At 61.6% G+C, this 186,411-nt stretch carries 178 protein-coding genes and 1 tRNA gene; 82 read left to right on the forward strand and 97 right to left on the reverse strand.

The genetic code is table 11. The features are described from left to right. Positions 1 to 70: 70 nt before the first annotated feature. Complete coding sequence (locus A462_RS14105; protein ID WP_032899475.1) at positions 71 to 535, reverse strand: Lrp/AsnC family transcriptional regulator; 465 nt, start codon at positions 533 to 535, stop codon at positions 71 to 73. 159 nt (positions 536 to 694) lie between these two features. Between A462_RS14105 and A462_RS14100 the strand changes: the two genes are divergently transcribed. The 4 genes from A462_RS14100 to dkgB all read left to right on the forward strand — a co-directional run bounded on the left by A462_RS14100 (position 695) and on the right by dkgB (position 7,027). Further along, the gene (locus tag A462_RS14100) at positions 695 to 2,521 is read left to right on the forward strand and encodes a tyrosinase family protein (protein ID WP_008435851.1); all 1,827 of its coding nucleotides are present in this window, start codon (positions 695 to 697) and stop codon (positions 2,519 to 2,521) included. After that, positions 2,518 to 4,254, forward strand: coding sequence for a hypothetical protein (locus A462_RS14095; protein ID WP_008435853.1), 1,737 nt, complete (start codon positions 2,518 to 2,520; stop codon positions 4,252 to 4,254). The genes A462_RS14100 and A462_RS14095 overlap by 4 nt, the downstream gene beginning before the upstream one ends. 65 nt (positions 4,255 to 4,319) lie before the next feature. Further along, complete coding sequence (locus tag A462_RS14090; RefSeq protein WP_008435854.1) at positions 4,320 to 5,930, forward strand: hypothetical protein; 1,611 nt, start codon at positions 4,320 to 4,322, stop codon at positions 5,928 to 5,930. 293 nt (positions 5,931 to 6,223) lie between these two features. Beyond that, positions 6,224 to 7,027, forward strand: a complete 804-nt coding sequence (dkgB, locus tag A462_RS14085) for a 2,5-didehydrogluconate reductase DkgB (RefSeq protein WP_008435855.1) — start codon at positions 6,224 to 6,226, stop codon at positions 7,025 to 7,027. Here dkgB and A462_RS14080 read toward each other — a convergent pair. From A462_RS14080 to A462_RS14055, 6 genes are all read right to left on the reverse strand, one after another. Continuing rightward, positions 7,024 to 7,455, reverse strand: a complete 432-nt coding sequence (locus A462_RS14080) for a hypothetical protein (protein WP_008435856.1) — start codon at positions 7,453 to 7,455, stop codon at positions 7,024 to 7,026. The two genes, dkgB and A462_RS14080, sit on opposite strands and share 4 nt — an antisense overlap. A gap of 135 nt (positions 7,456 to 7,590) precedes the next feature. Continuing rightward, positions 7,591 to 11,226: a transporter substrate-binding domain-containing protein gene (locus A462_RS14075; protein WP_008435857.1), complete on the reverse strand. Its 3,636-nt coding sequence runs from the start codon at positions 11,224 to 11,226 to the stop codon at positions 7,591 to 7,593. A 1-nt stretch (position 11,227) separates the two neighbouring features. Continuing rightward, a complete protein-coding gene (locus tag A462_RS14070; protein ID WP_003211560.1) occupies positions 11,228 to 11,854 on the reverse strand; it encodes a response regulator transcription factor in 627 nt (208 codons plus the stop codon). A gap of 293 nt (positions 11,855 to 12,147) precedes the next feature. After that, entirely contained in the window at positions 12,148 to 12,864 is a 717-nt protein-coding gene (locus A462_RS14065) for an MgtC/SapB family protein (protein ID WP_003211562.1), read from the reverse strand. Between the two features lie 581 nt (positions 12,865 to 13,445). Beyond that, a complete protein-coding gene (locus A462_RS14060; RefSeq protein WP_008435859.1) occupies positions 13,446 to 14,048 on the reverse strand; it encodes a GNAT family N-acetyltransferase in 603 nt (200 codons plus the stop codon). A gap of 12 nt (positions 14,049 to 14,060) precedes the next feature. Continuing rightward, on the reverse strand, positions 14,061 to 14,402 hold the full coding sequence (locus A462_RS14055; RefSeq protein ID WP_003211564.1) for an FKBP-type peptidyl-prolyl cis-trans isomerase: 342 nt from the start codon (positions 14,400 to 14,402) through the stop codon (positions 14,061 to 14,063). A gap of 234 nt (positions 14,403 to 14,636) precedes the next feature. Here A462_RS14055 and A462_RS0132515 point away from each other — a divergent pair, with 234 nt between their 5' ends. From A462_RS0132515 to A462_RS14045, 3 genes are all read left to right on the forward strand, one after another. Then, entirely contained in the window at positions 14,637 to 16,601 is a 1,965-nt protein-coding gene (locus A462_RS0132515; protein WP_032899454.1) for a flavin monoamine oxidase family protein, read from the forward strand. 134 nt (positions 16,602 to 16,735) lie between these two features. Next, positions 16,736 to 17,623, forward strand: a complete 888-nt coding sequence (locus A462_RS14050; RefSeq protein ID WP_032899456.1) for a nitrilase family protein — start codon at positions 16,736 to 16,738, stop codon at positions 17,621 to 17,623. A 14-nt stretch (positions 17,624 to 17,637) separates the two neighbouring features. Next, positions 17,638 to 18,801 carry a hypothetical protein gene (locus A462_RS14045; protein WP_032899458.1) on the forward strand — a complete coding sequence of 388 codons (1,164 nt, stop codon included), beginning with the start codon at positions 17,638 to 17,640 and terminating at the stop codon, positions 18,799 to 18,801. A 39-nt stretch (positions 18,802 to 18,840) separates the two neighbouring features. Here A462_RS14045 and A462_RS14040 read toward each other — a convergent pair whose 3' ends face one another. The 8 genes from A462_RS14040 to A462_RS14005 all read right to left on the reverse strand — a co-directional run bounded on the left by A462_RS14040 (position 18,841) and on the right by A462_RS14005 (position 25,688). Beyond that, complete coding sequence (locus tag A462_RS14040) at positions 18,841 to 19,461, reverse strand: transglycosylase SLT domain-containing protein (RefSeq protein WP_032899459.1); 621 nt, start codon at positions 19,459 to 19,461, stop codon at positions 18,841 to 18,843. 232 nt (positions 19,462 to 19,693) lie between these two features. After that, positions 19,694 to 20,146 carry a RidA family protein gene (locus A462_RS14035; protein ID WP_008435864.1) on the reverse strand — a complete coding sequence of 151 codons (453 nt, stop codon included), beginning with the start codon at positions 20,144 to 20,146 and terminating at the stop codon, positions 19,694 to 19,696. Then, on the reverse strand, positions 20,143 to 21,027 hold the full coding sequence (locus tag A462_RS14030; RefSeq protein WP_003211571.1) for a PhzF family phenazine biosynthesis protein: 885 nt from the start codon (positions 21,025 to 21,027) through the stop codon (positions 20,143 to 20,145). Before A462_RS14030 ends, A462_RS14035 begins: the two co-directional genes overlap by 4 nt. Continuing rightward, positions 21,024 to 22,064 carry an ABC transporter substrate-binding protein gene (locus A462_RS14025; protein ID WP_008435866.1) on the reverse strand — a complete coding sequence of 347 codons (1,041 nt, stop codon included), beginning with the start codon at positions 22,062 to 22,064 and terminating at the stop codon, positions 21,024 to 21,026. The genes A462_RS14030 and A462_RS14025 overlap by 4 nt, the downstream gene beginning before the upstream one ends. Before the next feature lie 25 nt (positions 22,065 to 22,089). After that, entirely contained in the window at positions 22,090 to 22,854 is a 765-nt protein-coding gene (locus A462_RS14020; protein WP_008435867.1) for an ABC transporter permease, read from the reverse strand. After that, positions 22,851 to 23,669 carry an ABC transporter ATP-binding protein gene (locus A462_RS14015; RefSeq protein WP_008435868.1) on the reverse strand — a complete coding sequence of 273 codons (819 nt, stop codon included), beginning with the start codon at positions 23,667 to 23,669 and terminating at the stop codon, positions 22,851 to 22,853. Before A462_RS14015 ends, A462_RS14020 begins: the two co-directional genes overlap by 4 nt. Before the next feature lie 133 nt (positions 23,670 to 23,802). Next, on the reverse strand, positions 23,803 to 24,606 hold the full coding sequence (locus A462_RS14010) for an AraC family transcriptional regulator (protein ID WP_003211578.1): 804 nt from the start codon (positions 24,604 to 24,606) through the stop codon (positions 23,803 to 23,805). A gap of 113 nt (positions 24,607 to 24,719) precedes the next feature. After that, the gene (locus A462_RS14005) at positions 24,720 to 25,688 is read right to left on the reverse strand and encodes a hypothetical protein (RefSeq protein ID WP_008435869.1); all 969 of its coding nucleotides are present in this window, start codon (positions 25,686 to 25,688) and stop codon (positions 24,720 to 24,722) included. Positions 25,689 to 25,863: 175 nt separating this feature from the next. Here A462_RS14005 and A462_RS14000 point away from each other — a divergent pair, with 175 nt between their 5' ends. The 3 genes from A462_RS14000 to A462_RS13990 all read left to right on the forward strand — a co-directional run bounded on the left by A462_RS14000 (position 25,864) and on the right by A462_RS13990 (position 28,025). Then, the gene (locus A462_RS14000; protein WP_008435870.1) at positions 25,864 to 27,360 is read left to right on the forward strand and encodes a PAS domain S-box protein; all 1,497 of its coding nucleotides are present in this window, start codon (positions 25,864 to 25,866) and stop codon (positions 27,358 to 27,360) included. 132 nt (positions 27,361 to 27,492) lie between these two features. Continuing rightward, positions 27,493 to 27,744, forward strand: a complete 252-nt coding sequence (locus tag A462_RS13995) for a CsbD family protein (protein WP_003211583.1) — start codon at positions 27,493 to 27,495, stop codon at positions 27,742 to 27,744. 11 nt (positions 27,745 to 27,755) lie between these two features. Then, on the forward strand, positions 27,756 to 28,025 hold the full coding sequence (locus A462_RS13990) for a DUF1652 domain-containing protein (RefSeq protein ID WP_003211585.1): 270 nt from the start codon (positions 27,756 to 27,758) through the stop codon (positions 28,023 to 28,025). 90 nt (positions 28,026 to 28,115) lie between these two features. On the opposite strand, the gene A462_RS13985 is transcribed toward A462_RS13990, so the two are convergent. Together A462_RS13985 and A462_RS13980 are read right to left on the reverse strand one after the other, a co-directional pair. Next, a complete protein-coding gene (locus A462_RS13985) occupies positions 28,116 to 29,309 on the reverse strand; it encodes an MFS transporter (RefSeq protein WP_032899460.1) in 1,194 nt (397 codons plus the stop codon). Between the two features lie 155 nt (positions 29,310 to 29,464). Next, complete coding sequence (locus A462_RS13980) at positions 29,465 to 29,773, reverse strand: RcnB family protein (RefSeq protein ID WP_003211589.1); 309 nt, start codon at positions 29,771 to 29,773, stop codon at positions 29,465 to 29,467. A 160-nt stretch (positions 29,774 to 29,933) separates the two neighbouring features. On the opposite strand from A462_RS13980, the gene A462_RS13975 reads away from it, so the two are divergent. Further along, on the forward strand, positions 29,934 to 30,284 hold the full coding sequence (locus A462_RS13975) for a LemA family protein (protein WP_008435873.1): 351 nt from the start codon (positions 29,934 to 29,936) through the stop codon (positions 30,282 to 30,284). A gap of 11 nt (positions 30,285 to 30,295) precedes the next feature. On the opposite strand, the gene A462_RS13970 is transcribed toward A462_RS13975, so the two are convergent. Continuing rightward, positions 30,296 to 30,673 (reverse strand): nuclear transport factor 2 family protein, encoded by a 378-nt coding sequence (locus A462_RS13970; RefSeq protein WP_023658940.1) that lies wholly within the window; start codon positions 30,671 to 30,673, stop codon positions 30,296 to 30,298. Between the two features lie 72 nt (positions 30,674 to 30,745). Between A462_RS13970 and A462_RS13965 the strand changes: the two genes are divergently transcribed. From A462_RS13965 to A462_RS13950, 4 genes are all read left to right on the forward strand, one after another. Next, complete coding sequence (locus A462_RS13965; protein WP_003211595.1) at positions 30,746 to 31,303, forward strand: helix-turn-helix domain-containing protein; 558 nt, start codon at positions 30,746 to 30,748, stop codon at positions 31,301 to 31,303. 11 nt (positions 31,304 to 31,314) lie between these two features. Next, the gene (locus A462_RS13960; RefSeq protein WP_008435874.1) at positions 31,315 to 32,661 is read left to right on the forward strand and encodes a glutamine synthetase family protein; all 1,347 of its coding nucleotides are present in this window, start codon (positions 31,315 to 31,317) and stop codon (positions 32,659 to 32,661) included. 50 nt (positions 32,662 to 32,711) lie between these two features. Beyond that, the gene (locus A462_RS13955) at positions 32,712 to 33,809 is read left to right on the forward strand and encodes a DNA alkylation repair protein (protein WP_008435876.1); all 1,098 of its coding nucleotides are present in this window, start codon (positions 32,712 to 32,714) and stop codon (positions 33,807 to 33,809) included. Positions 33,810 to 33,959: 150 nt separating this feature from the next. Continuing rightward, positions 33,960 to 35,819, forward strand: coding sequence for a DUF3857 domain-containing transglutaminase family protein (locus tag A462_RS13950; RefSeq protein WP_008435877.1), 1,860 nt, complete (start codon positions 33,960 to 33,962; stop codon positions 35,817 to 35,819). On the opposite strand, the gene A462_RS13945 is transcribed toward A462_RS13950, so the two are convergent. Continuing rightward, a complete protein-coding gene (locus A462_RS13945) occupies positions 35,816 to 36,706 on the reverse strand; it encodes a LysR family transcriptional regulator (protein ID WP_003211603.1) in 891 nt (296 codons plus the stop codon). The two genes, A462_RS13950 and A462_RS13945, sit on opposite strands and share 4 nt — an antisense overlap. A 129-nt stretch (positions 36,707 to 36,835) precedes the next feature. Here A462_RS13945 and A462_RS13940 point away from each other — a divergent pair, with 129 nt between their 5' ends. From A462_RS13940 to A462_RS13915, 6 genes are all read left to right on the forward strand, one after another. Then, entirely contained in the window at positions 36,836 to 38,479 is a 1,644-nt protein-coding gene (locus A462_RS13940) for a GMC family oxidoreductase (RefSeq protein WP_008435878.1), read from the forward strand. Positions 38,480 to 38,637: 158 nt separating this feature from the next. Continuing rightward, positions 38,638 to 40,260 carry an MFS transporter gene (locus A462_RS13935; RefSeq protein ID WP_008435879.1) on the forward strand — a complete coding sequence of 541 codons (1,623 nt, stop codon included), beginning with the start codon at positions 38,638 to 38,640 and terminating at the stop codon, positions 40,258 to 40,260. 235 nt (positions 40,261 to 40,495) lie between these two features. Then, complete coding sequence (locus A462_RS13930) at positions 40,496 to 42,445, forward strand: DNA topoisomerase III (RefSeq protein WP_008435880.1); 1,950 nt, start codon at positions 40,496 to 40,498, stop codon at positions 42,443 to 42,445. Positions 42,446 to 42,580: 135 nt separating this feature from the next. After that, entirely contained in the window at positions 42,581 to 43,021 is a 441-nt protein-coding gene (locus tag A462_RS13925) for a CBS domain-containing protein (RefSeq protein WP_003211614.1), read from the forward strand. Positions 43,022 to 43,035: 14 nt separating this feature from the next. Further along, entirely contained in the window at positions 43,036 to 43,884 is an 849-nt protein-coding gene (locus tag A462_RS13920; protein WP_008435881.1) for an NAD-dependent protein deacetylase, read from the forward strand. Positions 43,885 to 44,510: 626 nt separating this feature from the next. Further along, complete coding sequence (locus tag A462_RS13915; RefSeq protein WP_003211618.1) at positions 44,511 to 44,840, forward strand: hypothetical protein; 330 nt, start codon at positions 44,511 to 44,513, stop codon at positions 44,838 to 44,840. A gap of 64 nt (positions 44,841 to 44,904) precedes the next feature. Here A462_RS13915 and A462_RS13910 read toward each other — a convergent pair whose 3' ends face one another. Beyond that, complete coding sequence (locus A462_RS13910) at positions 44,905 to 45,813, reverse strand: LysR family transcriptional regulator (protein WP_032899462.1); 909 nt, start codon at positions 45,811 to 45,813, stop codon at positions 44,905 to 44,907. A 133-nt stretch (positions 45,814 to 45,946) separates the two neighbouring features. Here A462_RS13910 and A462_RS13905 point away from each other — a divergent pair, with 133 nt between their 5' ends. The 3 genes from A462_RS13905 to A462_RS13895 are packed head-to-tail and all read left to right on the forward strand — an operon-like array spanning position 45,947 to position 48,529. Beyond that, entirely contained in the window at positions 45,947 to 46,645 is a 699-nt protein-coding gene (locus A462_RS13905) for a CoA transferase subunit A (RefSeq protein ID WP_008435892.1), read from the forward strand. 31 nt (positions 46,646 to 46,676) lie between these two features. Further along, positions 46,677 to 47,336 (forward strand): CoA transferase subunit B, encoded by a 660-nt coding sequence (locus A462_RS13900; RefSeq protein WP_003211625.1) that lies wholly within the window; start codon positions 46,677 to 46,679, stop codon positions 47,334 to 47,336. 11 nt (positions 47,337 to 47,347) lie between these two features. Beyond that, positions 47,348 to 48,529, forward strand: a complete 1,182-nt coding sequence (locus tag A462_RS13895; RefSeq protein WP_008435893.1) for an acetyl-CoA C-acetyltransferase — start codon at positions 47,348 to 47,350, stop codon at positions 48,527 to 48,529. Between the two features lie 60 nt (positions 48,530 to 48,589). Here A462_RS13895 and A462_RS13890 read toward each other — a convergent pair whose 3' ends face one another. Next, the gene (locus A462_RS13890) at positions 48,590 to 49,009 is read right to left on the reverse strand and encodes a PaaI family thioesterase (protein WP_003211628.1); all 420 of its coding nucleotides are present in this window, start codon (positions 49,007 to 49,009) and stop codon (positions 48,590 to 48,592) included. A gap of 93 nt (positions 49,010 to 49,102) precedes the next feature. Further along, entirely contained in the window at positions 49,103 to 50,188 is a 1,086-nt protein-coding gene (locus tag A462_RS13885; RefSeq protein ID WP_008435895.1) for a DUF1615 domain-containing protein, read from the reverse strand. Positions 50,189 to 50,334: 146 nt separating this feature from the next. Between A462_RS13885 and A462_RS13880 the strand changes: the two genes are divergently transcribed. Beyond that, positions 50,335 to 50,949 carry a LysE family translocator gene (locus tag A462_RS13880; protein WP_008435896.1) on the forward strand — a complete coding sequence of 205 codons (615 nt, stop codon included), beginning with the start codon at positions 50,335 to 50,337 and terminating at the stop codon, positions 50,947 to 50,949. A 62-nt stretch (positions 50,950 to 51,011) separates the two neighbouring features. Here the strand turns inward: A462_RS13880 and hemB are convergent, their stop codons facing one another. The 3 genes from hemB to A462_RS13865 all read right to left on the reverse strand — a co-directional run bounded on the left by hemB (position 51,012) and on the right by A462_RS13865 (position 53,659). Then, on the reverse strand, positions 51,012 to 51,986 hold the full coding sequence (hemB, locus tag A462_RS13875) for a porphobilinogen synthase (protein ID WP_008435898.1): 975 nt from the start codon (positions 51,984 to 51,986) through the stop codon (positions 51,012 to 51,014). A gap of 123 nt (positions 51,987 to 52,109) precedes the next feature. Continuing rightward, positions 52,110 to 52,952 carry a PhzF family phenazine biosynthesis protein gene (locus tag A462_RS13870; RefSeq protein ID WP_008435899.1) on the reverse strand — a complete coding sequence of 281 codons (843 nt, stop codon included), beginning with the start codon at positions 52,950 to 52,952 and terminating at the stop codon, positions 52,110 to 52,112. Between the two features lie 8 nt (positions 52,953 to 52,960). Then, a complete protein-coding gene (locus A462_RS13865; RefSeq protein ID WP_008435902.1) occupies positions 52,961 to 53,659 on the reverse strand; it encodes a glutathione S-transferase N-terminal domain-containing protein in 699 nt (232 codons plus the stop codon). A gap of 217 nt (positions 53,660 to 53,876) precedes the next feature. Between A462_RS13865 and A462_RS13860 the strand changes: the two genes are divergently transcribed. Together A462_RS13860 and A462_RS13855 are read left to right on the forward strand one after the other, a co-directional pair. After that, positions 53,877 to 54,578 (forward strand): hypothetical protein, encoded by a 702-nt coding sequence (locus tag A462_RS13860; protein ID WP_008435916.1) that lies wholly within the window; start codon positions 53,877 to 53,879, stop codon positions 54,576 to 54,578. 82 nt (positions 54,579 to 54,660) lie between these two features. After that, on the forward strand, positions 54,661 to 55,716 hold the full coding sequence (locus A462_RS13855) for a permease (RefSeq protein ID WP_003211251.1): 1,056 nt from the start codon (positions 54,661 to 54,663) through the stop codon (positions 55,714 to 55,716). 128 nt (positions 55,717 to 55,844) lie between these two features. Here A462_RS13855 and mnmH read toward each other — a convergent pair whose 3' ends face one another. From mnmH to A462_RS13835, 4 genes are all read right to left on the reverse strand, one after another. Next, positions 55,845 to 56,948: a tRNA 2-selenouridine(34) synthase MnmH gene (mnmH, locus tag A462_RS13850; protein ID WP_008435919.1), complete on the reverse strand. Its 1,104-nt coding sequence runs from the start codon at positions 56,946 to 56,948 to the stop codon at positions 55,845 to 55,847. Continuing rightward, on the reverse strand, positions 56,948 to 57,982 hold the full coding sequence (gene selD, locus A462_RS13845; RefSeq protein ID WP_008435920.1) for a selenide, water dikinase SelD: 1,035 nt from the start codon (positions 57,980 to 57,982) through the stop codon (positions 56,948 to 56,950). The genes mnmH and selD overlap by 1 nt, the downstream gene beginning before the upstream one ends. 84 nt (positions 57,983 to 58,066) lie before the next feature. After that, on the reverse strand, positions 58,067 to 58,813 hold the full coding sequence (locus tag A462_RS13840; protein WP_003211245.1) for a TerC family protein: 747 nt from the start codon (positions 58,811 to 58,813) through the stop codon (positions 58,067 to 58,069). Positions 58,814 to 58,841: 28 nt separating this feature from the next. Next, entirely contained in the window at positions 58,842 to 59,105 is a 264-nt protein-coding gene (locus A462_RS13835; protein WP_032899464.1) for a hypothetical protein, read from the reverse strand. Positions 59,106 to 59,239: 134 nt separating this feature from the next. Here A462_RS13835 and nhaR point away from each other — a divergent pair, with 134 nt between their 5' ends. Next, complete coding sequence (nhaR, locus tag A462_RS13830; RefSeq protein WP_003211241.1) at positions 59,240 to 60,142, forward strand: transcriptional activator NhaR; 903 nt, start codon at positions 59,240 to 59,242, stop codon at positions 60,140 to 60,142. A gap of 4 nt (positions 60,143 to 60,146) precedes the next feature. On the opposite strand, the gene A462_RS13825 is transcribed toward nhaR, so the two are convergent. Further along, complete coding sequence (locus tag A462_RS13825) at positions 60,147 to 61,301, reverse strand: MFS transporter (RefSeq protein ID WP_008435923.1); 1,155 nt, start codon at positions 61,299 to 61,301, stop codon at positions 60,147 to 60,149. A gap of 213 nt (positions 61,302 to 61,514) precedes the next feature. Between A462_RS13825 and sstT the strand changes: the two genes are divergently transcribed. Then, positions 61,515 to 62,735 carry a serine/threonine transporter SstT gene (gene sstT, locus A462_RS13820; protein WP_003211235.1) on the forward strand — a complete coding sequence of 407 codons (1,221 nt, stop codon included), beginning with the start codon at positions 61,515 to 61,517 and terminating at the stop codon, positions 62,733 to 62,735. A gap of 69 nt (positions 62,736 to 62,804) precedes the next feature. Here sstT and A462_RS13815 read toward each other — a convergent pair whose 3' ends face one another. Next, the gene (locus tag A462_RS13815; RefSeq protein ID WP_003211233.1) at positions 62,805 to 63,314 is read right to left on the reverse strand and encodes a DUF1993 domain-containing protein; all 510 of its coding nucleotides are present in this window, start codon (positions 63,312 to 63,314) and stop codon (positions 62,805 to 62,807) included. A 126-nt stretch (positions 63,315 to 63,440) separates the two neighbouring features. Here A462_RS13815 and A462_RS13810 point away from each other — a divergent pair, with 126 nt between their 5' ends. Then, positions 63,441 to 64,088, forward strand: coding sequence for a YceH family protein (locus A462_RS13810; protein WP_003211232.1), 648 nt, complete (start codon positions 63,441 to 63,443; stop codon positions 64,086 to 64,088). 219 nt (positions 64,089 to 64,307) lie between these two features. On the opposite strand, the gene A462_RS13805 is transcribed toward A462_RS13810, so the two are convergent. Beyond that, complete coding sequence (locus A462_RS13805) at positions 64,308 to 65,126, reverse strand: shikimate 5-dehydrogenase (RefSeq protein WP_003211230.1); 819 nt, start codon at positions 65,124 to 65,126, stop codon at positions 64,308 to 64,310. 241 nt (positions 65,127 to 65,367) lie between these two features. Here A462_RS13805 and A462_RS13800 point away from each other — a divergent pair, with 241 nt between their 5' ends. The 3 genes from A462_RS13800 (at position 65,368) to A462_RS13790 (ending at position 66,431) form a co-directional block, all read left to right on the forward strand. Beyond that, entirely contained in the window at positions 65,368 to 65,721 is a 354-nt protein-coding gene (locus A462_RS13800) for a hypothetical protein (protein ID WP_008435927.1), read from the forward strand. A 232-nt stretch (positions 65,722 to 65,953) separates the two neighbouring features. After that, positions 65,954 to 66,148 (forward strand): hypothetical protein, encoded by a 195-nt coding sequence (locus A462_RS13795; RefSeq protein ID WP_003211226.1) that lies wholly within the window; start codon positions 65,954 to 65,956, stop codon positions 66,146 to 66,148. 103 nt (positions 66,149 to 66,251) lie between these two features. Next, positions 66,252 to 66,431 carry a hypothetical protein gene (locus tag A462_RS13790; RefSeq protein WP_003211225.1) on the forward strand — a complete coding sequence of 60 codons (180 nt, stop codon included), beginning with the start codon at positions 66,252 to 66,254 and terminating at the stop codon, positions 66,429 to 66,431. Here the strand turns inward: A462_RS13790 and A462_RS13785 are convergent. Continuing rightward, complete coding sequence (locus tag A462_RS13785) at positions 66,428 to 67,489, reverse strand: AI-2E family transporter (protein ID WP_003211223.1); 1,062 nt, start codon at positions 67,487 to 67,489, stop codon at positions 66,428 to 66,430. The genes A462_RS13790 and A462_RS13785 overlap by 4 nt on opposite strands. A 149-nt stretch (positions 67,490 to 67,638) precedes the next feature. Between A462_RS13785 and trhP the strand changes: the two genes are divergently transcribed. From trhP to A462_RS13765, 4 genes are all read left to right on the forward strand, one after another. Next, a complete protein-coding gene (gene trhP / locus A462_RS13780; protein WP_008435935.1) occupies positions 67,639 to 68,958 on the forward strand; it encodes a prephenate-dependent tRNA uridine(34) hydroxylase TrhP in 1,320 nt (439 codons plus the stop codon). A 419-nt stretch (positions 68,959 to 69,377) separates the two neighbouring features. Beyond that, the gene (locus A462_RS13775) at positions 69,378 to 70,619 is read left to right on the forward strand and encodes an exonuclease SbcCD subunit D C-terminal domain-containing protein (protein WP_008435936.1); all 1,242 of its coding nucleotides are present in this window, start codon (positions 69,378 to 69,380) and stop codon (positions 70,617 to 70,619) included. After that, positions 70,616 to 74,254 carry an AAA family ATPase gene (locus A462_RS13770; RefSeq protein WP_008435937.1) on the forward strand — a complete coding sequence of 1,213 codons (3,639 nt, stop codon included), beginning with the start codon at positions 70,616 to 70,618 and terminating at the stop codon, positions 74,252 to 74,254. Before A462_RS13775 ends, A462_RS13770 begins: the two co-directional genes overlap by 4 nt. Then, positions 74,251 to 74,844 carry a glutathione S-transferase gene (locus tag A462_RS13765; RefSeq protein WP_008435938.1) on the forward strand — a complete coding sequence of 198 codons (594 nt, stop codon included), beginning with the start codon at positions 74,251 to 74,253 and terminating at the stop codon, positions 74,842 to 74,844. The genes A462_RS13770 and A462_RS13765 overlap by 4 nt, the downstream gene beginning before the upstream one ends. Positions 74,845 to 74,975: 131 nt before the next feature. On the opposite strand, the gene A462_RS13760 is transcribed toward A462_RS13765, so the two are convergent. The 5 genes from A462_RS13760 to A462_RS13740 all read right to left on the reverse strand — a co-directional run bounded on the left by A462_RS13760 (position 74,976) and on the right by A462_RS13740 (position 80,320). Further along, positions 74,976 to 75,155 carry a hypothetical protein gene (locus tag A462_RS13760; RefSeq protein WP_003211212.1) on the reverse strand — a complete coding sequence of 60 codons (180 nt, stop codon included), beginning with the start codon at positions 75,153 to 75,155 and terminating at the stop codon, positions 74,976 to 74,978. Between the two features lie 156 nt (positions 75,156 to 75,311). Next, positions 75,312 to 76,487 carry a lactonase family protein gene (locus tag A462_RS13755; RefSeq protein WP_008435939.1) on the reverse strand — a complete coding sequence of 392 codons (1,176 nt, stop codon included), beginning with the start codon at positions 76,485 to 76,487 and terminating at the stop codon, positions 75,312 to 75,314. After that, a complete protein-coding gene (locus A462_RS13750; RefSeq protein ID WP_008435940.1) occupies positions 76,474 to 76,770 on the reverse strand; it encodes a DUF5629 family protein in 297 nt (98 codons plus the stop codon). Before A462_RS13750 ends, A462_RS13755 begins: the two co-directional genes overlap by 14 nt. A 118-nt stretch (positions 76,771 to 76,888) precedes the next feature. Next, entirely contained in the window at positions 76,889 to 79,264 is a 2,376-nt protein-coding gene (locus A462_RS13745; RefSeq protein WP_003211205.1) for an efflux RND transporter permease subunit, read from the reverse strand. 15 nt (positions 79,265 to 79,279) lie between these two features. Further along, complete coding sequence (locus A462_RS13740; RefSeq protein WP_008435949.1) at positions 79,280 to 80,320, reverse strand: WD40/YVTN/BNR-like repeat-containing protein; 1,041 nt, start codon at positions 80,318 to 80,320, stop codon at positions 79,280 to 79,282. Positions 80,321 to 80,748: 428 nt separating this feature from the next. Between A462_RS13740 and A462_RS13735 the strand changes: the two genes are divergently transcribed. Next, a complete protein-coding gene (locus A462_RS13735) occupies positions 80,749 to 81,864 on the forward strand; it encodes a Gfo/Idh/MocA family protein (protein ID WP_008435950.1) in 1,116 nt (371 codons plus the stop codon). Positions 81,865 to 81,966: 102 nt separating this feature from the next. Here the strand turns inward: A462_RS13735 and A462_RS13730 are convergent, their stop codons facing one another. The 5 genes from A462_RS13730 to A462_RS13710 form a co-directional block, all read right to left on the reverse strand. After that, positions 81,967 to 85,080, reverse strand: a complete 3,114-nt coding sequence (locus A462_RS13730; RefSeq protein ID WP_008435952.1) for an efflux RND transporter permease subunit — start codon at positions 85,078 to 85,080, stop codon at positions 81,967 to 81,969. Beyond that, the gene (locus A462_RS13725; RefSeq protein WP_008435954.1) at positions 85,077 to 86,348 is read right to left on the reverse strand and encodes an efflux RND transporter periplasmic adaptor subunit; all 1,272 of its coding nucleotides are present in this window, start codon (positions 86,346 to 86,348) and stop codon (positions 85,077 to 85,079) included. Before A462_RS13725 ends, A462_RS13730 begins: the two co-directional genes overlap by 4 nt. Continuing rightward, positions 86,341 to 87,579 carry a TolC family protein gene (locus tag A462_RS13720; RefSeq protein ID WP_008435956.1) on the reverse strand — a complete coding sequence of 413 codons (1,239 nt, stop codon included), beginning with the start codon at positions 87,577 to 87,579 and terminating at the stop codon, positions 86,341 to 86,343. Before A462_RS13720 ends, A462_RS13725 begins: the two co-directional genes overlap by 8 nt. Before the next feature lie 96 nt (positions 87,580 to 87,675). Further along, entirely contained in the window at positions 87,676 to 88,020 is a 345-nt protein-coding gene (locus A462_RS13715) for a hypothetical protein (protein WP_008435958.1), read from the reverse strand. A 296-nt stretch (positions 88,021 to 88,316) separates the two neighbouring features. Next, the gene (locus A462_RS13710; protein ID WP_003219728.1) at positions 88,317 to 89,222 is read right to left on the reverse strand and encodes a hypothetical protein; all 906 of its coding nucleotides are present in this window, start codon (positions 89,220 to 89,222) and stop codon (positions 88,317 to 88,319) included. Positions 89,223 to 89,590: 368 nt separating this feature from the next. Here A462_RS13710 and A462_RS13705 point away from each other — a divergent pair, with 368 nt between their 5' ends. Both A462_RS13705 and A462_RS13700 read left to right on the forward strand, forming a co-directional pair. Beyond that, positions 89,591 to 90,274 carry a response regulator transcription factor gene (locus tag A462_RS13705; RefSeq protein ID WP_003219726.1) on the forward strand — a complete coding sequence of 228 codons (684 nt, stop codon included), beginning with the start codon at positions 89,591 to 89,593 and terminating at the stop codon, positions 90,272 to 90,274. Further along, complete coding sequence (locus tag A462_RS13700; protein WP_008435962.1) at positions 90,252 to 91,649, forward strand: sensor histidine kinase; 1,398 nt, start codon at positions 90,252 to 90,254, stop codon at positions 91,647 to 91,649. Before A462_RS13705 ends, A462_RS13700 begins: the two co-directional genes overlap by 23 nt. 126 nt (positions 91,650 to 91,775) lie before the next feature. On the opposite strand, the gene A462_RS13695 is transcribed toward A462_RS13700, so the two are convergent. The 3 genes from A462_RS13695 to A462_RS13685 are packed head-to-tail and all read right to left on the reverse strand — an operon-like array spanning position 91,776 to position 94,040. Continuing rightward, on the reverse strand, positions 91,776 to 92,192 hold the full coding sequence (locus A462_RS13695; protein WP_008435964.1) for an SRPBCC family protein: 417 nt from the start codon (positions 92,190 to 92,192) through the stop codon (positions 91,776 to 91,778). Positions 92,193 to 92,221: 29 nt separating this feature from the next. Continuing rightward, entirely contained in the window at positions 92,222 to 93,019 is a 798-nt protein-coding gene (locus A462_RS13690) for an SDR family NAD(P)-dependent oxidoreductase (protein ID WP_003219722.1), read from the reverse strand. A 16-nt stretch (positions 93,020 to 93,035) separates the two neighbouring features. Further along, positions 93,036 to 94,040, reverse strand: coding sequence for an aldo/keto reductase (locus A462_RS13685; RefSeq protein WP_008435967.1), 1,005 nt, complete (start codon positions 94,038 to 94,040; stop codon positions 93,036 to 93,038). A 118-nt stretch (positions 94,041 to 94,158) separates the two neighbouring features. Between A462_RS13685 and A462_RS13680 the strand changes: the two genes are divergently transcribed. After that, positions 94,159 to 95,100, forward strand: coding sequence for a LysR substrate-binding domain-containing protein (locus tag A462_RS13680; protein ID WP_008435969.1), 942 nt, complete (start codon positions 94,159 to 94,161; stop codon positions 95,098 to 95,100). 72 nt (positions 95,101 to 95,172) lie between these two features. Here A462_RS13680 and A462_RS33470 read toward each other — a convergent pair whose 3' ends face one another. From A462_RS33470 to A462_RS13660, 5 genes are all read right to left on the reverse strand, one after another. Continuing rightward, complete coding sequence (locus A462_RS33470; RefSeq protein WP_080673247.1) at positions 95,173 to 95,382, reverse strand: YXWGXW repeat-containing protein; 210 nt, start codon at positions 95,380 to 95,382, stop codon at positions 95,173 to 95,175. Positions 95,383 to 95,632: 250 nt separating this feature from the next. After that, complete coding sequence (locus A462_RS13675; RefSeq protein WP_008435977.1) at positions 95,633 to 96,109, reverse strand: periplasmic heavy metal sensor; 477 nt, start codon at positions 96,107 to 96,109, stop codon at positions 95,633 to 95,635. Continuing rightward, on the reverse strand, positions 96,106 to 96,537 hold the full coding sequence (locus A462_RS13670) for a hypothetical protein (RefSeq protein ID WP_003219715.1): 432 nt from the start codon (positions 96,535 to 96,537) through the stop codon (positions 96,106 to 96,108). The genes A462_RS13675 and A462_RS13670 overlap by 4 nt, the downstream gene beginning before the upstream one ends. Continuing rightward, complete coding sequence (locus tag A462_RS13665; RefSeq protein ID WP_008435980.1) at positions 96,534 to 97,115, reverse strand: RNA polymerase sigma factor; 582 nt, start codon at positions 97,113 to 97,115, stop codon at positions 96,534 to 96,536. The genes A462_RS13670 and A462_RS13665 overlap by 4 nt, the downstream gene beginning before the upstream one ends. 47 nt (positions 97,116 to 97,162) lie before the next feature. Further along, positions 97,163 to 97,483 carry a YXWGXW repeat-containing protein gene (locus A462_RS13660; RefSeq protein ID WP_003219711.1) on the reverse strand — a complete coding sequence of 107 codons (321 nt, stop codon included), beginning with the start codon at positions 97,481 to 97,483 and terminating at the stop codon, positions 97,163 to 97,165. A gap of 270 nt (positions 97,484 to 97,753) precedes the next feature. On the opposite strand from A462_RS13660, the gene A462_RS34640 reads away from it, so the two are divergent. Next, positions 97,754 to 97,897, forward strand: coding sequence for a hypothetical protein (locus A462_RS34640; protein ID WP_166742173.1), 144 nt, complete (start codon positions 97,754 to 97,756; stop codon positions 97,895 to 97,897). Between the two features lie 4 nt (positions 97,898 to 97,901). On the opposite strand, the gene A462_RS13655 is transcribed toward A462_RS34640, so the two are convergent. Beyond that, positions 97,902 to 98,150, reverse strand: coding sequence for a DUF1652 domain-containing protein (locus A462_RS13655; RefSeq protein WP_008435982.1), 249 nt, complete (start codon positions 98,148 to 98,150; stop codon positions 97,902 to 97,904). Positions 98,151 to 98,394: 244 nt separating this feature from the next. Between A462_RS13655 and A462_RS13650 the strand changes: the two genes are divergently transcribed. Continuing rightward, complete coding sequence (locus tag A462_RS13650; RefSeq protein ID WP_008435983.1) at positions 98,395 to 99,339, forward strand: diguanylate cyclase; 945 nt, start codon at positions 98,395 to 98,397, stop codon at positions 99,337 to 99,339. A gap of 287 nt (positions 99,340 to 99,626) precedes the next feature. Here the strand turns inward: A462_RS13650 and A462_RS13645 are convergent, their stop codons facing one another. The 4 genes from A462_RS13645 to A462_RS13630 form a co-directional block, all read right to left on the reverse strand. Further along, the gene (locus A462_RS13645; protein WP_003219703.1) at positions 99,627 to 99,887 is read right to left on the reverse strand and encodes a hypothetical protein; all 261 of its coding nucleotides are present in this window, start codon (positions 99,885 to 99,887) and stop codon (positions 99,627 to 99,629) included. A gap of 4 nt (positions 99,888 to 99,891) precedes the next feature. Beyond that, a complete protein-coding gene (locus A462_RS13640) occupies positions 99,892 to 100,338 on the reverse strand; it encodes a GNAT family N-acetyltransferase (protein ID WP_003219700.1) in 447 nt (148 codons plus the stop codon). 91 nt (positions 100,339 to 100,429) lie between these two features. Beyond that, complete coding sequence (locus tag A462_RS13635; protein WP_008435984.1) at positions 100,430 to 101,329, reverse strand: helix-turn-helix transcriptional regulator; 900 nt, start codon at positions 101,327 to 101,329, stop codon at positions 100,430 to 100,432. Between the two features lie 36 nt (positions 101,330 to 101,365). Beyond that, positions 101,366 to 102,061 carry a fumarylacetoacetate hydrolase family protein gene (locus A462_RS13630; RefSeq protein ID WP_008435986.1) on the reverse strand — a complete coding sequence of 232 codons (696 nt, stop codon included), beginning with the start codon at positions 102,059 to 102,061 and terminating at the stop codon, positions 101,366 to 101,368. A 172-nt stretch (positions 102,062 to 102,233) separates the two neighbouring features. Between A462_RS13630 and A462_RS13625 the strand changes: the two genes are divergently transcribed. Then, a complete protein-coding gene (locus A462_RS13625; RefSeq protein ID WP_003219697.1) occupies positions 102,234 to 102,785 on the forward strand; it encodes a DUF4262 domain-containing protein in 552 nt (183 codons plus the stop codon). Positions 102,786 to 102,788: 3 nt separating this feature from the next. On the opposite strand, the gene A462_RS13620 is transcribed toward A462_RS13625, so the two are convergent. Then, the gene (locus A462_RS13620; protein ID WP_023658946.1) at positions 102,789 to 103,118 is read right to left on the reverse strand and encodes a hypothetical protein; all 330 of its coding nucleotides are present in this window, start codon (positions 103,116 to 103,118) and stop codon (positions 102,789 to 102,791) included. Positions 103,119 to 103,331: 213 nt separating this feature from the next. Between A462_RS13620 and A462_RS13615 the strand changes: the two genes are divergently transcribed. Continuing rightward, positions 103,332 to 103,877: a hypothetical protein gene (locus tag A462_RS13615; protein WP_003219695.1), complete on the forward strand. Its 546-nt coding sequence runs from the start codon at positions 103,332 to 103,334 to the stop codon at positions 103,875 to 103,877. A gap of 62 nt (positions 103,878 to 103,939) precedes the next feature. On the opposite strand, the gene A462_RS13610 is transcribed toward A462_RS13615, so the two are convergent. The 4 genes from A462_RS13610 to A462_RS13595 form a co-directional block, all read right to left on the reverse strand. Further along, positions 103,940 to 104,578 carry a hypothetical protein gene (locus A462_RS13610; protein WP_003219694.1) on the reverse strand — a complete coding sequence of 213 codons (639 nt, stop codon included), beginning with the start codon at positions 104,576 to 104,578 and terminating at the stop codon, positions 103,940 to 103,942. 224 nt (positions 104,579 to 104,802) lie between these two features. Then, positions 104,803 to 107,292 carry a TonB-dependent siderophore receptor gene (locus tag A462_RS13605; RefSeq protein WP_032899465.1) on the reverse strand — a complete coding sequence of 830 codons (2,490 nt, stop codon included), beginning with the start codon at positions 107,290 to 107,292 and terminating at the stop codon, positions 104,803 to 104,805. 89 nt (positions 107,293 to 107,381) lie between these two features. Then, positions 107,382 to 108,326: a FecR family protein gene (locus tag A462_RS13600; protein ID WP_008435992.1), complete on the reverse strand. Its 945-nt coding sequence runs from the start codon at positions 108,324 to 108,326 to the stop codon at positions 107,382 to 107,384. Next, the gene (locus A462_RS13595) at positions 108,323 to 108,868 is read right to left on the reverse strand and encodes a sigma-70 family RNA polymerase sigma factor (protein ID WP_003219688.1); all 546 of its coding nucleotides are present in this window, start codon (positions 108,866 to 108,868) and stop codon (positions 108,323 to 108,325) included. Before A462_RS13595 ends, A462_RS13600 begins: the two co-directional genes overlap by 4 nt. A 174-nt stretch (positions 108,869 to 109,042) precedes the next feature. Between A462_RS13595 and A462_RS13590 the strand changes: the two genes are divergently transcribed. Beyond that, positions 109,043 to 109,354 (forward strand): DUF7693 family protein, encoded by a 312-nt coding sequence (locus A462_RS13590; protein ID WP_008435994.1) that lies wholly within the window; start codon positions 109,043 to 109,045, stop codon positions 109,352 to 109,354. Between the two features lie 51 nt (positions 109,355 to 109,405). Here A462_RS13590 and A462_RS13585 read toward each other — a convergent pair whose 3' ends face one another. Then, a complete protein-coding gene (locus A462_RS13585) occupies positions 109,406 to 111,553 on the reverse strand; it encodes a TonB-dependent receptor family protein (RefSeq protein ID WP_008435995.1) in 2,148 nt (715 codons plus the stop codon). Between the two features lie 216 nt (positions 111,554 to 111,769). On the opposite strand from A462_RS13585, the gene A462_RS34645 reads away from it, so the two are divergent. The 3 genes from A462_RS34645 to A462_RS34650 are packed head-to-tail and all read left to right on the forward strand — an operon-like array spanning position 111,770 to position 113,153. After that, complete coding sequence (locus tag A462_RS34645; protein WP_177325576.1) at positions 111,770 to 111,928, forward strand: hypothetical protein; 159 nt, start codon at positions 111,770 to 111,772, stop codon at positions 111,926 to 111,928. A 4-nt stretch (positions 111,929 to 111,932) separates the two neighbouring features. Continuing rightward, complete coding sequence (locus A462_RS13575) at positions 111,933 to 112,571, forward strand: helix-turn-helix domain-containing protein (protein ID WP_008436005.1); 639 nt, start codon at positions 111,933 to 111,935, stop codon at positions 112,569 to 112,571. 60 nt (positions 112,572 to 112,631) lie between these two features. Beyond that, on the forward strand, positions 112,632 to 113,153 hold the full coding sequence (locus tag A462_RS34650) for a hypothetical protein (protein WP_008436008.1): 522 nt from the start codon (positions 112,632 to 112,634) through the stop codon (positions 113,151 to 113,153). A gap of 262 nt (positions 113,154 to 113,415) precedes the next feature. On the opposite strand, the gene A462_RS13565 is transcribed toward A462_RS34650, so the two are convergent. Together A462_RS13565 and A462_RS13560 are read right to left on the reverse strand one after the other, a co-directional pair. Next, on the reverse strand, positions 113,416 to 114,744 hold the full coding sequence (locus tag A462_RS13565; RefSeq protein ID WP_003219678.1) for an LLM class flavin-dependent oxidoreductase: 1,329 nt from the start codon (positions 114,742 to 114,744) through the stop codon (positions 113,416 to 113,418). 74 nt (positions 114,745 to 114,818) lie between these two features. Continuing rightward, entirely contained in the window at positions 114,819 to 115,343 is a 525-nt protein-coding gene (locus A462_RS13560; RefSeq protein WP_008436010.1) for a MarR family winged helix-turn-helix transcriptional regulator, read from the reverse strand. 120 nt (positions 115,344 to 115,463) lie between these two features. On the opposite strand from A462_RS13560, the gene A462_RS13555 reads away from it, so the two are divergent. Continuing rightward, positions 115,464 to 116,264 carry an SDR family NAD(P)-dependent oxidoreductase gene (locus tag A462_RS13555; RefSeq protein WP_008436011.1) on the forward strand — a complete coding sequence of 267 codons (801 nt, stop codon included), beginning with the start codon at positions 115,464 to 115,466 and terminating at the stop codon, positions 116,262 to 116,264. Between the two features lie 14 nt (positions 116,265 to 116,278). Here A462_RS13555 and A462_RS13550 read toward each other — a convergent pair whose 3' ends face one another. After that, positions 116,279 to 116,533 (reverse strand): hypothetical protein, encoded by a 255-nt coding sequence (locus A462_RS13550; RefSeq protein WP_003219674.1) that lies wholly within the window; start codon positions 116,531 to 116,533, stop codon positions 116,279 to 116,281. A gap of 86 nt (positions 116,534 to 116,619) precedes the next feature. Beyond that, positions 116,620 to 116,925, reverse strand: coding sequence for a putative quinol monooxygenase (locus A462_RS13545; RefSeq protein ID WP_008436012.1), 306 nt, complete (start codon positions 116,923 to 116,925; stop codon positions 116,620 to 116,622). Positions 116,926 to 117,077: 152 nt separating this feature from the next. On the opposite strand from A462_RS13545, the gene A462_RS13540 reads away from it, so the two are divergent. Continuing rightward, on the forward strand, positions 117,078 to 118,793 hold the full coding sequence (locus A462_RS13540; protein ID WP_008436013.1) for an amidase: 1,716 nt from the start codon (positions 117,078 to 117,080) through the stop codon (positions 118,791 to 118,793). Here the strand turns inward: A462_RS13540 and A462_RS13535 are convergent. From A462_RS13535 to A462_RS13525, 3 genes are all read right to left on the reverse strand, one after another. Beyond that, positions 118,784 to 119,059, reverse strand: a complete 276-nt coding sequence (locus tag A462_RS13535) for a hypothetical protein (protein ID WP_008436022.1) — start codon at positions 119,057 to 119,059, stop codon at positions 118,784 to 118,786. The two genes, A462_RS13540 and A462_RS13535, sit on opposite strands and share 10 nt — an antisense overlap. 139 nt (positions 119,060 to 119,198) lie before the next feature. Further along, positions 119,199 to 121,349, reverse strand: coding sequence for a phosphocholine-specific phospholipase C (locus A462_RS13530; protein WP_032899467.1), 2,151 nt, complete (start codon positions 121,347 to 121,349; stop codon positions 119,199 to 119,201). A gap of 54 nt (positions 121,350 to 121,403) precedes the next feature. Next, on the reverse strand, positions 121,404 to 122,615 hold the full coding sequence (locus tag A462_RS13525; RefSeq protein ID WP_008436024.1) for a XylR family transcriptional regulator: 1,212 nt from the start codon (positions 122,613 to 122,615) through the stop codon (positions 121,404 to 121,406). Between the two features lie 153 nt (positions 122,616 to 122,768). Between A462_RS13525 and xylA the strand changes: the two genes are divergently transcribed. The 5 genes from xylA (at position 122,769) to A462_RS0132520 (ending at position 128,180) form a co-directional block, all read left to right on the forward strand. Beyond that, on the forward strand, positions 122,769 to 124,085 hold the full coding sequence (gene xylA / locus A462_RS13520) for a xylose isomerase (RefSeq protein WP_003219661.1): 1,317 nt from the start codon (positions 122,769 to 122,771) through the stop codon (positions 124,083 to 124,085). Positions 124,086 to 124,142: 57 nt separating this feature from the next. Beyond that, positions 124,143 to 125,144 (forward strand): D-xylose ABC transporter substrate-binding protein, encoded by a 1,002-nt coding sequence (xylF, locus tag A462_RS13515; RefSeq protein ID WP_008436026.1) that lies wholly within the window; start codon positions 124,143 to 124,145, stop codon positions 125,142 to 125,144. Between the two features lie 68 nt (positions 125,145 to 125,212). Beyond that, positions 125,213 to 126,772 (forward strand): D-xylose ABC transporter ATP-binding protein, encoded by a 1,560-nt coding sequence (gene xylG / locus A462_RS13510; protein ID WP_008436027.1) that lies wholly within the window; start codon positions 125,213 to 125,215, stop codon positions 126,770 to 126,772. Further along, positions 126,773 to 127,909, forward strand: coding sequence for a sugar ABC transporter permease (locus A462_RS13505; protein WP_003219656.1), 1,137 nt, complete (start codon positions 126,773 to 126,775; stop codon positions 127,907 to 127,909). A gap of 91 nt (positions 127,910 to 128,000) precedes the next feature. Continuing rightward, entirely contained in the window at positions 128,001 to 128,180 is a 180-nt protein-coding gene (locus tag A462_RS0132520; protein ID WP_032899468.1) for a hypothetical protein, read from the forward strand. Between the two features lie 41 nt (positions 128,181 to 128,221). On the opposite strand, the gene A462_RS13500 is transcribed toward A462_RS0132520, so the two are convergent. The 6 genes from A462_RS13500 to A462_RS34900 form a co-directional block, all read right to left on the reverse strand. Beyond that, complete coding sequence (locus A462_RS13500) at positions 128,222 to 129,808, reverse strand: GMC family oxidoreductase (RefSeq protein ID WP_008436028.1); 1,587 nt, start codon at positions 129,806 to 129,808, stop codon at positions 128,222 to 128,224. A 49-nt stretch (positions 129,809 to 129,857) separates the two neighbouring features. Then, positions 129,858 to 130,739, reverse strand: coding sequence for a sugar phosphate isomerase/epimerase family protein (locus tag A462_RS13495; RefSeq protein WP_008436029.1), 882 nt, complete (start codon positions 130,737 to 130,739; stop codon positions 129,858 to 129,860). Next, a complete protein-coding gene (locus tag A462_RS13490) occupies positions 130,723 to 131,763 on the reverse strand; it encodes a glycoside hydrolase family 3 N-terminal domain-containing protein (protein WP_008436030.1) in 1,041 nt (346 codons plus the stop codon). The genes A462_RS13495 and A462_RS13490 overlap by 17 nt, the downstream gene beginning before the upstream one ends. Then, the gene (locus A462_RS13485; RefSeq protein ID WP_008436031.1) at positions 131,750 to 132,781 is read right to left on the reverse strand and encodes a glycoside hydrolase family 3 N-terminal domain-containing protein; all 1,032 of its coding nucleotides are present in this window, start codon (positions 132,779 to 132,781) and stop codon (positions 131,750 to 131,752) included. The genes A462_RS13490 and A462_RS13485 overlap by 14 nt, the downstream gene beginning before the upstream one ends. 64 nt (positions 132,782 to 132,845) lie before the next feature. Next, positions 132,846 to 133,736 carry a Gfo/Idh/MocA family protein gene (locus A462_RS0132525; RefSeq protein ID WP_008436032.1) on the reverse strand — a complete coding sequence of 297 codons (891 nt, stop codon included), beginning with the start codon at positions 133,734 to 133,736 and terminating at the stop codon, positions 132,846 to 132,848. After that, a complete protein-coding gene (locus tag A462_RS34900; RefSeq protein ID WP_238544243.1) occupies positions 133,733 to 134,017 on the reverse strand; it encodes a hypothetical protein in 285 nt (94 codons plus the stop codon). Before A462_RS34900 ends, A462_RS0132525 begins: the two co-directional genes overlap by 4 nt. Before the next feature lie 439 nt (positions 134,018 to 134,456). On the opposite strand from A462_RS34900, the gene A462_RS13480 reads away from it, so the two are divergent. Then, the gene (locus A462_RS13480; RefSeq protein ID WP_032899479.1) at positions 134,457 to 135,323 is read left to right on the forward strand and encodes a helix-turn-helix transcriptional regulator; all 867 of its coding nucleotides are present in this window, start codon (positions 134,457 to 134,459) and stop codon (positions 135,321 to 135,323) included. Here A462_RS13480 and A462_RS13475 read toward each other — a convergent pair. Then, entirely contained in the window at positions 135,314 to 136,405 is a 1,092-nt protein-coding gene (locus tag A462_RS13475) for a thiamine pyrophosphate-dependent enzyme (RefSeq protein ID WP_008436035.1), read from the reverse strand. The genes A462_RS13480 and A462_RS13475 overlap by 10 nt on opposite strands. 447 nt (positions 136,406 to 136,852) lie before the next feature. On the opposite strand from A462_RS13475, the gene A462_RS13470 reads away from it, so the two are divergent. Continuing rightward, complete coding sequence (locus tag A462_RS13470) at positions 136,853 to 137,755, forward strand: LysR family transcriptional regulator (RefSeq protein WP_003208975.1); 903 nt, start codon at positions 136,853 to 136,855, stop codon at positions 137,753 to 137,755. Between the two features lie 9 nt (positions 137,756 to 137,764). On the opposite strand, the gene A462_RS13465 is transcribed toward A462_RS13470, so the two are convergent. From A462_RS13465 to A462_RS13435, 7 genes are all read right to left on the reverse strand, one after another. Next, positions 137,765 to 139,111 carry an OprD family outer membrane porin gene (locus tag A462_RS13465; protein ID WP_008436036.1) on the reverse strand — a complete coding sequence of 449 codons (1,347 nt, stop codon included), beginning with the start codon at positions 139,109 to 139,111 and terminating at the stop codon, positions 137,765 to 137,767. 101 nt (positions 139,112 to 139,212) lie between these two features. After that, positions 139,213 to 140,565, reverse strand: a complete 1,353-nt coding sequence (locus tag A462_RS13460; RefSeq protein WP_008436037.1) for a citrate-proton symporter — start codon at positions 140,563 to 140,565, stop codon at positions 139,213 to 139,215. Between the two features lie 95 nt (positions 140,566 to 140,660). Next, a complete protein-coding gene (locus tag A462_RS13455; protein WP_008436038.1) occupies positions 140,661 to 142,049 on the reverse strand; it encodes an amidase in 1,389 nt (462 codons plus the stop codon). A gap of 181 nt (positions 142,050 to 142,230) precedes the next feature. After that, positions 142,231 to 143,058, reverse strand: coding sequence for a hypothetical protein (locus A462_RS13450; RefSeq protein WP_008436039.1), 828 nt, complete (start codon positions 143,056 to 143,058; stop codon positions 142,231 to 142,233). Between the two features lie 3 nt (positions 143,059 to 143,061). Continuing rightward, entirely contained in the window at positions 143,062 to 143,250 is a 189-nt protein-coding gene (locus tag A462_RS13445) for a hypothetical protein (RefSeq protein ID WP_003208968.1), read from the reverse strand. Positions 143,251 to 143,372: 122 nt separating this feature from the next. After that, the gene (locus tag A462_RS13440; RefSeq protein ID WP_238544244.1) at positions 143,373 to 143,951 is read right to left on the reverse strand and encodes a helix-turn-helix domain-containing protein; all 579 of its coding nucleotides are present in this window, start codon (positions 143,949 to 143,951) and stop codon (positions 143,373 to 143,375) included. Then, on the reverse strand, positions 143,939 to 145,894 hold the full coding sequence (locus tag A462_RS13435; protein ID WP_008436044.1) for an oxidoreductase: 1,956 nt from the start codon (positions 145,892 to 145,894) through the stop codon (positions 143,939 to 143,941). The genes A462_RS13440 and A462_RS13435 overlap by 13 nt, the downstream gene beginning before the upstream one ends. 131 nt (positions 145,895 to 146,025) lie before the next feature. Between A462_RS13435 and A462_RS13430 the strand changes: the two genes are divergently transcribed. The 11 genes from A462_RS13430 to A462_RS13380 all read left to right on the forward strand — a co-directional run bounded on the left by A462_RS13430 (position 146,026) and on the right by A462_RS13380 (position 159,237). Continuing rightward, the gene (locus A462_RS13430) at positions 146,026 to 146,784 is read left to right on the forward strand and encodes a class II aldolase/adducin family protein (RefSeq protein ID WP_008436047.1); all 759 of its coding nucleotides are present in this window, start codon (positions 146,026 to 146,028) and stop codon (positions 146,782 to 146,784) included. Positions 146,785 to 146,825: 41 nt separating this feature from the next. Then, positions 146,826 to 147,464 (forward strand): TetR family transcriptional regulator C-terminal domain-containing protein, encoded by a 639-nt coding sequence (locus tag A462_RS13425; protein WP_003208961.1) that lies wholly within the window; start codon positions 146,826 to 146,828, stop codon positions 147,462 to 147,464. Positions 147,465 to 147,618: 154 nt separating this feature from the next. Next, positions 147,619 to 148,410 carry an enoyl-CoA hydratase/isomerase family protein gene (locus tag A462_RS13420; protein ID WP_032899470.1) on the forward strand — a complete coding sequence of 264 codons (792 nt, stop codon included), beginning with the start codon at positions 147,619 to 147,621 and terminating at the stop codon, positions 148,408 to 148,410. 41 nt (positions 148,411 to 148,451) lie between these two features. Then, positions 148,452 to 149,612 (forward strand): acyl-CoA dehydrogenase family protein, encoded by a 1,161-nt coding sequence (locus A462_RS13415; RefSeq protein WP_008436052.1) that lies wholly within the window; start codon positions 148,452 to 148,454, stop codon positions 149,610 to 149,612. A gap of 18 nt (positions 149,613 to 149,630) precedes the next feature. Beyond that, a complete protein-coding gene (locus A462_RS13410) occupies positions 149,631 to 151,730 on the forward strand; it encodes an acetate--CoA ligase family protein (protein WP_008436053.1) in 2,100 nt (699 codons plus the stop codon). 11 nt (positions 151,731 to 151,741) lie between these two features. Continuing rightward, the gene (locus A462_RS13405; RefSeq protein WP_008436054.1) at positions 151,742 to 153,352 is read left to right on the forward strand and encodes a 5-guanidino-2-oxopentanoate decarboxylase; all 1,611 of its coding nucleotides are present in this window, start codon (positions 151,742 to 151,744) and stop codon (positions 153,350 to 153,352) included. Between the two features lie 12 nt (positions 153,353 to 153,364). After that, complete coding sequence (locus tag A462_RS13400) at positions 153,365 to 154,951, forward strand: ABC transporter substrate-binding protein (protein WP_008436055.1); 1,587 nt, start codon at positions 153,365 to 153,367, stop codon at positions 154,949 to 154,951. A gap of 165 nt (positions 154,952 to 155,116) precedes the next feature. After that, complete coding sequence (locus tag A462_RS13395) at positions 155,117 to 156,076, forward strand: ABC transporter permease (protein ID WP_008436056.1); 960 nt, start codon at positions 155,117 to 155,119, stop codon at positions 156,074 to 156,076. A 3-nt stretch (positions 156,077 to 156,079) separates the two neighbouring features. Beyond that, positions 156,080 to 156,907 carry an ABC transporter permease gene (locus tag A462_RS13390; RefSeq protein WP_008436057.1) on the forward strand — a complete coding sequence of 276 codons (828 nt, stop codon included), beginning with the start codon at positions 156,080 to 156,082 and terminating at the stop codon, positions 156,905 to 156,907. 2 nt (positions 156,908 to 156,909) lie between these two features. Then, the gene (locus A462_RS13385) at positions 156,910 to 158,529 is read left to right on the forward strand and encodes an ABC transporter ATP-binding protein (RefSeq protein WP_008436058.1); all 1,620 of its coding nucleotides are present in this window, start codon (positions 156,910 to 156,912) and stop codon (positions 158,527 to 158,529) included. A gap of 9 nt (positions 158,530 to 158,538) precedes the next feature. After that, complete coding sequence (locus A462_RS13380) at positions 158,539 to 159,237, forward strand: NAD(P)H-dependent oxidoreductase (RefSeq protein WP_008436059.1); 699 nt, start codon at positions 158,539 to 158,541, stop codon at positions 159,235 to 159,237. 124 nt (positions 159,238 to 159,361) lie between these two features. Here the strand turns inward: A462_RS13380 and A462_RS13375 are convergent, their stop codons facing one another. Beyond that, on the reverse strand, positions 159,362 to 160,438 hold the full coding sequence (locus A462_RS13375) for a 3-deoxy-7-phosphoheptulonate synthase (RefSeq protein ID WP_008436060.1): 1,077 nt from the start codon (positions 160,436 to 160,438) through the stop codon (positions 159,362 to 159,364). Positions 160,439 to 160,776: 338 nt separating this feature from the next. After that, on the reverse strand, positions 160,777 to 160,911 hold the full coding sequence (locus tag A462_RS35065; protein ID WP_274517801.1) for a hypothetical protein: 135 nt from the start codon (positions 160,909 to 160,911) through the stop codon (positions 160,777 to 160,779). Positions 160,912 to 161,056: 145 nt separating this feature from the next. Between A462_RS35065 and A462_RS13370 the strand changes: the two genes are divergently transcribed. Then, positions 161,057 to 161,809, forward strand: a complete 753-nt coding sequence (locus A462_RS13370) for a carbon-nitrogen hydrolase family protein (RefSeq protein ID WP_008436061.1) — start codon at positions 161,057 to 161,059, stop codon at positions 161,807 to 161,809. 13 nt (positions 161,810 to 161,822) lie between these two features. Beyond that, a complete protein-coding gene (locus A462_RS13365) occupies positions 161,823 to 162,257 on the forward strand; it encodes a GNAT family N-acetyltransferase (RefSeq protein WP_008436062.1) in 435 nt (144 codons plus the stop codon). 64 nt (positions 162,258 to 162,321) lie between these two features. On the opposite strand, the gene A462_RS13360 is transcribed toward A462_RS13365, so the two are convergent. Beyond that, the gene (locus tag A462_RS13360) at positions 162,322 to 162,561 is read right to left on the reverse strand and encodes a DNA-binding protein (RefSeq protein WP_008436063.1); all 240 of its coding nucleotides are present in this window, start codon (positions 162,559 to 162,561) and stop codon (positions 162,322 to 162,324) included. Between the two features lie 81 nt (positions 162,562 to 162,642). Between A462_RS13360 and A462_RS33480 the strand changes: the two genes are divergently transcribed. The 6 genes from A462_RS33480 to katG all read left to right on the forward strand — a co-directional run bounded on the left by A462_RS33480 (position 162,643) and on the right by katG (position 169,058). Then, complete coding sequence (locus A462_RS33480) at positions 162,643 to 163,008, forward strand: helix-turn-helix domain-containing protein (protein ID WP_032899473.1); 366 nt, start codon at positions 162,643 to 162,645, stop codon at positions 163,006 to 163,008. Positions 163,009 to 163,159: 151 nt separating this feature from the next. Further along, positions 163,160 to 163,801 (forward strand): response regulator transcription factor GacA, encoded by a 642-nt coding sequence (gacA, locus tag A462_RS13355; protein ID WP_008436066.1) that lies wholly within the window; start codon positions 163,160 to 163,162, stop codon positions 163,799 to 163,801. 1 nt (position 163,802) lies between these two features. Continuing rightward, on the forward strand, positions 163,803 to 165,641 hold the full coding sequence (uvrC, locus tag A462_RS13350) for an excinuclease ABC subunit UvrC (protein WP_032899474.1): 1,839 nt from the start codon (positions 163,803 to 163,805) through the stop codon (positions 165,639 to 165,641). A 32-nt stretch (positions 165,642 to 165,673) separates the two neighbouring features. Beyond that, on the forward strand, positions 165,674 to 166,234 hold the full coding sequence (gene pgsA, locus A462_RS13345; RefSeq protein ID WP_003208929.1) for a CDP-diacylglycerol--glycerol-3-phosphate 3-phosphatidyltransferase: 561 nt from the start codon (positions 165,674 to 165,676) through the stop codon (positions 166,232 to 166,234). Positions 166,235 to 166,297: 63 nt separating this feature from the next. Then, positions 166,298 to 166,373 (forward strand) — tRNA-Gly (locus A462_RS13340). A 414-nt stretch (positions 166,374 to 166,787) separates the two neighbouring features. Further along, entirely contained in the window at positions 166,788 to 169,058 is a 2,271-nt protein-coding gene (gene katG / locus A462_RS13335; protein ID WP_008436071.1) for a catalase/peroxidase HPI, read from the forward strand. Positions 169,059 to 169,102: 44 nt separating this feature from the next. On the opposite strand, the gene A462_RS13330 is transcribed toward katG, so the two are convergent. Together A462_RS13330 and A462_RS13325 are read right to left on the reverse strand one after the other, a co-directional pair. Next, positions 169,103 to 170,863 (reverse strand): sensor domain-containing phosphodiesterase, encoded by a 1,761-nt coding sequence (locus A462_RS13330; protein WP_008436073.1) that lies wholly within the window; start codon positions 170,861 to 170,863, stop codon positions 169,103 to 169,105. Positions 170,864 to 171,078: 215 nt separating this feature from the next. After that, positions 171,079 to 171,918 carry an EcsC family protein gene (locus A462_RS13325; protein WP_008436075.1) on the reverse strand — a complete coding sequence of 280 codons (840 nt, stop codon included), beginning with the start codon at positions 171,916 to 171,918 and terminating at the stop codon, positions 171,079 to 171,081. Positions 171,919 to 172,081: 163 nt separating this feature from the next. Between A462_RS13325 and A462_RS13320 the strand changes: the two genes are divergently transcribed. From A462_RS13320 to A462_RS13300, 5 genes are all read left to right on the forward strand, one after another. Next, positions 172,082 to 173,209 (forward strand): alpha/beta hydrolase family protein, encoded by a 1,128-nt coding sequence (locus A462_RS13320; RefSeq protein ID WP_008436076.1) that lies wholly within the window; start codon positions 172,082 to 172,084, stop codon positions 173,207 to 173,209. A 142-nt stretch (positions 173,210 to 173,351) separates the two neighbouring features. Next, a complete protein-coding gene (locus A462_RS13315; protein WP_003208921.1) occupies positions 173,352 to 174,221 on the forward strand; it encodes an isocitrate lyase/PEP mutase family protein in 870 nt (289 codons plus the stop codon). A gap of 165 nt (positions 174,222 to 174,386) precedes the next feature. Then, on the forward strand, positions 174,387 to 175,373 hold the full coding sequence (gene tauA, locus A462_RS13310; RefSeq protein ID WP_008436080.1) for a taurine ABC transporter substrate-binding protein: 987 nt from the start codon (positions 174,387 to 174,389) through the stop codon (positions 175,371 to 175,373). 2 nt (positions 175,374 to 175,375) lie between these two features. Further along, positions 175,376 to 176,209 (forward strand): taurine dioxygenase, encoded by an 834-nt coding sequence (gene tauD, locus A462_RS13305; RefSeq protein WP_008436083.1) that lies wholly within the window; start codon positions 175,376 to 175,378, stop codon positions 176,207 to 176,209. A 14-nt stretch (positions 176,210 to 176,223) separates the two neighbouring features. Further along, positions 176,224 to 177,237, forward strand: coding sequence for a GNAT family N-acetyltransferase (locus A462_RS13300; protein ID WP_008436085.1), 1,014 nt, complete (start codon positions 176,224 to 176,226; stop codon positions 177,235 to 177,237). Between the two features lie 2 nt (positions 177,238 to 177,239). Here A462_RS13300 and A462_RS13295 read toward each other — a convergent pair whose 3' ends face one another. From A462_RS13295 to paaA, 9 genes are all read right to left on the reverse strand, one after another. Then, the gene (locus A462_RS13295; RefSeq protein ID WP_008436087.1) at positions 177,240 to 177,791 is read right to left on the reverse strand and encodes a GNAT family N-acetyltransferase; all 552 of its coding nucleotides are present in this window, start codon (positions 177,789 to 177,791) and stop codon (positions 177,240 to 177,242) included. Between the two features lie 257 nt (positions 177,792 to 178,048). Continuing rightward, complete coding sequence (gene paaZ / locus A462_RS13290; RefSeq protein ID WP_008436089.1) at positions 178,049 to 180,103, reverse strand: phenylacetic acid degradation bifunctional protein PaaZ; 2,055 nt, start codon at positions 180,101 to 180,103, stop codon at positions 178,049 to 178,051. Between the two features lie 29 nt (positions 180,104 to 180,132). Then, positions 180,133 to 181,779 carry a cation acetate symporter gene (locus A462_RS13285; protein ID WP_003208909.1) on the reverse strand — a complete coding sequence of 549 codons (1,647 nt, stop codon included), beginning with the start codon at positions 181,777 to 181,779 and terminating at the stop codon, positions 180,133 to 180,135. Continuing rightward, entirely contained in the window at positions 181,776 to 182,084 is a 309-nt protein-coding gene (locus A462_RS13280; protein WP_003208907.1) for a DUF485 domain-containing protein, read from the reverse strand. Before A462_RS13280 ends, A462_RS13285 begins: the two co-directional genes overlap by 4 nt. 161 nt (positions 182,085 to 182,245) lie before the next feature. Further along, complete coding sequence (gene paaE / locus A462_RS13275; RefSeq protein WP_008436096.1) at positions 182,246 to 183,322, reverse strand: 1,2-phenylacetyl-CoA epoxidase subunit PaaE; 1,077 nt, start codon at positions 183,320 to 183,322, stop codon at positions 182,246 to 182,248. A gap of 33 nt (positions 183,323 to 183,355) precedes the next feature. Next, positions 183,356 to 183,889, reverse strand: a complete 534-nt coding sequence (paaD, locus tag A462_RS13270) for a 1,2-phenylacetyl-CoA epoxidase subunit PaaD (protein WP_003208903.1) — start codon at positions 183,887 to 183,889, stop codon at positions 183,356 to 183,358. Further along, positions 183,876 to 184,637 carry a 1,2-phenylacetyl-CoA epoxidase subunit PaaC gene (gene paaC, locus A462_RS13265; RefSeq protein WP_008436105.1) on the reverse strand — a complete coding sequence of 254 codons (762 nt, stop codon included), beginning with the start codon at positions 184,635 to 184,637 and terminating at the stop codon, positions 183,876 to 183,878. The genes paaD and paaC overlap by 14 nt, the downstream gene beginning before the upstream one ends. 8 nt (positions 184,638 to 184,645) lie before the next feature. Then, positions 184,646 to 184,927, reverse strand: coding sequence for a 1,2-phenylacetyl-CoA epoxidase subunit PaaB (gene paaB / locus A462_RS13260; protein ID WP_003208899.1), 282 nt, complete (start codon positions 184,925 to 184,927; stop codon positions 184,646 to 184,648). Between the two features lie 27 nt (positions 184,928 to 184,954). Beyond that, positions 184,955 to 185,944 carry a 1,2-phenylacetyl-CoA epoxidase subunit PaaA gene (gene paaA / locus A462_RS13255; RefSeq protein ID WP_003208897.1) on the reverse strand — a complete coding sequence of 330 codons (990 nt, stop codon included), beginning with the start codon at positions 185,942 to 185,944 and terminating at the stop codon, positions 184,955 to 184,957. Positions 185,945 to 186,411: the final 467 nt, after the last annotated feature.

Below are 186,411 nucleotides of genomic sequence, written 5' to 3' on the forward strand. Positions count from 1 at the left end.
CGTTTGCCAAAAGTGACCCGCTGTAAGAGCGGAACCATAAGCGGCCGTTACCGAAGAAACGGAGATGTACTCAAACCAAAGACCCCGGCAACGGCAACTCATAAGACTTCTTAACCGTCCGCACCACCAAAGTAGACGAATAAGTACGAATCGGAATATCCCGATAAATCTCTAAAAACCGATAGATATAATCAGTGTACTCAGTGGCATCCCGAAACTTCGCCACCATCACAAAATCAAACTCCCCGGTCAGCAGATAACAGTCCTGAATCTCCGGATGACTCGCCAGGATATGCTGCATCTTGCGGTCGATATCATTGCTGTCCCTATCAAGCTTGATCAGGAAGAACGCCGTAACCTGAATCCCAAGCTTGCGCTCATCCAGAACCGCCACCTTGGCCTTGATGATCCCGACACTCTCCAACCGCCTGATACGCCGGTAACAACTGGTTGAAGACAGCCCGACACTGTCACTCAACAACTCCAGACTCTGACTGCAATCCCTTTGCAATTTCCCCAGAATCTTCAAATCCATGGTATCTGTCATTTTTTCCATATCTTCCTTGAAAAAACTGCAATGAATCCACCGTAAACACCCACCAATTTGCACAAATCCTGCGCGGTGGCGCACTAACATCAATCCAGCTTAGCAGCCCAGCCAAATCAGGCACCGGGGCCGCATGAGAGGGATCTTATGATAGTCGCGAAACCGACATGGGCCACCGATATCCACGGCCTATTCAGCGCCCCCTACTGGATCCCCCAAGAGCAACGCGCCGCCGTCGCCGCCTCCTGGGTGGGCTGCATGAACGCCTACTTCGTATTCCTCGAAGACCCCGCCTCCGTCAAGACCTGGTCCGAAACCATCTACCAGCACCTGGCCTCCCGCAGCATGCCGCTGACCCTCGACCAGCAGCAGTTCTGGCCCATCGACGCGCTGGAAACCTTCAGGCTGTGGGTCAACCAGGGCTGGCGCCTCACTCCCGCCTCACCGTTCAACGAGGCAGAACGCATCCCCCCACCCGACCTGCCTCACCCGGTCAAACGCGTGCGCCAGGACATTCGCGCACTGACACAGGAACAACTGAACCTGTACCGCTCACGCCTCGATGACGTAATGCAGGTGGCCAACGCCGACAGCGGCTCCCCTTGGCAGCGTTACGCCTATATCCACACCAACTGGTGCCTGCATTACCAGGAAGCGTTTGCCCTGTGGCACCGGGCCTATCTGCTGTACCTGGAAGCGCTGATCGACTGCCCCATCCCCTACTGGGACTGGATGGCCGAAGACGCCAGTGTCGACGGCAGCCCCCAGGCCGGCTTGCCCCAGGCGTTTCTCGATGAAACCTACGTGCACCCGCACACCGGCGAGGTTCGCCCTAATCCGTTGCGCTACGCCGCTGCCAAGGACGGTTGTTCGAAGGTCTGTGAAAAAGCCAGGGCACCCGGTGTGGACTGCCGCTTCGTGCAACGCAACCCGCTGTTCTACACCCAGGGCGAGACGCAGCGCGTCGAACGCACCCAGTTGTACGGCATGAGCCGGATTTTCCAGCAACAGGTGGTCGATGCCCTGAAGTTCAACACCTTCAGCCAGCCCCAGGGCGTGCCAGGTTATCCCTGGGCGAACATCCCGGTGTTTGATCCCCCCCAGGAAGATGACCTGTACCCCAACCGCGCGCTGAATTTCGACGGGCTCTACGAGCAGCCCCACGACAACTATCACGGCTGGATCGGCGGCGACATGGCCGACAACGCCTACACCGCGTTCGACCCGGTGTTCAGCTCCTACCACGCCAATATCGACCGGATGCTGGAGGTCTGGATCCGCGCCCACCCGGCAGCGCAGTACACCACCCAGTGCCTGCTCCAGCCGTTTGCCGGCAGCGAGGCCGACGATGTCACCTTCACCAGTGCCGACGCCTGGCGCTACACCACCCTGGGGGACATGGCCCAGGACAGTCGGCATATCGGCTATGACTACGGTGTGCCCGTCGCCCCGCCCTTTGGCACCCGCCGCCCGGTCGCAAAAGCCTGCTGCCAGCAAAGTTCGACGCCGATGCAAGCGCAGGAACAAACCGCAAGCCTGGGCCCGTGGGTGGTGTTCGACCATGTGCGCTGCACCCACGACACCTACCTGATCGACGTATTCCTCAACCAGCCCGACGCCACGCCGCAGCAGGTGAGCGCCGACAATCCGCACTATGTCGGGCGCTTCAGTCGCATCGGCATGGGCCTGGTGGATGACAAGGGCCGCTGCATCACCCATGGCGTGTCACGCGCGCTGAATGCCGCGCGCACTGCTGCCGCATTGAACCTTCGCCCCACTGACACCACGCAGTTATCCGTGGTGGTGACCCATCTCGATAGTGCCCGGGTGTTGACGCCGCAAGAGTACGCGCCGCTGCCTGGCTTTATCGCCCAACTGGTGTGGGACGACCCGCGCCAAACCGTCGCCGGCCCTGCTCCCAGTGCCGGTTGCTGCTCCGTTTCCACCACAACAACACCTGGAGAATCGACATGAGCACACCCTTCAAACAATTCACCTCTCCCGCCGGGCAAGCTCCCAAGGACTACAACAAGCTGGGCCTGGAAAACCAGTTGCCGCAGTTTGAAACCGACTGGAACAACGACCTCACCGGCTGGACCCAGTCCGCGATCATCGGCAACCCGTGGTCGGGCCTCAATGACGCGCCGCGCTCGGGCTATTACAACCCACTGGTGGAAGGCTACGGCCCCACCACGCCGCCGGCGATTACCTGGGCGCCCTTCCCCAATCGGCTGTGGACGTTTTTCTACAACAACGGCACGGCGGTGATTCCACAGTTGGGCGGCAAGGCCATGTCCATGCAACAGGTGATGGAGCTGACCGACAACGGCCAGATTACGATCAACAACACCCTGTACATGCTCTACGACCCGAACAAGCAAGGCACCCTGCTGCAACTCCCCGTCACTCGCTGCCCGAGCATCGACTGGCAAGGCAAGTACAAGGATTTCTCGCCTTCGGGCCCCCGTGGCTGGCTTGACGAATATTGCGAGTGGTCCATAGTGCGCGATGCCGACGGCAACATGCGCAAGATCACCTTCACTTGCGAAAACCCGGCGTATTTCCTGGCCATGTGGCGCATCGATCCGACTGCTGTACTGGGGCTGTATCGCGACTACATCGACCCGCAGGTGCAACTCGAAGACCTGTACCTGCGCTACACCGCCGACTGCCCGACCGGTAAGGCCGGCGACCCGGTCATCGACCCCACCACCGGTCAACCGGCCTACGACACCGTCAACAAATGGAACGCCGGCACCGCCTGTGTGCCAGGCCAATACGGCGGTGCGATGCACCTGACCTCCGGCCCCAACACCCTGAGCGCCGAGGTGTACCTGGCTGCCGCGGCGACCATCCTGCGGCCATTGAGCAGCAGCCAGAATTCCCAGGCGTTGATCTGCTGCGCGCAATACGGGCAGAACTACCGCAACTCCGATCCGCATATCGGTTTCTCGGCCAACAGCGTGGCAGTGAATAACCGGCTGTCGCTGACGAACCCCATCGGCCTGTACCTGCAACAACCCACCGACTTCTCGGCGTGGAAAGGCCCCCAGGGCCAGGACGTCAGCCAGTACTGGAAAATCACCCGTGGCACCGCCAAGTCCGCCGCCAACGGCTCCGACCAGATTCTGCAAGCGGTGTTTGAAGTGCCGGTCAGCGCCGGGTTTTCGATCAACGAGATCACCATCAGCGGCCAGCCGATCGACTACGTGTGGGTGATTGCCCAGCAGTTGCTGGTGGGCCTGAGTGTGACAACCACGCCCATCAGCCCGACGCCGGATTCCTGCCCGTGCGTGACGGACCGGGTCAACGGCGTGCAACCCTGGCCGGTACAGCTGCTGCCGCTGGACCTGTTCTACGGGCAGTCACCCACCGACCTGCCGGCCTGGCTGGCACCCGGCACCAGCGGGCAGTTTGCCCTGGTGGTGCAAGGCGCCGACCTCAAGACCACCGCCGAGACGGCGCGGGTGCAATTCTCCAATCCTGGGGTGACGGCGCAGGTCACAAAGTTCCTGCCGGATGCCTCGGCCATCCCCGGGCAAACCAACTCCGGTGGCACCCAGGGCTACCTGCTGACCATCACCGTAAGCCCCACTGCCGCACCGGGGCTGGTGACAGTGCGCGCCCTCAACCCGGGCGAAGCCGATAACCCCAGCGCGGCGGAACACCCATGGGAATCCGGATTGGCGCTGGTGCCTGGCGCCTGACTGATACAGCCCATCAGCCGCACCCACCCAGGGTGCGGCTTTACCTGCTTGCAAGGAGCGCGATGATGTCCAGGTTACGCTTGAGTGTTTTATCGCTGCTGACCAGTGTGGTGCTGAGCCTGTTCGCCATGCAGGCCGCCTACGCATCCCCCACTTCCGACGCCGACGCTTGCGTGCAGCAACAGTTGGTGTTCAACCCGAAAAGCGGCGGCTTCCTGCCGATCAACAACTTCAACGCCACCGGCCAGAGCTTCATGAATTGCTTTGGCTGGCAGTTGTTCATTGCCCTGAACTGGCCGGTGAATCCCGGTTGGCCAGCCACACCTGCCCTCGCGGGTGAGCCGGACATGAACAGTACCCTGGCGCAATTCGGCGTACCGACTGCCTCCGGGCAGCCGATGAGCGTGGCGCCGGTATGGGCCAGCTACAAGGACGCCAACGATATCTTCCTGCCCGGCGCGCCCGCGCCCACCGGCTGGGGCGTGCAAACCCTGGTGCCGTCCAATTGCAGCACCCAGGGCAGCCTCAGGGCGATGTCGGTGGGGGCGCGCAAGTTCATGACCGCCACCTCCGAAAGCGCGATCAACGCGCGGCATGGGTTTCACCTGTCCAGCGGCACCCTGGCCTCGATTCCGGACCCGATCATGGAAGCCTCCGGCGGCTGGCTGACGGACCAGTCGCAGAACCTGGTGTTTTTTGAACGCAAGGTGGGCAAGGCCGAGTTCGACTACATCGTCAGCAAAGGGCTGTACGACGCGGCCAACCAGCTGAAAGTCGCGCAGAACCTCGACAACCAGAACCCCGGCGGGCTGTCCTTGCCCATCGGTGAACCCATGCGCTCGCTGCCGCCCAACCCGGTGCCGCAGGAGCAACTGGGAGCTCTGGAGGTCAAGGCAGCATGGCGAATCCTCACCGGCAAACCCGAGCTCTACGGGCGTTACCTGACCACCGTCGCCTGGCTCAAAAACCCGGCCACCTTGCAGTGCACCCAGCAAGTGGTGGGCCTGGTGGGCCTGCATATCATCAACAAGACCCAGGCCTCGCCCAACTTCATCTGGACCACCTTCGAGCAGGTAGACAACGTGCCGGAACCCGACCAGGTGCCGCCACAACAAACGCCGCCCGACAGCTTTGCCTTCAATAACCCGAACTGCGGCACCGGCCCCGAATGCACGCCGAACGTGGCGCGTATCCAGTGCAAGCAGCAGCATCCGGACCGCGACTGCACCGAGCCGTTTCCACGGGACCAACCCGTGCAGACCACCCGGGAACATCCGCTGCCCACTGAACTGCAGGCGCTTAACGGCGCGGTGCAGGCCAATTTTGCCCAGCAGAGCCAGGGCAAGTCGGTGTTCCAGTACTACAAACTGATCAACGTACTCTGGACCCTCACCCCCAACCCGCCCACCCAGCCGGAACCGGGTGTCAGTGCGCAAGTGCCGCTGTCCTACGGGCCGTTTATCAGCCAGGGCAACGTACCGGTGGCCAACACCACCCTGGAGACCTACGTCCAGGGCGATAACTGCAATGCCTGTCATCAGTACGCGACCATCGCCGGCAGCTCGACCCTGGCCTCGGACTTTTCGTTCCTGTTCAACAGTGCCGATTCGGCCAGCAAGAAAAGCCTGGTCAAGCGCGTAAAAGCCTTCCAGACCCTCAAGGACGGTTCACCCTGAACTCGACTGTTCAGACCGCTGCTCAAGGTTTCTCGGTGCTGTAAGGCCTTGAGCATTTGGTCCTTGCGCTAGCTCCTGCTGGTTAAAAGAGGCGCCCCTTATCAAGCGACGCCCGAAATGTCCGACAACTCCCCGCATCTACCCGGTAAGACCGCTCTCGAGGGATATCGTGTGGCCACCCACCGGCCACTCATGACTTTTGGTAAAGAGTCCTTTTCGGATTCAGCGGTTTTTCCGAAGGAACGAGCGGCCGATACTCGACTCCATTGTTCACATCACTTCAGGAGTCACTCATGTCCATTCCCGCATTCGGCCTCGGCACGTTCCGCCTGCAAGGCCAGGTCGTCATCGACTCCGTCAGCACCGGCCTGGAGCTGGGCTATCGCGTCATCGACACCGCACAAATCTACGAAAACGAAGCCGACGTCGGCCAGGCCATCGCCGACAGCGGCATCCCACGGGACGAGCTGTTCATCACCAGCAAGATCTGGATCGCCAACTTCGCCGAAGGCCAGCTGATTCCCAGCCTCAAGGAAAGCCTGCGCAAACTCCAGACCGACTACCTGGACCTGACCCTGATCCACTGGCCATCGCCGGAAGACCAGGTACCGGTCGCCGAGTTCATGGGCCAGTTGCTGGAAGCCAAGCGCCAGGGCCTGACCCGCCAGATCGGTATTTCCAACTTCACCGTCGACCTGATGAAGCAGGCAATTGCCGCCGTCGGTGCCGAGCACATCGCGACCAACCAGGTGGAACTGCACCCGTACCTGCAAAACCGCACCGTGGCGGAGTTTGCCAAGGCCCATGGCATCCAGATCACTTCCTACATGACCCTGGCCTACGGCGAAGTGCTGAAGGACCCGGTGATCCAGCAGATCGCCGAACGTCATCAGGCAACCCCGGCGCAAGTGACCCTGGCGTGGGCCATGCAACTGGGCTACGCGGTGATCCCGTCGTCGACCAAGCGCGCCAACCTGGCCAGCAACCTCAAGGCTCTGGACCTGACCCTGAGTGACGCTGACATGACGCAGATCGCCGCCCTGGAGCGTGGCCATCGGCTGACCAGCCCCAAAGGCATCGCGCCGAACTGGGACTAAGCCGCAGGGCTGCCGGACAACTCCCGCAGCCACGGCAACACCCGCAACCCGTCGGTGGCTGACGGCGGGTCGATGATGTCCATGAAGTGTTCAAGGTTGATGCTGTCCGGGGTACCCGGCAGGCGCACCAGCAGGGTCGGTGCGGCGGCCGGCGTGCCCGGTTCGCCGATATCGTAGACCAGCACATGGCGAATCTGCGGGTGCTGTTCCTGGAAGGCCAGCACCCCGCCGTCGCTGTCTGCCAGCCCGGCGTTGATGATCAGCACATCGAACGGCCTGGCCGGAATCGCCGTGAGGATCCGCACTTCTTCGAACGTCTGCACCGGAACGATGCGGTAGTAGCCCAGTTGGTTGAGCATTTTTTCGATGTACAGTCGTTGCAGATGCTGTTCATCGGCGATCAGGAGGGTCAGTGCTTTGTTTGGCATGGCGAACACCTGAGCAAGAAGCGCTCGTGAAGGACTGGACGCACTATTTTCCAGACATATTCCGAAGACTAAATAAGGCTTGTTCCACCTTCACGTAGGAGTTGTCCCAAACAGCTCAATACCCCTCCGCACCGGTCAAGTCTGATTGCAATACCCCGACAGCGCGTGGTGCAGGTGCGCGAGCGCTTCATCCATGCCATCGACGGCACTGGCCAATTCGTCGCGGGCCTGACGTTCACAAACGCTTTCCAATACCTCGCAGCAAACCATCAGTGCATGGGCCTTGACCATCTTTGCCCCGCCCTTGGTGCGATGGGCCAGGTCATGCAGGCCGGCAAAGTCTGCCTTGCGTTGCAGGTTCACCAGCTGCCCATGGTCTGCCTCGAGGCTGTCGAGCAAGGGCGCCAGCAGCTCCTTCACCGCGTCGATATCCCCGCCGGTCAGTTTCTCAAGGTGGCTCAAGTCAAAGCCTGCCGCCAGCTCATCCGTGGTGCCGGGCGCCACCGAAGGTGTGGCCGTGCGCCGCGCCAGGGCCGCATGCAAATCCTCAAGCCCGGTGGGTTTGAACAGGCAGCCATCCATGCCCGCCTGCCGGCAGCGCTCGGCTTCCTCGGGCTGGGCGTTGGCGGTAAACCCCAGCAACAGGCACGGCGCCAGGCCACGCTCGCCCTCAAGGGTGCGGATATCCCGCGCCAACTCATAACCGTCCTTGAACGGCATATTGCAGTCGGTAATCACCCCGTCAAAATGCCCGGACAGCCACAACTCAAGCCCCTCGACGCCATCTTCGGCGGTGGTGATCCGGTGCCCCAGGAAGCTCAATTGCCGGGCCAGCAGCAGCCGGTTGGCCGGGTAGTCATCCACCACCAGAATGTTCAGCGCGTGGGCCGGCGGAGTTTCCACGGCAACCGGTGCGGGCGGCATCAGCGTGCTGTCGGCGACTGCCAGCTCCAGGGTGACATCCACCCGAGTGCCCTGCCCCAGCAGGCTGCTCAATTGCAATTGTCCCCCCATCATCTCGCACAGGTTGCGGCTGATGACCAGGCCCAGGCCCGAACCGCTGCGCGCCGATTGCGCAGTGTTGCTGCCCTGGATAAACGGGTTGAACAGGCGCTTCTGGTCTTCGACACTGATGCCGATGCCGGTGTCTTCCACCCACAGCCTGAGGTTCAAGTAGCCGCTGGCAATCGCCGACGAGCCGGACGCGCCAAGCCGCACCCGGCCGTGAGGGGTGAACTTGATCGCGTTGCTCAAAAGGTTCGACACCACTTGCTTGAAGCGCATCGGGTCCACCAGCACGTACCGATCAATCAGCGGGTCGAGCTCCACCTGCAGTACCAGGCCCCTGGCCCGCGCCAGCCCCTCGAAAACCCGCGCCACCGACGCCAGCAACTCGTGCAGGTTCGAAGGCTCGAGGGTCAGGGACAGGTGGCCCGATTCTATACGCGCGATATCGAGGATATCGCCGATCAATTCCAGCATGCCCCGCGACGCATCGGCGGCCACCTCCAGCGCATCGCGGTCGGCCCGGTTCTGCTCGGCGGCTTTCAGGGCCAGTTCGATCATGCCGATCACGGCGTTCATGGGCGTGCGGATTTCATGGCTCATGGTCGCGAGAAACGTGGTCTTGGCGCGGTTGGCCGCGTCGGCATCCTCCTTGGCCTCCTGCAACTGGCCGAGCAGTTGCTGCCTTTCGCTGACATCCACCCAGCCGGCGATCATGCCCACCACCTGCTCATTACCGTCGCGGTACGGCAGCATCCAGTGGTAGATGGTCAGGACCGCACCGCCCGGCACCTTGAGCACGCGGTCCTGGATCTGTGGCTCGCCCCGCTCCATCAAGCGCAGGTAATCCTGATGAAAAGACTCGGCCTGGGGGCGATTGCCGGTGTCGGTCTCGACCACGGTTTTACCGGTCACGTCCTCCAGCTTGAAACCGAACACATCAAGGTAAGCGCTATTGCATGCCATCAGCCGGCCCAGGCGATCACGCACATAAATCGGATGGGGCGTGCCGTCGATCAGCACGCCCATAAAGCGCATCTGATCACTCAGCGCCCGTTCGGCCTCGACGCGCTTGCGTATCAGCTGACGCAGATAAATCGCCCAGCCGAGGGTGATCAGCAACAGCAGCGCCGCCAGGCTGAAACCTTGAATAATCGCATTGCGGTGCCGCGCCCAGTAGCTGTCTTCAACCAATACCTCGCTACGCCAGTGGCCAGCCAATTCGTCCATTTCCTGGGGCGTAATACTCAGCAGCGCCTTGTCGAGGATCGAATACAACTCCAGTTGGCTGCGGTTGACGCCAAAGGCTATACGGGCCGGCTCGGACCCGACCGTGCTGGTGATCCGCAACCGGTCACGGTACTCGCGGGCAATCATGTAGCGGGCGCTGATCAAGGTATTGACGGCGGCATCGGCACCGCCATCGGCCACCAGCTCCATGCCGTGCTCGGGGTTCTCGACGTCCACGAACTTGATGCTCGGATAGTCCTGGGCGATGCCCTCCTGCAGGCTATTGCTGCCAATCAGCGCCAGGCGCTTGCCGGCCATGTCTTCCAGGGTAAGGGGGCTGCCGTCATCAATGCGACTGACCAACACAAACGGATTGGTCAGGTAAGGCCGGGTAATGCGTACCTTGTCCGTGCGCTCGACGCTGGGGGTGACCACCGCGATCATGTCTGCACCACCGGTGTTGACCCTGTCGATTTGCCGGAGCATCGAGGTGCCGGGAATGAAGTCAAACTTCAATCCCGTGCGCAAGCTGATGCGGGCCAGCACCTCGGCGCTCAACCCTTCGAACGCGCCCTGCTTGTCGATAAATGAAACCGGCAGAAACTTGTCGAGTACAGCGACCTTGATCCTCGGGTTCTTGTCCAGCCAACGCTGTTCACTGGCACTCAAGCGCAACCGGTCCGGCCCCAGGAACCCAAGGTTGCCGGCACTCCAGCGCCGCAGGATTTCCATCTGCTCGCTGACCGGGATCACCGCCAGTGCCGCGTTGATGATCGGCAGCAAGCGCGCGTTGTCCCGGGAAAATGCAAACGCGAAGGGATTGACCTCAAGTGACGAGAAGTCGGCCATGCGGACGTTGTTCAGGTGGTTCCTGTTGATCAGGTAGTTGGTGCTGATTGCATCGCCGAGGTAAACATCTGCATGGCCGAACGCAACCGCGCCGATGGCCTCGAAGGTTGAAGGGAACAGCTGGATCCGGGCATTGGGGTAAAACGCCTGCACCGCGTCAGGCTGCATGTAGTGATAAAACATCGCCACACGTTTATCGGCCAGGTCGCTGCTCAGGCCCTGGCTGTCACCCGTGCGGGTGACCAGGGTCGGTTGATCCATGGCATAGGAGCGCGAGAGTACCAGCTGTGGGTCTGCCGCCTCGTAGCCGTTGGCAGATCCCACAAAATCCACCTCGCCACGCTTGAGCGCGGTGATGACTTCATCGCGATTGTCGTAGCGGCGCACTTCTATCGTGATGTTCAGCGCATCGGCGATCAGCGACGCGTAATCCGCCGTAATCCCCTCGAGTTCATCGCTGGTGCTCAACTCGAATGGTGCGTAGTCGGGCCCAGAGATCCCCATCAACAACCGGCGCCGTTCGCGCAGCCAGCTCCACTGCGTTTCATGCAGCCGTACGGCGGGCGTTTCAATGACGGAATGCCCCAACAGATACAGGGTGCGCGGCTCGCCAAGCGCCAGGCCTTGTGTGCAGAGCGCGCCCAGCAGCACACTTGCGCTGAGCCACAAGACCCGAAAGTTGATCATTTCAGATCAGATGATTGCGCTGGGCGAACTTGGACAAATGCACCACCGACGACATCCGCAGCTTCTCCTTCAGTCGGGTTTTATAAGTGCTGATGGTCTTGTGGCTGAGCAACATGTCCTCGGCAATTTCCTTGTTACCCAACCCCAGCGCCAGCTTCTGCAGTACGGTCAGCTCGCGGTCGGAAAGCTCTGCCACCAGGTCCTGCTCGGTGGATTGCAAATCGTCGCGGCGCACCGAGCTGGTGGGCAGGCTCGGAAAGCAGCTGTAGTTGGACATTACGGCCTTGATCGCTTTTTGCAGCTCATCCAGCTCGCCGGTCTTGGCGACAAACCCCATCGCGCCGGCACGCATGCAGCGGGTGGAAAAAAAAACCGCCAGGTAGGACGTCAGCACCAGGATCTTGCACGGCAGGCCCAGCGCCTTGATCCGGCTGATCACCTCCAGGCCACCCAGCTTCGGCATCGCCAGGTCGAGGATGATCAGTTCGGGGCGTTCCTCCCGGGCAATCTGCATGGCATCGGCGCCGTTGCCGGCCTCGAAGATCGTGTCGAAGCCTTCCTGCTTCAGCAGATAGCGGACGGTTGCGCGGATAAATGGATGGTCATCCACGATTAAAGCTTTGCTCATAAGGCTCCCCTGGGAGGATTCAGTACCGTTACACATCACACGGGACCTATCTACCTGTGAGAAATGACAGTTCCGACGAACGGAACTGAACAGTCCTACAAGCAGCAGTCGGGTCCCTCCATTTGAACAGCGCATAACCCTAGGTAGGCGGCACCTGCGTGCCTGGCTAGTCGCAAGCGCGCAACCTTACCAATGGAACGGCGTAACAACTGAAGGGATAGTCCCAGCTGAATGTAGGAATTTTCCTCACCACAAGCATAGTAAAGAGCCGGTCCCGGGGGCGCCAAGGCGGCCTAGTCGGTGGTACTCGGACTCCAGAACGCTTGCACCACAAGGGCTGAAGTGGAAATACGGGCCACCAGCGCATCCAGTTCGTCACCGTCTACCGAGGTCACGGCCAGCGTCGCCTCGATTTCCACCTCTTCAGGACCAAAGGGACGTACGTCCACATCACTGGCCGGGTAGTTGCAGCGAGCAAGTTCGGCTTCGAGCAAGGCCAATACCGCCTTCTGCTGGGTACGCCGGGCCACCACATACAGAATGTTGGTCACCTCGGCCGACACCACGTCCAGTGGCTGGCGGTTGATGTTATTGACGATCGGGCGCAGCAGCGTGTTGGCCGCCAGCACAAACAGCGTACCGAGCAGCGCTTCGAGGATCAGGTCGGCACCGGCACAGGCACCCACCGCCGCCGACGCCCAGAGCGTGGCCGCAGTATTCAGGCCGCGCACGTTGCCTTCTTCACGCATGATCACACCGGCACCGAGAAAACCGATGCCCGAGACCACATAGGCCACGACCCGCACCGCCCCTTCGGCGCCGCCCAGGCGGTTGGCCATGTCGACGAAAATCGCCGCTCCCACCGCCACCAGCACGTTGGTGCGCAGCCCCGCCGTGCGCTGGCGGTACTGACGCTCAAACCCGATCAGGCCACCGAGAATGAAGGCCGCGGTGAGGCTGACCAGCGTGTCGATCAGCGAGTTGAGGTTGATGTTGTTGATTGCTTGCATAGGCGTCTTCCCTATTCATTACCAGCCAAACTTACGCGAGGAAACCTTCGGCCAGGTACGACCATCCTGGGCCGTGATTGAGTCACGGGCACGACAGGACAGGCCCGCCCGTCGCAAACGACAGGCGCGTCCGCAGTACCGCGATGCAAGGCATCACGTACTGTTAAGCGTCGATGAGAGGGAATTCGGAATCGGGCCAGGACTGGCCGCCATCGAAATGCCGCTTCTCGCTTCTGGGCGAGACAACGGCATCGGAAAAATGCGCGTTATCTTGCCAAGTATGTGCCGGTTATCGAGACCGGCAGACGACTGTCACTCGAACAAGTACCCACTGAGGGTCTCCGCTATTGATGAAAACGCGCGAAGCTTACGCTCCGAATTAATGAGAGTAAACCGTAGGAAAATTTACCCGATGGGTTTGGGCAGGTTCTTCAGGGAGGGTTCAGGTACGCACCACTGCGCAGCTCTCCCCCCCGTAGCAGCTGTCGAGCCCAAGCGAGGCTGCGTCGGCCACACTGCGATCATCAAGCCAGACACTCCACCGAGTCGCCGAACGCAGCCTCTCCCAGGCTCGACAGCTGCTACGCAGAAGACGGTCGATCACGCTCCACCAGCGCCAAATACTCATTGATCGCCCCACCCGCCAACGCCTTCACCTGAATGGAAACCCGATTCACCTGCCGCCCCATCTCGATGCCATCCCGAGTCCGCACCTGAACATACCCAAGCCGGGGCCAGAACCGCTCAGCCTTGACGTTCCCCACCACCACCGTCAACCGCAACCAGCGTGCGCCCAGGCTCACTACCCAATCCTGGAAATCGGCATGCAACTGCCGCGCAAAACCGCTGCCATGCAACGGCGTGGCCACCAACAGCAACCCGATATGCCAAACCCCGACCGCCAACAGATCTGACGCCACATTCACCACCGCAACCAACTGCCCTTCGGCATTGCGGTAGCCAATCCAATACATCCGCGTGTAGCTCCAGGTACCAGGCAGTTGAAGAGTCAACTCATCTCGCGCCTCCGTGGGTGTGGCTGGCTCACCGTTGACCGCGAGAAAATATTCCGGGGCTGCTTCGAAAAAGCGCTGCAACTCGGCTTCATCCTCAAGGGTCAGCTCAACCACCCGAATGCCCGCTATCGAACTGCGCGGCAACTCCCCTGCTTCAACAACATCCATGTTCACCGCCCCTCAATCATCCCGCGTCAGTACTTCCAGCAACTCAATCTCAAACCGCAAATTACTGTTGGGCGTGATATGCGCCCCCATCGAGCGCTCGCCGTAGGCCAGGTGCGCCGGCACAAACAACGTGCGAATGCCGCCAACTTTCATGCCCATCAGCCCCTGGTCCCAGCCCTTGATGACGCGACCGGTGCCGATCACGCATTGAAACGGCTTGCCGCGTTCCCATGAGGAGTCGAACACCGTGCCGTCTTCCAGAGTGCCGGTGTATTGCGTGGTGATCAGGGCGCCTTTGACCACGGTTTTGCCGTCGCCGAGGCGGATGTCGGTGATTTCCAGTTCGGTGCTCATTTTTTCTCGTTTTGTGTAATGCGCGGATCGCGCCAAATGGGCGTTTTCCCAGAGTCAAACGCATTTGGCAAGCCCACATACCTCGTTTTCTCCAATAGCCTGCCAGTTCGAATGCACCAACCTACAAAAAATCACGAAAACGTACGTAAAAAAAATACAAACCACCTATTTATCTTCTTCGATACAACGAGCAGCCTAACTATCCAGAAACATAGAACATCAAGGATGACTTGTATGACCATAGGATCAGACTTCAACTACCCGGCTGATATTGCTGCCCGCGCTTCCAGAGAAAAGAGATCTACCAGAAATAAATGGCGGGGCCGTTTTCCTGGCCCACCAGACTTATGCTTCGATTATCGAGCCTTAGTGGAGCAAAAAGGCGGAATTGCAAAGGCGCCTCATTTGGACCACAAAATATGTATCATCGGGGCAGGCATCACAGGCCTTACTGCAGCAAGAGAACTGTATCGCTGCGGCTTTAAAGACATATCCCTGATCGAGAAATCCAAAAGAATCGGAGGCAGACACCTTACCGTTCTTGGTGGACAGCGCTCCAACAATACAGGACGACCGCCCTTTGAAATGGGCGCGATGCGTATGCCCTTTTTTAATCGATCTGATGAAAACCCCACTGAAGGCCGATCCATGATGGCCTATTACACCAAAGCGTTTGATCTTGTTCATTCAAACTTCCCAAATCCGGGAAGCCCGTGGGTCACATCAACCGGGATCTACTTACGCGAAGGGAGTATAGATAATAGTAGTCAGCCCACCATGCTGATCTGGAAAAACAAAGATGGTATAACGCCTCCACCTAGCGAGACCCTGAGTGCAGTGTCTGCAAAATGGCGAAACTTTGCGAACCGTATGACCCAGAAAGTTGCGGAATTATACGGAAGCGAGCAATGGGAATTATTTTGGACCAGAGTAGTTGAAAAATACGAAAGTATCTCGTTTAGGGATTTAGTGAAAATGCCGGTTATTGAGTCTTGGCACAAGGAACGCCCCGGTGACTTCGGTGGCATGGGCATGACGACGCAAGAGTCGGCTGTGTTCTATGCAATTGGAATAGGCGATGGCAGTTGGGGAGCATTTTATGACATTTGCTCGCTTTATCCCCTGCGGACTGCGATTTTTGGTTTCAGCAGTCACCTCCAGCTAATTCATGGCCGGGTCAAACTGGATGGCGAGGCAGTCGACTCGCCGCACCTGAGAAGTCCGGCCGTTTTTGACTCTCGGGGACTAGAGTTTAATAAGCCCAGCTACAAAGGTCTCGGGGCCTTGGCAGAATGTCTGCTCTTTATGAGTACTCCTGAAATAAGCGACTCCGTGTATGACCTCAGCCTCAAGAAGACGGATGGATTACTGACTGACTCTCCAGTAAAAAAACTGGAAAAGCTGAGAAATGGGAAAACGCGCGTTTATTATCATTGGAATGCTAGTAACCCCAAAAAAACTGAAGTCTGCCATGCCGACTTCGACTCGGTCATCATCACGCTCCCCTCCTGGATAATCGAAACACAAATACTGCTTGAGGGCTTCGATGAAGAGATGCTCCCTTACGACACGATAAATGCCTATAAAACTGCTCACTGGGAAACCAGCTGCAAAGTTTACGCCCCGTTAAAAAAAACCTTCCTGTCCAAAAACACGAAGATCCCGCAAGCCATCGTTACCGACAGTTTCATACATGATGTATATACCTATCGCTATAACGAGCATCACACCTACGACTGCATACTCTTGAGCTACACCTGGGAAGATGACGCAACAAAATTATCTTCACTAAGTGACAAAGAGTTAATAACCAAGTGCATAGAAGAGCTGGATAGAATCCTGGTTAAATCCACTAACATCCAAGAAAAAATCTCTCCATACATCGGCCACGAGCAGGCCATCGTGCAACGCTGGATGAATGACCAAAACTCATTGGGATGCGCAAAACTGTACAGACCAGGGACCTACTATGAGGCTGTCAGCTTAATGAAATACAATAAGGACTACTCATTCAAGTCTGGACTTTACCTCTGCGGCGAATCTTTTTCAGTAGATGCCGGATGGACAGAGCCTTGTTTCAGGGGCGCAATAGATACCGTCATAAATATCTGCAATAGAACTGGCGCCCTCTTCAATGGAGGATTCTCAATGCAAGACTATCCAGAATACAAAACAGAGTATTCACCCCCAGCAAAATAAACACACCATGCCAAAGCCTTGGCAGAAGCAAACTACATTGCTATCGGACGCGTCCGACTTTCATTTAAACATCAGGTCGCCTCTTATAAACATCCAGCCACTTCTGGCTGAATAAAAATAAGAGGTCACCCGCAATGAGCGATCCAACAAGCCCTGTTCGCATAGCTGTCGTACAGTTTGATCCCCAGGTCGGCATGGAAAACCGGGAGCGCAACCTGCGTCATAGCCTTGAGCTGGCGACGGAAGCAGTGAGCGGCGGTGCCAATCTGATCGTGCTGCCAGAGCTCTCTAACTGTGGCTATTTCTTCTCCAGCCGTCAGGACGCGTTTGATCATGCCGAGGCCATTCCGGGTGGGCCAAGTGTGCAGGCCTGGACAGATTTTGCCTGTAAACATCAGGTGTACCTGGTGGCAGGCCTCAGCGAAATTTCCGCTATGCAGCTGTTCAATACGGCTGTATTGCTGGGGCCGGATGGCTTTATTGGCAAGTACCGCAAGGCCCATCTGTGGAATCTGGAGAAGCTCTGGTTCACTCCCGGCGATACAGGATTCCCCGTTTTCGAAACACCCATAGGCCGTATTGGCCTGTTGATCTGCTGGGACATTTGGTTTCCCGAGGTGCCACGCATCCTCAGCCAGCAAGGCGCCGATATTATTTGCAGCCTCAACAACTGGGTGTGGACCCCGCCGCCGTTGTTCGACGACGCGGGGAAGTGCATGGCGTCGTATCTCACGATGACCGCCGCCCACGTCAATAACGTGTTTATCGCTGCCGCCAGTCGTATCGGCGAGGAGCGCGATGCGCGTTACCTGGGATGTTCGCTGATTGCCGGTACCAATGGATGGCCCATCGGTACGGTGGCGTCGGCGAATCGGCAGGAGATCCTTTTCGCCGATGTCGATCTCACCAGTGCCCGCAGCGCGCCTATCTGGAACAGTCTTAACGACTTGCAGCGGGACCGGCGTGCTGATCTTTACGACCAGATGCTCGGGTACACCCAGCACCCTGCCCTGCCACGCTGATCGGAGGGTGCATCATGGAAAGCCTCTTTGAAAAGCCGCGTGCAGGGCGCTCCCGGGCCGATAACACCGTCATAGTTCTGGGTCTTGCCATTGCTTTGCTGATCCTATGGATAGCCCTTATTTACCCTTGGCCGGGATATGCCGATATGGTGACCAGCCTTCCACATCCCAGTGCGTGGCTGCGCTGGGTGTTGGGGGATATCAGCGAGGTCGCGTTCTACAAACACGAACTGGCGTCACTGGGCCTGCTGGGCGGTGCGTATCTGGCGTGGTGGGCCAGCCGCACGGGCAAGTCCTGGCAGGGCTTTGCTATCTCGTACGGCACAGGGCTGTGGCCGTGGCTGATAACCAGCTCCTTACTCGGCTTGCTGCTAAGCAACGCGTTATGGGGCTGGACGGTGACCGCTGACACTTGGCAACCGACGTTTGCAGCGTTTGTTTCACTGCCGGCGGCAATGGTGCTGATGTTCGGAGGTGGCTGGAAAGTGACGCTCAACGGCGCCGTACTGGGAGGTTTACTGGTCACGCCGATGTGTTTGTTGATCGTTAATTACGTCTGCATACCGCTGGGCTTGCCGGTGGTGATCGGAAATGTGCTTGGGATGGCGGTTGGCAGTGTGATTGCCTTTGTATTGTGCCGTCACGTGCCGGTCCTGGTACGAAGCGATTACACAGCGCCGCAAAGGCCCGCCCCGCTGAAGCCACCGACTTATGGTGTGGTGTGGAGCGTGCGGAGGGTATTGGCTGACTTTTCCGAAGCGCCGTTCTTCGGCAATGAGCTGGCCAGCCTTGGCTTGCTGGCGGGTGTGTTACTGGCTTACGCGCTGAACCCGATGAGCCCGGCCTATGGATCCGGCCTGATACTGCACCTGATCGGCGCGCAAGCGCTGACATCAGCGCTTGGCGTGGTGATCTGGCGACATCAGTGGATCAAACGAGGCTGGTATCCCACGTATGTCCCGCTGGTATCGGTAGTCCCGGCAGCCGTATTGACCCATGGCGGCAGCTGGATGGTGATGGGGTCCAGTGCGTTGCTCGGCGCGCTGATGGCGCCGCCACTGGCCTGCGCGATTGCAGGACGGTTACCACCGCACTTTCATCCTTATATCGGCAACGTAATCTCAATGGCGCTGAGCACGTTGGCGGTAGTGCCATTGGTGGGATGGTTAGCCGTTTAGCTCCCCTCTCCTACGCCGGGCAAAGGACTGCCCGAGCACTTAAAGCCAATGCCAGAACCGACTCCAGAACCCACGCCCCAGATCATTCTTGCAGCCCGCATATTGCGCCGCATACATCTGCGAACGCGCCTGCACCTTCCCCGCCACCGGCATCAGCCAGGCTTTGCTCGCGTAGGTACGCTGCCGGTAACCGCCCCAGCCTTCGTGGTAATTCAGGTACTGGCCGTAGGCATCGTATTTGTATACGCCGTTGATGGTGTAGGTCTTGTCCATGTACCAGCCGACAAAGTCGATGGCGTCGTCAAAGTCCTGCCGGCTGGCGCCGTAGCGTCCGGTGCTTTTCTGGTAGTCGCTCCACACTTCATCCTTGGCCTGGGCGTAGCCGGAGGCCGTAGACACACGACCCCAGGGGATGATCCACAGCAGGTACTTGCGTGGGGTCTTGGCGTCCTGCCGGAAGCCCGATTCCTGATACATGATCGCGAACGGCACCTGGATCGGCACGCCCCAGCGCGCCTGGGTCACCTTGGCGGCGTCGTACCAATCGTCTTTTTCGCGGAAGATGCCGCAGATGTCGTTGGGGGTGCGGGGTGGCGAGGTGCCGCATCCCGCCAATAAGGCGCTGAGCAGCAACAGCCCTGCGGTTTTTCCTGCGTTCAAAAGCTCACCGTCTCGTCGTGAGAATAAAAGGCGGGCAGTTTACTCGTTCGCCGGGGTTCCTGCAGAGGTGAAAGCAACACGAATCCTGTGGCGAGGGAGCTTGCTCCCGCTGGAGCGCGAAGCGCTCCCGGACCGGTTGACGCGGTATGCCTGAGGCACTGTGATCATCGGTTTTGGGGCGGCTGCGCAGCCCAGCGGGAGCAAGCTCCCTCGCCACATTTTGGTGGGTGGTTCAGGCAACGACCGCCGTCAGTTCCAGTTCCAGCAGGCCGTTGCTGGGTAATCCCGACACGCCCACCGCCGAACGCGCATGCCGGCCGTGCTCGCCAAACAGCTCAATCAACAGTTGCGACGCGCCGTCGACCACCTTGGAGAAGCCCTGGAAACCTTCCCCGCCAAACACAAACCCGCGAACGAACAGGATGCGCTCGACGTTCTCCAGCCCTACCGCCTGGTCCAGCACGCTCAAGGCCCGCAGCACACAGGTCTGCCCTGCTTCGTTGACCAACTCCGTAGAGGTCTGGTCCGTCACCGGCCCGGTAATCACGCTGTCACCCTGCCGACAAACCTGCCCGCTGACATACGCCACGCCTCCATGAATCGTCACTGGCACGTAGTCTCCCTTGGGGCTCGGCGCCTCGGGTAATTCCAGCCCGAGGGCTTGCAGTTTTTCGCGCACGCTCATGCCGGTTCCTCGACAAATTCCACATGCCCACCCAGCCAGCAGCCTTGCACCTGCCCCGCTGCATCCCGGCGAAACCGCAGGGAGATTTGCGAAGGTCGGCCCATGGCCCGGCCCTGGCGGATGTGCACCGGGCGATCATCTGCCGTCACCAGGCCATTCTCCAACAAGCCAAACGCCAACGCGGCAGCCGCGATGCCGGTGGCGGCGTCTTCCGGGTAACCCGAGGACTTGGGAAACTGCCGCGCATCAAACTGTCGCCCGTCCAGATCCGATGGCGCATAGGGGTACAAACCGGTGGAGCCGATGCGCTCGCACAGTTGCTGCATCCGCCGGTAATCCGGTTTCAGGCTATCCAGTACCGCCACGCTTTTCAGCGCGATCAGGGTTTTCACCCGGCTGGTGCAAGCGTTCTGGATCGGCAGCGGTGCCAGTTCGTTGGAAGTGATGCCGAGCACCGACAGAATCTCGGCCTCGACTTCGGCATCGTTCAACGCCTCGACCTGGCCCTTGGGCTGGCTGATTTCCACCTGGATATCCGGGGTGCCCGCAGCGGTGATCCGCGCATCCACCGGACCGCTCAGGGTCGATAACGTCAGGCGGTCCTTGTGCAGCATGCCCAACCGATCCAGCAGCCACACCGCTCCCACGGTGGCGTGGCCGCACATTTCCATCTCGTGGTTGGGCACCCAGAAGCGCAAGGCAAAATCGAACTCGCTGCCAACCGGTGCGGCGAACACGAAGCCGCACTCATGGCCATAGTCGCGGGCGACTTGCTGCATGTCGGCATCGCTCATGCCATCGGCGACGGCCACGGTTGGCGCGGGGTTGCCGCCACGGGCGGTGGCGGGAAAAACATTGACCAGGTGAACCTCGGGCGTCATTTCGCCTCTCCCTGAAGGGTGGAAACAGTCGGCGCCACGGCGTCGACGATGGAGTTGGTGTAGACCTGCTGCGGGTCGAGTTCGACCGGGTCGCTCTCCACAGCGTTCATGAAGCGGATGTTTTTCTCAACGCCGTCTTTCTCGATGCGCGGCGTGGCCGGGTAGGACGGTAGCGAAGCGGTCCAGGCAGCATTGAAGATGGCGGCGTCGGTGTTGGCGAAATACGGGCGCACCGACTCGCGAGCCTTGTCCGGGTCGCTGGCAATCAGGTGTTCGGCACGCCACAGGGCGCGGACCATTTTTTCTGCCGTGACCTTGTTGCTGGCCAGCCAGTCTTCACGGGCAATCATCGCAGTGAAGAGGAAGCCGTCCAGGGGTTTGTATTCGCCCTTGGCCAGGTCCATCAACACAAAGCCGCCTTGCTTCTCGGCGGTGGTGATGGTGGGTGGCGACAGCGAGAAGCCGTTGATGCTGCCCTGGGAAAACGCCGCGAGCATGTTTGGCGCGCCGCCGATGGGCATGATGGTGAAGTCTTTGTCCGGGTTGAGCCCCGCATCCTTGGCCAGGTAGCGCACCAGCATGTCGGTGGTGCTGCCAGGGCCGGTGACGCCGATCTTCAAGCCCTTGAGGGCCTGGGCACGGGCGGCCAGGGATGAGGTGGCCGACACGCCGGCCTTTTGCGCCGAGGCACCGTCGATCACCACGGTGCTGCCGAACTGGGTTTGCACGGCGGCGAACGCCTGGACATTCTGGCCTTTGGTGCGGGCGCGCACCGCGACGGCGGGCAGGCCGACGTACGCATCCGCATCACGCCCCAGCACGGCGGTGAGTGCTGCCGAGCCACCTTTCTGGAATACGATGACGTCCACATTCAGGCCTTCATCGGCGAAGTAGCCTTGCTTCTGCGCGACGTAGATCGGCACATAGAGGAAGCCTTCGCTGGGGAACGCCAGGGTGACTTTGGTCAGGTCCCGGGCCTGCGCGGCGGGCAGGCAGGAAGCGAGTAAAACGCTGGCGATGAACAGTGGTTTGAACATGATCAAGCTCCACAAAAATAAGGGGTTAAACCGCAACTTCACGTTCCGCTTCGTTGGCCTTCCACGGCATCAACTTGCGTTCGGCCAGCTTCACCGCCGTGTTCAGGATCAGCGCGAGGGCGATGATGCCCACCAGTGCGGCAAATACACCGGCGGTATCGAACTGCGAGGCTGCATCTGAGAGCAGGTAGCCCAGGCCCCGGTTGGCGGCGATGATCTCGCCCACCAGCGCGCCGATCAGCGCATAGGGCACCGACAGGCGCAGGCCGGTGAATACCCAGGTGAAAGCGGACGGGATGACCACCATGGTCAGCAGGTCGCGCTCCTTGGCGCCCATCAGGCGCAGGATGGTCAGTTGCTCGCGGGACACGTTGCGCACGCCGCTGTAGGTATTGAGGAACACCAGGAAGAACACCACGGCCGCGGTCAGGATGACTTTCATCGGCAAGCCGATGCCGAACCAGAGGATGAACAGCGGCGCCAGCGCGACTTTCGGCAAGCTGTAGAAGGCAGTCAGGAACGGGTCGAGAATATCCGCCAGCAGCTTGGCGCGGCCCAGCACCAAACCGGCGATCAAGCCTGCGAGGGAGCCGAAGAAGAAGCCCAGCACGGCTTCCAGGGTGGTGATGCCGGCGTGATAGAAGAACACCCCGTTCATGAGGATTTTCCACAGGCTTTGCGCCACCGCCGAAGGCCGGCTGATGAAAAATTCCACGCCGAACCAGCGGGACACACACTCCCAGAACACCAGCAGGAAAATCAGGAACAGCAAGCGATAGACCTGGATCATACGACCTCCAGCGAGTGAGCCAATGAGGCGGGATCGGCAGCACCGGCGACGTCGGGCGCCAAGCGTTTCCAGAGGGAGGCGCAGAGTTCCACGTAGCGTGGGTCGGAGCGCAATTGCACCAGGTTGCGTTCGCCGCCCAGGGGAATATCGAGCACATGATCGATGGTGCCCGGGCGACCGGCGAACACCACGCAGCGGTCCGCCAGCGCGATGGCTTCATCGACATCGTGGGTGACGAACAGCACGGTCTTGTTGAGCTTGCGGCACAGGCGCAAGAGTTCGGTCTGCAGGGTCAGGCGCATCTGCGCATCAAGGGCGCCGAAGGGTTCGTCCATCAGCAGGGTTTCCGGGTCGCTGGCCATCAAGCGCGCCATGGCCGCGCGTTTGCGCATGCCGCCGGAAAGCTGGTTGGGGTAGCTTTCGCCAAAACCGGTGAGGCCCACCAGCGCCATCAGCTCCTCGACGCGACTGTCGATCCGGGCCTTGGGCATGCGGCGGATTTGCAGCGGCACGGCGATGTTGCCGGCCACGGTGCGCCACGGCAGCAAGTGGTCGGCCTGGGTCATGTAGCCGACACGGGTGTTGACGCCCTTGACCTCGGCGCCGTCGTAATGCACCTGGCCCTCCGTGGGGCCGAAGAGCCCGGCGGTCATGTTGAGCAAGGTGGACTTGCCGCACCCCGAAGGGCCGACCAGGGTGATGATTTCGCCCCGCTGAACTTCAAGCGATACGTTGCGCACGGCCACAAACTGGCGGCCCTCGACTTTGAAGCTTTTTTGCACCCCTGCGAAGCTGATAAAGGGTTTTGCACTCACCGCCCCTCCTCGTCCGGTAGGCCGGACTTGTTTGTTGTTGACGGGGTGAGGATGAACGGATGACGGATTTGCGGCGCACGGGATCGGGCCGGATCATGCGCGGGATCGGGACATCAAAAAAGTTGAGGCGGTATCAGCCGCGGCGCCACTCATCCGGCGACACGCCCAGCACCCGGCGAAACACATGGGCCAGGTGTGACGGTGACTCATAGCCGACGTTATTGGCGATCTCCAGCACCGACATGCGGGTGTGCCGCAACAACGTCTGCGCGCGCTCCAGGCGCAGGCGCTGGACGTACGCCAGCACCGTCTCGCCGGTGTGCAGCGCGAACAGCCGGGTCAGATGGCGGCGCGACATGTGAAATGTCTCGGCGATTTCATCCAGCCCCGGCGCATGTTCGAGGTTGCCTTCCACGTACGCCTTGACGTCACGCACCAGCATGGCGCCGTGGCGCTCGGTAGATGAGCGTTGCAGACTCGGCTGGCTGAGGGAAATCGCCAGGCATTCGAGCAGCAGCAGGTGATCGGCCTGGGCCACCTGGCGGCGGCGGTCGATGTACAGGTCGGGTTGGCTGAAGGCTTTTTTTGCCAGGAGCAGATGGTGCAACGGCGCGGAGGTTTGCCAGATGCCCAGGGTGGGCACGCGCAGCAAGCGGTTGGCGTCACCGGACAGGTCACGCAAGGCGTAGTGCATGTAGTCGGGGTCGACGTAGAACGCCACGTGGCCCTGGCTGGCGGTGAGTGACGAGGAGGAATGGCTGGATTGCGGCGGCACCAGTACGAACTGGCGGTCGATCACCGAGGTGGTGCGCCCGCTTTCCTCATCCTTGAAACGCAACAGGCCGTGCTCGGGCACCATCAGCATGAATTCGTCGTGGGCATGGGCCCCGGTTTCATAGGCGCCGTTGGAGTTGAAGACGCTGTAGATGTCGCGCATCGCCAGGCACTGCCAGTGGATGTTGGAGTGCTGACACTAGCATGTTTGGTGCCAGCGAAGCATTGTGGCGAGGGAGCTTGCTCCCTCGCCACATAGATCACCTCAGGTCATGATCAGGCCAACGGTACACGACGGGTGGAAATCGCCAGGCGACCCACACCGAAGCTCAACGCTGCGCCCAGCAGCAACATCAACAAGGTGCTCCACGCAGCACGGGACAGTTGCTTGGCCGCGACTTCACCGGCTTCACGGGCTTTCTGTTCAGCCTGTTGCTTCAGTTCGTCGACCTTCTGCACGGCCTGCTGGTAGGCCTGGGCGTAGTTGTCGACAATCTGGGTGGCCTCAGCCTGGCTCTTGCCGGTACGGGCCGCAACAATATTGACCAGTGCCTGCTTGTCCGCCGCGTTCAACGCCGGCTCACCGGAAGCCTTGACCCGCTCGAACCACTGCTTCAATTCATCACCAGCCTGGGCTGGGTTGGTCGCGGCATCGTTGGCCGACTGCTTGCCGTCCGCAGCCGCCTGATCGGCTTTTTGCTCAACGTTGGCCGGGTCCAGTTCAGGTTTGCCGCTCTGCTTGAGCAGTGTGTCGAGCTGACCTTGCAGGCTGTTCCAGTCCAGCTTGATGCCCTGCTCATTCAGTTGCTGCTTGACGCTGTCGCTGATACCCGGCGCCACGGCGGCGATCCCGCTGCCGGCAGCCGACAGGCCCTTGCCGACGACATTGCCCGCCGCTCCCACAACGCTGGTGGCCAGCGCGGCCAGCAGCCAGGTGGTGAGCAAGGTGGTGATGGTCCAGCTCAGCACGCCGTGCAGGCCGCCGCGATCCGGCGCGGTGCGCCCGGCCACGAATGCACCGGTACCGATTGCCAGCAGCGTCGAGACAAACAGCCAGATCCCGGCACCGGTGCCGAAACCGCTCAGCGGGTTACCCGCGGCCATCGGGTCTACCGCGCTGGCGCCAATCGCGGTGCCAAGTACGCTCAATACCAGATAGGTCACCAGGGCAATTGCACTACCGGCCAATACCGAGCCCCAGGACACACGAAACAGCGAACGGTTGGTTTCATAGACAGTGGTCATGTTAAATCCTTTGAACAGTGGGTAGGTGGCCAGTTTGGCGAGGCACCTGCCCTGCGGTCTCGACACAATTGCACTAGGCGCACTGGTGCATTCGCACCCCGCGCCGGGCACTTTCTCTGCACTATCCTGAGCCTCAGGTGTCGTACTTCCCATGCGACTTACCCCAGGAGAAACCATGAGCCAGGCCGTCCTCGCCAAAGAAACCAACCGCCGCCAACTGCAGCAGATCATCTCCGGCTTGTCCGATGGGGTGATCCTCGCCGAGGCCGACCAGACCATCCTCTGGGCCAATGAAGCCGCGCTGCTGATGCATGGCGTGGATAAAGTCGAAGACCTGGGTGCCAACACCAAGGAATACGCCGCGCGCTTTGCCTTGCGGTATCGCAACAACCACCCGTTGGTGCTGGAGAATTATCCTCTGAGCCGGGTGGCAGACGGTGAAGAGTTCAGCGATGTGGTGGTGGAAGTCACCCCCACCGGCGACGAGGAAAAAGTCTGGGTGCATCGCCTGCGCAGCCTGGTGCTCGACGACGCGTCGGGCGAGCCGGAATTGCTGGTGTTGATCCTGAGCGACGCCACCGAATGGGCCAGCGCCGAACAGCGCTTCGAAAAGACCTTCAATGCCAACCCGGCGCCGGCGGTGATTTGCCGCCTGAGCGACCTGCGCTACATCAAGGTCAACCAGGGCTTCCTGGAGATGACCGGCTACAACCGCGACCAGGTGATCGGCCACTCGGTGTATGAACTGGACGTGCTGGAACAGGCCGAAAACAAGGACCTGGCCGTCAAGCGCCTGGGCGAAGGCGCGACCATTCCACAGATGCAAGCCGAACTGAAACTGCCCGAAGGCGGCAGCAAACTGGTGATCGTGGCCGGCCAGCCGCTGGACATGAATGAGGAAGACTGCATGCTGTTTTCCTTCACCGACCTGGAGCCTCGCCGCAAGGCCGAAACCGCCCTGCGTCAGAGTGAGGAACGCTTCGCCAAGTCGTTCCGCCTGACGCCGGTGCCGACCCTGGTGTGCAACGCCGCCAACCGCCAGGTGGTGGATATCAACGAAGCCTTCATGACCATCACCGGCTATACCAGTGAAGAACTGATCGGCAAATCCATCGAAGACATCGACTTTATCGACAGCCCCCAGGCCTGCACGCAACTGTTCACCAACCTGCAAAAAGCCGGCAACCTCGACGGCCTCGACCTGAAGATCCGCAAGAAAGGCAATGAGCTGATCGACTGTGTGCTGTCTGCCGACACCGTCAGTATCCAGGATGTGCCCTGCTACCTGCTGGTGCTGATGAACATCACCGAACGCAAGCGCTCCGAGCTGGAACTGGTGGCCGCGATCGAGGAAGTGATGCAGGACGCCTCATGGTTCAGCCAGACGCTGATTGAAAAACTGGCCAATGCCAAGAGCGTCAACAGCCCCAATGTACCGAACATTTCCTTCACCGACCTGACCGCCCGGGAGCGCGATGTACTGGGGCTGATTTGCGAAGGCCTGGCCGACAAGGAAATCGCCTCGCGCCTGAAACTGGCGCCCAACACCGTGCGTAACCATGTGGCCACGGTGTACTCCAAACTGGGGGTGCATAGCCGTAGTGCAGCCATCGTGTGGGCCCGTGAGCGCGGGCTGTTTGCCGGTGAATTGCGGGTTAAAAAGCCCAAATAGAGTGCAAATGCACTAGTGCGACCGGTGCAAATTCGCCTTATTGCGCGGGGGTGCACTGCTTAACCTTGAAGGGTGGGCATAGGGCTTAGGGTCCTGTGCCGTTGAGATGTCATGCCCTTTAAGGAATCCATCATGAAAAGCGAACAAGTCAAAGGCGCCGTCGAAAAAGTGGCCGGCAAGGCTCAAGGTTTTCTGGGTGATCTGACCGGTGACGAACGTCTCCAGGCCGAGGGTGTAGCTCGCCAGGCCGCTGGCCAGTTGCAGCAAACCTACGGTGACGCGCTGGACACCGTTGGCGATTTCGCCAAGCAAAAACCCCTGGCAACGGTTGCGATCGTCGCCGGTGTCGGCCTGCTGCTGGGCCTGTTGCTGCGTCGTCGCTGAGGAGAACCCTGATGTTTACGCTCTCCCAACTGCGCAACTGCATCGAAGAGGCCCTGTCGCCCCTGACCTGCGAATTCACCCTGTGCCGTGACGCGTCGTTGACGCTCAAGGTCTTCGACGCCGAAAGCGGCCGGGTGGATTTGGTGGTCACCGGGATCAGCGTCAACAAGCTGCAGACCCCGCAGGAAGTGGAAAAGATGGTCGACGAGTTGCGGTACGAATTGCAGAGCAACACCGTCGGTAAACTCAGGCTGGATGACCTGCCGCTGCGCCCTTTGTAGGAGCGGGCTTGCTCGCGAAACACGCCCAGGCACCGCGTTCATTCAGGCGTGGCGCGTTATCGTTGACGACCTTCGCGAGCAAGCGTGCTCCTACAGTATGTCGCGGGCTTTCAACGACGCCCCGATAAAATAGAACACCCCTCCCCCGACAATGAACGCTGCCAACATGTAGAACATGTAGTGGGCCGGCAGGTTGGCCAGCACCAGCCCGCACAGCACCGGCCCCAACGCAGCGCCGAGGTTGGAGAGGTTTTGCGCCCCGTAGTACATGCCCCGCAGGTTGTCCGGGGCGATGCGGTCGATGAACATGTACTCGGCCGGAAACACCACGATTTCGCCCACGGTGAAAATCGCCATCGCCAGGATCCACCACCACACGTTGCTCGCCAGGGCAAAGCCAATCACCCCCAGCATGAACATGCCCAGGCCGAAGATCAGCCACTGGCTCAGGTAGCGGTGGGAAATGCGCCGGCCAATCGCGTATTGCAGGGCAATCACCAACATCGCGTTGGTGGTGAGTACCGCGCTGATGATGGTGTAGGTGTATTCGGCGGTAGTGGTGGTCACCAGGTACTGCGACAGGTACGCGGTGAACTGGCCGAACACCACGGCACTGAGCAGGCCGCCGACGGTGAAGCACACCAGTCGGTGATCCCGCAGCAATACACGCCCCACCGCGAGGAACGACACCGGCTTTTGCGTGGTGTCTACCGTGGCCAGCGTGCGGTCGCCCCAACGCCAGTACAGCAGGAAAAAACCGAAGCCCAGGACCGCCGACAGGATAAACGGCAAGCTGATATCGAGCTTGGCCACCATCGCGCCAAAAAACGGCCCTACGGCATAGCCGATATTGGTCAGGGTGTACTTGATGGAAAACGCTTCGCTGCGCTCATCTTCCGGCAACAGGCTGGCAAACCCGGACTTGATCGCGATGTCGATCACCGCGTACGCCAGGTTGATCAGGATCAGGCAGCTGTAGAACGACCAGATTTCCCGGGCCAGCACCGTGCCGATAAACCCCAGGGCAAACACCACACTCAAGCTGAGCAATAGCCTATAGCTGTCGATGCGGTCTACCAGGAAACCGCCGTAGACACTCAGCAGCGAGCCGACGATCAGCGAGCTGCCGATCACCAGGCCGACCTGGCTGATGTCGAGGGCAAAGTGGTTGGTGAGGTAGATCACCAGGTACGGAAAGGTGATGGCCTTGGCCAGGGTGAGGATCAGCGTGGCCGACAACAACAGGTTCACGGTACGCGGGTAATTTCTTATTGTGGCAAGCATCCTGCTCTCATTTCTGGTCAAGGTAATGGGGCCATTGCAGCCCGCAAGCGGATGTACCTTAACGCAAGATGAGACGAAATAAATGCTGATTTATGCATTTATGCAAAAATCAAATCCAGCGGGAAGAAGCGTGATCACCCATCCCGCCGAACGCTTTATTTTTTAACGGGGGTGATGTCGAGAATCGTACCGTTGGTGGTTTTGAGCAACACGTACTTGTCGTTTACACGGGCCCACTGGCTGTCTTCTTCCGGCTGCTTCAGGCCACGTTTCTTCCAGTCGGCAATGGCCGACTCCTTACGCATCAGAATGTCTGGCGCACGGTCTCCCGTCTTGAGGTCGCGGGTATTGATATTCGAAGGCTGCACGGTTTTTTGCGGGGTATCTGCGGCCTGGACGGTGAGACTCGCGGCAGAGAGGCTCGCGGCAACCAGCAGGCAGGCAACAAGGGATTTGGACTTCATGGGCACTTCCTTCAATGAATGACGCGTAAAGATTCCGACCGCAGCGGCGTGGAATCATTCAGCGCCGTGATGGAAGCGGCAGATGGATGGGCGGCCAGCGACCGGGCCGGCGATTAATCAGATAAGATTGGTTCTTTTTTCCAGCCGCTCAGGAATTCCAATGACTGGTACCCACGTCATCATCATTTTCGTGACCGTTGTCACCTTGCTCGCGCTCTACGTGTTCGGCACCTACAGGGAACTGGTGGCCCTGCTCGATCGCTGCAAAAAAGCCTTCGGCCAATTCAAGGAGGCCGAACAACAATTGGCGGCGGCGCAAAATGCCTCGTCACCCACCGCAGAAATCGCCAGCCTGGAAAGCCGTGTCGCGTTCACCCGCCAGCTCTTCCACGACTCGGTCAACAACTACAACACCTACAAGCACAAGTCGCCGACCTCGGTGGTGGCCGAGCTGCTCGGGCATCGTGATGATGTCAGCCTGTCGGGGTTCGAGGCCAAGCGTACGGTCTGACCTGCCGGCGCTTACACAGGTGCACGCTGACGTGTCGGCGTGCCCTGATGAAACACCATCTGCCACTGCCCGCCGCTTTCGCGCCACACCGAACTGCGCAATGACTCCCCCGCCGCATTTGCATCCGTCGCCGCGCGCTGGCAGCGATACGTCACCAACGCCACGCCTTCGGCCAGCACCTTCATTGCAAAGTCACTGATGCTACGGACTGAAAACACCTCATCCTGCAGCCCTTCGATCACCTCGGCCTTGCTGCCCCACACATTGCCACTGGCACCAAATTCGACGAAATCATCCGCCAGCAGCACCGACAACCGCGCCGCATCTGCACGGGTGGTGCATTGGTGCAGCTCCTGTTCCAGGCGGCGTAAATGCTCTGCCAACTCCATACCCATTGCCCTCGTGAAATTAATCCTGTAATTTTTCATGAAATTTCCTGATAAGAATTTCACGAAACGCCCATGGACAAGCAAGAAGAACTCGACGCCCTGGCGATCCTGATCCACGACCTGCGCAAGCACAAGAAGCTCACCCTGGCGCAACTGGCGCAAAAGATCGAGCGTTCCGTGGGTTTCCTGTCCCAGGTTGAACGCGGCCTGTCGCGCCCGACCGTGGCCGACCTCACGGCCATCAGCCACGCGCTCGGTGTGCCCACCACCTATTTCTACAGCCTGTCCAAACCCAAGGCGGTGGACTGGGTCACCCGCCCCAACGAACGGCGCACGGTGTATTACGCCAATGGCATCACCGACATCCTGGTGTCGCCGAGCATGCACGGCGCGTTCTCGATCCTCGACAGCCTGCTGGCCCCCGGTGCCAACAGCGGCGAACAAACCATGAGCGACCGTGCCGAACAGGCCGGTTACGTGCTGGAGGGCGAGTTGACGCTGTGGGTCGAGGGCGAGCCGGACTCGGTCACCCTGGGCCCCGGCGACAGCTTCCACCTGGCCAGTTTTGCCCACTGCCGCTACGGCAACCTGACCGACCTGCCAGCCCGCGTGCTGTGGGTCTATAACTAGGAGCAACACCCGTGAAAAGCCATGCTTCCACGCTTTTGGCCGAAGTCCGGACCTTTCGCCAGAACCATCCCGATGTGCGCTACGTCGACCTGATTGCCCTGGACATTCCCGGGCATTTCTACGGCAAGCGCTACCCGGTGGAGATGCTGGAAAAGGTCGCCGCCGGCAGCCCGTTGAAACTGCCGCAGAACGCGGTGCTGCTGGGTGCCCAGGGCGGCCTGTTCAAGATCGGCGACTACTGCTTCCACGACGGCGACCCGGACGCCAACCGCCGCCTGGTGCCCGGCACCCTCAAGCCGGTGAGCTGGGAGGCGCAGCCGCTGGGGCAGATGTTGATCACCTCCGACGGCACCGAAGCCCCCATCGAATTCGAACCCCGGGAAGTACTGGCCAAGGTGCTGGAACGCCTGCAGCGCAAAGGCATTCACCCGGTGGTCGCGTTCGAGCTGGAGTTCTACCTGTTCGACAAAAAGCTCAGCGACGGCCTGCCGCAATTTGCCCGCGACCCGCTGAGTGATGACGCGGACGACCAGCCCAACTTGCACATCGAGCGCCTGTCACGCTTTGCGCCGGTGTTGGACGATATGGTCGAGACGGCCAAGGCCCAGGGCATCGACATCACGGTGATCACCGCCGAACTCGGCCCCGGCCAGTTCGAAATCAATTTCGGCCACCTGGAAGACGGCCTGCGCGCCGCCGACTGGGCCGCCCTGTTCTGCCGCAGCACCCGTGGCGTGGCCCTCAAGCACGGCTATCGCGCCAGCTTCATGGCCAAGCCTTACCTGCAACACCCCGGCAGCGGCATGCATGTGCACGTCAGCCTGTACGATGCGGCGGGCAATAACCTGCTGGCGGCCCACCAGCAGCAACCGTTGCGCCACGCAGTGGCGGGTTGCCTGGAACTGCTGCCGCACTGCATGCCGATCTTCTCGCCCAACCACAACGCCTTCCGCCGCCTTGGTGGCACGGTCAACGCGGCAACCCGCGCGTGCTGGGGCTTTGAAGACCGTGACGCGTGCGTGCGAATCCCTGAATCCGACCCGCGCAACCTGCGCATCGAACATCGCCTGGCGAGTGCCGATGCCAACCCGTATCTGGTATTGGCGGCGATTCTGGTGGGGCTTGAGCATGGTCTTGAAGCAGCGAAGGAGCCCATCGCCCCGCTGAACGAAGACCGCAACAGCGGCGCGGACTTCCCCCTGGAAATGCTGGAGGCGGTGCGCGCCATGCAGCATCAGCCGACGTTGCGCGAAGGCCTGGGCGCGGAGTTTGTCGACGTGTATTGCGAAAACAAACGCCAGGACCACCTGGCGTTCCAGCAGGAAATTCATGCGCGGGAATATCGCTGGTATCTCTAGGCACTGATGGTTAGCCTCGTGGGCATCTCTGGCTAACCGCGGACTTGCCCATGACCGACCAAAGCGCCCCGGCCCTGAAGGAAATCTTCAACGCCGAACGCCTGCAACACATCGCCAGCGAAATGACCGCGGTGTACCCGGCGTTCGACGCCAAGGGTTTTCTCAAACACGCCAAGGCCGGGTTGGCAGACCTATCGGTGATGCAGCGCATGGCGCGGGTCAGTGAAAGCCTCAACGCTGTGATCCCGCTGGATTATCCGCAAACCCTGAAGTTGCTGTATGCCCTGGCCCCTCGGCTGAACAGCGCCTTTGTCAGCCTGTTCCTGCCCCACTACGTTGCCAGCTACGGCGGCGATGATTTCAAGCGCTCCATGGCTGCCCTCAAGTACTTCACCACCTTCGGCTCCGCCGAGTTTGCCGTGCGGCATTTTCTGCTGAAGGATTTCAAGCGCACCCTGGCGGTGATGCAACAGTGGTCGCTGGACGACAACGAACACGTACGACGCCTCGCCAGCGAAGGTTCACGGCCACGGCTGCCATGGTCGTTTCGCCTGGCCGAGGTGCAGGCCGATCCGAACCTGTGCGCTTCGATCCTCGACAATCTCAAGGCCGACAGCAGCCTCTACGTGCGCAAGTCGGTGGCCAACCACCTCAACGACATCACCAAGGACCATCCGGATTGGGTGCTGGGCCTGATCGAAGGCTGGTCCCTGGATAACCCCCACACCGCGTGGATCGCCCGCCACGCGCTGCGCAGCCTGATCAAGCAAGGCAACACCCGGGCGCTGACGATCATGGGCGCCGGGGCCAGGGCCGAAGTGAAGATCCATCAACTCAAGGTCGAGCCGGCGGCGATCAAGTTGGGGGAGCGGATCAACCTGTCCTTCAGCCTGGAGTCCACTGCCGATTCGTCGCAAAAGCTGGTGGTCGACTACGCCATCGACTATGTGAAAAGCGCCGGTCACAGCGCGTCCAAGGTGTTCAAGCTCAAGGCATTTACCCTGGGTGCCGGAGAACATCACGCCATCAGCCGTGGCCAACATATCCGTGAATTGACCACGCGCAAGCACTATCCCGGCAAGCATGCGGTTCACGTGCTGGTGAACGGTGAGCGGCTGGGAAGCGTCGAGTTTGAACTCGCAAAATAATCCTTAAAACATTAACGAAGGCTCTAGATCGGGCCTTACAGCGTAATTAATTGTCGGACAATGCTAGGCATTCGTGTTGCGATCCATTATCATCCGGCGCCTTCTCGGTACCCCTAGGGTACTTGTGTCAATGTTCCACCTGAGGCGCCCATGCTCCGTTTTTCGTTTTACCGTCCCCTGATCTGCATCAGCTGGGGGCTTGCCAGTCACAGCGCGCTTGCCGCCCTGCAACCAATGGCCGAAGCCCCACTGGCCAGCGACACCGAGCTGCATTGCCACTTCAACCGCGACGCCAGCGTCGACTGCACTACCCGCTTTCACTACACCATCCTCAAGCCAAGCGGCCGCGAAATGCTCTCGCGGATCGACTTCAGCTACCAGGAAGAAGACGGCTTCGAACTGATCAAGGCCGAGTCCACCCAGCCCGGCGGCAAACCTGTGCCCCTGGACCCGACGCAAATCGACACCCGCACCGCCCCCAACCCGGACCAGGGTTTCTCCCGGGAAAAACAGACCTCGCTGGCGTTTCCCAACCTGCGGGTCGGCACGCAAATCCGCTACACGGTGCGCGAACATCACCCGGCCAAACCGCTGATGACCGAGTTCTACTACGCCTTGCAGTTCGGCCCCAACGCCGCACGGCGCGACCACTTCAAGGCACGCTTCACCGCCGAGCGGCCGATCGAGTGGCGCAGCGAATTGATGGAGGGTTTCAGCATTACGCCATCGGCCAATCGCAAGACCCTGGACGTGGTGCAAAAGGCCCCGACCTACCTCAGCTACATCAACGAATCCGCCAACGCCTACATACGCCACGCCCCGCGTATCGAAGTCGGCAGCTCCCTGGATCGCCAGCAGTACTTCGGCGGCTTTGCCGAACGCTACAACCAGATCCTCGGCGCCAAGCTGCCGCCCCAGGGCGCCGCCGCCGTGGCCGCCGTTCGCGGCTTGCCACCGGCACAACAGGTGGCCGGCCTGATGCAGCACATCAACGACCACTATCGTTACTTGGGCGACTGGCGCGCCTCGGATCGCGGCTATGTGCCCTTCAGCCTGGCGGAGATCGAGCAGCACGGCTACGGCGACTGCAAAGACCTTTCGACGCTGCTGGCCGCCATGCTCAAGGCCAGCGGGATCAAGGCCGAACCGGCCTGGGTCAGCCGCGGCGATGTGGTTAACCCGCTGCTGATTCCCGGTACCGGCGCGCCGAACCACGCCATCGTCCGCGCCGAAGTCGATGGCCAGGTGTGGTGGCTGGACCCGACCAACCCGATCTTCGCCCCCGGCCAGACCCTGCCCGACATCCAGGACCGCTGGGTGCTGGTGACCAACGCCGAGGGCCAGGTACGTGAAGAACACATCCCGCTGCAACCCGCCGCCCCCACGTTGATCCTCGACAAACAGGAGCGCTTCGACGCCCAGGGCACCGCCCGGGTCTCGGCCACCGTTGATTTTCGCGGCATGCCGCTGATGCAACTGAGCGTCGCCGACCGCCAGCAAGGCGCCACCGCCAGCGACCAGAACATCTGCGACAACTTCGGCAAACAGATCACCGACTGCCAGGTCGAGCGCCCCGCCACCGCCTTCCTGATCCCGGCCAGCTACAAGGTCAGCGCCACCCTGACGGACATGCGGCCCCTGGAACCGCTGGGCAACGACCACGTCTACAACGATGCCTTGCTGCAAGAGAAATGGGACGGTCTGCTCAACTACCGCCGCAATGGGCAACTGGCCGACTTGTACATAGGCAACCCCGAGACGCTGGATTACACCATCACACTGTCGGGTGGGCAGATCGACAAGGACATCAAGGCTTGCCAGGTACGCTCGCCGTGGTACGACCTGGACCTGACGGGTGAGCGCGTCAAGGGCGACTGGCGTTATCACTACGTCCTGACGCAGAAAATACGCTGGCTGACCCACGATGAAATTGTCAGCGCACCGTTTGAAAAGATGATCAAGGAGATCCGTGCCTGTGGTGAGCAGGTGCATCAGGTGGTGAAGCTCTAACCCTCCCCCAGCAAAACCCCTTGCTCCCGCGCGCAGAGTTCCACCAGGTAATCCCACAACACCCGCAACCTTACCGACTTGTGCAACTCGCGCCGGGAGCTGATCCAATAGCTGCGCTGGATGCTCTCCGCCGGCAGCAGCGGCACCAGGTCCGGGTCGCTCGCCGCCATGAAGCACGGCAATACGGCAATTCCCAACCCCGAGCGCGCCGCCTGGTGCTGGGCGATCACGCTGGTGCTGTGGAACACCACTTTGGGGTTGCGGCAGAAACTGCTGAGGAATTTCAGTTCCTGGCTGAACAGTAAATCGTCGACGTAATCGATCCAGGCGTGCACCGCCAGGTCCTCGCGTTTTTCAATCGGCGGTGTGCGGTCCAGGTAGCTGCGGCTGGCGTAGAGCGCCAGGCGGTAGTCGGTGAGTTTGCGGGTCACCAGTTGGTCGACGCTGGGGCGTTCGAGGTGGATGCTGATTTCCGCTTCGCGGTTGAGGATGCTGACAAACCGTGGCACTGCCAGCAGTTCCACTTCCAGGCCCGGGTAGCGTTCGAACAGGCCGCCCATGCGACTGGCCAGGAACATCACGCCCAAACCCTCGGCCACCCCCAGGCGGATCTTGCCCAGGGGCGCGGCGGAATGGGTCAGTTCTTCTTCGGCCAGCAGCGCCACGTTTTCCATGGCTTCGGCATGTTTGAGCAGGGCTTCTCCGGAGGGCGTGAGTTCGTAACCCTGGGCGTGCTGCACGAACAGCGCAGTGCCCAGGCTTTTCTCGATGGCCTCGATGTGCCGGGCCACGGTGGCGTGGGTGGTTTTCAGGCGTTGCGCCGCCGTGAGCAAGCGTCCGCTACGCTGTAACTCAAGAAAGAACCGCAGATCATTCCAGTCGAACATGCCTTCCCCTTCTTCCCCTGAACAGCAGCGTTGTCTAAAAACGCACAGCAGCTGGGTAAAAACTAACATTTTTAAGACGAAAACTAACAACTAGGATGGGACCAATAAGAAAAACAAGCGAGGTCACAGATGCATTCTGCAGCTGATGAATACGATTACGTGGTGGTAGGCGCCGGCCCGGCGGGCTGCCTGCTGGCCAATCGACTGTCTGCCAACCCTGCCCATCGCGTGTTGCTGCTTGAAGCAGGCGGTCGCGATAACTACCCCTGGATCCATATTCCCGTCGGCTACCTGTTCTGCATCGGCAACCCGCGCACCGACTGGTGTTTCAAGACCGAAGCCCAGGAAGGCCTGCAAGGCCGTGCGCTGAGCTACCCGCGCGGCAAGGTGCTGGGCGGGTGCTCGTCCATCAACGGCATGATCTACATGCGCGGCCAGGCCCGGGATTACGACGGCTGGGCCGAGGACAATCCCGGCTGGGCCTGGAAGGATGTGCTGCCGCTGTTCAAGCAGAGCGAAAACCATTTTGCCGGTGCCTCGCAATTTCACAGTGACGGCGGTGAATGGCGGGTTGAGCAACAGCGCCTGCACTGGCCGATCCTCGATGCGTTTCGTGACGCGGCGCAGCAAAGCGGTATCGACAGCATCAGTGACTTCAACCAGGGCGACAACGAAGGCTGTGGCTATTTCCAGGTCAATCAGAAATCCGGCGTGCGCTGGAATGCGGCCAAGGCGTTTCTCAAACCGATCCGCCAGCGGCCCAACCTGACGGTGATGACCGAGGTTGAAGTCGACCGCGTACTTCTGGAGAACGGCCGTGCGGCGGCGGTGGTTGCTCGCCAGAATGGCCAGCCAGTCACGTGGCGGGCGCGCAAGGAAATCATCCTGTGCGCCGGCTCCGTCGGTTCGCCCGGCATCCTGCAACGCTCCGGTATCGGCCCCTCCAGCGTGCTCAAGCCTTTGGGCATCGATGTGCTGCACGAGTTACCCGGCGTGGGCGGCAACCTGCAGGATCACCTGCAACTGCGCCTGATCTACAAGCTGGAAAACGCCCGCACCCTGAACCAGATCGCCGGCACCGTGTGGGGCAAGATGGGCATGGGCCTGCGCTACCTGTACGACCGCAGCGGCCCGTTGTCCATGGCCCCCAGCCAGCTTGGCGCGTTTGCCCGCTCCGGGCCGGAGCAGACGTCGGCCAACCTCGAATACCACGTGCAACCGCTGTCCCTGGAGCGCTTTGGCGAACCACTGCACGGGTTCCCGGCCTTCACCGCTTCGGTGTGCGACTTGCGCCCGCAAAGCCGTGGCCGCATCGACATTCGCTCGGCCAACCCGGCAGACGCACCGCTGATCCGCCCCAACTACCTCAGCCATCCGGAAGACCTGCGGGTGGCCGCCGACGCCATTCGCCTGACCCGACGCATCGTCTCGGCGCCGGCCCTGAAGCAATTCAACCCGGTGGAGTACCTGCCCGGCGCAGAACTGCAGACGGACGAACAACTGCAGGAAGCCGCCGCCCGCATTGGCACCACGATTTTCCATCCAGTGGGCACCTGCCGCATGGGCAGCGACAAGGACGCGGTGGTCGACGCCCAACTGCGAGTGCACGGGGTTCCCGGCCTGCGCATTGCCGACGCGTCGGTCATGCCCCGCATCACTTCAGGCAACACCTGCTCACCGACGCTGATGATCGCGGAAAAAGCCGCGCAGCTTATCCTTTCGCCGAACACAAGGAGCCTCGCCCCGGAGAAAGAACTGACCTTACCGGCTTGACCTGCGGGAGCCCGGCTTGCCGGCGGTGGCGTTTTCAAGTGTTGTGCACAGCTTGAGAGCGCCATCGCCGGCAAGCCGGGCTCCTACAGGGGAATAGCGGCGCCGATGTGGCGCCGACAGTGGAACAACAATAAATAATCACTGTGAGGGCTACCCAAATGTCAGAACACGCTCAACCCCTGGGCTCCGCCACCAAGGCGCGAGACAGCAACGACACACAGAAAGTCATCTTCGCCTCCTCCCTCGGGACGGTGTTCGAGTGGTATGACTTCTTCCTCTACGGCGCCCTCGCGGCGGTGATCAGCAAGCAGTTCTTTGCCGGGGTCAACGACACCACGGCGTTTATCTTTGCCCTGATGGCCTTCGCCGCCGGCTTTGTGGTGCGTCCGTTCGGCGCGCTGGTGTTCGGTCGGCTGGGTGACATGATCGGGCGCAAGTACACCTTCCTCGCCACCATCATCCTGATGGGCCTGGCGACTTTCTGCGTGGGCCTGCTGCCGACCTATTCGAGCATCGGCATTGCCGCACCGATCATCCTCGTCGCGCTGCGCATGCTCCAGGGCCTGGCGCTGGGCGGCGAGTACGGCGGCGCAGCCACCTATGTGGCCGAGCACGCCCCGGCGGGCAAACGCGGCTTCCACACCAGCTGGATTCAATCCACCGCGACCCTCGGCCTGCTGCTGTCGCTGCTGGTGGTGCTGGCGTGCCGTTACTTCACCGGCGACCAATTCGAAGTGTGGGGCTGGCGCCTGCCGTTCCTGCTGTCGATCGTGCTGCTGGGTATCTCCACCTGGATCCGCATGAGCCTGCACGAGTCGCCGGCGTTCCTGAAAATGAAAGAGGAAGGCAAGGCCAGCAAGTCGCCGATCCGCGAGTCGTTCGGCAAATGGGAAAACCTCAAGATTGTGCTGATTGCGCTGTTCAGCATCAACGCCGGCCAGGCAGTGACGTTCTATGCCGCGCAGTTTTATGTGCTGTTCTTCCTCACGCAGTTTTTGAAGATGGACCCGGCACTGGCCAACATGCTGCTGATCATCAGCGTGGTGATTGGTGCGCCGTTCTTCATCTTCTTCGGCTGGCTTTCGGACAAGCTGGGACGCAAGCCGGTGTTGATGGTCGGCCTGCTGCTGGCCACCGCGCTGTACTTCCCGATCTTCAAGGGCCTGGCGCACTACACCAACCCGGCGATGGACCACGCCAGCCGCCAGTCGCCGATCACCGTATTGGCAGACCCGGCCACCTGCACCTTCCAGTTCGACCCGGTGGGCAAGGCGCGTTTTGACAGCCCGTGCGACAAGGTCAAGACCTTCCTGGTGAAACAGGGCCTGCCGTATGAAAGCGCGGCCGCCCCGGCGGGCAGCGCAGTGCAGGTGAGCGTGGGTGATGTGCGTATCGACGGTTACGACGAAGCCGCCCTGAAAGGCGCGGTGACCCTGGCGGGTTATCCGCAATCGGCTGATGTGGCCCAGGTCAACAAAACCATGGTGGTGGTGCTGATCGTCGCGCTGATCCTGATCGCCGCCATGTGCTACGGCCCGCTGGCAGCGCTGATGGTGGAGCTGTTCCCGACACGCATCCGCTACACCTCGCTGTCGCTGCCATACCACATCGGGAATGGCTGGTTTGGTGGCTTCCTGCCGACGGTGTCGTTTGCGCTGGTGGTGTACACCGGGGATATTTTCTATGGGCTGTGGTACCCGGTGGTCATTACCGGGGTGAGCCTGATCGTGGGGCTGATTTGCCTGAAAGAAACCAAGAACGTCGATATCGACAATAACTAAACGTCGATCCGGCCGACGCTGGAGTTTCAGTGTGGGAGCGGGCTTGCTCGCGAAAGCGGGGTGTCAGTCGCCGGATAGGTTGACTGATACACCGCGTTCGCGAGCAAGCCCGCTCCCACATTGGGTTTAGCACCAGACACACAAATTGCTGTATATCCATCCAGATAAAAGTTGCCCAATTCTGATTTATTGCTCATCCTGCTCCCCATTCAATTGCGTAGCGAATGTGGTGACCATGCGGCTGTTCCTCTGTGAAAAACCGTCCCAGGCCAAGGATATCGCCGCCGTGCTCGGCGCGACCCGGCGTGGCGACGGTTGTTGGCTGGGTTCAGGCGTGACGGTGACCTGGTGCATCGGCCACCTGCTGGAAACCGCCCCGCCCGACAGCTACGACGCCAAGTACAAGCGCTGGGTGCTGGCCGACCTGCCGATCATCCCCGAAAAGTGGAAGATGCTGGTCAAGCCCAAGACTGCCAGCCAGTTCAAGGCGGTCAAGCGTCTGCTGGGGGAATCCCAGGAACTGGTGATCGCCACCGATGCCGACCGCGAAGGCGAGATGATCGCCCGGGAGCTGGTGGAGCATTGCCGTTATCGCGGCCCCATCCAGCGGCTATGGCTCTCGGCGCTCGACGACGCGTCGATCCGCAAGGCCCTGGCCTCGTTGAAGCCAGGCGCAGAAACCTTCAGCCTCTACCATTCGGCCCTTGGCCGCTCCCGTGCCGACTGGCTGATCGGGATGAACATGAGCCGCCTGTTTACCCTGCTGGGCCAACAGTCCGGCTACCAGGGCGTGTTGCCGGTCGGCCGTGTGCAAACCCCGACCTTGCGCCTGGTAGTGGACCGGGACCGCAGCATTGCCGACTTTGTACCCGTCGCTTATTGGGCCATCGATGTGGATCTGCTCCACGACAACATCACCTTTACGGCGCAGTGGCGCGCGACCGAAGACGCCTGTGACGATCAGGGCCGCTGCCTCAATCCGCAGCTTGCCCGGGACGCCGCCAATGCCATGAGCAACGCCGCCAGCGCCCGGCTGGTCAAACTGCGTACCGAGCGCATGCGCGACGTCGCGCCCCTGCCCTTCGACCTCGGCACCCTGCAGGAAATCTGCTCGAAAAAGCTTGGCCTCGGCGCCCAGGAAACCCTGGATGTTGCCCAGTCACTCTACGAAACCCACAAGGTCATCACTTACCCACGCAGCGATTGCGGCTACCTGCCCCTGAGCCAGCACGGCGACGCGCCGAAAATCCTCGCGGCGCTGGGGCGGGCCGATCCGGCGGTGAATGAATTGATGCCACACATCGATCCGAAGCGACGCTCCCGAGCCTGGAACGACGCCAAGGTCAGCGCTCACCACGGCATCATTCCCACCGGCGCCGGCAAGGATGTCGGGCAATTGACGGGCAAGCATCGCGCCGTCTACACCTTGATTCGTGCCCGCTACCTCGCGCAGTTCCTGCCCAACCACGAGTACGACCGTACCCAGGCAGATTTCGATTGTGCCGGTGAAGCCTTGCGGGCTGTCGGTAAAGTCATCGTCGAGCCTGGCTGGAAACGCGCATTGCCGGAAGCATTGGCGCCGGCCAAGGGCCGTGAAGCACCTGCGCCGCAGTCCTTGCCAACACTGGTTCAGGGGCAGGACTACGCCGTGGCCAAGGTCAACCTCAAGGACCTGTGGACCCAGCCACCCAAACCCTTCACCGAAGGCGACCTGATCAAGGCGATGAAAAACGTCGCCAAGCTGGTGGAAGACCCGCTGCTCAAGCAAAAGCTCAAGGACACCACCGGGATCGGCACCGAAGCCACCCGCGCCGGGATCATCCAGGGCCTGCTGGACCGCGGCTACCTGGTGAAAAACGGCAAGGCGCTGTCGGCAACGCCTGCCGCGTTCAGCCTGATTGATGCAGTGCCACGGGCAATTGCCGACCCCGGTACCACCGCTATCTGGGAGCAGGCACTGGACATGGTACAAAGCGGAGAGATGAGCCTGGAAGAGTTCGTCGCCAAACAGGCGGCATGGATGAGCAAACAGGTGACCCGCTGCACTGGCATGCGCCTGACCATCAGCGGCCCGGCCAGCCCGGCCGGCCGTGGCGCCACACCGTGGAAAAACAAACGCAAACCGGCCAAGCGCAAGACGGCCACCAGCCCGAAGCGGGCGGCGAAACCGGCAAACAAAGGCTGAGAAGCACTAAGAAATCGCGACAATGACGTTTTTCGACGGGATGTATGCCGCTTTGGACCTTGCCCTGCTGCAGGCCATCCAGGATTCTGTAGGGCCTGCTAACCTCCCAACAATAACAACACCGGAGTGGCCTCCATGAAAACCGTTGCCCAAGTGCTGAAGTCCAAAGACCAGCATAACCATCAAGTCCACACCATCCCCCACGACCATACGGTATTTGAGGCCTTGATCGTGATGGCTTCGAAAAACGTCGGGGCCTTGCCAGTGCTCCAGGACGGCAAGGTGGTGGGCATCATCAGTGAACGAGACTATGCCCGTAAGGTCATCCTCCATGGATTGTCTTCGGTGACGACCAAAGCCCACGAGATCATGAATTCACCGGTGATCACCGTCGACACTCACCAGACTGTCGAGACTTGCATGACGATCATGACTGACCGACATCTGCGGCACCTGCCTGTGGTGGAGAACGGCGAGCTCCTTGGCCTGCTGTCCATCGGCGACCTGGTCAAGGAAGCGATTGCCGAACAGGCCGACCTGATCAAACAGCTGGAGCAGTACATTCGCGGCGAATAATCATTGGGGACCCCATGCTCGATACCCTGCAACATCAAGTCGATAACCAACTCGACAGCCTGCACCGGGCCATGGCCGAACGGCGCTTCCTGGTGCTGACCGGTGCGGGTATCAGCACCTCTTCGGGGATTCCCGATTATCGCGACAGCGAAGGCGTGCGCCGGGGCAAGGCACCGATGATGTACCAGGAGTTCCTGGCAACCCCGCAGGCGCGCCGCCGCTACTGGGCGCGGGCGATGCTCGGCTGGCCGAGGGTGCGTGTCGCGCAGCCGAACGCGGCGCATATCGCCCTGGCCACTCTGCAGCAACGCCAGCGCATTACCGGGCTGATCACCCAGAACGTCGACACCCTGCACGACCAGGCTGGCAGCCATGATGTGATCGAACTCCACGGCAGCCTTCACCGGGTGCTATGTCTGGATTGCCAGCAGACCAGCGAACGGGACCTGATCCAGCGCCAAATGGAAGCGGAGAATCCGTACCTGGCGGGTGTGGATGCTGTTCAAGCCCCCGACGGTGACACCCTGCTGGACCCGGCCTTTGAAGGACGTTTTCAGGTGCCCCGCTGCCCCCACTGCAGCGGGCAACGGTTGAAACCGGACGTGGTGTTTTTCGGCGAGAACGTCGCCCAGGGCACGGCAGCCAAGGCGATGGCGGCGGTGGATGACGCAGAAGGATTGCTGGTGGTGGGTTCGTCGCTGATGGCGTATTCAGCGTTTCGGTTGTGCAAGGCGATGGTCGAGCAAGGCAAGCCCGTGATTGCCATCAATCTGGGCAAGACACGGGGCGATGAGTTGCTGCAACTCAAGATCGAAGCCTCCTGCGAACGTTTGTTGCCGTTGCTGGCAGAACGCCTGGGATAGCCCAATCCTGCTTTTCTGTGGCGAGGGAGCTTGCTCCCGCTGGGCTGCGCAGCAGCCCCAAAACCGACAACCGAATGATTCCTGCAGAACCGCAGTCAGCCTGGTGGGGGCGCTTCGCACCCCAGCGGGAGCAAGCTCCCTCGCCACAAAAAGCCCCCGGATCCCGCGACCTGCCCGCACGAAAAGTGACGCCCAAGTCATGTTTTCCGCTCACACCCCCGCCCTGCAAGGATTTATGTAGTGCTCAAAAATAATCACTACATAATCGTTGACGTAACCGTTTTGTAATTGCATGATTCAAGCGTCTCCCGGATCGGGAGCGTTGGTAACACGCGTTTTGAACAAGCTCGTCTGACCGCCGAGCTGTTTTTTCCGGATGTGCACTGCCCACAAGGCAGATTGATGAAGCTGACCGGCCCGAAAGGATCGGTACAAGGAGCTCAAACGCTGCTTGTCTTCGTTATGAAACCATTGCGTAGCAGGTCATCAGCAAGACTACATGCATCGGTTCAAGACCCTGCCCGTATTCGGCAGACAGTCGCTGACGCCCGGTTTTCTGAGCCGGAGACAACTTAGTAGTTTTAACGGATCAACTAGAGATCGCCAACTGGTCAAGGGGCTTACACATGAATCTGAACAACCAACCAACTATCGATGAATTGGCTGAGATGTTCGCAGCGCAGAAAGACACGCTCGACGACCATATCCTCTGGATTGGTAAATCGGGCCAGGTCCATATTGACTGCCTGGCGCCCCACACCGTGGAAGAAGAGTTCGACAGGAATAACCGTGAACTGGCAGCGCGCCTGAAGATGTACCGCCGCGGCCAGGGTTATGTCGGCAAGAAAGCCGCCGCCGATCGCAACTTTATCGAGCAGGTCTTCCATACACTTAATACCGAGTGGCAGAACCTTAAAGGCCATTCGCAAGTTAAGGTGATCGACAGATACTGCTGATAACTACGCACTTATCACTTAAGCCTGCTCGCTTAAAACGAGCAGGCTTTTTTATGGCCGACGGTTATCGCAACAACGCCGGAAAACGCCCCTTCCCCGCTTCATCGCAAAAAATATCAAACATGGCCTGGGCCGCCGCTGAAAGTTCGTGGCCGGGCTTGGTCAGTACACCAATCGGCCGTTCGATCACCGGATCGCTCAAGGTGATGCAATGGGCGCCTGCTTCCTGCATTTGGCGTGCACACAACGCCGGCACTGCACTCACGCCCAAGCCACTGGCAACCATCTTGCCCACCGTCGCCAGTTGATGGCTCTCCAGGGCTACGGGCAGCTTCAGGTCCAGCACCTTCAGGTGTTCTTCAAGCATCACTCGTACCGTGGACGGGCGCTGCAAGGTGATGAAGGGTTGTTCCAGCAAGGTGTGCCAGGCGATATCGGAGCGGCGTGCCAATGGCGAGTCACCGGGCACCACCGCCACAAAGCGGTCCACATACAGCGGGGTGAACACCAGCGATGAGCTTTCCGACGGTTCAAACGCCACGCCCAACTCCACTTGGCGATCGCGGACCATTTCCAGCACCTGCTCGTTGATCACGTCATTCACCGTTACGTTGACCTGAGGATAGCGCGCGCGAAAAATCTTCAGGATCGGTGGCAGCAGGTTTCCGGCAAACGACGGCATCGCCGCCACCGTTACCCGCCCGCGCTGCAGGGTGAAACGCTGGCGCAACTCATCCTCGGCATTGTCCCAATCGGCGATCAGGCGCCGGGCCAGGGGCAGTAGCGATTCCCCTTCGGGAGTCAGCGCGACATTGCGCGTATTGCGGCTGAACAGCCGCCCGCCCAGGCCTTCTTCCAGGCCTTTGATGGTCAGGCTCAAGGCCGACTGGGAAAGATGCAAACGCTCACAGGCGGCCGCAAAGCTCAAGGTCTGGGCTACGGCAAGAAAGGCGCGCATCTGTTTAACTGTCATGAAGCTTCTCTCGATGGCTGAGGACTATGCTGTTTTTTAAATCAATCAACCTTAAAAAACAACTTAACAAATCAATCCGTCGGCGCAACACTCGGTTCATATGGCTGGCCCACAAACAATAAAAGAGGTGCATATGGCAGGTTTTGATAAACGCGTAGCGTCCTATGAAGAGGCGCTGGCAGGCCTGGAAGATGGCATGACGGTTCTTGCCGGAGGTTTTGGCCTGTGCGGCATCCCGGAAAACCTCATTGCCGAAATCAAGCGCAAAGGCACCCGCAACCTGACCGTGGTCTCCAACAACTGCGGCGTCGACGGCTTCGGCCTGGGCCTGCTGCTGGAAGGCAAGCAGATCAGCAAGGTCTTCGCGTCCTACGTCGGTGAAAACGCCCTGTTCGAGAAGCAACTGCTCAGCGGCGAAATCGAAGTGGTCCTGACGCCCCAAGGCACCCTCGCCGAAAAACTGCGCGCAGGCGGTGCCGGCATCCCGGCCTTCTTCACCGCTACCGGCGTCGGCACGCCAGTCGCTGAAGGCAAGGAAACCCGCGAGTTCAACGGTCGCCCGTACCTGATGGAAGAATCCATCACCGGCGACTTCGCCATCGTCAAAGGCTGGAAAGCCGACCACTTCGGCAATGTGATCTATCGCCATACCGCCCAGAACTTCAACCCGCTGGCCGCCACCGCCGGCAGGATCACCGTGGTCGAAGTCGAAGAAATCGTCGAACCGGGCGAGCTGGACCCGGCGCATATCCACACCCCAGGGATCTACGTCGACCGGATCATTTGCGGCACCTTCGAGAAGCGCATCGAACAGCGCACCCTCCGCAAATAATCCACCAGCCCAGATAATAAGGAGACAAAAAATGGCTCTTACCCGCGAACAAATGGCTCAACGCGTCGCCCGCGAAATGCAGGACGGTTTCTACGTCAACCTCGGCATCGGCATTCCGACCCTGGTGGCCAACTACATCCCAGAAGGCATGGAGGTCATGCTGCAGTCGGAAAACGGCCTGCTGGGCATGGGTCCGTTTCCTACTGAAGAAACCATCGATGCCGACATGATCAACGCCGGCAAACAGACCGTCACCGCGCGCATTGGCGCATCGATCTTCTCCTCGGCCGAGTCCTTCGCGATGATTCGCGGCGGCCATGTCGACCTGACCGTGCTCGGCGCGTTTGAGGTCGATGTACAAGGCAACATCGCCTCGTGGATGATCCCCGGCAAGCTGGTCAAGGGCATGGGCGGCGCGATGGACCTGGTGGCCGGTGCCGAGAACATCATCGTGATCATGACCCACGCGTCCAAGGACGGTGAATCCAAGTTGCTGAGCCAGTGCAGCCTGCCGCTGACCGGCGCCAACTGCATCAAGCGCGTGCTGACGGACCTGGCCTACCTGGAAATCGAAAATGGCGCTTTTGTCCTCAAGGAACGCGCACCTGGCGTCAGTGTTGAAGAGATCGTCAGCAAGACAGCCGGTAAACTGATCGTCCCGGACCACGTTCCAGAAATGCACTTCCAGTGAGGACAGATTCCATGCAAGACGTCGTGATTGTTGCTGCCACCCGCACCGCCGTGGGCAGCTTCCAAGGTTCGCTGGCAAGCATCCCGGCCCCGGAGCTGGGGGCTGCGGTGATCCGTCGCCTGCTGGAGCAGACCGGCATCGACCCGGCACTCGTGGATGAAGTGATCCTTGGCCAGGTGCTCACCGCCGGTAGCGGCCAGAACCCGGCCCGCCAGGCCTCGATCCTCGCCGGCCTGCCCCACGCCGTGCCGGCGCTGACCCTGAACAAGGTCTGCGGCTCGGGGCTCAAGGCGCTGCACCTGGGCGCACAAGCGATCCGTTGCGGCGATGCCGAGGTAATCATCGCCGGCGGCATGGAGAACATGAGCCTGGCCCCGTACATATTGCCGGCCGCCCGCACCGGCCTGCGCATGGGCCATGCGAAGATGATCGACAGCATGATCACCGACGGTCTGTGGGATGCGTTCAACGACTACCACATGGGCATCACCGCCGAGAACCTGGTGGACAAGTACGGCATCAGCCGTGAAGCCCAGGACGCCTTCGCCGCCGCCTCCCAGCAAAAAGCCACGGCGGCCATTGAAGCTGGGCGTTTCAGCGATGAGATCACACCGATCCTGATTCCCCAGCGCAAGGGCGACCCGGTGGCCTTCGCCGTGGACGAACAGCCACGCGCCGGCACCACCGCCGAATCCCTGGCCAAGCTCAAGCCGGCCTTCAAGAAAGACGGCACCGTCACCGCCGGCAACGCATCCAGCCTCAACGACGGCGCGGCTGCCGTGCTGCTGATGAGCGCGGACAAAGCCAAGGCGCTCGGCTTGCCAGTGCTGGCCCGAATCGCCAGCTACGCCAACGCCGGCGTCGATCCCGCGATCATGGGCATTGGCCCGGTATCGGCCACCCGCCGCTGCCTGGACAAGGCCGGCTGGAGCCTGGGCGACCTGGACCTGATCGAAGCCAACGAAGCCTTTGCCGCGCAGTCACTGGCGGTGGGCAAAGAGCTGGAATGGGACGCGGCCAAGGTCAACGTCAACGGCGGCGCGATTGCCATCGGCCACCCGATTGGCGCGTCAGGCTGCCGTGTGCTGGTGACCCTGCTGCATGAAATGATCAAGCGTGACGCCAAGAAAGGCCTGGCCACCCTGTGCATCGGTGGCGGGCAAGGTGTAGCCCTGGCCCTTGAACGCAGCTGATTTCAAAGAGCAACATGGAAAAGGCCCGGTTCCACGAAAACCGGGCCTTTTCTTTATCGGTCAGTCCCGCGCCTGGGGCACCGCAAACACCGCATTTGCCCGCACCACCACCTTCTCCCCGACCTGCACGCTGACCGTGGCAAACGCCATCTGCCGCCCGCGCTTGTGATGCTCCAGACGCACCTCGACCCACTCCCCTACCTGCACCGCGCCGAGATAGTCCAGGGTCATGCTCGCCGTGATCAACGGCAGCGGCGGCTCGCTGGAAAAGGCCATGGCGTAGCCCATGCCCACATCCGCCAGGGTGGCCAGCACGCCACCGTGCACGGTGCCGCGTCCGTTGGCGTGGCGGTTGTCGGCGCGCAGGCCGATTTCCAGCTGCAAGCCTTCACCTCGGCTATACACCGGGCCAAGCAGGTCCAGGAGTGGACTGCTTCGACGCAGCGGGGTAAAGCCTTCGGGGATGGCATGGGCAGTCATGTCAGGTTCTTCCTTGGGGACAAGGCTGGAGGTGTATCCCACCGCCGCCATCCGGACCATCAACATCAGCCCGGTAAATCCCCGGTGATAAGCCTAACGCTTCATGCAGCGCTGATAACGCTCATCCACGCGCTTGGCAAACCAGGCCGTGGTGAGGTTGCGGGTGATCTTCGGGCTTTTCAGCACGATGCCCGGCAGGATCGCCCGCGGCACCGGTTTGCCGGCGGCCTTGTCGGCCAGGGCGAACACCCGCTGGTACAGGGTGGTATCTTCAAAATCCAGGCGCTCACCCTGCTCCAGCTGACTGCGGATGCTCGGGTTGCGCATGTCCAGCGCCTTGCCCAGTGAGCGCACTGCCAGCTCGGTGGTGCCTGGCAGGAACGAGCCGTAGTTGATCAAGTCGCCGTCCAGCGCCAGCGTGGTACCCGAGACCCGGCTGACCGCTGCCTGGAATGCGGCGTTGCGGCTGGCGTACCAACCGGCATTGAAATCGGCGAAGCGGTACAGCATCTGGTCGTAATTCACCGGGTAGCCCAGCAGATGGGTGATGCCAAAGTACATGCCGCCTCGGCGGGTAAACACTTCCCGGCGGATGCTGCCATCCACGGTGTAGGGATAATCCCGGGCCTGCTTCTGTGCGAAGTCGATGCTGACCTGCATCGGGCCTGCGGTATGCACCGGGTTGAAGCCGCCAAACAGCGTATTGCCCAAGGGCACGACACTGATGAAGTCGTCAAAGATTCCACTCAAATCCCGCTCGGTGCGCGCAGCGTTCAAGCGCTCGGCGTAGGACTTGCCGGTGGGCGAGCGCAGTTGCAGTGCCGTGCGCACCAATACCGCCGGCACATGGACTTTAGCGGCGCGCCGCAGGATCTCGTCCTGGGCGATCTTGCCCATGTTCGGGACCGGCGGGTCGACCTGATAGGTGGACTCCTGCTCGGTCACGGCCAATACCGCGCAGATGTTCTCCGTACCGGGGTAGATTTTCTGCGTGTTGAAGGCGGTGTAGATGTCCTGGGCCCAGCCGCCACGATCCGGCACGCTGGCCGGCATCAGCCGCACGATCTGCGCTTTCACCTCGGCTTCGCTGCGCTCCGGCAGTTGCTGGGTGCGCTGGCTGGAGCAGCCGGCCAGTACCAATAAGGTGGTAAGGCACAGGATGAGGCGAGATGAACGCATGGGGCTTCCTTGGGCGACAATGGGCCAGTCTTGGCAGATATCGACCGGTAAGTCTAACCGGGGTTCGCCGACCTGCTGCTCTCGTCAAAAAAACCAGGACGTGAAAGGATCAGGCACCCGTCGTTCCTACAAGGAGTTTGAATGCCATGCTTAGCCTGAACTTCCTGATCACCTGCCTGATCGTCGTGCTCATTCCCGGCACCGGCGTGATCTTCACCGTGTCCACCGGACTGACCGCCGGCAAGCGCGCCAGTGTGTTCGCCGCGCTGGGCTGCACCGCCGGGATCGTCCCGCACTTGTTGGCCTCCGTGCTTGGGCTGTCCGCCCTGCTGCACACCAGCGCCCTGGCGTTCGAAGCCCTCAAGTATGCCGGCGCCGCCTACTTGCTGTACCTCGCCTATGCCACCTGGCGGGACCGCTCGGCCTTTGCCATGAACGACACACCGACGATTTCCAGCGCCCACAGCCTGATGGTGCGAGGCCTGTTGCTGAATATTCTGAACCCCAAGCTGACGATTTTCTTCCTGGCGTTCCTGCCGCAATTCGTCACCCCGGGCGCGGGCGCACCGGCCCTGCAAATGCTGTTGCTGAGCAGTGTATTCATGGCGATGACGTTTGCGGTGTTTGTGATTTATGGCCTGTTGGCCAATGTGTTCCGCCGCGCGGTGATCGAATCGCCACGTGTACAGAACTGGCTGCGCCGCAGTTTTGCAGCGGCGTTTGCGGGGTTGGGGCTGAACCTGGCGTTTGCCCAGCGCTAAGTTTCAAGCAGCCGCGAACAGCCTTCTGTGGCGAGGGAGCTTGCTCCCTCGCCACAGGTTACTTAGATCCCGGCAAGTGCCAGGTCCATCGCGAAGTAGGTGAAGATCAAGTCCGCACCGGCGCGCTTGATCGAACCCAGGGTTTCCCGTACCACGCGGGCTTCGTCGATCGCGCCCGCCTGGGCGCCGAACTTGATCATCGCGTACTCGCCGCTGACCTGGTACGCCGCCACCGGCAAACGCGAGGCTTCGCGGATGTCGCGGATGATGTCCAGGTACGCGCCGGCCGGCTTGACCATCAGCGCGTCCGCACCTTCCTGCTCATCCAGCAACGATTCGCGCACCGCTTCGCGGCGGTTCATCGGGTTCATCTGGTAGCTCTTGCGATCGCCCTTCAGCGCGCTGCCGCCGGCTTCGCGGAACGGGCCGTAGAGCGCCGAGGCGAACTTGGTGGAATAGGCCATGATCGGGATATGGCTGAAGCCTGCTTCATCCAGGGCCCGGCGAATGGCCTGGACCTGCCCGTCCATCGCGGCGGACGGGGCGATCACATCTGCACCGGCACGAGCGGCAGCCACAGCTTGCTTGCCAAGGTTGACCAGGGTGCGGTCGTTGTCGACTTCGGCGCCGTGCATCACGCCGCAATGGCCGTGGTCGGTGTATTCGCAGAAACAGGTATCGGACATCACGATCATTTCCGGCACCGCATCCTTGATGATCGAGGACATGCGCGACACCAGGCCACGCTCTTGCCAGGTGTCACTGCCCGAGGCGTCCAGGTGGTGGGACACGCCGAAGGTCATCACCGACTTGATCCCGGCTTTCGAATAGCGTTCGATCTCGCCGGCCAGCTTCGACTCGGGAATGCGCTGCACCCCGGGCATGCTGGTGATCGGCACGAAGTCGTCGATTTCTTCTTCAACGAAGATCGGCAGCACCAGGTCATTGAGGGTGAATTCGCTTTCCTGGAACAGGCCACGCAACTCCGGGGAGCGGCGCAGGCGGCGTGGACGGGCTTCGGGGAACTGGCTGGACATTGATGCTCCTGAAAAAAGGCAGGCCAAAAATCTTTGGGGCGAAAGCTTATGCCTCGTGCACCGCAGAGCACAAACGCCAAGTGCGGAACAGTTTATTGCAGGCTTGGTAACAATTGCATTGATCTAGAGCTGTAGACGGCCTTCAATGCAAACGGCAACCGCGCCGCCGACCCAGATTTCCTCGCCGCTGTTTTCAATGCGGATTCGCCCGGCGCGGCCCATGGCGGTGCCCTGGCTGACCACATAGCGGCTGGGCGCCAACCCCTCGCCCAGCAACCACTGGGCGACACCGGCGTTCAGGCTGCCGGTGGCCGGATCTTCCGGAGCGCCGTCGCCGGCAATAAAGGCCCGCACCTCAAACTGCGCCTCATCGCCATCCCGCTCGGGGTTCCACGGGGCGATCACGCCCACGGCCAAGCCCTGCAACTGCGAATAGTCCGGCCGCAGTGCCAGTACCTGCTCGCGATCCGCCAGCATCACCGCCAACCAGCCCGCGCCGTTATCCACCCACTGGCTGCGCAAAATCGCACCGGGCTCAAGGTCCAGGGCCCGACGCACGCGCTCGACCAATTCAGCTTCCAGCGGGCCGGAACGCAGCAACGGTGGCGCGATAAACGCCAGTTCATCGCCCTGGCGGCGGATGCGCACCAGGCCGATCTCACACTCCTGGATGATCTCCTCCCCAGCGGGTTGGCCACCGGCCAGCAACCAGGCATGGCAACTGCCCAGGGTCGGATGGCCGGCAAACGGCAATTCATTGAGGGTCGTGAAGATCCTTACGCGGTAGTCCGCTCGTGGATCACGGGGCTTGAGCAGGAAGGTGGTTTCGCTGAGGTTGGTCCAGTTGGCGAAATCCGCCATCTGCTGGTCGCTCAGGCTGTCGGCGCCCAGCACCACGGCCAACGGGTTGCCCTTGACGGCCACACTGCTGAAAACGTCCAGTTGTTTGAAGTCGAAAGAAGCCATGCCGGTCCTTATGCTGGGATGTTCAAGCCACGGATCACCGCCGGCCGGGCGACGAACCCGTCCAGGGCCCGCAGTACGTTCGGGAAGTCGGTAATACCCACCAGGTCGCCAGACTCATAGAAGCCGATCAGGTTGCGAACCCACGGGAAGGTGGCGATATCGGCGATGCTGTACTCGTCACCCATGATCCAGGTGCGGCCCAACAGGCGCTTTTCCAGCACCTCCAGCAAGCGGCGCGACTCGGCGACGTAGCGATCGCGCGGGCGCTTGTCTTCATAGGCCGCGCCGGCGAATTTGTTGAAGAACCCCACCTGGCCGAACATCGGCCCGATACCGGCCATCTGGAACATCAGCCACTGGATCGTCTCGTAACGCATCGCCGGGTCTTCGGGCAATAACTCACCGCTCTTCTCGGCGAGGTAGATCAGGATCGCACCCGACTCGAACAAGCCCAGCGCCTGGCCGCTCGGGCCATTGGGGTCGATGATCGCCGGGATCTTGTTGTTGGGGTTCAGCGACAGGAACTCGCTGGAAAGCTGGTCCTGGGTCTCGAAACTGACCTTGTGCGCCTCGTAGGGCAGGCCGATTTCCTCGAGCATGATCGACACCTTGACCCCGTTGGGCGTGGGCAACGAATACAGCTGCAGACGCTCGGGATGCCGGGCCGGCCATTTGGCGGTGATGGGGAAGTCTGAAAGTGAGTTCATCATGGGACTCCTGATAAAAGTAGGAGAGTAGTGGTTCAGTGCCTATCGTGCATCCGTCTTAATTCAGCAACATCGGCGGGTTAATCTCCTGCACACGGCAAGGATGCCGCCCCATCTCCCCCGCGAAACGAACCAAACTGCCTTGGGGGACTCTTAAAGAGCGCCCGATGGCTGGGCTTGCTTGCCCTGAATCCCTGCACCGAGACTTAGAACCATCATGACCTACAAGCCTCTGTGCCTTGCGAAACGCTTCAAACGCTACTCTTACATCCTGCTGCCGGTATTGCTGGTGAGCGCCGCGGTCGGCCTTAGCCTGGAATCGCGGGTCAGCCGCGCCCAGCCGGTCGACGGCGTGCAAACCCTGGTGTTCCTGCGCCATGGCGAGAAACCTGCCGGGGGCCTCGGCCAACTCAACTGCCAGGGGCTTAACCGTGCAATGAACCTGGCCACCGTGCTGCCGGAAAAATTCGGCAAGGCCAACTACGTGTTCGCACCCAACCCGACCCGCAATGTCGAGGAAGGCGAGAAAGACAACTCCTACAGCTACATCCGCCCGTTGATGACCATCAGCCCCAGCGCGATCAAGCTCGGGTTGCCGGTCAACATCAAGTTCTCGGCCAATGACACCAGCGCCCTCGCTGACGAACTGGTGGAAGACAAATACCACAACGCCGTCATCTACACTGCCTGGTCCCATGGGTATCTGCCGGACTTGATCAACAAGGTGGCAAGCGAGGCCGTCGGTGAAAAACATGTGATTACCGACGATTGGTCCGGCAGCGATTTCGATAGCTTGTATGTGTTGACCCTGACCTGGCACAACGGCAAGGCCTCGCTGCTCAGCCGCAACTACAAGCAAGGCCTGGATAATGGCCAGCAGACTTGCCCGGACGCAACGCAAGTCAGCGCCGATATCTGACCGCTCCCTCGCCACAGTGCTTCGGAGGCGGCCTTGTACAGCGTATGATGTTGCGCTATTGACTCACCTGCGGATCATCTACATGTCCAACCTCTCCTCCACCCAGCCTGCCCGGGGCTGGTCCTTCTGGTGGAAACCAGCGCTGTTCCTGCTGGTGGCCTGCGTCGGCCTCTACTACGTGAAATGGTCGCCCTACTACGCCAAGGCGTTTATCGCGGCAGACAACCACAGCATCGGCGCCTCGATTCTCAACGACCAGCAAAGCGCGCCACTGGCCGCGGCGCTGGCCTATGCCCAGGTGTATTTCCTGGCGATCTGGAAGGCTGCGGTGCTGGCGGTCATTCTCGGCTCATTGCTGCAGGTGCTGATCCCACGGGACTGGCTGCTGCGCCTGTTTGGCCGTGCCGGGCTGGGATCTACCCTGCGTGGCGGGCTGTTCGCCCTGCCGGGGATGATGTGCAGTTGCTGCGCCGCTCCGGTGGCGGCCGGTATGCGTCGGCAGAAAGTCTCGGTCGGCGCGGCGCTGGCGTTCTGGATTGCCAACCCGGTGCTGAACCCGGCGACACTGGTGTTCATGGGCTTTGTGCTGGGCTGGGGCTTTACCGCGCTGCGGTTGGTGGCCGGGATCGTGCTGGTGGTGGGTGTTTCGCTGGTGGCGCAACGCATCGCGCGGCCGGAGCAGGTACCGGAAGCCGCGCTCGACGCCGTGGCCCAGGCCAGCCATGCCGAAACCGAACCGTTCCTGACCCGCTGGCTGCGCACCCTGTGGCAGCTGTTCTGGAGCACGATTCCGGTGTACATCCTGGCGGTGCTGATCCTTGGCGCGGCGCGGGTCTGGCTGTTTCCCCACGTTGACGGCGCCATGGCCAACAGCCTGGTGTGGCTGGTGCCTCTGGCGATTGTCGGCACGTTGTTCGTGATCCCGACCGCCGCCGAAATCCCCATCGTGCAGACCATGATGACCCTCGGCATGGGCACCGGCCCGGCCGTGGCCTTGCTGATGACGCTGCCGAGCGTGAGCCTGCCGTCGCTGCTGATGCTGCGCAAGGATTTCGATGCGCGGGTGCTGGTGACTGTGGCCGGCTTGACCATGCTGATGGGGGTGGTGTGTGGGCTGATCGGGGCGTTTATCCTGTAGTGATTGGGTGAGTTTGAGGGCCTCTTCGCGAGCAAGCCCGCTCCCACATTCGACCGCGTTTATCCTGTAGGAGTGCGGTCGAATGTGGGAGCGGGCTTGCTCGCGAAGGGGCCGGCGAACTCAATCAATCACGTACGCCGAGCGAGCCTGTCCCGGAAATACTCCACCACCGCCGCTTGCTCTCCCGCAAACTCGATGCGTGCGCCTTTGCTTTCCCGCTGGAACGCGTACATCGGGTCGTAATACTCACGCAACAACCCCTCAATCCAGCCGCGGTGCAACTCCACCGCGCCGCTGCTGGCTTGTTCTGCCAATGCTTCCTGCATGATCGCGTGCAACCGCGCAAACCGCTCGCCGCCCAGGCGCTTGTGGATATTGCCCAGGCTCTGGGTCAGGCGCTCGGCAAACAGTTCCTGGCCAGTGTCGCCAAACACCGCGACAAACTCGGCGCAGAGGTCCACCACATAATCCTTCAGGATGCGCTCCACCCGGCCTTCAACGCTGTCTTCCAGCCAGACCATCGGGAAGCCCTGCATGCCTTTGTGCAGGGGCAACGGCAGCGCGCAGCTGCCGATCATGCGGCTCTCATCCTCGACCACAAACTGCTCGATACCGGCGGCACGCTTTTTCAGCAGGTCCACCGCCAGGCGGTTTTCGAAGTCGATGTTGGAAGGTTGCGCCGTAGCGCGTTTGCCGAAGCTGGAACCGCGATGGTTGGCGTGGCCTTCCAGGTCCAGGGCGTTGTTCAACTGGCCGAGCACTTCGGTCTTGCCGGTACCGGTCATGCCGCCCAACAGTACGAAGTCGCATTGCGCGGTGGCGCTTTCAACCGTGTCGAGCAGGAAAGTCCGCATGGCCTTGTAGCCACCGCCCACTCGCGGATAGTCGATACCCGCCTCGGTTTTCAACCATTGCTGGGCAATCTGCGAACGCATCCCGCCGCGAAAGCAGTACAGCAGACCATCCGGATTGGCCTGGGCAAAACGCGCCCAGTGTTCGATACGTTCGGCCTTGATCGCCCCGGACACCAGTTCGTGCCCGAGAACAATGGCCGCCTGCTGGCCTTGCTGCTTGTAACAGGTGCCCACCCGTTCGCGCTCGTCGTCGGTCATCAACGGCAGGTTGACCACCCCGGGAAACGCGCCCTTGATGAACTCGATCGGCGCGCGGGTATCCATCATCGGCCGGTCGTTGAGAAAGATATCGCGGTAATCGGTGATGTCGATGGGCATCAGAACACCTCTACCGCGTTGGTCTGTCGCTCAACCAGTTCGCCGATCGGCTCAAGGTTCAGGCCCAGCTCCGCCGCCACGGCGAGGAATTCGGCATTGCCTTCGGGGGTGACCGCCACCAGCAGCCCGCCGCTGGTTTGCGGGTCGCACAGCACGCGCTTGTGCAGTTCGTTCAGGCGCCCCAGCTTGCTGGCGTAGCTGTCGAAATTGCGCAAGGTGCCGCCGGGGACGCAGCCCTGTTCCAGGTAGTACTCAACCCCGGGCAGGCGTGGGACTTTTTCGTATTCGATGCGGGCAGTTAATTGGCTGCCGTCGGCCATTTCCACCAGGTGGCCCAACAGGCCGAAACCGGTGACGTCGGTCATGGCCGTGACACCGGCCAGCTTGCCAAAACGGCTGCCGGGTTTGTTGAGGGTGCACATCCAGTCACGGGCCAGGCCCACGTCGGCCTCGCGCAGCTTGCCCTTCTTCTCGGCCGTGGTGAGGATGCCGATGCCCAGGGGCTTGGTCAGGTACAGCTGGCAACCGGCGATGGCGGTGTCGTTGCGCTTCATGTGGCGCTTTTCCACCAGCCCGGTGACGGCCAGGCCGAAGATCGGCTCGGGGGCGTCGATGGAGTGGCCGCCGGCCAGGGGAATCCCGGCAGCGTCACACACGGAACGGCCGCCGCGAATCACTTCCCGGGCAATCTCCGGAGCCAGCACGTTGACCGGCCAGCCGAGAATCGCGATGGCCATCAACGGATCGCCGCCCATCGCATAGATATCGCTGATGGCATTGGTGGCGGCAATGCGGCCGAAGTCGAAGGGGTCATCGACGATCGGCATGAAAAAGTCGGTGGTGGACACCACGCCGCGCTCCTCGTCGATGGCGTACACCGCCGCGTCATCGCGCGAAGCGTTGCCTACCCAGAGCTTGGGGTCGAGGTTCTGTGCGCCACTGCCGGCGAGGATCACTTCCAGTACCTGAGGTGAGATCTTGCAACCGCAACCAGCACCGTGGCTGTATTGGGTCAGGCGAATCGGCTCGTTCATGGGTATCCCTCAAGGCGTCAAGTGGGCGGATTCTAGCAGACAGCAAAAGGCCGACTGCATGCAGTCGGCCTTTATGTTCAGCCCTTAGTGTTTGGCAGCAAGCCGTTTATGCCGGTTGCGTCGCATCATGTTCAGGCATTCGATAGCCGCCGAGAACGCCATGGCCGCATACACATAGCCTTTTGGCACATGGGCGCCGAAACCTTCGGCGATCAGCGTCATACCGATCATGATGAGGAAGCCCAGGGCCAACATCACAATGGTCGGGTTGTCGTTGATGAACTTGGCCAGCGGCTCGGCCGCCACCAGCATCACGATCACCGAGACCACCACGGCAATGATCATGATCGGCAAGTGCTCGGTCATGCCCACGGCGGTGATGATGCTGTCGATGGAAAACACCATGTCCAGCAGCAGGATCTGGCCAATCGCCGAGGCGAAGCCCAGGGTCACGCTCGGCGCGCCGGTGTCCACATGCTCCTTCTCGGGGTCCATGCTGTGATGGATCTCGGTGGTGGCCTTCCACACCAGGAACAGGCCACCGGCGATCAGGATCATGTCTTTCCAGGAGAACGACTGCCCCAGGATGTCGATGACCGGCTCGGTCAGCTGCACGATAAAGGCGATGGTGCTCAACAGGCCCAGACGCAGGATCAATGCCATGCTGATGCCGATGCGGCGGGCCTTGGCCCGGTGCTTCACCGGCAACTTGTTGGTGAGAATCGAGATAAAGATCAGGTTATCGATCCCCAGCACGATCTCCATGACGATCAGGGTGGCCAGTGCGATCCACGCGGTCGGGCTGGCGGCCAGTTGTAAAAGGTATTCCATAGGTCATTCCTGGTGTTGTGTGCGGGTATCAGGTTTCTTGGGAGGTGGACTCAGGCTTGCTGTCTTCCGGTTCCGGCTTGTCCGGCTTGCCTTGCGGCGGTGCGATCAAGCCCTTGGTCGCGTCACTCAACGCCTGTTCGGCGGCCTGGTGGGTGTCGTCAATCACTTGCTTGGCCGACTCGGTGGCCTTGCCCAGCAGTTGTTGCGCGCTTTTTTCCGCTTGGTCACAGCCACTGAGCATGACTAATGAAAGCCCAAGTAACGCCGTTGCGCCCAGGGGATTGAGTTTCATGATGCGTTCCTCGTTAGAACCTTCGGGTCCAAGTAGTGGCCCCTCGATAGCGACGCATTCTATGCAGGGGAACACTTCAGGAAAATTCGTATTTTTTTCGTTTATACTTCGGTTTTCACGAAGTATTGGCCGCCATGCTCAATTACCGACAACTGCACTACTTCTGGGTCGTCGCCAAGACCGGCAGCATCGTGCGCGCCTGCGAGCAACTGAACCTCACGCCGCAGACCATCAGCGGGCAGATCAGCCTGCTGGAACAGACCTTTGGCGTGGCATTGTTCCAGAAGGTCGGGCGCCAGCTGGAGCTGACCGAAGCCGGGCGCCAGGCGCTGCCCTATGCCGAGCAGATGTTCCAGCTGGGCAATGAGCTTGAAGCGATGTTGCGCACCCAGCCCAATGAGCAGCAGATCCTGTTCCGGGTTGGCGTCGCGGATGTGGTGCCCAAGTCCATCGTCTATCGGCTGATTGCGCCAACCATGGAGTTGAGCGAGCCGATCCGCATCACCTGCCGTGAAGACAAACTCGAACGCTTGCTGGCGGACCTGGCGATCCAGCGCCTGGATCTGGTGATCTCCGACAGCCCGATGCCGCCGCACCTGGACATCAAGGGCTACAGCCAGAAGCTCGGGGAATGCGGCATCAGTTTCTTCGCAACCCAGGCATTGGCTGACCAGCATCGCGGCGATTTCCCACAATGCCTGCAGGGTGCGCCGCTGTTGATTCCGGGGGCGGAGACGGTGGTGCGCAGCCGTTTGCTGCGCTGGTTTGCCGAGCAGCAGATCCAGCCTCGGATTGTCGGGGAATTTGACGACAGCGCGTTGATGCAGGCCTTTGGCCAATCCGGCAGCGGGATTTTCATCGCGCCGAGCGTGATTGCCGACGAAGTGGAACGCCAGTATGGCGTGGCGCTGATCGGCCAGACGGATGCGGTGACCGAGTCGTTTTATGCAATCTCGGTGGAGCGCAAGGTCAAGCACCCCGGCATCGTGGCGATTACCGAAGGTGCCAGACGGGAGCTGTTCACTTCCCTGCCCTGAAGGTTCAGGCGCAGACGGCGCGGGTCTTGGCGGTCATCAGCCACAGCGCCAGCAGGATCGACAACAGGATAAAGCCCGCCGCGGCAAACCCGAGGCTGCCCAGGCCCAGGGTGTCGATCACGTGCCCGCCCACCAGCGCCCCCAGGCCAATACCCAGGTTGGCCCCGGCAATGTTCAACGAGGCGGCAAACGCCGGCGCATGGGGTGCGGCCTTCATCAGTCGCACATGGCTGACCAGAAACAATGCCGCCTGGGTCACGCCCCATACCGCCATCGCCGCCGCCAACCCGATCGTGGAATGGATGGCGGGCACCAGCGCCACCATGCCGGCGATCATGAAACCGCAGAACACCATCGACGCAATCAGCGGATGACGGTCGACCATGCGCCCGCCCAAAGAGTTGCCGATCAGGCCGACCGCGCCAAAGCCCATGAGGCACCAGCCCACTACCGTGCCGTCAAAACCCGCCAGGCGTTCGAGAATGTCTGCCAGGTAGGTGTAGGCGGTGAACATCCCGCTGAACACCAGGATCGACAGCAGGATATGGCCCTGCATCAGCGGGCTGCGCAAGATCTTGAACTGCGAGCGCAGGCTGACCTGGTCGTTTTTTGCCCGGGTCTTCGGCAGGTAGATAAACAGCAGCAGGGCCTTGGCGAACGCCACCACCGCAAGAATGCCAAAGGCGGTGCGCCAGCCGAACATATCGGAAATCAGCGTGCCCACCGGGATCCCGAAGACCGTGGCACACACGATGCCGAAGCCGATTTTTTCAATCGCGCGGCCTGCGAAGTCCGGCCCCACAATGTCCACCGCTGTCTCGCTGGCCAGGGCCCAGAACACCGGCAATCCCAAGGCAGGAATCAGGCGCGCCAGGGACATGACCCAGATATTCGACGCGATCGCCGCCAGGGTGTTGGCCAGGCCGAACATGATCAGGATCGTGATAAACAGCCGCTTGCGCTCGAACCGGGCGAAATATGCGGTCAGGAACGGGCCAAACGCCGCCACGGTGAAGGCGAACAACGTCACCAGCAACCCGGCCTGGGACACGCTCACGTCGAGGTCCCGGGCGATGGAAGGCAACAGGCCGACGATGATGAACTCTGTGGTCAGCACGGTAAAACCGGCCGCCGACAACAGCAGGATCGGAAACAGCATTAAAAACTCCAGAAAACAGCGACATCAACGACAGCCCGGAGGGCCCGCTGATAGAGAAGAAATAGAGGATGGGCAATGTTAACAGAATGTGTCCCATCGTGGTGACGGAACGCCGCACCCGGATTAGACGTTTCCTACAGATGTTAGACTTCGCTCCTGCCAGATTCATGCTGCCTAGCTGCATCTATTAAAAAAACCAGAGACAACCTTTTTATGACTGCTGCCCCTTCCCTCTTTCAACGCCTGATGTCTATCAGCCTGGTCACCCAAATTGTCATCGGCCTGATCGCCGGTATCCTGTTGGCCCTGCTGTTGCCCGACGTCGCACAAGCCACCGGGTTTATTGGCAAGGTCTTTGTCTCGGCGCTCAAGGCCGTCGCGCCCATCCTGGTATTTGTGCTGGTGATGGCCTCGATTGCCAGCCACAAGCACGGCCAGGAAACCCATATCCGCCCGATCCTGTTCCTGTACCTGCTGGGCACGTTCGCTGCCGCCGTGGTTGCGGTGATCGCCAGCACGCTGTTCCCCTCCTCGCTGGTGCTGGCCACCCACGATGTGGCCGTCAGCCCTCCCGGCGGTATCGGTGATGTGTTGCAAAGCCTGTTGCTGAGCGTGGTGGACAACCCGGTCAGCGCCCTGATGAACGCCAATTTCATCGGTATCCTGGCGTGGGCCATCGGCATGGGCATCGCCATTCGCCATGCCAGCGACACCACCCGCACCGTGCTGGGGGACCTGTCCAACGGCGTCACGCTGATCGTGCGCATGGTGATCCGCTTCGCGCCCCTGGGGATTTTCGGCCTGGTGGCCTCGACCCTCGCCACGTCCGGCTTCGGCGCCCTGCTGGGCTACGCACACCTGCTGTTGGTGTTGATCGGCTGCATGCTGTTCGTCGCGCTGGTGATCAACCCGGCCATCGTGTTCTGGAAGCTGCGCCGCAACCCTTACCCACTGGTGCTGATGTGCCTGCGGGAAAGCGGGATCACCGCGTTTTTTACCCGCAGTTCGGCGGCCAACATTCCGGTCAACCTGGCGTTGAGCAAGCGCCTGGGCCTGCATGAAGACACCTACTCGGTGTCGATCCCGCTGGGCGCCACCATCAATATGGCCGGCGCTGCCATCACCATCACCGTGCTGACCCTGGCCGCCGTGCACACCCTGGGCATTGCCGTGGACATCCCCACCGCCGTGCTGCTCAGCGTGGTCGCGGCGGTGTGTGCCTGCGGCGCGTCGGGGGTTGCCGGGGGCTCGCTGCTGTTGATCCCGCTGGCGTGCAGCCTGTTCGGCATTCCCAGCGAAATCGCCATGCAGGTGGTGGCCGTGGGCTTCATCATCGGCGTGTTGCAGGACTCGGCGGAGACCGCACTGAACTCGTCCACCGACGTGTTGTTCACCGCTGCCGCGTGCCTGGGCAAGGAAGAACAAGCCGCGTAGACCTTGCGCGCACAAAAAAGCCCAGGGCGGTTCGTGAATGAACCGCCCTGGGCTTTTTTATTACAAGGCTTAGAACGCGCCCATGTAGTCGCGCTTGCCCACTTCCACGCCGTTGTGACGCAGCAAGGCGTAAGCGGTGGTGACGTGGAAGAAGAACTGCGGCAGGCCGTAGCTCAGCAGGTACGACTGGCCGCTGAAGCGCTTCTCTTTCGGGGTGCCAGGGCGAGTGATGATCTCGATGCCTTCTTTACCGTCGACCTGGGCCGGGGTGATGGTGTCGATAAACGCCAGGACCTTGGCGATCAGCGCTTGCAGGTCGGCGAAGGTGACTTCTGTATCGTCGTATTTCGGAACTTCGATTTCAGCCAGGCGGGCAGAAACGCCTTTGGCGAAGTCGACGGCGATCTGCACCTGGCGCACCAGCGGGAACATGTCCGGGTACAGGCGTGCCTGCAGGAAGGCGTTCGGGTCGATGTTCTTGGCGGTGGCGTGGGCCTCGGCCTTGTTCAGCACATCGCTCAGGGCGTTGAGCATTTGCTTGAAGACCGGGAGGGAAGCGGCGTACAGGGAAATAGTCATGACAGTCTCGACAGTTGTGGCAGGGTTTGAAACAGCCGCGATTATAGACATGCCGGCCACCGGCGCCGCTTGTCTTTTATTTTTTCAGGATTAGGCTAGTGAGCTCACTGCATTAGGGAAAGCGCGATGACCACCGAGCACGACACCACTTCCGAAGAGCCGCGCCTGAACAGCACGGAAATCCGCATCCTTGGCTGCCTGATCGAAAAACAGGCCACCAGCCCCGAAACCTACCCGTTGACCCTCAACGCGCTGGTGATCGCCTGTAACCAGAAAACCAGCCGCGAACCGGTGATGAACCTCAGCCAGGGCCAGGTTGGCCAGAGCCTGCGGGCCCTGGAAGGCCGCGGGTTTACCCGGCTGGTGATGGGCAGCCGCGCCGACCGCTGGGAGCATCGGGTGGACAAGGCGCTGGAGCTGGTGCCGGCCCAGGTGATTCTCAGCGGGTTGCTGTTCCTGCGGGGGCCGCAGACGGTCAACGAACTGCTGACCCGCAGCGGGCGCATGCATGACTTTGAAGACGCCGAGCAGGTGGTGCATCAACTGGAACGCCTGATTGCCCGTGGGCTGGCGTTGTTGGTGCCGCGTCAGTCGGGGCAGCGGGAAGATCGGTACATGCACGCCCTGGGCGACCCGGCGGACATTGAAGCGATCCTGGCGGCACGTGGGAATCCGGTGGAGCGTGGTGCGGGAAGTGGGGTTTCCCTGGAGCGTATCGAAGAGCTGGAAGCGCGGATTGCGGCGCTGGAAGAGCGCCTTTCGCGGCTCGAGTAATGTTTGTGGTGAGTGGGCTTCTGTGGTGATGGAGCTTTTGTGGCGAGGGAGCTTGCTGTGGCGAGGGAGCTTGCTCCCGCTGGAGTGCGTAGCGCTCCCATTTTCTTGGGGCTGCTGCGCAACCCAGCGGGAGCAAGCTCCCTCGCCACAAAAGCTCACCCTCCACAGCAAGCTCCCTCGCCACAGCAAGCTCACTCTCCACACCGCCAGCGGTGATGCTCAGCTCCGGGCAAATGCCACCGCCGCCTGAAACTGTTCATCCGTCGGCCGCACGCCGGTGTACAGCACGAACTGCTCCAACGCCTGGATGGCGATCACTTCCAAACCGGTGATCACTCGTTTGCCCTGGGCCCGTCCACGCAGGATCAGTGGGGTTTCCGAGGGAATCGCCACCACATCGAAGACCGTCTCGGCCGCATCAACCGCGTCAGCTTCAAACGCCAACTGATCCGCTTCCGCCCCTCCGGTCATGCCAATCGGCGTCACGTTGACCAGCATCTGCGGGCGCAAGGCACCCAACTGCGCCTGCCACTCATACCCCAGGCTCTGGGCCAGCGCCCGGCCCGCTTCTTCATTGCGCGCCACGATCACGCCCTTGGCGTAGCCGCCATCGCGCAAGGCACTGGCCACCGCCTTGGCCATGCCGCCGCTGCCGCGCAGGGCGAAGGTCGAGTCCTTGGGCACCTGGTGCTTGTGCAGCAGTTGCTCGATGGCAATGTAATCGGTGTTGTAGGCCTTCAAATGCCCGTCGGTGTTGACGATGGTATTGATTGACGCAATGGCCCGCGCCGAATCGTCCAGCTCATCCACTAGGGCAATACAGGCTTCCTTGAACGGCATCGACACGCCACAACCCCGAATGCCCAAGGCCCGAATGCCACCGACGGCGCCCGGCAGGTCCTGGCTACTGAAGGCCTTGTAGTAGAAATTCAACCCCAACTGCTCGTACAGGTGGTTATGAAAGCGCAGGCCAAAGTTCCCTGGGCGCGCCGACAGTGACATGCACAGTTGGGTGTCCTTGTTGGGGTTCATCTGCATCGGTAACTCCTTGAAGCCATTCCAGAGGCGGTTTCGGATAGACGGAATACCCGCGCCGGCGGGTTCTCATGGATCATACGCACTGTGCCCGGCCACTTGTGTAAGCCAACCGATACAGACCTTACACAACCTTTACCTATCGGCTGTGCTGTTTTTTAGAAATACGCTGTCTTAAAAGTATCCCCGCGACAATCCTTGAGTCGATTGATTGCAGACCATGAGCGCAGGGGCTAACCGAGGAATGACCATGATTCGTAAACTCCCCAAGATCGCCTTGCTGATCGGCGCACTCGCTATGGCAGGACAGGCCTCCGCCCACGGTGGTGGTTGGGGTGCTCCGCTCGCACTGGGAGCCGTTGTTGGTGCAGTGGTAGGCGGCTCGATCGTCGCCAGTCAATCGCGGCCGGTCTACGTGCAACAACCGGTGTATGTCCAGCCGCAGCCGGTGTATGCCGCTCCGCCGCCGGTCTACTACGCACCGCCACCGCCTGTGTATGTGCAACAACAGGTTTATTACCGCCCGGCGCCGGTCTACTACGGCCCACCGCGCGGCTACTACGGCCCTCCACACGGCTATTACGGTCGCGGCTGGTAAGCCTCAACTGATACACCTGAACAGGCTCCGCCCTAAAAGCGGGGCCTTTTTTTGGCCTGCAGGTCTGAATAAATCTCGCCAAGGTCGTTATAAGGACAATGGCTGTGGCCAAATCCCACATCATTGATCTCAATAGGCGCTTGCCCGAACGGGGCTTGCGCTGTCATGTTTGTGTCTCAAAAGGCTTCCACTATCAACACTGTCCGACCAATAACAACAAGGACGATTGCCCATGCCCACGCAAAACCCACATCGCACCGCCGGCCTCTGCACCTCGAGCAAGGTCTATAGCGTACTGACGGAGCTCAAGGCCCTGGAAGGCCATCGCAACGCCAAGTTCCTGTCCTTGCTGACGGAAAACCTGGTGCGCAAGGGCCTGCTCAGTGAACAGGAAGTGGTGCATATGCTCGACCAGGTGGTCGACTGACTGAGGGTCGCTCGATAACAGTGATGTCGACTATCGAGCAGGTTGATTTTCCCTGAAGGCCCACGCACCGTAATGTCACCTCCATAGCGTATCGGAGGTCATCATGCCCACTATTCAAATCATGTCTGTCATCGGCAGTGCCGTTCCCGCCTCTCTCCGGGAGCTGGGTCTACTCGCCTGCTGGTACCTGGTACGCGATGGCGAAGCCATCAGCGGCCCACTCACTTCACTACCGGCCGCCCAGGCCCTGTCGGTCAAAATGGCGCATTGCTTTCATGCCTAAGGCAGTTGCACCCGCGGTTTGGTTTCCACAAACAGCGCCCAGCTGGACATGAACAACGCAGCAATCAGTGGCCCAATGACAAAGCCGTTCAAGCCAAAGATCGACAGGCCGCCCAAGGTTGAGATAAGGATCAGGTAATCCGGCATGCGGGTGTCCTTGCCCACCAGGATGGGCCTTAGCACATTGTCCACCAGCCCGATCACAAATACCCCGAACAACCCGAGCACCACGCCCTGCCAGATCGACCCGCTCAGCAGGAAGTACGCCGCCACCGGCCCCCACACGATCCCCGCGCCCACCGCCGGCAGCAGCGACAGAAACGCCATCAACACCGCCCAGAGCAACGCGCTGGGAATGTCCAGGAACCAGAAGATCAAACCACCCAACGCGCCTTGCGTGACCGCTACCAGCACGTTGCCTTTCACCGTGGCGCGCACCACCCGGTTGAACTTCAATTGCAGGCGACGCTTCTGCGGTTCGGCCAGCGGCACCGCGGTGCGCACCTTGCGCACCAGCTCGGGGCCATCGCGCAGCAGGAAGTACAGCAAGTACAGCATGATGAAAAAACTCACCAGGAAATCAAACGTGCCCTGGCCGAAGCTGAACGCCTGGGTCGCAAAAAACTGGCTGCCCTGCATCGCACTCTTGACGATCTTCTCCCGCAGGCCTTCCAGGTTGCCCATGCCGAAGCGGTCCAGCAGATGCTGGAAATACGGTGGCAGGAAGTTCTTGAACTGCTCGATATACCCGGCAACGTCGAGCTTGCCGCTCTCGACGTTCTTGTAAAGCGTCGCGCCCTCCTGCACCAGCAAGGCACTGGTGATGATCACCGGCAGAATCGCGATTATCAGGCACACCGTCAGGGTTGCCAGGGATGTGAGATTGCGGTTCCAGCCAAAACGTTGCTGGAAGCGCCGTTGCATCGGCGCAAAGATGATCCCCAGGATCACCGCCCAGAACACCGCGCCGTAGAACGGCAGCAAAATCCAGATAAACGCGATGGTCACCAGGGCGAGCAGTAACAGCAGGGTTTTGAATTGCAGATTGGTTTGGTTCATGTCCGGTCCATGTCTAAAACACCAGGCGCTCATGTGCGCCTTGATGTTTAGTCCACTGCAAATCCCGCGAGTGCCCTACTTATTAGACCTGGATCAATAAACTGCGCACCCGGCCCGGCTACCCTGCCGCCCTTTTGCGACCCGAACCCATGCCTCCCGTTATCGCCCCCGAACTGCTCGCCCCCGCCGGCACCCTGAAAAACATGCGTTATGCCTTTGCCTACGGTGCCGATGCCGTCTACGCCGGGCAACCGCGCTACAGCCTGCGGGTGCGCAATAACGAGTTCGACCACGCCAACCTCGCCCTCGGCATCCAGGAAGCCCAGGCCCAGGGCAAGCGGTTCTATGTGGTGGTCAACATCGCGCCTCACAACGCCAAGCTGAAAACCTTCCTCAAGGACCTTGCCCCGGTGATCGCCATGGGCCCGGATGCGCTGATCATGTCCGACCCGGGCCTAATCATGCTGGTACGCCGGCACTTCCCGCACATGCCGATCCACCTGTCGGTGCAGGCCAATACGGTGAACTGGGCCAGCGTCGAATTCTGGCAGGCGCAGGGCATCTGCCGGATCATCCTGTCCCGGGAGTTGTCGCTGGAGGAAATCGACGAGATTCGCCAGCAAGTCCCTGCCATGGAGCTGGAAGTGTTTGTGCACGGTGCGCTGTGCATGGCCTATTCCGGGCGCTGCCTGCTGTCGGGCTACATGAACAAGCGGGATGCCAACCAGGGCACCTGCACCAACGCCTGCCGCTGGAAATACCAGGCGACGCCTGCGGTGGAAAACGCCGCCGGCGACATCGTGCAGCACTATGCGCCCGAGCCGACCCTGGGCCTCGGTGCGCCCACCGACCAGGTGTTCCTGCTGCAGGAGGCCAATCGCCCCGACGAACAGATGCCCGCCTTCGAAGATGAACACGGCACCTACATCATGAACGCCAAGGACCTGCGGGCGGTGCAGCACGTCGAGCGGCTGACGCGCATGGGCGTGCACTCGTTGAAGATCGAAGGCCGCACCAAATCCCACTTTTACTGCGCCCGCACCACCCAGGTATATCGCCAGGCGATTGATGACGCGGTGGCCGGGCGCGACTTTGACCGGGGCTTGATGACCAACCTCGAATCCCTGGCCCAGCGCGGCTACACCGAGGGTTTCCTGCGCCGGCACGTGCACGATGAGTATCAGAACTATCAGAACGGCAGCTCGGTGTCCGAACGCCAGCAGTTCGTCGGCGAACTGACCGGTGAACGGCGCGGCGAACTGGCCGAGGTCAAGGTCAAGAACCGTTTTGCCGTGGGCAATCACCTGGAACTGATGACCCCGGCGGGGAATTTCCACTTTGACCTGGGCTCATTGCACAACGCCAAGGGCGAGGCCATCGCGGTGGCGCCGGGCGACGGGCATACGGTGTATTTGCCGATCCCGGCGGAGATGGACCTGCGTTTCGGCCTTTTGATGCGCGACGTTTAACTTCGCCAGACACCTCAATGAGTGTGAGACAGCTTGTTGTGGTGTGGGAGAGTTTGTGGTGTGGGAGCTTGCTGTGGCGAGGGAGCTTGCTCCCGCTGGGGCGCGAAGCGGCCCTTATCCGGCTGATGCGGTTTTCCAGGAAGAAGCGCATTTGCCTGTTTTGGGGCTGCTTCGCAACCCAGCGGGAGCAAGCTCCCTCGCCACACCAAGCTCCCACACCACAACACTCTCCCTCACCACAGCACTCTCCTTGACCAAAGCAAGCTCCCCCACCACAGCACTCTCCTTCACCACAGCAAGCTCCCCCACCACAAAAAGCAGGGCGTACGCGCAATAGGTTCATTTGCAAAGTAGAATTGGCGGTTCTGCGTACCGCCACCTTGTCTTGAGCGGTCACCCTCTTTTTTACGGAGATCGCCTTGCGTCTGTTTCATACCTCCGACTGGCACCTTGGGCAAAACCTGCACGGCCAGGAACGCGACTTCGAACACACCTGCTTCCTCGACTGGCTGCTGGGCCAGTTGGGCCTGCATCGCCCTGACGTGCTGTTGATCGCCGGCGATATTTTCGACACGGTCAACCCGCCACTCAAGGCCCAGGAGCGGCTGTACGACTTCATCATCAGCGCCCATGAGCAAAACCCTGCACTGACCATCGTGATGATCGCCGGCAACCACGACTCCGGCTCGCGCATCGAACTGCCGGCACCGTTGATGCGCCGCCTGCGCACCCACGCATTGGGCCGGGTGCTGTGGCTGGATGACGGACAACTGGATGTCGAACGCCTGCTGATTCCATTGCCCGGAGCCGACGGTGAAATTGCCGGCTGGTGCCTGGCCCTGCCGTTCCTGCGCCCGGCCGAAGTGACCGGCGCACAACTGGGGGACGATTACCTGCGGGGCATCGGCCAGGTTCACGAGTGGCTGATTGCTGCCGCCAATGCCAAGCGCCAGCCGGGCCAGGCACTGGTTGCCATCAGCCATGCTCACATGGCCGGCGGCTCGGTGTCGGAAGACTCCGAGCGCAGCCTGATCATCGGCAATGCCGAAGCGCTGCCCGCCAGCCTGTTCGATGCCAGCGTCAGCTATGTGGCCCTCGGCCATTTGCACAAACCCCAGCGGGTGAATGGCGAGGAGCGGATTCGCTACTGCGGCTCACCGATTCCGCTGTCATTCTCGGAAATCGGCTACCAGCACCAGATCCTCGACGTGCAACTGGACGGCGAAACCCTGGTCAGCGTCGAATCCCGCCTGATCCCGCGCTCGGTCAACCTGCAACGCCTGGAAGCCGCGCCCCTGGCCGACATCCTCAAGCAACTGGCCGACCTGCCCGACATCGACCTGCTGGCCGAAACCCAGCGCCAACCGTGGCTGGAAGTGCGGGTGCGCCTCGACGAACCGCAACCCGACCTGCGCCAGCAGGTGGAAAACGCCCTGCAAGGCAAGGCCGTGCGCCTGGTGCGCATCGCCGCTGAATACGCAGGCAACGGAGGCCGTGAAGACAGCCAGGAAGACCGCCTGATCGAACTCGACCAGCTCACGCCCCAGGAATTGTTCAGCCGCGCCTGGCAGGAAAGCTACGGCAGTGAAGTGGACGAACAGACCCTGAAGGACTTCGCCGTGCTGCTCCAGGAAGTGCAACAGGAGGGCGAACAGCCATGAAGATCCTCGCCATTCGCCTGAAAAACCTCGCCTCTTTGGCGGGTCCGTTTGAAATCGACTTTACCGCCGAGCCCCTGGCCAGCGCCGGGCTGTTCGCGATTACCGGGCCCACCGGCGCCGGCAAAAGTACCTTGCTCGATGCGCTGTGCCTGGCGCTGTTTGGCGCCGTGCCGCGCCTGGGCGATACCGGCCAGGCAAAAATGCCGGATGCCGACACCGATATTTCCATCGGTGACCCACGCACCCTGATTCGCCGGGGCACTGGCGGCGGTTATGCCGAAGTGGATTTTGTCGGCGTCAGTGGCCGTCGCTACCGCGCCCGCTGGGAAGCCAACCGCGCCCGGGACAAGGCCAGCGGCAAGCTGCAAGCCAGCCGGCAAAGCCTGATCGACCTGGACAGCGAGCAGCTGCTGGCCAGCCAGAAAACCGAATACAAGACCCAGCTGGAATTGGCCCTGGGCCTGAACTTCGAGCAGTTCACCCGCGCCGTGTTGCTCGCGCAAAGTGAGTTCAGCGCGTTCCTCAAGGCCAACGACAATGAGCGCAGCGAACTGCTGGAAAAGCTCACCGACACCGCGCTCTACACCCAGCTCGGTCGCCGCGCCTTCGACAAGGCCAAGGACGCCCGGGACGCCCACAAACACCTGCAGGACCAGGCCACCGGCGTCACCCCGCTGGCCCCCGAGGCCCGCGCCGAACTCGACGAACAGCTGGCCGCCGCACAGCAACAGCTCAAGACCCAGCAGGCGCAACTCAAGCAACTCGAGTTGCAGCACACCTGGCTGAAGGAACTGCGGGAGTGGCAGGAGCGCCAACAAAGTGCGGTCGAGCAACTGCAACAGGCCCAGCAACACTGGGCAAGCCAGGGCCCGCAGCGCCTGGACCTCAGCCGCCTGGAACAACTGGCGCCGCAACGTCACCACTTCGCCCGCCAGGCCGAACTGACCACGCAGTTGCAGCCCCTTGCCGCGCAAATCCAGCAGCACCTTGAGCAACAAACCGCGTTGCACACCCGCCAGACCCAACTGCAACAGCAACAGGCCGACGTGCAAGCCACCCTCGCCCAGGCCCTCAAGCAGCAAGCCGACGCTGTGCCCTTGCTGCGCCAGGCCTTCGAGGAGCAAACCACCCTCGCCCACTTAACCCGCGAGCTGGCCAAACGCAGCGAAGAGAAACAGCTGGGCGAAGCTGCCTGTGTGGAAGGCCAGGCGACGTTGACCGGCTTGCTCGACAAGCAGAAAGTTGTCGCCGAGCGCCTGCACAGGCTGGCCGCGGAGCTTGAACGCAGCGCCGCCCTCGCGCCGTTGAGCGAGGCCTGGAGCGCCTACCGCGACCGCTTGCAACAGCTGATGCTGATCGGCAATCGCCTCAATAAAGGCCAGGCCGAACTGCCACAACTGGAAGAGCGCGCCACCCGTCTCGGTGAAAAATGGACCGAGCAACGCGAAGCCCTTGACCTGCTGTACCACGAAGCCGGCGCCGAGCCCCATGCAGTGGCCGAACAGATCCAGTTGCTCGGCAGCCTGCTGCAGGACAACCGCAAGCAACATCGCGCGTTTGAAGACCTGGCGCGGCTGTGGGACAGCCATCAGCAACTGGATAAGCAGCTACAGGCATTGGGCGAGAGACTAAGTGTTGCCCAACAGCAGCGGGAAGCGCTAATACAGTCTGGGTTTCAAACCAAGACAGAGCTAACAACCGCAGAACAAACCCTGACCGTCACCAAGCAACTGCTAGATCGCCAGCGCCACGCACGCAGTGAAAGCATCGAAGAATTACGTGCAAAGCTACAGGACGATCAGCCTTGCCCGGTTTGCGGTAGCCACGAGCATCCATACCATCAACCTGAAGCCCTGCTGCAAAGCATGGATCGGCACGATGAAAATGAAGAAGCCGTGGCTCAGAAGTCCGTCGACACCCTCAACAGCAAACTCATTGAGTTGCGGGGCGACTTGGGAGGAGTGAACGGCCAAATAAAGGAATTCCTGAGCCAGCAGGAACAACTGGCCGCTCAACAAAAAATCTCTTCCTCGAATCTTGAAGCCCATCCGCTGTCGGCCTCGCTGTTCAACCAGGACGCGGCCAAGCGTGATGCCTGGCTCGCCCAGCAACTGAGCCAGCTCAGCCAAAGCCTCACCCAGGACGAGCAACGCCAGGGCGCCCTGCTCAACCTGCAACAGAACGCCGGGCGTTTGCAGCAACAACTGCAAGCCGCCCAGGACGCCAGCCAACAGGCGCGCCAGTTACTGATCGACCAGCAACGGGAACTGTCCAACGACCGCGAACGCCTGGACGAAGAACTCAACGCCTTCGCCAGCCTGCTGCCCACCGAGACCCTCGAAGGCCTGCGCAGCGAGCCGGCGGCGACCTTCATGTTGCTCGACCAGCAGGTCAGCCAGCGCCTGGAACAGCTCGACAACCAAAAGGAAGAATTGGCCGAGCAGCTGCAGCGCCAGCAAGCCATCGAGAAAGAGCAGGACCGCCAGCAACACCGCCAGCAGCAGCTGGAGACTTTGCACAAACAGCTCGCCGAACAGAGCGCCCTGCAACACGCCGCCAAGGAAAAACTCGCCGGCCTACTGGGCGAAAACTCCAGCGCCGAACACTGGCAACAGCAATTGGACCTGGCCGTCGACCAGGCGCGGCAACATGAGGCCGAGGCCAACCAACAGTTGCAGGACACCCGCAACCAGTTGATCCAACTGGCCGCCGACCTCAAATCGCTGCAAGAGCGCCAACAATCCCTGGACACCGAGCACCTGGCCCTCAGCACGCGCCTGAACGACTGGCGCGCCTTGCACCCGGAGCTCGATGACGAAGGCCTGGCACGGCTGGTGGGCTTCGATGAGCCGCAGGTGGCCGAACTGCGCCAGCAACTGCAACACAGCGAAAAAGCGGTCGAACAGGCGAAGGTGTTGCTGCAGGAGCGCGAGCAGCGGCTCAAGGATCACCAGGTGCTGCACAACGGCAACCTTGAAGCCGAGCAACTGGACGGCGCCCTGGCCGAACTCAACGCCGCGTTGGCCATTGGCGAAAAAGACTGCGCCGAACTGCGTGCCCGCCAGGCTGACGACCAGCGCCGCCAGGATGCCAACCAGGCGCTGGCAGCAGAGATCGCCAAGGCCTACGAAGAATGGCAACGCTGGGCACGCCTGAATGCACTGATCGGTTCGGCCACCGGCGATACCTTCCGCAAGATCGCCCAGGCCTACAACCTCGACCTGCTGGTGCACCACGCCAACGTGCAACTGCGCCAACTGGTGCGCCGCTACCGCCTCAAGCGCGGCGGCAGCATGCTCGGCCTGCTGGTACTCGACACGGAGATGGGCGACGAACTGCGTTCGGTGCACTCGTTGTCCGGCGGCGAGACGTTCCTGGTGTCGCTGGCGCTGGCCTTGGGCCTGGCGTCGATGGCGTCGAGCACGTTGAAGATCGAGTCGCTGTTTATCGACGAAGGCTTCGGCAGTCTCGACCCCGAGTCGCTGCAACTGGCGATGGACGCCCTCGACGGCTTGCAGGCCCAGGGCCGCAAGGTCGCGGTGATTTCCCATGTGCAGGAAATGCACGAGCGGATTCCGGTGCAGATTCAGGTCAAGCGCCAGGGCAATGGCTTGAGCACCCTGGAGGTCAAGTGAGCGAGGCCGTGTTGTATTCGTTCCGCCGTTGCCCCTATGCGATGCGGGCGCGGATGGCCCTGCGGTATTCAGGGCTGGCGGTGCAGATCATCGAGGTCAGCCTCAAGGCCAAGCCGGCGGAGATGCTCGCGTTGTCACCCAAAGGCACGGTGCCGGTGCTGAGCGTGGATGGCCGGGTGATCGATGAAAGCCTGGCGATCATGGGCTGGGCACTGGCACAGAACGATCCTGAGGGTTGGTTGCTTGGGGATGATCGGGCGACGCAGGCTCTGATTGAAGAGAATGATCAGGGCTTCAAACATCAATTGAATCGATACAAGTATGCCGAGCGCTATCCGGAGTATCCGATGGAGCATTATCGGGCCGAGGGTGAGGTATTTTTGATGAAGCTGGAGGGGTTGCTGGCGGAGCGGGAGTATTTGCTGGCCGGGCATTTGAGCCTGGCGGATGTGGCACTTGCACCGTTTGTGCGGCAGTTTGCCCATGTGGATCGGGAGTGGTTTGGCCAGGCGCCCTATCCGCGATTGCAGGGCTGGTTGCAACGCTTCCTGGAATCGCCGTTGTTCATCGCCGTGATGGCAAAAACCTGAGACTGTCGCAGGACAAAATGTGGGAGCGGGCTTGCTCGCGAAGGCGGTGTATCAGTCAGCCCATGTATAGACTGACCCGGCGCTTTCGCGAGCAAGCCCGCTCCCACATTTGATCTTCATCAGCTTCAAGATCAGTTCTGGATTTTGTGGTCCAGCGCTGCGTAGAAGTTGGCGCTTTGTTGCAGGTATTTCTGGGTGTAGGCGCTGGTGCTGGTTTTTTTGCTGCTGATTTCAACACTGGCGCTGGCTGGCAACGCTACGGTGGCGGAAACAGCGGAAGCGGCGATGATCGAGAAAAGATTGAAGTTCATGTCGGTAACCCTTGTGTTCGGTTGGCTTGGTGGCCTGTGTTGGCCTTGGAACCAAACTTACGCCCGAGGGGTTAGCCTTAGAAATTCATTGAAACACTAGCCGCTATTAATAGTATTAATACAACAAGTCAGGCCCCGCACTGCGGGGCCTGTGGCTTATTGCCGCACCAGGAACTTGAGGTCGCTGGGGGCATCAATCGCCAGTTTCTGCACGGTCTTGCCCAAAAGACCGGTCTTGGGATCGCGCTCGACGACCACAATCTCGTTGCTCTTCTGGTTGGCGATCAGCAGGAACTTGCCGCTGGGGTCCAGGGCGAACTCCCGGGGATGGTCACCTTCCACCGATCGGCGCTGGATCTCTTTGAGCTGCGCAGTGGCCGGGTCGATGGCAAACACCAGCATCTGGTTGGCGGTGCCACGGTTGCTCACGTAGAGGAACTTGCCGTCGCTTGAGGTGTGCAGTGCAGCACCGGCCTTGTCGGACACCGGCTGGCCATCCGCGAAGTTGACCAGTTGCTTCTGGGTCAGCTTGCCATCGTTGTAGTCGAACACCGCCACTTGCGCGCTCATCTCGGTGGTCAGCCACGCGTGCTTGCCGTCTGCGGTGAACAGCAGGTGCCGCGGGCCGCTGCCCGGTGGCAATTGCACAAACGCAGGGTCGGCCGGGGTCAGCGGCAGTTCATGGTTGGCCTTGGGGTCGTAGTGGTAGGCAAAGATCTTGTCCGCCCCCAGGTCCTGGACAAACACGTACTTGCCGTCCGGCGAAGACACCACCGAATGCACGTGGTTGGACGCCTGGCGCTCCGGGTTGACCCGGCTGGCCGGGTGCCCGCTCAACTGCACCGGCGGCGACAGCTTGCCTTCGGTGTCTAGCGGCAGCACCGCGAGGCTGCCGCCCGGATCTTCCAGCACCGAATAGTTGGCCACGAACAGGTAGCGCCCGTCACTGGCCAGGCTGGAATGGGTCGGCTCGTTGCCCAGGCTCTGCACCTGGTTGATCAGGGTCAGTTGATGGTTCTTCGGGTCGATGCTGTAGCTGCTGACGCGCCCCACCGGGTCTTTTTGGCCCGGGCCGTTTTCGTTGACCACAAACAGGTGCTTCTGGTCCTTGGACAGGGTCAGCCACGACGGGTTGGCCGCCTTGGCGGCGAGCACCGGCTGGCCGCTGAACTGCCCGGTACGGCTGTCGAACTGCAAACGGTAGATACCTTCGCTGGTGCCGGCGGTGTAGCTGCCAACGAGCAATTCATAGGTGTCCACCGGCGCGGCCTGGACCGACATCGCGCCTACGCTGCCGGCCATCAGCAGGGGCCAGAATTTACGCATCATCATCCGCTTCATCCTCGTCATTATTGTTGCCGGTGACGCCGCTCATGCAGACCAGGCGGTGTTCGCCCTTGTCATCGGTAAGTGTCCAGCTTTGCAGGGTTTGATCAAAGGTCGCCGCCTTGACTTGCTCCAGGGTGAAACTCCAGCGCTTCTCGACGCGACCGTCCATGCAGATGATCAATAACGTCTGGTCATCCAGGCTGAAATCGAAGCTGTGCAGGCCATCGATTTCGACCATCTGGCAGTCTTCAAAAGCGTCGGGCAAGGTAGCGGTGTCGGCAGTCATAACCATCAATCATCAAGAGGAAAGACCTCATGATAGGTCAAATCGTTGCATCGGCCTAAGCCCGCGCAATGCAAAACGCCGTGGCACAGGCCACGGCGTTTTGGCAAACAGCGTTGGATCAGTGGGCGAACAGCGAATTGCCCTTCTGCCCCGCCAGCTTCTCGGGCTTGATCAGGAAGCGTGCCAGCGCCGGCAGCAGCCACAGCGCGCCGAACATGTTCCACAGCAGCATGAAGGTCAGCATCAGACCCATGTCGGCCTGGAACTTGATGGCCGAGAAGATCCAGGTGCATACGCCGATTGCCAGGCACAGGCCGGTGAACAGCACGGCTTTACCGGTGGACTTGAGCGTCTGGTAATAGGCTTCCTGCAACGGCAGGCCGGCCCGCAGGAAACTCTCCAGGCGGCTGTAGATGTAGATGCCGTAGTCCACGCCGATCCCCACCCCCAGCGCCACCACCGGCAAGGTCGCGACCTTGACACCGATGCCCATGAACGCCATCAGCGCGTTGCCCAGCACCGAGGTCAGCACCAGCGGCAGCACGATGCACAGGGTCGCCGCCCACGAGCGGAAGGTGATCATGCACATGGTGGCCACGCACAGGTACACCAGGATCAGGATGGTCAGCTCGGACTCCTTGATCACCTCGTTGGTGGCCGCCTCGATCCCGGCGTTACCGGCGGCGAGGATGAATTCCAGGCCGTCCTTGTTGTTCTCCTTGGCGAAGTCCTGCACCGCATGCACCGCGCGATCGAGGGTTTCGGCCTTGTGGTCGTTGAGGAACACCAGCACCGGCGCCAGGGAGCAATTGTTGTTGTACAGGCCATCGGCGCGGGCAATGGAGTTGTTCAGCACGTCCGGGTTGCGCGACAGGGTTTCCCATTTCAGGTTGCCCTCGTTCATGCCCTTGATCATCTGCTTGGACACGGTCACCAGCGAGATGGCCGACTGCACGCCCTCGGTGTTCTGCATCTTCCACATCAACTGGTCGATGGGTGCCATGGCTTCATACCGCGAGCAGCCTTCGGGCGGAGTCTTGACCATCACCACCAGCACGTCGGAGCTGGTGGAGTAGTTGTTGATGATGAAATTGTTGTCCTTGTTGTAGCGCGAGTCCGGGCGCAGCTCCGGTGCACCCTGATCGAGGTCACCGATCTTCAGGTTCTGGCTGTACCAGAGGCCGCCACCAAAGGCGATCAGCGCCAGGGCAATCGACACCGGCGCGACCTTGGGGCTGGCGAACTTCGACAGCAGGCGCCAGAACGGGTGTTCGCGGTGCGCATCCTTCTTGCTCTTGGCGATGGCGCGTTTGCTGATGCCGACATAGGAGATCGCCACCGGCAGCAGGATCAGGTTGGTGAACACGATGACCGCCACCCCCACCGAAGCACCGATTGCCAGCTCGCGGATCACGCCGATATCGATGATCAACAGGGTGATAAAACCGACCGCATCGGCGAGGATCGCGATCATGCCCGGCAGGAACAGCTGGCGGAAGGTACGCCGGGCCGCAGTCAGGGCGTTGTCGGCATCACTGGATTGCAGGGCGATGCCGTTGATCTTCTGTACGCCGTGGGAAATACCGATGGCGAAGATCAGGAACGGCACGAGCATCGAGTAGGGATCCAGCCCGAAACCCAGGGCATGCATCAGCCCGAGCTGCCAGATCACCGCCACCAGCGTGGTGCTCAACACCGCGACGGTACTGCGCAGGCAGTTGGTAAACCACAGCAGCAGCACCAGGGTGATGACGAAGGCAATACCGAAGAACATCACCACCATCACCAGGCCGTCGATCAGGTCGCCGACCTTCTTGGCAAAACCGACAATGTGGATCTTGACGTTGGGGTTCTGCGCTTCGAACTTGTCGCGGATCTTGTCTTCGAGCTCATGGGAGAACTTACGGTAGTCCAGGGCCAGCAGCTTGCCCTGGTCCTGTGGGTCCGGATAGGACTCCAGCAGCGGAATGTCGACGATGCTCGACTTGAAGTCGTTGGCCACCAACCGCCCGACCTGCCCGGACTTCAGCACGTTGTTGCGCAACTGGTCGAGGCTTTCCGGCGAGCCGTTGTAGCTCTGCGGGATCACTTCACCGCCGGCAAAGCCTTCTTCGGTAACTTCGGTCCAGCGCACGCTGGGGCTCCACAGGGACTTGAGGCCGGAGCGGTCGACGCCGGAGATGTAGAACACCTCGTCGTTGATCTGGCGCAGGGTCTCCATGTACTCCTTCGTGAAGATGTCACCGTCCTTGGCCTCCACCGAAATGCGCACCGTGTTGCCCAGGTTCGCCAGGTCATTGCGGTGCTCCATCATCCTCTCGATGAAGGGGTGCTGGAGGGGGATCATTTTTTCGAAGCTGGTGGACGGGCGAATCAACGTCGCCTGCCAGAACAGGAAAATACTCACCAGCAGGCAGATCGTGATGACTGCCGGGCGGTTATTGAAAATCAGGCGTTCGAGAAACGTGGCCTTGTCGTTGTGATGACTGCTCATTGTGTCCCCGCCTTCTTATTGTTTTGTCGGCTCGGCGCCGGTTGGACTGGCCACGCGAACGCCGCCCTGCCCCGCCAGAATCAAGTTGCCGTTGCCCGCCGCGGTGACCGCCGACAGCGAAATGCGGTCCGGGCGATTGAATACGCTGAAGGTCAGGCCGTCGTCGTGGCTGACCACCACGCTGCCACCGTTGCCCACTACCACGATGGAACCGTCGTCCAGCAGGGTCGCCCCCGACAAACCGAACTCCAGCGCGCCACGAGTGGCGTTCAGCTCCACCGGCTCCCAGGTGCTGCCAAAATCCGTGGAGCGAAACAGGTTGCCACGCAGGCCGTAGGCCAACAGCGTCTGCGCCTGGGCGGTGCCGATCACGCCGAACAGCGAGCCCTCGTAGGGGCCTTCGAGTTTTTCCCAGGTCTGCCCCTCGTCATGGGAGCGGAACATGCTGCCCTGCTCACCGACGATAAACAGCCCGGCGTCTTTCACCTGGGCGATGGCGTTGAGGTGGTATTGGTCTTCGTTGTCGAGGCGGTCGCTGACGTCGTCCCAGGTCTTGCCCCCGTCGGTGGTTTCGATCAGCGCACCGTAGGCACCCACGGCAAAGCCGTTGCTGGCATCCTTGAACCAGACGTCGAGCAGCGGTGCTTCGCGCTTGAGGTCCTGGAATTGTTGGGTCCAGGTAACGCCGCCGTCGGTGGTGGCGAGGATCTGTGCGTCATGGCCCACCGCCCAGCCGTGTTGGTCGTCGGCGAAAAACACGGCGGTCAGCAGTTGCCGGGTGGGGACTTTGGCTTGGGTCCAGGTGACACCCTGGTCGTCGGAATAGAGGATGTGCCCGCGATCACCGACCGCGACCAGGCGCTTGCCTGCGTGGACCACGTCGATCATCAGGCTTTTGGCGGCCTTGGGGGAGTCAATGGCGAACACCGCGGCGGCGGTGGTTTCTGTGGCGGCATGGGCCGGTGTCGACAACGCGACAACCCCCAGCAACGAGAGCGCTGTGGCCAGCAATGCGACCCTGCGCGTGGCCTTCGGGCGGAAAAACACCACACCCATGACAGGCTCACTCATAGACCTTTCTCCCATTTATTATTGTTAGGTCGTCTTGCCGTGGGGAGCCCTGAAACCTGCAATCTAGAGCGCCTTGGGCAAGCTGGGCCATCCTAGCGGGCTTTGGAATCGTCTGACAATCGGCGCTACGTTATGTTTTGTTAACTGGAGGGGTTTGGGTCGGTGCTGAATGTAGTGCTATCAGCGGCGGTGATCCGTGGAGGGGGGCTGTTGGGGTGAGGGGGCTTGCTTCCGCTGGAGTGCGCAGCGCTCCTACGCTTTTTGGGGCCGCTGCGCAGCCCAGCGGGAGCAAGCTCCCTCGCCACGGGATGAATGGAGAGCCCTGGAATGAATTTTTATTCTATGTGTTGAGTTTTGGGAATATTTATTCCATAAATAGGCTTCTCAATACAATAATTCGAAGGAACCCGGCTATGCGCGAACTTGGAATCGGCCTGATTGGTACAGGCTTTATGGGGCGTGCCCACGCCTTGGCGTTTAATAACGCGCGGGCGGTGTTCGAGCTGCCGGTGAAGCTCACGCTGGCCGCCCTGGCCGATGCCGATACCGAGCGCGCAATACGCTGCGCCGCTGACTGGGGGTTTGCCCAGGCCCATGGCGACTGGCAGCAGTTGATTGACGATCCCAAGGTGGATGTTGTCGCCATCACTACTCCCAACCATTTGCACTACCCCATGGCCATGGCTGCACTGGCGGCAGGCAAGGCGGTGTATTGCGAGAAGCCGCTGGCGGTGAGCCTGGAGCAGGCGGCCGCGATGCGTGATGCGGCGAGCAAGGCCGGGGTGGTGACGCGGGTGGGTTACAACTATCAGCACAACCCGATGATTGGTTTGGCCCGGCAGTTGATCGCCCGCGGTGAGTTGGGGGAGATCATCAGTTTTCAGGGGGAGTTCAGCGAGGATTTCATGGCGGATTCGGCGTCGCCGTGGTCGTGGCGCTGTGAGGTGGGACATGCCGGCGGTGCGTTGGCGGATCTGGGCAGTCATTTACTGTCCATGGCGCGGTATTTGGTGGGGGATGTGGTGAGTGTGTGTGCCGATACGCAAACGGTGCACGGGCAGCGGCCTGCCACCGCCGGGAGTGAGACGCTGCGGGAGATTGCGGTGGATGACCAGGTGCATGCGTTGTTGCGGTTTGCCAATGGGGCACGGGGGACGGTGAGCAGTAGCTGGCTGAAGCATGGGTATAAGAATCACCTGAGCTTTGAGATCAGTGGCACGCGGGGCACGTTGTTGTTTGATCAGGAACGGTTGAATGAATTGCAGCTGTTTCGGGTTGGGCAGGAGGGGTTTCAGCGGGTGTTGGCGGGGCCTTCGTTGCCAGGGTATGCGGCGTTCAGTCCGGCGCCGGGGCATCAGTTGGGGTACAACGAGTTGAAGACGCTGGAGGTGCATGAGTTGGTGATGGCGTTGGCCGGCAAGGGCAGTGACGGGACGGATTTTGCGGCGGCTTGGGAGGTTGAGCGGTTGGCGGCGGCGATTCGGGTGGCGGCCAAGGAGGAGCGGTGGGTCGGGCTGAATGAGGTCTAAATGTGGGAGCGGGCTTGCTCGCGAACGCGGTGGGTCAGCCACGGCATCTGGCGACTGACACACCGCTTTCGCGAGCAAGCCCGCTCCCACATTTGATTGTCGTTAGCTTTTGGATTTGCGCATTAGCCTATATGCCGCCGGGATGACGAACAGGGAGAGCAAGGGCGCTGTGAGCATGCCGCCAATCATGGGCGCGGCAATCCGGCTCATGACTTCGCTGCCGGTGCCGCCGCCTAAAAGGATCGGCAGCAAGCCGGCGATGATTACGGCCACGGTCATCGCCTTGGGCCGCACGCGTAATACGGCACCTTCGGTGATGGCTTCCAGCAGGGCCTGGTCCCCTCCTCCCTGGCGTTCGGCCCAGGCGTTTTTCAAATACAGCAGCATGATCACGCCAAACTCCGCCGACACCCCCGCCAACGCGATAAATCCAACACCCGTCGCCACCGACAGGTTGAAGCCCAGCCAGTACAGCAACCACACCCCACCCGTCAGCGCGAACGGCAACGTGGCGAGGATCAGCAGCGCCTCATCCACCCGCCGGAACGTCAGGTACAGCAGCACGAAGATGATCAGCAAAGTCGCCGGCACCACCAGTTTCAGGCGTTCATTGGCCCGCTCCAGGAACTCGAACTGCCCCGAGTAGCTGAGGCTCATGCCCGGTTGCAGTTGCACGTTCTGGTTGATCGCTTCACGCAAGTCCTTCACCACCGACGCCAGGTCGCGGTCGCGCACGTCGATGTACACCCAGCCGGAAGGCCGGGCGTTTTCGCTCTTGAGCATCGGCGGGCCTTCGCTGACCTTGATCCTGGCCACGGTGCCCAGGGTGATCTGGCTGCCCGACGGCGTATAGATCGGCAGGTTGCTCAACGCGCTCACCGAGTCGCGCCATTCTTTCGGGTAGCGCAGGTTGATGGGAAACCGCGCCAAGCCTTCGACGGTCTCGCCGATGTTTTCCCCGCCAATCGCCCCGGAGACAATGGACTGCACATCGGTGATGTTCAGGCCATAACGCGCGGCGGCCGGGCGGTCGATATCCACGTCGATGTAGCGCCCGCCCGTCAGGCGTTCCGCCAGCGCCGAGCTGACGCCGGGCACCGTCTTGGCAACCTTTTCCACGGCCTGGGTCACGGCGTCGATGTCCATCAGGCTGGAACCCGCGACCTTGACGCCGATCGGGCTTTTGACCCCGGTGGCGAGCATGTCGATGCGGTTGCGGATCGGCGGAATCCAGATGTTGGTCAGCCCCGGCACCTGCACCACCCGGTCGAGTTCCTTCACCAGTTTTTCCGGGGTCATGCCCGGCCGCCATTGGTCTCGCGGCTTGAACTCGATGGTGGTTTCGAACATTTCCAGCGGCGCCGGGTCGGTGGCGGTTTCGGCGCGGCCGGCCTTGCCGAACACGTGGGCGACTTCCGGCACGCTCTTGATCAAGCGGTCGGTACGTTGCAGCAATGCGCCGGCAGTTTGCGTCGACAAACCAGGCAACGCCGACGGCATATACAACAGGTCACCCTCATCCAGCGGCGGCAGGAATTCACCGCCCAGGTGCGACACCGGCCATAGCGCACTGGCGACCATCAGCAGCGCGACCAGCAAGGTCATGCGCGGCCAGCGCAACACCGCGTCGAGGGCCGGTTGGTAGAGTTTCATCAGGCCGCGATTCAGCGGGTTGCGTTGCTCATCGGGAATACGCCCGCGAATCCAGTAGCCCATCAGCACCGGGATCAGGGTCACCGACAACCCCGCCGCAGCGGCCATGGCATAGGTCTTGGTGTAGGCCAGCGGCCCGAACAAGCGGCCTTCCTGGGCTTGTAGGGTGAACACCGGGATAAACGACAAGGTGATGATCAGCAGGCAGAAAAACAACGCCGGCCCCACCTCCACTGCCGCATCGGTGATGACCTTCCAATGCGCCTCCCCCTTCAACTCCTGGTTCGGATGCGCGTGGTGCCAGGCTTCGATTTTCTTGTGGGCATTCTCGATCATCACCACCGCGCCATCGACCATCGCGCCGATGGCAATCGCAATCCCGCCCAGGGACATGATGTTCGCGTTGATGCCCTGGAAGCGCATGACGATAAAGGCAATCAACACCCCCACCGGCAACGAAATGATCGCCACCAGCGAGGAGCGCAGGTGCCACAGGAAGATCCCGCACACCAGCGCCACCACCAGGAACTCTTCGAGCAGCTTGTGGCTGAGGTTGTCCACGGCGCGATCGATGAGTTTGCTGCGATCGTAGGTGGTGACGATTTCCACCCCGGGCGGCAGGCTGGTTTGCAGTTGCTCCAGCTTGGCCTTGACCGCCGCGATGGCCTCGCGGGCGTTCTTGCCGCTGCGCAGGATCACCACGCCGCCCACCGCCTCGCCTTCGCCATCCAGTTCACTGATGCCCCGGCGCATGTCCGGGCCCAGCTGGATCGTCGCTACATCCCCAAGGGTCACCGGCACGTTGTGGGTGTCGAGCCGCAGGGGAATGCCGCGAAAGTCCTCCAGGGTTTTCAGGTAGCCGGACGCACGCACCATGTATTCCGACTCACCCATGTTCAGCGCCGAACCGCCGGTTTCCTGGTTGGCCTTGCCGATGGCTTCCACCACCTGGGCCTGGGTGATGCCGCGACTGGCCAGGGCCAGCGGGTCGATCTGCACCTGGTACTGCTTGACCTGGCCGCCGATAGTCGCCACTTCGGCGACATTGGGCAGGGTCTTGAGCTCGAACTTGAGGAACCAGTCCTGCAACGAGCGCAGTTGCGCCAGGTCGTGTTTGCCGGTGCGGTCCACCAGCGCGTACTGGTAGATCCAGCCGACACCGGTGGCATCCGGGCCCAGCGCCGGCTTGGCCGATGCCGGCAAACGCGCCTGCAACTGGCTCAGGTATTCCAGCACCCGCGAGCGCGCCCAATACAGGTCGGTGCCCTCGTCGAACAGCACGTAGACGTAGCTGTCGCCGAAGAACGAAAAGCCGCGCACGGTCTTCGCCCCCGGCACCGAGAGCATGGTGGTGGTCATCGGGTAAGTGACCTGGTTCTCGACAATCTGCGGGGCCTGGCCCGGGTAAGGCGTGCGGATGATCACCTGCACATCCGACAGGTCCGGCAAGGCGTCCACCGGGGTGTTCTGGATCGACCACAAACCCCAGGCCGTCACGAATAAAGTCGCCAACAACACCAAAAAGCGGTTGGCCACCGACCAGCGAATCAACAGGGCGATCATGGCCGGGCTCCCGGTTGCATGCTCATGCCGTCCATGGCCCCCTCATCTGAAAAACCGCCGGACGATTGAGTGGTAATTCCCTTCAAACTTGCTTCGGAGTCCAGCAGAAATTGACCGGAGGCCACCACCTGCTGGCCTTCCTGCAGGCCGGCGAGGATGACGGTGTTGTCCTGGTTTTCTGCACCCACCTGGACTTCTACCGGGCGATATCGCCCGCCCTCCTCGGCCACCATCACCAGCACGCGTTTGCCGGTGCGAATCAACGCCTCGCTCGGCAGCAACAGCACCGATTGGCCGCTGGATTGGGCCAGGCGCACCTGGGCGGTCATACCGGGGCGCAACATACCGTCAGGGTTGGGCAGTTCGACCCGAACCTGCACGGTGCGGCTGTCCATGGCAGTTGCCGGCAGAATCGCGGCGACGGTGCCTTTGACGACTTGTCCCGGCAACCCGACAAAACGGCTCTCGACCGTTTGCCCAACGGCCAGCGCGGCGCCCTGGGCTTCAGGCACGGCGACCTGCAGCCACACGGTGCCCAGGCCATTGACCCGCGCCAGGGTTTGGCCCGCCGCGACGGTCATGCCTTCGCGTACGTCGAGGGTTTGCAACGCGCCGCCCAGCGGGGTGGTGATGGTCATCACCGATTGCACCCGGCCGCTGCGCTCCATCTGCGTGATCAACCCGGCAGGCATTCCGCTCAAGCGCAGACGCTGGCGGGCGGCAGCCAACAAACCTGGATCGCTGTGTCGCAGAGCAAGGAACTCTTCCTGAGCGGCGGCCCATTCGGGCACCAGAATGTCCGCCAGGGGCGCCTGGGCCTTGAGCATATCCCCCGGCGCGCGGGCGTAAACCCGCTCGACAAATCCCGCAGCCCGCGCCTGCACCACCGCCACATCGCGGTCGTTGAACGCAAGGATTCCCGACAGCTCAAGACTCGACGCCAGCACCCCACGGCTGACGCTCGCAAGACGCACACCGATGTTCTGGGTCAGGCTCGAATCGATATGAATCGCCGCACTCTCCTCGGCGCCACCGGCGTAGCGCGGCACCAGTTGCATGTCCATGAAGGGCGACTTGCCCGGCTTGTCGAATTTTTGCTGCGGGTACATCGGGTCGTACCAGTACAGCGCCTTTTTCTCGTCCGGCGCCCGCATCGTCCCGACCATGGCCGGCTGTGCCTCGCGTGTCTGCGCCAGCCAATAGCCGCCACCCAGACCCAGCAGCAGGACGCCGCCCAACAGGGCCATATTCACGATTCGGTTATTCATTGGCGGGTTCCCCGTAAGCAAAATACAGCTGGGCGCCGGTCAGGGCGCGCTGTTCAATGGCATCAATCTGTTTGAAGCGCGCCTCGACCCACTCGCGGCGGGCGCTGACCACGCTCATCAGGTCGCCCTTGCCCGCGCGATACCCCGCCAGGCTCAGCGACAATTTCTCCTCGGCCAGCGGCACCAGGCTGTCCTGGCTGCGCTGCACGGCGCGGTCCAGCCGCTGGTAGTTGGCCAGGTCGTCTTCGAGTTCCTGGGTATGTTCACGGGTCTTGGCTTCGCGTTCGGCGTCCAGTTGGTCGAGTTCGGCCTGCTTGGCGGCGATACCGGGGTTTTGTCGGCGACCGGGGAAGATCGGCAAATCGAAGGTGAATTGCAGGCTGACCATGTCGCCGTACTCACGGCCTCGGTGCTGGTAGTCCACTTCCCAACTCCAGTCCGAGGTCTTTTGCGCCTTGGCCTCGTTCAGCCGGGCTTCGGCCTCGCGGGTGCGCGGTGCAAAGGCTTGCAGAACCGGGTGCTGGTGCAGGTTGTGGGTGAAGCCGGTGGTGTCGATTTTCCAGTTCGGCAATTGCCCGCTGGGGGCTTCACTGGCGGCCGGGCCGATCCAGCGCTTGAGGGCCGCCCGGGCCTGGACGCGTTGCTGGATCAGCTCATCCTCGCGCTCGGCCAGGTCAGACGCTTCCTGCTTCGGGATCACGACGTCGGAAGGCTGCCCGCGACCGCCGGCCAGTTGCGCACGTACGGTGTCTTGCAGCAGGCGATTTTGCTGATAGAAGTCCTTGAACAGCGCCTCTTTACGCTCCACCGCATAGGCGCGAATCCACGCCTGGGCGGTGGCCTGACGCACATTCAAGCGCTCGATCCGGCCTTCGGCGGCAGCCGTGTCCACGCTGGCCGACGCCAACTCAACCCGTGCCTTGCGCTTGTCGCGGCTGGGCACTTGTTGCTGGATGCCGATCATTTGCTCGGTCATGTCATCGCCATACAACGTGCCGCGATTGGGCCCGCCGACGGGGAAATTTTGCAGGCCTACTACCAGTTTCGGGTCCGGCAGTTCGCCGGCCGGAATCGCCGCCTGGGTCGCGGCCTGCAATTTGGAGGATTCAGCCGTCAGCGACGGCGCGTTGTTTTGCGCCAGGCGCAAGGCCTCATCCAGGGTCAGCGCAGACGCCAGCGTCGGCCACGCCAGCACGCCCATCACCAGGGCACGCACGCATAGGAAATTCATCTTGAAGTGTCCTGTTCTGTTGCGCTGCGCACCGCTTTACGCGGCCCACAGCAAGGCCGTCCCGGTTCAGGGACGAGTCTTCAGGTGCAACAGGATTCAGCGACGGGGCGGGCGCCAGACGCCGGACGGCGTGCGGTCGGGAATGAAGTCGGAAGAGACGCTGACGACCAGCGCATTGGAGGCAGTTACCGGGGCCTTGAGCACCGGCATCGACAATTGCAGCATGCCGCCGGTCTTGCACTCCTGGCCGGGCTTGCAGCTTTTGCCGTGGTCAGCGGCTGCGCCGTCCTGGCAACAGTCAGGGGCCATGTCGCTCATCATCTGCATGTCGGACATCTGCATCGGGCACGGCTCGGTGCTCGACGGCACACCCGCCATCCCGGTCAGGGGAAGCGCAAGACTCAACATCAGCACCAGGAAAAAACGCAGATAGCGGCTCATGGGACGGGAGCTTAGCCAAAAGGCGGTTAAGCAACAATTAACAAAATCCGGAGATTTCGCCTTCGCCCGGAATGCAGCAACGACACAAAACAAAATGTGGGAGCGGGCTTGCTCGCGAAAGCGGTGTATCAGCCAATCCATATGTGACTGACACACCGCTTTCGCGAGCAAGCCCGCTCCACATGGGGACCGAGCAAGCCTGAGGATCAGTGCATGAAGATCGCGATCAGGATAATGACCGGGATAGGCACACCGAGGAAAAACAGCAGTAATGAGCGCATGACGTTCTCCTTGAATTAACGAACGGAAGTGGTGTGGGGAGTGGTTTCCAGATACACCACGGCATCCCGGCGACGACCACCAAAGGTTGCAGCGAGGCTGGCAAAAAACGCACCGATCAACAGCGCCACGAAGGTCCACAGCGACGTGTAGGCAGCCACTTTTGCAGCCGTGTCGGCAGCCTGCTTGGCTTTCAACTTGGCGTCATCCAGGGCTTTTTGAGCCTGGCCATAGACCTGGTCAACACGCGCCTCGGCATCGGCCTGGCTGAGGTTGGTCCGCTGGCTGATCAACTGTGCAAGGTACGCACGGTCTTCAGGTGCCAGCTGACCATTGTTGCTCACGGTACGAGCGAAGATGCGAGCGACCACACCATGCACCGCGTCATCACTGACGGCGGCCGGGCGATCATCACGGAACAGGCTGTCGACGTAGTAGCCAAAGTCTTCGCCCTTGGAGGCAGCGCCAGCCACCTGGCTCATGCCACTGACGGCACCCGAGGCCACACTGGCACCGGCCTTCACACCACCGCTGACCACACTGCTGACCGAACCGACGATCAGCACCGCCGTCACCAGTGTCGCCACGGCCCAGGCCAGGAAGCCATGGGCGGTGTCGCGAAAGTACACCTCATCGCCGTGCATATTGGCCCATTTCACCCGCAGGCGACCGGCGATGTAACCGCCCATCCCCGACGCGATGATTTGCGTAACCGCCAGCCAGACAATGGTAGAAATGCCAAGCCCTTTGGCGCTGATGCCACTGTCGGCCCACGGCGACACCGCCGAAAAGCCCAGGCCGAAGCCCAGCAGTACCAGAATCAAGGACAGCGCAGCCGCGGCAGCGGCCCCGGCAAAGATCGCGCCCCAGGAAACCCCGGAGAGCGTGCTCGACTCTTGCAGCGTGGATGAGGATGTAATCATTGTTGTTTTGCTCCAGGCATGAAAAATAGTGTTACAAGTCTCAAAAGGGACAGTGCAGGCGACGTGCCAGAAGCTCGAAAATTAAAATTTCATATATTTCAACAACTTAATTAAGTTGAACTAATTTGAACCATGCAACTTGCAAGAAATGGCCTGGAGCGGCGGGCGTATTGCATTCCTCGTAGGAAATAACCCGTACGCACGCCGTGGCATGCAAAAAATCCTACACACACAGCGTTCGTTCAGATTCAGCGGGTTATGGTGAATTGTGTCGTTTGTGCCTACATAAATTTTTATTTAGGAAGCGGGCTATCATTTCTTGGCAAAATGCCCGCACTTCAGTGTGAATCGCTCACCAGGTAATCCTTATGACCCGCATTTTGACCATCGAGGACGACGCCGTAACGGCCCGCGAGATCGTTGCCGAGCTGAGTAGCCATGGACTGGACGTAGACTGGGTAGACAATGGCCGCGAAGGCCTGGTCCGTGCCGTCAGCGGTGATTACGACCTGATCACCCTCGACCGCATGCTCCCGGAACTGGATGGCCTGGCCATCGTCACCACTCTGCGCACCATCGGCGTATCCACGCCGATCCTGATGATCAGCGCCCTCTCCGATGTGGATGAACGGGTACGCGGCCTGCGGGCCGGTGGTGATGACTACCTGACCAAACCGTTCGCCTCCGACGAAATGGCCGCCCGCGTCGAAGTGCTGCTGCGGCGCAAAAGCACGGTCAAGGAGTTCGAAACTGCCTTGCGCGTGGCGGATCTGGAACTGAACCTGATCAGCCGTGAAGCCAGCCGTGCCGAACAGCCCCTGAGCCTGTTGCCGACCGAATACAAACTGCTGGAATTCCTGATGCGCAACACCGGGCAAATCCTCTCGCGGATGATGATCTTCGAGGAAGTCTGGGGTTATCACTTCGACCCGGGCACCAACCTGATCGACGTGCACATCGGTCGCCTGCGCAAAAAAATCGACCCGCCGGGCCTCACGCCGCTGATCCGCACGGTACGAGGTTCCGGGTATGTCATTGCTGAACCCCTCTAAAGGCTGGCGCTCTTCCAGCAGCCGGCTGCTGGCGCTCTACAGTTCGTTGTTCGTGGCCTGGAGCTGCATCCTCATGGGCGTGCTGTACTACGAGGTGTCCGGTTACCTGGGCGACCTCTCACGCCACTCCCTGATGCAGCGCCAGCACCTGTTCCAGCGGTTTGACGGCGAAGAGCTGGTGGAAGCCCTGACCACCAGCATGACCTTCGACATGAAGGGCGTTGACGCCTACGGCCTGTTCGATAATCAGTTCAACCCCATCAGCGGCCCGATCCGCGTGATACCGCCCGACCTGCCAATGGACGGACACATCCACGCCCTGGCCAACTGCATCGACTCCGACGACCCGAAACTGCCGCGCGACAGCTGCGACGCCGTAGCCACCCACACCGAAGACGGCCGCTGGCTGATCCTGGTGCGGGCCAACGGCTCGCTGTTCGGCGTGACGCGGATCATCCTGCACGCCTTGCTGTGGGGGATCACCCTGACGATCATTCCCGGCGCGGCCGGCTGGCACCTGCTCAGGCGGCGCCCGTTGCGGCGGATTCGCGGGATCCAGGCGAGTGCCGAAGCCATCGTGGCCGGCGACCTGACTCACCGTTTGCCATTGTCCGACCGACGCGACGAACTGGACATGCTGGCGGCCATCGTCAACGCGATGCTCGACCGTATCGAGAAGCTGATGAACGAGGTCAAGGGCGTGTGCGACAACATCGCCCACGACTTGCGCACCCCGCTCACACGCCTGCGGGCGCAGCTGTACCGAATCCAGCAACAGGCTGATGAAGACGCGCCCCACGCCCTGCAACTGGACGCGGCCATCGCCGAGACCGACACCTTGATGGCGCGTTTTCGCGGCCTGCTGCGGATTTCCGAACTGGAAGACCACCAGCGCCGCTCGGGCTTCCTGGTGCTTGATCCCCTGCCCTTGCTGCAGGAACTCCACGACTTCTACCTGCCCCTGGCAGAAGAAGGCGAGATGGAATTGCTGCTGCAAGTGCCGGACTCATTGCCCTGGATCACCGGTGACCGCGCGCTGCTGTTCGAAGCCCTGGCCAACCTGCTGAGCAACTCGATCAAATTCACCCCGCCGGGCGGCGAAGTGATTTTGCGCGGCGTGAACGATGCCGGCAGCACCCGCATTGAAGTCCTGGACTCCGGCCCCGGGATTCCCGCAGCTGAACGTGCGGCAGTGTTCCAGCGGTTTTACCGGGTGGACGAAGGCAATCAACAGCAAGGCGGGTTTGGCTTGGGGCTGTCGATTGTGGCCGCGATCATCAACCTGCACGGTTTCAAGCTGGAAGTCGGCAGCAGCGAACGAGGCGGCGCAAAGCTGATCCTCGAATGCCGCCAACAACTGATGCCCGAAGCCTGAAGCCTGAAGAACACCACAAAACCAATGTGGGAGCGGGCTTGCTCGCGAATGCGGAGTGTCAGTCAACCCATCTGGCACTGATCCACCGCATTCGCGAGCAAGCCCGCTCCCACATTTGATCTTCATTCAGCCCGGAAAATTACCGCGCAACGCATCCAGCCCGCCGCTGTAGACACCGGTAAACAACTCCTCCACCGCCGCATCCGTCACACCGGCCACCGGGGTAAACACACCCGACCAGGTGACCTTGGCGGTGCTGTCCGTCAACGCCTCAACCTTCAACGTCGCCAAATACTCACTCACCGGAAACGGCGACTCGCTGATGGAGTAGCTGTAAGTACGCGCCGCGTTATCAAAGCGTTGCAGCCGCTCCACCACCACACCACCATCCGCCGTTTGCAGATGACGCACGCGCCCGCCTTCACTCGGCTCGCTCTTGACGATAAAGGGCAGCCAGTCCGGCAGCGAATTGAAGCCGCCGACCAATTGCCAAACCTGTTCGGCCGAAACCGGGATTTCAATAACAGCAGATGCTTTTGCCACGATTAACACTCCAAACCATTCAAGAAAAATCAGATCGCCATGCTGTCGACAACACCGCCGTCGACCCGCAACGCGGCACCGGTGGTGGCAGAGGACAACGGTGAAGCAATGTACGCCACCAGATTCGCCACTTCATCCACATTCGCTGCGCGCTGGATGATCGACGTCGGCCGCGCATTGCGCACAAACACATCCGCCTCGTCCCGCGCACTGCGCCCGGACTTGGCCACGGCGTCCTTGAGCATGTGCTCCAGGCCATCGGTAAAGGTCGGCCCCGGCAGGATCGCATTGACCGTCACCCCGGTGCCCGCCAGGCGTTTGGCCAAGCCATGGGACACCGCCAGGTTGGCGCTTTTGGTCACGCCGTAATTGATCATGTCAGCCGGCGTTGCCACCCCGGATTCCGACGACACAAAGATCACCCGGCCCCAGCCCTGCTCGACCATGCCCGGCGTGTAATGCCGCGACAAACGCACACCGGAGATCACGTTGACCTCGTAGAAACGCGTCCACTCGCTGTCGGGGGCGTCGAAGAAATCGACGTCGTTGAAGATCCCGAGGTTGTTCACCAGGATGTCGGCGCGCGGCTCGGCGGCGAACAGCTTTTCAGCGCCCTCGGCCGTACCGAGGTCCGCCACCAGCCCACGCAGATCCGCGCCGGGCACGGCCTGGCGAATGGTCGCCAGCGCCTCGTCGACCTTGCCCGATTCACGCCCGATCACCACCACCGTAGCGCCGGATTGCGCCAGCGCCTGGCTGATGCCCAGGCCTATGCCGGCGGTGCTGCCACTGACGATTGCGACTTTGCCACTGATATCAATTTTCATGTTCGCGTTCCTGTGGTTAGAGCGGCAACGGTGCACGGGCCGAAATCAATCGTGCCTCGCGCAGGGCCTGCCAAAAGGCTGCGGGAATCTTCTCTGACAACGCCGCGACGTCTTCAGCAATGCGCCCCGGACGACTGGCACCCGGAATCACTGCGGCCACTGCCGGGTGAGCCAGGGAGAATTGCAGTGCAGCGGCTTTCACACTCACGCCATGGGCCGCGGCAATCGCCTTGATCTGCTCGACCTTGCTGATGATCGCCGGGCTGGCTTTCTGGTACTCAAAATGTGCGCCGCCCGCCAGGATCCCGGAGCTGTAAGGGCCACCGACCACGATCTCGACGTTCTGCGCCTGGGCTGCATCCATCAAGCGCTGCAAGGCGCGTTCATGGTCGAGCAAGGTGTAGCGACCGGCAAGCAGGAAACCGTCGGGCTGGGCTTCGGTCAGGTCCAGGGTCAACTCGCAAGGCTCGACCCGATTGACGCCCAGGCCCCAGGCCTTGATCACGCCTTCTTCACGCAGGCGGGTCAGTACTTTGAAAGCACCGGTGCGCGCCTGATTGAAGTAGTCCAGCCATTGATCACCGTAGAAGTCCTGGGCGATGTCGTGAATCCACACGATGTCGAGGCGGTCGGTTTGCAGGCGGTTGAGGCTGTCTTCGATGGAGCGCAGGGTGGCATCGGCGCTGTAGTCGTTGACCATCTTGTTCGGCCGGCCATGTTCAAACACGCCGCTTTTCTCGCCGAGGTCGCGGGCGCTTTCTTCCACTTCATCCAGGATCACCCGGCCGACCTTGGTGCTGAGCACATAGTCGTCACGGTTGTACTTGGACAGGGCCTGGCCCAGGCGGATTTCCGAGAGGCCCGAGCCGTAGAACGGGGCGGTGTCGAAGTAACGCACGCCCTGGTTCCAGGCTGCTTCAACGGTGGCTTGCGCCTCCTCTTCAGGAATCGCACGGAACATGTTGCCCAAGGGGGCGGTGCCAAAACCCAGCACGCCGGGCAGTTTGTCTTTCAAGCTCATGGGGTAAATCCTCAAGATTGTTCAAGGTCGCTGTGTTGACCGTTGAGCAGATCGTAGATTGCAGAGATCGGACCGTCCAAGACATACTGCGACCAACTTGAGTCCCTTAAGGTCTGACATGATCGACTTCCGCCAATTGCGCTACTTCGTTGTAGTCGCTGAAGAAGAACACGTGGGGCGTGCTGCCGAACGGTTGCACATCTCCCAATCGCCCCTGAGCCGGCAGATTGCCCAATTGGAAGAGCGCCTGGGCCTGACCCTGTTCGAGCGCAGCCAACAGCGCATCCGCCTGACCCGCGACGGCCAGACGTTCCTCGCCGAAACCAAGGCGCTGCTGACCCACGCCAACCGCCTGGAGTCATTGGGCCGGCGATTGGGCAAAGGCGAAGAAGGCGGACTGTGCATCGGCTACATCGAAAACGCCATGCACGCGGGGGTGCTGCCCAACGCCCTGAAGGTACTGCGTGACGCGCGGCCCAACGTGCATATCGCCCTGTACAACCTGCCCTCCGCCGAACAGCTGGAAGGCCTGCGCCAACGCAGCCTGGATATCGCTCTGGTGGGTGAACCACCGGCGGCGGATGACCCGGACCTGATGGCATTGCAAGTGCTGGACGATCCGATGCTGCTGGCGCTGCCCGAGCAGCATCCGCTGGCCAGCGTCAGCGAGTTGCTGCCTGAGCATCTGGCCGAGCAGCAATGGATTGGCGTGCAGCGCAAAGCGGGTGCAAACCCGGCGGATGACTTTGTTGCGGCGTGCATTCGGGCAGGGTTTACCCCGCAGATTCCGATGGAAGCCAGCGAGCCGTTTACCGCGTTGGGGTTGGTGGCGTCGGGGTTAGGTGTCGCGATGGTGCAAAAGGGCTTGAGCCGCAATGCACCGCCGGGCGTTGTGCTGCGAGAACTGCCGTGGCTGACCTACACCACGCCGCTGTGGGCGGCGTGGCATCGGATCAACTTGCGGCCGCTGGTGGAGACATTCAGGAAAGTCCTGACAGAGCCCCTATCACCTGTGGGAGCCGGGCTTGCCCGCGATGCAGGCACCTCGGTCTGTCAGTAAGACCGCGGTGATGCCATCGCAGGCAAGCCAGCTCCCACAGGGTTTCGGTGTCGCAGTTGAACGTGTGGTGGATCAGTACCGCCAATGCCCCGGCACCCACAACCACTGCCCGTTCCCCCAGCGATAGTGCCCCCGCACCCACTGATACCCTGGCGCCGGCGCCACCGGCACCACCTCGACCAAAGGCGGCGGACGCCGCGGATGAACAGGCTCGACAATACAACCGGACAACGCAGCCGCCATCAACGTGGCGGCCAGCGTAGCTTTGAATAGGCGGGACATGGCGCGGTTCCCCAATGAGACTGGCCTTCGCCTGAGTGGCGGGCCTACCCGGGTTAAACGCCGCCAACCGGGAAAATCCGTCGCCCGTCTCGGTTATTAATGCTCGTTCCCACGCTCTGCGTGGGAACGCATCCCGTGACGCTCCGCGTCACCACTGCGCAAGACTTGAACCTTGCATCGCCAACTGGACGCAGAGCGTCCGGGGCGGCATTCCCACGCAGAGCGTGGGAACGATCATCCGTCGCTCGTCTCAGTTACTTCTGGCGACCTTGCCCTTCGCCTGCCCCTTCATATACAACGCCTCCACCAACCGTTGGCGCTCATCCCGGGGCAAGGTGCTGGCGAACTGCGCCAGGGTGTTGTCCACCAGCGCCCTGAGCGCCATGTCCGCCTCCCGGGCCTTGCCCAAATCCGTCACCAACGCCTCACGGTCGAGAGTCGGCGCCTCCAGTTGCTTGATCACGTCCAGCCGCGCCTCGCGCCCGGCAAGTACCAGCGGCTGACTGTCGGCGCGGTTCTGGCGCAACAACTGGCGCAGTTCCTTGCGCCGTTCCGGCGGCAGCTTGACCATCGCCTGGCGCAGGCCATGCTGGTTAACCACCGCCTCGGCGGGCTTGGTGTTCGCCAACCAATGGTACAAGCCACCGCCGACACCGCCGATCAAAAACACGTTGAACAACACCGACACAACCAGCAGCGGCTTCAGGTACTTGGGTGACGGGGTCATTGCTCGCTTTCCTCGGCGTTGACGGTGAAGACGACTTCGGCGTCGCCCTGGTCGAAGACACTCGGCAGTACTTCAGGGCCAAGCATGGGCAACGGCACGCTCAACGATGCCACCAGGATTCCGGCGGCGACCCCGGCGATGCCCACGCCAACAAAACCGGCCGGCGACAGCCAGCCGGCGTAGCGCGCCCAGAAGGACTGGCGCTGGGGAAACGATTGGCGAATCTGCCGCGCCAGCGCCGGGTCGACGGGTGCCAGTTGATAGCCGTCCAGCTGGCCGTCGAGCCATCGCGCCTGATGCAGCACCTCAAGGAGGCTGGCATCGCCTGCATCCAGCAGGGCCTGGGCCTCGGCCTGTTCGGCGCGCGGCCAACGGTGCAAGTGGCCGCCGTAAGCCTCGGCCAATTGGGCAAATCGTTCAGGCGTCATGGTTTTCCCCTTCCTGGGCGGGCGGGCCCGGGTGTGTCGTCAAGGTAACTGCGCAGGTTGCGCCGGGCCCGTGACAGCAAGCTCTCCAGTGCCTCGACGCTGATGTTCATCAGCGCCGCGGCGTCGATATTCGACAGCTCTTGGTAATACTGCAACACAATCGCTTCACGCTGGCGATCAGGCAGCGACGCCAACGCCGCCGCCATGCGCTCACTGCGGGCGGCCGCTTCCAGCTGTTCATCGGGCGCAGGCGCTGTGTCGACCACCTCGCTCATCGCCTCCTCATCGCGCAACGGGCGCTCCTTGCGCCGACGCAAATGGTCGTGGCACAGGTTGAGTGCCACGCGGTGCAGCCAGGTGTCGAAACGCGCTTCGCCACTGCGCCAGCTTGCAGCCTGGCGCCAGATACGCAGGAAACTTTCCTGGGCCACGTCCCTGGCCTCGTCGGCATCCCCGAGGATCCGACTGGCGAGCGCGAGCAAACGCGGCAGTTTGCGCGTCACCATTTCGTTGATGGCCGCCGGTTCGTTGTTACCGATGCGGGCCAACAGCTCAACGTCCGGATCAGTGTCTTTCAATAGGGCAAGTCTCGGTCCGGTGGCTAAGGGTCAGGTTGACGGAATGCTCAGCGGATCCAGTGCCCTTCCCTCCAGTACCAGTTGGGGCCGCGCGATTCCCAGTGGCCAGGTTCCCAACGGGCGTTGCGCATCACCGGCTGCCAGTGGCCCGGTACCCAGGCATAACCGCGCCCTTCGTAGCGCCAGTGCCCGCGATCCCACACATAGCCAGGGCGTTCGACGGGAACGGCCTCGACGCGCATCGGCGGTGGCGCTTCGCGGATGATCACTTCGGTCTGGGCAAACGTCGGCGTGCTGACCAGGGCGGCCAGTGCCAGCGGGATCAACAGGGCATAACGTAATTTGGCCAGCGGTCGTGCAAGTCTCATGACAACTCCTTCATCGGCGATCGCCAGTGATCGCAGTTGTAGGGTTGAACGGCAGGTGTCCGAAAATCCGTCGCAACAAAAAGAACTTTTTATCGCGACCGCTCAGGACGGCAGGCAGGGCCAGTATTGCCCAGGGTTTGCGGGGAGTTGATGAAATTGTTGAAAGGCCGCGACGGAATTATCCATGTGGCCGCGTTCAAGGGTTAACCGTTGGTAATCGACAGGCGCGTTCTGTTGGTTGGCGACGTCCATCACCTTGAGGAAATCACCATGTCTCGTCGAATTTCACTGCTGGTTGCCGCCGTCCTGCTCATGAACCTTGGCGGCTGCGTGTTCCTGCCGGGGCACCGCGAGCATTGCTGCTGGCGCGGTTACGGGGTAGTGACTACCCCGACGGCACAAGCGATCTCCTGATCCGCTAACTGACCGCTGCAAACCCCCTGCGCCCGGCCTTGATCTCGGTGCGCAGTTCGCCAATCAGGTTTGAGATGGAACGGATGCTGTCCAGACCCTGGGGCGACACACGGGGCAGCAGCAGGTCGACGCGCCCGGAGGCCGGGTCGAAGATGTTGATGCGCAGCGAACCGTCGCTGTTCAATGAGCAGTCACAGGCGAGGGGCAGGAAGCCCGACTCCATGATGTGGCGAAACTCGGCGATCGAAATCATGCGGGCACCCTTCCCTGTACGGGGCTCGGAGGACGTGATCCGTCTAGGGTAGATGAGCTTTTTCAAACTGCCCGGGAATTAATGCAAAAGTGATACTTGGTGCGCATTTCGGCTAAAACCGCTGGCCGGCTGACGCCAAAAAAACCACACCGACACCCTCTTATCCGATGCCGCGCGAAGGGCTTGCTTCCTGGCGATGATGGCCAGATGCTCTGGTTTTTTTCCGACACCGAGAGCACTCCGCATGAGCATCGAACCTTTGATCGAACCCGACAGTGCTGTGTACAAGACGTTGCTGGAATCGACCAAGGCCATTCCCTGGCGTATCGACTGGGCAACCATGACTTTCAGCTACATCGGCCCGCAGATCGAGGCGCTGCTGGGCTGGACGCCGCAGAGCTGGGCCACCGTGGACGACTGGGTGGAACGCATGCACCCGGATGACCGCGAATACGTAGTCAACTTCTGCGTCTCGCAGTCCCGGGCCGGGGTCGATCATGAAGCCGATTACCGGGCGCTGACCGCCAGCGGTGAGTACGTGTGGATTCGCGACGTGGTGCACGTGGAGCGCAAGGACGGCGAGGTGCAGGCGCTGATCGGCTTCATGTTCGACATCAGCGAGCGCAAGAAGACCGAAGAACACCTGATTCGCCTGCAAAAACAGCTGGAGGAGTATTCGTTCCAGGACGGCCTCACCGGCATCGCCAACCGGCGCATGTTCGACACCGTGCTGGCGCGGGAATGGACCAGCGCCCAGCGCAGCCAATTGCCGCTGTCGCTGATCCTGTTGGATATCGACTATTTCAAGCAGTACAACGACCTCTACGGGCATATCAAGGGCGACGAATGCCTGCGCCAGGTGGCACGCACGCTGTCGCAGGCGGCCAACCGGCCACGGGACTTCATTGCGCGCATCGGCGGCGAGGAGTTTGTGTGGTTGTTGCCGGAAACCGATGCCGAGTCGGCACGGCGCGTGGCCGAACGCTGCCTGCACTTGATCCGCCAGCAGCAGATCGCGCATGAGCACTCGGCGGTGTCGGACCTGCTGACACTGAGCCTGGGCGTAGGCACTTGCACGGTAACGCCGGGCAGCGGGGCGCTGGCCTTTGTCGAAGCCGTCGACAAGTTGCTGTACCAGGCCAAGCGCAATGGCCGGATGCGTGCAGAGTTTGCCAACGTGGCGGATTGACACAAAAGCCGAATCGCGGGCAAAAAAAATCCCAAGTAGCTGATGGAAACTTGGGATTTAAAAATGCATAAACCGTGGGAGGTGAACGCCCGGCTATATTACCCAGCGGGAAAACTTGTAACAAGATAATTTTCAACCTTTCGTCGGATTAAAACAGCGCTAAGTCATTCAATAACCACACTTTTTTAATGGATCCGATTATTGGAAATGCCACTTTTTGGTGCAATAACAGTGCATCGTTAAACAAACTTCGCTGTTTAATTCCGCGATAAAAATAAGGTTATTGATTAAAAGTGCGTGGGCTTCTTCAAATAGTGCTGATACAGGTGTTTGCACGGATCCACCAACACAAGTTCGTCCTGGGGCGTGGCGCGCGAAACACTGGCTGCCTGACGGCATAACGCCAGGCGCTCCGCCGCCTCTTCCCGCTGCCGGTCGACCTGGGCATTGAGCCGAACGAAATAAGTCCCCAACAACACCGCGACACATAGAACGCCGACGCCAAAATAGCGCAAGGCGTTGGATTGAGGGGGTTCCAGCTCACTCATACACTCATTGCACCTTGTGTTTCTGATAGCGAACATCGTCGCCCTCGGCCGTGTCGACCACTGCCCAGCCAAGCCGCTGGTAAAAACCGTTGGCACGGATCTGATCCCGCCCATCCGTGATCAGGAAGAGCGTGTCGTGGTGCTCGAACAGCGCGGCCTCGGCCACTGCCATCAATTGGCGGCCCAACCCAAGGTTCTCGTGAGACGGCAATACAAACAGGGCGAACACCTCGCCTTCGGCAAGATCAACCATTGCAAACGCGACAGGCCTGCCGTCCAGTTCGGCAAGCCATACGCAAGGCGCCTCGCGCATGCTGTCGGCGACGACTTGCGGGGTAATGCCCAGCTCAGCCATCTGCTCGCGGCTTAAGTGGTTCTGCACCACGGCGGTGCGAATGTCGAAAATGGCATTGATATCGCCCGGAGTTGCCAACCGTATAACCGAACCCATGTGCACCGCCTCCCGATGAGACGCTCAATTGTATGTAAATTGAAACACATCGGTTGTGGTGGATTTGTAAAACAGTCAGCCGGATTGCGCGTTAATCCTGCTCACGGCGCCTGAACTGCCCCGGCGCCAGCCCGTGGGCCTTGCGGAAACACCGGGAAAAATACGCCTCGTCGGTAAACCCGCAACGGTGCGCAATCGCGCCGATCATCTGCGGGCTGTTGAGCAGCAGCGTGCGCGCCAGTTGCATGCGCCGGTCGAGCACCAACTGGGAGAAGGGTTTGCCGGTTTCCTTGCGCAACAGGTGGGTCAGGTAGTTGGGCGACAGAAACGCCGCCGCCGCGGCATCCGTCAGGTTCAGCGACGGCTCGTGCAAATGCTCGCGGATGTAGCCTTGCACCCGGGCCAGGGCATCCTTGCGCCCACGCCGGGTGGCGTTGTTGGCGGCGAACGCCTGGAGCGGTTCGGCGTACTGTTGGCACACCAGCCCGATCAACTGGAACAGGTAACCCTTGAGCCGCTCCCGGGCGCCGAAGCTGCGGTGGGCGTCCAGGCTGCGCATGTGTTCCAGCCAGGTTTTGACTTCTTCGAAGGCCGCGTCGTCGAGGATGAAGTCCAACTGCTCCTGGAAGCGGAACGGCGACAGCTCCGGCGCCTGGCCGATGGGGATGTCTTCCAGATCCAGCGGGTCGCAGGTCAGTTGCGGCAGGAAAAAGCCCTGGCTGAAATTGATCAGCATGAAGTCGCCGTCTTCGGGATGGGGAATCACATGCAGGCGATGGGGCAGGATAAAGGCCATTGCCTTTTTCGGGAACGGGCGCACCGCGCCGCCGATGTGCTGCACGGTGTCGCCACCCAGGTTGATCTGGATCTGGAAATATTCGTGGCGATGGGGGCTGGTCAGCGCCGCCCTGCCCCGCTTGTCGCGGATGTAGAAGTCGGAGCGGTCGCTGCGTTGTTCCATGCCATAGGTGGTGATGCGGGTGCCGGGCATACACGTTTCTCGGGGGGCCTGGGCACCACTGTAGCGTCAACCCTGGCCGAGGGTGAAGCTCAGTTCGGCCAGGCCGTCGATCCCGGCGGTCACCACATCGCCCGGTTGCAAGGCGCCGACGCCCGCCGGGGTGCCGGTAAAGATCAGGTCGCCGGCCTTCAATGCCACCGATTTGGAAGCATGGCTGATCACCTCGCTGACCGACCAGATCTGGTCCGCCAGGTCGCCCACTTGGCGTTGCTCGCCGTTGACCTTGAGCCAGATACGCCCGCTGACCGGATGGCCGACGGCACTCACCGGCCGCAGCGGAGTGCAAGGTGCCGACTCATCAAAGGCCTTGGCCCATTCCCACGGCCGCGACAGCTTTTTCGCCTGGGCCTGGAGGTCGCGGCGGGTCAGGTCGATGCCCAAGCCGTAACCCCAGATATGCGCAAACGCATCTTCCGGGGCGATGTCCACGCCGCCCTTGCCGATGGCCACCACCAACTCGACTTCATGGTGCAGATCGGCGGTCAGCGGCGGATAGGCGATCACGCCCTCGGCGGGCACCACGGCATCAGCTGGCTTCATGAAAAAGAACGGCGGCTCGCGGTCGGGGTCGTGGCCCATTTCGCGGGCATGTTCGCTGTAGTTGCGCCCGACACAGAACACCCGGCGCAGCGGGAAGCGGGCGTCGTCGCCGTGGATGGCGAGGGACGGGGTTTCGTTGGGGGTGATGACGTAGCGGGTCATGGCATGTGCCTCTTCGATTACCTGGGGCCAGTATGCGGACGGGCTCCGGGGCGAAGTTGGACAGGCTTACGCAGATTTTGTACTGGGCGGTGCATCGGTCACTTTGCCGAGCGAACCCAACACTGCTAGCCTCATCGCGCTTTCAACCCCTGATCCCGCAGAAAGGACTCTGATGAACATCATTCGCGCCGTCGCCCTCTTCGCCGCCTCATTGTTCTCGATGAACACTTCAGCCAAGGCCCCGCTTCCGGGATTCCAGTTGCCCAAGGCAGATTCGGAATATGACGAGAAGGTGTTGGCGGATATCAAGAAGATCGGCTGGCACCATGTGCATGTGCGGGCTGAAGACGGTGAGCCTTCGTTCGCCTACTCCCTGGGGTTCTACGCCAACTTCGGCCAACCGGAAATCATCGTATTCGGGCTGCCCCCGCAGATTGCCCAGCAGTTGCTGAACATCGCCGCGATCCGCTTTGCCGGTGCAAAAGCCGCCTATGAAACCTACAAGCCCTATGACGATATTGCCGAAGGCATGCGCATCGCCTTCATTCCTGTAGACCGCAGGCACTACCGCGAGTACCTCGGTTATGCCGGCTGGTTCTACGCCTCGATCAAAGCTGATTTCCCTGCGTTGCAAATGGTCTGGCCGGACAAACAAGGGCGCTTTCCGTGGGAGCCCAACTACGACCAGTCGTTCTCAAGGCTCCAATTGCTGCTGGATAAATAAGGGTTATTTACGCGCCAGCTTGTAGCGCAAACAGTCCTGATAAAAACTCTGGCGAATCACCTCGGGCTTGACCCGCGAACGGCTGTCGTAGGTCTGTTCGGTGATGCCCATGGCCATCATGTGCATCCAGGGTTTCTTGAACTGGTAGGTCTTCAGCTTCTGCCGCGCGGCGTACAGCGAGACGCCCGACAGCTTCAATTCCTGGGCCCGGGCGGCGGTGCCAGCCCCCCAACTGCACATGTACTTGTCGTTGTCCCGCAGCTCCCGTGCCTCAACCGAAACCGCCCCACCCGCCAGGGAACAGGCGATCAGCATGATTCCAACATTGCGCATTTGCATCCCGCCTAACCACCTGAAAATAAAAGTGATTTTGGCGAGGATTTTGTTACAAAGGGGCCAGCAAATTGCCTTATCGGTGAATTTTCCGACCTGAAACCGAACCGAGTAACAGCGTTGCCATTCAGGCATTTTGCCACTATTGGTTGCCGATGGCCCATTGCCTGACGATAATCGCGGCGCTCTCCCACACTCACGCAAGGAAACGCCGTGAAAAAGCTTCTACTGTTGACCCCATTGCTCGCGCTGCTGTTGCAAGGCTGCGGCGTCACCATGACGCAATACGAGCCGAACTTCGATAACGTCCAGGTCCTCAAGCAGGCAGCGCCGCTGCAACCCGTCAGCAATGCCCAGGTGACGGCCGCGTCGGGCGAAGGCTCGTTGTCTGTACGTGCCAACCCGATCCGCTCGCCCAGTGGCAGCATCCCGGCGCATATCCAGGCTGCAATCACCCAGGAACTGCAACTGGCAGGCCTGCTGAACCCGCAAGCAGAACGTCATCTGCAAGTGCTGGTGGTGAAGAATTCGCTGTCGGCAGGCATGGGCTCCGGCAACGGCACCCTGGCCGCGCGGTTTACCCTGCTCAAGGGCAATGACGTGGTGTACGACGCGACCAAGGAAGTGAATCACACCTGGCCCAGTTCGTTCTTCGGGTTCATTGCGATCCCGAATGCCGCCAACGCCTACAACCCGATGGTGCGGGATTTGCTCAAGTCGCTGTACAGCGACCCGTTGTTCATCAAGGCGCTTAAGTAAGGCCTGGGCTGCGAGGATCGGCCACCCTGCCCTCGCAGCTGTTTCAAACGTTCAGTTACGTGTCACGCCCGTGGCACGCCGGCATCCAGCGCCGAATACTTCAGGTTATTACCGTCGACCATTTGCTTGAGCAGGGCATTGACCTGGCGGGTGAAGGTATCGGTCACCGCGTCTTTCGGCGTATTGGCCATCAACGGGATGAACCAGATGCCCATCCAGGTATTGATCGAGTCGTGGTTGGAGCCGGTGCTCAGTGCCTGGCCTTGTGCGTCCACCGATTCCAGCTTCATGGTGTACTGATCAGTCCCCAGCGCCGGAATGATGGTGAAGGTAAAGCCGCTGATAAAGGCCAGTACCAGTTGGCCGCCACCCGGTGGATGGTTGTAGACCTTCAGGCGCAGGCTGTAATCGCCTGGCTGCTTCTGGAATTCATCCAGGGTCACGCGACCAAACAGGCCGGAGTCAGTCAGGACTTTCTGCAGCTGTGGCTTGAGCATCTCACGCGCTTGTGGGACTTCGGCCGCGGCGGCATTTGTCGGCTCGCCCTGGTAGAACTTGAAGTCTACGTAGACGTTCGGTTTGTTGGCGTAGCTGGCCTTCGATGGCAGCGTGACGGGTGCCACTTCGTCTTTCGTGAAGCTGGCGCAGCCGCCCATCGACAACGTGATCAGGGCCAACCCCAGCATTTTTCCAATGTGCATTACGACTTCCTTAGTGAATGGAGCGTCTCCATGGCCGGAGTTGCTGGGGGCGGATGATAAAGAGTGGGCGGCGATGTTAAAAGGCCACCTCCCATAAAATACTGACGATCACTGTAGGAGCGAGCTTGCTCGCGAAAATCGTTAACGATAACGCAGCGTGTCTGGCTTAGCGCGCTGCTCTCAGGTTCTTCGCGAGCAAGCTCGCTCCTACAGTAAATGGGTGTTTACCACTGATAGGTCGCACTGGCCTGCACGGTACGCTGCGAGCCATACCAGCACCACGAGTAGGAATAGCAGGACGCGACGTACTCTTTATTCGCCAGGTTGGTGGCGTTCACTGCCAGGCGCAGGTTGTCACCCTGACGATTGATGTGCGGGATGTCGTAGTGCACCGCTGCATCGAACAAGGTGTAGCCCGGCACCTTCAGGGTGTTGGCGGTATCGCCCCAGGAAGAACCGACATAGCGCGTACCGGCGCCTACGCCGAAGCCCTTCAGCGTGCCGTCGTGCAGGGTGTAATCCGCCCAGGCCGACGCGGTATGACGCGGCACCGCGTAGGTGGTGGTGCCTTCGGCCGCAATGGCCGGGCCGACACCGATGTCGCTGATGGGCGCATAACGCACGGTGTTGTTGGATTTGCTGATGCGGTTATCCAGGTAGGCATAGGCCGCAGTGATATCCAGGTTGTCGTTCAGGCTGGCCTTGCCTTCCAGTTCAAACCCGCGGGATTGCACTTCACCGTCCTGAATCTGGCAACGCGAGCCGTTGCACAGGTGGGAAGCGTCCGGGTCCAGCGTCGGTACGTTGGTCTGGCGGAGGTCGAAAATGGCAGCCGTGATGAAGCTGTTGCTGCCCGGCGGCTGGTACTTGATGCCGATTTCCGTCTGCTTGCCCTCGGTCGGCTGGAACGTCGAACCGCCGTAGCCCGTGCCGGATTGCGGCTGGAAGGATTCCGAGTAGCTGACATACGGCGCCAGGCCGTTATCGAACAGGTAGACCAGGCCCAGGCGGCCGGTGAAGGCCTTGCTGTCCTGGGACGACTTGGTCTTTTTCTGGGTGGTCATCGCCAGGGTACTGTTGTCGGTGCTGGCCCAGTCATAACGCCCGCCCATCAACAGCACCCATTTGTCCCACTTCATCTGCTCTTGCAGGTACACCCCCGTTTGCTCGCTGCGCGAGGTGGCGTCGCTGGTGTAGGCCGGCACCGGCACGGCCGCGCCGTAGACCGGGTCGAAAATATCCAGCGTAGGCCCTGCCGTGTACACGCCGCTGCCCGACTTGGTGTCGGTGCTGGTGTTCTGGTAGTCGGCGCCCATCAGCACGGTGTGCTGCAACGGCCCGGTGTCGAATTTGGCCTGCAACTGGTTGTCGAGGGCATAGGCGTCGATGTTCACGTCGCTGGCGATGGTCGAGCGGCGGATGGTGCGGTAATCGCTCTCCAGGTAGTTGCTGTAGAGGCTGCGGTATTGCCCTTCGCTGCGCAGGTAGCGCGCATTCTGGCGCACGGTCCAGACATCGTTGAAGTGATGTTCGAAGGCGTAGCCGATGGAGTAATACTCGCGGTCGCTCTTCTCGAAGTTTTTCTCGCCGTCGTAGAAATCCACGTCGATCTTGCGCCCCGTCGGGCTGTGCAGCACCGAGCCCCAGGCTGGCATCGAGCCGTAGGACGCGCCCTTGGGGTCCTTCTGGAAGTGCCCGAGCAAGGTCAGCGAGGTATTCTCGTCCGGGCGCCAGGTGAAGGCGCTGGACAGGGACTGGCGACGGGTTTCGGTGTGCTCGATCTGCCCGTCGGCATCGTCGAACAGGCCGGCAACGCGGTAGGAATACACGCCTTGGTCGTCCAGCGGGCCACTCAAGTCAAAGGTCGTGCGCTTCTTGTTGAAGGTCCCGTACTCGACGCCGACTTCATGGAACGGCGTGTCGAGCGGGCGTTTGCTGACCATGTTGATCACGCCGCTGGGGGTGCCCTGCCCGTACAGCACCGACGCGGGCCCGCGCAGCACTTCGACGCGCTCCAGGTCGAAGGCGTCTTTTTGCGGCAAGGCATCCCGGCTCGACGGCATGCGCAGGCCGTCGAGGTAGGTCGCCGGGGTGAAGCCACGGATGGTCAACTGGTCGAGACGCGAGGCGGTGGAGCCACGGGTTTCCGGGATCACGGCAGCGCTGTAGCGCAGGATCTGGTTGAGGCTCTCGGCGTTCTGCGCGCGCATCTGGTCTTTGGTGACCACGGAGATCGACTGCGGGGTTTCGATCAGTGCGGTGTCGGTCTTGGTGCCCGACAGGCTGCGGGTGGCCACGTAGCCAGACACCGGGCCGGTGGGGCTTTCCGACTGGTATGCGCCGCTGATGGTGGTGGCCTGCAACTCCATGGCGCCATCGGTGTGCGGGATGGCTTCGAGACGGTAGCGGTCGTCGGCGATCTTCAGGGCTTGCAGGCCGCTGCCGGCCAACACTTGGGCCAGGGCGGCGTCGGTATTGTATTGCCCGTTCAGGCCATTGCTGCGTTTGCCGCGGGTCAGGCTCGAATCAAAGGCCAATACCAGGCCCGCCTGTTCGGCGAGGCTGTTGAGGGCCTGGCTCAGGTCACCGGCGGGAATGGAGAACGCAGCGCTTTCAGCCGCGTAGGACGCTTGAACGGTCAGCAGGGGTACGGCGGCAAACGCCATCGCCACTGAAAGGGTCAATGGCTGTAAAGGACGAGCAAGGCGCGACATGAGAAGTCCTGGGAAATGGGGGTTCTATTAGTCATGACGGCCATGTCGGAAAATCGGGTATGAATGAGAGCAGTTTTTATTCAGACTTTTTACAGCGGCTTGATCACCACCACCAAATCCGTGAAGTACTCCACCTTGATCGGCAGGTTATCGGCCAGTGACGCCAATGCCGCGCCGGTGTCGTCGAGCTTGAATACCCCGGACACGCGCATCCCTTGCAGCGCCTGCGGATCAAAGCGCACCAGCCCATGGCGGTAACCGGCGAGGGTTTGCAGGACCTCGCTCAGGGGCTGGTCGTCGACCTTGAGCAAACCACGGGTCCAGGCGTCCGGGTCGGCGTTGCCGATGGGTTGTGGGGTGCCGGCACGGCCGTCCTGGAGCGTGGACTTCTGCCCCGCCGGCACTTTCACGTCGCCCGCAACGGTGCCTTTGACGGCCACGGTGGACTCGATCACGGTGACCACGGTCGCGCCATCCTCGGCCTTGCGCACCAGGAACCGCGTGCCCAACGCCGTGGCCGTGCCCTGGTCGGTGTGCACCACGAACGGCCGTTGCGCGTCCTTGGCCACCTCGACCCACATCTCGCCCTGCAACAGTTCGATCACCCGTTGGTGGCCGTCAAACTTCACGTCCAGTGCCGAGTTGCTGTTGAGCTGTACCTGGCTGCCATCGGTCAGTGCCACCTGGCGCCGTTCGCCCACGCTGGTGCGTTGGTCGGCCATCCACACCGGCAGGCGCTCTATCCCGGCCCAGCCGCACAGCAACACACCCAACAGCGCGACGGCCTGGGTGCTACGGGCGGCAAACCTTGTTTTCTGTGGGGCAAATGCACGGTTCAGGGCCATGCGCGCCGGCGCGGCGGGCAACTCGTCGAGGCTGCCCCACAGGCTGCGCATGCGCTCGATGGCGACGGCATGCCGTGGATCGGCCTGGCACCATTTCTCGAAGGCCGCGCGGTCGGCCTCGGTCACGTGGTCGTCGTGCAACAACGTCAGCCAGCGGGCGGCTTCACTGATGATCTGCTCGGAACTCACGACAGCGGGTCCGCCCCGTGCAGGGTGTGATAGCAATGCACCAACGCACTGGAGATGTAGTTCTTCACGGTGCTGGAAGACACCTGCAGTTGTTCGGCGATTTCGCTGTAGGTCAGCCCGTCGAGGCGACTGAGCAGGAATGCCTCACGGGCCTTGGCGGGCAGGCCGATGAGCATTTCGGCAATGCGTTCCAGGGCCTGCAGTGCCACATGAATCGCCGCCGGGTCCGGCATGCCGGCATCTTCGCTTTGGATCGCCAGGGCTTCCATGTAGGCCTTTTCGATGCGCCGCCGACGCGCGCCATCGATCATCAAGCGCCCCGCCGTGGTGGCCAGGAAGGCGCGGGGTTCCTTGATGGTATGGGGGTCGGCCAGCAGCAGGATGCGGATAAACGCGTCGTGGGCCAGGTCGGCGGCATGTTGCGAGCAGCCGAGTTTCTTGCGCAGCCAACCGTGCAACCAGGAATGATGGTCGCTGTAGAGGGTGGTGATGGTCTGCTGGCGACGGGCTATATCACCATCAGCTACAGGAAAGTCATGCATGCGCAAAAATTTCTCAAACAAGAAAGATTACCAATTGCGCGAACGATGACAGTAAAACGAAGGGGGAGCAAGGATGGAGTGATGGGTTGCAACGAATCTGCGACTTGCTGTGCCCACCTTGAAAGCGACCAGTGCGCACGCGACACTTCTGCGACTCATACAAGGACATCACGCATGACAACCTTCGCCAACACGGTCTCCACCCGCGAGGCCTATCAACTGCTCAAGGACGTGGCATTAGAGGTTCGAACGCTGAAACCCGTCAGCTCCAGCGACGAGCAAATGGTTGTCGACATCGACGGCTGGCAGGTCACGCTGTCAACCTGCGGGACGGCTATGGAGTGCTGCCTGCGCTGTATTGCACCGGATAACAGGCAAGGTTCACTGGACACCTGGCAACGTTACGGCACCAATCCGCTCGATCTGATGAGCCTGTGGGAGCGAACGCAGCTGCAGCGCCTGGTGCATGCAGCCTTCGTTCGCTGAACGTGCCCTTTGCCAGCAATCACCCACTGCCAGCATCAAACACTTTATGGATTAACGCCAGCTCCAGGAAACCCCGGTGTAAACCCCCATGCCATCCCCCGGCGTCGACCGCGCCACATCCAGCCCCTTGTCGTCATAACCCGGCGTGACTGTGTTCGCGTAACGCCGGTTGGTCAGGTTGCGCAGGTCGACCCAGGCTTGCCAGTCGTGCTTCGGCGCGTCGTACCCGAGCGTCGCGCCGAGCAGTGTGTAGGCCGCCGCGTAGTAGGAGTTGGCGTAGTCCACCGCGACCCGCGATGAATGTTCGCCATTGAGGCTGGTGTAGAAACCGCTAGGGTGGCTGTAGCGCAATTGCGCCTGGTAGTAGTGCCTGGGGATGCCGGGCAAGGTGTTGTCGCCGAAGCGGTCGTCGTTGCGGTAGTGGAAGTCGCTGTAGGTGTAGGCCTGGCGCAGGGCGAGCTGGCCCGTGCGGCCACCGTCCCACAGCGGGCTGATCAGGCTCAGCTCCAGGCCTTGGTGCACGGTTGGGCTGGCGTTGGATTCGGCGATTATTGCGGACGTGGTGGACGTCGCGGCCTGGGTTTCGACGCTGAGCAGTTCGTGGCGCACCTCGGAGCGGTACAGCGCCAGGTCCCACTGACCGAACCACGCTTCACCGCGACCGCCGACTTCCAGGGTGGTGGCGGTCTGGTTTTTCAGCTTCACCCCTTCACGTTGCAAACCGCTGGCCGGGCCGCTGCCCACGGGGAAGTACTTGTTGGAACCCCAGATCATCGACCACGCATGGGGCGGTTCCACCGAGCGACTCAGGTTGCCGTACACCTGCAATTGGGGGCTGAAGTCGTAGCGCAGGCCAACCCTTGGCGCGTAATCCCAATCGTGCTGGCTGACGGGTGTGTGGGTCTGCGGGTAGCTGACTTCGGTTTCACGACGGGTGTAGATCGCCGCCAGCCCGGTGGTCAGCCACAGGTCCGGCAGCAGTTCCAGGTCATTGCCGATATGCAGCACGCTGTCAGAACCCAGGTAGCTGTAGTCGCGGGTCCTGGTGCCGGGCGCGTAGTCCGCCGTATTGCCGGTGGGGATCCGCACGAATTCCGAGCCGCCGTTGTTCGGCATCGCCTGGGTGGTGCGCAGGCCGAGGGTGGTCTTGCTGTCACGCCCGAACAAAGTGTCCTGGCGGATGTAATTCAGGGTGCCGCTGACGTCGGTGTAGGCAACCTTGAGACGGTTGGTGCCCTCGCGCAGGTCCATCGGATAATCGTGATACGCCAGCCCGACCTCGACCCGGGCGTTGTCGTCCAGGTGCAGGGTGGTTTTGTTGGCGATCCAGGTCGAGCCCGGTTGCGTGCGTTTCGAGTCTCGCGCCACGTTGAGGCTGGCGGCGGCGCGCGGGTCGTGGCTGATCTGGTCGCGGGTCAGTTTGCCGGGGGAATCGTTGTCGGTTTCGCGGTAGCGAAAGTAGAAGCGGGTTTCCAGGTCGGGGTTGAAGCGGTAGCCGAAGTTGGCCGCGATGCCCTTGCCGCTGCCGGCGCTGTGGTCCTGGAAACCGTCGTATTGCGAGTCGGTGAGGCTGATGTAGTAGTCGGCATCCCCCAGCACCTGGCCCGAACTGATCTCCCGCTGCGCGTAGCCATGGCTGCCGGCTTCGTAGCGTACTTGCAGCCTGGGCGCGTCGTAGCCGGTGTGGGTCACGTAATTGACTGCCCCACCCAGGGCCAATGCGCCCTGGTCAAAACCGTTGGCGCCACGCAGCACTTCAACGCGGCTGAGCCACAACGGGTCCTTGAGTTCGTAGGGCGTGCCACCCGGGCCGGTCAGTGGCAGGCCGTCGAAGGTTTCATACAGGCCGGAAGCGTGGGCGCCTGGGCCCCGGTTGATACCCGAGCCACGGATCGAAAGCTTCACCCCTTCGTTGTTTGCCGCCTTGGCATAAACACCGGCCTGGTACTTGAACACGTCCTCGTTGGTGCTCACCCGCCCCTGATCGACGCTGCCCATGTCGATGTAGTTGGTAGCGCCGGGCACGCTCTTGAGCTGGGTCTGGGCCAGTTCGTCGGCGCTGAGTTCGGCGCTGCTGACTTCGACGGGTGCCAGTTGCAATGTGTCGTCGGCCTGGGAAACCGGGCTGAAGCTCAGGGCGGCGCCAAAGCCCAGCAAGGGCCAGGCTTTTCGGGAGGTGAACGGAAACGCGGGGGGCATGGGGGTAAATCCTTGGAATTCGTTTTTGCGACGGGCTCGGTCCGGCACAAGGTCTGTGGTGGGAAGCCCGTGAAGCGCGGCGGGTCACCGTTGATGAACGCACAGGCCCCCATCGGCGTTAAGTCCAAAATAGAATTACCAAATGCAAACTCAGTATTTATGGAAATAAGCGGCACCGATTACTGTAGAGCCATTGAGTCCCCAGAGATTTACGTCATGCAAACATCCGCCACCGTCATCGATTTCACCCTCCACCGCAAACGCCGCCAGGCTCGCGCAGCGGCTGAACTGATGTGGGCGATGTATGCGGCACGGGCCGGGGTCGCGCTGTTTACCGCACACGTCACCACGTCCAGCGATACCCGCCGGACGTGAGGCGATGAATTTCCTGCACGCGATACCCGAAGTGCCCGACCTCCCCACCAAACCCAAGGACTGCAACAGCGGCGACGATGACGCCATCGGCCAGTGCGTCGCGCAGAACCTGCAGCGCCTGCGCAGTAAACGCTACCTGTCGCTGGATGCCCTGGCGCGCAACTGCGGCGTAAGTCGGGCGATGCTTGCGCAGATCGAGTCCGGGCGCAGCGTGCCGTCGATCAAGGTGCTGTGCAAGATCGCCAAAGGCTTGAAAGTGTCGGTGGCGGCGTTCCTGGAAAATCGAGCGTTCGAAGGGGTTGAGCTGCTGCCGGCGCAACAGAGCAAACGCCTGGTGAGTGCCGATGGCAGCTTCATCAGCCGGGCGCTGTTTCCCTACGATATGGCGCGCCAGTCGGAGTTCTACGAGATACGCCTGAAGGCCCTCGGCGAGGAGATTTCAGAAGGTCACGGGCCCGGCATCCAGGAAAACCTGGTGGTGGCCCAGGGCGTGCTGGAAGTCAGCGTCAACGAGGAACGCTACCTGCTGTCCACCGGTGATTCGATCCTGTTCTACGCCGACCAGCCCCACCGCTACCGCAACCCCGCAGACAGTGAGGCGGTGGCGTTCCTGGTGATCACCTACCCGGAACGCCTGGACTGAAACGCAAAAAGCCCCGGCACTCGCCGGGGCTTTTTGATTTCACGCCAAACTAATCAGCAGGTGCAGCACATCATCGGCATGCCGTTGCAGCTCATCATCATCGGCATGGCGCAGTCGTTCATCATCTTCATCATCAGCATGCAGCAGTTGTTCATCATGTCCATGCTCATGCCAGGCATCGGCATCATCTTGCAGGTCATGCAGTCGGCTTCCATCTTGCATTCCATGACGCACTTCATCATCGGCATAGGCATGCCCATCGGCATCATCATCGGCATGTTCATGGCCGACATGCTGTTCATCATCGCCATGCCGTCTTCAGACATGCACATCATCGACATGTTGGCGCACTGCATCATCATCGGCATGCCGCAGTTCATCATCATCGCCATCATTTCGGCGTTGTTCTTGAACATCGCCATGTCCATGCCCGCGGCCGGCTTCATGGTGCACATCATGGCCTCGTCGGTCATCTTGCAGGTCATGGTTGCCATCATCATCGGCATGCCCATCATCGGCATCATCGGCATCGCGTTGTTCATTGGCATCTGCATGGCGTTCATCATCTTCGAAACTCCGTAATCGACAGGAAATGAGTAAGTTCTGGGGCCGATTCTAGAGAGGCCGCACAACGGCGCAAGACGCTGGCCCAGCAGCAGGAATAGACGCTGCATGGGGATTTCCCGGGGCGCGGCAGCGGATAATTCCGCGATGACAGATGCTTTGGCGTGATCACGCCGGCCGGCTCCGCTATCAGGGTCAAACCGGCGCGATGGATATGCGATTGGGGAATGGCCCCCAATCAGAAGGAAATAAACGATCTAACCGCGGTAGAAATACCCGCTCATTCGGCGAAGAAGCGGTTCGCCGGACGCGGCAGCCCGAGGTTTTCCCGCAGGGTAGAGCCTTCGTACTCGCGCCGGAAGATCCCGCGCCCTTGCAACTCGGGCACCACCCTGGCCACAAAGTCATCGAGCCCGCCCGGCAGCCACGGGAACATGATGTTGAAGCCATCGCTGCCCTCTTCTTCCAGCCACTGCTGCATCTCATCGGCAATACTGTGGGCGGTGCCGACAAACGAGAGACCTGCATAACCGCCAAGACGCTGGGCCAATTGGCGCACCGTCAACTGTTCGCGATCAGCCAGCGCCAGTACCCGTTCGCGGGAGCTCTGGCTGGCGTTGGTTTGGGGAATCGCCGGGAGGTATTGGTCGGGATCAAACTTCGTCGCGTCGGTACCCAGCGCGATCGACAGCGAGGCAATCGCACTTTCGTAATGCACCAGGCTGTCGAGATGCGCACGAATCCGCCGCGCATCTTCCAGCGTATCGCCGACCACCACAAACGCCCCGGGCAAGATCTTCAGATGGTCGGGATGCCGCCCCACCGCCAGCATCCGGCGCTTGATATCGGCATAGAATTTACGCCCTTCCTCGAGCGTGCCGGGCGCCACGAAAATCACCTCGGCGGTTTCTGCCGCCAATTGCCGGCCCGGCTCCGAGGCGCCGGCCTGCACGATCACCGGCCAGCCCTGCACCGGGCGGGCAATGTGCAGCGGGCCGCGCACATTGAGGTAGCGGCCCTGGTGATTGAGGGTGTGCAGCTTGTCGGGGTCGAAGTACACACCGCTGTCGGCATCGCGGATGAAGGCATCATCGGCCCAACTGTCCCAGAGCCCGGTGACCACATCGTAGAACTCCCGCGCACGGGCGTAGCGCTCGTCGTGGGCATAGGCCTGCTCCAGACCGAAATTCTGCGCCGCATCCGGGTTGGCAGTGGTGACGATATTCCAGCCGGCGCGGCCGTTGCTCAAATGATCCAGGGACGCAAAGCGCCGGGCAATGTGGAACGGTTCGTCGTAGGTGGTCGAGGCCGTGGCTACCAGGCCGATGTGCTCGGTGGCCTGGCTCAGGGCCGACAATAAGGTGAACGGTTCGAAGGAGGTGGCGGTGTGGCTGCGCTTCAACGCGTCGATGGGCATGTTGAGCAGGGCCAGGTGGTCGGCCATGAAGAACGCATCGAAACGCGCTTTCTCCAGGGTCTGGGCAAACTGCTTGAGGTGCGTGAAGTTGAAGTTGGCGTCACGGTAAGCGCCGGGATAGCGCCAGGCGCCGGTGTGGATGCTGACCGGACGCATGAACGCGCCCAGCTTCAGTTGGCGTTGAGTGGTCATGGAAAGCCCCTGATCGAGAGGGGCCCAGCATCGGATGGGCGAACGGCGTCTGTCTAATAACCAAAGGATCTGGCTTATGCCTGCGCGGATCGGCTGTTGTAGTCCGCCAGAAATTCTTCGGAGGCGACATGGTCTGCCATGCCCCGCAGCTGCGCGGCCGAATCCTGCCCCAGCACCTCCTCTACCCGGTTATTGGCGGCCGCCCAGTACACCAGCGCCTCACTGAACAGCGCTTCGCCCTTGGGCGTGAGCACGCAGCGTTTGGTGCGCTTGTCCAGGGCATCCGGGCGCAGCTCGACAATCCCGTCGCGCACCAGCGGCTTCATCGCATGGGTCAGCGCCGACATCAGGATCGCCAGGCGTCCGGCCAGCTCCTGCAACGTCGGCCCTGCCTGCTCATCCACCGCCGCCCACCGGGCGATTTCACCCAGCAAGCCGACCTGCGTAGCCTTCAGGCCAATCGGCGCCAGCGCTTCGTCATACAGTTGGCCCAGCCGCCGGGCGGCACGGCGCAGTGCGTTGTTGGTGCACGCCACGTCCCCCAGCAGGCTCAAAAGGTCGGCACGGGCATCAGGCTTGTCAGTCTTGTGTGTTGGCATTTTCAGATCCTCCATGCCGGTAGAATGATTGAGTACTAAACCATTGACAAGGACAAACGCCAAGCCTATAACTTGAGCCCTCAACAATATTGGTTGAGTACTCATCTATTGGAGCCGTTCATGTCGATCCCTGCTTCCACAAAAATTGCCCTGATCACGGGTGCTTCTTCAGGTATTGGCGCCGTGTATGCCGACCGATTGGCAGCCCGTGGCTACGACTTGATCCTGGTCGCCCGTCGTGAAGACCGCCTCGAAGCCCTGGCGGCGAAGATCACTCAAGCCTACGGGCGCGAGGTCCAGACCATCGGCGCCGACCTGGTAAACCCCGCGGACCTGGCCCGTGTTGAAAGCCTGCTCGCCGGCAACCCGGCGATCCAGGTGCTGGTGAATAACGCCGGCCTGGCCCGCCTGCATCCGCTGGCTCAATCCTCGGTCGAGGATTCCACGACCCAGATCGCCCTGAACATCACCGCCCTCACCCGCCTGACCCACGCGGCGCTGCCGGGCATGCTGGTGCGCAATGAAGGTTTGATCATCAACGTGGCATCGGTGTTGGGCGTGCACTCGCTGCCGGTCAGCTCGGTGTACAGCGGCACCAAGAGCTATGTCCTGGCATTCAGCCGTGGCTTGCAATCGGAACTGGCGGAAACCGGGGTGAAGGTGCAGATCGTGTTGCCGGCAGCCACCGCTACCGAGATCTGGGACGCGTCGGGCATTCCGCTTTCCGCCCTGCAACAGGAGTCGGTCATGACCACCGAAAACCTGGTGGACGCGGCACTGGCCGGGCTGGATCAGGGTGAGACGATCACCTGGCCGTCGGTGGCCGATGGTTCGTTGTGGGAGACCTATGATGCGGCGCGTGGTGCGTTGTTTGCGGCCACGCAAACAGGCAAGCCGGCGCCCCGGTATGGGATTGTCTGAGGCGCCAGCCGGCTTTATTGAATACCGATGGAAATGCGCCGCACAGTCTGCTCCTCACGGGGCAGGCTGATGTCGCCTTCGTAGGTGCACTCGCGGCCGGTGCAGCTGTTTTCCACGGTCACCGGCGCAAGGCTTTTGACCGGAAAGCGCGGTTTGGGCTCAGCCTGCGGCGTGAGCGGTACAGCGCTGAGGACAGGTGCCTCGTAGGTCAGGTCCAGGCTGGACGCGTGGGCCTGGGTGGCCAGAACGGCGAGCAGTGCGCTCGCCATGACAGTCCTTGTAAACAACATCGAAATCTTTCCGGGCAGCAAAAAATGAAGGGGCAATGATAAACCCTTGAGCTGCCGGGTTGAAGTCAACGTGCCTGGACGGCAGGTTCCAGCACCAATACGTTGGAGGGGCCCGCACGGAATGTCGGGTTGTGCTTCGCGGCTTCCAGCATGTGCGGCGCTGCGTGGTGATCCTTGAGCGCCGCCTTTGAAGCCCACGTCTCGATCAACACAAAACTGTCGCTGTTGCCCTCGACCGGATGCAGGTCGTACTGGATACAACCGGCTTCGGCCCGGACCAGCGGAGCGAGCCCGGCAAAGGACGCCAACTGGTCCGCACCCCGGCCAGGCTGGGTATTGATGATGACGACAAGCCGCACTTCATCGGACATAAACAGCACCGTTATCGATAAGGAAATTGAGGCGCCACAGTAAGGGATGCCATTCTCTGGCGCTATGAAAAATCTATCAGTAAGCTACTTTCACTGATTGGATTGAGTCAGCACTCAAGCCCTCCCCCTTTTCTGCACCCGGCGATAACCACGTGATCGAAGTAACCGAAGTTTCCATTGCCCAGCTGCGCACTGCGCTCGAATCCGGCCAGACCACGGCGGTTGAACTGGTCGAGGCTTACCTCGCCAGGATCGACGCCTACGACGCCCCCACGACTGCCACCGCGCTCAACGCGGTGGTGGTGCGCAACCCGCAAGCGCTGGAGGAAGCCCGGGCATCCGACGCACGCCGGGCCAGCGGCACAACCCTGGGCCCGCTCGACGGCATTCCCTACACAGCCAAGGACAGCTACCTGGTCAAGGGCCTCACCGCCGCTTCCGGCAGCCCGGCTTTCGCGAACCTGGTTGCCTACCGCGATGCGTTCACCATCGAGCGACTGCGGGCAACAGGCGCCATTTGCCTGGGCAAGACCAACATGCCGCCGATGGCCAACGGCGGCATGCAGCGCGGCGTATATGGCCGGGCCGAGAGCCCGTACAACGCCGACTACCTCACCGCACCGTTCGCCTCGGGCTCCTCCAACGGCGCCGGCACGGCCACTGCGGCGAGCTTCGCGGCGTTTGGCCTGGCGGAAGAAACCTGGTCCAGCGGGCGCGGCCCGGCGTCCAACAATGGCCTGTGTGCCTACACCCCGTCCCGTGGCGTGATCTCGGTGCGCGGCAACTGGCCGCTGACCCCGACCATGGACGTGGTCGTGCCTTACGCCCGGACCATGGCCGACCTGCTTGAAGTGCTCGACGTCGTGGTCGCAGAAGACCCCGACACACGCGGCGACCTGTGGCGGATGCAACCCTGGGTGCCAATCCCCGGCGTCGCCTCGGTACGCCCGCAGTCCTACGCAGACCTGGCCGCGACCGGCGATGCACTCGCCGGCAAACGCTTCGGCGTGCCGCGCATGTACATCAACGCCGACCCCGAGGCAGGCACCAGCGACGCCCCGGGAATCGGCGGCCCTACTGGCCAGCCAATCAAAACCCGGGCCTCGGTGATCGAGCTCTGGGAAGCTGCGCGCAAGGCACTTGAAGCCGCCGGCGCAGAAGTGGTCGAGGTGGATTTCCCGCTGGTCTCCAATTGCGAAGGCGATCGCCCGGGCGCACCGAAAGTGTTTACCCGAGGCCTGGTCTCCAAGGAATTCCTCCACGATGAATTGTGGGAACTGTCGGCCTGGGCGTTCGATGATTTCCTGCGGGCCAACGGCGACCCTGCGCTGAACCGCCTGGCGGATGTCGACGGCCCGAAGATCTTCCCCCACGACCCCGGCACCCTGCCCAACCGCGAAGACGACCTGGCCGCCGGCATGGACGAATACGTGCGCATGGCCGAGCGCGGCATCACGCCGTGGGACAGGATCAGCACCGTGCCCGACGGCCTGCGCGGCCTGGAACAGACACGACGCATCGACCTTGAAGACTGGATGGATAACCTGGGGCTGGATGCGGTGATTTTTCCGACAGTTGCCGACGTAGGTCCGGCGGATGCGGATGTGAATCCCGCGTCGGCGGATATCGCCTGGAGCAACGGAGTGTGGGTCGCCAACGGCAACCTCGCCATCCGCCATTTGGGCGTGCCGACAGTGACGGTGCCCATGGGCGTCATGGCCGACATCGGCATGCCGGTGGGGCTGACATTTGCCGGCCGGGCGTATGACGATTCGGCGCTGCTGCGATTGGCATCGGCCTATGAGTCGACGGGCAGCAAGCGCCTGGTGCCGCCGCGCACGCCGGCGCTGGTGGCTCGTCAGGACTGATTGATTTCGCTGCTGATCTTGCGCATCAACCGATCGGCTTCCGACCCGGGTTCAAATCGAAAGCCACGCATCTCATCGAGGAGCAGGCAATCGCTGATGGCCTCCCAAAGTTGCTCCTGGGTCGGCTTGTTGCGCAACAGTATGTATGAAAGCAGCAGGCGTTCGATGGGAACGCCTCGAATACAGGCCGTTTCAATGATTGCCAGCAGGATAAAGCGCAGTCGAACTTCCCGCTCCGTGGGCCAAACCGTTTTTCGCTTACCCAATGCCGGGCCTCAGTGTCAGGAAAAGCGTGAGGCTATGGCCCAGAGGGGTGGCGTTTCAAGCGCTGCAAGGGGAGAAAGCCCTGCTCCTACACAAAACAGGGAAAAAGCCCACGAAATCACCCCGCAGATCAACAGCCTTTCACACACGCTTGCCCATCAACGGATCACTGATGCTATGCGCTCCCGTCTCGATTCGCCCCGCCACCCGCCGCACCCAACCATGCTCGTCACGTAGCTTGAAGTCATACCAGCCTCCATTGGGCTGGCAGGAGAACGTGCGCTGCACACGACCGCCGCCCGCAATCTCGAGCAGCCACGGCCCCTGCCTGGTGTAAGGGCAACGCTCGATGGTGATTGAGGCCGCACGCTTGCCAGGGTTGACCAGGGTCAGCAGCAAGGTGTCACCGTGATACGCCAGGGATAACTCCGGCTCGCGACGCTGCAGGTGCCCCTTGAACGAACGGTGGAACCCATTCGGTCCCAACAGCCAAAGCTTGTAGGCACCCGCCACTTGCCAGGTGTCACTGAGGTGCTTGCCGGCTTCCACCGTGTAGCGGCGCGGTACCTCGTCCAGGTGCAGGCGGTCGTAGACGTGGAAGACCACGCCCTGTTCGCCATTGTTGAAGAAGTCCAGGCTCACCGAACTGGCGCGACGGTCAACCGAGCCTTCAACGTTCAACTGGTACGGCAGCGCCCGGGATGGCCGCGCCATTCGCGCCTGGAACGGTGCCTGTTGCTGGCCCACCGTCGGCAGGGCGACCTGGGGCAGTTGCTCCTGGCGTTGACGCAGGGAGTCGGCGGCCTGGCGGCTGATAGTGTGCAGCGGCGGCAGGGTCTCGGTGTTGGGGTTGACGAAGTTGAAGGCCGAGGTGAGGTCGCCGCACACCGCCCGGCGCCAGGCGCTGATATTGGGTTCGCGCACGTGGAAACGCTTCTCCAGAAATTGCAGCACGGAGGTGTGATCAAACGCCTGGGAATTGACCCAGCCACCACGGCTCCACGGCGACAGCACCAGCATCGGCACTCGCGGCCCGGGGCCGTACACCCCGCCGTCCGGCGCGGGTTGCTGGCTAGAGCCGGGCGGTGCCGGGTGGGTGAAGATCTCGCTGTCGAACTTCACCGTGGACTTGCCGGCAAAGCTGCCATCCAGGCGCTTGGACGGGGCTGACGGCGACGGCACGTGGTCGAAGAAACCGTCGTTTTCATCGTAGTTGACCAGCAGCACCGTCTTGCTCCACACGTCCGGGTTGGCGGTCAGTGCCTTGAGGATTTCCTGGGTGAACCAGCCGCCTTGCACCGGGCTGGAAGGCCCGGGGTGTTCGGAGTAATCGGCCGGCGCCACCAGCCAACTCACCTGTGGCAGGCGCCCGTCGTTCACGTCCTTGCGAAAGCCCTGGATGATCGATTCCAGGTCGCTGCCGCTGACCGCCGGCAGGGTGTTGCCATTGCCTTTGTACAACGGCACGCGGGCGTTCAGTTGATCGCTGTAGGGCACAAAATCCTTGAAGTCTTTCGGTGGCACGGCGGGGTTGCCGGCCGCGACGCTGGCCGCACGAAACTGGCGAAACCCGGCCAAGGGGTTGTCGCCAAAGTTATCCGGCAGGTACTGGTAAACCTTCCAGCTCACACCCGCTTCTTCCAGGCGCTCGGGATAGGTTTTCCAGGTGTAGCCCACGCCCACCGCACCGGGGCCGTCCCATTCGTTGACCACCGCCGCCACATTTGCACCGGTCGGGCCGTTGGTGCCGGTCCAGTGGAACAGCCGATTGGGATTGGTACCTGCGTGTACCGAACAGTGGTAGGCGTCGCACAGGGTAAAGGTGTTGGCCAGGGCGAACTGGAACGGCACTTCCTGCTCACGGTAGTAACCCATCGAGGTGGGTGTCTTGAACGTTGGCCAGGCGTTCATCCGGCCGCTGCTCCAGGCGGCGTGCTCGTCGACCCAGGAATGCGGCGTGCCGCTGACCCGCTGCGCGTTGCCACGGGAGCTGTCCAGGTGATAGGGCAGGATCCGCCGCCCAACGCCCTGCTGCTCCCACACCCGGTGCCCGCCCGGCAGTGGAATGGTGAAGCGGTCACTGAACCCGCGCACACCCGGCAAGGTGCCGAAGTAGTGATCGAAGGAGCGGTTTTCCTGCATCAGGATCACCACATGTTCGACGTCCATCAGGGTGCCGGTGCGGTTGTTGGCGGGGATCGCCAGGGCCTGGCGAATGGAGTCGGGCAACAGGGTGTAGGCGGATCCGATGGCAGCTGCTTGCAACAACGTTCTGCGTGTAAGAGTCGGCATAAGACGATTCAATCCCTTGAAGTTCTGGAGCGAGGCTCAGGACAAAATAGGGACTCAAGGCGACAAAGAAATGACATCGTTCGAATCGCGCTCGACCTGCCCCACCTGGTACTCCCTCGGCGTACACCCGAACTCGCGCTTGAACACCGTGTGCAGGTACTGGGCGGATTTGAACCCGCAGTCATAGGCAATATCCGCAATCGCGGCCCTGGTATTTTCCAGGCTGGAAACCGCAGCCGCGAGTTTGAAGCGCAGGATTTCATCGTGGACGCTGCGGTTCAGTTCGCTGCGAAAATGCGCTTCCAGGGACGACCGCGACACGCCGACGTAGTTGGCGACCTGGGCGGTCTTGATGCCCTGGCAGGCGTACTGGCGAATGAAATGCAGCGCTTGCATCACGTAGGGATGGCCGAGGGGTTGGTGCAGGCTTGAGGTCTGCACGTTGACCGCTTCCGGCGGCACCAGGATCTGGCTGCCTGCCGAAGGCATACCGTGCAGCATCTGGTGCAGCAGGCGCGCAGCGGTGCGGCCCATTTTTTCAGTGCCCTGGATCACCGAGCTCAGCGGTACACGGGTCAGGGTGCGGGTCAAGGGGTCGTTGTCGATGCCGATCAGTGCCACTTGCTCCGGCACCGGGATGCCGGCAGTGAGGCAGGCCTGCAGCAACTGGCGGGCACGGGCGTCGCTGACCGCGATGATGCCGATGGGTTTGGGCAGGCTGTGCAACCAGGCAATTTGTTGTTCCACCGCCGAGTCCCACAGCGGCGCGCTGGTGCCGAGCCCGCGATACACCTCCACCGGCAAGCCATCGCGCTCCAGCAGGCGGCGGAAGGCTTTTTCGCGCTCCTGGGCCCAACGGTTGATATCGGCTTCAGGCAGGCTGAAACAGGCAAAGCGCGTCAGCCCGGCTTCGATCAGGTGTTCATAGGCCAGCTTGATCAGGGCGAAATTGTCGGTGGCCACGTACGGAGTATGCCGGGGGTAAGCCCGCTCATCCTCATAAGACCCGCCCACCGCCACCACCGGCACATGCACACCCGCCAACGCGGGGCCCATCGCCGGGTCGTCGAAGTCGGCAATGATCCCGTCGCCATGCCAGCGCTCGATACCCTTGAGCCGGCAGACGAAGTCCTCTTCCAGGAACAGATCCCACGACACCCGCGTACTGCTCAGGTAGTTGCCGATCCCGGTGATGATGCCGCGATCGTAGATCTTGTTGCCATTGAACAGCAGGGCAATCCGGTGCACAGGCGGGACAGTTTTCACAGGGGCGGCTCCATGCGATATGTCGAGCCACTATGCGCGTAAAACCACTCAAAATCGAACCCCGCTCTGGTGATTTTCATAATCGGTTGGCCGGGGGCCGTTGCTAGTATCGAGGCAAGGTTAACGTGCACTCATAACAACAAGGATCTGGCGATGCCCTACTTTCCTGCGGTCGAAAAAATCCTCTATGAAGGCCCCGATAGCGACTCTCCCCTGGCCTTCCGGCACTACGATGCAAACAAGCTGATCCTCGGCAAACCGATGCGCGAGCACCTGCGGATGGCCGCGTGTTACTGGCACAACTTCGTCTGGCCCGGCAGTGACATGTTCGGCTCCGGCACCTTCCAGCGGCCCTGGCAGCAACCGGGGGAAGCCCTGCAAGTGGCACGCGGCAAGGCCGAAGCGGCGTTCGAGTTTTTCTCCAAGCTGGGCATCGACTACTACAGCTTCCACGACACCGACGTGGCTCCCGAAGGCGCAAGCCTGGCGGAGTACCGCGACAACTTTGCGCGGATGGTCGACCAGCTCGAAGGCCATCAGGAACAGACCGGTATCCGGCTGCTGTGGGGCACTGCCAACTGCTTCAGCAACCCGCGCTTTGCCGCCGGCGCCGCCAGTAACCCGAACCCGGAAGTGTTTGCCTATGCGGCGGCCCAGGTGTTCAGCGCGATGAATGCCACCCACCGTCTCAAGGGCTCCAGCTATGTGTTGTGGGGCGGCCGCGAAGGCTACGAGACCCTGCTCAATACCGACCTCAAGCGCGAGCGCGAGCAACTCGGGCGGTTCATGCGCATGGTGGTCGAGCACAAATACAAGATCGGCTTCACCGGCGAGCTGTTTATCGAGCCCAAGCCACAGGAGCCCACCAAGCACCAATACGACTACGACAGCGCCACCGTGTTTGGCTTCCTGCATCAGTTCGGCCTGGAGAAAGAGATCAAGGTCAACATCGAGGCCAACCACGCCACCCTCGCCGGCCACAGTTTTCACCATGAGATCGCCACCGCCGCGTCCCTGGGCATTTTCGGCAGCATCGACGCCAACCGTGGCGACCCGCAGAACGGCTGGGACACCGACCAGTTCCCCAACAGCGTCGAGGAGCTGACCCTGGTCACCTACGAGGTACTCAAGGCCGGTGGCTTCAAGGGAGGTGGCTACAACTTCGACTCCAAGGTACGCCGCCAAAGCCTCGACGAAGTGGACCTGTTCCATGGCCACGTGGCCGCAATGGACGTGCTGGCGCTGTCCCTGGAACGTGCCGCCGCCATGGTGCAGAACGACGCCCTCGAACAATTCAAGGCCCAGCGGTATGCCGGCTGGGACCAATCCTTCGGGCGTGCCGTGCTTGGCGGCGACTTCAGCCTGGCGTCGCTGGCCGAGCATGCCTTCAGCCACCAACTGAACCCACAAGCTGTGAGTGGCCGCCAGGAGATGCTCGAAGGCGTAGTGAATCGCTTTATCTACCCATGACCGCTACGCTCCAGGTCCAGCAGTGCGTCTAAACAACAATAAAAGGGACTCACCATCATGAAACACCTGAAAACTGTCTTGCTCACCAGCGCTCTGGCACTGCTTTCCAATTCGGTCATGGCCGACGCGGCCCATCCGAAAATCGGCTTTTCCATCGACGACCTGCGCCTTGAACGCTGGGCCCGCGACCGCGATTATTTCACCGCCGCCGCCGAACAACTGGGGGCCAAGGTCTACGTGCAGTCGGCGGACGCCAACGAACAGCGGCAGATCTCGCAGATCGAAAACCTGATCTCCCGCGGCGTCGACGTGATTGTGATCGTGCCGTTCAATGCCACGGTGCTGAACAACGTGGTGGCCGAGGCCAAGAAAGCCGGGGTGAAAGTACTGTCCTACGACCGGCTGATTTTGAATGCCGATATCGACGCCTACATCTCCTTCGATAACGAAAAGGTCGGCGAGATGCAGGCCCAGGGCGTGTTGAACGCGCAGCCTAAAGGTAATTACTTCCTGCTGGGCGGCGCGCCTACCGACAACAACGCGAAGATCCTGCGCCAGGGCCAGATGAAGGTGCTGCAGCCTTCGATCGACAAGGGCGACATCAAGATTGTCGGCCAGCAATGGGTCAAGGAATGGAACCCCACCGAAGCCCTGAGCATTGTCGAAAACGCCCTGACCGCCAACAGCAACAAGATCGACGGCATCGTCGCCTCCAACGACGCCACCGCCGGCGGCGCGATCCAGGCCCTGGCGGCACAAAAACTCGCGGGCAAGGTGCCGGTCTCGGGCCAGGATGCCGACCTGGCCGCGATCAAGCGCGTGATCGCCGGCACCCAGACCATGACCGTCTACAAGCCCCTGAAGCTGCTGGCGTCCGAGGCGGCCAAGCTCTCGGTGCAACTGGTGCGTGACGAGAAACCGGCCTACAACTCGCAGTACGACAACGGCAGCAAACAGGTGTCGAGCATCCTGCTCAAGCCGACCGCGTTGACCAAGGACAACGTCAACGTGCTGGAAGAAGACGGGTTCTACACCAAAGCGCAAATCGCCGGGCAGTAAGCGTACGGCTCACTGCAGGGGCGGTATGAGGCCGCTCCTGCCTTTTCGCTGTGGAATGAGTGCCCGCCATGTCCGACTACCTGCTGGAAATGAACAACATCGTCAAGACCTTCGGTGGCGTCAAAGCCCTGAATGGCATCGACATCAAGGTAAAACCCGGGGAATGCGTAGGGTTGTGCGGCGAGAACGGCGCCGGCAAATCGACCCTGATGAAAGTGCTGTCGGCGGTGTATCCCCATGGCACCTGGGACGGCGAAATCCTTTGGGACGGCCAGCCGTTGCGCGCCCACTCCATCGCCGAAACCGAAGCCTGCGGCATCGTGATCATCCATCAGGAACTGACCCTGGTACCCGACCTCTCGGTGGCCGAAAACATCTTCATGGGCCACGAGCTGACACTGCCCGGCGGGCGCATGAACTACCCCGCCATGATGCACCGTGCCGAAGCCCTGATGCGCGAGCTGAAAGTGCCGGACATGAACGTCGCCCTGCCCGTTTCGCAATACGGCGGCGGCTACCAGCAACTGGTGGAAATCGCCAAGGCCCTGAACAAGCAGGCGCGCCTGCTGATCCTCGACGAACCCTCCTCGGCGCTGACCCGCTCGGAAATCGAGGTGCTGCTGGACATCATCCGTGGGCTCAAGGCCAAGGGCGTCGCCTGCGTGTACATCTCCCACAAGCTCGATGAGGTCTCGGCCATCTGCGACACCATCGCGGTGATCCGCGACGGTAAACACATCGCGACCACGGCCATGGCCGAGATGGACGTGTCGCGCATCATCACGCAGATGGTCGGCCGTGAGATGAGCAACCTCTACCCCACCGAACCCCATGCGGTAGGCGAGGTGCTGTTCGAGGCGCGCAACGTCACCTGCTACGACGTCGACAACCCGGGCCGCAAGCGGGTGGACAATGTCTCGTTCAGCCTGCGCCGTGGCGAAATCCTCGGCATCGCCGGGCTGGTGGGCGCCGGCCGCACGGAACTGGTGTCGGCGCTGTTCGGCAGCTACCCCGGGCGCTACCAAGGCGAGGTATGGCTGGATGGCAAACCGATTGATACACGCACGCCGCTGAAGTCGATTCGCGCCGGGCTGTGCATGGTCCCGGAAGACCGCAAGCGCCAGGGCATCGTCCCGGACCTGGGCGTTGGGCAAAACATCACCCTGGCGGTGCTGGACCGTTTCTCGCACCTGACGCGCATCGATGCCGAGGCGGAACTGGGCAGCATCGAGCAGGAAATCAAGCGCATGCACCTGAAGACGGCGAACCCGTTCCTGCCGATCACCAGCCTCTCCGGCGGCAACCAGCAGAAGGCCGTACTGGCCAAGATGCTCCTGACCAAACCCCGGGTGCTGATCCTCGACGAACCGACCCGTGGCGTGGACGTGGGCGCCAAATATGAGATCTACAAATTGATGGGCGCGCTGGCGGCCGAAGGCGTGTCGATCATCATGGTGTCTTCGGAGCTGGCCGAGGTGCTGGGGGTCTCCGACCGGGTGCTGGTGATCGGCGAGGGCCAGTTGCGCGGCGACTTCATCAACCAGGGCCTGACCCAGGAACAGGTGCTCGCCGCCGCCCTCAGCCAACCGAACGGGCATGACAATAATAATGATCGGAAGTCCGCGTAAATGAACCAGGTCAAACAGCTCTTCACCCGCTACAAAATGCTCGCCCTGTTGATCGCCGTGGTGCTGATCTGGGTGTTTTTCAGCTGGCAGACCGAAGGCGGTTTCCTGACCCCGCGCAACCTGTCGAACCTGCTGCGGCAGATGTCCATTACCGGCATCCTGGCCTGCGGCATGGTGCTGGTGATCATCAGCGGCGAGATCGACCTGTCGGTGGGCTCGATGCTCGGTTTGCTTGGCGGCGTCGCGGCGATCCTGGATGTGGTTTATCACATTCCCCTGCCGCTGAACCTGGCCATCGTCGCCCTCTGTGGCTTGCTGATTGGCCTGGGCAACGGCTACATGACCGCGTACCTGCGCATCCCCTCCTTCATCGTCGGCCTGGGCGGCATGCTCGCGTTTCGCGGGGTGCTGCTGGGCATTACCGGCGGCACCACGATTGCACCGGTTTCGCCACAACTGGTGTACATCGGCCAGGGTTACCTGCCGACGGTGGTCGGGGTGATTCTCGGCGTGTTGCTGTTCGGGCTGGCGATATTCCTGACCTGGCGCCAACGCCACAACCGCGCCCTTCACGGCTTGGCGCTGCCGTCGATGCTGCGCGACAGCGTGCGCGTGGTGTTGATCGGTTTCGTGCTGGCCGGCTTCGTCTACACCCTCAACAGCTACGACGGTATTCCCGTGCCGGTGCTGCTTCTGCTGGTGCTGCTGGGGGTGTTCAGTTACGTCACCAGCCAGACCGTCTTTGGCCGGCGCATCTACTCGGTGGGCAGCAACATGGAAGCCACGCGCCTGTCGGGGATCAACGTGCAGGCGGTCAAGCTGTGGATCTTCGGGATCATGGGCGTGATGTGCGCCCTCGCCGGGCTGGTCAACACCGCGCGCCTGGCGGCGGGTTCACCTTCGGCGGGCAACATGGGCGAATTGGATGCTATCGCGGCGTGCTTTATCGGCGGTACTTCAATGCGCGGCGGTTCGGGCACGGTGTACGGCGCCCTGCTCGGCGCACTGGTGATCAGCAGCCTGGACAACGGCATGTCGATGCTCGACGTGGACAGCTACTGGCAGATGATCGTCAAGGGCAGCATCCTGGTGCTGGCGGTGTGGGTGGATGTGAGTACGCGGACGGGGCGTCGCTGAGGTTGGGGCAATGGCATGGAGCTTGCTCTTGACCAGCAGGCGGCCGATATCGGCCTCGACTTGAGCAGAAACGACCCACGAGGCACATGCCATGCACAGTTTGTTCTTTGCAACCGCTCAGATGATCAACGGCCGCGTACAGTCCGTTGATTCCATGGACAAACATCCGGACCCTAGGGCAATGCCCCTTGAACTGCAGGCAAAGCTTGGCATCGCCCTTGGGCTGCTGGCCCTCGGCAGCTGTTTCGCGCTGTGGTTGATCGGCGCCTGAGCCTGCCCCAAAAAGAGGCTGGTGTTACCGCCCGGGCAACTCTATCGGGCGGTCCGGATCATGTCGGCAGCTTTTTCGCCGATCATGATGCACACCGAGTTGGGATTGCCTGAAATCAGGGTCGGCATGATCGACGCATCGGCCACCCGCAACCCTTCGATGCCATGCACCTTGAGGTCCGGCCCCACCACCGCCCGCTCATCCACACCCATGCGACAGGTGCCGGATGGATGCAGTGCGGCGTGGGCTTCCTGATGGCAAAACCGCTTCATCGCTTCGCGCGAGCGCACGGTGGGTTCCGGTACATGCCGACGAGCCACGTAGGGTTTGAAGGCCGCCTGGGCCATGATCTGTTCGCCCACCAGGCAACCGTCCACCAGGCTTTCAATGTCGTACGGATCGGAAAAGTAGTTGGGCACGATGCGCGGCGGGGACATCGGGTCGGCGGAGTAAAGCTCCACATAGCCCCTGGACCTTGGCCGTATCTGCCCCAGGTTCAACGTGCAGCCATTGCCGCCGGGCACCGAATCCACGCCCTCCTCGATGCCCGCGCCCACCACCATGAAATACTGGATATCCGGGTGCACCGCCGTCTTGTCGCCCCACCAGAACGCCCCGCCTTCAATCAGGTTGGACGCCGCCGGGCCTTGCCGGAACAACGCGTACTGCAACCCCGCCATAAGCTTCCACCAGGGTTTTTTGTACTTGTCATAGCTGTGGGGGCCGGTCAGCTCATACACCAGTGAAATTTCGATATGGTCCTGCAGGTTCTGCCCCACACCGGGCAAATCCTGAACCACTTTGATCCCGTGTTTTTCCAGCTGCTCAGCGGGCCCGATCCCCGACAACATCAGCAACCGGGGTGAGTTGATGGCGCCGCAGGACAGGATGATTTCCTTGTCGGCGTGCATCACCTGGCGCACGCCCTTCTCCAGGTATTCGATGCCGACGGCCTTGTTGCCCTGCATCAGGATACGCAGCACCCGGCAGCCGGTCTTCACCGTCAGGTTCTTGCGCGACTTGGCCGGCGCCAGGTAGGCCACGGCGGCACTGCTGCGAAAGCCGTTTTTGGCGGTGATCTGGTACAGCCCGCAGCCCTCGGGCTGGCCTGAGTTGAAGTCTTCGTTATAGGGCAATCCAAACTGCTGGCAGGCCCGCAGCCAGACTTTGGTCAAGGGGTGGATATTGATCGGGTCCGACACCCCCAGCGGCCCGCCGACACCGTGCACCTCATTGCAGAACCGCTCGTTGTCCTCGGCCTTTTTGAAGTACGGCAACACGTCTTTATACGACCACCCGGCGGCGCCCTGTTCGGCCCAACCGTCGTAGTCGGCAGGCACGCCACGGATATAAATCATCGCATTCACCGAGCTGCCGCCCCCGAGCACGCTGGCCTGGACCATGGTCGGCGTTTCGCTGCGGTGCTGGTCCTCGGTCGGCTCCCACGCATAACGCTTGAGCAGCGGGCCCTGGGCGGTCTTGTAGTAGGCGCCGGGAATATGGATGTAAGGGCTGCGATCCCGCGGGCCTTCCTCGAACAGCACCACCGACGCTCCCGCATCCTCACTCAGGCGCGATGCGACTGTGCAGCCCGTGGAGCCGCCCCCGATTACGATGAAATCCACCATGACAACCTCAGATCTTTTTAGTATTCAGCCAGTGTCGAAACGCGCGTTATCAACCGACCAGGCCGGTTAACAGCGTCTTCAATTGTTGGGCGACGGCGTAGCTGTTTTGCTGCTGCTGTTTTTTGCAGAACAACTCACAACTCCACCACCCGGCGTAACCGGTGGCCTTTACCGCGGCGGTCCACTCGACCAGGTCGAGCACGCCGCTGCCGGTGGGCACATCGCGCAGCACTTCCTCATTCGGGATACCGCCTTCGAAGGCCAGTGAGTCGCAGACATGCACGCCGTAGATCACGTCCTTGTCGAGCCGGGCGACGTCCGCAGGGGTCACGCCGCTGGTAAAGCAATGCCAATAGTCGATCACCATCTTCACGTTGCTGCGCCCGGTGCGTTCAATCAGCTGCAGTTGGTGATCCAGGGTGTTGAGTGGCGTCCAGGACAAGGCTTCGAGGTAGAGCAGCAGACCGTATTGCCTGGCCACATCGGCCAAATCCGCCAGGTTGCTTGCCGTGCGGGCGTATTGTTCGGCCTGATCCATGCCCAGCAAGCCTGAGTAATGCAGGCTCTTGCCGATCGCCTGAAAATCAATCACCGCCTGTACATTGATCGGACCGGTGAGGACTTGCACGCCTTTGGCGCCCACCAGATTGGCCAGCTCAAATAGCCGCCGGGCTTCTTTGAACAGGTCGTCACGCTCGTCACCCTGGCGTTCGATATCCCGCAGGTAGCCGATGCCGGTGACAGGCACGTCGTTGAGCAGTGCTTGAAGCTCTGACTCGGTATAGCCGGCCTGCAGATACGCCTCCAGCTTGCCGCTGTTGATCTCCAGCGCGTCAAAACCCAGCGTCCGGGCGATGTCGATATCCATCGCCAGGGTCGAGTGTTTCGCAACGGTGGAATGCAGGGCGAGGACGTTATTTTGGGTTGCCATATGGCGCTCCTACGGTTGAGTAGCGATCAGCCAAGGCACCAACGGCCAACGCCGCGGCGTCCAGCCGTGCTTGGGGCAAGAGGCCCTCGGCGACGGCGGCGACAATCGCCCGAACGATCTGCGGCACGTGGGGCATAGCCTTTGCGGAAATCAGTAATAAGTCGGCCCCGGCATTCAGCGCGGCCACTGCGACCTCGCCGAGGGACATCTGGCCGATGGTTGAGCGGTGATCGAGGTCGATGGTCATGACCAGCCCCTTGAAGCCCAACTCCTGGCGCAACACGCCGATCAATTCAGGCGACACCGAGGCTGCGGTGGGCGGTGTGCATGCGGCGAATATCGCCGGGCCCATCATCACCGCATCGGCGCCAGCGTCGATCCCGGCCTGAAACCCGGGCCAGAAGGCTCGCAGTTGCTGCATGGACTCGCTGACCACCGCCGTTTCAGTCGACGGCTGCTGAAAAAGCACCGGGTGCCCGGGGAAGTGCTTCAGGGTGCTGGCCATCCCGGCCCGCCGCACGCCGCGCACATACGCACCGACCATCGCCGCCGTCTGGTGGACATCGCCCGACAGCGTGCGCCCCGCCAGCCACACATTACGGCCGCCGACCACATCCGCCGTCGGCGACAGCAGCAGGTTGACCCCGGTCGCCCGCGCGGCGGTGGCGACCTTGAAGCACGCCTGCTCCAGCGCCGCACAATCCATCGCCCGGGCCACATCGGGCTCCGGCAGCGCCGGGGTCACCCCTTGCAAGCGGTGCACGGCGGAGATGTCGGCATCGGCTGCCAGCAGCAGCGGCCCACCCAGTTCGGTGGCCGTGCCGGTAAAACGCTGCCAGATGTCCAGGGTTTCGGTTTGCAGGCGGCTGGCGCTCATTTTTCCGCTGACGTATTCCTCTCCCGTCTCGCCAAACAACAGGCTGCGCCCGCCATTGCCGAGGAACCGACGCACGTCATCCGTCATCTGCACGTCCAGCAATACCGGGAACAGTACGCCGTAGGCCTTGCGGTCATTCGCGCTCATGGCTGGTTTCCTGGGTGGCGATTGCCAGTTGACGAACCTTGGCAGCGGCGTCCAACAGAACCTGGCGGTCCAGGGTGCCTTCGTGGACGGCGGCGACAATCGCCTCGGCGATGCTGTCCAGGCCTGACTCGCTGGACACCAGCAACAGGTGCGCACCGGCCACCAGGGAGGCTACGGCGGTGTCGGGGATGGTGTTGCCGCGCAGTATCGACACCGCGTCCAGGTCATCGGAAATGATCAGGCCTTCGAAGCCCAGGGTGTCACGCAGTACGCCGATGACCTTCGACGAGGTGGACGCCGACTGCTGCGCATCAATCGCAGGAAACACCGCCGGGCCAGGCATGACGGCTTTTACGCCGGTGGCGATGACCTGCTTGAACACTTCAAGATTGTCATGCAGCAATTCCAGCGGCCCCGGCACGGTGGCTTCGGCAATGGCCGGATCGTGCTCGGTGATGTAGTGCCCGGGGAAGTGCTTGGCAGTGGCGATCACACCCGCGCGCTGCACCCCGCGGATAAACGCGCAGGACACTCGGCTGACTTCCACTGGATCCGCGCCCAGGTGCCGGTTGTGCAGCCATGGATTGACGCCGGTGACCACGTCCACGATGGGCGCCAGGAACAGATTCACGCCCAGCCCGCGGGCCGCGGCGGCCATCTCGAAGCAACGTTGCTCGAGGTCCTCGGCGCCGAGGTCCTGGAGCTGCGCCCGGGTGGCGACCGCCGGGACCAGTTGGTGCAGGCGTTCGATTCCGCCGAGTTCCTGGTCTACCGCGATCAGCACCGCAGAGCCCGCCAGCGCCGTGGCTTCCTTGACGATACTGATGAAATCGGCTTTGGACTCGCCCGCCTTGCGCGCCGGGCTCATGCCTCGGCCCACGTATTCATCCCGGGTTTCCCCAAGCAACAGGGACACACCACCACGGCTCAGGTAACGGCGCACATTGTCGTCCAGGTGCAAATCCCCGAATGCGGGAAGCAGTACCGAATACGCGGCGCGATGCAGTTCGCTTGACATTGTTTTTCCTCAACAGCGTTTGGGTGAGTCGTTGGATGCGCAGCGGTGCCACGCATGAAATCAATTACCGCGGGAAAGGCACCCAGGCCCGCTGCTGGTGGGATTCGAGGCTGGCCTGGGACAACAACACCCCGCGCACGCCTTCGTGAATATCCGGCAACGGGACGCTGGTCGCTGTGCGCCATTGCGCCCCGGCGTCCAGGGCCTCGGCGAAGTCGGCGTACAGCACGGCCAGCGCTTCCAGATAACCTTCGGTATTGCCCGCCGGCAAGCTGGTGAACGTCAGCGTCTGCGGCCTGTTGTCGGACTGGCCTCGCCGATAGATGCGGTCTGCACCGTCAGTGGGCGTGAACAACAGGGTTTCCGGTGACTCCTGGCACCATTCGAGCGAAGCCAGGCTGCCGACGACCTTGAAGCGCAAGCCATTGCGATGCCCTGGCGCGGCGAAACTGGCCCACAACAATCCATCCACGCCGCCGTCGAATTCCAGTTGCACCACGCAGGTATCGTCCAGGCCCCAACCCGGCACCACGCTGGTCAACTTGGCGTTGAGCTGGGTGCAGCGCTGCCCGGACAGAAACTCCAACAGGTTGAAGGCGTGGGTGCCGACGTCTCCCAGCGCGCCGGTGGGGCCGGCCTTTTGCGGGTCACCGCGCCACGCCAGGCTATTGCTCAAGCCGGACACGCCGGGGGCTAGCCACTCCAGCAGGTATTCGACGTACAGGAAGCGCAGCTCACCCAGCTCGCCGGCCTGGATGCGACTGCGGGCGTCCCTGACCATCGGGTAGCCCTGGTAGGTGTAGGTCAGCGCAAAAAATGTCCCGTGGCGCTCGGCAAGGTTCGCCAGCTCCCGGGCTTCGTCAGGGTGGTTGACCAGGGGCTTGTCGCAGATCACCGGGATGCCCGCCTCCAGGAACAACCGGCACGGTTCGAAGTGCAAGTGGTTGGGCGTCACGATAACCACCGCCTCGATCGGGTCGGGTCGGGGCGGCGAGACTCGGCGGCCGCCATGTCCTCGAACGACAAGTAGATACGTTCGGGTTCAATAGTGAGCGCTGCGCCCGCCTCGCGGCATTTATCCGCGTCGGCAGAGAAAGCGCCGGCAACGATATCGAAGCGATTACACAGGCGCATCGCTGCGCGGTGGTAACTGGCGAAGTAAGCGCCCTGCCCGCCGCCGACCATGCCGACCTTGAGTCGCCTCTTTCCGGGAATGTCGCCGGTCAACCTTGCCATCGCCCAATCCTCCGCAAAAAGCATTGGCCCGAGTATCAGGGGTGACCGGTGTTTCCACCATTTCGCACCCTTGGCGATACCTGACGCGGACTGAAGCACTCCTGCGCAGCACGGGGTGTTACCCGTCGCTATCGAATGTGTTACTGGGCGGACCGCCACCGTCACGATTGACCCGTGAAAACCACAACGCACTGGCGCCGAATCTTCAGTAAAAGCGCTTACAATCTGACGCATTCAGTTATGCTCAAACTTCATGTTTGAACTTAAACAAACGGCATGAAAGATGCTTTGGTAATGATCGGAAGTTTCAAACGATTAAACGGTTATTACGGTTATGCCCAAGGTTATTCGATAACTGCGCTATAACTTTAATAACTGGCGCCTTAACCCAGCCAAGTACATCGAGATAATAATGCCCAGCCGCCCGGATTCATTGCCCCTGTCATTAGCCGCCGCCACCTCCCACCCCGAGCGACAGCAGGCGCGCAGCGACTTGCAGGCCAATGTGCAAAAGAACCTGAGCACGCTGGTGGAGTCCTGCCGGTCGGTGGCCGACATGTGCCGCAAAGTTGATGTGAACCGCCAGCAGTTCAACAAGTACCTGGTGGGCCAGCACGTGCCGTCGCAGAAGATTCTGCAAAAGATCGGCCGCTATTTCATGATGGAAGCCGAAGACCTCTTCCGCCCGCCCGCCGAGTTCAAGAAGTTCTATGAAGGCTATGAAAACGAACTGCCGACCGGCTTGCGGGCTTCGGAGCAGTTCAATCATTTCCTGCCGCTGGCCAAGCAGTCGGCTGACGTGCTCGAAGACTATCTGGGGGTGTATTACCGCTACCACAATTCATCGATCTACAAGGGCCGGATCCTGCGTTCGGTCACCTGCCTGTACCGCGCCGACTCGATGGTGCAGTACGTCACCGTCGAGCGCTTTCCGCTGCGCGATGGCAGCGGCAAGATCGGTTATTCATTCACCTACCACGGGTTCTGCCTGCTGCTGGGCGATCGCCTGTTCATGGTGGATTTCGAAGGCAAGCAACGTAACGAAATGACGTTTTCGATCCTGACGCCGCAGCATCGTCGGCCGATCCGTTTTCTCTATGGGTTGGTGACGGGTGTGGCGTCGTCCTCGTTCCGCCAACCCTTCTCCACGCGCATGGCGCTGGGACTGGTGGACAAGGGCAAGATCCGCAAGCATCACTTGCGCAATGCAACGGTGCTGTTGCCCAGCGACCAGTCGATCCCGCTGGACGTACGTGAATACATGACCGGCGACAACGCCACCATTGTCTGGGGCGGTCAGGACTGAGGGACCTGCAGGGGCTGGCGTGCCGTCATCATTTCAACCAGCGACGGGCCCTTGCTGTTGAGGGCTTTGACGAGGGTCGCGTTGAGTTGTGACGCGTGTTCGACGCGCCAGGCTTCAAGGCCGAAGTTTCGGGCGATGCCGGCGAAGTCCGGGGCATAGGGTTTGCCATCCGGCAGGTTGAATTCACCGGCCCGGTGCTGCTCCATGGGCGACGTCTGTACGTCGCCCAGGGCTTCGTCACCGCTGCTGTTGAAGACCAGGAACACCACCGGAATGCTGTGCATCACGCACACAGCCATCTCTTGCATCGACTGCAGGAAATCCCGGCTGCCCACGGCACAGACCACCTGGCGGGCGGGCATGGCGAGCTTGGCGCCGATCGCTGCCGGGACGGCCCAGCCGAGGGTGGCGGGGTTGCCGGCGCACAAGTGCCTGCCGGGGTAATGCACCGGGAACATTTTGCGGGCCATGGGCTGGGTGGGGCCGCTACCGAAGACGAGGATCGCGTCGTTTTCCAGCACGGAGGATGAGGCGCGGCCTTCGCGCAGTACGCTGATTTTACGCGGGGTGGGTTGGGGTTCTGCACGCAGGGTGGCGGGTGGCAGGCTGGCGTTGGTGGAGGCGCCTTGGAGGGCGTCGTCAATGGACAGGCTGACGGGGCCGGGATGGGCGCTCAGCATGGTGTCGAAGGCTTGGCGCAGGGCTTGGGGTAGCTGTTGTAGTGTCGAAACCGTCGCGTGATCTTTCATGACGTTGGCGGCTATCGTTTCGGGCTGGGCGTTACTGATGACCAGCAGCGCGCAGGCGTCCTGGTGCGCGGTGGCGAGGGCTCCCAGGGCTGAGGGGATGCCCAGGGGGCCCGTGAGTACGACGGCCATGGGGCGACCGCACGCACGGTAGTAGCCGTCGGCGAGGTGCACGGCGCTGTGGGCCTGGATGACGTGGATAAAGGGGATGTCGGTGCCCGGGGTCAGCAGCGCTTCCACCAGGGCCCGGGCGCCGTCGCCCGGGGGCCCGGCTACGTAGTCGACACTGTTGGCCTTGAGTGCCTTGGCGATGATTTGGCCACCTGTGAATTTCACTCGATACTCCAGCGAATGCGCGGCGTCTGGGCCGGGATCAGGCTTGGAGTATTCGCCTGGTGCGGGGTGGACTCAATTTCGCACCTTGGGTAAAAGAGACGCAGATTGACGCAGATATTGGGGCTCACTACAGCACAGCGGCCTACAGGCCGGCTTGAGTGTTAGAAGCCAAATCAAAAGCTAAAGCGGGCACGGTCAAATGTGGGAGCTGGCTTGCCTGCGATRGCATCAACTGGGTGTACCTGATGCACCGAGTTGTCTGCATCGCAGGCAAGCCAGCTCCCACAGAAAAGCAGATTTGCTTTTGATCTTGATCTGAGCGAACGCGGGTAGTGCAGAGCGAGTAAACCGGCAGGACGCCGTGACCGAAGAAACGGATATGTACACCCGCATGGCGCAGTAATTGCGTCCTCCCCAATCCACCCCCCCAAAAAAGGAGCACCCCCCATGCAACTACGCGCCTTGCGATATTTCCACGAGGTCGCCCGCTGCGCCTCCCTGCGTAAGGCCGCCGAACGTCTTTACGTCACCCCCACCGCCGTCAGCCGCCAGATCGAACACCTGGAACACTTCTTCGGCGCCGCCCTGATTGAGCGCGGCCCCCGCGGCATCCGCCTCACCGCCGAGGGCGAATGCCTGGCCGAACAAGTCACCTCAACCCTGCGCGGCCTCGACCAGGTACGCGAAGTCATCGCCAGCCGCCAAAGCCAGGTGGCCGGTAACATCAGCATCCATGTGTCAGAAAGTATCGTTTCCACCGTGCTCGCCCCGGTGCTCGCCACCTTCTACCGCGCCCACCCCAAGGTCACCTTCAACATCGTGATCGCCAGCGCCTCGGCCACCCTCGACGCCCTGTGCAGCGGCGAGGCGGACCTGGGCCTGGCGTTCTACCTGCAAGAGCGCGCCGACGTCGAAGTCACCGCCCACTGCCAGTTATGGCACCGGGTGCTGGTCAGCGCCGAACACCCCTTCGCCCAGCGCGACAGCATCGAATTGAGCGAACTGCAAGGCCAGCCCCTGGCGATTCCCGACTCGGCCTACGGCGTGCGCCAGGCCCTGGAAGTGGCGGCAAAAAAACGCGGCGTCACCCTCGAACCGGTGTTCACCACCAGCTCCCTGGAAGTGCAGAAGAGCCTGGCCCGGCAACGGGCAGCGGTGCTGATTTTGCCCCAGGTCGAGGCAGACGTGCGGGACCTGGGCGACGGCCTGGTCGCCGTGCCGATCGCCGATGAAGACCTCGGCCGCATCCGCATCGACCTCTGCGTGTACCGCAACCGCCCCCGCTCGGTGGCGGTGCTCAAGTGCCAGGAAATGCTGGCGGGGGCGATGCAGCGTTGTTCGCTGAACTGAGCCTGAGCCTCAGAAGATGTTGATCGGCACATTGGCGACGAGGCGGAACTCATCGTAGCTGCCGTCAATCTGCCCGCCGCTGGCGCGATGGTTGTAGACGATGGTGCGCAGTACGGTGTTCTTGAGTGTTCCGGACTGAATCACATAGGCCAGCATCAAGCCGTTTTCGTTGTGCTTGGCGCCATCCAGGCTGCGCACGTTGTAGCCGGTGTTGTGACCGTTGCGGTCGCCATCGTAATGGGTGCCGTCGATGTCCCAACCCTTGGCGTGCCACAGGCTGGCGGTGAGGCCGGGCACACCGTAGGCGGCGAAGTCCAGGTCGTAGCGCAACTGCCAGGACTTTTCGTTGGGGCCGTTGTAGTCCGAGTACAGCGAGTTGGCCATGTAGTTGCCGGTGGACTCCCACACGTAGTCGAAGTATTCGTTGCCGAATACCTGCTGCCAGGCCAGGGTCAGGCTGTGGGCCAGGTGCGTGGCGGTGAAGGCCAGGCTGGCGGCGTTATTGTCGATGTAGCCGAGGTTTTTGTCGCCCGAGTCGCTGGTGTGGTAGTAGTTGAAGGCGGTCTTCAAGGCGATGTCGCTTTTGTCACCGATGCGGTGGGTCAGGCCGACGTAGGTCTGGTCCCACATGTCTTCGAAACGCGACGCGTAGACGCTGGCTTCCAGCCCGTAACCCGGTTTTACCGTGGCTCCCAGGTAGCTGATGCGTGCGCCGCTGTAGGCGCGGTTGCCGAAGGTGGTGGTGAGCTTTTCGGCGCCGGTGCCGGTGCGTGGAATCGCCCGCTCGAAGCTGCCGCCCTGCACCGACAGCCAGTCGAATTCGTTGCTGAACAAGCCCACGCCCTGGAAGCTGGAGGGCAGGGCGCGGTTGTCCTTGTAACGCAGGATCGGATTGTCGGTCATCAGCCGACCCGCCTTGATCTCGGTGCTCGACAGGCGAAAACGCACGTCGCCCACCCCCAGGCGGCTCCAGGTGGGAATCGCATCGCCGTCGCCGTCCACCAGCACCCGGTCGCCGCCATTGGCCACCTTGCCGTGCCCGCGCTCCAGGTTGACCGCGCTGAAGATCCCCGCATCCACGCCCACGCCAATCAGGCCCTGGGTGTAGCCGGAGCTGTACTTGAGCATGCTGGTCTGCACCCAGGTTTCCCGTACACGCGTGGGCTCGACGCCGCCGGCTTTCTTGATGCTCAAGTGGGTGGTGCGTTTGGTGTGCTGGTTGGAATAGTAGTGACGCAGGTTCAGGTCCAGGGTGCTGCCTTCGAGAAAGCCCGGTGCGCTGGCCTGGGCGTTTTCCTGGGCGAAAGCCTGGGTGCTGGACGCCAGGGTGACGGCCAGCAAAAGACGTGGATACATGGTAAATCCCCATACAAATCAGACGTAAGGCGACCGTCCCGGCAGGCCTTCAGGTGCTGCCGGTCGGTGGCGAAAAGACGCGGGACAGTGGGAAAAGGTATTCAGCGAACCGAAGCTTCTGTGAGCCGGGTTTCGCGGGCCGGGCTGCCGGGCAGCGGCGGACGGGTTTCCTTGGCGAACCAGGCGGCGGTGAGGCACACCAGGTTGGCGATCAGCAGGTACCAGACCGGCGACATCGGGTCGCCGGTGGTGCCGATCAACCAGGTGATGATGATCTGCGCGGTGCCGCCGAACGCTGCCACACCGAAGGCGTAGACGATGGAGAAACCGGTGGAGCGCACGGATTTCGGGAAGCTTTCCACCAGCAACACGATCAGCGCCGCGCCACTCATGCCGTGCAGGCCCGAGAGTACCGCCAGGGTCAACAGGAAGGTCGCCGGGCTTGGGTGCTCGGTCATCAGTTGCAGGGCCGGGAATAAAATCAACAGCAACACCACCCGCGGTGTCATCAGGATCGTACGGCGCCCGAAGCGGTCGCAGAGCATGCCGCCAGCCACCGCGCACACGGCCATCGCGGCGCCGGCCACCAGGGTCGAGAGCATCGAAATGCTGGTGGGAAGCTTCAGTTCGGTGAGGGCGAAGGTGGTCATGTAGTTGAGGAAGTACTGGGTGATGGTGCTGCCGGAAAGGATCAGCAACCCCAGCACCAGTGCGCGCCGGTGCTTGCCGCAGACTTCCCGTACCAGGTCGCCGGTGCTGGTTTGCTCGCCGTGGCCGTGGAAGGTTTCGGCGAGGTTGCGGCGGATGTAGATGCCGATCGGCAACACCAGCAGGCCGAACACGAACGGCACGCGCCAGCCCCAGCTGTTGAGGTCTTCCGGGGACATGACCTTGGTCAGGGTGAACCCTACCAGCCCGGCCACCATGGCTGCGACGCCCTGGGCGACTACTTGCCAGCAGGCGTAGGTCCCGCGTTTGTGGGGTGGCGCCGCTTCGAGGATGTAGGTGGTGGCGGGGCCGGCTTCACCGCCCCAGGCCAGGCCCTGGATCATGCGGGTGAGTACCAGCAGGATCGGCGCCGCGATACCGATGGTCTCGTAACCGGGCAATATCGCGATGCTGCCGGTGCCCACGGCCATCATTACCAGGGTCAACAGCATCGCCGGTTTGCGCCCGACGCGGTCGGCGTAGGCGCCGATCAGTACTGCGCCCAGGGGCCGGACGATAAAGCCGATACCGAACGCCGTGACCGACAGCATCAGGCTGACGAAAGCGCTGTCGGACGGGAAGAACGTGTGGCCGATCATCACCGCAAAGGTTGCGTACACACCAAAGTCGAAAAACTCCACGGCGTTGCCCAGGACCACGGCGAAGATGCTCTTTTTGCCGGCGTCCGGGGACGGTGTTTCGGGTGCGTGATCAGGATCGGATCGTGTCAATTGCTCAGTGTGCATACCAGCCCCTCGATTTTAGTTATAGGTCGTCCGAGCTCCAGGCCAAGAGGGCCCGGAGCTGGCGTGTGGGTGGGCAGTTCTTACAGCGTCAAAAGTCAGGAAGGATTCGGCCAGTGGTGGATTGCGCCACGCCAGCTCTCGTAGGTTTTAGCGATTTGCAGCAGCCATTGATCGGCAAAACGCGGGGCGATCATCTGCAGGCCGATGGGCATGCCATCGGCGGCGAAACCGCAGTTGATCGACAACGCCGGTTGCTCGCCCATGTTCCACGGCACCGTGAACACGATGTGTTCGAACGGCAGTTGCGGGTTGTTGCTCGGTGATGGCCACTCGGCCGGGAAGGCATTGACCTGGTTAGTGGGGGACAGCACCAGGTCGAGTTCGGTGAACACCTGCGCGGCGCGGCGGCGCATTTCAAAGGTCTGGTTGAAACCCTTTACGGCTTGTACGCCGCTGATCTCGGCGCCCGGCGCGGCCCAGTCGCGGATGTACGGCAAGACCTTGTCGAACTGCTCGCTGCTCAGGGCCGACAAATCGCCCCACTGGCGGGCGCGCCAGAAATGGTCGAGGCCATCGAGTTGTGCGCGGTCCATGATTGGCGGGATCAGCGTGACCTTGGCGCCGTGGGCTTCGAACAGCCGCGCGGCTTGCTCCACGGCTTCACACACGAAGCCCTCAGGCTGCATGCCTGCGCCGGGTTCAAGCATCAGGCCGACGCGCAGGCCCCTGACTGACAGCGGCTGGTTACTCCACTGGGTGGTGAGCGGCGGAAGGCTGGTGGCATCGCGGGCATCGGGGCGGGCCAGGTGTTGCATCAACAGCACGCAGTCGTCGACGGTGCGGGTCATGGGCCCGGCGGCGCGGCCGGTGTAGTACGGGTCGATGGGGATGCGGCCCAGGGTCGGCTTGAATCCCACCAGGCCGCACCAGGCGGCGGGCAGGCGCACCGAGCCACCGATGTCGGTGCCCACGTGCAGCGGGCCGTAACCGGCGGCGGCCGCTGCGGCGGCACCGGAGCTGGAACCGCCGGTGTTGTTGGCGGTGTTCCACGGGTTGCGGGTGATGCCGTGGAAGCTCGACAGGCCGGAAGACAGCATGCCGAAGTCCGGGTTGGTGGTCTTGGCCAGGATTATCGCGCCCGCTTCACGCATGCGGGCTGCGGGCGGTGCGTCCCTGAGGGCCGGGGTCAGGCGGGTAGCCGCGCTGCCGAGGGGAATGGGCACGCCTTCGGTGGCGATCAATTCCTTGAGAGTCACCGGTACGCCATCAAGGGCGCCGTTGGGTTGGCCCTTGTTCCAGCGCTCGGTGGAGGCCTGGGCCTGCTGACGCACCTGTTGCGGGTCGAAGGCATAGAGCGCGTTGATCTGCGGCTCCCAGCGGTCGATGTGGGCCAGGAGTTGGTCGTAGTAGTCGATGGGCGCGAGTTGCCGGCTGGCAAATTGCGCCAGCAGTTCGGCGGCCGTAAGGGTATGCAGGTCAGTCATCGAACGCTTCCTTGTGATGGGCCGGCTGGCTCATGGCGGGTTGCAGTAGGAACGACTATATAAACCCCGGTGTGAAGCGGCCATCACAATCGGTGCAGTTCAGTGTTGCGTTTTTGTGTGCACTGAAACCGGCGGGTAGATGTGGGAATGGCTGGAAGGTTTACTGTTTGGCGGGAGGACCTCAGGCGCAGGCACCTGGCGTCTTTTTCCTGCGTGCCGACTCACGACGATAGCTCCGGATAGGCTGGGGTTTTGCCCGTATGCGGGATTGGAAAGACATCCACGTCGCAGGGTCAAAGCGGGTGGCTGATACCACCGCTTCCTGGAGCAGCATGATGGAAATAGCGTCTGACGCATCCGGGTATTCAGTATCGAGGATGATTTCCAAGGTGTCCTTGTCGCGATAGCCGCTGCAGGTCGGAATCAGACTGAAGGCGTGATCTATACCTTCGGACTCATTCGGCTCGCAGATGGATGAAACAACGCCCACATAAACATTCCGATCGTTGAGCGTGAACATGCATTGAGAGCCGCGCGCAATGGATTCCCTGAGCAGGGTCCTGAGGGGGCGCCCCGTTAGAAGCTCGAGCATCAATTGCTGGTTCAGTTCCTCCTCTGAAGCAAGTTGCAGTCTTCGTCGACGCCAACGCACAAATAATCGCGCCCAGCAGTAGGGAATGATCATGGCTGTCAGGCCGACCTGGAGCAAAAATACCCAGAGGCCATGATTTCTCTCGGTGGCAATATCCAGCTCTATCAGCAGCTTGCCCAGATAAGCACTGTAATCAATGGGGATTGTCTGGCCAGCCAGTTGCAGCGGCTGTTTGGACAGGCAAAGAATCAAAGTGGTCAGTACGAACGACAGTACGAGGCAGGTCCAGCCTAATCTTGCGACCTGTAGATAGAGTAACTGGCCCTCAAGGCGGTGGAGGCGGCAGTAATGGCCGGGGTGTTTCAAACACACCAAATAGCCACTCACCAGTAACGGCAGTATCAGTAGTAGCCCCATGGGTTATTTGAATATCAGTTCACGTATCTTGCGCTTGTGTTCCTTGAACTCGGGTGAGTTGGCGATTTCCGCCGGGTCGACAGAAATACCCCACTCACCCACTATCCTCATGGTTTTGTACCGCTTGATAGCCCTGATATTTTCCAGATCTTCCTCAGTGGGTTTCTTGAACCACGCAAACGACTCAAACATGACCGGCACCCTCATAAAAAAGTAGTCGGTTTTATAGCAAGAGCCGTTTTTACCGACTACTGATGGCCCCCATCCAGAACTCCCCGCGTATCGTAGGAAACGTCCTTAGTTGCCCCAACGGTCTAAAACGTCGGCGGCGTAATCACCCAGATCACCACCGCATCCACCTTTCCGGGGTTGCCATAGCGATGGGGCTCACTGCTGGGGAAGCTGAAACTGTCGCCTTCAACCAGCTGAAAATGCCGCTCGCCCACCCATAACTCAAACGTTCCGCTCAACACATAACCCGCCTCTTCACCCTCATGGCTATAGCTCTGCTGGCTATAGGTGCCCGGTGGAAAGCGCGAGTGCAGCATCTCCAATTGATGATTGGGCAGGGGCGTCAGCAACTGGTCGACGATCCCGTCCTCATAGTGAATGCTCTGGCGATTGTTCCTGCGCACCACAAAACCTTCATCCTCCGCTGCCGGCGTGGTCTCGCTGGCAAAAAACCACTGGATCGTCACCCCCAGGCTGCGGGCGATGTTGAACAGGGCCGGGATCGACGGGTAGGCGAGGTTGCGTTCCAGTTGGCTGATATAGCCGGCCGTCAATTCGCTCATCTGCGCCAATTCGGTAAGCGTCATGCCCCGGGCCTTGCGCAAGCCGCGGATGCGGGTGCCGAGAAACAGCTGTGGCGGTTGGTCGTTCAAATGTCCCACGCTACTTTCAATCCTTCATAAATCGCCTCTTCGGCGGTACGCGGCGCCAGGCAATCGCCGATCCGCGTGAACGCCACCAGGCCTTCCAGTTCTGCGCCCAGAGTGTCCACCGGCTGGTGGCCCTGGCACAACACCAGGGTGTCGATATTTTCCAGCAGCATCGGCTCGCCGCTGGCGGTGTGTTGCAGGTAGACGGTAGTGTCGTCGCAGCCGTACAAACGGGCGTAAGGGATGATCGGAATGCCCAGCCGATGCAGTTCGCCGGCCAGTTGGTCACGCACGTACAACGGCAGGTTTTCCCCGCAATGGGTGCCGTTCACCGCCAGTTGCACCTGATGGCCGGCACGGGTGAGGCGCTCGGCAATGCCCGGGCCGATCCAGTCGCAACGCCAGTCCACCACGACCACCGAACGGCCCAGTTGCACCTCATCGCGCAGCACTTGCCAGGCATCCACCACCTGTAGCTCGCCGCCGCGTTCGAAGGCCGGCCAGTAGGGCTCGGCGCCGGTGGCGATGATCACCCGGTCAGGTTGTTCGCGTTCCACCAATGGGCGGTCGACGCGGGTGTTGCGCACCACGCGGACCCCGGCCAGTTCCATCTCGCGCTGCAGGTTGGTACTGGCGCCGCCGAACTCGCTGCGTCGGGGCAGTAACTGCGCCAGAAGCACCTGGCCGCCCAATTGGGCACTGGCTTCATACAAGGTCACCTCATGTCCGCGCTGCGCCGCCACCGCTGCCGCTTTCATCCCTGCCGGGCCGCCACCGGCGACCATGATCCGCTGGCGTCGCAGTGCCGGTTGCAGTTGGCCAAACTGCAATTCGCGGCCGGTCTCGGGATGCTGGATGCAGGAGATCGGCAGGCCTTTGTGGAAGTGGCCGATGCACGCCTGATTGCAGGCGATGCACGCCCGTACATCCTCGGCATGGCCGCTTGAGGTCTTGGCCGGCATGCGCGGGTCGCAGATCAGCGCGCGGGTCATGCCGCACACATCGGCCTGGCCGCGTTGCAGCATCAGTTCGGCCTCCTGGGGCTGGTTGATGCGCCCGGTAACGAACAGCGGAATCGACAGGTGCGTCTTGAACGTCGCCGCTTCTGCCGCCAGGTACGCCGGGGCAATGGCCATGGGCGGCACGATATGGATCGCGCCGCCGAGGGAGGCCGAGGTGCCGGCGACGATGTGCACGTAATCCAGGTGTGATTGCAGCTGTTGCACGGCGGCCAGGGAATCCTCTTCGGTCAGGCCTTCGGGGTCGCGTTCATCGGCAGAAATGCGCAGCCCGATGATGAAGTGCTCGTCGGTTTCGGCACGCACCGTGGCGATGATTTCCCGCAGGAAACGCAGGCGTTGTTCCAGCTCGCCGTTGTAGCCGTCGGTGCGGCGATTCACCCGCGGGTTGAGAAATTGCGCAGGCAGGTAACCATGGCTGGCGACCACTTCCACACCGTCAATCCCGGCCTGATACAGGCGCCTTGCCGCAGCGCCGTAGCCGGCGACGATCTCGTCGATCATTGTCTGGTCAAGGGCGCGCGGCATCACCCGGAAGCGTTCGTTGGGCACCCCGGAAGCCGAGTAAGCCACCGCCAGCAAACCGTCGGCCGACTCCATGATTTCCCGCCCCGGATGGAAAATCTGCGACAGCACCACGGTGCCATGGGCGTGGCAGGTTTCGGCCAGTCGGCGATAGCCGTCGATGCAGCTGTCATCGGTGGCCATCAGCACATGGGAGGTGTAGCGGGCGCTGTCGTGCACCCCGGCCACCTGCAACACAATCAGCCCCACGCCGCCTTCGGCGCGTGCCCGGTGGTAGGCGATCAACTGCTCGTTGACCTGGTTGTCGGTGGGCATCGAGGTGTCGTGCCCGCTGGACATGATGCGATTTTTCAGGCGTTTGCCGCGCAGTACCAGCGGTTCAAAAAGATGCGGAAAGGCATGGGGCGACATGGTGCGGATACTCCAGGCGCTGTTGTTATTATTTTTCTATAGGAGGTCAGCCTCAGTAAAAAATCAACTTGTTTTTTTACTGGCGACTGGATTAGCGTCAGCCACATCACCCACCCGCCTGGAGAATAAAAATGCCTGGGGCCACCGAACAACAGCTGCGCGAAGAGCTTGCCGCCTGCTACCGGCTGATCGCGCACTTTCGCATGAGCGATTTGATTTTCACCCATATCTCGGTGCGTATCCCGGGGCCCGAGCATCACTTTTTGATCAACCCCTATGGGCTGATGTTCGAGGAGATCACCGCCTCCAGCCTGGTGAAGATCGGCCTGGACGGACGTGCGGTCGAGGCTTCGGCCCATGGCGTCAACCCGGCGGGGTTTGTGATTCACAGCGCGATTCACGGCGCCCGCGAAGATGCGCAGTGCGTGCTGCACACCCACACCCGCGCCGGCTGTGCGGTGGCGGCCCTGGAATGCGGGCTGTTGCCGGTGAACCAGATTTCCATGGAGTTCTACGGCAAGGTCGCCTACCACGACTACGAAGGCGTGGCGCTGGACATGGACGAGCAACAGCGACTGGTGCACGACCTCGGCGACAAGCCGGTGTTGATGCTGCGCAACCATGGTTTGTTGACGGTAGGGGAGACGGTCAGTCAGGCGTTCCTGCGCATGTATTACCTGGAGAAGGCCTGCGATATCCAGATCGCCGCCCAGGCGTGCGGCAAGCTGATCCTGCCGCCTGCGCACGTGTGTGAATACACCGAGCGGCAGTTCAACGAGCCAGGCCGGCCACTGGAAGAGGGCGAACTGGCAGACCCGGACGCCATGCAACTGGCATGGGCGGCGTTGCTGCGGTTACTGGATCGGGTGTCGCCGGGGTTCCGGGAGTGAGGTAGAGTCGTCCAGCCGACTCAACCCAAGGACACCGCCTCATGACCCAGGAATCCCGTTTCTCCCGCATGGAACCGGAGTTGCGCAAGGCCAATCTGGTGCAGGCGACGTTGGCCTGCCTCAAGCGCGACGGCTTCCAGGGCGCGTCGATCCGCAAGATCAGCGCCGAGGCCGGGGTGTCGGTGGGGCTGATCAGTCACCACTATTCGGGCAAGGATGAGCTGGTGGCCGAGGCCTATCGGTCAATCACCCGGCAGGTGATGGACCTGCTGCGGGATGCGATGGCCAAGGCGCCGCCCAGTCCGCGGGAGCGGCTGTCGGCGTTCTTCCGCGGCTCGTTCTCCCCCGAATTGCTCGACCCGCAACTGCTGGATGCCTGGCTGGTGTTCTGGGGGGCGGTCAAGACGGCCCCGGCGATCAACCAGGCCCACGAACACTCCTATGGCGAGTACCGCACCATCATGCGTTCGGCCTTGGTGGACATGGCCGGGGAGGAGGGCTGGAAGCAGTTCGATGCCGATTTGGCGGCCATCGCCTTGAGCGCCTTGCTCGACGGCTTGTGGCTGGAATCGGGGCTCAATCCCGGCACCTTCACCCCGGAGCAGGGCATCCAGATCTGCGAAGCCTGGGTCGATGGCTTGCAGTCGGGCGGGCGCAAGCGCTTCCAGATCAAACCCTGAACTGACGATTCCGCGCCGCCTGGACGCAATGTCCGGGCCGGCATTTTCCCCTCGAAAAATATTTGCAGTTACCCGATTGCCTCCTTACTGAACACTCGTTTAGTATCGCCCCATGTCGCACCCCTCAAGCCAATTAAAATAATTCGAGGATTCCATGACTACAGATCCGTCCGTGCTCACTCAGGTGCAGGCAGGTGTTGCCTGGATCACCCTCAATCGCGGCCCCCAGCGCAACGCCCTGGACATCCCGACCCTCAAGCACCTGCATGCCTTGCTGGACGGTTTCAACCGCGACCCGGCTGTGCGCGTGGTGGTACTGACCGGCAGCGGTCGCAGCTTCTGCGCCGGTGCCGACCTTGCCGAATGGGCCGATGCCGAAGCCCGTGGCGCCCTCGAAACCTACGGCTGGACCGAAACCGCCCACGGCCTGATGACCCGCCTGCACACCCTCGACAAACCTACCCTCGCCGCCATCAATGGTACGGCGGTCGGTGCCGGCATGGACCTCACCCTGTGCTGCGACCTGCGCGTCGCCGCGCAATCGGCACGCTTCAAGGCCGGCTACACCAGCATGGCCTACTCGCCGGACGCCGGCGCCAGCTGGCATCTGCCGCGCCTGATCGGCAGCGAGCAAGCCAAGCGCCTGCTGTTCCTCGATGAATTGTGGAGCGCCGACCGCGCCCTGGCCGCCGGGCTGGTGGGCGAAGTCGTTGCCGACGAGCAACTGCATACCCACGTCGCCGAGCTGGCCACGCGCCTGGCCAACGGCCCGACCTTTGCGTTTGCCCAGACCAAAACCCTCATCCGCGAAGGCGCCGGGCGCAGCCTGCCCGAGCAGCTCCAGGCGGAACTCGCCGCCGGCCTGCTGTGTGGACGCAGCGCCGACGGTGCTGAAGCCCTGCGCGCCTCGATGGAAAAGCGCCCACCGAACTTCTCCGGCAACTGATTCCCCTTCAAAACACCCTCGAACGATCGACAGGTAGCGCCATGAATTTCCAGCCCAGCCAAGAACAAGACATGTTGGTGGACGCGGTACGCAGTTTTGTTGCCAAGGAGTTGTTGCCCCACGAGGAGGCGGTGGACCGCGCCGATGAAGTTTCGCCGGAGCTTGCCGCGCAGATTCGTGACAAGGCCATCGCTGCCGGTTTCTATGCCTTCAACATGCCGGAAGACGTCGGCGGTGGCGGCCTGGATTACCTGTCACAGGCGTTGATCGAGCGTGAGTTGTCGAAAGTCTCCTGGGCGCTGCATGTGTTTGTCGCCCGGCCGTCGAAAATCCTCATGGCCTGCACCGGCGCGCAGATTGGCGAGTACCTGTTGCCGTGCGTGCAGGGCAAGAAGATCGACTGCTTTGCCCTGACCGAACCGGGTGCCGGTTCCGACGCCAATGCGATCAAGACCCGCGCCGTGCGCAGCGGTGATGACTTTGTGCTCAACGGCAGCAAGCACTTCATCAGCCACGCCGGCCACGCGGATTTCGCCATCGTGTTTGCCGTTACCGACACCTACGAACACAACGGTCGCCAACGCAATGCCGTGACCTCGTTCCTGGTGGACCGTGGCACGCCGGGCATGACCATTCGCCGGGGCCCCAAGTGCGTCAGCAACCGCGGCTACCACACTTATGAAATGTTCTTCGACGACTGCCGCGTACCAGCCTCCAAAGTCCTCGGCGAAGTTGGCAAAGGTTGGGAAGTCGCCAATGCCTGGCTGACCGCAGGCCGGGTGATGGTGGCTGCCAACTGCGTCGGCCAGGCCCAGCGTGCGCTGGACGTTTCCCTGCAATGGGCGGCCGACCGCAAGCAGTTCGGCCAGCCCATCGGCACCTACCAAGGCATCTCGTTCAAGCTCGCCGACATGGCCACGCAAATCCGTGCGGCCGAACTGCTGACCCTGAACACCGCCTGGAAAATGGACCAGGGCACCATGACCGACGGCGAGGCCGGCATGGCCAAGTTGTTTGCCAGCGAAGTACTGGGCAAGGTTGCCGATGAAGCAGTGCAAATCTATGGCGGCATGGGTTTGATGGACGAAGGCCCGGTGGAGCGCATCTGGCGCAACGCGCGGATCGAGCGGATCTGGGAAGGCACTTCGGAAATCCAGCGCCACATTATTGCCCGCGAACTGTTGCGGCCACTGTTGCGTTGATCGGGTCGGAGAACGCTTATGTCCCAGGCTATTCGCGACAATCTCAAGCGCCTGCTGGCGCCCCGTCACCTGGCGTTTGTCGGTGGGCGCAGCATGGCCCGTGCCCTCAAGCGCTGCGCCGACGGTGGTTTTGCCGGCCAGATGTGGCTGGTCAACCCGCAACATGACAGCCTCGATGGCGTTCCCTGCGTGCGTCGCGTGGCCGATTTGCCGTGCGGTCCGGATGCGGTGTTTATCGCTACCAATCGCGAGCTGACCCTGACCTGTGTCGCCGAACTGGCGGCCATTGGCACCGGTGGCGCCATCTGCTACGCCTCCGGGTTTGCCGAAACCGGCGCCGAGGGCCAAGCCTTGCAGCAACAACTGCTCAAGGCCGCTGGCGAGATGGCACTGCTGGGCCCCAATTGCTATGGCCTGCTGGATTACCTGCACAGCTCGGCGTTGTGGCCGGTGGCCCATGGCGGCAAGCCGGTCGAGAAGGGCGTTGCGGTGCTGACCCAGAGCGGCAACTTTGCCTACAACCTGTCCATGAGCGACCGTTCGCTGCCGGTGGCCTATATGGCGTCGGTGGGCAACCAGGCGCAGTTGGGGGTTGCCGAGTTGATGGACGTGCTGCTCGACGAGCCGCGCGTTACAGCGATTGGCTTGCACCTGGAAGGCTTGAAGAATGTGCCGGGGTTCGCCAGTGCGGCCCACAAGGCCCTGGAAAAAGGCATTCCGATCATCGCCCTGAAAACCGGGGTGTCACAGATCGGCGCCGAGTTGGCTTTGAGTCATACCAGTTCGTTGTCGGGTTCCGATGCGCTGTACGACAGTCTGTTCGCGCGCCTGGGTGTGATCCGGGTCAGCGGGCCGGTGAGTTTTGTCGAGACCCTGAAAGCGGCGGCCTGCGGTAATCTGCCGGCGGGCAACAGCCTGATCGCCCTGGCCTGTTCCGGTGGTGATGCCGGGTTGATTGCCGACTACGCCGAGCGCAACGATTTGAGCCTGCCGAAGCTCGACGAAGGCCAGCGTGAAGAGTTGGCGCAGGTGCTGCCCAGCTACGCCAATCTGGTCAACCCGCTGGATTTCACCACGGCCATCTGGGGCAACAGCGACGCGCTTAATACGATGCTCGACACGGCACTGCGCACCGAAGCGGATGCGGCAATGCTGGTGCTCGACTACCCGGCGGAATTTACCGGTGAGCGCAAGGAGTGCGACCTGCTGCTGGAGCTGTTTTGCAGTGCGCTGACTCGCCACGGCAAGACTGGCTTTGTCACCTCTGCATTTCCCGAATTGCTCCCGGCCCACGCTCGCGAGCGTCTGCATGCCCAGGGCGTTGCCGCGTTGCAAGGCGTGGAAGATGCGCTGGCGGCCTGGGGCCGGATTGCTGACTATCAAAACAATCGCCGGGCGTTGTTGGCGCGGGGTGAGTCGATACTGGTGCCGCTGTGCCCGCAAGCGCTTGAACAACACGGACAGTCGCTTGATGAGTGGGATTCCAAGCAGGCTTTACGGGCTTTCGGCCTGACCACGCCAGCCGGTGTCTTGAGCACTCCCGAGCGGGCCATAGCCGATGCCAAAGTGCTGGGTTACCCGCTGGTACTCAAGGCCGTCAGTGCCGACTTGCCGCATAAAACCGAAGCTGGCGCCGTGGCGCTCAACCTGCAGGACGGCTTCGCCTTGACTGCTGCCCTGGCTCATATGCGCGAGCAAATCGCCGCTTATGCGCCGGATGTGCCGTTCGATCAGCTGCTGCTGGAGTCCATGGCTACGCCGCCGCTGGCCGAGCTGATTGTGGGCATCAAGCGCGAAAACGACTTCGGCCTTGCGCTGGTGATCGGCGCTGGTGGAATCCTTGTGGAGTTGCTCAAGGACAGCCGCAGCCTGCTGTTGCCGACCACCGACGACGCAATCCGCAACGCCTTGCTCAGCCTGCGCAGCGCCGCATTGCTGCAAGGCTTTCGCGGACGCGAAGTGGCCGACATGGAAGCTCTGGTGGCGGCGATTCGTGCGGTGGCCGACTACGCCTGCGCCAACGCCGGGCAATTGCTGGAACTCGATGTAAACCCATTGCTGGTCAATGCCCGGGGCGCCACGGCGGTCGATGCATTGATCCGTCTCGCCCAGGCGTGAAGGAGATGACGATGCAAAGCAAAACCTTGACGGGCGGCCAGGCCCTGGTGCGATTGCTGGCCAACTATGGTGTCGACACGGTGTTCGGGATTCCCGGCGTGCACACGCTGGAGCTGTATCGAGGCTTGCCGGGCAGCGGTATTCGGCATGTGCTGACCCGCCACGAGCAGGGCGCCGGCTTTATGGCCGACGGTTATGCGCGGGTCAGCGGTAAGCCGGGGGTGTGTTTCATCATCACCGGGCCGGGGGTGACCAACGCCGCGACGGCGATCGGCCAGGCGTATGCCGACTCGATTCCGCTGCTGGTGATTTCCAGCGTCAACCACACCGCCAGCCTCGGCAAAGGCTGGGGCTGCCTGCATGAAACCCAGGACCAGCGGGCGATGACCGCGCCCATCACTGCGTTTTCAGCGGTGGCGTTGAGTGCCGAGGATTTGCCGGAGTTGATCGCGCGGGCCTACGCGGTGTTCGACAGTGAGCGACCGCGCCCGGTGCATATTTCGGTGCCGCTGGATGTACTGTCGGCGCCGATCAAACGGGACTGGAGCAATGAGGTGGTGCGCCGTCCCGGACGCGGTTTGCCATCGGCTGAAAGCCTTGATCAGGCAGTGGCAAAACTGGCCGCGGCCAAGCGCCCGATGATCATTGCCGGTGGCGGTGCGCTGTTGGCGGCCGATGCCTTGCAGCGCTTGAGTACGCAGTTGGCGGCGCCGTTTTTCAGCAGTGTCGCCGGCAAGGGATTGTTGCCGGTGGAGCATCCGCTGAATGCCGGTTCGACCCTGTGTGTCGAGCCCGGCTGGCAGCTCATCGCCGAGGCGGATGTGGTGTTGGCCATCGGCACCGAAATGGCCGATACCGACTTCTGGCGTGAACGCCTGCCGATTAATGGCGAGCTGCTGCGGGTGGATATCGACCCGCGCAAGTTCAACGATTTCTATCCTTGCGCCGTCGCGTTGCACGGTGATGCCCAGCAAACGACGCTGGCTTTGCTGGAACGCTTGCCAGCCACGCCGCGCAACGCGGATGCCGCCACCGCTGCGGTCGCGACGTTACGCCAGGCAGTCAGCAGCGGCCATGGTCCGTTGCAACGGATTCACCAGGCGATTCTCGACCGCGTGGCCGCCGAGCTGCCGGCCAATGCCTTCATCAGCAGCGACATGACCCAACTGGCCTACACCGGCAACTACGCCTTTCCCAGCAACGCCACCCGTAGTTGGCTGCATCCCACCGGCTACGGCACCCTGGGCTATGGCCTGCCGGCCGGTATCGGCGCCAAGTTCGGTGCACCGCAACGGCCCGGCCTGGTGCTGGTGGGCGACGGCGGCTTTCTCTACACCGCCCAGGAACTGGCCACGGCCGTGGAAGAACTGGACAGCCCGCTGGTGGTGTTGCTCTGGAACAACGACGCCCTGGGGCAGATTCGCGACGACATGCTGAACCTGGACATCGAACCCATCGGCGTACTGCCGCGCAACCCGGACTTCGCCGCCCTGGCGCGGGCGTTCGGCTGCACGGTCAGCGAGCCACAGAACCTGGATGAGCTGCAGACGGATTTGCGTAACGGTTTCAAGCGCAACGGCGTGACCTTGATCGAGTTGAAGCATGCCTGTGTGAACCTTTAGAGGAGCAACACCATGAGCGAAAACAACAACAAAATGACTCAAGCGATGCACCGGCGGGACTTCCTCAAGCACAGCGCCGTAGCCGGTGCCGTGGCCGCCGCGTTTTCCATGGGCCTGCCGCTGCAGGCCTTTGCCGAGGAGGCCACGCCCAAGCCGGGCGGCGTGTTGCGCATGGGCCTGGCCGGCGGCAGCACCACCGACTCCCGCGACCCGGGATCCTGGGTAGACACCTTCACCTTCGTCGGCTTTTCGGCGGTGTACAACACCCTCACGGAAATCGCGGTGGACGGCAGCGCCATCCCCGAATTGGCCGAAAGCTTCGAGTCGACGCCCGACGCGCGCACCTGGACCTTCAAGCTGCGCCAGGGCGTGACCTTCCATAACGGCAAAAGCCTGACCGCTGACGACGTGGTGGCCTCGATCAACCATCACCTGGCAGCCAACTCCACCTCGGCGGCCAAGACGGTGATCGGCGATGTGGCCAGTGTCAGCGCCAAGGGCAGCGATGCAGTGGTGTTCGAACTGCACTCGGGCAATGCCGATTTCGCCTATGTGGTCGCCGATTACCACCTGGTGATCATGCCCGCCAAGGACGGCGCCGCCGACTGGCAGGCCGGGATCGGCACCAGCGGTTATCGCCTGAAAAGCTTCGAGCCGGGCGTACGCATGGACCTGGAGCGCAACCCTGATTACTGGAAGCCGGGCAGGGCACACTTCGCCAGCGCCGAGCTGTTGGCGATTGCCGACGGCGCAGCGCGGGTCAATGCGCTGGTCACCGGGCAAGTCGACGTGATCAACAAGGTCGACCTGAAAACCGTAGCCCTGCTCAAGCGCAATCCCACGCTGGTCATCGAAGAAACCAAGGGCGCCCAGCACTACACCTTCCCGATGTTGTGCGACAGCAACGAGTTCAAGAACAACGACATCCGCATGGCGATGAAGCATGCGATCAACCGCGAAACCCTGCTGGCCTCGGTGCTGCATGGCTATGGCCTGGTGGGCAACGACCATCCGATCCAGCCCGGCAGCCGCTTCATCAACGCCGCCCTGGAGCAGCGCACCTACGACCCGGACAAGTCGCGGTTCTACCTGCGCAAGGCCGGTGTGGAGTCGCTGAAGGTGCGCCTGCAAGCTTCCGATGCCGCCTACACCGGCGCGGTGGATGCTTCGGTGCTGTTCAAGGAGCAGGCGCGCCAGGCCGGGATTGATATCGACGTGGTGCGCGAGCCGGCGGATGGCTATTTCTCCAACATCTGGATGAAGCAGCCGTTCACCACCTCGTTCTGGTACAGCAGCCTGACTGCCGACCGCATGTTCAGCATCGGCTACGCCAAGGGCGCGGCGTGGAACGAAACCCATTGGAATAACGACCGCTTCAACCAGTTGCTCAACACAGCGCGGGGCGAGATGAACGCGCCGCTGCGCCAGGAGATGTACAACGAAATGCAGAGCCTGTGCCGGGACGACGGCGGTGCGATTGTGCCGTTGTTCGCCAGCTCCGTGGCGGCCCGCTCGAACCGCGTCAGCCATGGACCGCTGACGGCGCCGTATGGGGAACTGGATGGGTTGCGGTTGATCGAGCGGTGGTGGCAGGCGTGAAGATTTCAGATACGCCACAAATCAAATGTGGGAGCGGGCTTGCTCGCGAATGCGGTGGGTCAGTCTCTATCTGTATTGGCTGACACACCGCTTTCGCGAGCAAGCCCGCTCCCACATTGAACATTTGTCGCCTTCGAGAACATGCCCCACTCATGAGAACCGAACATGAATAGCCTATTCAAACTGGTACTCCAACGCCTCGCCCTTGGCCTGCTGTCGTTGTTCGCCGTCTCGGTGATCATCTTCCTGGCGGTCGGCATGCTCCCCGGTGATATCGCCCAGGCCATGCTCGGCCAGTCCGCCACGCCGGAAACCATCGCCGCCTTTCGCGCCCAACTGGGCCTGGACCTGCCGCCCCTGAGCCGGTTCGTGCAATGGCTGCTGCGCCTCCTGCACGGCGACCTCGGCGCTTCCCTGGCCAACCAGCGGCCCATCGCTGAACTGATCGGCGCACGCCTGGGCAACACCTTGCGCCTGGCGGCACTGGCGGCGTTGGTCTCGGTGCCCCTGGCGCTGGTGCTGGGGATGCTCGCCGCGCTGTACCGCAACAGCTGGTTCGACCGCCTGCTCAACACCTCGGCCCTGAGTGCGGTGTCGTTCCCGGAGTTCTTCGTCGCCTACCTGCTGATCCTGGTGTTTTCGGTCAAGCTGGGCTGGTTTCCCAGCCTGTCCAACCTGGCGCCGGATGCCTCATTCGCCACCATTCTCGAACGTTCGGTGTTGCCGGTGGCCACCCTGAGCCTGGTGGTGATCGCGCAGATGATGCGCATGACCCGCGCCTCGCTGATCAACCTGCTGGCCAGCCCGTATATCGAAATGGCCCGGCTCAAGGGCATCAGCCAGTCGCGGATTATCTGGCGCCACGCACTGCCCAATGCCCTGGCGCCGATCGTCAACGTGATCGCGCTCAACCTCGCGTACCTGGTGGTGGGCGTAGTGGTGGTGGAAGTAGTGTTTGTCTACCCGGGCCTCGGCCAGTTGCTGGTGGACTCGGTGTCCAAGCGCGATATCCCGGTGGTGCAGGCGTGCAGCCTGATCTTTGCCGCCACCTACATCCTGCTTAATACCGGCGCCGATGTGCTGTCCATCGCCACCAACCCACGCCTGATGCATCCCAAGGGGTAGACCATGAGCCTTCTCACACAACTGGCCCGGGCGCAATTGAGCGCGAAGTTCGGCCTGCTGGTCATCGTGCTGTACGTGCTGGTGGCGTTGTTTGCGCCGGTGCTCGCACCTTACGGGGAAACCCAGGTGGTGGGTGACGGGTTTGCGCCCTGGAGCGGCCAGTTCCTGCTGGGCACCGATAACCTCGGGCGGGACATGTTCAGCCGCCTGGTGTATGGCGCGCGCAACACCCTGGGCATCGCTTTTTTGACCACGGTGCTGGCGTTTTTACTGGGTGGCTTGAGCGGCTTGATTGCGGCGATCAAGGGCGGCTGGGTCGATCAAGGGTTGTCGCGGGTGGTGGACATTCTGATGGCGATCCCGCAGCTGATCTTCGCCTTGCTGATTCTCAGCGTGGTGGGCACCAATGCCACCTCCCTGGTGCTGGTGATTGCACTGCTGGACTCGACCCGGGTGTTTCGCCTGTCCCGTGCTGTGGCGATGACCGTGGTGGTGCAGGATTTTGTCGAAGCCGCGCGCTTGCGTGGGGAAGGGCTGTGGTGGCTGGTCACCCGCGAAGTGCTGCCCAATGCCGCCGCGCCATTGATTGCCGAGTTCGGCCTGCGGTTCTGTTTCGTGTTCCTGTTTATCAGCGCGCTGTCGTTCCTTGGCCTGGGCATTCAACCGCCCACCGCCGATTGGGGCAGCATGGTCCGCGACAATGCGGTGCTGATTACCTTCGGCGACATCAGCCCGTTGCTGCCGGCCCTGGCGGTGGCGTTGATCACCGTCAGCGTGAATTTTGTCGTCGACTGGATGCTGCATAAATCCAGCGGCCTGAAGGAGTGTTGAGGATGGACAAGCCACTGCTGGAAATCCGCAACCTGCAGATTGAAGGGCATTACGAAGACGCCTGGCATCTGCTGATCAAGGGCATCGACCTGACGTTGCAACGGGGTGAGGTACTGGGGCTGATTGGTGAGTCTGGCGCGGGTAAATCAACCCTGGGCCTGGCGGCCATGGGCTTTGCCCGCGACGGTTGCCGCATCACCGGTGGCTCGGTGTGCTTTGACGGTATTCAGCTGTTGCAGGCCAAGCCAGAAGCGCTGCGCAAGCTGCGAGGACTGCGCATTGCCTACGTGGCGCAAAGCGCTGCCGCGTCGTTCAACCCGGCCCACCGGCTGATTGACCAGCATGTGGAAACCGCCGTGATCAACGGTGGCATCAGCCGCGCCCAGGCTGAACGCGAGGCGGTGGAGTTGTACCGCGTGCTGCGCCTGCCCAATCCGGAAACCATCGGCCAACGGTATCCGCATCAGGTCTCCGGTGGGCAGCTGCAACGGGTGATGACCGCCATGGCGATGGCCTGTCACCCGGACCTGATCATCTTCGACGAACCCACCACCGCCCTCGACGTCACCACCCAGATCGAAGTGCTGGCGGCGATTCGCGATGCGGTGAAAACCTTCGGCAGTGCCGCGCTGTATATCAGCCATGACCTGGCAGTGGTCGCGCAGATGGCCGACCGCATCATGGTGCTGCGCCACGGCAAGCTGGTGGAGGAGGCCGAGACCCGCGCCATGCTCAGCGCCCCGCAGCAGGACTACACCAAATCCCTGTGGGCGGTGCGCAGCTTTCGCACCGAGCCCAAGGCTTGCCCGCAGCAGCAGGTGCCGTTGCTGGAAGTGCGCCAGGTGTGCGCCAGTTACGGGCATCAGCCGGTGTTGCATGACGTGTCGATGAGCTTGCATCGCGGCCAGACGTTGGCGGTGATCGGTGAGTCCGGCAGCGGCAAAAGCTCCACCGCACGCTTGATTACGGGGTTGCTGCCGGCTACGGCGGGGCAGGTGCTGTATGACGGTGAAGCGTTGCCGGCGGACTTTCGCCGGCGCAGCAAGGAGCAGTTGCGACGGATCCAGATGATCTACCAGATCCCCGATACCGCGCTGAACCCGCGCCAGCGCATCGTCGACATCATTGGCCGGCCACTGACCTTCTACCTCGGCCTCAAGGGCAAGGCCATGCGCGCCCGAGTCGCCGAGTTGCTGGAGATGATCGAGCTGGACCCGGCCACCTTCATGGAGCGTCAGCCCCGTGAGCTGTCCGGCGGCCAGAAGCAACGTATCTGCATCGCTCGCGCCCTGGCGGCCGACCCACAATTGATCATCTGCGACGAAGTGACCTCGGCCCTGGATCAGTTAGTGGCCGAGGGCGTGCTGAAACTGCTCAACCGCATTCAGCAGCAGTTGGGCGTGGCCTACCTGTTTATCACCCATGACGTGGCCACGGTGCGCGCCATCGCCGACGAAGTGGTGGTGATGCAGCGGGGCAGGGTGGTGGACCAGGGCAGCCGCAGCGCGATCTTCACCCCGCCGTATCAGGACTACACCGGCTTGCTGTTTTCATCGGAGCCGGAAATGGACCCCGACTGGCTCGACCATTTGCTGGCCAAACGGGCCGCGCTTACTTCTTGAGGAGTTTTTATGAAGGTGTTGATTGTCCACGCCCATCCCGAGCCGCAGTCGTTTACCGCGGCCTTGCGTGACCAGGCCACGGCTACCCTGCAAGCGCAGGGGCATGAGGTGCAGGTCAGTGATTTGTACGCGATGAACTGGAATCCCGTAGCCAGCGCCTCGGACTTCACCTCGCGGGAGAACCCCGACTACCTGGTGTATGCCCTGGAGCAGCGCCTGGGGGTGAAAAGCCAATCCATCGCGGCGGATATCCAGCAGGAGTTGGACAAGCTGCTGTGGGCCGATCTGCTGATCCTCAATTTCCCGATCTTCTGGTTCTCGGCGCCCGCGATGCTCAAGGGCTGGATTGACCGGGTTCTGGTGTCGGGCGTGTGCTACGGCGGCAAGCGGTTCTATGATCAGGGCGGGCTCGCCGGCAAGAAAGCGCTGGTCACGGTGACCCTCGGCGGGCGCGAGCATATGTTTGGCGAGGGTGCGATTCACGGGCCGTTGGAGGACATGCTGCGGCCGATCCTGCGTGGCACGCTGGCGTATGTCGGGTTTGAGGTGCTGGAGCCGTTTGTGGCGTGGCATGTGCCGTATATCAGCGCCGAGGCCCGGCAGGATTTTCTGCGCAATTACCAGCAGCGGCTGGAAGGGCTGGCGGATGACCAGCCGTTGGTGTTTCCGAAGCTCGAGCAGTTTGATGAGGCGCTGTACCCACTTTAGTCAAGTGAATGAAGATCCAGTGTGGGAGCGGGCGTGCTCGCGAAAGCGGTGTGCCAGTTGATGCATGTGCTGGCTGGACCACCGCATTCGCGAGCAAGCCCGCTCCCACATTTGATCTTCATTGTCAGGCGCGATTGTGTACCCGCAACCGCTCGGCAGCGCTGCGCAGCAGCTGTTCCGTGCCGTCCCAGCCCAGGCAGCCATCGGTGATCGACACGCCGTATTTCATCGACGGGCTCAATGGTTGGCAGCCTTCAAACAGGTGGCTTTCGATCATCATGCCGATCAGCGAGGTGTCGCCCTGCAGGCGCTGTTCCAGCACGTCGTTGAACACCGCCGGTTGGCGCAGCGGGTCTTTGCCGCTGTTGGCGTGGCTGCAGTCGACCATGATCCGCGGCGCGACTTTGCTCTTGGCAAGGTCGGCGTGAACCTGGGCCACGCTCTGGCGATCGTAGTTCGGCCCACGATGGCCGCCGCGCAACACGAGGTGAGTGTCGGGGTTGCCCGGGGTCTGGATGATCGCCGGATGGCCCTGGCTGTCGACACCGAAGTGACGGTGCGGGTGAGCGGCGGAGCGCATGGCGTCACAGGCGATGGCCACGCCGCCGTCGGTGCCGTTCTTGAAGCCGACGGGCATACCGAGGCCGCTGGCCATTTCGCGATGAATCTGCGATTCGGTGGTGCGCGCGCCAATGGCGACCCAGCTCAGCAGGTCATCGAAGTAGCCGGCAGCCATCGGTTGCAGCAGCTCGGTGGCGACCGGCAGGCCCAGGCGCAGCATTTCCCGCATCAGTTCCCGGGACAGGGTCAGACCGGCGGCCATGTCATCACTGCCATCCAGGCGCGGGTCGTAGGCCAGGCCTTTCCAGCCGATGGTGGTGCGGGGTTTTTCGACGTAGGCGCGGATCACCAGCAGCATCTGGTCACTGACTTCATGGGCCAGTTTTTTCAGGTTGCGTGCGTATTCCATGGCCGATTCCGGGTCGTGGATCGAGCACGGGCCGACAATCACCAGCAGGCGTGAGTCTTCACCCTGGAGGATGGCGCGCACGGCTTGGCGATGGGCGTGGATCTGTTCGTTGAGGAATGGGCTCAGGGGCAGTTGGTGCTTGAGCTCAAGGGCACTGGGCAAACGCTGGGTCAGCGCTTCATTGGCGCAGGACAGGGTGGAAACAGGCAGAGCGGCGATCGAGGCGTTCATATTCGGGCTTCCTGGGCAAGCGGCGGGCTGTTCCCGCACGCTCTGCCCTACTGGGGTGTTCGACAATTGGCCGTATTGGCTACGTGTGCTGGCTTGCCACCAATAGGTGACCGATCGGAGGCGGCAGGCTGTCCCGAACGGAGCTTGCTAAATCGCCAGGCGGTGGAGGTGTCGTAGCGGTAATAGGTGGCGTAGTTCATGGCGTGAGTCCTTTAAGTGTTCGGTGTGTGGCAAAAATAATAAGGGCTGAAAAAACAAAACCCCCGGTCGGGGAGCCGACCGGGGGTTAGATTTCTCTGGTAGGCGACCCCTTGAGTAGTGGGCGCCGATTTCAGGTATCAGGCGCGCCAGTGGCTAAACCAATACCCAAAATAAAAGCTGACCAGTGCGCTCAAACCGCTCACGCGGGCAGCCACGACCGAGCGCTGGGCGCTGGCAGCAGGGCAAACCTGAGTGTGGTTGAGTTGCAACATGGTGTGTCTCCAAATGATGGGGGGAGCTTAACTGAGGCGAGCGGGTGGATTCAATCAGTAATTTCTATTGAGTGTGGGGACTTACGGCTATGACCCCAGTGTCGATATGCTGCACGGACTTCACGATGATTGCCTGGATGCGACCATGACTGCCTTGACGATTGCTGCTGCCCAATCCATTTCCATTGCGGGCGACGTACCCGGAAATATCGCGCGTCACTTGGCATTCATGCGCACGGCGGCAGAGCATGGTGTGCAATTGCTGGTGTTTCCGGAACTGTCCCTGACCGGCTATGAACCGTCACTGGCCGCCGGGCTGGCGATCGCGCCCGGCGATGAAGCGCTGGCGCCGCTGCGGGAGATGGCCCGTGAGTTGTGCATCACCGGCGTGGTGGGCATGCCGATTCGCCTGGGGGGCGCCAGTGATGTGTTGATCGGTGCGCTGGTGCTGGGGCCGGATGGCTCGGTGGCGGTCTATACCAAGCAGCATCTGCATCCCGGTGAAGACGTGGCGTTTGCTGCGGGGCAGGGCGGGGCGGCCCTTGAATGGGGGGACGACCGGATCGCCCTGGCGGTATGCGCGGATTTTTCCCACGCCAGCCACCCTCGACAGGCTGCCGAGGACGGGGCGAACATCTACGCTGCGGGTGTGCTGATCAGCGAAGGCGGCTACGCGCCGGACGCCGCCTTGCTACAGGGCTATGCCGCCGAGCACCGGATGCTGGTGCTGATGGCCAACCACGGCGGTCCATCCGGTGGCTGGGCCTGCGCCGGGCGCAGCGCAATCTGGGGCGCCGACGGTGGTTTGATCGCGGCTAGCCCGGGTGTAGGCGATACGCTGGTGATTGCACGACGCGACACCGGCGGCCAGTGGCAGGGAGAACAGGTGGCAATCTAGGGAGTTCAGGCACATGGCGTTTCAACTGCAGGCCGCGACCAGCCAACACCTGGCCTTCGCCCGGACCCTGACCCACCAGGCAATGGGTAATTATTATCGCCAATACGACTTGTCGTGGTCCGATGCCGGTTTCGATACCGCCTGGGCCGGACGAGAAAACTGGCTGATCTGTCGCGATAACGAGGTGCTGGGTTTCATCAGCATCAGTCGTGACCCCAAGGCACTGTATATCCGCGAATTGCACATCCTTGAGGCGTTTCGTCATCAAGGGGCTGGCGGCTGGGTTATCGAGCAGATGGTGTACAAGGCGCGCGCGCAAGGGCTGGGTCTTTTACGGTTGACCGTTTTCAAGACCAACCCGGCGCGAAGGCTCTATCAGCGCAAGGGCCTGGAAATCGTTGGAGCGGAGGATTGCTTCTGGCGCATGGAGCGCAATTGCCGGCCGTGATCGGGTGCGAGTACTGCCAGTTCGAGGAAAACAGGCACTTGGTTTTAATAAGCGCATACTCACTTCAAGAAATGACTTCCTGCTCTTGTCTCACGGTTTCGCCCTCAACCGGGATGATTCCGTCCTTCATGCCCAACAGGACCGCCACCTTGTGGGCTTCTCCACGTCGTCCCTTTTTGCGCCCAGCGAGCACTTGATAGGTGGTTGCCGGGTCCACGCCATGTTCCCGGGCGAACGCTTGAACAGACTTACCTTGATGTTCCAGCCAGGCCTTGGCTTGTGCAGCAGTGCGAATACCGGGCATAGTTCAAAACCGTTCAAGTTTGTGTAAAACGAGATGAGTGTGTCACCTCTAGGGGTGTGCCAAATAGGATCATACATCCAAATGAGTGGAATCGGTTTCCGGTTAAGGCAAGAAAGAGAGCGGCTTGGCCTGTCGCAGAAAACTTTTGGTGAAATAGGAGGTGTAGAGGCGAACGCACAGGGTAAATATGAAAATGGCGGACGCGCGCCAAAGGCTGATTACTTGTCCCGCGTGGCAGAAAGAGGTGTCGATATCCTGTACGTGTTGACCGGCAATCCAACGCCGACCCAACTTGAAAACCTGAGCCAGGTCGAGGAGAAAGTGCTGGGGAACTACCGTGCGATGTTCAAGGAAGACCAGGACGCAATCCATCGCCTGACTTCTACCCTGGCCGAGCATTCACTCACCACCAATGGAAAAAACCGGTCATCGGCCCCGGATTCCTGACCTTTTACCCAGGAAATTGAGCCGTCCGCCATTCGGCGGCGGCCCGTTGTGCATTGAAACTCTATATATATGACGCTTGCAGCTAGGTCTGCGCCGTGGTTTTTTGCTAAGGTGTTCAGCAACCTATAAGACCATATCGCGAGGTGTCTGCTTGATTAGGGTGCTAGTAGTCGATGACCATGATCTCGTTCGTACAGGCATTACACGAATGCTGGCTGACATCGATGGCCTGCAAGTAGTCGGCCAGGCCGAGTCAGGGGAGGAATCCCTGATCAAGGCCCGGGAGTTGAAGCCCGATGTGGTTTTGATGGACGTCAAGATGCCCGGGATCGGCGGTCTTGGCGCCACTACAAAGTTGTTGCGCAGCCATCCGGATATCAAAGTCGTGGTAGTGACCGTGTGTGAGGAAGATCCTTTTCCTACAAGGCTTCTACAGGCGGGCGCTGCCGGCTATCTGACAAAGGGCGCGGGATTGGCCGAGATGGTCCAGGCTATCCGCCTGGTATTCGCCGGCCAACGCTACATCAGCCCGCAGATTGCCCAGCAGTTGGCGATCAAGTCGTTCCAGCCCACCAGCGACTCGCCGTTCGATGCGCTGTCGGAGCGGGAAATTCAGATCGCCCTGATGATTGTCGGCTGTCAAAAAGTCCAGTCGATTTCCGACAAGCTGTGCCTGTCGCCGAAAACCGTAAACACCTACCGTTATCGGATTTTCGAAAAGCTTTCCATCAGCAGTGATGTTGAATTGACCCTGCTGGCGGTACGCCACGGCATGGTAGATGCCAGCGCCTGAAATGACAGCTCCTGAAATAAAGGTCCAATTCGATCCGAGTGCGTTCCTTGCAACCTGCAGTGGCCGTCCCGGCGTGTATCGCATGTTCGACAGCGAAGCGCGCCTGCTCTACGTCGGTAAAGCCAAGAACCTGAAGAGCCGCCTGGCGAGTTACTTCCGCAAGACCGGCCTGGCAACGAAGACGGCGGCACTGGTGGCGCGTATCGCCCAGGTGGAAACCACCATCACCGCCAATGAAACCGAGGCGCTGCTGCTTGAGCAGACGCTGATCAAGGAATGGCGGCCGCCCTACAACATCCTGCTGCGTGACGATAAGTCCTACCCGTACGTGTTTCTCTCGGACGGCGACTTTCCGCGTCTGAGCATCCATCGCGGCGCCAAGAAGCAGAAGGGCAAGTACTTCGGGCCTTACCCCAGCGCCGGCGCCATCCGCGAAAGCCTGAGCCTGCTGCAAAAGGCGTTTTTCGTGCGCCAGTGCGAAGACAGTTTCTACAAGAACCGCAACCGCCCGTGCCTGCAGTACCAGATCAAGCGCTGCAAGGCGCCGTGCGTGGGCCTGGTTGAGCCTGCGGAATATGCCGAGGACGTGCGTCACTCGGTGATGTTCCTCGAAGGCCGCAGCAATGCCCTGGCCGATGAACTGTCCGGCGCCATGGAGCAAGCGGCCAGCACCCTGGATTTCGAGCGCGCCGCAGAGCTACGCGACCAGATCTCCCTGCTGCGCCGCGTACAGGACCAGCAGAGCATGGAAGGCGGCACCGGTGACGTCGACGTCATCGCCGCCTTCGTCAACCCGGGCGGCGCCTGTGTGCACCTGATCAGCGTGCGCGGCGGCCGGGTGCTGGGCAGCAAGAACTTCTTCCCCCAGACCGGTATAGAAGAGGAGGTCGCCGAAGTCATGGCGGCGTTCCTCGGCCAGTACTACGTCAGCAGCCCAGAGCGCGACCTGCCGAGCGAACTGATCGTCAACGTGGTGCACGAGGACTTCCCGGCGCTGATCGAAGCGATTCACGAACTGCGTGGCCGCGAGCTGGACATCAGCCACCGCGTGCGCGGCACCCGTGCGCGCTGGCAGCAGTTGGCCGTGACCAACGCCGAACAGGCCCTGGGTGCACGCTTGGCCAACCGGCAGCATGTCGCCGCGCGGTTTGACGCCTTGGCCGAAGTCCTCAACCTTGACGAACCGCCCCAGCGCCTCGAGTGCTACGACATCAGCCACTCCAGCGGCGAGGCTACCGTGGCTTCCTGCGTGGTGTTCGGGCCGGAAGGGCCGATCAAGTCCGATTACCGGCGCTACAACATCGAAGGCGTCACCCCGGGCGATGACTACGCCGCCATGCACCAGGCCCTGACCCGCCGCTTCAGCAAACTGAAGGACGGCGAGGGCAAGCTGCCGGACATCCTGCTGGTGGATGGTGGCAAGGGCCAGCTGTCCATGGCCCGCGACGTACTCAACGAACTGGCGGTACCCGACCTGATCCTGCTCGGCGTGGCCAAGGGTGCCACCCGCAAGGCCGGTTTTGAAACCTTGTACTTGAATGATGCAGCCCATGAGTTCACCTTGAAGGGCGACTCCCCGGCGCTGCACCTTATCCAGCAGATCCGCGACGAAGCCCACCGTTTCGCCATCACCGGCCACCGTGCCCGACGTGGCAAAACCCGGCGTACCTCAACCCTGGAAGGGGTGGCAGGGGTCGGGCCGACACGGCGGCGGGACTTGTTAAAACATTTTGGTGGCTTGCAGGAGCTGTCCCGTGCCAGCATCGAAGAAATAGCCAAAGCTCCCGGTATCAGTAAAAAGCTCGCAGAGTTGATTTATGCAAATCTGCACAGCGAGTAGAATGCCTTCTCACCTCGTAGCCAGTTGTGCCGATGAATATCCCTAATCTGATCACCGTACTACGCGTCCTGCTCATACCGATTTTCATATTGCTGTTTTACCTGCCGTACGAATGGAGCTACATGGCATCCAGTTCGGTGTTTGCCTTCGCAGCCGCCACCGACTGGCTGGACGGTTACCTGGCCCGTCGCCTGGAGCAGAGCACGCCGTTTGGCGCGTTCCTGGACCCGGTGGCCGACAAACTGATGGTAGCGGTCGCCCTGGTCCTGCTGGTGCAGGAACACGGCAACCTGTGGCTGACGTTGCCGGCGGCCGTGATTATCGGTCGCGAGATCGTGGTCTCCGCCCTGCGGGAGTGGATGGCCGAAATCGGCGCCCGAGCCCACGTGGCCGTGTCCAACATGGGCAAATGGAAAACCGCGGCGCAGATGCTTGCCCTGGTGATCCTGCTGGCCAACCCGTCGGATTTCTCCTTCTGGGTATTGCTGGGCTACGCCTTGCTGCTGATCGCCGCGGGCCTGACCTTGTGGTCCATGCTGCAATATTTGCGCGCCGCCTGGCCGCATCTGCGCACCGAGGTTGAAAAGAAATAAAACTTTTTTGAATCAAGGGGTTGACGGGTGATGAGGATTCTATAGAATGCGCATCACCAAGACGCGGGAATAGCTCAGTTGGTAGAGCACGACCTTGCCAAGGTCGGGGTCGCGAGTTCGAGTCTCGTTTCCCGCTCCAAACACAAAGAAAAAGCCACTCAATAGAGTGGCTTTTTTTTGCCTGCGATTTAAGGAATAGACGCTTCGGCGTCTTTTTTCGTTTCTGCGAGACGCTTGGCGCCCGCAGGCTCCGGTGCGCTATCTACCCTTTATCGACGAACTCGGATTTGTAGGGTGCCATTTCTCACACGCATCGGTAGTCGCCTTCCTATAGACCTTCACCCGGCCTCTCTCTGAAGTGAATGGCCATTCGGCATGCCCGACCCGCAGGTAAAGATGGCTTTCAACGCAAAGACGCTGCCTATCAAGCGATAACGTTCTGACTATTAGAGTTTTCCGCGATCGAAGCTAATCTCAGCACTCAGCCATCAATGTCTGAGGTGCGCCAGTGGCGCGATGGTACGGATGAACATGACTAAAAGGTGTGCCAAGCATGTCAACTGAATCGAAATGCCCTTTCAACCACGCTGCGGGTGGCGGCACCACGAACCGAGACTGGTGGCCCCAGCAACTGAATCTGAAGATCCTGCATCAGCATTCCTCCCTCAGCGACCCTATGGGTGAGGGCTTCGATTACGCCAAGGCGTTCCAGAGCCTTGACTTCGAAGCGGTCAAGCAGGACTTGCGCGATGTCATGACGCAATCCCAGGACTGGTGGCCCGCGGACTTTGGCCATTACGGCCCGCTGTTCATTCGCATGGCCTGGCACAGCGCCGGGACCTACCGTACCGCCGACGGTCGCGGCGGTGCCGGTTCCGGTCAGCAGCGCTTTGCACCGCTCAACAGCTGGCCTGACAACGTCAGCCTGGATAAGGCGCGTCGCCTGATCTGGCCGGTCAAGCAGAAGTACGGCCGGCGGATTTCCTGGGCCGATTTGATCGTACTCACCGGTAACGTCGCGCTGGAGTCTATGGGGTTCAAGACCTTCGGGTTCTCCGGCGGTCGCCCGGATGTCTGGGAGCCGGACGAGGACGTTTACTGGGGCGCCGAGACCACGTGGCTGGGGGGAGAAGAGCGTTACGGCGTGCAAAAGAAAATGCAGCAGCCGGGTGATGGTCCGTTGGTGGCTGAACCGCAGAACCATGGCAACGAAGAAAGCCGCACCGGAGGCGGTGAGCGCAACCTGGAAAATCCCCTCGCCGCTGTGCAGATGGGCTTGATCTACGTGAACCCGGAAGGGCCTGAAGGTGTTCCGGATCCGGTTGCCTCGGCGAAGGATATCCGTGAAACCTTCGGTCGCATGGCGATGAATGACGAAGAGACCGTAGCCCTGATCGCCGGCGGTCACGCCTTCGGCAAGACCCACGGCGCAGGTCCGGCGGATAACGTCGGCCCGGAACCGGAAGCGGCTGGCCTGGAAGAGCAGGGGCTGGGCTGGAAAAACAGCTTCGGCAGCGGCAAGGGCGGTGACACCATCACCAGCGGGCTGGAGGTGACCTGGACTTCGACGCCGACAAGATGGAGCAATGAGTACCTCGAAAACCTCTTCGGCTTTGAATGGGAACTGACCAGGAGCCCGGCGGGCGCCCATCAGTGGACACCGAAGAACGGTGCCGGCGCCGGCAAGGTTCCGGATGCCCATGACGCCGGCAGGCGGCATGCGCCGAGCATGCTGACCTCGGACCTGGCGCTGCGCTTCGATCCGGCGTACGAGCAGATCTCCCGACGTTTCCTGGCCAACCCGGACCAACTGGCAGACGCCTTTGCCCGTGCCTGGTTCAAACTTACCCACCGCGACATGGGTCCGCTTGCGCGTTATCTCGGCCCGGAAACCCCCGCGGAAGAGTTGCTGTGGCAGGACCCGATTCCTGCGGTCGATCATCCACTGGTGGATGAGCAGGATGTGGCGGCGCTCAAGCAGAAGATTCTCGCCGCGGGGCTGACGGTCTCGCAGCTGGTTTCGACGGCATGGGCAGCGGCGTCCACCTTCCGCGGCTCCGATAAACGCGGGGGAGCCAATGGCGGGCGCCTGCGCCTGGCTCCGCAGAAGGACTGGGCGGTCAACCAGCCTGAGCAACTGTCGGGCGTACTGAAGCGTCTCGAAGCTATTCAGGGCGACTTCAATACCGCACAGACGGGAGGCAAAAGGATTTCCCTGGCCGATCTGATCGTGCTGGCGGGCAGCGTGGGGGTTGAGCGGGCGGCCAAAAATGCCGGCCGCCAGACCACGGTGCCTTTCACGGCAGGGCGCACGGATGCTTCCCAGGAGCAGACGGATGTCGAGTCGTTCGGTTTCCTTGAACCGGTCGCCGATGGCTTTCGCAACTACCAGAAGGGGCACTACAAGGTGTCGTCCGAAGCGTTGCTGATCGACAAGGCGCAACTGCTGACATTGACCGCACCCGAAATGACGGTGCTGTTGGGCGGACTGCGGGTCTTGGGTATCAATGTCGGGGAAAGCAAGCACGGGGTGTTCACCGAGCGCCCGGGAACCCTGACCAATGACTTCTTCAGGAACCTGCTGGACATGGGCGTTGAATGGAAGCCAGTCACCGGCACCCACGATACCTTTGAGGCGCATGACCGCAAGACCGGTGCCGTCAAGTGGACTGGCACCCGGGTCGACCTGGTGTTCGGTTCGCATGCCCAGTTGAGGGCGCTGTCCGAAGTCTATGGCAGTGCCGACGCCGAGGAGAAGTTCGTCGAGGACTTCGTGGCGGCCTGGACCAAGGTGATGAACCTGGATCGCTTTGAACTGGCCTGACACTGGCGCCTGACGTTTACAGGCCCACGCTGTGGGCCTGTTCGCTAGCGGCCTGGGCTTATCCAGGTTTCCAGGTCCGTTGCGGTCATGGGCTTTGCTATCAGGTAGCCCTGCGCTTCGGAACATCCCCACTGTATCAAGAGGTCGAGGATTTCCTGGTTTTCTACGCCTTCGGCAACGACTCGGTAGCCGAGCCCTTTCGCCAGGCCTATCAGGGTTTTAACCAACTGCTTGTCATTTTGATTGCTGCCCAGCCCGCTGATCAATGATTGATCCAGCTTGACGGTAGTGGCCGGCAGTTCCTTCAGGTACGCCCAGTTACTGTAGCCCGTGCCGAAATCATCAACCGCGACTTCTATGCCAATCTGCCGAACGCGCTGCAGTTGCCGGATGACTTCCTCAGGGTTGGTCATCAACATGCTTTCGGTAAACTCAAGTTCAAAGTCGGCAGGGTCAAGGTCGTGCCGGTGAAGCTCATGAATCATCGCGTCCACGAACTCGGAGCTTTCCAGATCGCTGACGGTAATGTTCATCGCTATTCGCAGGCGCACGCCTTGTGCTTTCCAGGCTGCGGCTTGCCGGATGATTGCGTTGAGCACCCATAATCCAACGGACGGTATCAACGCGGTTTTTTCGGCCAGGGGGATGAACTCGGCAGGGCTGATGGGGCCAAGCAACGGATGGGTCCAGCGTAGCAATGCCTCTACCGAATCACAGCTTCCCGAGGGCAGTTTGACTTTGGGCTGATACACCAGGCTGAACTGTTTGTCGCAGCTGACCGCTTCCGGCAACGAACTCAGCAACATGAACGCGCGTTGTTGAGCTGCATCAAACTGGGGTTCATAAAGAGACCAGCCCAGCTTGCGGTCACGTGCCTCATCTGCCGCACTCACCAGCAGGCGCAGCCAGTCTTGCTGGCCGGAGTGGTGAATGGGCAGCACGCCAATCCCGACTTGCATGAGGATGGGGATGCCGTGGCATTCAACAGGCTTTTTGAAGTCCTTGAGAATACTTTCGCAGATGTGCTCGGTGGTTTGATTCTCCTCAAGGATGAAGCCAAACCGCGTCGGGCTGATTTTGTAAAGCAGGCACTGCGCGGGTAACAGGTTTTGCAGGCGAGATTTGATCGCCAGAACCAGGTCTCCGGCAAAGCTGTAGCCCAGGGCCTTTACAATATCGTTGAGAAACTTTGGCGAGATAATGTCAACTGCGTACACATGGCACGCGTTTTCAAGCTTAAGCGCTTGACGTATATCTTCCTCAAGCCTGAGTCGATTGAATAGCCCAGTCGGTTGGTCTACGAAGTTGCGGGACCGCATGCCCTGTATGCGCATCATGACCAGCTCGGCAAAGTCGTTGAGCATTGCACTGTCACGCTCGCTCATGGGAGGGCGGGGGACAGTATCAATGATGCAGAGACTTCCCAGGGTAAAGCCATCCTCCGTGATCAATGGCGCGCCCGCGTAATAACGAATATGCGGCGGCCCCGTGACCAGGGGATTGTCTTTGAAGCGGGCATCCAGCGTTGCGTCCGACACCTCCAGCAGGGCGTTGTCCAGGGTAGAGTAGGCGCAAAAAGACACTTCTCGCGGTGTCTGCGTTTCTGTAATTCCCACGCGTGCCCTGAACCATTGCCGGTGTTTATCGACAATTGAAATCAGTGCGATGGGGGCGTTGTAATAGGCAGACGCCATCTCGACGATCTTTTCAAATACATCATCACTATCGCTGTCGGTTGGACAAAATTTCGCGACCTCTTTTAGCCGTTCAATTTCATTCGGCGGAATAGGAGCGCCTTCGCCCATGACAATCCTCAAAGTGGTTATGTTCGTACAACAAGGTATCAGACAGTGCCATCATTATGATGTTGTTTTTCTATTCATCAGATAGCTCAAGGGTATGGCGTCCGGTGATCTCTTCCTGCGTATCTCCCTAATTCTTGCGCCCTGCGGATGAATGTACGCGCGGGGCAGCGAAGTGGATGCACGGCATTAAAAATTTTTCCGGCATTTCCGCGCTTCTAGTTCGCCCGGGGCGCCGCCTTGATGGCCATGTACGCATCCTTGATGGGCTCAAAACCATATTTCTCTTCCAGCCGTTTCACGATGAAGTGCCCCCGCGCCATGTCCTGGTAGAAGTGGGTGAACAGTGCATTGATTGTCGCCCCGGTAAAGGCGCCCATCACGGGAACGGCCTGGGCTGCGAACTTGCTGGAAATGGTAAAGCCAAAACGTGTCGCGACTTTATCGATGAGGATCGCCAGCCATTTCCCGGCTTGGCCCGGGGACAAGCTGCTGATGGCCTTGGAGCCCTGCTTGGCGGCGATCCCCGCCAGTTCCTTGGACAGTTGTTGCATGGCCTGGGTGGTGAAGCTGCGGGTCATGTAGTAACCGGTCTCCGTTGCATCGTCGGCCTGGCTGGTGCCACCCATGGCAAACACCTCGATGCAGGCTTGTTTGGTCGAAAAGTCGCCCAGGTCGAAACCCTCGCTGCGCGCCACGTCGGCGACCGCGCGCATCATGATGGTGGTAGAGATCGGCAGCTCGATAAACAGCGCCGCGAAACCGAAGGCCCCGCCGATGGCGCCCGAGGTGGCCGCAAAAGCCTTGTGCAGCCGGGTCGAGGCCGGTTTTCTCGGACTGTTGTCCAGGCTTTTCAGCGCCGCGCCGGCGGATGAATGCAGCGCTGCCGCCACCGCGCCATTGATCCGTTTGGAAACCACCCCCGGCAATGCCTTTACCGCGCTTTCAATCGGGGAGCCGATCATGCCGGATAGCCTGGCCGTCAGGGAGGGTGACTCCAGCAAACCGACGGCCCGCTTGAGATCCTGATAGTCCTCGGGATTGTCTCTGATGCTCACAGGCGTCTCCTTGAAATTTTTCCGGCTTTGATAAAACAAAGACCCGCGAAGAGGGCCATCGTGCCGTCACGCTTTACCCATTCTTTACCTGCGCGGGTGCTGCGTTCGCCGGCGGGTCGGTTAGGCTGCCAGTTACCTTGAACTGAACGGCGGTGTGAATCGAATGAACCTTCAACCTCGGTACTGGCTGGCGGTGAGCGCCCTGGTGGGCAGCCTGGGATTGATTGCGGGGTGTGCGGGCGATCCGCCAAACCCGCGGGCCGAATTCAGCGAGCGGGTCAACAAGGAACTGAGCACCGCGTATCAACCGTCCCATTATGAAACGTCCGGCTGGGGCGCGACCTGGCAGCTCGACAAGCAATCGGTGAACGTTGCGTGGCTGGCACCGGTGACCCATGAGCGCCTGCCGCTGATTATCTACTTGCCGGGTTTGGGTGAGCCGGCCTCGGGCGGGGTGGCGTGGCGCAAGGCTTGGGCGCAGGCCGGTTATGCGGTGCTGTCGGTTCAGGAGCCCGCCCATGATCAGTCGATCTTTGCCTCGCAGCAGGCGGTATATGGTGACTTTCGTGGGATGGCGAGCAGTCATTACTCCGCCGCCGCCCTGCGTGACAGGCTGTTGACCTTGCAGAAAGTCCTGAGCGAAGTTCGGGCACGGGCCGCCAAAGGCGACGCGCAACTGGCGGCCATCGACTGGAACCAGGTGGTGGTGGCCGGCTTTGATTTTGGCGCGCAGACCGCAGAAGCACTCGCCGGGGCGCTGGAGCCCGGGGCCACCCCGGGCGTCGGGATTCAACCCAAGGCGGTGTTGCTGCTCAGCCCTTATGTGGACGCCGATGCCCGGCCGGACGTGTTCGCCCGGATAACGGCGCCCGTGCTGTCGATGACCGGCCAGCAGGATGAAGACCCGTTCAACTGGGTCAGCTCTTACCGTCAGCGAGAGGTGTTGGGCGAGTCGGTGACAGCGGCGGGCAGTGTTCAGCTGGAGTTGAACAGTGCGACGCACAAGACCTTGTCCGGGAGCGAGCTGTTCAGCCGGCCGGCGAAAAGGGCCGACAAGGGCAGTGCTTCGTCTGGCGACGCGCCCAAGGGGCGGGGGCACAAGCACGGCGCCAAACCTGGCGGCGGCGGCCCGATGGCGGGCGAACCGGCGCCGGACCCCAAGCAGGTGGCCGCGATTCAGGCCATGGGTGTGGCGTTCCTGGATAGCCGGGTCAAACACAATCCCGCCGCCACCGAATGGTTGCAACAGGGCGCGTCAACCTGGCTGGGTGAGGCGGGACGGTTGAAGTAATGGCGGCGGGCTTCCCCCCGCCAAGCGTGATGTATAAGTTTCTCAAACGTCATCAACCATCTTTTTACGGCGTGATACGCTAGCCTTACTTTTGAATTGGCACTGGTCGTTCCCGCGTATACGGCGACAGTGAGGAGTGAACATGTCGAAAATTTCCCACCAGGATCTACGGCGCTCGTTTCGCGAGCTGCTGGCCTCCCAACACTGCTTTCACACCGCCTCGGTGTTCGACCCGATGTCCGCCAGGATCGCTGCAGACCTGGGCTTCGAAGTCGGCATCCTGGGAGGCTCGGTGGCGTCATTACAGGTCCTGGCTGCACCGGACTTCGCGCTGATTACCCTGAGTGAGTTCGTCGAGCAGGCCACCCGCATCGGCCGGGTGGCGCAGCTTCCGGTGATCGCCGACGCCGACCACGGCTACGGAAATGCACTGAACGTGATGCGCACCGTCCAGGAACTGGAGCGTGCTGGCGTCTCTGCGCTGACCATTGAAGATACCCTGCTGCCCGCGCAGTTCGGGCGCAAATCCACCGACCTCATCAGCACGGAAGAGGGCGTGGGCAAGGTCAAGGCGGCCCTGGAGGCCCGGGTCGATCCGCAGCTTTCGATCATCGCGCGGACCAACGCCGCCGTGTTGCCAGTGGAAGACGTTATCCATCGCACCAAGGCGTATCAAGAAGCTGGTGCAGACGGCATCTGCATGGTGGGTGTCCGTGACTTCGACCACCTTGAACAGATCGCCGAAGGCCTGACGGTGCCGTTGATGCTGGTGACCTACGCCAACCCGCATCTCAATGACAACGAACGCCTGGCCAAATTGGGTGTGCGGATTGTGGTTGCCGGCCACGGCGCGTACTTCGCCTCGATCAAGGCCACCTACGACAGCCTTCGCGAACAGCGCAATCTCACGCGCAGCACATCAAACCTGACCGCCAGCGAACTGACCCACACCTACACGTTCCCCGACACCTACGTGAGCTGGGCCAAAGAGTTCATGGATGTCCAAGAGTGACATGACCCTGCAGGAGCGAGCTTGATCGCTCCTGCAGAAGCTCTAAGCTAATTCCATAAAATTATTTATTTTATTTTTTATAGATCAATATCATCTAACTGAGTTGACCCTTGGAGAGCCGGAGTCCGCGCTGTTCAAGTCTTATCCGCTCAGGAATCTATAAAAATGAACACGCTGAAACTGGCCCGCAACCTTCTCTCGGCCGTGGGCCTCGCTGTCCTCTCCCTAAGCGCTCAATCCGCTGACCTCACCATCGGCTACATCAACGGCATCGACCCGATCAAACGCGCCATCGCCGATGGCGAATATGAAAAAGGTATCGGCCAGAAGATCGATTGGCGCAGATTCGACGCGGGCCCGGCCGTCCTGGCCGCCATGGCTTCCGGTGATGTGCAGATCGGCAACCTGGGTTCCAGCCCGTTGGCCGCGGCGGCTTCGCGAAACATGCCGCTGGTGGCGTTCGTTGTCAGCGCGCAGATTCGCAGTTCCGAGGCCCTGGTGGTTCGCGACGGCAGCGGGATCAAGACCCCTGATGACCTGATCGGCAAAACCATCGCCGTGCCCTTTGTGTCGACCTCCCATTACAGCCTGCTGGGCGCGCTGAAGCACTGGAACCTGGACCCGCGCAAAGTCAACATCGTCAACCTGACACCGGCACAAATCACCGCCGCCTGGGCCCGCGGCGATATCGACGGGGCGTTTACCTGGTCGCCTGCCCTGGGTGAAATCCGTAAGACCGGAAAGATCCTCACGGATGCTGCCGAAGTTTCCAACTGGGGCGCCCCGACCTTTGAGGTGTGGGTAGCGCGCAAGGATTTCGCTGAAAAGAATCCGAAGGTCGTTGCCGATTTTGCCAGGGTCAGCCTGGCGGCGATTGCCGATTACGCCGCGCATAAAAAAGACTGGACCGCTGATTCTGCCCCCGTGAAAAGCATCGCCCGACTCACAGGCGCCAACGCTGCGGACATTCCCGAGCTGCTCGAAGGCTCGTCGTTCCCGACGGCCGCCGAACAAAAAAGCGCGCAATACCTCGCCGGTGGCACCGCCAGGGAAATCGGCAAGACCGCCGAATTTCTGAAAGAGCAGGGAAAAATCGAAAAGGTCCTGCCTGACTATTCCGCCTTCGTCAGCGACAAGTTCATCGGAGAATAATCATGGGCCTGACGCTTCATCCCCTTGGCCCTACCATCGGCGCCGAGGTTGAGGGGCTGGATATGGCCCTGCCTCTGACGGATCAACAACACGACTGGGTGGAGCAAGCACTGCTGCAGCACCAGGTGTTGTTCTTCCGTAACCAGGCCATTACCCCCGGGCAGCACGTGGCATTTGTCGCGCGGTTTGGTGATTTGCACCGGCATCCGATTTACCCGCACGTTGACCGGCACCCGGAACTGCTGCTGATCGACACCGCCGTGACCGATGTCCGCGACAACGCCATCTGGCACACCGATGTGACCTTCCTCGCCGCACCGGCGATGGGCTCCGTGCTGGCGGCCAGGCAAGTGCCTGCGTTCGGCGGGGATACGTTGTGGGCCAATGGCGTGGCTGCGTTTGAAGGGTTATCGGCCCCCGTCAGGCAACTGCTCGACGGCCTGACCGCCACCCACGAATTGACCAAATCATTTCCCACCGAGCGCTTCGGCAGCACGCCCGAAGCATTGGCGCGCTACGAAAAAGCCCGGAAGGATCACCCGCCGCTGTCACACCCGGTGGTCAGGACGCATCCTGCCACCGGGCGCAAGGCGTTGTTTGTGAATGAAGGCTTTACCACGCGGATCAATGAGCTTGAGGCGGCGGAAAGTGATGCGTTGTTGCGGTTATTGTTCAGCCACGTGAGCCGTCCGGAATTCACCGTGCGTTGGCGATGGAAGGCGAATGATGTAGCGTTCTGGGATAACCGCATTACCCAGCATTACGCGATTGATGATTACCGACCGCAAAGGCGGGTGATGCACCGCGCGACGATTTTGGGCGACGTGCCTTTTTGATGGAGGATCGGTCGATGGACTTGCCCTTGGTGATCAACCCTGACGACTATCTGGAAACCGAGTTCGGCAGGGAATTCACGCCTGAACGAAATCGACAGGCATGGCAGCTCGCGTATGCGCGGTTGAGGCACGAGCTGTCACAGGCGGCAAAGGGCACTCATGTGTACGTGGTCATGGGCGTGCAGGGGGCGGGCAAGTCTCGCTGGGTGGCGGAAAACCTTGAGCGGTTGGGGCACGGCGCAATCGTCTTCGATGCTGCTTTGCCGGCGCGGCGTCATCGGCAGGAGCTGCTGTCCATCGCGAGGGACTATGCAGTCCCGGTGATCGGCATCCTGGTGAGCGCACCGCTGGAGCTGGCGTTATCGCGAAATGCCCAACGCAATGCTGACAAAAAGGTGCCGGAGGACGCGCTGAAAAGCGTGTTCAGCATGCTCGAGCCACCCAGTGAAGACGAAGGATTCGTGTGGGTGCAAACCATTGAACAGCAGGCGCCGCTGCCCACAACCCTGCAAACTGACCGGATGACCCTGGTTGCGCCTGATGTGGCGCTCGCTGAAAAACTCGCCGATGCCTTGAACGCCAGCTACGCACTGCACCGCCGGTTTCTCGTATGGAGCAAGCCGCACTGGACGCGGGAGGACACGCAGGAAAGCCTGCAGCGCGCGGCCAAAGACTTCGATGCGCCTGTCGGGGAGAAACGGTATTTCCTGTTATCTCGCGACGAGCCCCAGGCATTGGTGGGCTGTATCGGCCTGCTGCCGCTGGCCGATGAGATTCACAGCTACGAAGTTGGCTATTGGGGCAATCAGGCACACGCCGGTCATGGGCTGATGAGGGAGGCATTGACCGCTCTGGTTTCGCAGTTGAGCGGGCACACACTGCGCCTGACCACTTCTTCGGCGAACATATCCAGTCAACGACTGGCTGAGGCAACGGGGTTTGAATGGGTGGAAACCCTTCAAGGCGCGCGGCGCTGCGAGTACTTTGGCGTACGCGATACGCTGGTTTACCGCCGGACCGCGCGCTGACACTAAAGGTACTCACACTCCCCACGCAGCAGCGAAAGCTGAACCAGGTCTTGATGAGCTGCATTCCAGTAACCCGCCTGCCTCAACGTTCCTTCACGCACGAACCCGGCTTTCTCAAGCAGGTTCAGTGACCGAGCGTTGTCAGGATGAACCAGCGCCTCGATCCTGTTGAGTTCCATGTGCTGGAACGCCCATCGAAGGGCGGCGTAAACCGCCTCCTTCATGAGCCCCTGTCCCTGTGCCGATTGCGCCATCTCAAACCCTATGGCACAACTGCGCCACGCACGATTCCATTTGAAGAAACCACAGGTGCCGATCAGCGCTGCCGTGGCTATGTCCTCAATCCCCCAGCGAATCCTCGGATTGGGTGAGGTGCGCCAACTGGCAAACAGCTCGATCAGTTGCTCCGCTTGATGAGGCTCGGTAATTGGGTCGGCACCGAACCACTTCATTGCTTCAGCGTCGCTATGAATCGCAAACAACCCCACCGCATCCTCCTGTGTAAGTTCTCTGAGGGTCAGGCGTTCGGTTTTGAGAGTCGGAAAATCGGACACTGCGGGCGTCACCTTTTGGAAAAAGATTCGCTAAGGTGTGTCGTGCGGAATAAAAAATCAATCTGTTCAGTGGTGACGCAGGGCGTCACGGGATACGAATACACGCTCCTGATCAACTGAGATCAACTGAGATCAACTGTGGGAGCTGTCGAGCCCCAGCGAGGCTGCGATGCAGGCGCCGCGGTCTGGCAGGTACGGCGCGGTGACCCCATCGCAGCCTCGCCGGGGCTCGACAGCTCCCACATTGGTCTCAGCACTCACTCCTCGCGTTTGACCACCAACGTCAAGATGTCATAACTGGCCACCAGCTCACCCAGCTGGTTGGTCACCTCCACATCCCACGCCACCACGCCTTGCGGAATGCCCTGGGGGCTCTTCTTGCCCTGGTCGATCTTGCGCTTGCAGGTCAGCCGCGCCTGGATGGTGTCGCCAATGCCCACCGGGTTGATAAACCGCAGGGTGTCCAGCCCGTAGTTCGCCAGCACCGGCCCCGGTGCCGGAGACACAAACAGCCCGGCCGCCGCCGACAGCACAAAGTAACCATGGGCAATGCGTTTGCCGAATTGCGATTCCTTGGCGGCGATGTCATCGAAGTGCATGTAGAAGTGATCGCCCGACAGGCAGCCGAAGTTCACCAGGTCGGCCTCGGTGACGGTGCGGCGGTGGGTCAGCAGCGATTCGCCAATCTGCAGGTCCTGGAAGAAGCGGCGGAACGGGTGCACTTCGGTCTCGATGACCTTGGCGCCGCGTACGTACTCGCCGGTGACCGCCGCCAGCATGGTCGGTGAGCCCTGTACTGCTGCGCGTTGCAGGTAGTGTTTCACGGCGCGCAGGCCGCCGAGTTCTTCGCCGCCACCGGCGCGGCCCGGGCCGCCGTGCTTGAGTTGCGGCAGGGGCGAGCCGTGGCCGGTGGATTCGGCGGCGGATTCGCGGTCGAGCACCAGCAGGCGGCCGTGCCACGCGGCAGCCACCGGGATGGCTTTGGCAGCGATCTGCGGGTCTTTGGTGATCAGGCTCGCGACGAGGCTGCCTTTGCCGCGTGCGGCCAGGGCCAGGGCTTCGTCGAGGTCGTCGTAGGCCATCAGCGTGCTGACCGGGCCGAAGGCCTCGATGTCGTGGGCGCCGCCTTCCGCATGCGGGTCGCGGGCTTGCAGCAGGGTCGGGGCGAAGAACGCGCCCTGGCTGACGTTTTCACCGCGGGGTTCAAAGCCGTCGCGGGCGCCGAACAGCATATCGCTGCTCTGCAGCAGGCTTTCCAGGCGTTCGGCCACGTCTTTCTGCTGGTCGTGGGAGGCCAGTGCGCCCATGCGCACGCCTTCCACCGACGGGTCGCCCACCACGACTTTTTTCAGGCGGTCCCGCAGGCGGGTGGCGACGGCGTCGATATGTTTGGCCGGCACGATGGCGCGGCGAATGGCGGTGCATTTCTGCCCGGCCTTGGTGGTCATTTCCCGGGCGACTTCCTTGATGAACAGCTCGAACTCTTCGTCGTCCGGGCTTACGTCCGGGGCGAGGATCGCGCAGTTCAGCGAGTCGGCCTCGGCGTTGAACGGCACCGAGTTGCGGATCAGGTTCGGGTTGACCCGCAGCTTGGCGGCGGTGTCGGCGGAGCCGGTGAAGGTCACCACGTCCTGGCCTTGCAGGCGGTCGAGCAGGTCGCCGGTGCTGCCGATCACCAGTTGCAGGCTGCCGGGTGGCAGCAGGCCGGATTCGTCCATCAGGCGCACCACGGCTTCGGTCAGGTAGCTGGTGGCGCTGGCCGGCTTGACGATGCATGGCATGCCCGCCAGGAAACTCGGGGCGAATTTTTCCAGCATGCCCCAGATCGGGAAGTTGAACGCGTTGATGTGCACCACCAGGCCGCCACGAGGCACCAGGATATGGGTGCCGGCAAAGCTGCCGAGCTTGCTCAGCTGCATCGCCGGGCCTTCGTGGACGATATTGCCCGACGGCAATTCCCGCGAGCCCAGGCTGGCGTAGGTGAACAGCGTGCTGTTGCCGCCTTCGATATCGATCCAGCTGTCGGCACGGGTCGCGCCGCTGTGGTGGGAGAGGGCGTAGAGCTGTTCCTTGCGCTCGCTCAGGTACAGCGCGATGGCCTTGAGGCGCTGGGCCCGCTGCTGGAAATCCAGGGCCATCAGCCCGCTGACACCCTGGAGGCGCCCGTGTTCGATGGCTTCGGCGAAGTCCGGGCGCTCCTCGTGAGTGCGTGCCAGCTCGTGGCCGTCAATGGCGCTGCGCAGCACCTGGGCGCCGTGTTGGCCGATCCAGCGGCCAGCGATAAAACTTTGCAGGGTAGGGGCGTGAGACATCACGATTCCTCCGGGTTGGAAAATGAGAGTTAGTGTTTGCTGGCGCCTGCGGCACCAATGCCGGTCATGGAGCGAATGAACTGCGCCAGGTAACGCCCGCGTTCAACGGCAGCGCGGGGCGAGCGGTCGGTGACGGAAAAGACCCAGGCGCTGAAAAACGCCAGGCTCATGGAAAACAGGGCAGGGTTGGAATAGGGGAACAGCGCCTTGTCGTAATGCAGTACGTTGACCCACACCGCCGGGCTCAGCACCAGCAGCACGATGGCCGAGACCAGTCCCGCCAGGCTGCCGGTCACCGCGCCACGGGTGGTCAGGCCCTTCCAGTACATCGAGAGGAACAGCACCGGGAAATTCACCGAGGCGGCGATCGCCAGTACCAGGCCGGACAGGAACGCGATGTTCTGCGACTCAAACAGCAGGCCGAGGATGATCGCCAGCACGCCGATGCACAGCGTGGCGATGCGCGACACGCGGATTTCCTGCTGCTCGCTGGCCTGGCCCTTGCGGATCACGCAGGCATACAGGTCGTGGGACACCGCCGACGCGCCGGACAACGCCAGCCCGGCGACCACGGCCAGGATGGTCGCGAAGGCCACCGCCGAAATGAACCCGAGGAACAGGTTGCCGCCCACGGCCTGTGCCAGGTGCACGGCGATCATGTTGCCGCCGCCGATGATCGCGCCGTTGGCATCCCGGAAGCTTGGGTCAGTACCCACCATGACGATGGCGCCGAAGCCGACGATGATCAGCAGCAGGTAGAAGTAGCCAATGAAACCGGTGGCGTAGAACACGCTCTTGCGCGCTTCCTTGGCGTCGCTGACGGTAAAGAAGCGCATCAGGATATGCGGCAACCCGGCGGTGCCGAACATCATGCCCAGCCCCAGGGAAATCGCATCGATCGGGTTCGACAGCAAGCCGCCCGGCGCCATGATCGCGCTGCCCTTGGCGTGCACGGCGGTGGCCCCGGCGAACATCGCCTCGGTGCTGAAACCAAAGTGCTTGAGCACCATGAACGCCATGAAGGTGGTGCCGAACAGCAACATCACCGCCTTGATGATCTGCACCCAGGTGGTGGCGAGCATGCCGCCGAAGGTCACGTAGAACACCATCAGCACGCCCACCAGCATCACCGCGTACAGGTAGTCGATGCCGAACAGCAGCTCGATCAGCTTGCCGGCGCCCACCATCTGCGCCACCAGGTACATCAGCGCCACGGTCAGGGTGCCGAAGGCCGAGGTCAGGCGCACCGGGGTCTGCTCCAGGCGGTAGGACACCACATCGGCAAACGTGTACTTGCCCAGGTTGCGCAGGCGCTCGGCGATCAGGAACAGGATGATCGGCCAGCCGGCCAACACGCCCAGGGCGTAGAGCAGGCCGTCATAACCGTTGAGGAACATCATCGCCGAGATGCCGAGGAATGACGCCGCCGAGATCATGTCGCCGGCAATCGCCAGGCCATTCTGGAAGCCGCTCATGCCGCCGCCGGCGGTGTAGAAGTCGCTGGCGGAACGGGTGCGCAGGGCGGCCCAGCGAGTCACGCCGAGGGTGAACAGCACGAACACCAGGAACATGCCGATGGCGTTCCAGTTCAGTGGCCGGGATGCGCCGTCGGCGGCGACGGCAAGGTCCGTGGCCAATGCCAGCGGCAGGAGAAACCACGCTACCAGCCGGCTCATGCTGTGCACTCCTGCTTGAGTTTGTCGTTCAGCGGGTCGATCACATGGTTGGCGCGGTACACATAAAAGCCGGTCAGCGCGAACGCCAGCAGCACAATCACCACACCCACCAGCATGCCCACGGTGGTCACCCCGCCGCTCAACGACTGCCCGAGGGTAGCCGGGGAGAACGCCACCAACAGCACAAACCCAAAATAGATCACCAGCATGATCAGCGACAGCGACCAGTACAGGTTCTGTTTGCGGCGTACCAACTGGATGAAATCGGGATGTCGACGGATGCGCTCGATATCGTCGGGGGTCATGGTGGTGTGCTCCTTTTTATTGTTGTTGTGGTTAAACCTGCGTCCTGTAGGAGCGAGCTTGCTCGCGAAAAACCTGAGGGCGCCGTGTTGATTCAGGCTACCCGCGTCATCGTTAACGATCTTCGCGAGCAAGCTCGCTCCTACAGGGGAGCGGTGTGTCCTTAAAGCTGATCGAAATCCAGTACCACCTTGTCGCTGACCGGGAATGCCTGGCACGACAGCACATAGCCGGCGGCCACTTCGTAGTCTTCGAGGGCGTGGTTGCTGTCCATCTCCACTTCGCCTTCGATGACTTTGCATTTGCAGGTGGAGCACACGCCGGCCTTGCACGAATACGGCAGCTCGGCGCCCTGGGCATTGCCCGCGTCGAGGATGCTCTGAGTGTTGCGGGGCAGGTCGAAGGCGAGGGCGCGGCCATCGCTGATCACCGTGATCTGGCTGACCGCCGCATCCACTTGCCGCGCCGCTTCGCGGGCCTCGCGCTTGTGCTGGCTGCCGGCGGCGGCGAACAGTTCGAAATGGATGCGCTCCGGCGCCATGCCCTTGGCCTTGAGGCTGTCGCGCACGGTCTCGGTCATCTCCTGCGGGCCGCAGATAAAGGCCGCGTCGAGGGCTTTCACGTCGAGCCAGCGGGAGAACAGTTGCTCGCACTTCGCGGCATTGATGCGGCCGTTGTAGAGGTCGACATCCTGCTGCTCGCGGCTGAACACGAAGATCAGGTTCAGGCGCTGCAGGTAGCGGTTCTTCAGGTCTTCGAGCTGTTCGCGAAACAGCGCACCGGAGCTGGAACGGTTGCCGTACAGCAGCGTCACGCGGCTGTGGGGCTCGGTTTGCAGGGTGGTCTTGATGATCGACAGGATCGGCGTGATACCGCTGCCGGCCGCCACTGCCAGGTAATGGCCGTGGCGAGCCGGATCAAGGTCCACATGAAAATGCCCGGCGGGCGGCATCACTTCCAGGCTGTGCCCGACCTTGAGCTGTTCATTGGCAAAGGCGGAGAACCGTCCACCGGCCACGCGCTTGATGGCGATGCGCAGTTCACCGTCATTGACCCCGGTGCAGATCGAATAGGAACGGCGCACTTCCTCGCCATCCAGCTGGGTGCGCATCACCAGGTGCTGGCCCTGGGTGAAGTGGAAGCTGTCTTGCAGATGCTGCGGAATCTCGAAGGCGATGGACACCGCATCACGGGTCTCGTTGCGCACATCCTTGATGGTCAGGCTGTGAAATTTGCTCATTGTTGTTCTCCAACCAAGCGGGCCGCAGGCCCCTCAGATGCACTTGAAATAGTCGAACGGTTCCAGGCAATCGCGGCAGCGGTGCAGCGCCTTGCAGGCGGTGGAGCCGAATTCGCTGAGCACTTCGGTGTGGGTGCTGCCGCATTGCGGGCAAGCAATCACCGGGCTTTCTCCCAGCAGGCTGCGTTTGCTGCTACTGCCTTGGGGCGGTGCGATGCCGTAGGCCCGCAGGCGTTCGCGGCCGCTGCTGGTGATCCAGTCGGTGGTCCAGGCCGGGGTCAGCTTGCGTTCCAGTTGCGGCGCGCGGAAACCTGCCAGCTCCAATGCATCGCGGATGTCGCCCTCGATCACTTCGGTGGCGGGGCAGCCGGAGTAGGTCGGCGTGACCACCACATGCAAGTGGCCGGCCTGCCAGTCCAGGTCGCGCACTATGCCCAGGTCGACCACGCTCACCACCGGCACTTCCGGGTCCATGACCTGCGCCAGGGTGGCCCACGCGGCAGCCAGGTCGGTGGGTTGCGCCGGGCGTGCGCCCTGGTCGCTGGCGATCAGCTCACCAGGTTGCATCGGGGTACGCTCGGGGCAAAAACTGCATTTCCGCCAACAAAATTCCCAGGTGCTCGCTGTGCAAACCGCGGCGTGCATCCAGGTAGAAATAGCTCGCAGCAGGCGGCAGGGGCAGGGTGGCGCTGGTAAAGATTTCGCTGACCTGGGTTTGCCACGCTGCGGCAACCTGAGCGGCGTCCGGCGTAATGCCGGCGGCGTGCAGGCGCTGTTCACTGTCGTCGGCGCTGGTCAGTTCCACGGTGAACCGCCACAGCTTGGGGATCGCCGCGAGCATGCGTTTATGGCTTTCCTCGGTGCCGTCTCCCAGGCGCTCCACCCACTCGCCGGAGCGGCGCAGGTGATAGGTGACTTCCTTCACCGCCTTGGCCGCGATGCCGGCGATGCGTTCGTCGCTGGATTGGGCCAGGCCGCTCAACACCGGCAAGTGCCAGGCGTCATACAGGAATTGCTTGAGGATGGTCACCGCGTAGTCGCCATTGGGTTGTTCCACCAGCAGCAGGTTGCGATAGGCCCGCTCATCCCGGCGGAAGGCCAGGTGATCGGCGTCGCGCCCGTCGTCCAGCAGCTCGGCGGCGTATTCCAGCCAGTTGCGCGCCTGGCCCACCAGGTCGAGGCCGACGTTCATCAGCGCCAGTTCTTCTTCCAGCGCCGGCGCATGGCCGCACCACTGGCACAGGCGCTGGCCCTGGATCAGGGCGCTGTCGCCGAGGCGCAGCAGGTATTCGATCAGATCGGTTTCAGGGTTCATGGTCGACCTCACATATGCCCGACTTCGGCCGGCAACTCGTAGAAGCTGGCGTGGCGGTAGACCTTGTCATCGGCCGGGTCGAACAGCGGGTCTTTCTCGTCCGGCGACGAGGCGGTGATCAGCGCGGAAGGCACTACCCACAGGCTCACGCCTTCACTGCGGCGGGTGTACAGCTCCCGGGCGTTTTCGATGGCCATGGTGGTGTCGGCGGCATGCACGCTGCCCACATGCTTGTGATTCAGGCCGTGCTTGCTGCGCACGAAGACTTCAAACAGGGTCCATTCAGACATAACGGTGACTCCACATCAGGTGGCCGATCAGGCGGCGTTCTTGTTCTGTTTTTTTCGGGCGTGGGCGACGGCGGCTTCGCGTACCCAGGCACCGTCTTCAATCGCCTTGCGGCGGGTGGCGACGCGTTCCTGGTTGCACGGGCCGTTGCCCTTGAGCACTTCGTAGAACTCGCTCCACTGGATCTCGCCGAAATCGTAATGGCCGCGTTCGGCGTTCCACTTCAGGTCCGGGTCGGGGCAGGTGCAGCCCAGCAGCTCCAGCTGCGGGATGGTCTGGTCGATGAAGCGCTGGCGCAGTTCGTCGTTGCTCTGGCGCTTGATTTTCCAGGCCATGGACTGGGCGCTGTTGGGGGAGTGTTCGTCGCTGGGGCCGAACATCATCAGCGATGGCCACCAGAGGCGGTTGATCGCGTCCTGGACCATGTCTTTTTGCGCCTGGGTGCCCTGGCGCATCATGGTCAGCAGCAGTTCGTAGCCCTGGCGCTGGTGAAAGCTTTCTTCCTTGCAGATGCGCACCATGGCCCGGGAGTAGGGGCCGTAGGAGGTGCGCTGCAGTACCACCTGGTTGACGATGGCGGCGCCGTCTACCAGCCAGCCTACTGCGCCCATGTCGGCCCAGTTCAGGGTGGGGTAGTTGAAGATGCTGGAGTACTTGGCCTTGCCGCTGTGGAGCTTGGCGATTTCTTCGTCGCGGTCGGCGCCCAGGGTTTCCATGGCGCTGTAGAGGTACAGGCCGTGGCCGGCTTCGTCCTGGATCTTGGCCATCAGTTGCAGCTTGCGTTTGAGGGTGGGGGCGCGGGTGACCCAGTTGCCCTCGGGCAGCATGCCGACGATTTCCGAGTGGGCGTGTTGGGAGATCTGGCGGATCAGGGTTTGACGGTAGGCGTCGGGCATCCAGTTCTTGGCTTCGATCTTGATTTCGGCGTCGATTTTTTCCTGGAAGGCGCGTTCCTGGTCGGACATCTCGGAGAGGTCCTTGATGCGCTTTACTCCGGTTTCTACAAGCTGTGCGTACATGGGGGGTCTCCCGCCTTGTGTTTTGTCGTAGGCATGGAGGACTTTATAAGCGATACGGAAATTAATATCAAACACAAAGTTATGTGTCGTTATTTGGTTTTGTATCGCTTTGCGGGAAGGGAGCAGATATTTGTCGCTACGGTAACGGCGGCATAGGGTTTCCGGTCATCGTGGTAAGCAGGGCCAGTAGGCAAAAAACAGGGCCGCTTTATGTGGGAGCGGGCTTGCTCGCGAARAACCTGAGDGCGCCGCGTTGAATCAGGATRCCCRCGTCATCGTTAACGACCTTCGCGAGCAAGCCCGCTCCCACATTTGGACCGTRCCCGCTTTAGCTGTTGATTTACAACACTCAAGCCGGCCGGGAGGCCGCTGTGCTYTTGCTTTTGATCTTGATCTTAGGCGCCCCGTTAAACCACGCTGGCCGAACGCAGGCTTTGGAGCGTGGGTAACCCGGCAGGACGCCGGGT

It is taken from the genome of Pseudomonas sp. Ag1 (genome assembly GCF_000278565.1).
Classification (GTDB): Bacteria; Pseudomonadota; Gammaproteobacteria; order Pseudomonadales; family Pseudomonadaceae; genus Aquipseudomonas.

Bases quoted from the DNA above. Each gene is read 5' to 3' on its own strand.
- A462_RS13415 (WP_008436052.1), top strand. From the start codon at position 148,452: ATGAATTTCCAGCCCAGCCAAGAACAAGACATGTTGGTGGACGCGGTA.
- A462_RS13985 (WP_032899460.1), bottom strand. From the start codon at position 29,309: ATGCTTGCCACAATAAGAAATTACCCGCGTACCGTGAACCTGTTGTTG.
- paaD (WP_003208903.1), bottom strand. From the start codon at position 183,889: ATGCAACCTGGTGAGCTGATCGCCAGCGACCAGGGCGCACGCCCGGCG.
- paaB (WP_003208899.1), bottom strand. From the start codon at position 184,927: ATGTCTGAATGGACCCTGTTTGAAGTCTTCGTGCGCAGCAAGCACGGC.
- hemB (WP_008435898.1), bottom strand. From the start codon at position 51,986: ATGTCCAGCCAGTTCCCCGAAGCCCGTCCACGCCGCCTGCGCCGCTCC.
- A462_RS13965 (WP_003211595.1), top strand. From the start codon at position 30,746: ATGGACAAGCAAGAAGAACTCGACGCCCTGGCGATCCTGATCCACGAC.
- A462_RS13920 (WP_008435881.1), top strand. From the start codon at position 43,036: ATGCTCGATACCCTGCAACATCAAGTCGATAACCAACTCGACAGCCTG.
- A462_RS13595 (WP_003219688.1), bottom strand. From the start codon at position 108,868: ATGCATGACTTTCCTGTAGCTGATGGTGATATAGCCCGTCGCCAGCAG.
- A462_RS14025 (WP_008435866.1), bottom strand. From the start codon at position 22,064: ATGTTCAAACCACTGTTCATCGCCAGCGTTTTACTCGCTTCCTGCCTG.
- A462_RS13795 (WP_003211226.1), top strand. From the start codon at position 65,954: ATGCCCACGCAAAACCCACATCGCACCGCCGGCCTCTGCACCTCGAGC.
- A462_RS13620 (WP_023658946.1), bottom strand. From the start codon at position 103,118: ATGCGCAATGTTGGAATCATGCTGATCGCCTGTTCCCTGGCGGGTGGG.
- A462_RS13610 (WP_003219694.1), bottom strand. From the start codon at position 104,578: ATGCACATTGGAAAAATGCTGGGGTTGGCCCTGATCACGTTGTCGATG.
- A462_RS13805 (WP_003211230.1), bottom strand. From the start codon at position 65,126: ATGCAGATGAACCCCAACAAGGACACCCAACTGTGCATGTCACTGTCG.
- sstT (WP_003211235.1), top strand. From the start codon at position 61,515: ATGACTGCTGCCCCTTCCCTCTTTCAACGCCTGATGTCTATCAGCCTG.
- A462_RS13975 (WP_008435873.1), top strand. From the start codon at position 29,934: ATGACTGGTACCCACGTCATCATCATTTTCGTGACCGTTGTCACCTTG.
- dkgB (WP_008435855.1), top strand. From the start codon at position 6,224: ATGTCCATTCCCGCATTCGGCCTCGGCACGTTCCGCCTGCAAGGCCAG.
- A462_RS13670 (WP_003219715.1), bottom strand. From the start codon at position 96,537: ATGACGCCTGAACGATTTGCCCAATTGGCCGAGGCTTACGGCGGCCAC.
- A462_RS13800 (WP_008435927.1), top strand. From the start codon at position 65,368: ATGACCATGATTCGTAAACTCCCCAAGATCGCCTTGCTGATCGGCGCA.
- A462_RS13655 (WP_008435982.1), bottom strand. From the start codon at position 98,150: ATGATTTCGATCGCCGAGTTTCGCCACATCATGGAGTCGGGCTTCCTG.
- A462_RS13385 (WP_008436058.1), top strand. From the start codon at position 156,910: ATGGACAAGCCACTGCTGGAAATCCGCAACCTGCAGATTGAAGGGCAT.
- A462_RS0132515 (WP_032899454.1), top strand. From the start codon at position 14,637: ATGACCATAGGATCAGACTTCAACTACCCGGCTGATATTGCTGCCCGC.
- A462_RS13410 (WP_008436053.1), top strand. From the start codon at position 149,631: ATGTCCCAGGCTATTCGCGACAATCTCAAGCGCCTGCTGGCGCCCCGT.
- A462_RS13605 (WP_032899465.1), bottom strand. From the start codon at position 107,292: ATGTCGCGCCTTGCTCGTCCTTTACAGCCATTGACCCTTTCAGTGGCG.
- paaE (WP_008436096.1), bottom strand. From the start codon at position 183,322: ATGAGCAAATTTCACAGCCTGACCATCAAGGATGTGCGCAACGAGACC.
- A462_RS13895 (WP_008435893.1), top strand. From the start codon at position 47,348: ATGCAAGACGTCGTGATTGTTGCTGCCACCCGCACCGCCGTGGGCAGC.
- A462_RS13375 (WP_008436060.1), bottom strand. From the start codon at position 160,438: ATGAACGCCTCGATCGCCGCTCTGCCTGTTTCCACCCTGTCCTGCGCC.
- A462_RS13710 (WP_003219728.1), bottom strand. From the start codon at position 89,222: ATGATTACATCCTCATCCACGCTGCAAGAGTCGAGCACGCTCTCCGGG.
- paaZ (WP_008436089.1), bottom strand. From the start codon at position 180,103: ATGTCTCACGCCCCTACCCTGCAAAGTTTTATCGCTGGCCGCTGGATC.
- A462_RS14005 (WP_008435869.1), bottom strand. From the start codon at position 25,688: ATGACCACTGTCTATGAAACCAACCGTTCGCTGTTTCGTGTGTCCTGG.
- A462_RS13530 (WP_032899467.1), bottom strand. From the start codon at position 121,349: ATGCCGACTCTTACACGCAGAACGTTGTTGCAAGCAGCTGCCATCGGA.
- A462_RS13675 (WP_008435977.1), bottom strand. From the start codon at position 96,109: ATGACCCCGTCACCCAAGTACCTGAAGCCGCTGCTGGTTGTGTCGGTG.
- paaC (WP_008436105.1), bottom strand. From the start codon at position 184,637: ATGAACCCTGAAACCGATCTGATCGAATACCTGCTGCGCCTCGGCGAC.
- A462_RS13550 (WP_003219674.1), bottom strand. From the start codon at position 116,533: ATGGCGAGCGCACTGCTCGCCGTTCTGGCCACCCAGGCCCACGCGTCC.
- A462_RS13370 (WP_008436061.1), top strand. From the start codon at position 161,057: ATGACTGCCTTGACGATTGCTGCTGCCCAATCCATTTCCATTGCGGGC.
- A462_RS13925 (WP_003211614.1), top strand. From the start codon at position 42,581: ATGAAAACCGTTGCCCAAGTGCTGAAGTCCAAAGACCAGCATAACCAT.
- A462_RS13485 (WP_008436031.1), bottom strand. From the start codon at position 132,781: ATGTCAAGCGAACTGCATCGCGCCGCGTATTCGGTACTGCTTCCCGCA.
- paaA (WP_003208897.1), bottom strand. From the start codon at position 185,944: ATGTACGCACAGCTTGTAGAAACCGGAGTAAAGCGCATCAAGGACCTC.
- trhP (WP_008435935.1), top strand. From the start codon at position 67,639: ATGCCTCCCGTTATCGCCCCCGAACTGCTCGCCCCCGCCGGCACCCTG.
- A462_RS13740 (WP_008435949.1), bottom strand. From the start codon at position 80,320: ATGGGTGTGGTGTTTTTCCGCCCGAAGGCCACGCGCAGGGTCGCATTG.
- A462_RS13815 (WP_003211233.1), bottom strand. From the start codon at position 63,314: ATGACTATTTCCCTGTACGCCGCTTCCCTCCCGGTCTTCAAGCAAATG.
- A462_RS13560 (WP_008436010.1), bottom strand. From the start codon at position 115,343: ATGCCAACACACAAGACTGACAAGCCTGATGCCCGTGCCGACCTTTTG.
- A462_RS13760 (WP_003211212.1), bottom strand. From the start codon at position 75,155: ATGAACTTCAATCTTTTCTCGATCATCGCCGCTTCCGCTGTTTCCGCC.
- A462_RS14105 (WP_032899475.1), bottom strand. From the start codon at position 535: ATGGATTTGAAGATTCTGGGGAAATTGCAAAGGGATTGCAGTCAGAGT.
- A462_RS13630 (WP_008435986.1), bottom strand. From the start codon at position 102,061: ATGACCCGCTACGTCATCACCCCCAACGAAACCCCGTCCCTCGCCATC.
- A462_RS13970 (WP_023658940.1), bottom strand. From the start codon at position 30,673: ATGGAGTTGGCAGAGCATTTACGCCGCCTGGAACAGGAGCTGCACCAA.
- A462_RS13420 (WP_032899470.1), top strand. From the start codon at position 147,619: ATGACTACAGATCCGTCCGTGCTCACTCAGGTGCAGGCAGGTGTTGCC.
- A462_RS13880 (WP_008435896.1), top strand. From the start codon at position 50,335: ATGCTTAGCCTGAACTTCCTGATCACCTGCCTGATCGTCGTGCTCATT.
- A462_RS13585 (WP_008435995.1), bottom strand. From the start codon at position 111,553: ATGCCCCCCGCGTTTCCGTTCACCTCCCGAAAAGCCTGGCCCTTGCTG.
- A462_RS13930 (WP_008435880.1), top strand. From the start codon at position 40,496: ATGCGGCTGTTCCTCTGTGAAAAACCGTCCCAGGCCAAGGATATCGCC.
- A462_RS13390 (WP_008436057.1), top strand. From the start codon at position 156,080: ATGAGCCTTCTCACACAACTGGCCCGGGCGCAATTGAGCGCGAAGTTC.
- A462_RS13470 (WP_003208975.1), top strand. From the start codon at position 136,853: ATGCAACTACGCGCCTTGCGATATTTCCACGAGGTCGCCCGCTGCGCC.
- A462_RS13495 (WP_008436029.1), bottom strand. From the start codon at position 130,739: ATGGCAACCCAAAATAACGTCCTCGCCCTGCATTCCACCGTTGCGAAA.
- A462_RS13730 (WP_008435952.1), bottom strand. From the start codon at position 85,080: ATGATCGCCCTGTTGATTCGCTGGTCGGTGGCCAACCGCTTTTTGGTG.
- A462_RS13590 (WP_008435994.1), top strand. From the start codon at position 109,043: ATGACAACCTTCGCCAACACGGTCTCCACCCGCGAGGCCTATCAACTG.
- A462_RS13380 (WP_008436059.1), top strand. From the start codon at position 158,539: ATGAAGGTGTTGATTGTCCACGCCCATCCCGAGCCGCAGTCGTTTACC.
- A462_RS14030 (WP_003211571.1), bottom strand. From the start codon at position 21,027: ATGACGCCCGAGGTTCACCTGGTCAATGTTTTTCCCGCCACCGCCCGT.
- A462_RS33480 (WP_032899473.1), top strand. From the start codon at position 162,643: ATGAGTGGAATCGGTTTCCGGTTAAGGCAAGAAAGAGAGCGGCTTGGC.
- A462_RS13935 (WP_008435879.1), top strand. From the start codon at position 38,638: ATGTCAGAACACGCTCAACCCCTGGGCTCCGCCACCAAGGCGCGAGAC.
- selD (WP_008435920.1), bottom strand. From the start codon at position 57,982: ATGAACGAGCCGATTCGCCTGACCCAATACAGCCACGGTGCTGGTTGC.
- A462_RS14065 (WP_003211562.1), bottom strand. From the start codon at position 12,864: ATGCAAGCAATCAACAACATCAACCTCAACTCGCTGATCGACACGCTG.
- A462_RS13810 (WP_003211232.1), top strand. From the start codon at position 63,441: ATGACCACCGAGCACGACACCACTTCCGAAGAGCCGCGCCTGAACAGC.
- A462_RS13990 (WP_003211585.1), top strand. From the start codon at position 27,756: ATGTTTACGCTCTCCCAACTGCGCAACTGCATCGAAGAGGCCCTGTCG.
- A462_RS14050 (WP_032899456.1), top strand. From the start codon at position 16,736: ATGAGCGATCCAACAAGCCCTGTTCGCATAGCTGTCGTACAGTTTGAT.
- A462_RS13640 (WP_003219700.1), bottom strand. From the start codon at position 100,338: ATGGGTTCGGTTATACGGTTGGCAACTCCGGGCGATATCAATGCCATT.
- A462_RS13455 (WP_008436038.1), bottom strand. From the start codon at position 142,049: ATGACTGACCTGCATACCCTTACGGCCGCCGAACTGCTGGCGCAATTT.
- A462_RS13770 (WP_008435937.1), top strand. From the start codon at position 70,616: ATGAAGATCCTCGCCATTCGCCTGAAAAACCTCGCCTCTTTGGCGGGT.
- A462_RS13905 (WP_008435892.1), top strand. From the start codon at position 45,947: ATGGCAGGTTTTGATAAACGCGTAGCGTCCTATGAAGAGGCGCTGGCA.
- A462_RS13575 (WP_008436005.1), top strand. From the start codon at position 111,933: ATGAATTTCCTGCACGCGATACCCGAAGTGCCCGACCTCCCCACCAAA.
- A462_RS14080 (WP_008435856.1), bottom strand. From the start codon at position 7,455: ATGCCAAACAAAGCACTGACCCTCCTGATCGCCGATGAACAGCATCTG.
- A462_RS13865 (WP_008435902.1), bottom strand. From the start codon at position 53,659: ATGAACTCACTTTCAGACTTCCCCATCACCGCCAAATGGCCGGCCCGG.
- tauD (WP_008436083.1), top strand. From the start codon at position 175,376: ATGGGCCTGACGCTTCATCCCCTTGGCCCTACCATCGGCGCCGAGGTT.
- A462_RS14060 (WP_008435859.1), bottom strand. From the start codon at position 14,048: ATGGATGTTGTTGAAGCAGGGGAGTTGCCGCGCAGTTCGATAGCGGGC.
- A462_RS13460 (WP_008436037.1), bottom strand. From the start codon at position 140,565: ATGCACACTGAGCAATTGACACGATCCGATCCTGATCACGCACCCGAA.
- A462_RS13280 (WP_003208907.1), bottom strand. From the start codon at position 182,084: ATGACCCCCGACGATATCGAGCGCATCCGTCGACATCCCGATTTCATC.
- A462_RS14000 (WP_008435870.1), top strand. From the start codon at position 25,864: ATGAGCCAGGCCGTCCTCGCCAAAGAAACCAACCGCCGCCAACTGCAG.
- A462_RS13840 (WP_003211245.1), bottom strand. From the start codon at position 58,813: ATGGAATACCTTTTACAACTGGCCGCCAGCCCGACCGCGTGGATCGCA.
- A462_RS14055 (WP_003211564.1), bottom strand. From the start codon at position 14,402: ATGAGCACCGAACTGGAAATCACCGACATCCGCCTCGGCGACGGCAAA.
- A462_RS13890 (WP_003211628.1), bottom strand. From the start codon at position 49,009: ATGACTGCCCATGCCATCCCCGAAGGCTTTACCCCGCTGCGTCGAAGC.
- tauA (WP_008436080.1), top strand. From the start codon at position 174,387: ATGAACACGCTGAAACTGGCCCGCAACCTTCTCTCGGCCGTGGGCCTC.
- A462_RS13885 (WP_008435895.1), bottom strand. From the start codon at position 50,188: ATGCGTTCATCTCGCCTCATCCTGTGCCTTACCACCTTATTGGTACTG.
- A462_RS13565 (WP_003219678.1), bottom strand. From the start codon at position 114,744: ATGACCACTCAACGCCAACTGAAGCTGGGCGCGTTCATGCGTCCGGTC.
- A462_RS13860 (WP_008435916.1), top strand. From the start codon at position 53,877: ATGACCTACAAGCCTCTGTGCCTTGCGAAACGCTTCAAACGCTACTCT.
- A462_RS13645 (WP_003219703.1), bottom strand. From the start codon at position 99,887: ATGAGTGAGCTGGAACCCCCTCAATCCAACGCCTTGCGCTATTTTGGC.
- A462_RS13635 (WP_008435984.1), bottom strand. From the start codon at position 101,329: ATGCCCGGCACCCGCATCACCACCTATGGCATGGAACAACGCAGCGAC.
- A462_RS13315 (WP_003208921.1), top strand. From the start codon at position 173,352: ATGTCGAAAATTTCCCACCAGGATCTACGGCGCTCGTTTCGCGAGCTG.
- A462_RS13915 (WP_003211618.1), top strand. From the start codon at position 44,511: ATGAATCTGAACAACCAACCAACTATCGATGAATTGGCTGAGATGTTC.
- A462_RS13720 (WP_008435956.1), bottom strand. From the start codon at position 87,579: ATGAATTTCCTATGCGTGCGTGCCCTGGTGATGGGCGTGCTGGCGTGG.
- A462_RS13755 (WP_008435939.1), bottom strand. From the start codon at position 76,487: ATGATGATGCGTAAATTCTGGCCCCTGCTGATGGCCGGCAGCGTAGGC.
- A462_RS0132520 (WP_032899468.1), top strand. From the start codon at position 128,001: ATGCACAGTTTGTTCTTTGCAACCGCTCAGATGATCAACGGCCGCGTA.
- nhaR (WP_003211241.1), top strand. From the start codon at position 59,240: ATGCTCAATTACCGACAACTGCACTACTTCTGGGTCGTCGCCAAGACC.
- A462_RS14070 (WP_003211560.1), bottom strand. From the start codon at position 11,854: ATGAGCAAAGCTTTAATCGTGGATGACCATCCATTTATCCGCGCAACC.
- A462_RS13395 (WP_008436056.1), top strand. From the start codon at position 155,117: ATGAATAGCCTATTCAAACTGGTACTCCAACGCCTCGCCCTTGGCCTG.
- A462_RS13680 (WP_008435969.1), top strand. From the start codon at position 94,159: ATGATCGACTTCCGCCAATTGCGCTACTTCGTTGTAGTCGCTGAAGAA.
- A462_RS13360 (WP_008436063.1), bottom strand. From the start codon at position 162,561: ATGCCCGGTATTCGCACTGCTGCACAAGCCAAGGCCTGGCTGGAACAT.
- A462_RS13300 (WP_008436085.1), top strand. From the start codon at position 176,224: ATGGACTTGCCCTTGGTGATCAACCCTGACGACTATCTGGAAACCGAG.
- A462_RS13705 (WP_003219726.1), top strand. From the start codon at position 89,591: ATGACCCGCATTTTGACCATCGAGGACGACGCCGTAACGGCCCGCGAG.
- A462_RS13940 (WP_008435878.1), top strand. From the start codon at position 36,836: ATGCATTCTGCAGCTGATGAATACGATTACGTGGTGGTAGGCGCCGGC.
- A462_RS13625 (WP_003219697.1), top strand. From the start codon at position 102,234: ATGAACATCATTCGCGCCGTCGCCCTCTTCGCCGCCTCATTGTTCTCG.
- A462_RS14095 (WP_008435853.1), top strand. From the start codon at position 2,518: ATGAGCACACCCTTCAAACAATTCACCTCTCCCGCCGGGCAAGCTCCC.
- katG (WP_008436071.1), top strand. From the start codon at position 166,788: ATGTCAACTGAATCGAAATGCCCTTTCAACCACGCTGCGGGTGGCGGC.
- A462_RS14075 (WP_008435857.1), bottom strand. From the start codon at position 11,226: ATGATCAACTTTCGGGTCTTGTGGCTCAGCGCAAGTGTGCTGCTGGGC.
- A462_RS13500 (WP_008436028.1), bottom strand. From the start codon at position 129,808: ATGGTGGATTTCATCGTAATCGGGGGCGGCTCCACGGGCTGCACAGTC.
- A462_RS34645 (WP_177325576.1), top strand. From the start codon at position 111,770: ATGCAAACATCCGCCACCGTCATCGATTTCACCCTCCACCGCAAACGC.
- A462_RS14100 (WP_008435851.1), top strand. From the start codon at position 695: ATGATAGTCGCGAAACCGACATGGGCCACCGATATCCACGGCCTATTC.
- A462_RS13825 (WP_008435923.1), bottom strand. From the start codon at position 61,301: ATGCTGTTTCCGATCCTGCTGTTGTCGGCGGCCGGTTTTACCGTGCTG.
- A462_RS13505 (WP_003219656.1), top strand. From the start codon at position 126,773: ATGAACCAGGTCAAACAGCTCTTCACCCGCTACAAAATGCTCGCCCTG.
- A462_RS13490 (WP_008436030.1), bottom strand. From the start codon at position 131,763: ATGAGCGCGAATGACCGCAAGGCCTACGGCGTACTGTTCCCGGTATTG.
- A462_RS13900 (WP_003211625.1), top strand. From the start codon at position 46,677: ATGGCTCTTACCCGCGAACAAATGGCTCAACGCGTCGCCCGCGAAATG.
- A462_RS13980 (WP_003211589.1), bottom strand. From the start codon at position 29,773: ATGAAGTCCAAATCCCTTGTTGCCTGCCTGCTGGTTGCCGCGAGCCTC.
- A462_RS13555 (WP_008436011.1), top strand. From the start codon at position 115,464: ATGTCGATCCCTGCTTCCACAAAAATTGCCCTGATCACGGGTGCTTCT.
- xylF (WP_008436026.1), top strand. From the start codon at position 124,143: ATGAAACACCTGAAAACTGTCTTGCTCACCAGCGCTCTGGCACTGCTT.
- A462_RS13405 (WP_008436054.1), top strand. From the start codon at position 151,742: ATGCAAAGCAAAACCTTGACGGGCGGCCAGGCCCTGGTGCGATTGCTG.
- A462_RS13855 (WP_003211251.1), top strand. From the start codon at position 54,661: ATGTCCAACCTCTCCTCCACCCAGCCTGCCCGGGGCTGGTCCTTCTGG.
- A462_RS14035 (WP_008435864.1), bottom strand. From the start codon at position 20,146: ATGAGCGTGCGCGAAAAACTGCAAGCCCTCGGGCTGGAATTACCCGAG.
- A462_RS14020 (WP_008435867.1), bottom strand. From the start codon at position 22,854: ATGATCCAGGTCTATCGCTTGCTGTTCCTGATTTTCCTGCTGGTGTTC.
- A462_RS13430 (WP_008436047.1), top strand. From the start codon at position 146,026: ATGCCTGGGGCCACCGAACAACAGCTGCGCGAAGAGCTTGCCGCCTGC.
- A462_RS13650 (WP_008435983.1), top strand. From the start codon at position 98,395: ATGAGCATCGAACCTTTGATCGAACCCGACAGTGCTGTGTACAAGACG.
- A462_RS34640 (WP_166742173.1), top strand. From the start codon at position 97,754: ATGTCTCGTCGAATTTCACTGCTGGTTGCCGCCGTCCTGCTCATGAAC.
- A462_RS35065 (WP_274517801.1), bottom strand. From the start codon at position 160,911: ATGTTGCAACTCAACCACACTCAGGTTTGCCCTGCTGCCAGCGCCCAG.
- A462_RS13835 (WP_032899464.1), bottom strand. From the start codon at position 59,105: ATGAAACTCAATCCCCTGGGCGCAACGGCGTTACTTGGGCTTTCATTA.
- A462_RS14045 (WP_032899458.1), top strand. From the start codon at position 17,638: ATGGAAAGCCTCTTTGAAAAGCCGCGTGCAGGGCGCTCCCGGGCCGAT.
- A462_RS13365 (WP_008436062.1), top strand. From the start codon at position 161,823: ATGGCGTTTCAACTGCAGGCCGCGACCAGCCAACACCTGGCCTTCGCC.
- A462_RS13690 (WP_003219722.1), bottom strand. From the start codon at position 93,019: ATGAAAATTGATATCAGTGGCAAAGTCGCAATCGTCAGTGGCAGCACC.
- A462_RS13955 (WP_008435876.1), top strand. From the start codon at position 32,712: ATGACCGACCAAAGCGCCCCGGCCCTGAAGGAAATCTTCAACGCCGAA.
- A462_RS13445 (WP_003208968.1), bottom strand. From the start codon at position 143,250: ATGTTTGAGTCGTTTGCGTGGTTCAAGAAACCCACTGAGGAAGATCTG.
- xylG (WP_008436027.1), top strand. From the start codon at position 125,213: ATGTCCGACTACCTGCTGGAAATGAACAACATCGTCAAGACCTTCGGT.
- A462_RS13465 (WP_008436036.1), bottom strand. From the start codon at position 139,111: ATGTATCCACGTCTTTTGCTGGCCGTCACCCTGGCGTCCAGCACCCAG.
- A462_RS13725 (WP_008435954.1), bottom strand. From the start codon at position 86,348: ATGAATAACCGAATCGTGAATATGGCCCTGTTGGGCGGCGTCCTGCTG.
- A462_RS13400 (WP_008436055.1), top strand. From the start codon at position 153,365: ATGAGCGAAAACAACAACAAAATGACTCAAGCGATGCACCGGCGGGAC.
- A462_RS13715 (WP_008435958.1), bottom strand. From the start codon at position 88,020: ATGAGCCGCTATCTGCGTTTTTTCCTGGTGCTGATGTTGAGTCTTGCG.
- xylA (WP_003219661.1), top strand. From the start codon at position 122,769: ATGCCCTACTTTCCTGCGGTCGAAAAAATCCTCTATGAAGGCCCCGAT.
- A462_RS13330 (WP_008436073.1), bottom strand. From the start codon at position 170,863: ATGGGCGAAGGCGCTCCTATTCCGCCGAATGAAATTGAACGGCTAAAA.
- A462_RS13790 (WP_003211225.1), top strand. From the start codon at position 66,252: ATGCCCACTATTCAAATCATGTCTGTCATCGGCAGTGCCGTTCCCGCC.
- A462_RS13320 (WP_008436076.1), top strand. From the start codon at position 172,082: ATGAACCTTCAACCTCGGTACTGGCTGGCGGTGAGCGCCCTGGTGGGC.
- A462_RS13450 (WP_008436039.1), bottom strand. From the start codon at position 143,058: ATGGGGCTACTACTGATACTGCCGTTACTGGTGAGTGGCTATTTGGTG.
- uvrC (WP_032899474.1), top strand. From the start codon at position 163,803: ATGACAGCTCCTGAAATAAAGGTCCAATTCGATCCGAGTGCGTTCCTT.
- A462_RS13870 (WP_008435899.1), bottom strand. From the start codon at position 52,952: ATGGCTTCTTTCGACTTCAAACAACTGGACGTTTTCAGCAGTGTGGCC.
- A462_RS13735 (WP_008435950.1), top strand. From the start codon at position 80,749: ATGCGCGAACTTGGAATCGGCCTGATTGGTACAGGCTTTATGGGGCGT.
- A462_RS34900 (WP_238544243.1), bottom strand. From the start codon at position 134,017: ATGGCAAGGTTGACCGGCGACATTCCCGGAAAGAGGCGACTCAAGGTC.
- A462_RS13950 (WP_008435877.1), top strand. From the start codon at position 33,960: ATGCTCCGTTTTTCGTTTTACCGTCCCCTGATCTGCATCAGCTGGGGG.
- A462_RS13910 (WP_032899462.1), bottom strand. From the start codon at position 45,813: ATGACAGTTAAACAGATGCGCGCCTTTCTTGCCGTAGCCCAGACCTTG.
- A462_RS33470 (WP_080673247.1), bottom strand. From the start codon at position 95,382: ATGTCCCGCCTATTCAAAGCTACGCTGGCCGCCACGTTGATGGCGGCT.
- A462_RS13425 (WP_003208961.1), top strand. From the start codon at position 146,826: ATGACCCAGGAATCCCGTTTCTCCCGCATGGAACCGGAGTTGCGCAAG.
- A462_RS13545 (WP_008436012.1), bottom strand. From the start codon at position 116,925: ATGTCCGATGAAGTGCGGCTTGTCGTCATCATCAATACCCAGCCTGGC.
- A462_RS14090 (WP_008435854.1), top strand. From the start codon at position 4,320: ATGTCCAGGTTACGCTTGAGTGTTTTATCGCTGCTGACCAGTGTGGTG.
- A462_RS13785 (WP_003211223.1), bottom strand. From the start codon at position 67,489: ATGAACCAAACCAATCTGCAATTCAAAACCCTGCTGTTACTGCTCGCC.
- A462_RS13945 (WP_003211603.1), bottom strand. From the start codon at position 36,706: ATGTTCGACTGGAATGATCTGCGGTTCTTTCTTGAGTTACAGCGTAGC.
- A462_RS13995 (WP_003211583.1), top strand. From the start codon at position 27,493: ATGAAAAGCGAACAAGTCAAAGGCGCCGTCGAAAAAGTGGCCGGCAAG.
- pgsA (WP_003208929.1), top strand. From the start codon at position 165,674: ATGAATATCCCTAATCTGATCACCGTACTACGCGTCCTGCTCATACCG.
- A462_RS13435 (WP_008436044.1), bottom strand. From the start codon at position 145,894: ATGTCGCCCCATGCCTTTCCGCATCTTTTTGAACCGCTGGTACTGCGC.
- mnmH (WP_008435919.1), bottom strand. From the start codon at position 56,948: ATGCCCATCGACATCACCGATTACCGCGATATCTTTCTCAACGACCGG.
- A462_RS13700 (WP_008435962.1), top strand. From the start codon at position 90,252: ATGTCATTGCTGAACCCCTCTAAAGGCTGGCGCTCTTCCAGCAGCCGG.
- A462_RS13660 (WP_003219711.1), bottom strand. From the start codon at position 97,483: ATGAGACTTGCACGACCGCTGGCCAAATTACGTTATGCCCTGTTGATC.
- A462_RS13285 (WP_003208909.1), bottom strand. From the start codon at position 181,779: ATGAGCCGGCTGGTAGCGTGGTTTCTCCTGCCGCTGGCATTGGCCACG.
- A462_RS14010 (WP_003211578.1), bottom strand. From the start codon at position 24,606: ATGCGCGACATCTACAGCGTCTTCAACTCCAACGGCGCCTATGAAACC.
- A462_RS13745 (WP_003211205.1), bottom strand. From the start codon at position 79,264: ATGAGCAGTCATCACAACGACAAGGCCACGTTTCTCGAACGCCTGATT.
- A462_RS13750 (WP_008435940.1), bottom strand. From the start codon at position 76,770: ATGACTGCCGACACCGCTACCTTGCCCGACGCTTTTGAAGACTGCCAG.
- A462_RS13685 (WP_008435967.1), bottom strand. From the start codon at position 94,040: ATGAGCTTGAAAGACAAACTGCCCGGCGTGCTGGGTTTTGGCACCGCC.